Source organism: Neisseria sp. P0007.S010 (genome assembly GCF_051962875.1).
Taxonomy (GTDB): domain Bacteria; phylum Pseudomonadota; class Gammaproteobacteria; order Burkholderiales; family Neisseriaceae; genus Neisseria; species Neisseria subflava_A.
On sequence record NZ_JBQCUX010000001.1, the window covers coordinates 57,672 to 286,719 of the forward strand.

The window sequence follows — 229,048 nt, forward strand, 5'->3', positions numbered from 1 at the left end:
CACTCAAAGCATTGGCCAAAGAATTGCAAGTTCCCGTCATTGCCCTGTCGCAGTTGAGCCGTACAGTTGAGCAGCGTACCGACAAACGCCCGATGATGTCCGATTTGCGTGAATCCGGCGCAATCGAGCAGGATGCCGACTTAATTATGTTCATGTATCGTGATGAATACTACAACTCAGAATCACCCTCAAAAGGCTTGGCGGAATGTATTATCGGCAAACACCGTAACGGTCCAGTCGGGAAAGTATTCCTCACTTGGATGGGTCAATTTACCAAATTTGATAATGCAGCCTATATTCCAGAATCCATGTTGATGGAAGATTGAGACAGATTGTCTGAAAAACTAACCGAATTTCATATTTCATTAGTCACGCATTACAAAATCGTTTAAAATAAATCTAATAAAAGCAAAAGCATTGCCACAGGCAAGTGCAAAAGAGAAAACGTCAGTTACCCAACGCATTACTACCAAAAAATCACTCATGTATCAGACACAAAAAGGCTTCACCCTAATTGAGTTGCTGATCGTCATTACTATTGCAGCAGTAATGGCGGTCATCGCACTTCCCAATATGAATCAATGGATTGCCTCCAGACGTGCGGCATCGCAAGCAGAGCAAATTGCCAATCTGCTGCGCTTCGCGCGTAATGAGGCCGTCCGTCTCAATCTTCCCGTTTACATCTGTCCGGTCAAAATTAAATCCGATGGCTCACCCAATAATGGTTGCGATTCCAAATATGCCGGTAATGGTATGTTGGCCTACGCCGATAAAAACGAAGATTCCAACTATAAAAACGATACAGTCGATTTATCCGTCCGCTCCATTATTCTCAATGGAGGCACCGACAAAGTAGAATACAGCTTCGACTACATCCCTATCGGCAATGACCGTTCTGCCCTCTCTACTTCGGCTTCAAACGAAGTCTGGTGGAGGTTTCTTCCCAATGGTACATTTGGCCATTCGACCGATGGCAAGAATTATCAATTTTCAGACGGCCACATCAAAATCAGCCTGACGGATAAATCCGCCGCCGATACTGAAACCAAGAAAGTCCGTGCTACCGTACTCTTAATCAATGGCAATGGGCATGTCGAAATCTGTGCTAAAAACGATGAGCGCAAAATGTGCGAATACACTTCCAAAAAATAACAACGGTATCTTATGAACATTACTAATCCTACTCATCTCAGATCATTTAAAGGCCGTCTGAAAATGAGCTCATCAAGCTTTACCCCAAAACTTCAATCAGGCATGACCCTGATTGAAGTTTTGATCGCCATGTTTGTCCTTGCTATCGGTGTGCTGGCCCTTCTGGCTGTCCAACTGCGTACCGTATCCAATGTGCGTGAGTCTGAAAATCAAACCACCGTCGCCCAAATTACGCAAAATCTGATTGAAGGCATGCTCATTAATCCGACGTTCCCTAAAGAAAAAGAAGTCGATAAGATGACAGGCGAAAAAACTCCCCGTTATAAAAAATCCTACAAAGCTTATGAACAGCTTAAAGATTCAAATCAAACTACTGAATTTGAAGACAAAATGACGAAAGAACAACTTGCGCAGGCGCAAATTGCCCAGTTTAAGGCTGACTTAACCAAAGCCCTTCCCGAAGCCCAAGTCTTCTCGACCATCTGCAAAGATTCTTCCGGTGCAGAGCCGACTTACGAAAATGGCTTCCAAGCAAACTGCGATGGCAAAGGCGACACAACCATCGTTAAAGTTTTATGGTTGCAAGATGTCGAAGAAGAAAATACCGCAAAAAATCTCAACACATCGGGACATCACGTTGTCTATACCTACCAATCACGCGTAAGAGACTAACAATGAACAATAAACGCTTACTCAACCATATTCCCAATAAAACCGCCATTCGCGGTTTTAGCATCCTTGAATTTTTGGTTGCCAGCCTGCTTAGCATGATTGTCTTAATGGCTGTCAGCTCCACCTACTTTACTGCACGCGGATTAAACAAATCTGCCAACGCCCGCATCGGTATCCAACAAGATTTGCGCAACGCCGCCAACATGATCGTCCGCGATGCGCGTATGGCAGGCAATTTCGGCTGCTTCAATATGGCAAATTTTCCTGCATCTGCAGTGATAGAAGACAAAAGCTCAGATGAATATACCTTGAAAACAGCCGGTGTGAATAAGCTGTTACCTGTTAAAGAAATCAATAAATTAAGCTATACCGGCTTTGCTCAAACTGGCAAAGCCCTGCTGTTTCAATACGGTATCGACAAGAAAAATCCTGCTGCAAAAACTGCCATTGCCAGCAGCTGCTACGGTATTGCCAAACCTCACACAGAAATTAAAGATTTGGCTGCGGCAAAATCGGCTTTAAAAATTACCAACTCTGATCAAGACGGCAGTATCGCCATTATGAAACATGAAATGATTGCTTACGCCGTCGGTACGCTTGGCGAAGAGAGCGGCTTATTCCGTTTCCAATTATCAAATGATGGCTCATGGAGTAATCCGCAGCTGCTAATTAAAGGCATTACAACCATGGATATCCACTATATCTATGCAGAATGTCCTGATTCTGAAAATGCATCAGCAAGTGGAGCAAATGCGGAAACCTTTAAGTATGCAGATCAATTGGATACCTCAATTGAGGCTAAGTCTCCGGCTTCTATCCAAATCGTACTGAATAACGGCAGTATTGACCCATCAAAAGAACAAGACAATAAAGTCGATATCTATAATATTAATGCCACCATCCGCGGAGGAAACGTATGCGCCGACCGATCACTCTAAACAAACCTAACCGGCAGCAGGGCTATGCTTTGTTTATCGTCTTAATGATGATGGTCGTCATCGCACTGCTCGTGGTCACAGCCACCCAGTCCTACAATACCGAACAGCGTATCAGTACAAATGATGCCGACCATAAATTTGCTACCACGCTTGCCGAAGCTGCATTGCGTCAAGGTGAGAACCACATTTATGAAATCGAAGACGGTAAAAAACCGTTTACTGATAATTGCGCCGAAGGATTGTGTAAAGCTGCTAATGTTACAGCAGGAATCTACACTATTGCTTCAGGAACAATTACCGTCAGTGGTACTTCAAAAGATGAAGCATGGATTCGAGAAGACAAAAAAAAGAAAACAAAATACATTGATATTAACGGCATCCCCTATCCTAGCAAAAATAGCGGAGCTAAAAAAGATGCGCGTTATATCATCGAATACCTAAGCACCAATTCTACCGACAACCGTACCATTTACCGCGTTACCGCCAAAGCATGGGGAAAAAACGAATATACGGTAGTCATGCTGCAATCCTATGTAGCCAACGAATAAATAGATAAAATCATGAATACGTCTATCACTAAATCTCAAGGCTTTACGCTGGTTGAGATGCTGATTGTCGTTGCTATCATCGGCATCCTCAGTACCATCGCTTACCCTTCCTATATCCATTACATCGAACGCGGCTATCAATCTCAAGCGCATACAGAACTGCTTGCTATTAATAATGCCTTGAAAACCAAATTAGTCAAAAATCCTACCCTCAAAATAGAAGATGAAGTTGAGGGAGATACAGGATTGGTTAAGACCTACAAAGCTGCGCCCGAGGTCGCTGCCAAATATGACTTTAGCGGTAGAATGAAAAATAAGGACGCTAAAAACAGCAGGGCTTATTATCTTTTCGCCACTCCGAAAAAGGGTACTGATTACAAACTTTCCGTTCGGATGGATAGTTTGGGCAATGCTTACAAATGTACTGATATTAATTCTGCCAAAGATCCCAACAAAACTACAATGACCAATGGAAAAGGTTGCGAATCGGTTTCCAAAAAGAAATCTTCTTAGGCTGGCAAACATAAAAAAGCAGTGTCATCTTACTGACACTGCTTTTTTTATTTTACTGCTTCCAATCATCGTCTCGGCGTTGGCGCTTCAACAAAATCCTGACTGCGCCATCATTGCCTTGTCGAGGCTCGACATAAGCCAACACATCAGGATGCTGCATCAACCAGCGACGCGTCATATTTTTCAAAACCGGTTTATAGCCTGCAGAACCCAAGCCGCTGCCGTGGACAATCTCGCCGCAAACACCGCGTTTTTTCGTAAACTCAATAAATTCGTTCAATACCTGCTGCGCTTCTTCCTGCGTATAGCCGTGCAAATCTACATCCGCCACCACGGGATAATGGCCGTTTCGCAAACGCATCAAATCATTTTTACCCTGCCCGTTTTTACTGAACGAAGCCGGCGGTTCTTCCCAGCCGCCGCTGCCTACATAAAAATAATCTTCCTGCTCCAAAGTCGCCATTTCTTTAGGTCGCGGCTTGATAGGTGATTTATCACGAGGCTGTTCATAATAGTTACCGGCATTTTTCAACGGCGTAACCTTGCCAACCGCCTTGCTGAAATCTACATCCTCTACCAGCTTTTTAGCCTTCGCTTCGGCTTCCCGCTCCGCGGCTTCCTTTTTCGCCTGTTTGCCCAAAGCCTTCAGCGTTTCTTGAAAGTTTGCCGTCATGGTTTGTCCTTTCCAAAAAATTGATTGCGCACATTATAGCAAACCCGATTACAAGACCGTCTGAAAGACTCTTATCATCGCTTCTTGTTTAGGGTATAGTATTAACGTATTGCCAGTCTTACAAAAGAGAGAAAATATGTTTAAACGCCCGGAAGAAATCATCGTCTTGATACTTGCCCTATTATGGGTCGGACTCAGCTACTACTTTGCCGCCATCCTGATTTCAGATGCCTACACCATTCTCCTGATTACCGTACTGACTTTTGTTTGGGCGGTCATCTGTTTCCTTTTATGGCAACGCAACTTAAGCCGTCATATTTGGCCGCTGTTCCTCGGCAGCCTGGTTGCCTGCTGGTGGCCATACTTCACTTGGCTTGCCAGCGATGTTCCCGAAGGTACATGGTATTCAGGCTGGACATTCAAATCCATTATCGCCCTGATTCCCGTTGTTGCCGCTTATATTTTCAAGTGGAAACGAAGCCGGAAAAACAAAATCTCCAACACCATTGCCTGATACCTCGCGCCGTCTTTTTCAGACGGCGTTTTCCATATCTGACATAACGCTCAGACTGTCAACAATTCCAATAAAATGCTATACTCTTCACACGATTTAACACCCTAAAACAGGCCGTCTGAAAGACTTATCAAGATGATCAGCAAACAAGAATACCAAGCCCAAGCCGCACAAGGTTACAACCGCATTCCACTCGTTCAAGAGCTGCTTGCCGACTTGGACACACCGCTCTCAATCTACCTCAAACTTGCCAACAAGCCTTTCACCTACCTGCTCGAATCCGTTGTCGGTGGCGAACGCTTCGGACGCTATTCCTTTATCGGCCTGCCTTGCAGCCATTATCTCAAAACCAGCGGCAAACATGTCGATGTGTATCAAAACGGCGAAATCGTCGAACAACACGACGGCAATCCCCTGCCCTTTATCGAAGCCTTCCACAACCGCTTCAAAACGCCCGAAATCCCAAGCCTGCCGCGCTTTACCGGCGGCCTGGTCGGCTACTTCGGTTATGAAACCATCTACAATTTTGAACATTTTTCCCACCGCCTGAAACATACGACCAAAGCCGATCCGCTCGGTACGCCCGACATCCTCCTGATGCTCTCGCAAGAGCTTGCCGTAGTGGATAACCTAAGCGGCAAAATCTACCTGATTGTTTATGCCGATCCGTCTCAAGCCAACGGCTATGAACGCGCGCGCGAACGACTTGAAGACATCCGTACCCAGTTACGCCAAAGTTGCGCCATCCCGCTTTCCCTCGGCAGCAAGCAGACGCAAGCAGTCAGCGAATTTGGAGAAGAACCTTTCAAAGCCTGCGTCAACAAAATCAAAGACTACATCTTTGCAGGCGACTGCATGCAGGTTGTCCCCAGCCAACGCATGAGCATGGAATTTACCGACAATCCACTTGCCCTCTACCGCGCCCTGCGTACGCTGAACCCATCGCCGTATATGTTCTACTACGATTTCGGCGATTTTCATATTGTCGGCTCTTCGCCCGAAATCCTTGTCCGCCGCGAACGCGACGATGTCATCGTCCGCCCTATTGCCGGTACTCGCCTGCGCGGCAAAACACCAGCCGAAGACCTCGCCAATGAGCAAGATCTGCTGAGCGATGCCAAAGAGATTGCCGAACACGTCATGTTGATTGACTTAGGACGCAACGACGTCGGCCGTATCAGTAAAACCGGCGAAGTCAAAGTCACCGACAAAATGGTGATTGAAAAATACTCCCATGTGATGCATATCGTCTCCAATGTCGAAGGCCGTCTGAAAGACGGTATGACCAACATGGACATCCTCGCCGCCACCTTCCCCGCAGGCACACTTTCCGGCGCCCCCAAAGTCCGCGCCATGGAGATCATCGAAGAAGTCGAACCAAGTAAACGCGGCATCTACGGCGGCGCAGTCGGCGTATGGAGTTTCAACAACGACATGGATTTGGCCATTGCTATCCGCACCGCCGTGATTAAAAACAATACCCTCTTCGTCCAAAGCGGCGCAGGCGTAGTTGCCGATTCCGACCCAACATCCGAATGGCAGGAAACCCAAAACAAAGCCCGGGCAGTAATTCGCGCAGCGCAAATGGTGCAAGAAGGATTGGATAAATAATTTTCAGACGGCCTGCGCTCTGAAATGACTAAACAATAAGATTATGATACTAAAAGAAAAACAACTAAAATCTATCAGCAAATTCCTCAGCTTTATCTTGCGCCATCATCCCGAGCAAATCGGTATTACTTTGGATAAAGACGGCTGGGTGGATATTGATACCCTGCTGACACAGGTAAACCATCCCGAGCGCGGCTTTACGGGCAATCCGCTGACCTACGAAGTATTGCTGGAAGTGGTCGAAAACAACGATAAAAAACGGTTTACGATTTCCGAAGACGGCAAACGCATCCGCGCGGCACAAGGTCATTCGACGGCACAAGTTCAGGTTGAACACAAAGTGGCAACGCCTCCTCAAATTTTGTATCACGGTACGGCTGAACGCTCTGTTCCGTCTATTTTGGAGCAAGGCCTGCATTCTGCCTCGCGCCATTTTGTCCATCTGTCTGCCGATGCCGCAACAGCCGTCAATGTCGGCTCCCGACACGGCAAGCCGCTTGTATTAACCATCGACACTGTCGCCATGCTTGCGGCAGGACATCAATTTTATCTGGCGGACAACGGCGTATGGTTAACTGAAAACGTTCCGCCGCAATTTATCGGCAAACTTTAAAACATCAGGCCGTCTGAAACCCATAAACCCTTTTCAGACGGCCCGCAAACACCCTACCCAATTTCCTCATAAAGCGATTATCCATGAACACATCCCCCATCCTCCCTCCTGCAATGCTCGGCATCCTCGGCGGCGGACAATTAGGCAGAATGTTTACTGTTGCTGCCAAAACCATGGGCTACAAAGTAACCGTACTCGATCCCGACCCGAATGCGCCGGCGGCGGAATTTGCCGACCGCCATTTGTGCGCGCCGTTTGACGATGAAGTAGCTTTGGAAGAATTGGCAAAATGCACGGCGGTTACGACCGAGTTTGAAAACGTCAATGCCGACGCGATGCGTTTTCTCGCCAAACACACCAACGTTTCCCCCAGCGGCGACTGCGTTGCCATCGCTCAAAACCGCATTCAGGAAAAGGCATGGATACGCAAAGCAGGCCTGCAAACCGCGCCGTATCAAGCAGTTTGCAAAGCCGAAGACATCACTGAAGAAAGCGTACAATTTCTGCCCGGCATCCTGAAAACCGCTACTTTGGGCTATGACGGCAAAGGCCAAATCCGTGTAAAAACATTGGATGAACTCAAAGCCGCGTTTGCCGAACACGGCGGCGTGGATTGCGTTTTGGAAAAAATGGTGGACTTGCGCGGCGAGATTTCCGTTATCGTATGCCGTCTGAACAATGACAACGTGCAAACTTTCGACCCTGCCGAAAACATTCACGAAAACGGCATCCTCGCCTACTCCATCGTCCCAGCCCGACTGAGTGCCGACGTGCAGCAACAGGCGCGACAAATGGCGCAGCGTTTGGCCGATGAATTAAACTACGTCGGCGTATTGGCAGTAGAAATGTTTGTTGTCGGCGATACACATGAATTAGTCGTCAACGAAATCGCCCCGCGTCCGCACAATTCCGGCCACCATACCATCGATGCCTGCGCGGTAGACCAATTCCAGCAACAGGTCCGCCTGATGTGCAACCTGCCTCCGGCTGACACCAAATTGCTGACTTCTTGCTGTATGGCAAATATTTTGGGCGACGTTTGGAAGGAAGACGGCGGCGAGCCCGAATGGCTGCCGCTGCAAAGCAACCCGAATGCACATCTGCATCTTTACGGTAAAAAAGCCGCGCGTAAAGGCCGAAAAATGGGCCATTTTACCGTCTTGGCCAACGATGCGGACAACGCGTTCCAAACCGCACAAACCTTACATCAAAGCCTGTAACCCTACCCACTTTTTTCAGACGGCCTTTGATCGCTAAAGGCCGTCTGAAATCAATTTTTCCGACCATCCGCCATGAGCCTTCTGACCATCCTCCGTCCGGCAACCGAAAAAGACTGCCAAGACATACACAACGCCCATCTGCATGCCGTTCAATACGCCTGCATCCGCAGTTACGATGAAACCATTATGCACACATGGGAAAGTCTGCTCGACATCAACAGCTATTTGGAAACCATCTCTGATAAAAACAAAGCTTTGTGGGTGGTCGAATACAAAGGGCTAATTCAAGGCTTCTTCCAAGTCGATTTCAAAGAAGCGCAACTGGACGCCTTATACGTCCATCCGCTCTTCCACAATCTCGGCTTGGGCACGGCCCTGCTCAGCCGCGCCGAAGAAATGGCACGAAATGCGGGCCTCAGCTTTCTCAAACTGTATGCCTCGCTCAATTCCGTGCCTTTTTATCGCCTCAACCGTTACGAGTCGCTCGGTACTGCCGTGTTGCAGCTGAACAAAACCGTCCGTGTCGAATGCGAATTGATGCGCAAATACCTGTAATTTCCCCTTCCTCCGTTGCTTTTTTGAAAGAAACCGATGTCCCGAATTGCCGCCCTGCCCGACCATCTTGTCAACCAAATCGCCGCCGGCGAAGTGGTCGAACGTCCTGCCAACGCCTTGAAAGAAATCGTTGAAAACAGTATCGATGCAGGCGCAACGGCGATTGATGTCGAACTGGCCGGTGGCGGTATCCGCCTAATTCGCGTCAGCGACAACGGCAGCGGTATCCATCCGGACGACATCGAGCTTGCGCTCCATCGCCACGCCACCAGCAAAATCAAAACCTTAAACGATTTGGAACACGTCGCCAGCATGGGCTTTCGCGGCGAAGGTTTGGCAAGCATCGCCTCCGTCAGCCGCCTGAGCCTGACCAGCCGTCAAGAAGACAGTTCGCACGCAACCCAAGTCAAAGCCGAAGACGGCAAACTCAGCAGCCCTACCGCCGCCGCCCACCCCGTCGGCACCACCATCGAAGCTGCCGAACTCTTCTTCAATACCCCCGCGCGGCGCAAGTTCCTCAAATCCGAAAACACCGAATACGCCCATTGCGCCACCATGCTCGAACGCCTCGCGCTGGCGCATCCGCACATTGCCTTCTCGCTCAAACGCGACGGCAAACAAGTGTTCAAACTTCCTACCCAAAGCCTGCATGAACGGATTGCCGCCATTGTCGGCGATGATTTTCAGACGGCCTCATTGGAAATTGACAGCGGCAATGGCGCATTGCGGCTCTATGGCGCAATTGCCAAGCCGACTTTTGCCAAAGGCAAAACCGACAAACAATACTGCTTCGTCAACCATCGCTTCGTGCGCGACAAAGTCATGCTCCATGCTGTCAAACAGGCATACCGCGACGTATTGCACAATGCACTGACGCCTGCTTTCGTCCTCTTCCTCGACCTGCCGCCCGAAGCCGTGGATGTCAACGTCCACCCGACCAAAACCGAAATCCGCTTCCGCGACAGCCAGCAAGTACACCAACTCGTGTTCCACACGCTCAACAAAGCCCTTGCCGACACGCGCGCCGACTTGACCGAAAGCGTCAGCAACGCAGGCGAAGTGTTGCATGACATTACCGGCGTTACTCCTGCCTCAACGCCGTCTGAAAACGACAGCGAAAATCTATTTGATAGCGCATCCAACTACCCGACGGGCAACAAACCCGATACACGCAATGCCTTTGGTGCATCAGGAAAAACCGCGCCCATGCCTTACCAAGCCGCGCGCGCGCCGCAGCAACGCAGCCTGTCCCTGCGCGAAAGCCGTGCGGCCATGAATACTTATGCCGAGCTCTACAAAAAAACCGACGACATCGACCTTGAGTTGAGTCAATTCGAGCAGGCACGTTTCGGCAATATGCCGTCTGAAACGCCTACTCCCCAAACAGATACGCCGCTTTCAGACAACCTTCCCTCCCAATCCGAACTGCCGCCACTCGGTTTTGCCATTGCCCAATTACTTGGCATCTACATACTTGCCCAAGCAGAAGACAGCCTGTTGCTCATCGATATGCACGCTGCCGCCGAACGCGTCAACTACGAGAAAATGAAACGCCAACGTCAGGCAAACGGCAATCTGCAAAGCCAACGCCTGCTTATTCCCGTAACCTTTGCCGCGTCCCACGAAGAATGCGCCGCCCTTGCCGATCATGCCGAAACGCTGGCAGGCTTTGGCTTGGAATTGTCCGACATGGGCGGCAATACCCTTGCCGTCCGCGCCGTCCCCGCCATGCTCGGTAAAGCCGACGTCGTTTCACTGGCCAAAGATGTATTGGGCGAACTTGCCCAAGTCGGCAGCAGCCAAACCATCAAGGAACACGAAAACCACATCCTTGCCACCATGTCCTGCCACGGCTCAGTCCGCGCCGGCCGCCAGCTCACCCTGCCGGAAATGAATGCGCTCCTGCGCGATATGGAAAATACGCCGCGCAGCAACCAGTGCAATCACGGCCGCCCGACTTGGGTCAAACTGACTTTAAAAGAATTGGATGCGTTGTTTTTACGCGGACAGTAACGCCAATAAAAAGGCCGTCTGAAAATGCTTTCAGACGGCCTTTTAACTTATTTGCCCTTAGCGAATATCCATAGGCGCAAACGATTTCACGGTTTCATCGATTGCTTTAACACGGGTCAGGAAATCTTCCAATTGGGCAAGCGGTAATGCGCTTGGGCCATCGCATTTGGCTTGGTCGGGATTGGCATGGGATTCAAGGAACAAACCGGCCAATCGGGTTGCCATACCGGCAAGCGCCAAGTCCAATACTTGGGCGCGACGGCCGCCTGATGCAGCAGCGCCGGATTCGCGCGTTTGCAGGGAATGGGTTACGTCAAAAATAACGGGCAGGTTGTTACACGTTTTTTTCATCACGCCAAAGCCGAGCATATCGACCACCAAGTTGTCGTAGCCGAAGTTTGCGCCGCGTTCGCACAAAATGATTTGCTCATTACCTGCTTCTTGGAATTTCTCGACGATGTTTTTCATTTGAGACGGGCTGAGGAATTGCGGCTTTTTGATGTTGATGACATTGCCGGTTTTCGCCATTGCCACCACCAAATCGGTTTGGCGTGCCAAGAAGGCAGGCAGCTGAATAACATCGCAGACTTCGGCAACCTGTTGGCATTGGTAAGGCTCATGAACGTCGGTAATCACGGGAACGTTAAACTCACGTTTTACCGCTTGAAAAATCTTCATGCCTTCGTCCAAACCCACACCGCGGAAAGAGTGGATGGAAGAGCGGTTTGCCTTGTCGAAAGAGGCTTTGAATACATACGGGATACCGAGTTTATCGGTTACTTTAACGTATTGCTCACAGGCTTTCAGCGTAGAGTCGAGGTCTTCAAGGACATTGATGCCGCCGAAAAGGGTAAAGGGCGCATCGTTGCTGACGGTGATGTTGTTGATTTGGATATTCACGGCAAAGCCTTTCAGATAAGTTGAATTTGGGAAACAGGCCGTCTGAAACGTTTCAGACGGCCTTTGTTTGAATATTACAACACGGTGTGCGGCGGCTCATAAGAAATCACGTCGCGGATTTTATTGTTCTCATCGACGAGGACGACTTTCGGCTCATGCGCTGCAATTTCAGGTTCGGACAACATAACGTAAGACATGATAATCACGATATCGCCTTTTTGAACCAAACGCGCGGCCGCGCCATTGAGGCAAACGACGCCGCTGCCGCGTTCGCCGGGGATAGTATAAGTTTCAAGACGTTCGCCGTTGTTATTATTGACGATGGCGACTTTTTCGTTAACGCAAATACCTGCCGCATCCAGCAGGTCTTGGTCAACGGTAATGCTGCCGACGTAGTTGAGGTCGGCTTCGGTAACGGTGGCACGGTGGATTTTGCCGCCGAGCATGGTACGGAACATGGGTTTCCTTTTTGATTGTGGGTTGATTTGCGGTTTTAACTTCAGAGAAGTTAAAACCGCTGTTTGTGTGATTGAGGATTAGTTATTGGGAAAGTCTGATTCGTCGAACTCGGGTTCCGGGTCGCTTTGAAGAACTTTTCCGTTTAATTTCAACTCGCTGTTTTGCAGAGTCAGATGGGTTTTGACATTATCGTCTTCTAAGGTCAAATATTTTTCTCTTGCCATACTTTTGATGGTGCTGTCTACCATCAGGCGCAAGGTCTCGTTGATATCGTCGATGCTGGCACGACCTGCGGCTTCATCTTCGGCATTGACGCTAAACAGGCTGCTTGCTTGGTTAACGGCGAGTTGTTCCAACAATTTTTGCGGTACGCTCATGTTGAAGTCGGCTTCGGTTTTTTTCAGCATATCGCCCAAGCTGTTGAGGTCTTTGGCCGTCAAACCTTTAAAGGCAAGCTTGCCGCTGACATCGACATCACCATTAGGCATGGTAAATTTGAAAGTTTTGACGTTTAAAACCGGATTGTTGGTAAACAGGCCCGAAGCCTCGTTTTTGGCCGTCTGAATCAAGGAAGCCTGAATTTCTTCTTCGCTCATTTTCTTCACAGACACTTCGGCAATTTTGTTTTTCAATGCCAGAAGTGATGCAGCATCCAAATGCTCGGCAGCGACATTGATATCCAGAGGGCCGTATTTGTCTTCGCCATAGGTCAGGCTTTCAAATTGGAAACGGCCTTCGCTGTTGATGAATTTATCGACTTCGCCGGTCTGCGTATCGAAACGCAGTTTGCTGACTTCGATTTTAGACGGAGCAATCGTGCCGGTCGGATTGATGAATGCACCGATTTGCAGGTTGGTCACAAGGTTGACCAATTCGTTCAACTTAACGTTGTAATCTATGTTTTCTTTCCATTGCAGCAGGAATTTATCCAGCGTAATGCTACTCTTGCCCAAAGAAAGCTTGGTCAGGCCGTCTTCCGTTTCGGATTGGAAGCGCAGGTTTTCCAAAGACACATCGCCTTTGTCGGCCAATTTGACTTGTAAAGACGGCGCAAGGTAATCGTGGCGATAGCTTTTGAAGCCTTGGCTGTAATCGGTATTGCCGCCAAAGCCTTTCCAGTTAAGTTTGATACCGGAAAGCTCTTCATAGTCGAAGGCGGGGATATTGAGGCTGAGTTTGCCGTCACCGGAAAGGTAAACCGTATTAGTCATGGTCAACGGCGTTTGCTGGCCGAAGAAGCGGTCCAAAACTTTTTTGGTTTCCGGATGGTATTGGAACTCGGTTTCCACGTGCGCACGCGTACCGAAGCCGCCGGCAAACGGGCCGTGTGTCACATGGTTAATGACCGTAATCGGCTCTTGCAGGACGGTTTTCAAATTGTCCGGCAGGTATTTTTGCGTATTTTGAAGCAAGGTCGGTTTGAGGCGGATGACGGTCGTCTCGGTTGAACTGAACCAGCCGCGATCGTATTGGTGGGACTCAACGGTCAGGAAGCCGGATTCCTGCAACAGCTTTTGTTGCTCGGTCAGGCTTTCTTCCGCTTTGACACCAAGATAATAAGGCGTGCCGAGCGCAGCGGCGACAACAACGGCGGCAGTCGGGATAAGATACTTTTTCATCACTTCAAACAGATTAGGTTCAAAGCGTAAAGCATAGCATTTTTTAGCTGTTTTGTCTTATCCGCCGTTTCAGACGGCCTTTAGGTAAAGATTGTGATATTATGCAAACATAAACGATTTTTACACTTTTGGCAGGCCTTACCCTGACTGCCAAAATGTCATTAAAGGTTTGCAAATGCTTTTATTCATTGATAATTACGACAGCTTCACCTACAACATCGTCCAATACTTTGCCGAATTGGGGCAGGAAGTTTTGGTTCGCTGCAACGATGAAATCACCATCGAAGAAATCGAAGCCCTGAAACCTCAATATCTGGTCATCGGCCCCGGCCCTTGTTCCCCTAAAGAAGCAGGCATTTCTGTTGCGGCCATGCAGCACTTTGCCGGCAGGCTGCCCGTCATGGGCGTGTGCCTCGGTCATCAAACCATGGGCGAAGCGTTCGGCGGCAATGTCGTGCGCGCGCAAACGATGATGCATGGCAAAGTCTCCCCCGTTTTCCATCACGGCACAGGCATGTTTAAAGACCTGCCCAATCCGGTCAACTGCACGCGCTACCACAGCCTGGCCATCGACCGCGCCACCCTGCCCAACTGCCTCGAAATTACCGCATGGACGGAAGACGGCGAAATCATGGGCGTACGCCACAAAGAATATGCCATCGAAGGCGTACAGTTCCACCCCGAAGCCCTGCTGACCGAACACGGCCACGATATGCTGAAAAACTTCTTGGAAGAATTCAAAGACTATCGACCGCAAAAATCTTAATGAAAGGCCGTCTGAAAGGCGTTTGACTGTGTTCAAACCGCATTTTCAGACGGCCTGAATCACATCGGACACGAACAAAGGAAAAATCATGATTACCCCTCAACAAGCGATTGAACGCCTCATCAGCAACAACGAACTTTTCTACGATGAAATGACCGATCTCATGCGCCAAATCATGAGCGGCCAAGTTCCTCCCGAGCAAATCGCCGCCATCCTGACCGGCCTGCGGATTAAAGTTGAAACCGTTTCCGAGATTACCGCCGCAGCCAGCGTGATGCGTGAATTTGCCACTAAAGTGCCGCTGGAAAACGCCGATGACTTGGTCGATATTGTCGGCACAGGTGGCGACGGTGCCAAAACCTTCAATATTTCCACGACTTCCATGTTTGTCGCGGCTGCGGCAGGCGCGAAAGTCGCCAAACACGGCGGCCGCTCCGTTTCTTCATCCAGCGGCGCTGCCGATGTTATGGAACAAATGGGCGCCAACCTCAATCTCAACCCCGAACAGGTTGCCCAAAGTATTCAGCAAACCGGCATCGGCTTTATGTTCGCGCCCAACCATCACAGCGCCATGCGCTATGTTGCTCCCGTCCGCCGTTCGCTCGGCTTCCGCAGCATCTTCAATATCTTGGGCCCACTGACCAATCCGGCCGGCGCGGCAAACCAACTCTTGGGCGTGTTCCACATCGACTTGTGCGGCATTCTTTCCCGCGTATTGCAACAACTTGGTTCCAAACATGTTTTGGTTGTGTGCGGCGAAGGCGGTTTGGATGAAATCACGCTGACCGGCAAAACCCGCGTTGCCGAACTGAAAGACGGAAAAATTACCGAATACGACATCAGCCCGGCCGATTTCGGCATGGAAGTCCGCCGCAATTTAGACGAAATCAAAGTCGAAAATGCGCAAGAATCCCTGCAAAAAATGAACGAAGTGCTGGACGGCAAAGCCGGTGCCGCACGCGATATCGTCGTCCTCAATGCCGCCGCCGCTCTCTATGCAGGAAATGCGGTTACTTCGCTGGCAGATGGCGTCAAAGCTGCTCAAGAAGCCATCGACTCCGGCAAAGCCAAAGCCAAAAAAGACGAATTTATCGAATTTGGCAAACAGTTTGCCTAAACTTTAAAACCATAAACAAAGGCCGTCTGAAAAATCTTTCAGACGGCCTTTTATTCTTTAAATATTAAAATTTGCTTTTAATATCATTAATCAAGCCTTCAGCTTTTTCTTTGGCTTCATCAACCAAATGCTCGGCTTCTTCTTTGCCTTTTTGCAAAACATCACCTGCTTTTTCTTCAATATCGCCGACCACTTCTTTTACTTTGCCAACGCCTTGTTGAACCAAGCCCTCAGCTTCAAGTTTAGCATTGCCGGATACATCGCCAGCCACTTCTTTTACTTTACCGCTGATTTTATCTAATTCGCCGCTCATGGTCATACTCCTGGATTAAATGTTGATAGGATGAGTGCTACATTACCTTATATCGGGGGCTTCGTTTCAACTTTAAAGGCCGTCTGAAAGCCAAAACATGACAAAACGAGTTAAATTAGGTTAATCCATCTGTTTCAATATCGCTTCGGCTACTGCCTTGCCTATTATCTTACTGCCGAACTCATTGAAATGAAGCCCGTCGCACAGCATCACATCGGTCAAATCCTGCTCAAACATCAAACCGTATAAATCGTTGACGGTAAAACCATATTGCCTTGCCAAATCCTCCGCCACACGGTTATAGGCCTTCAAATCAGCCAGATAGCGGCGCGAGGGTTTGACGATATTGTGTACGCTTTCCAAAAACGGCGTACTGCTTGCCCAAATAATTTTTGCCCCAGTCTGTTTCAGATAATCAAAAATTTGAATCAGGTTGCTGCGGTAGGTTTCTATATCGGCCACCGGCTCATTACAGCCTTGATTGTAGCGGATATCGTGTAAACCGCAGTTGATGTGGATAATGTCTACCACAGTCGCGCCCTCTGTCCATTGCCCGATATGCTCTAACACATCATGTGACGAACGGCAGTTTTCCGATGGAGTAACAATATCCGCATCAGGCAAAGCGGCACGTGTGTAAGGCTCCGAAGCAAGCCGCACGGAGTCGCCGATTAAGTAAACGGTCATTTTTGTTCTCCTCCCTTTATTTGAACAAACAGCACGGCCGTCTGAAATATCACTTATATTATTATAAGAGTGCTATTTTAGACGGCCTTAACTTCAGTCAAGTTTTATTGTTAAATCATAAATTAACGCTGACTGTTTTTATAAAAATCAATTAATTGCTTGGCTTGCAACATGGGCAGGCCAAAATGGTCACTCACGACTTTCAAATCCTTCCATTCCTGACCAGTCAGATTTTGCCCAACCCATTTGAGGTTTTCCGGATTGCTTTTGATTTTCTCAAAATACGCCTGCTTGCGTTTCCAGTTGCGCGACCACACCAGTAACATGGTAAAAATACATAAAACAATCAATACAATATTGGTAAACAACATCATGCCCATACAACATACTCCCGCTTGAGTCTCGAAATCAGAAAATATGGATTAAAGGCCGTCTGATAAAACAGTCTTCAGACGGCCTTTATATTATCATTCAATATTCACCCGTTTCAGGCGCAAGGCATTGCTCAACACGGAAACCGAGCTTGCCGCCATTGCCGCGCCTGCGATGACGGGGTTTAAAAAGCCAAGCGCAGCGAGTGGAATGCCCAAGATATTGTAGAAGAAGGCGAAAAACAGGTTTTGCTTGATGTTTTTCAAAGTCGCCTGCGATACCAACAGGGCATCGGCGAGCTGGTTGACCGAATGCTGCATCAGCGTGGCGGATGCGGTGTGTTCGGCAACGTCCGCACCACCTTTCATGGCGAAGCTGACGTTGGCGGCGGCGAGCGCGGGGGCGTCGTTGATACCATCGCCGACCATCGCCACGGTTTTGCCGGTGGCTTTGAGTTTCTGCACTTCGGCAGCTTTATCGCGCGGACTCATATTACCGAAGGCGTGTGCGATGCCCAGTTGTTTGGCGACATATTCAACCGTTCCTTGGTTGTCGCCGCTCATGATGTAAACGTTGATGCCGTGTTTTTTCAGACGGCCTATGGCTTCGGCGGTATCGGCTTTCAATGCGTCGGCAAGTGCGAATGCGCCGATAGGTTTGTTATCGACTGAGACTGCAACAATGCTTGCAATATCCCAAACGCCGTCTGAAAACTTCGGCAAGGTCAGTTCGGCAAATTCGGCTTTGCCTGCTTTCACCAAACCCACGCCTTCCACTTCGGCGGTAATGCCTGCGCCGACAACAGTTTGCGCGTTTTGTGCGGCAGGAATCTCCAAGCCGCGCGCTTGGGCGGCGGAAACGATGGCGCGGGCAAGCGGATGAGCGGCGTTTTGTTCAACGGCGGCGGCGATGCGGTACAAAGCGTCTTCGTCAAAGCCGCCGTCGGCAACGCAATAAACGGCGGCAACCTGCGGCCTGCCTTCGGTCAGCGTGCCGGTTTTGTCCAGCACGACGGCATCGACGTGGGCGGCTTCTTCCATTGCCGCCGCGTCTTTAAACCAAATGCCGTGTTTCACTGCTTTGCCCATGCCGACCATAATCGCGGCAGGGGTTGCTAAACCGAGTGCGCACGGACAAGCAATTACCAAAACGGCAACGGCGTGCATCAGCGCAACCGTCCAATCGCCTTTTACCAGCCAAGTGGCGATAAAAGTCAGAAGCGCGATGCCCACGACGACAGGCACGAATACCGCCGCCGCCTTATCCGCCACGCGCGCAATCGGTGCCTTGCTGCCCTGCGCTTCGGACAGCGCGTTCATCATGTCGCCGAGCAGGGTTTGGCTGCCGAGCTGCGTGGCGCGGTACACCACGCTGCCTTCGGTCATCAACGCACCCGCCAACACTTTGCCGCCCGCTTTTTTCTCTTCGGGGTTGGATTCGCCGGTAAGATGGCTCTCATCCGCCCAACCGCTGCCGCTCTCGATGATGCCGTCGGCGGCAATGCGTTCGCCGTGGTTGGCGCGGATAAGGTCGCCGATTTGCACTTGGTCGATGGGCAGTTGTTTCCATTCGCCATCGCGTTGCACGTTGACTTGGGTCGGCGTGAGTTTGAGCAGCAAGCCCAAGCTGTTCAGGCTGGATTTTTTGGTGCGGTGTTCCAAAAATTTGCCCAGCGACACAAAACCGATCACCATCACGCCTACTTCAAAATACACGTGTGCCATGCCGTGCGCCGCGTGCGGGCTGAAAAACAGCATATAAACGGAATACAGGTAAATCGATACCGTGCCGATGGTAACCAGCACGTCCATGTTCGCCAACCCGCCCTTAATGCTTGCCCACGCGCTTTTGTAAAACGGCACCGCCAGCCAAAGCTGCACCACGCTTGCCAGCACAAATTGCCATACAGGCGGAATCATCCAATCGTGCCGCCCGATCATCATCCCTGCCATGCCGATAAGGAACGGAATATTGATGGCCAACAAAAGCCACAGCCTCCAGCTTACATGCGCTGCTTCTTCGGGCTGCGGCAGCGCGTCTTCCGTTTTTTCCTTCGCGCCGTAGCCGGTTTTCTCGATAATTTTGGCAATGTCGGCTGCGGAGGTTTTGCTGTCGTCAAACGTAACCTGCGCTTCCTCGCTGGCAAAGTTCACCCCTGCCGATTCGACAAAATCTTTTTTGTTCAACACTTTTTCAATACGCGAAGCGCAGGCCTGACAGGTCATGCCTTCGATTTGGAAACGGACTTTTTGTTGCATGGCAAAGCCTCCTATTGATTGTTTGGCGCGTGTTTTTTTGCGTTTCTATATTATCAAACGAAAACGACATAATGGCAAAAAGTAAGTTATCAAGAGACAAAGGCCGTCTGAAGCGTTTCAGACGTCCTTTTCAAAATACGCTTATTGGTTACAAAGCCACATCATAGCCGCCATCTTCTACGGCATCAATCAGCGCGTCGGTATCTGTCTTGCTTTCATCAAAAGTAATCACTGCATTTTTGTTTTCCAAGCTGACTTCTGCTTTTTCCACGCCTTCTACGCCTTCCAAAAGACGGGTTACGCTTTTCACGCAGCCGCCGCAGGTCATGCCGTCGATGTTTAATGTGATGGTTTGCATAGGGTTTCCTTTCTGTTGGAATGAGGCTGAGGTTTTAAAGCCCGTTGCAGCCAAAGCTTTCAGGTAACCTGAAATGATGGGTCTGCTCTTGCTTTCCCGCTAAGTGCCGCCACTATAAAGCTTTACCCGAAGTAAAGGTCAAGCATCATGATGAACATCAGCCAGGCCGCGGCCGAGAGCGGCCTTTCCGCCAAACAAATCCGCGACTACGAAAAGCACGGCCTAATCGCCCCGGCCGCGCGCAGCGAAGCGGGCTACCGCCGCTACGGACAGGCCGACCTTGTCCGGCTGCGCTTTATCCGCCATGCGCGGGAAGTGGGCTTTTCGCTGCCGCAGATCGGGCAGCTTTTGAGCCTGCAACACAACCCGCAGCGCACCAGCCGCGAAGTGAAAACGCTCACCGCGCGGCACATCGCCGAGCTGGAAGCCAAAATCGAACGCTTGCAGGGCATGGTGGCCGAGCTGCAACGTTGGCACGATGCCTGCGCGGGAGACGACTGCCCGGATTGTGCGATTTTGGCCGGGCTGGAGGAGCGTTAGGCGGCTTGGGCAGAATAGAAACAGGCTACCTGAAAAGTTTCAGGTAGCCTTAGTCGGCCGCTAACGGTTTGGTACAGGCCTCGTCGTAATACGGCAGCCACTTGCCGCCGCTTTGCTTCAGATATGCGCGAAAACTTTTGTTTACCCGTGTGGCGGTGTAATCCAAATAATGGCAAAAAGTAAGTTATCAAGAGACAAAGGCCGTCTGAAGCGTTTCAGACGGCCTTTATTCAAAAATACGCTTATCGGTTACAAAGCCACATCGTAGCCGCCGTCTTCTACGGCATCAATCAGCGCGTCGGCATCCGTCTTGCTTTCATCGAAAGTAATCACTGCATTTTTGTTTTCCAAGCTGACTTCTGCTTTTTCCACGCCTTCTACGCCTTCCAAAAGACGGGTTACGCTTTTCACGCAGCCGCCGCAGGTCATGCCGTCGATGTTGAGGGTAACAGTTTGCATTTGTATTTCCTTTCATTCACACAAATATGGTTGCCAAATACTTTACTCCTTACGCAAACAGCTTGCAAATTCTTTATTAAGGCCGTCTGAAAACTGCAGATAGGCGTACAATAACGCCCTGTGCTTCATCAAACGGACATAATAATGACTTCAACATTCAAACAATGGGTTAGCGTATGCGCGCTGGCGGTGGGGGCGTTTATTTTCAATACCACCGAATATATTCCGATTGCGCTTTTGAGCGACATCGGTCAGAGCTTTGGCAAACCTGCAACGGAAGTGGGCATGATGATTACGGTGTATGCGTGGATTGTTGCGCTCCTATCGCTGCCGCTGATGCTGATGACGAAAAACATCGAACGGCGCAAATTATTGCTGATGCTGTTTGCACTGTTTGCGCTGTTTCACGCGCTGTCGTTCTTTTCTTGGAACTTCAACATCCTCTTGGTCAGCCGTATCGGGATTGCGCTGACACACGCGGTATTTTGGTCGATTACGGCTTCTTTGGCGGTACGGCTTGCGCCCACCGGCAAAACCAATCAGGCTTTGGGCCTGCTCAGTACGGGTACGGTTTTGGCCATGGTTTTGGGTATTCCGCTGGGGCGCGTGGTCGGGCAATACTTCGGCTGGCAGCTTAGCTTCCTGCTAATCGGGGTCTGTGCTGCCGGCGTAATGCTGGTGTTGGCTAAAAACCTGCCTGCTTTACCCAGCCAAAATACCGGCTCTTTAAGCAGCCTGCCGAGTTTGTTCAAACGCCGCAACCTGATGTTGCTTTATGCCATGACGGTGTTGATTATTACGGCACACTTCACGGCATACAGCTATATCGAGCCTTTTGTGTTGCAAGTTGGCGGATTTAAGGCAGAACAAGTTACCATCGTTTTGAGCCTGTACGGTTTGGCAGGCTTTGCCGCTTCTTATTTGTTTGGCAAATGGTTTGCCAAATCGCAACGCCTGTTTATGCTTGGCGCGGTGGCGGTCATCCTGCTCTCTGCCCTGCTTCTTCTGCCGTTTGCCTCTTTCCCTTATGCGGTGTACGCGCTGGTGTTTATTTGGGGCGTGGCCATCGTCATTGTCAGCTTGGGCATGGTGTCGAAAGTCTTGGCATTTGCCTCAGATGCAACAGATGTGGCCAACTCGATTTATTCAGGTTTGTACAACGTCGGTATCGGCGGCGGTGCACTTTTGGGACATTATGTGACCGTCTGGTTCGGTCTTTCCAATATCGGCATTGCCGGAGCCTTGCTGGCGGCGGCAGGTCTGGCCGTTTGCGGTTTGTTGTTTAAGGAACAAGACAATCTGACGCAAAATGTTTAAATCCATATAAATCAGGATGGTATTACTGACTCGGCCGTAATTTTGGCAGTTTTACCGATTTGTCCTGATTCTTATTAACCCACGATGGATCTTCATTCCGCCGGATAAGCAGTTTTCTTGCTGCTTATCCGGTTTTCATTTCATTTCTAAAAAACAATTTACAATTTGTTTACACTACATCAAATTACAAATATACTGTCGCCTATTAGGCCGTCTGAACGTACGGCTGAAAAGAAAAACCAATCATGTTTCAGAGGAATACATCATGGACTTAAACGCCAAGGATAAGACTCAGCATCCTGAGAACGTCGAGCTTCTCAGTGCGCAGAAGCCGATTACCGACTTTAAAGGACTGCTGACGACCATTATCTCTGCTGTTGTCTGCTTCGGCATTTATTACATCCTTCCCTACAGCCCCGATGCCAACAAAGGTATCGCGCTGTTGCTTTTTGTTGCGGCACTTTGGTTTACCGAAGCCGTACACATTACCGTTACCGCGCTGATGATCCCTATCCTTGCCGTTGTACTCGGCTTCCCGGATATGGACATCAAAAAAGCGATGGCAGGTTTCTCCGACCCGACGATTTATATCTTCTTCGGCGGCTTTGCGCTTGCAACCGCCCTGCACATGCAGCGTCTCGACCGTAAAATCGCCGTCAGCCTGTTGCGCCTGTCCCGCGGCAATATGAAAGTTGCCGTGTTGATGCTGTTTGCCGTTACCGCCTTCCTGTCTATGTGGATCAGTAATACTGCGACTGCCGCGATGATGCTGCCTTTGGCAATGGGTATGATGAGCCACCTCGATCAAGAAAAAGAACGTAAAACCTACGTTTTCGTCCTGCTCGGTATCGCCTACTGCGCCAGTATCGGCGGCTTGGGTACCGTGGTCGGTTCTCCTCCGAACATGATTGCCGCCAAAGCGCTGAACTTGGACTTCGTCGGCTGGATGAAGCTCGGCTTGCCGATGATGCTGTTGATTCTGCCGCTGATGCTGTTCTCCATGTACGTCATCCTCAAGCCTAATTTGAACGAGCGCGTGGAAGTCAAAGCCGAATCTATCCCTTGGACTTTGCACCGCGTTATCGCGCTGTTGATTTTCTTGGCCGCTGCCGTTGCTTGGGTATTCAGCTCCAAAATCAAAGCTGCATTCGGTATTTCCAACCCTGATACCGTTATCGCCCTGATTGCCGCCGTTGCCGTCGTCGTATTCGGCGTGGCGCAATGGAAAGAAGTTGCCCGTAATACCGACTGGGGTGTATTGATGCTCTTCGGTGGCGGTATCAGCTTGAGCGCGTTGCTGCAATCCTCCGGCGCATCTGAAGCATTGGGTCAGCAAGTTGCTTCCACATTCTCCCATTCTCCTGCATTACTGGTGATTTTCGTGGTTGCCACCTTCATCATCTTCCTGACCGAGTTCACCAGTAACACGGCTTCCGCCGCCCTGCTTGTGCCTATTTTCGCCAGCATTGCCGCGCAAATGGGTCTGCCGGAACAAGTCTTGGTATTCGTCATCGGTGTCGGCGCATCTTGTGCCTTCATGCTGCCGGTTGCCACACCGCCTAACGCGATTGTGTTCGGTACAGGCTTGATTAAGCAACGCGAAATGATGAACGTCGGCTTATTGCTGAACGTCCTCTGTATCGTATTGGTTGCGCTGTGGGCTTATTTCGTCCTGATGCCATAAACCCATAAAACCATATCCCAGGCCGTCTGAAAGAATATTTTTCAGACGGCCTTGAAGTTTGTCGTTCAGACACAATTTAACGAATGATTCAAAACCGGATTCTAACGAAAGGAAACCCATGATTATCCTGCACACCAACAAAGGCGATATCAAAATCGAACTCGATTTCGACAAAGCCCCCGTTACAGCTAAAAACTTCGAGCAATACGTTAAAGACGGCTTCTACGACGGCGTAATCTTCCACCGCGTCATCAAAGGCTTTATGATTCAAGGCGGCGGCATGGATGAAAACATGAACGAAAAAGAAACCCGCGATCCGATTCAAAACGAAGCGTCCAACGGTTTGCCTAACGAAAAATACACCATCGCCATGGCGCGTACTTCCGATCCTCATTCTGCCAGCGCGCAATTCTTCATCAACACTGCCGACAACGCTTTCCTGAACTTCCGTTCTAAAGAGCTGTACGGCAAAACCGTAGTCCAAGACTGGGGCTATGCCGTATTCGGTAAAGTCGTTGACGGTTTTGACGTTGTCGATGCCATCGAAGGCGTTTCTACCAAACGTCACGGCTACCACGACGACGTACCGAGCGAACCAGTCATCATCACTAAAGCCGAAGTGGTTTAATTGATTTGATTTCCCATAAAAACAGCCTGTCCGAATTAAAACCGGACAGGCTGTTTTTCAATAATGACGCATACCGTCACACATCATAAGTACCGACCACGCATGCCGAATCCAACACATGGCCCTGCATGGCAAAATGCAGCTCATTAAAGCGGAAACCGCGCGGCAAATCCAAAACAGTATCCAGCGCGTACACAATCAGTTCATAACGATGTCGGTTGTTCGGTGGCGCCATACCGCCGTAAAAAGAAGCCTCTTCGATTTCAAATTTACCCAACGCGCTCGCCCAAGTGTTCGCGCCCTGTGTGAAATCTGTTGCAGAAATACTTTCATTTTCTGCCACGGAAGTGCGTTTCAAATCCGAAATCAACCAATGCGTCCATACGAAGCCGGATGCTGAAATGGCATCTTTGTCTTCCAACACCACGGCAAACGATTTTGTTCCTTCTGGCGCATCTTCAATCTCAAAAGGAATCGAATAAGAAGGCATACCGCTCGGGCTGAACTGGCTGCCGCGCTTGCCGTATTTGTCTTCAAACTCGCCGTTGACAATAGCTTTACTGCTGACTTTCATCTTATATCTCCCAATAGTAGGTTTGTTCATTCTAACAAACACCAAGGCCGTCTGAAAGATACTGCCGTTTTCACTTTCCCGATGTCGCATTTTCAGACGGCCTCCAGCAATATTCACAATTCGATCAAACACATTTGACATTCCATAGTATAATCCGCCGCATGAAAACTACACAGGATACACATTATGGATTGGAAAGGTCGTGAACAAAGCCAAAACGTCGAAGATCGCCGCGGAAGCCGTGGCGGCGGCGGTGGCGGCAAAACGCCGGGCATACTCGGCATTATCGTGGTTTTGGTTGGTGCATATTACGGCGTGGATTTGAGCGGTTTGGTTGGCGGCTCATCTTCGATGGGCATTCCTACCCAGCAAGCTACCCGACTCGACAGCCAACAAGAAGCCGAATTGAACGAACTGTCCCGCGTCGTCCTTGCCGATACGGAAAAAGCATGGAGCAAATATTTCCAACAACACGGCCAACGCTACACGCCGACAACCATGGTGTTGTATGAAGGCGGTACGTCCACTGCCTGCGGTACAGGACAATCTGCCATGGGTCCGTTTTACTGCCCGGGCGACCAAAAAGTTTATTTGGATTTGAGCTTCTACGAAGACATGCGCACCAAGCTCGAATCGGCCAGCGATGCCGCGTTTGCCTACGTTATTGCCCATGAAGTCGGCCATCACGTTCAAAACCTGCTCGGCATTCTGCCTAAAGTCCACAAAATGCAACAGCAAGTCGGCAAGAAAGAGGCCAATGCCCTCTCGGTCAAACTCGAATTGCAGGCCGACTGCTTCGCCGGTATTTGGGGACACTACGCCGTCAATAACAATATCTTCAAAGCAGAAGACATTCAAAAAGCGATGCTGGCCGCCGAATCCGTCGGCGATGACCGCTTGCAGAAACAAGCTCAGGGCTACGTCGTTCCCGACAGCTTTACCCATGGCTCGTCCGAAGAACGCATGACTTGGCTCAAGCGCGGTTTGGAAAGCGGCGACATCAACCAGTGCAACACTTTCAACAATTGATTCGTCCAAACAACACTGTTCTTTGATGTAACGACAAAAGGCCGTCTGATTTTTTCAGACGGCCTTTTAGCCGTGTTAGAATAAACCCCATTATTTCCACTTAAATTTAAAGGAAATCCACATGGCAAATATCGCCCGCGACATTTTCAAAGCCTACGATATCCGAGGCATCGTTGGCAAAACCCTGACCGACGAAGCTGCCTACTTAATCGGTAAAGCTATTGCTACCAAAGCCTCCGAAAAAGGCATTACCCGCATCGCACTCGGTCGCGACGGCCGTTTGAGCGGTCCCGGCCTGATGGCGCAGATTCAACGCGGTTTTACAGACAGCGGCATCGACGTCCTCAATGTCGACATGGTTGCCACCCCTATGCTCTACTTCGCAGCCATCAACGAATGCGGCGGCAGCGGCGTAATGATTACCGGCAGCCACAATCCGCCCGATTACAACGGTTTCAAAATGATGCTCGGCGGCGACACGCTCGCAGGCGAAGCCATTCAAGAACTTTTAGCTATTGTTGAAAAAGACGGTTTTGTTGCTGCCGACAAACAAGGCAGCGTAACCGAAAAAGACATCTCCGGCGAATACCACAACAACATCGTCGGCCACATCAAGCTCAAACGCCCGATGAAAATCGCCATCGACGCGGGCAACGGTGTCGGCGGCGCATTTGCAGGCAAACTCTACAAAGGTTTGGGCAATGAAGTTACCGAACTTTTCTGCGAAGTGGACGGCAACTTCCCTAATCACCACCCCGATCCGTCCAAACCGAAAAACCTGCAAGATCTCATCGTCGAGCTTAAAAACAGCGATGCCGAAATCGGCTTGGCATTTGACGGCGATGCCGACCGCTTGGGCGTGGTCACCAAAGACGGCAACATCATCTATCCAGACCGCCAATTAATGCTTTTCGCGCAAGACGTGTTGAGCCGCAATCCTAAAGCCAAAGTAATTTTCGACGTCAAATCCACCCGTCTGCTCGCGCCTTGGATTAAAGAACACGACGGCGAACCTGTGATGGAAAAAACCGGCCACAGCTTCATCAAATCCACCATGAAAAAAACCGGCGCACTGGTTGCCGGCGAAATGAGCGGCCACGTTTTCTTTAAAGAACGCTGGTTCGGCTTCGACGACGGCATGTATGCCGGTGCACGTCTCTTGGAAATTCTGTCTGCCTTCGACAATCCGTCCGAAGTATTGAACAAGCTGCCGCAAAGCATTTCCACTCCGGAACTCAACATCGACCTGCCGGAAGGTAGCAACGGCCACAAAGTGATTGAAGAGCTGGCTGCCAATGCCAAGTTTGAAGGTGCGACCGAAATCATCACCATCGACGGCTTGCGCGTTGAATTCCCTGACGGCTTCGGCCTGATGCGTGCTTCCAATACCACGCCGATTTTGGTATTGCGTTTTGAAGCGGATACGCAAGAAGCGATTGAACGTATTCAAAACCAATTCAAAGCAGTCATTGAAAGCAATCCTGCATTAAAATGGCCGCTGTAAGGGTTTAGGCTAAAACAAAAGGCCGTCTGAAAATCATTTCAGACGGCCTTTAATATTAAACATTGATGATTCCAAAGTTTGGGAACCAAGAATATCCCGGCTTAGTTATCCGACTTGCGCCAACTGTTGACGCATTTCATCAATAACGGCTTTGTAATCCGGTTTGCCAAAAATCGCCGAACCGGCCACAAACGTATCCGCACCTGCCGCCGCAATTTCAGCAATATTGTCTGTTTTCACGCCGCCATCGACTTCCAATGCGATATGGCGGCCGCTTTGCCGTTCATACTCATCCAACATCTCGCGCACTTTGCGGATTTTTACCAGCGTATTCGGGATAAAGCTTTGTCCGCCAAAGCCTGGGTTGACCGACATCAGCAAAACCATATCCAGTTTGTCCAAAACGTTTTCCAGAATATTGACCGGCGTAGCAGGATTCAATACCAAACCTGCCTGACAGCCGTATTCTTTAATCAAACCCAAGCTGCGGTCGACATGGCGGCTGGCTTCCGGATGAAAAGTAATGATATTGGCACCGGCTTTGGCAAACGCATGAATCAAATCATCCACCGGCTCAACCATCAAATGCACATCGACCGGCACGGTTGCATACGGTTTCAAAGCCGCGCAAACCATAGGGCCGAAAGTCAGATTCGGCACGTAATGATTGTCCATTACGTCAAAATGAATCAAATCCGCACCGGCGCGGATAACTTCGGCAACCTCTTCGCCCAAACGGGCAAAATCGGCAGACAAAATACTGGGGGCAATACGGTAGTCGGTCATGTTTATTCTCCTAAAGTGTGTTCCTTTGTCATTATCGCATTTTTAACCCTATGTTGTATGCCGCCGACAACATCTCTGCCGTCATTTTTATGAATTTACATTTCATATACATTAATGAAACTTATAATCACATAGTAAGGCTTTGAAAATAAATTATTAGATTACATACATGTGCAAAAAAATCTAACATCATTAACAAAAGTTAACTGCATTGATACTGCCTTTCACACGCTTATCGGTTATATTTCCAAACCTGATGAAACATTAGGAAAACACCGTGTCTGTTGCACTTTCCCGCTATCCGACTTTTATTTTCTTAGCACTCGCCCTACTCTGTTCCAGTCTGCCTGCACATGCCGGTCCGTTTCTGGCTACTTTGGACGACTTCCACCCGAATTGCGACATCCGACAGCTCAATTTATCCGCCGACCAACACGCCGCCCTGCGCCGCCTGCGTACCGACTTCAAACAAATCAACGATAAAGCCTACCGTAAAACCGTACGCTCCGACCGCAACCGCCGTCAAACCATCATCAAAATCCTCTCCGGCGACTCATTTGACTCAAACGCCGCCCGCGATTATGTTGAAAACCGCTACCTCTCCAGCATGGACTATGCGGTGGATGAAATGGAAATCCAATACCGCCTCTATCATCTGCTCAATCCGCGCCAACGCCAGCAATGGTTGTCTTCATGCTTGCGCTGATGGATAAATAAAAATACAAAAAGGCCGTCTGAAACCATATTCAGACGGCCTTTGCTTTTTTCGCCTTAATCCAACACTCTTTCTTCCGGCAACCGACCTGCCCAGTCGCAGGCAAACTGCCATGCCGAGCGGCCCGAACGGCTGCCGCGCATTTGCGCCCATTGCAACGCGGCTTGGCGTGCCGTATCGTCAAAAGGCACATTGAAATCTTCCAACCAGTTGGCCACAGCGGTCAGATAATCGTTTTGGTCGAAAGGATAAAAACTCAGCCATAAGCCGAAGCGGTCGGAAAGGGAGATTTTCTCCTCGACGGCCTCTTTCTGATGAATTTCACCGCGAGTGCCCGTAGTACCGCCATTTTCATCCATGTATTCGGGAATTAAATGACGACGGTTGGATGTGGCATAAACCAAAACATTGGTGCAACGTTGCGACAGTCCGCCGTCTAAAGCAGTTTTCAAGGCTTTATAGGTCTCATCGCCGGTTTCAAACGACAAATCATCGCAGAAAACGATAAATTTCTCGGGACGCTCGGACAACAGCGTCAACAAAGCCGGCAGACTGGTCAAATCGCTTTTATCCACCTCAATCAGACGCAGACCGCGCTCGGCGTATTCGTGCAACAACGCTTTAACCAAGGAGGATTTCCCCGTACCGCGCGCGCCGGTCATCAAGACATTATTTGCCGGACGACCTGCCAAAAATTGCTCGGTATTGCGTTTCAGCCTGTCGGTTTGCGAACCGACTGCCGCCAATCTGCTCAAAGGAAACGTATGCGGCCGCGGCAGGCTTTCCAAAATACCTTTTTTGCCCACACTGTGCCAACGGTAGGCCAAAGCGCGCCAGTCGGTTTTACCGGCTTCGTCAGGCAGGATTAAATCCAGACGGTTTAAAACGGAATTCGCTTTTTTCAAAAAATTGGATAATTTCATTTCGGCTTTCTTTTTTCAGACGGCCTTTTGTGCCAATACACGCATCACGGTATCGACAACGGCTTGGGTTTGCGGATCGATTTCAATATTGATGAGATCGCCTTCTTTGCGGCTGCCAAACAGGGTACGCTCCAAAGTCTCCGGAATCAGGTGTACGCAAAATTCGCTGTCGCTGACTTCGCCTATGGTCAGGCTGCAACCGTCCAAACCGACAAAGCCTTTGGTCAGGATGTAGGGTTTGAGGTTTTCCGGCAGCTCAAACCAAACTGTACGGTTGAACTCGCTGGAGTCGATACGGGAAATTCGGGTGACCGCCATCACATGGCCGCTCATCACATGGCCGCCGATTTCATCGCCAAACCGCGCCGCGCGTTCCAAATTGACACTGTCGCCGACTTTCAAGCTGCCGAGATTGGTTTTGCGTAAGGTTTCGTCCATCAAATCAAAGCTGACTTTGTTGCCGTCGATTCGGGTAATGGTCAGGCAGCAGCCGTTGTTGGCGACAGAGGCGCCGGTGTGCAGATTGTCGGCGATTTCGGGGGGCAGCTCGACTGTGTGGGTACGAAAGTCGGGCGAAGGTTGGGCGATGTCTGTAATTTTGCCCATGCTTTGTACGATGCCTGTAAACATGATGTCTTCTTTCCGATGGTACGATAAGGCGGATATTGTAGCATTTTCCAGGCACAAAGGCCGTCTGAAAGCGGTGATGGCGATGGTTTGGGGTATAATCGGATTTTTATTTCCGCAGCCCGATCATGCTCAGCTACCGCCACGCCTTCCATGCCGGCAACCATGCCGATATGCTCAAGCACTTTACCCTCTTCCTCGTCCTCGAATATTTCAACCGCAAAGACAAGCCCTATTGGTATATCGATACGCATAGCGGTGCCGGTTTGTATGATTTGAGCGGTGATGAAGCGCAAAAAGTCGGCGAATACAAACAAGGCATTGCACTCTTGGAACAAGCTGACAAGCTGCCTGCCGAATTGGCCGAATTTGTGGGCCGTCTGAAACAAATACTGCCGCAAGACAACCTTTACTGCGGCTCGCCTTGGCTGGCACAGGCGCTCACGCGCGACAGCGACAAAATGCGCCTATTTGAGCTACACCCTGCCGATTTTGTCCATTTGCAAAACAATATGCGCGAAGTCCGTCCTGCGCGTAAAGTGCAGGTCAGCCAAGCGGACGGGTATCAAGGTTTGATTTCACTCTTGCCTCCTCCGCCGCGCCGCGCCGCCGTCTTGATTGATCCGCCCTACGAAGAAAAACAAGACTACCGCCGTGTCGTCCAAGTCTTGAAAGATGCCTTGAAACGCTTTGAAACCGGCTGCTACATGGTTTGGTATCCCTGCCTGAGCCGCGAAGAAAGCCGCAAACTGCCGGACGAACTCAAAAAAATCGCTCCCAATAATTATCTGCACGCCGAGCTTCATGTCCATACGCCGCGCAGCGACGGCTTCGGTATGCACGGCAGCGGCATGTTCGTCATCAATCCGCCCTATATGCTTGCCGAACAGCTGCAAAACAATCTGCCCGAACTTGCCAAAATTTTGGCGCAAGATGCCGGCGCGCATTATGTATTGGAAAGCAAAACGAAATAAACGCTGCCGTCTGAACGCATACCCAAGCGCTTCGATTTTGCCGCCATACCTGTTCAGACGGCCTTAACCCTTTATACTTAAGCCTTTTTCCACTACAATTCACAACATAAAAATTAACGGCCGTCCACTCATGAATATACGCACACCCCTAGCCTGCACGCTCCTGCTTTGCGCGTGCAGCGAATCAGCAAAAAACGAATTTAAAGAAGAATTTACCCAAAGTTTCCGCACCGAATTTGTCCGCTCGGCAACCGAAGCCTGCGTAGAAAAAGCCGCAGGAAAAAGCCCGTTTGATTCCGCGACCACTGAAAAAATCTGCCGCTGTATCGGCGAAAAAACAGTCGACCAAATCAATCCTGAAGAAGCGACATCGCTTTTGGGCGGCAGCGACTCCATGAGCGACGAGCTGAAAAAACGCATCAAAGACACCAGCATCGCCTGCACTAAAGAAGTTTTAGGCATGGCCGACAGCAAAACCAAATGAACACGCCGTTTTCAGACGGCCTGAAATTGAAAAATATTCGATTCAAACTTAGGAAAAGAGTGAAACCATGAAGACACTGAACCAATTCTTAGCCCAACACCTGCCCGAACACAAACTGCCGCAAGAGCTGGCGAGCGTACTGGAATCCGTAGCCGTCGCCTGTTTGGACATCAACGCAAAAGTCCGCCTCGGCGCGCTTTCCGGCGTTTTGGGCATGGCAGGTACCGGCAACATCCAAGGCGAAGACCAAAAGAAACTTGACGTCATCGCCAACAACATCATGATTGATGTTTTAAAAGCCAATGCCAACATCGCAGGTCTTGCCAGCGAAGAAGAAGACACCTATGTCGCCACACACGACAACGGCGGCTATTTGGTATTGTTTGATCCGCTGGACGGCTCTTCCAATATCGACGTCAACATCTCCGTCGGCACCATCTTCTCCATTTTGGCGAAACCAGAAGGCGCATTGACTACTGAGTCTTTCCTGCAAAAAGGCCGCGACCAAGTGGCCGCAGGTTATGTTTTATACGGTCCGCAAACCCAACTGGTACTGACTGTCGGTCACGGCGTATTCGTCTTCACTCTGGACGATGCCAACCAATTCCTGCTGACCAAAGAAAATCCGCGCGTTCCCGAATCCACTAAAGAATTTGCCATCAATATGTCTAACCAAAGACATTGGTTCGCCCCTGTTCAACAATACATTGACGAATTGCTGGCAGGCGAAACCGGCGTACGCGGCAAAAACTACAATATGCGCTGGGTAGCCAGCATGGTTGCCGAAATCCACCGCATCCTGATGCGCGGCGGCGTATTCATGTATCCGCAAGACAAACGCGATCCATCCAAACCGGGCAAACTGCGCCTGATGTACGAAGCCAACCCGATGAGCCTGATTATGGAACAAGCCGGCGGCGCATCAAACAACGCCATCGAAGCCATGCTCGACATCCAACCTACCGGCCTGCACCAACGCGTTGCCGTATTCATGGGCAGCCGCGAAGAAGTAGAATACGTTTATAATCTGCATCAAAAATAATCAGATGTATTGATTTCAAACCAAAAAAGGCCGTCTGAAATATGATTTTCAGACGGCCTTTTGTTAAAAAATAAAAGAAACGAAAGATTAAAAAGACAGACTCAAATCTGTCCTTTACTGTTTTCCATCTAACCTTTATTAGATTGCGCCGAACGAGCCAGCTCTTCCGCTGCTTTTTGCACCCTATCCGGCGTCAGCTTGTTCAAACAATCCGTATGCCCCAACGGACATTCACGTTTGAAACAAGGTGAACAATCCAAATTCAAGCTGACGATTTTTGCCTTTTGGCTGAGAGGCGGCGTATGGTCAGGGCTGGATGAGCCGTAAACCGCAACCAATTTCCGATCAAGCGCGGCCGCAAGATGCATCAGACCGCTGTCGTTGCACACGACCGTATCGGCGCAAGACAACAGATCAATCGCCTCCGGAAGATTGGTTTTGCCGCAAAGATTGGTACACAGGCCGTCTGAAAGTTGGTTGATTTCATCTGCAATATCGAAATCTTTTTGCGAACCAAACAGCCAAACCTGCCAACCCTCGGCCAAATATCGGCGGCCGAGTTCGGCAAAATGACGCGCAGGCCAACGCTTGGCCGGGCCATATTCCGCACCGGGACAAAATGCCAAAATCGGTTTATCCGTCGTCAAACCATGTTTTTCCAAAGCAGCTTGACGGCTTTCGGGATCAATCTTAAAACACGGATTATCGGAATGCCCGTTAAAATCTGCTTGGGTCGGATGCGCCAGCGCAGTATAGCGGTCGACCATCAAGGGCAACGCGGCCTTATCCAACTTGCGGATATCGTTCAACAAAAAATAGCGCGACTCGCCAACATAGCCCGTACGCTGCTTAATACCCGTAGCCAAGGCAATAATGGCGGATTTGAGCGAACCGGGCAAAACAATTACTTGATCATAGCCTTCTTTTCCCAATTCACGCCCGATACGCCAGCGTTTTTTCAATTCCAACGCACCATGTCCAAACGGATTTTCCATCACACGGTTGATTTCAGGCATACGCTCAAATACGGCCATCGACCATTTGGGTGCAAAAGCATCAATGGTGCAGCCGGGATGCAGCTCATGCAAACGACGATAAAGCGGTTGGGTCATGACACAGTCGCCAATCCAGCTTGGGGTAATAATCAGGATTTTTTTGGACATAATGGAATGTGTTTTTAATTTTAGCTTATTGTAATACGATTTTTAAAAGGCCATCTGAAACTCGGTTTAATCGCTCAGTTCAAAACGTACTAGTTGATACATGTCATTTCAGCGCGTGAAGCGTTTGTCTTCCCAATTTATCCGGCAAGTTCTGCAAATACCTAACCTGAAACACCAGACCAAACAGCGGCAAGTAATATTCTCTTCATTTTTAAAACCTTATAAAAACAGAAAGGCCGTCTGAAATATTTTCAGACGACCTTTTTATACTGGTTTAACGATGGTAGTTAGGCGCTTCTTTAGTGATTTGTACGTCGTGAACGTGAGATTCGCTCATACCGGCAGAAGTGATTTCCACAAATTCTGCTTTCTCGTGCATTTCAGCAATATTGGCGCAACCCAAATAACCCATGCTGGAGCGCAGGCCGCCAGTCAGCTGGTGGATGATGTTCACAATCGGGCCTTTGTAAGGAACGCGGCCTTCGATACCTTCAGGAACATATTTGTCTGTGCTGTCGGTTTTGTCTTGGAAGTAGCGGTCGGCAGAGCCTTGGCTCATCGCACCCAACGAACCCATGCCGCGGTAAGACTTGTAAGAGCGGCCTTGGTAGAGTTCGATTTCGCCCGGTGCTTCTTCCGTACCGGCAAACATACCGCCGAGCATGACGCTGTATGCACCTGCTGCCAGAGCTTTGGCAATATCGCCGGAGAAGCGGATACCGCCGTCGGCAATCAGGGGAACGCCTGTACCTTTCAAGGCTTCGGAAACATTGTGAATCGCAGTCAGCTGAGGCACGCCCACGCCGGCCACGATACGGGTCGTACAAATCGAGCCCGGGCCGATACCGACTTTAACAGCATCCGCGCCGGCAGCCACCAAATCCAAAGCGGCTTTAGCAGTAGCAATGTTGCCGCCGATGACTTGAATGTGCGGATAAGTTTCTTTTACCCAGCGCACGCGATCGATAACGCCTTGGCTATGACCGTGGGCAGTATCGACCACAATCACGTCCACGCCTGCTTCTACCAATGCTTTGACGCGCTCCTCGGTATCGCCGCCGGTACCCACTGCGGCACCAACGCGCAGACGGCCTTCGGCATCTTTGTTGGCATTAGGGAATTCGGTTGTTTTCAGAATATCTTTAACTGTAATCAGACCTTTGAGTTCGTCTTGGTCGTTCAACACCAAAACGCGCTCCACTTTGTGCGCGTGCATGATTTCGCGGGCTTCATCGATGCTGGTACCTTCAGGAACGGTAACCAAACGGTCGCGAGGGGTCATGATGGCAGAAACAGGCAGATCGACACGGTTTTCAAAACGCAGGTCGCGGTTGGTCACGATACCGACCACTTTGCCGTTTTCAACAACAGGCAGACCGGACATTTTGCGTTTGCGTTGTGCGCGCATTTCCAAAACTTCGCGGATCAATGCGGTCGGCGCAACGGTAACGGGATCTTTCACCACGCCGCTCTCATGGCGCTTCACTTTGGAAACGGCACGCGCTTGCAACTCCGGCGTCATGTTTTTATGGATAATGCCGATGCCGCCTTCTTGAGCCATAGAAATGGCCAGACGCGCTTCGGTAACAGTATCCATTGCAGCAGAAAGTAGAGGAAGGTTGAGCGTGATATCGCGGGTGAGTTTGGTTTGAAGTTTGACATCTCGAGGCAGCACGTTTGAGTGCGCTGGAACCAACAAAACGTCGTCGAAAGTATAGGCTTTTTCTACAATACGCATGATGCTCGGTCTTTCAGTTTGTGCAAGATGCACGGCATTATATCACACCGGCTTGATGCTAACATTGGCAATACATGTTTTAACGTTATTTTTTTACATGATTTGATCCGCAGTACAAAAATATGCCAACGCATTGCGGTTTCAAGTAAAATAGGTCGAATGAGAACATCATTTACATAAGGGAAACCCATGAAATCTTCCGTACTCAAAACCTGTCTGACAGCAGCCCTCCTCTCTTCCGCCGCCCTGACCGGCGCGGCCGAGGTTTACACTTGGAAAGGCACATCGGGCAACAGCTATTCCGATACACCAAACCGTCTGCAACCGAAGCGTTCCGGCGTGGTCAACATCCGCACGCACAACGTCAAACCTGCCGTTGCACCTGCTGTTGCGGCATCTGAGCCGGTTGCCGAGCAGCCCAACGAACAGGTCGCGGAACAAAACAAACAAATCGAAGAGCGCAATAAAAAAATCGAAGAGCAAAACCGCCAAAACAAGCTGGAAAACTGCAAAATCGCCAAAATCAACCGCCAAGTCGCCGAAAGCGCACGCTTGGCCAATCGCGACAGCCTGATTAAGCAATACCAAAACGACGTCAATAAATACTGCAATTAAGCTCTCAAATAACAATATCAAAAAGGCCGTCTGAAATTTAATTTCAGACGGCCTTTATTTTTCAGCCTATCAATAATATATCTGAACCAACAACAAGCCGATGGCTAAGCTGAATGCCATGCTCAACAGGCCTGGAATCATGAAACTGTGGTTGAAGATAAATTTGCCGATTTTGGTCGAGCCGGTTGTATCGAAGTCGATAGCGGCAATAATCGGACCGTAGTTCGGAATGAAGAAATAGCCGTTTACCGCAACAAATGTACCGATGATGATGGGCGCAGGAATCCCCAGTTTGATGGCGATTGGAAACAGCGTCGCCACTGTCGCGCCTTGGCTGTTGACCAATACCGACAAGACAAACAGGGCAAAGGCAAAGGTCCATGGTGCAGATTCAACCAAATGGCTGACGGTCGATTCCACTTCTGTTAAGTGGCCGTTCATCAAGGTATCGCCCAACCAAGCCACGCCAAATACCGCAATCACGGCACGCATACCGGCATGGAATACCGAACCTCGGGTAATCGCATCGCCATTGGGTTTACACGCCAAGATAATCAGTGCAGAAGCAGACAACATCACGATTTCAATCGTATGCGCCATGCCCATAGGCTTGATCGCGCCATCGTGTTCAAAAGCCGGACGCAGCTCAGGCAGCGCACCCATCACGACCACCAGCAATGCCGCAGTCAAGAAAATACCGACCGACAATTTGGCTTTCGGCGAAATGGCAACATCGGTTTGTTGTTCCTCCACATCGATATATTCTTTCACATAATTCGGATCTTGCAGCAAAGCCTGATAATGCGGATCATCTTTCAATTCTTTGCCCAGTTTGTTTACAAACACGCAAGCCAAACCGATACCCAAAATCGTGGACGGAACGGTAACTTTCAACACATCCGCCATCGTGATATGTTGCGGCTCAAGCATGGTGACGCAGGCAACAACCGCGGCGGCAATCGGGCTGGCGACAATCGCAAATTGGGAAGCGATAACCGCCATCGTCAAAGGACGGGAAGGACGGATGCCATTGCGGCGGCTGACTTCGGCAATCACGGGCAAGACCGAGTAAGCCACATGGCCCGTACCTGCCAACACGGTAAAGGTGTAAGTTACCGCCGGCGCAATAAAGGTGATGTATTTCGGATTGCGGTGCAACACGCGCGTGGCAATCTTAATCATATAGTCCAAACCGCCGCTGGCCTGCATTGCCGCCGCGGCAGACACTACCGCCATAATCATCAGCATCACATCAATCGGCGGGCTGGTCGGCTGCAGATGGAAACCAAAAGACAATACGGCCAAGCCGATACCGCCGAGCACGCCCAAACCAATACCGCCAACCTGCGCGCCAATCAGGATACACAGCAGTACAACGGCAAACTGGATAAAAAACATAGTTGACATAACAACTCCCAAAATCCGGCCTTCGCCGAAATAAAATTACAAACGGTTGGATTATAGAGTAAACCCTCTTCCCTAACCATACTTTACCTAATTATACATACTGATCTATATCAAATAAATAATATTCTCATTTAACCGCTAGGTTTTTAAAAACACAAAAAAGGCCGTCTGAAGATTTTCAGACGGCCTCTATGATTTAAAAAGATGATAAGGCTATTTTCCGGCTGCTTCTTCATCATTTATAAAATCCGATACGCCATGAACACAGCGGATTTTGCGTTCTGACAAAGTTGCCTCCAACAAGGCATCGTTTTGCGGCAAGGAATCGCGTTCTGCCTCATTGTGCCAGAGGTGGTACGCAATGCCGGCAAATTTCAAATTATGGCGTTTCATACCATTATGATAGCAACGGGCGACAAATTCGCTGTCTTCCCTGCCCCAACCGACAAAGCTATTGTCAAATCCATTGACGGCAAGCGCATCGCTGCGGAAAAAGCCCATATTGCAGGTTTTGATGCCTTTGTGTTTGCGGTTGCCTTCTCGTCCAGCCAATTTGGCCAAACAACGGCAGCGCAGGGCTGATAGCCGTTTTTCTATTCCCGAGCTGAACATAGACAAAGCAGGTAAATCGCCTTCGTCCAAAATATCCTGCGTTTTATCCTCAGTCAAAATCACGCGGGAACCCTGTATCAGACGGCCTTTGCGTGCAATCTTCAAATGATCGGCGATAAAAGACGGATCCAAGACCATATCGCCGTCAATCAACACAATATAATCGCTTTTCGCCTGCGCCAGTGCACGGTTGCGCGATTCGGCGGCACGAAAGCCTCTATCCGGCTGCCATGAATGTTTGACCGGAATACTTGCCCTTCGGCGGATAAAATCAACCACTTCGGCGGTTTCCTGCCTTGAGCCGTCATCCGCGACAATAATCTCATCCGGCAGACGGGTTTGCGATAAAGCCGATTTCAACACCAGCTCCAAAGCATCGGGGCGGTTGTAGGTGGTGATGATGAGGGAGACGGTTATCGTGCGGTTGCGCTCGTAGAGTTTGACATATTTGTAATACGAACCTTGTGCGTTGGAAACCGAAATCGTCAGGCCGTCTGCGCCATAGGCAAAGCCGCGCTTGAGCAGATAGTTCTTCACAAACGATACGCCGCCATGCAGCAAAGCCTTAAACGGCGAACTGTCTTTCTTGAAGCGATTTTCTTCCGCATACAGCGAGCTGTACTGCTGCATTTTCTGAATCAGCCCTTCGGCGTTTTCAAAAGAATAATGTTTCAGACGGCCATCAAGTTGTTTAATTTTGGCTTCCTGCGGCAACACCAAAGACTCATGCACCTGACGGTCGGAAAAACGGGTAAATTTGCGATGATAAAGGCGCGGAATAATATCCGGATACCAGCCGCAGCCTTTAATCAGTCTGCCGTGGTAATGGTTCAGACGGGAAAGCGAAAAAATATGTTCCTTCTCATTTTCCAAAACGGCCGCACGAATGGATTCGATTAATGCCTCATCCGCCACTTCATCGCTGTCTATGCTGAAAATCCAATCGTTTTGCGCCAGTCTGGCCGCCAGATTTTTCATCGGGCCAAACCCGATAAAGTCATGCTTGTAATAGCTGACATTGGAAAAGCCCTTGGCAATTTCAAAAGTACGGTCGGTCGAGCCGTTGTCCAACAGCAGGACTTCGTCAAAGTCTTTCAGTGCACTCAAAACTTCTGAAAGATAACGTTCTGAATTTTTTACCAACATGGCGGCGGTTGCCGGAATTGTGTGCATCATAAAAAGGCCGTCTGAAAAAGGAAGCTGTATTTTAACCGATATACCGCTACAATATGTCCTCCTTTTTTCAGACGGCCTGACTCATGCAGCTTATTCTTGCCCCCATGCAGGGGCTGGTGGACGATGTGATGCGCGACCTGTTGACGCGCATCGGCGGATTTGACGAATGCGTCAGCGAATTTGTCCGCATTACGCACACGGTCCACTCACGCGCCACTTGGCTTAAATATGTTCCCGAAATCGCCCATGCCAACCGCACGCCGGCCGGCACGCCCTGTACTGTCCAGCTTTTGGGCAGCGATGCGGAAAACATGGCCGTCAATGCTTTGGAAGCCGTGCGTTTCGGTGCGGACAAAATCGACCTCAACTTCGGCTGCCCCGCGCCGACGGTCAATAAACACAAAGGCGGTGCAGTCTTACTCAAAGAGCCCGACTTGATTTACCACATCGTCCGCACCCTGCGCCAACGCCTTCCGCAACACATTCCGCTGACTGCCAAGATGCGGCTCGGTTATGAAGATAAAAGTCTGGCATTGGAATGTGCTTCCGCGATTGAAAACGGCGGCGCATGTGCATTAACCGTCCATGCGCGCACCAAAGTCGAAGGCTACGAACCGCCGGCACATTGGGAATGGGTGCGCAAAATCCGCGATGCAGTCAGTATTCCCGTTACCGCCAACGGCGATGTGTTCAGCCTTCAAGACTATCTCGACATTAAAAGCGTCAGCGGCTGCGACAGCGTGATGCTCGGGCGCGGCGCGGTTATCCGCCCCGACTTGGCGCGGCAAATCAAGCAATATGAAAACGGTGAAACAGTGAAAGACACCGACTTTGCCGAAGTCTCCTCATGGATAGTCCAATTCTTCGACTTATGCCTTGCTAAAGAAGCCAACAACAAATATCCGGTTGCCCGTTTGAAACAATGGCTGGGCATGATGAAAAAAGAGTTTGAACAGGCGCAGGTATTGTTTGACCGTATCCGTGCCGTCAAAGAAGCGGATGAAGTAAAACAGATTCTGCTGTCATTTGAACAAGAGATGCATTCATGATTCAAAAAGGCCGTCTGAATTTCAGACGGCCTTTAATATGATTACTGACAGATATAATCAGCCAACAGTCTGCCTTTTTCTGCACTGGCTGCATTAGCCATATTCACCTGTCTGGTCTCAGGGCCATTCTTGGATTTCAGGGCTTCGCCATATTTTCTGGCAAACTCTTTATTGGCACTGGTCACTCTTGACTCAGTGGAATCCAATATAAACCCGTCTTGCTCATATTTACCTTGCGCAGTAATAATCAAGATATTTTCAGGCGAAGGATAATCCGGAAAATTAACATAGTTGGTAACCAGCTTGTAGGAAACGCCTTTGCCGTGTTTCATATCCTGACAGATGCCGTTAGGCGCGGTAAAGACTGCATGGCCGATACGGCCGTGGCCGAAATCGTAAAAATCGATTCTCTTCGCAGAAGCCAACAGTTTTCTATCGTTGCCGTCATTGATATTTAATGACTTGCCGTTTACCAAAAACAGGGTTGGCAACAAGGGGTTGCCATGAGAGGCTTCCAAATTATATGCTTCGCCCAACAGCTTGCCCTGACGATACACCGTCAAGACAGGCTTTTTCAGACCATTTTCCGGATTACCGGTTTTCTTAAAAGAAATCTTCTGAACCACATTGCCAAATTCATAATAAGGCCGCGACTGCACGCCTGTTTTCGTATCCTGCAGGGCGCTCCAGCTGCCGTCCGTCGTTTGGGCGCACGCAGTCAGAGCAACAAACAGAATACCCGATAGTAAAACTTTAGAATGTTTCATTCATAAACTCCTTCTCAAGTAAACAAAAGAACGGATGTGTGCCTTTACTGCCTAATTTTATTTCTTTATTAAAATTTTAGAACCATTGCACTAACTTAGCAAGGGATTAAAGAACAGGCCGTCTGAACATTCAGACGGCCTTGATTAAGCTCAAATTTTAAGAAGCCAAAACTCGGTGGAACAAAATCTCATTTTCCAAATGGATATGGTCTTTCAAATCATCCACCATCTCTTTGGCCAAAGTGTACAAACGGGTCCAGCTGCCACAAGCACCTTCGGGAAGCTCAAAATTATTGGTCAATTCTTCCAAACGCGCGATGGCTTGGTCGTGTTCTTCATGCTCGTGCATCATCACGCTGATGGGCATTGCCGCGCCGCGACCCACGCCCTGATTAATCATTGGGAACAACATGCGCTCCTCTTTCATCATGTGCATCAACAGCTCGTTTTGCATATAGGCCAACAAATCAGGAACTTCGGCAGGAAAAGTATCAGCATGAACCTGCGCCACTTTTTGCGCCAGCGGAACCAACTCTTCAAACTGGGCGCGGTGGACATTGTGGTAACGCTGCAAAATATGGTCAATGGTGGAATTGAAAGGCGCGGTTTCCCAAAGGGTAAAGTCGGTCATGGCTGTGTTCCTTTAAAGATTTATATTGGATGAATGTTAGATATAAGGATACACGCTACAAACGGCTTTGTATAGTTTTTTTAACTGCTTAATTAATTGATAATAAAAGTTATTTTCAAAATTAAAATACCAAACAGACCGTCTGAAACATAAGGCTGAAGTTTCAGACGGCCTGCCCTTTTCTTAAATAATCCAACGATATAAGGCAATCATCACCGGCATGGTTACTACACAAAGCAAGGTTGTCAGCCCATAAATCGCGCTGGCTTTTTGGGCATTTTTGCCGTAAACAACCGCCATTTGGGTAACCGTCGCAGCTGCAGGCGAAGTCGTTGCCAAAAAGCTGATTAAAACAACCGTATCCGCATGCGCATCATAATGGGCAAAACCGCAGACTTTGACGGCAAAAAGCAATAATACCGGAATCAAAATCAGCCTTAAAAAAGCAACAAGATAAAGCCTTGACGTCCACATAATCGAGCGCAACGGCAGAGAAGCCAAAAGCATGCCCGCCACCAACATAGCAACCGGGCCAATCATACTGCCCACCGTCGCCAAAGTATTATCGACAATATGCGGCAGCTTGATTTGAAAGACAAACATCAGCAGCCCGACCAACATGGATAAAATGTTGATATTGGTAAAAATGGTTTTCCAAGCCACATTGCCTCGGCCGCAAATCAACAGGCGCAGATGCGTCCAAAACAAAAACGTCTGCACCATGATAAAACCGCTGGTGTAAATCACCCATTCCGCACCAAAGACCGACATTACCAAAGGGATAATCAGGTTGCCCGAATTGCTGTACACCGTTGCCGCGTGTTCGAGCGCATCGAGTTTGAACAAGTGTTTAAACAACCTGCCCAAAACAATCAACACCACATGGAAAAACACCGCCAGCATGACGGAAAGCTTCAGCCCTTCGATAATCTGCGGCGTATTGTCCATCTGAAAGGCATGAATCATGACGGACGGGCTGATCAAGTAAAGCGCGATGACCGAGAGCGTATAGCTGTTTTCCGATTTCAACAGCCCTGCCTTCACCAAGGCCACGCCCATCAAAACAATCAGCGTCAGCTCGGTAATTTTTCCGGCAAGCAGGAAAGAGGTTTCCATAATAAAAAAAACGGCAAAAACGTTGATTTTACGCTTCTACCGCTTCGCATGCCAAATTCAGACGGCCTCAACATTCAAGGCCATCTGAAATTCTCTACCACAGATAGGTTACGCTGGCTCCACCGCCTGCACCACCCTTAGATGCGCTAACAGCCGAACCTTTCACCAGCCATTTGCCGCTGGCGGATACTTTCGATACTCCGACAGCAAAACCGGCCTTTCCGCGCCAAACGCCGCTGCCAATGGATACCGCACCCTGTCCCGGCTGATAAGCTTGTCCCAGATTACCCACCGCAATCGCAGCGGCAGAGCCGGCATCCGCACGGTCTTCCAGTTTTTTCATTTCTACGCGTGTTTCAGCTCGTATCTGATTGATTTGAGCAGCCACCATCGACTCTTTTTGCTGACTGTCAGCCTGCCATCTTTCCGCAAGCCTTTTGACCTGAGCCACATTTACCGCATCCGTATCCTGAGTACCGGCAGCCACATGGGTAATTTGACGGCTGTCTTTTTCATTGCCAACCGAAACCGCGCCCAATGTCGATTTCCATGTCGTGTCTTCAGATTGACTTACCGACTGTGTCGCAAAATCATAGCCTGCCTGCCCTGCAGCTAAATCCGCAATGCTTTGCGCACCCAGAGCCACCGCTTTCTCGGCTTTACCTTTGGCTTGGAAACCGAGTGCCAAAGATTTCTCTTCCAAAGCCGATGCGCCACCGCCAACTGCCGTACCACCTTCTTTACGCACACTGGAGCTGGTGCCGACAGCCAGACCGTTCAAGGCTGTAGCGGAAGACTCGACACCCAAAGCTACACTGTTTACGGCATTCGATACCGCACGCGTACCGACCGCCACTGCTTGATAACCTTCTGCTTCAGCAGCCGATGCCAGCGCAAGTGATTGAGTTCCACGTGCTTTAGCTCGATCACCTAAGGCCGTCGCGCTGAGCGCATCCGCCTCACTATCTCTGCCGATAGCTACTGCATCAATATTACTTGCCTGAGCGCCATTACCTACTGCAACGGCACGCAAAGCCGAAGCCTTGGACAGCAGACCGACTGCAACGGATTGACCGCCAGAAGCAGCCGCTGCGCCACCGACTGCTACATCATTTGTTCCCTTGGCATGGGCCCGAAAGCCAACCGCCACCGACCGCAATGCCTCAGCTTTGGATTCGCCACCCAAAGCAGTTGCGCTCAAACCGGAAGCGGCAGAATCATAACCCAAAGCAGCCGCCTTATAGCCACCTGCTTTAGCCTTGTCGCCAACTGCAGCGGCATTTTCGCCCGATACGGATTCTTTACCGACAGCCAAAGAACCCGTCTTGTGCATGGTTCCGGCAACAATAACTCCATCCGCATACGCAGTACCGGAAAAAAGCGCTAAAGCCAAACACAAAGGACTGAGCGATACATTCAGTTTCATCTTTATATTCTCCATTTTTGAATATTAAAAATATCTCGTTCAATCGTATTAATACTTTTGAACTAGTTATATTGTATATATTTTTATTCTCATATTAAATAGTTTGGATAGATATTTTGATTTGTGTCATAAATTTCAAACATCCTGGCAAATGTTCCTGGCCATCTTTCTAAACAACCATCAGTTTCAGACGGCCTGAAGCCTTTTTCCAACAACCCGACATAATTTGCCCTACCGCAAAGCAAATCAATATAAATCTGTCCGTATATCCGCTATAATCAGCCATTTTCTTCAAACAGGAAACATCATGTCCCCCAGCCGTTTCAATCAAACGGGCCCCAAAATCGGCCTGAGCGTACGCCTTGCAGAAACCCAAGCTGAAATCGAAGCCGCCCAAAGATTGCGCTATCAGGTTTTTGCCCAAGAATTGGGTGCGGAAATCGAAAGCGATGACGGCCGCGATGTCGATCCTTATGATGAGCATTGCCACCACTTGCTCGCGTTTGACGATGCAACCGGCGAGGTAATCGGCTGTTACCGCCTGATTACCGAAGAAACCGCAAAAAAAGTCGGCGGCTGGTACAGCGAGCATGAATTCGACCTTGAACCTTTGAAAGATATCCTGCCGCAAACCGTCGAACTCGGCCGTGCCTGCACCCACCCGGACTACCGCAACGGCGGCTTGGTCATGCTGTTATGGACCGGTTTGGTCAAATTCATGAAAGACGAAAACCTGCGCTTTATGATTGGTTGCGGCAGTATCGAAATGCGCGACGGCGGCAACGATGCGGCCGGCCTGTATCATACTTTGAAAGACAAATACCTTGCTCCGGCACAATGGCGCGTCAAACCGCTCAACCCGCTCAAATGGGACAGCATCACGCCGTCTGAAAATCCGCCTGTGCCCGCCCTGATCAAAGGCTATCTCAAAGCAGGCGCGTGGTTCTGTGGCGAGCCTTGCGTCGATGAAGCATTCAACTGCGCAGATGTGCTGATCATGATGGACATCAGCCACCTTTCCGACCGCTACTTGCAGCGTTTTGCCCCTAAAACCGATTCATAATAAAAGGCCGTCTGAAACTTCAGACGGCCTGCCTAATCTTTATAAAAAAAACACACACAATGACTGCCAAAATCCGTTTTATCTTCCGTCTTCTCTGCATTGCCGGCTGCCTTTTGTACGGCATGGCCGAAATGTTTTTTCTGTTTCCCTTTTACAGCAGCAAACGCAAACTGCGCGCGATCCAATTATGGTCGCTGCGCGTGCTCGCTTCCTGCGGCATGAAACTGCAAACTTTCGGCACGCCGCCGCAAGAAGGCCGCGGCCAGATGCTTATCAGCAACCATATTTCATGGTTGGACATTATGGCGGTCAACGGTGCTTTCCCCGGCCGTTTTGTGGCTAAAGACGATGTGGCCAAATGGCCGGTGGTCGGTTATCTCGCCACGCAAGCGCAAACGGTTTACGTCTCGCGCAACCGAGGCATCAAAGGCAATTCCGCCAAAATTGCAGGTGTGACCGAAGCACTGAAAAACGGCGATACCGTCACCATTTTCCCCGAAGGCACCAGTACCGAAGGCCGTGAAATCCTGCCGTTCAAACCCAGCTTTTTTCAGACGGCCTATGATGCAGGCGTACCGATTATTCCGGCACTCTGCCGCTATCCGAATCCGGACGGCAGCAGCCCCAATCCGCACACTGCCTACTACGGCGACATCAGCCTCTGGCAATCCATCTGCATGGTCATCAGCCAGCCTTCCAGCACGGTCGAGCTGCATTTCCTCGATCCGATTGAAGCGGGAGAAGACCGCTACGCTACCGCGCTTCAAGTACACGCCCTGTTGAGCGAAAAGCAAAAACAGTTGGGCTGATCAAAAAAGGCCGTCTGAATGTTCAGACGGCCTTTTCCATTATCTTATGTCTTAAGATGAATATTGAACCGAATCGCTACCGCTTTTCTTTTGAATAAATTCAATTTTGTAGCCGTCCGGATCTTCGACAAACGCAATCACAGTCGTGCCGTGTTTCATCGGGCCGGCTTCGCGTACCACTTTACCGCCCATTTCTTTGACACGTTCGCACGCGGCGTAAGCATCATCAACTTCAATCGCGATGTGGCCGTAAGCATCGCCCAAGTCGTAAGACTCGGTATCCCAGTTGTGGGTCAGTTCCAAAACAGTATGGTCCGCCTCATCGCCATAACCGACAAAAGCCAAAGTAAAACGGCCTTCAGGATAATCGCGGCGGCGCAGCAGTTGCATGTTCAATACGTTTTGATAGAAATCCAAAGAGCGTTCGAGATTGCCGACACGCAGCATAGTATGAAGCAAGCGCATGATTTTGTTCCTTTCTGAATTATGTTTGGTCATGGATTATAACACATCGGGCATTTGCCCCCTCATCTTAGAAAATGCCGATACATACACCGTGTAGAAATGAAGCGTATCCTCTATCGCCAGTTGAATTTCATGTATTAACAAGCACACCGACTGACTAAATTGCTATAATCGCCACACTTACAACACAACACTTCAAACCGTCATGAAAACCTTTGTTCTTCCAGATACCCGCCCTTATCCGCAGAGCCCTATCAAAAACTACCTTCTGCTCAATGCCTATCAGCTGGCGCACAACTCCTCCTCCGCATCACGCAAGCTCTCGGCCGGCCAACTGCAAACCGAAATCCGCACCATGCTCAGCCAAAACCATTACATCAACCTTTCATTGGCAATGACCATGGCCCCCGATGTCGGCACTTACACCAGCCTGATTCAAAGCGTGGGCGAAGTCCTGAAGGCAGAAAACGATAACGAAGCCCAATGGTTTGCCCTGCCTGTCGTTTTGGTCGCCGGTTGCAAAAAAGAACAAACCCTGCCGCTCACTCTGCCTACCGAAACCCTCTTCGCCTGCCTGCAAAACTACCCCAACCTGCGCACCCTCACGCAAAACACGCAATGGCTGCCTTACCTCGTCCAATCTACCGACTTGAGCAGCGTTACCCCGGGCGAGTGGTTCCAAGCCAAGCAAAACGATGAAGCAGCAGGCGCATTCCTGCAAAAGTTTGAATACAAACCATTGACGCTGCCCGAAGGTCAATCCGTCCATGTTGTTTACGCGCTGGGCTACGGCAATAAAGACATTCAGACGGCCTTAGGTCTCAACCTGCAACAGGCGGGCCTGCCATTGATGCAGGTTTGGCAAGAACATCTCGCCCTCGACGGCGTTACCCTCTTTACCAACCCGCTCTCGCCCAATACGCCGCTTGACGCGCTTACCGACGGCAGCCACACCCGCCAACGCATGGCCATGGACGTTTTTGCCACCAACGCCATCCGCGCCATCCGTATGCAAAGCCCGCGCGTCGGCGTTGTTGCCGCAGCGAAAGCGGACGGCAAGCTCCAGTTCAGCTTCAACGCGACCGACAGCGCGTTTGAAATCGTTCCACAGACCTTCACTTGGGAGCTGGCCTCAACCGACAATATCGCCATCGTTCAGCAAAACTTCCTCGACCTGATGGCCGAATGCCGAATCGAGCACCTCTACCTGCTGCACAACCCACTGGGCGAAAACGAGAACATCCCTACTTATGCCCAAGCGTTGAAACTGGAAGGCCATAATCCTTTCTTCAGCAATGTAAACTAAATTGAAAATGCAACACGCCAAGGCCGTCTGAAAACGGTTTAGCGTGTTGCATTGATTTTCAAACCTTACCGCTCATTTTCACGCATATGAAAACCCACAAAATCCTTTTCGTCTGCCTCGGCAACATCTGCCGCTCCCCCATGGCCGAATACGTCCTGCGCCACCGCGCCCGCGAAGCAGGCATGGGCAATGCCGTCATTACTGCCAGCGCAGGCACATCAGGTTGGCACGACGGAGAAGACATGCACGAAGGCACGCGCCGCGCGCTCAAGCAACACGGCATCGACCCGTCAGGCTTTACCAGCAGCAAAATCAAACCCAGCGATGCCGAGCATTTCGACTACATCATCGTGATGGACGACAACAACCTCAGAGAAACTGAAAAGCAGCTCGGTTTCCACCCCGGCAAAATCTTCAAACTGACCGACCTTATCCCCGATTCAGGTTACAACCACGTTCCCGATCCGTGGTACACAGGCGACTTTGACGAAACCTACCGTCTGGTCGATGCCGGCAGTTTGGCCTTGTTGGAAAAATTGAAACAGGCTTAAACCGGCTTGAACAATAAAAGGCCGTCTGAACAGGTATCTCAAAAGCCATGCTTTCGTGATTACCTGTTCAGACGGCCTTTATCTATGACCGCAATCAACCTACGCGATAAAACGCCAGACTGCCCAATAAATTCGGCAGATGTTTGACCTGTCGGTTGCCCGTCATGACCGCACGCTCAAGCACACGGATTTTATTTTTGGCACACAATAAATCGAAGTCTTTGAGGGTACACCAATGGATATTGGGCGTATCGTACCAATGATACGGCATCCGCTCGGAAACCGGCATATGGCCGCCAACGGCGATTTGAAAACGGTTGCGCCAGTAGCCGAAATTAGGGAAGCTGACAATAGCCTGCTTGGCCACGCGCATCAGGCAGCGCAGGATTTTTTCCGTGTTCTGCATCGCCTGAATGGTTTGGCTCAAGACAATCACATCAAAACTTTGATCACCAAAAGCCACCAAACCTTCTTCCAAATCGGCTTGAATGACGTTCACACCGCGGGATATAGCAGCAATCACGCTGTCGGTATCGATTTCAACGCCGTAGCCGGTGCAATTTTTATGTTCCACCAACGCGGCCAACAACTCGCCGTCGCCGCAGCCTAAATCGAGTACGCGGCTGCCTTCGGGTATCCAATCGTAAATGAGTTGCAAATCGTCGCGCAGATTCATTTTTGGCAGTCCTTGTAAACGTTGTTCATATAAGCGGCAACAGCGCGGATATAGGCTTCGTCCTCCATCAAGAAGGCATCGTGTCCATGATTGGATTTGACTTCAATGTACTGCACAGATTTTTGTGCGGCGATTAATGCCTTGACCAATTCATGCGAACGTTGCGGCGAGAAGCGCCAGTCAGTGCTAAAGCTGGCAACAAAAAATTTGGCCTGCACATTCTCCACGGCGCGCGTGAGGTTGTGGCCGTAATCGGCGGCCGGGTCAAAATAGTCGAGTGCCTTGGTCATCAGCAGATAAGTGTTGGCATCAAAACGGCCGACAAACTTGTCGCCTTGATAGCGAAGATAAGATTCCACTTCAAATTCAACGCCGTAGCCATACTGATAGCCGTCTGATTTTAAATCGCGGCCGAATTTTTTACCCAAGCCGTCTTCGGCAAGATAGGTAATGTGCCCCATCATGCGCGCGATACGCAAACCGCGTGAAGGAACGGTATGATGGCTGCGGTAATTGCCTTCATGGAAATCGGGGTCGGTCAAAATAGCCTGACGGGCAACATCGTTAAACGCGATGTTTTGAGTGGAAAGTTTAGGCGCAGAAGCGATGACGAGCGCGTGGGCAACGCGTTCAGGCAAAGAAATCGTCCATTGCAATGCCTGCATACCGCCCAAGCTGCCGCCGACAATGGCCGCCCATTTTTGAATGCCGAGATAATCGGCAAGCATAGATTGGGACTTCACCCAGTCTTTGACGGTTACAACCGGAAAATCTGCGCCATATTCGTGGCCGGTTTCAGGATTTTCAGACAGAGGGCCGGTACTGCCGTCGCAGCCGCCCAAGTTGTTCAAACCGACAACAAAAAAGCGTTCGGTATCGATGGGTTTGCCGGGGCCGACCATATTGTCCCACCAGCCGGCGTATTTATCCTCCGCACTGTGCTTGCCGGCAACGTGATGATTGCCTGAGAGGGCGTGGCAGATAAGGACGGCATTACTTTTGTCGGCATTGAGTGTGCCGTAGGTTTCAATCATCAGGTCGAAACGGGGTAAGGTTTTGCCGTTTTCCAGAGCAAGCGGTGTGTCAAACGGGATTTTCTGGGGCGTTACAATGCCCACTGAGGCATTTGTTGTCATTTGTAATTTCCAAGTGAAGCGGCAAAAGGGGTATTATAACGTTTCGTTTTTATTTTGTGCATGAGGCTTCAGACGGCCTGCCCTAATTAAAGGCAATATTTTTGGGAGAATGTGGAATGATAGGCAGGCTTTTGCGATTTTTTTTCTTTTGCGCCATAGCGGCATTGATTGTGAACCGTTTGTTCAGCCGCAAACAAAAGCGCACCATTCGGGAAATCGCCAAAATCAGCGCGTGGGTATTACTGGGCGCGGCGGCTGCTACGCTGTTTTGGTATCTGATGATGCTGTTTTTCAAGCATATTCCTAATTCTTATTGAAATAAAATATAAAAGGCCGTCTGAAAACCTTAATCCAGCGTTTTCAGACGGCCTTTTGATGTTCAAACTTAAAACAGCTCTTCCGGAATCTTGCAAACCGGAATCGGATTGACTTTATGCTGCATGGCTGTGTGCAATCGGGTATAGATTGCCAAAACTTCGCGCTGTCTGCCTTCAAAATCTTCAGGCTTGTGGCTGTCGTACACGCTCATCGCCCATTCGAGTTCGGGATAAGATGCGCCCATTTGTTCTTCATCGGTACGCTCGGTATCCCAAAGTCCGTCCGTCGGTACGGCTTTTTGAATGTCTTCCGATACGTCCAGTTCGGCTGCCAGCGCGTACACTTGAGTTTTGGTCAAATCGGCAATCGGGCTGATGTCCACGCCGCCGTCGCCGTATTTGGTGAAGAAACCGACACCGAAATCTTCAATTTTGTTGCCCGTCCCCGCCACCAGCAAACCATGCAGCTGGCCGTAATAATAAAGCGTCGTCATGCGCAGGCGGCTGCGTGCATTGGCAAGTGCCAGCTGTTTGTTGGGAAATTCGGTTTCGCTGACATCAACGGTATCGGCAAACGTATCGAACGTTTGGGTCAAATCGATGCTTTGCGCTTTTACATTGGGATAACGCTGTTTCAGACGGCCCATGTGTTCTTGCGCGCGGTTGACTTGGTCGGATTTCTGACGAATCGGCATTTCCAACAACAAAACCGACAAACCGGTTTGTGCGACAAGTGTGGAAACCACGGCAGAATCGATGCCGCCGGATACGCCGACGACAAAACCTTTGGCACGCGCCTGCTCGGCGTAATCTTTGAGCCATTGAACAATATGGCGGATGATGGCTTGGGTTTGCATAGGGATAAATGTTCGCTTCAAATAAAACGAATGATAGCCTGATTTGCACTTGTCTGAAAGACGACAGGGTATAATGCCCTTTTTATTTCTTGCATACACACCATGTCCAAACCCATCCTTCTGCGCTGGCTCGTTGTCTGCCTGATTCCGCTCGCCACCCTTTTGTGGTTTACCCTCAACCCACCCGAAGACAAAACGCAACACCTCATCAACGGCATCATCCTTGCCTGCGAGGCCACGTTCCTATTCAAATTCGTCCTCTTTGACGTCATCAAACACCACCTCAAACAAGAGCCTGAATTGAAACGGCAAAGCATTTGGATGTTTATCCCGATTGTTTTGCTGATTGTTTATTTGTTCCACTATTTCGGCGCATTCTGATGTTTTCAGACGGCCTTGGGCATATTTTTCCATGAACACCACCCCACCTTATACCTGCTGGATTTTCTGCAACGTCATCGACAACTTCGGCGACATCGGCGTTTCATGGCGACTGGCGCGTGTTTTGCAACGCGAACTCGGCTGGCAAGTGCATTTATGGACAGACGACTTCCCGTCCCTTCAGGCACTTTGCCCTGATTTGGCGTCGATTCCCAATATCCATCAAGGCATCGGCATTCACGCCTGGCAAGCCGACCATGCCGAAGATACCGATACAGCCCCTACCCCCGACATTGTCATCGAAACCTTCGCCTGCGAACTGCCCGACAACGTTCAATCCATCATCCGCCGACACCGACCGCTTTGGCTCAACTGGGAATACCTCAGCGCGGAAGACAGCAACGAGAGGCTGCACTTAATGCCCTCGCCCCAAGCCGGCGGCATACAGAAATACTTTTGGTTTATGGGTTTCAGCGAAAAAAGCGGCGGCCTGCTGCGCGAACGCAATTACGCCGAATTTGCCCGCTTTGATACGGAAACCTTACGCCGACAACTCAAACTTCCCGCAAAAAACACGCTCGAATGGCTGCTTTTCGGCTATCAAAGCGATATTTGGGCAAAATGGCTGACCATGTGGCAACAGGCCGGCCAACCCATTACCTTGCTGCTTGCAGGTACACAAATCATCGCCAGCCTGAAAAACAGCGGCCTAGTGCCGCAAAACACCATGCTTGAAGACGGCGATGTATATCAGAGCGAACACATTACCCTGATCAAAATCCCTTTTGTCCCCCAACAGGATTTCGACAAACTGCTCAACCTTGCCGACGGCGCCGTCATACGCGGCGAAGACAGCTTTGTTCGCGCCCAGCTTACCGGAAAGCCTTTCTTTTGGCACATCTATCCGCAAGAAGAAAATATCCATCTCGACAAGCTGCACGCTTTTTGGGATAAAGCGCATCAGGTTTATCCGGATGTTGTCGCCACGGCACACCGCCTCCTTTCCGACGAACTCAACAACGGCGAAGCACTCAGCGACAGCCAGCGCCTGCAAGCATGGCAAACCCTGACGGCACACCAAAATGAATGGCGCCAAAGCGCGGCAAAATGGCGGGACGGACTTTTTGCCCAAAAAAGTGCCGTTGAAAAACTTGCCGCCTTTATTTCAAAGCACAAAAAAATACGCTAAAATAGCGCGTTTTATTACAACCGATTTGATTGGAAAACTACAATGAAAACAGCACAAGAACTGCGCGCCGGCAACGTATTCATGGTTGGCAACGACCCTATGGTTGTTCAAAAAACCGAATATATCAAAGGCGGTCGCTCTTCCGCCAAAGTCAGCATGAAACTGAAAAACCTGCTGACCGGTGCCGCTTCTGAAACCATTTACAAAGCCGACGACAAATTCGACGTCGTTATCCTGTCCCGCAAAAACTGTACTTACAGCTACTTTGCCGACCCAATGTACGTCTTCATGGACGAAGAATTCAACCAATACGAAATCGAAGCTGACAACATCGGCGACGCGTTGAAATTCATCGTTGACGGCATGGAAGATGTATGCGAAGTTACTTTCTACGAAGGCAACCCAATCTCCGTAGAATTGCCTACCATCATCGTTCGCGAAGTTGAATACACCGAGCCTGCCGTTAAAGGCGATACCTCCGGTAAAGTGATGAAAACCGCGCGTCTGGTCGGTGGCACCGAAATCCAAGTGATGTCTTACATCGAAAACGGCGACAAAGTCGAAATCGATACCCGTACCGGCGAATTCCGCAAACGTGCTTAATCAGCCCGTAACACAAAAAGGCCGTCTGAATATTCAGACGGCCTTTTTCTCAATCTACCTTATTGTTTCTTCAAGCCCTTGGCTTCGACAGTCGCAATCGTACCGTCAATGCCTTTGCTCTTAATCAGCTCGCCAAATTGGTTGCGGTATACCGTTACCAAGCTGGTACCGTCCACGCGGATGTTGTAAATCTTATACGCACCGCCGCTTTGATAAAGCTGATAGGCTACTTCATACTTGGTGCCTTTTTTGGTTTGAATTTCCGAGAAAACGTCAAACTTATTGCCGTTTGCCGTCATCTTCGGCAACAAGCGCACATTCGCATCCGCCGCACCAATCAGTGCAGAGTGCGAGTACATCGCAATCACCATATCTTTGAATGCACGGATAAAATCGGTTTTCTGTTTGGCAGAAAATTCACGCCATGGCGCGCCGACAGCCAAAGCCGAAATACGTTCATAATCCAGATAACGGTTGGCATACTGCTCAACCTGTTTCACACGTTGAGCTTCTGTCAAAGAAGTATTGCGTGCAATTTTCAACACAGCATCAATATTCTGCTGCATCTGCTTTTGCGCCGGATGCGTTTCCGCCGCCACATAAGGCGCGGCAATCACCATCGGTGCGGCCACAATCAAAGTCTGAAGAAAACGGTTCATGACGATATCCATCCAAAATAAAACCGCATTGTAAAAACAATCTATTCCAAAAAACTTAATTCTTTGTAAAAGCTGACATGAGCAATGAAAAATCCTGCAATCAAATTTCAGACGGCCCGATAAAAATAAGATAACATGTGAACGCTATTTTAAAAGGAAAAAGCCATGCCTTACGTCAACATCAAAGTAACCGGCGGCAGCGAAGCCCCGAGTGCGGAGCAAAAAGCCGAATTAATCCGCGGCGTCACCGAATTACTCTCACGCGTTCTCAACAAAAATCCCGAGACAACCGTCGTCGTCATCGACGAAATCGATATGGACAACTGGGGCATAGGCGGCAAAAGCGTGACGGTTCGCCGTTCCGAAGCGCGCAATAAGTAAGCTTTGGCCGTCTGAAGCTCTTTTAATTTACCCACAAAAAGAGTACATTTATCCCATTGTTAACAATTTTACGGAACACACATCATGGAGAAATTCCCTAAATCATCCAAACTGGATCACGTTTGCTACGATATTCGCGGCCCAGTTCACAAAAAAGCCCTGCAACTGGAAGAAGAAGGCAACAAAATCCTCAAGCTCAATATCGGCAATCCGGCTCCGTTCGGCTTTGAAGCGCCTGATGAAATCTTGGTTGACGTCATCCGCAACCTGCCGACTTCTCAAGGCTATTGCGACTCCAAAGGCCTTTATTCAGCACGTAAAGCCATCGTCCACTACTACCAAACCAAAGGTCTGCTCGACGTTACCGTCAACGACGTTTACATCGGCAACGGCGTCTCCGAATTGATTACCATGTCCATGCAGGCGCTGCTCAACGACGGCGACGAAATTCTGATTCCCGCACCGGACTATCCTTTGTGGACCGCCGCCGCAACACTGGCAGGCGGTACCGTCCGCCATTATCTATGCGATGAAGAAAATAACTGGTTCCCCAACCTGGCCGACATGGAAGCAAAAATTACGCCTAAAACTAAAGCCATCGTCGTCATCAACCCCAACAACCCGACAGGCGCGGTGTACAGCAAAGAAATCCTGCTCGAAATCGCCGAATTAGCGCGCAAACACGGCCTGATTATTTTTGCCGACGAAATTTACGACAAAATCCTCTACGACGACGCCGTACACCATCACATTGCCGCCCTCGCCCCCGACTTGCTGACCATTACGTTTAACGGCCTCTCCAAAGCCTACCGCGTGGCCGGTTTCCGCCAAGGCTGGATGGTGCTCAACGGTCCGAAACATCATGCCAAGGGCTATATCGAAGGTCTCGACATGCTCTCCTCCATGCGTCTGTGTGCCAATACGCCGATGCAACATGCCATTCAGACGGCATTGGGCGGCTATCAAAGCATCAACGAATTTATCCTGCCCGGCGGCCGCCTGTTGGAACAACGCAATAAGGCATGGGAGCTGATCAACCAAATCCCCGGTGTTTCCTGCGTCAAACCGATGGGCGCGATGTATATGTTCCCCAAAATCGATACCGAAATGTACGGCATTCATGACGACATGAAATTCGTCTACGATTTGCTCGTGCGTGAAAAAGTCTTGTTCGTCCAAGGCACAGGCTTTAACTGGATACGCCCCGACCACTTCCGTATCGTTACCCTGCCGCCCGTTCATCAAATCGAAGAAGCCATGGACAAACTCAAACGCTTCTTGCAAAACTACCATCAATAAACCTAAACAAAGAGGCCGTCTGAAAAAGCAAACCGCTGTTCAAACGGCCTTTTTAATCAAACAGCAACTTGGCAAAGCCTGCTGACATGCGTATAATCGACTATTCCTATCTGGGGGCGATCTTGGTTTCGACGGGGGTTGCAAAGCAGATGCGGGCATACCGGGGTCTCAGATTTCCCGTAAAACACTGAACTTAAATAGTCGCAAACGACGAAACTTACGCACTGGCCGCTTAAGGCCTGCCGTTGCAGCAGTTGGTCAATGGGCTGTGTAGCGCAAGCTACCGCAACGTCATTCTACATTGACTGGTTTTCTGTCGGGTTACTTGGCAGGAAACGAGATTTAAGGTAACTGGTTCTCTGAAGGCCTGTTGGTCGGCATGATGGGGACGAGATTCTAAATAGACACAACTAAGTATGTAGAACGCTCTGTAGAGGACTTTCGGACGGGGGTTCGATTCCCCCCGCCTCCACCAGATTTAAAGCGCAAACTTTTGATATAAAAAGGTTTGCGCTTTTTTATAAACTTAAACAGGCCGTCTGAAACTTTTCAGACGGCCTGTTTTTATATCAAATATCTGATTGAAAAAACTTTTTCTTTCGATACATTACCAATAGTGCTTTAAAAAATTTCAGCCTTACATTTTTCTATCTGATTTCATATTCATTTTACGATTCGGCCTAACCGTTACACTCAATGGCAGATGATCTGACAAATGCTGCCAGTCTTTACTGTTGTGGATTTCAGAATCGATGACATCAAGATTGCGCGTGTAAATGCGGTCGAGGCTGAGGATGGGCAGGCGCGAAGGGAAAGTTTTGGGGCGTTTGCCTGTATTATCGACGAATACTTCGTTCAAATCTAATGCCCTGCCCAGCTCACGCGCTGATTTCTGCCGCCAGTCATTGAAATCGCCGGCGATAATCAACGGGCTTTCCGGACGAATATATCGGCCAACGTAATCGCTGATGGTGCGGTATTGTTTAAGGCGGTCCGGCTCGCGCAGATTGAGGTGGACGCACAAACACACCAGCGGATCTTCCCAACCTTCAGGCACGACTTCGCAATGCAACAGGCCGCGTTGTTCGAGTTTGTTGACGCTGATGTTGAGGTTGTTTTCCGTTTTCAGCGGTAGGCGGCTGAGAATGGCGTTGCCGTGGTGTCGTTTGGGATAGACGGCATTTTTACCGTAGCTGCGATGATAATCGAGACTGTCGCCGATGATGTCGTAATGCGGCGCATCGGGAAAGTCGGTACGGCGGCTTCTGTTGAGATGTTGTCCTTGGACTTCTTGTAAAAACAAAACGTCCGAACCCAATGCACCCAGCGCGTCAGCCATACGGTTGACCTGCACTTTGCGGTTGAGTGCGGACATGCCTTTGTGCATATTGTAGGAAGTAATGGTAACTGGACGGGGAGACATGATGTGTGATGAAGCGGTTTATTTGTTTTAGTATAGCACCGGAGCGTGTGGTTTTACGGCAATTTTGGTTATACTTGTTTAACGAATAAAACGGCGTTTTGACAGGGAATTTCCCAATCAAAACGCCTTCTGTTTTTCAGACGGCCTTGCGTCCGAATCAGTTGTTAATTACTTCAACATTGGTTTCAAAAGTAACGGTGTGTTGATATTTAGATGCAGTTTTGCGTTTCGGATAAGGATATTTGGAAACGCTTTTCACTGCGCGTTCGTCCATTTCAGGATTGCCGCTGGATTGAATGATATTCACGCGGTCAACATTACCGGCAGGAGTTGTGAAGACATCCATCAAAACGGTTTTAACGCTGCCGTTTTGCGCTTTCATGGCTTCCAGAGTTTCGGTATCGGCTGCTTGTGCAGTACCGAATACAGCGGCAAACAACAGGGCTGAGGCGAGGAGTTTAGTCGTTTTCATGTTTTAGTCCTTATTAGGGTTGTGGTTAGGTTAAATATTTCAGACAGCCTGATTCGTCGTTATTTGAAATTCAAAATCGGCCAACCTTTTGCTTTGGCTTCTTTTTCCAGCTCGGCATCCGGATTGACGGCGACAGGTTCGTCCACGATACGCAGCAACGGCAAGTCGTTTTTGGAGTCGCTGTAAAAATAAACCTTGCCGTAGCTTTCAAAGGTCTCGCCGCGCTCGGCAAGCCATTGTTTTAACCAAGTAATTTTGCCTTCTTTCAGGCTGGGCGTACCAACATAGTTGCCGGTATATCGGCCGTCTTCGCCGGTTTCAAGCTGTGTGCCGATAATGTTGTGAATACCGAAAAGATGGCAGATTGGAGTAATGATAAATTCGTTGGTCGAAGAAATAACCAACATTTCATCGCCCGCTATTTGATGGCTTTGCACCAACATACGCTGCATCGGGGAAATATACGGAACAATATATTCAGCCATAAACTCACGATGAAACTCAGCCAATTCTTCCTTGCTGAAACGGGCCAAAGGCGCGAGATGGAATTTGAGGAAGGCGTCAATATCAAGACAACCGTTTTGATAGTCTTGGTAAAACTTTTCATTTTGCGCCTCGGTTTCGGCAGCATCGACTATGCCTTTTTTAATCAGGTATTGCGGCCAGGAGTGATCCGAATCGGTATTGATCAAGGTATTGTCGAGATCGAAAATGGCAAGGTTTTTCATTGGGTTTCCTGTTGTTTTAAAAGCTGGCGCAAAAGCGGCAAAGTAATACGCTTGCCCATCATAACGGCATAGTTGTCGAGGGTATCGAGCATTTGCATCAGACTGTCCATATCGCGCCGCCAATGGTTCAGCAGGTATTCGAAGATTTCCGGATCGATAGTTACCTGACGGGCGGCGGCCATGCTGACAAGCGCATCGATTTTTTCCCGGTCGGTCAACGGTTTGACTTCGTAAACCAGGCAATACGCCATGCGTGTGCGCAGGTCTTCGCGGATAACGAGTTGCTGCGGCGTATATTCGGAACTCAAAAGCAAAAAGCCTTTGCCGCTGTTGCGGAAGCGGTTGAAGATGGCAAACAGTAAAGCCTGTTCTTCATTATTAAGCTTTTCGATTTGGTCAATGGCAAGATATTCCGCATCCAGCGCGGCTTCTGTCAGCGGCGTGGCGGCGGCGTCAATATAGAGGGCATTTCGTCCGGCATCGAGCGCCTGGGCGACCCATGCCTGCAAGAGATGGCTTTTGCCTGCGCCCTCTTCGCCCCAAACATAGATAAACTGCCCATGTTTGTGCTGCAACACATACACCAGCTCGGCATTTTCTGTTCCCAGAAATTTGTCGAAGCCGGGATAATCATGGCTGGCAAAATCGAAGATGAGCTGGTTCACAAAGGCGCACCGGTTAGGTTGAAATCGGCTTTATTTTACGTTGTTTTGCCGTCCACCATCAAGGATAAAGGCCGTCTGAAACCTATACCTGCAACATATCTGCACTTCTAAACATATCTTGACGCGCTTACGGCATTGGTTTTATTCCGCTTTGGTTTTACAATGTCGAACTTCTCGCCGAAACATTTGTCTGTTCTTTTTCAGACGGCCTTTTTATTTGGGGAACCCTAGTGATTTCTACCCTTATTGATTTCATCCTCCATATCGACCAACACCTTGTCCACCTTTCCGCCCAATACGGCCCGTGGATTTACGCGATTTTGTTTGTTGTGATTTTCTGCGAAACTGGTTTGGTCGTAACGCCATTTTTACCCGGCGACTCGCTGCTTTTTGCCGCCGGCGGTATTGCGGCCATCGGCGGCATGAACATCCACGTCATGGTATTGCTGCTCTTGGCGGCCGCTATTTTAGGCGATGCGGCCAACTTTATGATTGGCAAGTATTTTGGACAAAAACTGTTTGCCAATCCTGATTCCAAAATTTTCCGCCGTTCGTATTTGGAAAAAACCCATGCGTTCTATGAAAAACACGGCGGTAAAACCATCATCATTGCGCGCTTTGTGCCGATTGTGCGGACGTTTGCTCCATTTGTCGCCGGTATGGGCGATATGCACTACGCGACGTTTATCCGTTACAACATTATCGGCGCAGTGTTGTGGGTATTGTCGTTTTCCTATGCAGGCTACTTCTTCGCCAATATCCCCGTCGTCAAAAACAATCTGGGCTTAGTCATGGCGGCAATCATCGTGATTTCGATTTTACCTGCGGTAGTCGAAGTCGTCCGCGCCAAACTTAACGCCAAAAAATAACAATCAATCGAAAAGTTTGAAAGTTTAAACACATCAAGGAATTGTCATGCCGTTGTTGTCTATTGAGTTTGCGGTATTCTTTATCGTATTTTTGCCGCTGTACTGGGCATTTGCACGTTTGCCGCAAGTTCAAAACGTTTTACTTTTGGTTGCCGGACTGGGCTGGCTTTACCGTATCGACCCCATCTTTGCCGCGCTGATTTTGGTTTACTCGTCTGTGGTTTACCTGGTCAGCGTGCTGATGTTTTCTGAAAACGAGCATATCCGCAAATTTTGGCTGGGTTGCGGTATTTTGGCGGCATTGACTGTTTTGTGTTTCTTCAAATACTTCGACTTTTTCCGCCCGATTATTCAGCAATATACAGGACAAAGCGCCGTCATCGACATCCTTTTGCCTCTGGGCTTGTCTTATTACACTTTCCAATCGCTGGCTTACTTGGTGTATTGCTACCGTGAGCCTAAGGGAGACCGTTTTGAATGGCACGAGCTCCTACTGCATCTGAGCTTCTTCCCCACCATCACATCCGGCCCGATTATCCGTGCGACCGCTTTTAAAAGCATAGACGGCGAACAAGCAGGTGCATTGGCGCAAATCCGCACCAAACAAGCACGCCAGCTGATTTATCCGGCTTTGGCGGTTGGCCTGATTATGTTGGGCATTGCCAAAAAGTGGTGGCTTGCCGGCGTATTAGCGGAAGGTTGGGTATCGCCTGTTTTTGAAAATCCGGCTCAGTTCGACGGCTGGGGCGTTCTGTCTGCGATTTATGGCTACACCTTCCAACTCTTTTTCGACTTTTCCGGCTACTCGGATTTGGTCATCGGCTTGGCCATGCTGCTCGGCTTCCAACTGCCGAAAAACTTTGCCGCGCCGCTTCGCGCCATCAACATCCGCGACTTCTGGGACAGATGGCATATCAGCCTGTCCACTTGGATTCGCGACTATATCTATATCCCTTTGGGCGGCAGCAAAAAAGGCTTCGGCCGCACCCAGCTCAATCTGATGATTGCTATGTTGCTTTCCGGCATTTGGCATGGCTATGGCTGGAGCTTTTTAATTTGGGGCGCGCTGCACGGTGCGGCGTTGGTGTTCCTTAACTGCGGCGATAAAATCGTCGGCCGCAATGCCTTAGGCCGTCTGAAAATCGGCAAACCGCTTGCCTGGCTGTTTACTTTCCATTTCGTTTGTTTCGCTTTTGTCGTGTTCAACAGCGCAACGCTTGCCGATACGGAAATGCTGTTCAGCGCATTATTTGCCAATGATAAAGGTTGGAACGCGCCTCTGCCGACCGACCTCATGTTGCTGGGTGCATTTGCGATGATGCTTTTGCTGTACCCGTATTTGCTTCGCTCATTTGAAGCATCGGTAAAAGGCTTGGACAAACTGCCTGCATGGCTGTGGTTTATTCCCATCACACTTATCCTCGCCCTGATTATCGTCTTCGCCCCGTCCGGCATTCCCGGCTTTATTTACGCCAACTTCTAAGGAGCAGAACATGAAACGCTTTATCTCCCTGTTTGTTTCGATTCTGCTCAGTGCGGTTGCGCTGACGTGGTTTGCCCAAAACTCTATCAATGCCTATTGGCAGCAGACCTATCATGAGAACAGTCCGCTTGAGCCTTTATCCGAATACACTTGGTGGCGTATCGGTGCGGATTGGCAACAAAAAGCCTACGAATTTTCAGACGGCCTGAAAGCTTCACTGGAAACGGAAGACGCTTTGGTTTCGGAAGACTCTGATATTGAAACAACAAGGCCGTCTGAAAATACGGAAAACATTGAAGTATCCGACAATCAAAAAGACTCTGCTGCTTCCGATGCGGCTAACAATACAGATACCGCAGCCAGCGAGCCAAGCAATCAGGCTGATCAGTCGGCAACACAGGTCGTGTTGAAAAAAGGCAACAAAGTTTTCTTTGCCGGCGACTCACTGATGCAGGGCGTTGCACCTTTCGTACAAAAACACCTCAAGCAAGAATATGGCGTACAATCGGTCAACCTCAGCAAACAAAGTACCGGTTTGTCCTACCCCAATTTCTTCGACTGGCCGAAAACCATCGAACAAACTTTGCAAAAAGAACCCGATATCCGCGTTTTGGTTGTATTCTTAGGCCCCAACGACCCTTGGGATTTCCCGATGGGTAAAAAATACCTGAAATTCGCCTCCCCCGAATGGGAGGCAGAATACCTCAACCGCGTCCGCCGTATTCTTGATGCAGCCTCCACACATGATGTCCAAGTCATTTGGCTGGGCATTCCTTACATGAAAAAAGCCAAGCTCAACGAACAGATGCGCTACCTCGACAAAATCCTGTCAGGTACGGTGTCGCCTCAAGCCATTTGGCTGCCGACCGACAAACTGTTGAGCAATGGCGCAGAAGAATATGCCGACTCTGTCAAAGTAGATGGAAAAATCATCCGTTACCGCAGTAAGGACGGCATTCACTTTTCCGCAGAAGGCCAAAAGCTATTGGCCGGAAAAATTATGGAAAAAATTAATTTTACACACGATACACAACCATGAAATTTAATAAAACCTTACTCCTCACGCTTCTCGCACTCCCTATTACCGCCTGCGCCTCCAATGACGGCCTGTTAAGCAACTACGACTCCAACCGCCCTGCCTGGCTGAACAAACTGCAACAGCTCAACAATACTTCAGACGGCAAATTCCGCATTATCCAAGTCGGCGACTCACACACCGCCGGCGACTATTTCACCGACCGCCTGCGCCGCCGTTTGCAACAAAAATGGGGCAACGGCGGCATCGGTTGGGTTTACCCCAACACCGTCAAAGGCCAGCGCATGGCAACCGTCCGTTACAACGGCAGCGGTTGGAATACCATCAGCAGCCGCAAATCACACAGCGATTTTTCTTTCGGCGGGATTGAAGCACGCGCCGATGGCGGCAGCGTTACCTTAAGCGCAGCCGACGGCAGCATGGATATGCAACAAATCTCCATTTTCGGCAAACCGGTTTGGTCAGAGCAAACCCTGACCGTCAACGGACGCGAAATCCCTGCCACACAAAATGGTTGGCAACTGCTGCATACCAATACCTCCCTGCCAATGACCCTCAGCAGCGGCATGCCTTGGCAAATCGGTTTCATTAATATCGAACGCCCCGGACGCGGCGTAACCGTTTCCGCCATGGGCATCAACGGCGCGCAGTTATCCCAATGGTCAAAATGGCGGCCGGGCATGTGGGAAGATTTGGCACAAACCAAAGCCGATTTAATCATCCTTGCCTACGGTACCAATGAAGCCTTTTCCGGCAACCTCGATATTTCCTCTACCGAGCGGACATGGCGCAATTACATCCGTCAAATCAAAAACACCCTGCCTAACGCAGGTATCCTGATCCTCGGCGCTCCGGAATCTTTGAAAACTGCCTACGGCAGCTGCGGCAACCGTCCAGTCTTACTCAGCGAAGTACAACAAATGCAGCAACGCGTTGCCCATGACGAAAAAATCATGTTCTGGTCTTGGCAGGATGCGATGGGCGGGGCATGCAGCATGAAAAACTGGATGGCTCAAGGCTTGGCAGCCAAAGACGGCGTCCACTTCTCTGCACAAGGTTATGAAACTGCAGCCGATAAGCTTGCCGACAGCCTGATCCGCTTTGCTCAATAAATTGGCCAAGGCCTAAGTGTTTTTCATTAACAGCACATAAAAGGCCGTCTGAAATTAATATTTCAGACGGCCTTTTGTTTATCGCTTATTCAGCAAACTGCTTATTTTTTTAAGCCAACATATTGCTGCTCATGCGTTGCGTTTGGTTTTCCGTAAAATGAACCAATCTTGCCTGCCTGTCAAAACCTAATGGCTTGGCGACAAGGCGGTTGGGCAGCTTGTTTAAATGATGGTTGTAGCTTCCGGCTCTGCGGTTGTAAGTGCGGCGTGCCGATGCAACTTCCGCCTCTGCTGCATCCAGCATTTCCATCAAACCGGCCAATTTCTCATCAGGATACTGTTTCAAAAGGCCTTTGACGGCAGTTTGCAATTTTTTCAGCGCATGATTCAATGCTGTTTCGGCTTCGCACAGATGTTTGATCTTGGATTCGGAAAATGTTTTGGCAGTTTGCGCCAATGCGGTTTCGACTTCGGCACACATCTGCTGAACGTTTCGATCCGATGCAATGCCCTGCTCTTGCAGGTGTTTGCTGTATGCATCCAATACATGACGGACGGCCTGATGTCGGCAGTCAAGCGCAATGCGCAAAGAGACAAAGGATTCGCGACAGTCTTTTTTGCGGTCTTTCAACTGTTGTTTGAAATACAATAAGACGGCGGCGATTGATACGAAAATAAGTGCAAGACTGATAATGCCCATAGTGAGTTCCCTAGTTATGATGCCACTCATACCGGTGGCTGATTTTTTACATTGATTATAATCCAATTTTAATATTTTTTCCCAATTTTCATAAAAAAGGCCGTCTAAAATTCAGACGGCCTGAAGTTTATATTTCTATTTCAATGCTTTGACTTGATGTCGATAACCCACACTTCTGATTGCGAACCCAAACGAAGGGGAATGCCCCAGAAGCCGTAGCCCGAAGTGGTGAAAAAATGGCCGTTGCCGATCGCCTCATAACCGTAAGCAAGACGATAAAGCGTACGGACGATAAGGTTGGCAGGTGCAACTTGGCCGTTGTGGACATGGCCGGAGACCTGCACATCAATCGGCAGCCGGGCATGGGTTTCGATTGAAGTAGGATGGTGATCCATCAATAAAACCGGTAATTGGGTATTTTGACCTTCCAAAAGCTGCTCCGCACTGGGACGCTTGCGATCCAAATCATCGCTCCGCCCTACCAGCAACACACCATTCACTTCCAGAACCTGATTGGCCAAAACCGTCAAACCTGCCGCTTCCAATTCATGTTTGATACGCTTCTGATCGCGGAACCAGTCATGATTGCCCAAAGTGGCATAAACGCCCATCGGCGCAGTCAGCTTCTGCAAATGCGGTTTCATGTTTTCTTTAAGGTAGGCATCAACGGTATCGTCCATCAAATCCCCCGGCAGCAACACCATGTCGACTTTTTCCCGCTTCATGATGTCCGTTAGCTTGTCCAATTGACGCGCGCCAAACAAAATCCCCAAGTGCAAATCGCTGGCCACGCCGATACGCAGCGGCTTATCCATTTTCTTATTGATGAATACAGTCTGATGGCGAACAACAGGCGTATAGGCGTTATACATCCCAAAACCGAGCAAACCGGCCACAAACAAAGGCGCAAACAGCCGCAGGCTTCGTGACAGCAGTTGGCGTGCCATAAAACGGCGCAGCAAAAGATACAGGATAAATGTCGCCAGCGCGGCATACATCACAAACAGCAAGATCACCATCCAAAACGCCATCGCGCGGAATATTATATGTCCCAACTCCAGCAGCAAACCGACCAACAAGCCGTTTGTAATGAAATAGGAAATACCCATCAGCCAACGTCTGCCGACTTTGCCAATCCAAGGCGCAAACAACCATTGCAGCGAACGCCCGAGCCCGAATGTAAACACTTGCAACAGAATGACGCTCACAAAAAACATCTTGCCAAACATGCCTTTCCGCCCTAAAAAATCAAAAGGCAGATTTTAGGCCGTCTGAAACTTTCAGTGTATAATCCCCCGCGTAAAAACCCATAATATTTTGAAAGGAATCATCATGAGCCATCCCCAATCAGCCATTATTCCTGATCACGCACAAGCCGGTATTTTTATCGAAGCAGACATTTCAGACGGCCGCAATGAAGACATCAAATCTGCCTGCCGTCTTTCTTTGGAGGCTCTGGCTAAACTGAAAACCCGTTTTCCGAATGATATTTTGGGTTTGACCATTGCCTTTGGCAGCCGCGCATGGCAATCGTTCGGCCATACTGACGAAGGCAGCGAAATCAAACCTTTCCCAGAATTGGGCAACGGCCTCGCACCCTCCACCCAACACGACCTCTATATCCACATTCAAGCCACCGAGCAAAAAGCCGCCTACGCCTTGGCCCAATCTGTTTTCAGCGCATTCGGCGACAGCATCCGCGTAGCCACTGAAGAACACGGCCTGCGCCTGTATGAAGACCGCGGCTTGGACGGTTTTGTCGACGGTACGGAAAATCCGCAGGGCGATGACAATGTGCGCAATGTCGCCATTATTCCCGAAGGCAAGCCTGATGCCGGCGGCAGCTATGTTTTGCTGCAAAAATACCTGCACGATTTGAAAAAATGGGATGCCGTTCCCACTGCCGAACAAGAAGCCAGCGTTGGCCGCAGCAAAGAAACCAATGACGAATTCAGCAAAGACGTGCGCCTGCCAGATTCCCATCTCGGCCGCGTCAATGTTAAAGAAAACGGCGTTGGCCTGAAAATTGTCCGCCGCAGCCTACCCTTCGGCAAACTCAGCGGCGAACATGGTTTGATGTTCACTTCCTATTGCAACACGCTGCACAATATTGAAGTTCAACTGCTCAATATGTTCGGCGAATCTGACGGCAAAACCGACTTACTGCTGAAACATTTGTCTAAAGCCGTATCAGGTGCTTACTACTACGCACCTTCTGTCGAACGTTTGCAAAATCTTTAACGGCTCAAAGGCCGTCTGAAAAAAACCTGCCTTTTCAAAGGCAGGTTTTTGTTATTTAAATTCCCTTAATATTTTATGGTATTATCATAGAAATTTATCCCATCGTTGCTTAATAAACCCTGATTACAGACAACGATAAAAACTGATACGCCCCAAGCAGCTATTTTCGATAAAATAAACCCAATTATTATCCCTATAAAATTACGACACCATGTATAAATCCCGCCTTCTTCCCCTGCCCGTATTGATTCTCTCCGCGCTGAACGCCTATGCGGCCAATACGCCGAATCCGCTTGATCAAATCGATAAAAACGTACCCAACCAATTCGACAAAGACTTCCGCGACAACCTCGATCAGATTCATTCGGTCGAAATCCAAAAACGCGAGCAGTCGGCATGGGATTTACAGAAAAAACAAGATAACGACACGGTTGCACAAGAGGTGCCGTCTGAAAACAATACCGAATGCTTGGATTACACCGGTATCGAGCTTTCCGACATTACCCTTATCGATTCCCAAAAGATTGAAGCCAAGTTACCCAAATGCATCAATCAAAACAACATCAACCAACTGAACCGGGACATCGTTGCCGAGTATATCGCTCAAGGCTATCCGCATACGCAAATCAAATTTGAAACCACGTCTGAACGCGTCCTGAAATTGGCAGTCATCGAAGGCAAAATCCGTGAGATTACCGGCGGCTCCCGTACAGTCAACGTCGATACCCTCTTCCCCGATCATCAAGGCAAACCTCTAAACATCCAATACCTCGACCAAGGTATTGAACAGGCAAACCATGTTGCCGGCAACAACGTCAGCATCGATGTTTATCCGCATGATGACGGCACCGCCTCCATCCAACTCAACAACGATGCCCAAAAACATTGGGGCGGCAGCGTCACCATCGACAATAAAGGCAGCAAACCCAATACCACGACACTTCGCGGCAGCCTGAATATCGGCAGCCCGTTGGGATTGAGCGACTCCCTTTATCTAAACGGCTATACCAATCTAAACAATCACGACAGCCATTACAGTCGCGGCGGCAGTATGTTCTACCAAGTACCTTATGGCGCATGGACATTCAGCACTTACGCCGCCGCGTCGCAATCGCAAAGCATCTTAACGCCCAGCGTAACGCGCTATGCCTACCGCTCCAAATCCAAAGCGGCAGGAATCAAAGCGGACCGCGTATTTTCACGCAGTCAAAAACACATTACCTCCGCCTATGCCGGCATCGATTATGTGAAACAGACTGCAAAATTTGCCGACAGCAAACTGGAACTGCAAAGCCCGGAAATCTATTCGGCACAAGTCGGCCTGTCGCATACAACCATCCTGCCAAACGGTATTTGGCTCAACAATATCGGCGTGGAACAAGGGTTTGCGAAAAATACCGAACATACGCCGTTCGACAAGCGCTATACCTCTGTATCCTTGCAAAGCAATTTGATTCAAAACCGCCCATTGGGTAAATGGATCGTGCGCAACCATCACCAAATCGATGCCCAATATAGCCCTCATGATTTGTTTGCCACCAAAGAAATGGACGTCGTCGGTCATCAAAATGTACGCGGTTTCCGTTCAACTTCTTTGAGCGCAAACAGCGCAGTCCTGTTAAGCAATACCGTTTATTTCCGCCGCAATACGCCTCACGGCATCTATATCGAGCCTTATCTGGGTGCAGACATCGGCGTTGCCAAAAACAATAACGAAGGTTCGCAACGCGCCATGGGTGTGGTTGCAGGTTTGAATTTGGGCAAGGCGGATAAATGGCAACTTTCTGCCGACTATGGCAAAGGTTTTGCGCGCATGCCCAACCAATCAAACAGTGAAATACAGGATCATGTGACCGTTTCTTTGCGCATTCCATTTTAAAGTTATGTAAATATATATCCTTTTATCCAATATATAAACCGCCCATCTTAACATTATTAATTTTTCATTAATATCAATAAGATGGGCGGTTTATATTTGCATTTGAAATAGTGCACACAAGGCCGTACTGGTGGTATTATTGTAAAAAATTTTATAACAATGTTAATACATTCAAAATTTCCTCAACAGAAATCTCATACCCGATATGGGATTTCTGATTCAATCTCCATCACGATAAATAAGGATTAAAATCCATGAAAATCGACACTTTATATCAGCCTAAGCTCTCAGCTTCCGGCAAAGTAACTGTCGCCGTGTGCTTTGCATTCCTGGGAAATGCAGCGGTAGCGGCCAATATCGAAGCCATCGGCCAAACTTCGGTACAGCAGCAACGCAATGTTGACATCGTCCACATTGCCGCACCGACGGCTCAAGGTCTTTCTCACAACCAATATAACAAGTACAACGTTTCCCAACACGGTGCCGTTTTGAATAACGCCCTGTCTGCTGGTAAATCCCAACTGGCCGGAAACCTGTCTGCCAACAAAAACTTCCAAGGTCAGGCTGCATCTGTGATCTTGAACGAAGTGGTCAGCAAAAACCCTTCTCTGATCTTAGGTCAGCAAGAGATCTTCGGTATTGCCGCAGACTATGTTTTGGCAAACCCTAACGGCATTACCCACAACGGCGGCAGCATCCTGAATGCCAACCGCACATCCTTGGTTGTCGGTACGCCAACCGTTTCAGACGGCACGTTGAAATCTTTTAATATCAGCGACAATGGCAAACAACTGCAAGTAAACGGCAATTTGAGCGGCAACCGCGTAGTTGACCTGCTCGCGCCGCAAGTTGTTGTCGGCAAATCAGCCAACGTCAATGCCGCCGATGCCATCAACGTTTCTTCAGGCAAAAGCAACTTCGACTACAAAACCGCACAAATCGAAGCATTGGACGTTGCTTCAAATGCGCCGGTGCTTGACGGCCATATCTTCGGCAGTATGCGCGCCGGTACCATCCGTATCCACGCGACCGACAAACGCGCCAAACAAAACATTCAAAATGCCGCCATTACCGGCACCCGCTACCTGAATATCGACAGCAAAGGCAACCTGAGCATCCAGTCAGCCAATCTGACCAGCGCACAAATGGAATTATTTGCTCGTGATACCGACATCAAAGGCACGGTTAACAGCCATTCTGCTAACAAATCTTCCAGCGGCAAAGAGGCAAAAAATGTTCAGCACTTCCGTTCGGACCGCAACAAAACGGAAACCTTTACCGCCAGCAATATCAATGCATCTGAGTCATTGACTTTGAACAATAGCGGTAGCCTTAACCTGAGCGCAGCCAACATCAATGCCGGCGCGCTGACTGCTTCTGCCACAGGCAATATCAATTCTAACGCGGTAAAAACCACCAACCGTATAGAATCCGACCATACTCAAAGCAAAGGCCTTTGGTACAACAACAACCTGAGCTCCTCTACTGACGAAAGCCTGCATCAAACCAAAATTAATGCCGGCCCTGTCAATATTGCCACCACAGGCAAAGTCCAATTAGACGCGACCGAACTGAACTCGGCTGCTGATGCACGCATTGCCGCCCAACAAGGCATCATATTGAGCAGCAACAGCGAAACCGACAGCAGCTCGACTTATGTCAGCTTCAAAAATGAAACTGCTGCCCTGAAAACTGGCATCGCTACAAAATCTTCAAAAAACTCTTCCGCCCATCAAACTAAAATCTCCGCAGCCGGTGATATCGGTTTGGTTTCCGAAGGTGATTTGAGCACTTACGGCGCAAGCATTGCGGCAAACGGCAATATCGTTACCGATGTCAACAAGATTAACTTGGGCACTCAAACCACCACTAATACCAACAGCCTCGACGACCAGAAAAAATACTGGGGCGGCCTGTTCGGCGGTGAAAGCCAAGTTCAAAACAACCGTACCGAAAACCTGCACGGCAGCAGCATTACTGCCAACTCAAACGTAGTCTTGGGTGCAAAAAACGGCGTCAACGTTTACGGCAGTACCGTTGAAGGCCAAGCCGGTACATTCGTCAGCTCCAAAGCAGGCAATGTTGATATTAAAAACGCCACCAGCACCGATACTTCCACACAAAGCGCGCGTAAAGGTACGATTTTCAATATCACTACCTCTAAAACCAGCAGCAACAGCAGCATTGAAAAAGTAACCGGTTCCACCCTGGTTTCCAATGCCGACCTGACCGTTGTTTCCAACAAAGACATCAATGTGATCGGTTCTGCATTGTTTGCGGCACAAAAACTGCAACTCTCTTCCGCAGGCGATTTGACCATTGATGCTGCCAAAGCGGTAGAAAACAAACAGGTCAACGAGTATTCCATCAAAGGCTACTCTGGTATCGAAACCAATAAAGAAAACGGCAGCGTGACTGCCAAAGCGGGTATCAAATTTACCGATACCCACACCGACACCCACTCTGTCGGCCTAAACGGCAGCATTTTGACCGGTAAAAACACCCAGTTGTCTTCCAACTCAAACGTTACCGTCAGCGGCAGCCAAATCAACGGCGAAGAATCCGTCAACATTTCCGCAGCCAATGACGTAAATATTGTTGCATCCAAAGGCAGCAACACTGTGACCGAATCCGGCCGCGTAACCGATTTGGGCGTATCTGCTACTGCATACGAAAAAAATAACGTTGCAGGCATCGGCGTATCTGTCGGCATTACCAGCACCAAAACAGATGCAACCACCGTAACGAATACATCCCATGTATCCAACATCAACACCGGCGGTAATACCACCATCACTGCCAACGGCAATATTAATCAAGAAGGTACCGTGATTAATGCGACAGGCAATGTGGTTGAGTCTGCCAAAAACGTTACCCATGCAGCGGCACACAGCGGTGCAAAATCCGATGTGAAACAAAACGGCGGCGGTTTGGTCGTTTCTGCCGGCATCAGCACCAACAAAGGCATCGGCGGTGAAATCACTGCACAAGGTCAAGGCAACTCTTCGACCCACAATGAATCCACTGCAACCGTAACCACCATCAACGCAGGCAATGCCATCGTTTTGGCGAATAACAAAGTGTCTGATGAAGGTACAAAATACGATGTTACCGGTGCGATCAACATTGATGCAGGTTCATACCACAACACTGCCGCCCACAACACCAGCAACAGCAGCAGCAAACAAGGCGGCGCTTCTTTGACTATCGGCGCATACACCAAAGACGGTTCAACCGTTGATGTGAATGCCAACCTGAACGTCAACTACGCTGATGAAAACAAAAAAGAATCCACCGCCGTCAAAGGCGATATGAATGCGACCAATGTTGTCATCAACGCCAAAGACTCTGCTGAAATCGCATCCAACATTACTGCCAACAACAACGTCAACATTACCGCAGGCAACGGCGTAACCTTCACCGAGTCAGCCAATACTGCCTCCAACCAAGGTACAGCCGTTAATGTCGGTATCGGCGCTGGGGCGACAATCAATGTTGAAACCGGTGTTGCCGTTCCTCACGTCAACGGCTCTGTCGGCGTCAACAAAACCGATAACGCTTCTTCTACCGCCGCAGGCGCGAATGTAGCGGCCGGCAACGATATTAAAATCAATGCCAACAACGGCGACGTCAACCTGCACGGTACCAACCTGGTATCCAATAACTCCGTTGAAGTAGAAGGCAACAAAGTCAATACTTCCGGCGCGATCAGCAGCGTTAACGAAAAAAATCTGACCGTCAATGTCAACGGCAGCTACGCTTCAGGCAAACCAAACGGCGGCATCAACGCCAAAGGTAAAAACGACGCCACCGTAACCAATACGGCAAACACCATCCAAAGCGACAATGTTGTTATCACTACCGGCTCTCCAACCGGTTTGAGCGTCAACAATACGACCATTAACGGTAATAATGTTGCGTACTACTATGACGACAGTAAAGCTCCTGCGGCGAACCGTTATACCTACCGTCCTCGCCAACCAAGCTACGCCAGACGCCGTTTGCGCTACTAAGATGCACTATTGAAGTCATTTAATAGCCATTAAGACATGCCGTCTGAAAACAGAAAGTTTTCAGACGGCATTTTTATCATCAATGCAAAACAACACACTATCTCTGTTATGATAATGCCTCGCTAATATTATTCCGTTCCCACCATGTCTTCCGCCCTTCCTTTTGACGCGCTCACACTTTCCATCGACGGTACCAACCTCATCGAAGCTTCTGCCGGTACGGGTAAAACCTACGGCATTGCCGCGCTTTTTACCCGACTGATTGTTTTAGAAAAAAAAGACATCGAGAAAATTCTGGTCGTTACCTTTACCAAAGCGGCGACGGCAGAACTGAAAACCCGTTTGCGCGCGCGTTTGGACGAAGTGTTGCAGGTTTTGAACGAAATTCAAACCTTGGGCGGCGAGCCGGAACATATTTCAGACGGCCTGAACAAATATTACGAAAAAGAGAAAAAATCCCCCGATGACTTTCTCAATCGATTGATTCCTTTGGCTTTAGGCGAGCAAGACGGACAGGAAAGCTGCCATCGCCTGATTCTCCGCCTCAAAGCCGCCCTGAGCCAGTTTGACAACGCATCGATTTACACCATCCACGGCTTCTGTCAGCGCGTCTTGCGCGATTACGCGTTTTTGTGCGGCGCGCCTTTGGATGTCGAACTGTCGGACGACTCGCGCGAGAGGCTGCTGATTCCTGCGCAAGACTTTTGGCGGCAGAGAGTGGCAACCGATGCCACATTGGCACAATTGGTTTTTGACCGGAAATGCACGCCCGAAGAAATGCTTGCCGAAATCAAAAGCTATACCGGCCGCCCCTATCTGAAATTCAGACGGCCTGAAGGCGATTTGAAAGAAGCCCAAGCCAACCTTCAAGAAACATGGGAAAAAATTTGCAACCAGTTGGAAGACTTGGAAAAAGCGTTTTGGACAATCTTGCCCAAACTTAACGGCCAAACCTACAAAAGAAAAACCTTTGAAAATGTTTTTACCGATTTAAAAACAAACACTGAATCCAACCGTCTGCCCCGCCTGAGCAAAGAAACACTAAAAAAATTAAGCCTCTTCAATATCGACACGCTCAACAGTAAACTGAAAAAAGAATATAAAGCCGATGCCGATGCGCCGGAAATTATTCAGCTGCAAGCCTTGGCTAATCTCGGTCGTGATTTGCAGGCAATGGAAAGTGCAGAAGAAGCAGTCTTCATCTGCCTGCAACTCGACCTCCTTTCCTACATCAACCAATCCATTGCCGAACAAAAAAAATCACGCCGCGAGCGCGTGTTTGACGATTTGCTGCTGGATGTCCATCAGGCATTGACCACCAATGAACACGGCAACGCGTTGGCAAAAGCGGCGGCGGCAAACTGGGAAATCGCGCTGATTGACGAATTCCAAGATACCGACCCGCTGCAATACGAAATTTTCCGCCAAATTTTTATCGAACAAGGCTGCCCGCTGTTTCTCGTTGGAGACCCCAAGCAGGCGATTTACAGCTTTCGCGGTGCGGACATTTACGCCTATCTGCAAGCCGCACAAGATGCGGACAGGCATTACACCCTCGCCGTCAACTACCGCAGCCATGCCAAGCTGATTAACGGCATCAGCGCCTTGTTCAAACAAAAAAAACATCCATTCGTATTGGAAAACATCGATTACAGCGATGTCTCCGCCAGCCGCGCCGAAAGCCGGCTGTCGCCACACCGCCCTGCCATCCAAGTGCGCTGGCTCAATACGGACGACCAAACCGGCAAAGAGATTTTGCGCGTCCGTGCCGCCGAATATTGCGCCGATGAAATTGCCTTTGCGCTCAATGAAGCAGCCGAAGGCCGTCTGAACTTCAAAGGCCGCGCGTTGGAATCCGGCGATATTGCCGTCTTGGTGCGCACCAACAACGAAGCGGCGATGATTGCAGGGAAACTGAAACAGCGCCGTATCCAAAGCGTGTTGCTGTCGCGCCAGTCCGTTTTCGATTCTGCCGAGGCAGACTCTCTGTCCGCGCTGATCGGCTTTTGGCTCAACCCAAGGCAAACCGACTGGCTGCGCTTTGTCTTGACCGGCGTTTTGTTCGGCTATACCGCCAAAGAGATTTACGAACTCAACCACAACGAACACCAGCTGCTGAAATGGCTGGAGTCATCTGCCGAGGCCATGGAAAAATGGCGGAAAGGTGGCATTTTTGCCGCCGTGCAGCAGTTTGCCGCCCTACATGATATCGAAACACGCCTACTCAAGGGCGGCAACGAGCGCAGCCTGACCAACTACTACCAAATTCTGGAGCTTTTGGCCGAAGAAGACAGTCAAAGCCGCAACCCTGCCGCCCTGCATAAATGGTTAAACGAACAAATCAGCCGTGCACGCAGCGGCCATTTCCCGTCAGATGCGCAAACCATCCGTCTTGAAAGCGACGAAAAATTGGTCAAAATCGTTACAATGCACGCATCGAAAGGTTTGCAATATCCTTTAGTGTACTGCCCCTTCGCGTGGGATACCAAAGACAATTCCAAAGAAAACTGGAAAATCCTGCATACTGAAAACCACGAAACCGAGCTGCTGGCAAAATCGCAAACCTCGGAAGCAGAACTAAGCCATCTTGCCGACGAAAAGACGGCTGAAGATTTGCGTCTGCTCTATGTCGCCCTTACCCGCGCCGAAGAACAGCTCAACATCTACGTTGCCGCCAACAAAAACTGTACGCCAAATAATCCTTTTGCCTATCTGCTCGAAGGTTTGCCGGATGCCGGCCGTGAAAGCGTCAGCCAAAGCTATAAAAGCGCGACAGACGTTGTGGAAATGCTCAAAACCAACTGGCAACGCTTTATCACAAACGCGCCCGAAAATACGGAGTTTGCCTTCACGGAAGAAGCCCCGCCAGAAACCGTCTACCAATACAGTCGCCAGCAAGACCAAGCCTTGAGCGCACATAGCATTAAACGCCGCAATTTTGACTTTATCCGCCACACCAGCTTTACCGGTTTGAGCCGGCACACCAAGTCAACCGACGAACAACACGAGCCTTTGCAACCTGCCATCGATCCGGCAGAAAGCGCAGACCGTGCCATGCCGTCTGAAAACCTGCCGCCCCCACTTTCAGACGGCCTCGATATCCACCATTTCCCCCGCGGCACCAATGCCGGCGTATGTTTGCATGAAATGTTGGAAAAACTCGACTTCGCCGCCTCTGCCGAGAGCCAATCCGAAATGATTGCCGAAGTTCTGCAACGCCACAGCTTTGAAGACAAATGGCTGCCAACGGTAAGTGCCATGCTTGACACCTGCCGCCTGACACCTTTAATCAACGAGAGCCTGTCGCAGATTCCGCCGGCCCAACGCCTGCCCGAAATGGGGTTCACCCTGTACATGGACGATTTCAAACTGGACGACTTGCGCCGTTGGTTTGCCTCAAGCGAAGCAAACCTGCCGCCTGAATGCGTCCAAGCCGCGCAACTACTTGATTTCCATGATTTGCAAGGCTATTTAAACGGCTTTATCGATATGGTTTGCCAAGATTCAGACGGCAATGTCGTTTTAATCGACTATAAATCCAACCATTTGGGCAACGATGCAAGCGCCTACACGCAACAGGAGATGAACGAAGCCGTGGCGCATCATCACTACTACCTGCAAGCCCTAATCTACGCCGTTGCCATTGCGCGCTACTATGCCCTGCGCGGCAAGCCGTTGCCTAAAATCGCCATCCGCTACCTCTTCCTGCGCGGCATGGACGGCTCGGAACAAGGCATTTGGAAATGGGACATCGATACTGCCCTGCTCTCTACTTTCGTTGAGCGGAAAACAAATTCCTGATAAATCATTTTGTTAAATCGTCAAAAAGGCCGTCTGAAACGTTTTCAGACGGCCTTTGATTATTTGTGCAAACCGCACTCCTTACTGTCTTTGCTTTCCCACCACCATCGCCCGGCGCGGATATTCTCGCCCAACTTGACCGGACGCGTGCAGGGTTCGCACCCAATACTGGGATAGCCCTGATGATAAAGCGCATTGAGCGGAACTTGGTGCTCGTGCGCATATGCCCAAACATCCTGCTCTTCCCAATCGAAAATAGGATTGAATTTGGCGATGTTGCGACCCGTATCCAGCTCTTCAAAATTCAATTCGCTGCGCGTTTCCGACTGGCTGCGGCGTTGTCCGGTCAGCCATGCGGGGGCGTTGTGCAAAGCGCGGTTAAGCGGTTCGATTTTGCGGATATGGCAGCAACGGCGGCGCAACTCGACGCTGTCGTACATGGCGGTCGTGCCGAATTCCTCTTCAAATTCATCGGCGGTTTGCTGGTTGGGATAAAACACTTCCAATTCGGTTTGATAGCGCGCATTGGTTTCGGCAATCAGCGCGGCGGTTTCGGGATTGAGTTTGCCCGTATTGAGCGTGATGATGCGTATGGGCAGTTTCAGACGGCACACGGCATCGGTAATGACCATATCTTCAACCGCAAGACTGGATGCGAAGACGGCTTGCGGATAGCGTGCGGCAATGTCTTGCAAACGGTGCTCCAAAGCAGCCGCCAACTCAGGCAGGCGGCGGCGTTCGTCATCGCTGATTTCGGGGATTTTCCAGAATTGAGGGCGGAATAAAGACATGGCTGGTTGTTCCTAATAATTTTCAGACGGCCTGTTAAAACGGCTGTCGATATGGTTATGGAACGATATTGTCCAGCGCCCTATCTTCAAACGGAAAGAATGCTTTTCTATTTCTTTATAACCAAAGCGTCTGCTGCTGGTTTTTCGGCAACAAATGACTCACGCCGATACCGATCAGGCGGAAGGCATCTTCGCGTTGCGGCGGTATGCGCTGCAGCAAAGTATGCGCCGCCTGAAGCAGCGAAGCACTGTCGGGAAGGACGGAAGAATACGTCAGCGAACGCGTAATAATGCGGAAATCGTGGGTTTTGAGTTTGAGGGTAACGCCTTTGGCTTCGACGTTTTTGCGTTCGATTTGCCGCCAAAGGTCTTCGGCAAGGTGCGGCAAATGGCTTGAAGCCTGTTCCAAAGACAAATCTTCGGGCAAGGTGATTTCGGTTGAGATTTGCAGGCGTTCGCGTTCGGCTTTGACCGGCCGCTCGTCGATACCGCGTGCCAAATCGTAAAGGCGGTAGCCGTAGCGGCCGAAATGGTTTAAAAGTTCGCCGCGCTCAAAACGGCGCAAATCGCCGGCGGTTTGCATACCGAGGGCATTCATCTTTTTCAGCGTGACTTTGCCGACACCGGGAATCTTACCCAACGGCAGGCTCTCCAAAAACGCCATGATTTTTTGCGGCGGCAACACAAACTGCCCGTTCGGCTTGCGCCAGTCGGAAGCGATTTTGGCCAAAAACTTATTGGGCGCGATGCCTGCGGAGGCGGTCAAACCGGTTTCTTCAAAAATTTCGGCACGAATACGTTTGGCTACCTCGCTAGCGTACGGGATATTTTCAAAATTTCGGGTAACATCCAAATAGGCCTCATCCAAAGACAAAGGCTCGATCAAATCGGTATAACGCCGAAACATGGCATGAATCTGCGCCGACACTTGACGGTACAAATCGAAATGCGGCGGCACAAACACCGCCTGCGGACACAGCCTTTTCGCCGTCGCCACCGACATGGCCGAGTGCAAACCGAATTTGCGCGCCTCATAAGAAGCGGCACAAATAACCGACCGCGTACCGTCCCACGCCACAACGAGGGGTAGCCCTTTCAGGTGCGGCTGCTCGCGCAGTTCTACCGAAGCGTAGAATGCGTCCATATCGATATGGATGATTTTGCGTTGAGACATGGGAAAAGATGGATAAGGAAAAGGCTTATTGTAACAAAAGGCCGTCTGAAGTTTCAGACGGCCTCTATATTCAAGCCTTATTTTTTACTGGAAAGCTGGTCAAACAATCCACCATCGGCAAAGAATTTTTTCATGATTTCTTCCCACGAGCCAAATTTCTCATTCGGATTAAACGTCTCAATCTCAGGGAAATCGGCTTTGTGTTTCGCCAATACTTCGGCATTGCGCGGACGCAGGTAAAGATTGGCGGCCAACTCTTGGGCCGGTTCGCTCCAGAGGTTTTGCAGATAGGCTTCGGCAGCGGCGCGTGTGCCTTTTTTATCGACTACGCTGTCCACGACAGCAACCGGCGCTTCGGAAAGAATGGTGTAGCTTGGGTAGACAATTTCAAATTGGTCTTGGGTCAGCTTTTTGCTGACGTAGTTGGCCTCATTTTCAAAGGTAACCAAAACATCGCCGATATTGCGTTGGCTGAAGGTCGTCGTTGCCGCACGGCCACCGTTTTCAAACACAGGCGTGTTTTTCAGCAATGCGGCCACAAAATCTTTGGTTTTGCCTTCATCGCCGTTATTCACTTTCAAACCATAACCGTACGCACCCAAAAAGGCGTAGCGGCCGTTGCCGGTGGTTTTCGGGTTGGCCAAAACGATTTGCACGCCGTCTTTGGCCAAATCGCCCCAGTCTTGGATGTGTTTTGGATTACCTTTGCGTACCAAGAAAACAACGTTGCTGGTATAAGGCACGGCATTATCCGGCAGGCGTGTGTTCCAATCGGCTTTGACCAAACCTTTTTTCACCAAAAGCTCGATATCGGAAGTCTGGTTCATGGTCACCACATCGGCAGCCAAACCATTGGCGACAGCCAAAGCCTGCTTGCTGGAGCCGCCGTGCGACTGTTGGACTTCAACCGACTGCCCGCCGTTTTTTGCGGCAAACTCTTTGACAAATAAAGGATTGTATTCTTTATAAAAATCGCGGGCGACATCGTAGGAGACATTCAGCAATTTAACTTCGCCCCCCTTACCTCCGGCAGCTTGAGAGGCATTGTCGGCGGATTGTTCGGTTTTTGGCGAGCACGCGCTCAAAGCCAGCGCGGCGGTCAAAGCGGCAAAAGAAAGCGTACGGATATTCATGGTCGGCTCCTGTTAAAAATATGGGAGCACTTTATCGGGATTGGATGCAAACTGGAAATAATGTTTGCTTTCGCGTTTATCAGTTTTGGTTATATACAATCCGGGCGGAAGTTGGGAAAAAATGCCCACACAGATAAGCATTACGATAAATTATATATACATCAATCAGATAAAGATTAAAGCAGCTATTTATACAAGATAAACATACGTTGCAAACAGCATTGCCCAATACGTCAGGCCGTCTGAAAATCCAATATAAATAATTATTTATAATTAAAAAATCTAATCCTTTGTATTTACAAAAAATGCAAATAAGAGTAATGTTTCTACTCGCCAAAATACAAGGCCTTTCATTCAACAACAAAATGGAGTGTAGAAACTATGAAACAATGGATGCTTTTAGGATTGCTGGGATTGGGCGCAGTGGCGCAGGCGCACGATGTTTGGGTGGCCGCTCCGGCACATCAGCCTGCCGGTAAAATCCTGTATGCAGATTTGGGTTACAGCCATGACTTCCCCAATGTCGAAAAAATCGCCGACGACCGCGTGCATATTTTCAAACCGCTGCAATTGACCGACAGCTCAAAGAAAACCGTTGATTTGGTAAATAAAGGCGAAAACTATCAATACGTTTCCAGAGCTGCTTTGCCTGAAGGTTCCTACTGGGTCAGCGCAACCTACAAGCCTACTTTCTGGTCGAAAAACAAAGATGGCTGGAAACAGCAAACCTTAAAACAACTGGCCGGTGCCACCTATTGCGAACAGGCACAAATGTTCGGCAAAAGCTTTGTCCAAGTGGGCAACGGCGCAGTCGATGAAGCGGTATTGACCCGCCCTATCGGCCAAGAGCTGGAACTGGTTCCGCTGCAAAATCCGAACGAAGTCAAAGCCGGCGGCATTTTGCCGGTCAAAGTCCTGTACAAAGGCGAGCCTTTGGTTAAAGCCACCGTTACCGCCAGCTCGGACACTTTGGCCGAAATGGACTTGGAATCAACCCATGACCACCGCGAGCCTCAAGGCTTCTCCGGCAAAACCGATAAAAACGGCGTGGTCAATGTGATTACGTTGATTGACGGCTTGTGGAAAATCAAAGTCGTGAACGAGACCGATTACGGCGATAAAAGCGTATGTCAGAAAGACAATACTTACGCAACGCTGATTGTGCCTGTCGGTACCAAACGCGCGGCTGCACGCCATGCCCACCATCATCAACATTAACAGCCATTAAAAAAGGCCGTCTGAACTTTCAGACGGCCTTCATTTATTCTAATTCATAACCCAAATTTCTAAAAAAACGGGAGAATGTTTCCAATTTATCCTCATTCAATTGGGCAAACCGGACACGGTTGCAGCCGGTCAAGACCACATTGCCCATCCAATGCGCCCCAAAGACACGCTCTAAAGGGACATTCCTCATTTGATTGATAAACGGTACTTCTGAAGAAAATTGTGTAGCAATATTCGGAGGCGCGAATTTCAAACCCAAGTCCTGCAATCTATAACGATGTTGCGCCGTCAAAAACATATCTTCGTGGTGCAACCGTACCAGCCATTCCATATCGGCAATTTTCTCGTCTTTCGGCGGCAAAGGCGGTCGGATTTCTACATTTAAACCCAGTTGTCGCGGCATGGTTAAAAGCCGCTTGCTGCGCAGGCTGAAACCGCCGTTCTGCGGCTCGTCCAAATTCGGAGAAGTCTGAATCAGATGTTGTTTGGCCAAATATTGGTCGGTTCCCTTCAGGAAAAACTGCCCGTCAGCTTCAGTTTCCAACAAAATCGGCAAAGGTGCGCCGATATAGTCATATTCCCGATAGGCATCCTGCCAGTTTTGACCGTTCAACACCCAGCCATCATTTTGAACAATCAAACAATAATCCGTATCAATGTAATACATCAGTTGGTACAAAACAAACAGATTGTATTCCAGATAACCGAATTTCCGGCAAGGCTGATGTCGGATATTTTCCGGCAAACCTTGCGGACAGCTCGGGCTGATCAGCAATCCACGGCTTCCTGGCAATTCGGCACAGCTGCGGGCAACGGCATACATCGTGCCCTCGGTATAAGAATCTGCGCCGGTAATACCAACCACGGTAATGTCAGCAAAACTCATTATATGTTTCTCCTGTTTCAGACGGCCTTTACGTTATTTACGACACCTTATTGCAGATATCTTTCAAGCGATACAAGGCATCCAAGGCTTCGCGCGGCGTGAGGTTGTCGGGCTGAATTTGCGCCAAAGCTTCAGCCAATTCATTGGTCTGAAAATTATCAACAGGTTCAATTTCTTGTGTTTTCCCTTCCTCATCTGCCCCATTTTCAGACGGCATGGCGCTGAAAATATCCAACTGCGGACGGTTGGCGGCGGCTTGGTTTTCCAAATCGTTTAAATGCTTTTGAGCCGCCTTCAAAGCGCGGTTGGGCAGGCCGGCGAGTTTGGCAACGGCGATACCGTAGCTTTTGCTGGCGGGGCCGGGTTCGATGTGGTGGAGGAAGACGATGTCCTGTCCTTGCTCAAGCGCGGAGAGGTGCATATTAACTGCCGTTGCGTGGGCTTCAGGCAATTTGGTCAGCTCAAAATAGTGGGTGGCAAAGAGGCTGAAGGATTTGTTTTTTTGCAGCAAATGTTCGGCAATGGCTTGGGCAAGGGCGAGGCCGTCAAAAGTCGAAGTGCCGCGACCGACTTCGTCCATGAGGACGAGGGATTGCTCGGTGGCGTGGTGGAGGATGTAGGCGGTTTCGCTCATTTCAACCATGAAGGTGGAGCGGTTGGAGGCTAAATCGTCCGATGCGCCGATGCGGGTGAAGATTTGGTCGATGGGGCCGATTTGGGCTGAATTGGCAGGCACGAAGCTGCCGGTGTGCGCCATGAGGACGATGTGGGCGACTTGGCGCATGTAAGTGGATTTACCGCCCATGTTGGGGCCGGTCAGGAGCATGAGGCGGTGTTTGTGGTCGAGGCGGGTGTGGTTGGCGGTAAAGTGGCGCACTTGTTGCTCGACGACGGGATGGCGGCCGTTTTCGATATGGATGACGGGGTAGTCGGCGAACTCAGGACAAACGAAGCCGCGTTCGGCGGCAATGGCGGCAAACGTAGAAAGTACGTCGAGGGCAGCCGCGGCTTTGGCTGCTTTCTGAAGCTGCGGCAAGGCCGTCTGAACTTCTTTCAACAGGGCTTCAAACAGGTGTTTTTCCAATGCCAATGCTTGCTCTTGCGCGGTCAGAACTTTGTCTTCGAAGGTTTTTAGTTCGGGGGTGATGAAGCGTTCGGCGTTTTTGAGGGTCTGGCGGCGTTGGTAGTCGGCGGGGGCTTGTTCGGCTTGAACTTTGGATAACTCGATGTAGAAGCCGTGGACGCGGTTGAACTCGACTTTGAGGGTGGAAAGACCGGTGCGTTCACGTTCGCGCGCTTCAAGCTCGAGCAGGAATTCGTCGCCGTGGTTTTGTATGTGGCGCAACTCGTCGAGTTCTGTGGAATAGCCTTGGTTGATGACGCCGCCGTCTTTGAGCCAGACGGCGGGTTCGGGCATTACGGCGGCTTTGAGGGTTTCGGCAACGGGCAGTGTTTCGGGGAAAACGGCTTTGAGGGTTTCTAAGAGACTGCTGCCCTCGGCGGACAATTCGATTTCGGACATGGCAAACAAGCTGTCGCGCAGGACAGCTAGGTCGCGCGGGCGGGCGTTGCCGACGGCGATGCGGGCGGCGATGCGTTCGATGTCTGCGATGTTTTTCAGACGACCTTGCAGGGTTTCGTATTGTGAATCCAGCGCGGCAACAGCTTCTTGGCGGGCGCGGATGTGGGCGCGACTGCGTAAGGGGTGGTGCAGCCAGAGTGCCAAGAGGCGGCTGCCCATGTGGGTGGCGCAGCCGTCGAGTATGGAAAACAGGGTCGGCGATTTTTTGCCGGAGAGAGTTTGCGTGATTTCAAGATTACGGCGCGTGGCGGCGTCCATGCCGATATATTGGCTGTCGGTTTCGAGCGAAATGCCGTCGAGGTGTTGCGGCATCAGGTTTTGCGTCAGGCGGATGTAGTTCAACAGCGCACCCGCCGCACCGACGGCGGCTTCGTGTTCTTTGCCGTCCAAACCGAAGCCGTGCAGGTCTTGGCAGCCGAAGTATTCGGTCAACAATTTCGCGCCCGCGTCGGCGGCAAACTGCCATGAGTTCAGGCGTGTGATGTTGGCGGAGGTTGCCTGAAAACCGTCAGGAAGGTTTTTGCCTTCGGGCAACAGGATTTCCGCCGCCTGCAAACGCGCCAGCTCGTCAGCGAGTTTGTCCGCCGTCGTCAGCTTGGTTTTGAATTCGCCGCTTTGCAAAGATGCCCACGCGATGGCGATGTGTTTTTTATCCGCGTTCACCGCCGCGATGCGGTTGGTTTCCTTGTCTTCCAAAAATGCCGCGTCGGTCAGCGTGCCGGGCGTAACGATGCGCACGACTTTGCGCTCCACCGGCCCTTTACCCGCGCCGACTTCGCCCACCTGCTCGCACACCGCCACGCTTTTGCCCATTTTAACCAGTCGCGCCAGATACTGCTCCGCCGCATGAAACGGCACACCCGCCATCTTAATCGGCACGCCGTCCATCTGCCCGCGCGTGGTCAGGGTAATGTCCAACAGCTTTGCCGCCTCCACTGCGTCATCCAAAAACAACTCGTAAAAATCGCCCATGCGGTAAAACACCAGCTTGTCGGCGTGTTGCGATTTGATGGCGAGATACTGCTGCATCATCGGGGAGACGGTGGGTTTAGACATGGAAAAGCCTTAGAAACGCAAAAGCGTTATTGTAACAAAAGGCCGTCTGAAAAACAGGTTTCAGACGGCCTTTAACAGCAGCTTGGTTTTAAGCCAAAGCCACTTCCAAATTATCAATCAGGCGCGTGGTACCCAAACGGGCGGCGGCAAGCACCACCAATTCTTTATCACCGACATGAGCCACTGCCAGGCTGTGTGCATGGCGGATTTCAACGTAATCAACCACCCAGCCGGCATCGGTCAAACGGCGGATACATTCGGCCTCAAGCTGGGCGTAATCCAGATTGCCGTTTTTCAGGGCTGCGGCAATGTTTTGCAACTCTTGATAGAGGCGTGGCGCTTCTGCGCGCTCTGCTTCGCTCAAATATTGGTTGCGGCTGGAAAGTGCCAGGCCGTCTGAAGCGCGGCCGGTATCGACCGGGACGATTTCGATATTGAAATTCAAGTCTTCAACAAAGCCTTTGATAATCGCCAGCTGCTGATAGTCTTTTTTGCCGAAACAGGCGGTATCGGGTTGAACAATATTGAACAACTTAGTCACAACGGTCGCAACGCCGCGGAAATGGCCCGGACGGAATTTACCGCACAATTCGTTTTGCAGGTGCGGAGGCTCGACATTGAAACGCTGTTCCACATTCGGATACAGCTCTTTTTCATCAGGCGCAAACACGACGGCAACGCCCTCGCCTGCCAATTTGTCGGCATCTTGTTGCAACGTGCGCGGATATTTGTCGAAATCTTCACCTTGTCCGAATTGCAGGCGGTTGACAAAAATACTGACCACAACGTTATCGGCACGTTTTTTTGCTTCGCGCACCAGCGCAAGATGGCCTTCGTGCAGATTGCCCATGGTCGGCACAAATGCCACTTTTCCGGCAGTTTTGCGCCACTCGCGCAATTCTTTAATCGTATGAATAATTTGCATGGTTTGAAAAATCCTTTATCTTTTCCGCCGTTTCATCAACGGAAATCACGCGCCGATTATACGCTTTTATTCATCAAAAAGGCCGTCTGAAATAAGTTTCAGACGGCCTGGTTTTTATTTTATCCGGCAAACGTATGTTCGACAGACGGGAACGTTTTTGCTTTAACTTCGTTCACATAGGCTTTGACCGCAGCTTGAACGCTGTCTTTGCCCTGCATAAAGTTTTTCACGAATTTTGCGGTTTTACCGGGGAAAATGCCGAGCATATCGTGCATCACCAAAACCTGACCGTCGCAATCCACGCCTGCGCCAATACCGATGGTCGGGCAAGAAACGGTTTCGGTTACTTTTTTCGCCAACTCTGCAGGAACGCATTCCATCAATACGATTGCCGCACCTGCCTCATCATGCGCTTTGGCGTCGTTAAGCAACGCTTCCGCCTTATCGCCGCGGCCTTGAACTTTATAGCCGCCGAATGCAAACACGGATTGCGGGGTCAGGCCGATGTGCGCGCAAACAGGAATGCCGCGCATTTGCAGAAATTCAGTGGTCTCCGCCATCCAGACGCCGCCTTCGAGTTTGACCATATGCGCGCCGGCCGCCATCAATTCGGCCGCCGCCGCAAATGCCTGCTCTTTGCTCTGCTGATACGCGCCAAACGGCAAGTCGCTGACAATCATTGCATTTTGAGTGCCGCGAGCCACGCATTCAGTGTGGTAGCACATATCCTGCAAGCTCACCGGCAAAGTGGACTGACGACCTTGCACCGCCATGCCCAAAGAATCGCCGACCAGCAGTACATCTACGCCGGCATTGTCCATTAGCGCGGCAAAGCTGGATTCATAAGCGGTCAGCATGGCGATTTTCTCGCCCTCTGCTTTCATTTTTTGCAAAGTGTTTACGGTAATCATGGTGTTGTGTGTTCTGCCCGACGGGCAGCCCTTTGTTATAAATGGAAACGCGGTATTATAAGGTCTGCTTTTAAAATATCAAAGCATAAGCAAAAAGCCCGACTGCTTTCACAATCGGGCTTTTAATTGGTGCCGGCACCAAGAGTCGAACTCGGGACCCCCTGATTACAAGTCAGGTGCTCTACCAACTGAGCTATACCGGCTTACTGAAATGCCTTGCGGCACCATCAGTCTTTAACTGGTGCCGGCACCAAGAGTCGAACTCGGGACCCCCTGATTACAAGTCAGGTGCTCTACCAACTGAGCTATACCGGCAAGGAAGTCGGCATTATGCCGATAAGTTCCCATCTTGGCAAGCATTTTAAAACAAAGTTACTCATGAAATTATAAAAACCAATGATTTTAAAGAAAATTAAATAATACCTTACCTCTTAATTCAACACGCTCAAAGGCCGTCTGAAAACCGCTCCAGCGCAAAACATCATGGTTTCTGTTAAAATAACACCTTCTACATCTTTCCGTCTTTGCCCATGCCGCCCCGCCATCCTTACCGCCGCCTACGCCCAGCCAAATCCCATCTGCCCGAAGTCGGCATTTCCGAAGAAGGCAATATCCGTTCTCTGCACTTGGGCAGCGACACCATTCAAAGCTCCATGAATGTCGATCATCCGTCCGAGCTGGTGTTGTCGTACAGCCGCGCCATGATGGGTTGGCTGCTGTTTGCAGAAACCCCGCCCAAACACATCACCCAAATCGGCTTGGGCGGCGGCTCGTTTGCCCGTTGGATAGACAGCTACCTGCCCGATACCAAGCAAACCGCCATTGACATCAATCCGCAAGTCATCGCCGTGGCGCGCAGCCTATTTGAATTGCCGCACGAAGGCGAAAATTTTGAAATTATCGAGGCAGATGGCGCGGAATATATTAAAGTGTTCCGCCACAATACTGATGTGATTTTGGTAGATGGTTTTGACGGCGAACAGATTATCGATGCTTTAGTGGAAGAGCCCTTCTTCCAAGACTGCCGCAACGCCCTCTCTCCAGACGGTGTATTTGTCACCAACTGGTGGAGCGGCGACCAGCGTTATCAACGCTTTGTCGAACGCCTGCTCAACGTCTTTGACGGCCGCGTGCTCGAGCTGCCTGCCGAAAGCCACGGTAACGTAGCGGTCATGGCGTTCCAAAGCAGCCCTAAAGAACAAAATCTCGACAACCTGAAAAAACGTGCAGAAAAATTAAGCGAAAAATACGGCTTGGACTTCAAACGGATGCTTGCTGATTTGAAAGCCAACAATCAAAACAACGGCAAGAATTTTTATCTGTAAACCGCTTCATGCCGTCTGAAAAAACAAACAAGGACACACTCATGCTCAAACCCGACATCATTCAAATCCCCGGCCCGGCCGGTTTGCTGGAAACCATCTACCTGCCAAGCACACAAGAATCCGCCCGCGGCGTTGCCGTCATCAACCACCCCAATCCCCTGCAAGGCGGCACCAACACCAACAAAGTCATCCAAACCGCCGCCAAAGCCCTCAGCCAACTCGGCTTCCATTGCTACCTGCCCAATTTGCGCGGCGTAGGCAATAGCGAAGGCGAACACGACTACGGCCGCGGCGAAACGCAAGACTGCATTGCCGTTATCGACTACGCCCGTGCGCAACATCCTGATGCACCGCAATTCGTCCTGGCAGGTTTCTCATTCGGCGGCTACGTTTCCACCTTTGCCGCCCAAGAACGCACGCCTGATTTACTGTTGCTGATGGGCGCAGCCGTCCATCACTACACCGACCGCCCGGAACCATCCGACGTTCCCGATGTTGCCAAAACATTAATGATTCATGGCGCGGAAGACGAAGTCGTCGAAATCAACAAAGCCCTGACATGGGCAGAACCCCAAGGCCTGCCTGTTGTGACCATTGCCGGTTCGTCCCACTTCTTCCACGGCAAACTCATCGTTTTACGCGACACGATCACACGGTTCGCACCGGCTTTATTAGGCTAAAATCCGGCTACAAAATAAAACAAGGCCGTCTGAAAGCTTTTTCAGACGGTCATGTTTGTATGAAACCTTATTATCTAAATATCAGGCTCAAGTATTCAGAAATCCATCAAGGATTTTCTACTTAACATATCAATTCTGAGTCAACCAATACTGCAAACCAATCAAAGTCTTACCATCTTTGATTTCATCGTTTGCCAATGCATTGCGCACCTCTTCCTTGCTCATCAGGACAGTTTCTGTAATTTCATCCTCATCATTGCTTAACTCGCTACCCAAACGCACGCCTTGCGCTTGGTAGAGATACATTTTTTCATCGCAAAAACCGACTGCGGTATAAAAGGAGTACAACAGTTTGACACTGTCGGCGACATATGGCGTTTCTTCCGCCAACTCACGCAAAGCGCATTCGGCAGGATCTTCATCCGCCACATCCAATTTACCCGCCGGCAATTCCAACGTCGCCTGATCGGCGGCATAACGCCATTGGCGTACCAAAACAACTTTACCGTCTTCCGTTTCAGCCAATACACACGCAGCACCCGGATGACGGATCACAACCCGTTGACTTTCGTTGCCGTTGGGCAGGCGAACCCGATCGCGGCTGATGGTAACAAAAGAACCTTCGTAGATTGGCTCACTGCTTAATTTAGTTTCTTTCAAATCCATTTTTTACCTCATTTCCAAATTATTAAAATATTAAAGGCCGTCTGAAATTTTACAGAAAATAAACTCAGAGGATGCCTTTTCTAATATTTACCGCTGATGTCGTTGTTGCAAACGCTCCGTATGTGTTCGCAGCTTTTCACTATTTGCTTGGTAGTCACTTGAAGACAATACAGCAACTATTGCCTCTACCTCATGAGGAAGCAATAATGCCGTCTGAAAATTCTTAATATAAGCCGCCGCCTGCCTAATACGGCAAACATTTGGTGGCATTTTCGATTTCAACTCACAATCACCTAAGAAAACTACCATTGAATGAAACTTCTCCTCAGGAAATTGCAATAGTTCTGACAATGCTTTGATATGAGCATAATTCTGACGCAACGGGTTTTGAAAATAATGTTTCTGTTTATAGATTATTTGCGTCCATTTAGATTGCTTTTCACTACCAAAAATCCAACCTGTGTAATTTTTAGTTTCTATCACAAATATCCCAAAGATTGAGACATAAATATGATCAATTTGTGTCGTACCATCTCGAGATGGAATAATTAAATCGTGAAACTCAAAATAAGTTTTCTCATCTAAATTTTTTCCAATTACAGAACGAACTGCTATTTCCCCCATGCTTCCCTTTATTTTAGGATTTCTCAACAGTGCTTTTAATAAAAGCAAAGGAATAATGATCAGAAAAATCCAAAATATACCTGACATACTTCCCAATATTTGTTCAATCATGACGTTTTCTTTTTTATTTAAAACTAAAAATTTATATATTTATGGTTTATTCCCGAGTGCGTTCAATCTCAATACCGACCTGCGCCACATCGGGCAAGATACCCGGTTTCACAATACGTACGCGTACTTTGACCGCACCAAAATCATTTAAAATCAATTGGGCGATATGTTCCGCTAAAGTTTCCAACAGTAAAAAATCCTGTTCGGCAAGGCTGCGGCGTACGACTTCGCATACTTCGCCATAATGGATGGTGTCGCCGATATCGTCGCTCGTGCCGGTACGCTCGGGAACACTGATTTCCAAATCCAAAATCAAAGTCTGTTTACGCTCGCGTTCCCAATCATATACGCCGATTAAAGTATCGGCCTTCATGCCGTACAAAAAGATTTTATCCATTTTCCTGTCCGTTTTTTTGATAGAATAACCGTTCCCATTTTAAGTAAAGCACCCAAAATGTTCAATGTACTCGCCATTATTGCCGCCTATCTTATCGGCTCCCTGTCTTTTGCCGTCATCGTATCAAAATATTACGGCATAGACGATCCGCGCACTTACGGCTCCGGCAACCCCGGTGCCACCAACGTCTTGCGCAGCGGTAAGAAAAAAGCAGCCGCACTGACCCTGCTCGGTGATGCAGTAAAAGGCTTGGTTGCCGTCATCTTGGCGCGCTGTCTGCAAGATGCTTTAAATTTGTCTGATGCAACGATAGCACTGGTTGCCATCGTCGCATTGGTCGGCCATATGTGGCCAATATTTTTCAATTTTAAAGGCGGCAAAGGCGTAGCCACCGCATTGGGCGTTTTGCTCGCCCTCTCCCCCGCAACCGCCCTGCTCTGCGCCTTGATTTGGCTGGTCATGGCGTTCGGTTTCAAAGTATCTTCCCTCGCCGCACTGGTCGCCACCGTCTGCGCACCCATCTTCGCTTTCTTCATGATGCCACACGCCTCTTGGGCATGGGCAACCGTATTCATTGCCGCATTGGTGTTATACCGCCATAAAAGCAATATTCAAAACCTGATTCAAGGCAAAGAAAGCAAAATCGGAGATAAAGCCGGAAAATCTTAAAAACGTAGATACAACCAATAAAAGGCCGTCTGAAAGTATATTTTTCAGACGGCCTTAATAGCTTTTATTCACGCATAATCAGTCAATCTTAATATATTCCACCGACAAAATCTCTATAATCTCACGTCCTTCCGGTGTATCTAAGACAACTTCATCTCCTTCGCGCGCTTTAATCAGGCTGCGAGCCAAAGGGGAAATCCATGAGATTTTGTTTTTAGCGGTATCGATTTCATCTACGCCGACGATTTTGACGGTTTGTTCACGACCGTCTCCGCGCAATAAACCAACGGTGGCGCTGAAAAAAATCTGGTCCGTGGCTTCACGCGCTTCAGGGTCGACGACGACGGCAGCTTCCAAGCGTTTGGTTAGGAAGCGGATACGGCGGTCGATTTCGCGCATACGGCGTTTGCCGTAAAGATAGTCGCCATTTTCGCTGCGGTCGCCATTGCTTGCCGCCCAGTTAACGATTTGGACGATTTCCGGGCGTTCTTTGTTGACCAGATGATAAAGTTCGTCTTTCAATGCCTGCCAACCGGTAGGTGTGATGTAATTTTTGGTTTCGGTACTCATAATGTGTCTATAGCATAATTAAAGGCCGTCTGAACATTAATTTTCAGACGGCCTTTATTGTAAGTCAATTTACTTTATTCTTCATCATCATCGCTATCGCTGATACTGATGCTGTGTTCCATTTTGCTTGGATGAACTTTCAAGCCGCCACAACCTGATTTTTCGGTAGAGAGACGGTTTAGATACACTTCATCGATATCGCCGGTTTGATAAACACCGTTGAAACATGAAGAATCAAAGGATTCGATTTTTGGATTGAGTGCTTTGACTACTGCTTCCAAGTCTTCTAAGTTTTGGAAGACGATACCGTCTGCGCCAATCTCGGCTGCGATTTCTGCCGCGCTGCGGCCGTTTGCAATCAGTTCTTCACGGGTCGGCATATCGATACCGTACACATTCGGATAGCGCACTTCGGGAGCAGCGGAAGCAATGTAGACTTTGCGTGCGCCTGCCGCGCGTACCATTTCAACGATTTCACGGCTGGTCGTACCGCGCACGATGGAATCATCGACCAACAAAACGCTTTTGCCGTTAAACTCGGTTTCCATAGGGCTGAGTTTTTGGCGCACTGATTTTTTGCGTGTTGCTTGGCCGGGCATAATAAAGGTGCGGCCGATATAGCGGTTTTTAATCAGACCTTCGCGGTAAGGTTTTTCGAGATGAACGGCAAGCTCCATCGCGCTGGGTCGGCTGGTATCGGGAATCGGCATCACGACATCGATATCATCGACAGGCAGCTCGCGTTTGATTTTTTCTGCCAAAGATACACCCATATCCATACGGGACTGATAAACGGAAACGCCATCGATGACGGAGTCCGGTCGGGCAAAATAAACATATTCAAAAAGACAAGGGCTTAATTTGGCTTTATCGCTGCATTGACGGGAAATAATCGTGCCGTCAAAACCAATAAATACGGCTTCGCCCGGCTGGATATCGCGTTCCAAATCATAGGCAAGCGCATTGAAAGCAACGGATTCGGAGGCAACAGCATAAGATTTTTTGCCGGATTCGTCAATTTGCGAACCCAAAACCAACGGACGGATACCGAAAGGATCTCGGAAAGCCAGCATGCCGTATCCTGCAATCATGGCTACTACGCCGTATGCGCCGCGCACCAAACGGTGCACTTCGGAAACGGCGTTGAAAATATTGTCGATGGTAAGTTGATAAGGGGCTGTATTTTTAGAGACTTCGCGGCGTAATTCGTGCGCGAATACATTGAGTAGGACTTCAGAATCGGAGCTGGTATTAACGTGGCGCAGGTGTTTGTTGCATACGTTTTCATACAGCTCTTCAGTATTGGTCAGATTACCGTTGTGTGCCAAAACAATGCCGAATGGGGAGCTGACATAAAACGGCTGAGCCTCTGCGCTGCTGCCCGCATTGCCTGCAGTCGGATAGCGGACATGTGCAATGCCTGCATTACCGACCAAGTCTCGCATATTGCGGGTGCGGAACACTTCGCGCACCATGCCTTTGCCCTTGTGCATATGAAATATATTGCCTTCGGCAGTAACAATACCTGCTGCGTCCTGACCACGGTGTTGCAACATCTGCAAACCATCATACAACATCTGATTGACCGGCTCATGACTAACCAAACCTAATACACCACACATATCGTGCTTCTCCGAGTTTGAAGATTAAATGGGTAAGCTGTCATTATAAAATAATTTAGATGAGTTTGCTCAAATTGTTGACAATATGATGCTAAATTTACGCAAATAAAAACGGATTCAGACGGCCCATAGGCCGTCTGAATCCGTCAAACTCAATCATCCAATTCTTCAACTTCAGCTATTTTACCAGAAAGATGGGGCATTGCGGTATCTTTTCCAGGCAGATAAGGCATCGCAGCATCGGCCAGTGATTCAAAATATGGAATTGTGTGTGAACTTTGCCACTCTTCCGTTTTCGGCAAATCAGTGTGTGAAAAAACCATCACTGCCAGTGTCACCAAAATCACACCTTTCACTGCACCGAATACGCCGCCAAGCAAACGGTTGATGCTTCCTAAACCAACAGCAGACATCAAACTGCTCAACAGCGATCGTGCCAGCTTCTGCAACAGCCATGCCAGAAAAAACACGGCGGCAAAGCCCATCGCAACCGCCAAAGAATGCGGCTCAACCGATTTAAAGACCACATCGGCAAATGGCACGGCAAGCGTTCTGGCTGCAATAAACGATACCACCCACGCCACCATCGCCCCTGCTTCGGCAATAATACCCCGTGTCAACGAGATAATGATGCAGATGACGATGACGGCGGCAGCCAACAAATCGGCAACAGGCAGATTACTCACTGGTCACCTGACCGGCAATGCCATGTACACGCAATTTGTTCAAATCGCGCTCTGCATCGCGTGCATTTTTATAACTGGCTGATTTCACGCGATACACCTTACCTTTATCGGTCATCACTTCAGTAATGGTCGAATCGATACCTGCGGCTTTCATTTTACGTTGCAGGCTTTGTGCGCGTTCTTTTTCAGCATAACCTGCCTGAATGGCGGCTTTTTTCGCAGGCTTGGCTTCTGCTGTTTCTTTTTCAGCTTTAGGCTTGGCTTTTTCAGACGGCTTCTCTGCAGTTTTTACCTTATCGGCTTTTTCTGCTTTGGCCGTTTCCGGTTTAGCTTTTTCATTTTTTGGTTTTTCAACTTTGGCTTCTGCTTTCTTGGCAGGTTCGGCCTTGTCTTTTACGCTGTCTTTGCTGTTTTTGGCAGATTTACGCTCGGCAATGGCTTTCTCTGCTTTTTCCAATTGTGCCAATTTATTGCGTTCGGCAGCGGCTTCACGCTCTGCTTTTTCAGCACGCGCTTGAAGTGCGCGTTTTTTAGCTGCCAATGCGTTTTCTTTCTCAGCAGCTTCCTGTTGGGCTTGTGTTTTACGGGCCGCAGCAGCACGTTGCTCAGCCTGACGTTGGCGGCGCTCTTCAGCTCGGCGCTCCGCAGCTTCACGTTTGGCAGCCTCGGCGCGTTGAATACGTTCGGACTCTTCCAAGCCTTTAATATTGCCGTCATCCAAAGTATCGTTGATCAAAACCAACGGCTCGCCGACATCTTCGGGAGCAGATTCACGGTTTGGCTTCAATACTTCAACCGGCGCATTGTCTTCTTCGTCGCCTGCATTTTGAGGTTTGCTTTGCGCTTCGGCATCCGCATGGCGGGCTGCTTCTTCAGCCATCGCAACATCCTCTTTATTCGGCTCTAGGACAACAGCCTTGCTGGGCTCATCAGCCGTTTTGACTTGGCTCTGACCGACAGGCGCTTCTTTAAACGGTGAATTTTTATCGTCGCCGGAAGTCAGTGCCAGACCGAACAGCATACCCGATGCCACCACCAAGCCGGAGGCCAAGACCAAGCGACGGCGGTTGCGACGTTTGAGTTGTTCGTAACCGTCTAAATCGTATCCGTTTGGAGTTTCTTTTTGTTTATTGTCGGACATGATAATTTCCTCGTTAGTGTTCTTTCAAAACAGCCATTACATCGGCAACAGTATGGAATGAGCCAAAAACAACGATTCTATCATTTTCGGTTGCTTTAGCCAAAGCAGCACGATAGGCTGCAGCGACAGTTTCAAAAACATTTACATTGTCGATGCCGTGTTCAGTCAGTTTAGCCTGCAAAGCCTCTACCGTCATGCCGCGCGGCACATCTAAAGGCGCGATATTCCACTCGTCAAACTGATCTTTAACGATTTCCAGCACGCCATCAATATCTTTGTCGGACAACATACTGAATACGGCAGTACGTTTTTGGGCAAAGGCAAGGTTAATCAGGCTGCGGCGCAAAGCACGTGCTGCGTGCGGATTGTGGCCGACATCCAAAACCACCAGCGGACGGCCGGGCAAAACTTGGAAACGTCCAGGATTCTCAACCAACAGCAAACCGCGTTTAATCGCGCCGATGTCAACGGGCAGCTGATTATTCAAACACTCCAACACCGTCAATGCACACGCGGCATTGGACAACTGATAGGCACCGCGCAAAGCAGGAAACGGCAAGGAATTGCGGTTACGGCTTTGACCGTCTGAAGATTGCGGATGGAAGCGGTAGTTCCACTGCACGCTTTCCATTGACGCAAAATCAAAATCCCGCTGAACCATCAACAGTTTTGCGCCAATTTCTTCTGCGTGTTTGACCAATGATTCAGGCGCAGGATTCTGACCGCACACAGCTGGTTTGCCACTACGGAACACTCCGGCTTTTTCAAAACCGACCTGCTCAACGGTATCGCCCAAAAATGCCTGATGATCCAAATCCACGCTGGTGACAACCGAGCAGTCGCCGTCAAATACATTCACAGCATCCAACCGTCCGCCCAAACCAACTTCCAAAATCATTACGTCCACATTTTCACGCATGAAAATATCGACGGCAGCCAAAGCATTAAACTCAAAATACGTCAGAGAAATTTCGCCGCGCGCCGCTTCGATGCGCTCAAATGAGGAAACAATCAGGTCGTCTGAAACCGGCTGAGTGTTGATGGCGATTCGTTCGTTGTAACGCAGAAGGTGCGGACTGGTCAGCGTACCGACTTTAAAACCGGCTTCTTTATAAATATGCGACAAATAGGCGCATACGGAACCCTTGCCATTTGTACCCGCCACCACGACGACAGGACATTGCGGCACCAAATTCATGCGTTTTTTCACTTCTCCCACACGTTCCAAACCCATATCGATAAGGCCAGAACTATGGGCAGTCTCCAAATGAGAAAGCCAGTCTTGTAATGTTTTCATTGTATTTATCGCTTCAAAAGGCCGTCTGAAACAGCCGTTTAATCCATATCTGCCGCAAGTTCTGCTTTGTCTTCTTTTTCCCGACACCAGCGTGCCCATACTTTCAGACGGCGGTAGGCATCACGGTCGGCCATATCGGGCAAGATGCAGTGTTTGACTATTTTTCCGTCAACATTCCATTGCAAAAACAAAGCATGAACCGTCAACATACTGCTGTCTTGCAAAACCGCGCTTCTTCCCTCTTCCTCGCCATTCAAGTAAACCGTCGCACGGTATTGGCGGTCGATGATGATTTTCCTGACCGCATTTTGAGCATGAAAATTAACGCTGCGCCAAGCATAGGCAAAACTACCGGCCAACGCCGCCAACCCCAGCCACATCATCCAGCCGTAAAACTCGGCAAGGCATAAGGCCAACGCCGAAAGGTGTAAGAAGACAATCAGAATTTTCAAAGAACGCGAAGGCTTTAAGGCCGTCTGAAAACTTCTCACGGCTTTACATCATATTGTCGAAAACAGGCGTAATGTTCAATTCCGCCTCTTCCATATCCAAAACCATATCGTGGATTTCGGTATCGAAAAATTCCCAAAAAGCCTTCAAACTCATGTCTTGCGGCCATTTGCTTTTATCAATGTCCCAGCCTGCCAATTCGGCTTCAAAAATCTGCTGGTAACGTTCGTCAAAATAGGAAATGACGGATTCGGGTTCATCAAATTGCGGCACAAGGAATACGGAACAGTTGGTACGCAGTTGCTCGACGGTCAGGTCAGGCATATTTTCATCGGCGGATTTCAGCCATTCCAAAAAACGGGCGGTCGGTTTCAGCACGACAGCAGTACGGTCAACAAAATACATTATTTTCAACTTTCAAAATCATTCAAACCGATCATGCCGTCTGAAATTTCAGACGGCCCGAGTTTAATGTGTCATTACCTGTTGCAGGAATTGTTTGGCACGCTCGTGTTTCGGATTGGTAAAAAATTCTTCCGGCGTTTCGTCTTCCAAAATCTGGCCTTTATCGACAAAAATCACACGGTCGGCGACTTCGCGCGCAAAACCCATTTCATGGGTTACACACATCATGGTCATGCCGCTTTCCGCCAAGTCTTTCATCACTTTCAATACTTCGCCGACCATTTCAGGATCAAGTGCGGAAGTCGGCTCGTCAAACAACATCACACGCGGCTCCATCGCCAAACCGCGTGCAATCGCCACACGCTGTTGCTGACCGCCGGAAAGCTGGCCGGGCAGCGCGTCTTTTTTATGCGCCAAGCCGACACGTTCCAAAAGCTCCATCGCTTTCTTTTCCGCCTCTTCACGGCTTTGGTTTTTCACTTTCATCGGAGAAAGAATAATATTTTCCAAGACAGTCAAATGCGGATACAGATTGAACCCTTGGAACACAAAGCCCACTTCTTCACGCACTTTGTTCAAATCGGTTTTCGGATCGGCAACATTGATGCCGTCTACCCAAATCTCGCCGCTTTCAATGCGCTCGAGTTGGTTTACCGTACGAATCAACGTCGATTTGCCACTGCCTGAAGGGCCGCATACAACGACCACTTCGCCTTGTTTGACTTCCAGATTCACACCGTTGATAACGTGCAAATCTTTAAAATGTTTGTGTACATTTTTGAATTTAATCATTATTTCTTTCCAAACTACCAAAATTTTCGGGGCTTGAGTTGCGTTTACCGCTGCCAAAGCAAAGGAATGGCCGTTTCCAGCCAAAAGCGGCAACTGACTATGCTGCCGGAGATTCCGCCTTTATTGTACCGATTGACTTTAAATTGCTCTTCCCTATCGAGACGATGCCCGGTCAATACTCAAACTGCGCCGATAATTGCTGCTTCAAAACGGTGCCGCTCAGGCGGCATATCCTTACCGGAAAAATACTGCGCCAACTCGCGCCACAAATATGAATCACCCAGAAACCCCCATTGAATAGGAGGTTGCTTAAAAATTGCCATCACTGTTTCAGACGGCCTTTTGAACCAGATAATTGCTCAATTCCACATATTTCTCAGCGGCAATGTGTTCTGCCCTATCTTGCGGATTGATACCGACTGCCTGCAAATCATCATCGCCGGCAAGTTCCTTCAAATTATTGCGTATGGTTTTGCGGCGTTGATGGAAAGCCAGTTTCACCAGTTTGGCAAAATGTTCAAAATCTTCCGCTTTACCGATGCGGTGTTTCACCGGAATCATGCGCACGACGGCCGAATCTACTTTCGGCGCAGGATCAAAGGATTCAGGCGGTACTTCAATCAACATTTCCATATCGAAGAAATATTGCAGCATCACGCCCAGACGGCCATAGTCGTTGGTTTTCGGCTGCGCCACCATGCGTTCGACCACTTCTTTTTGCAGCATAAAGTGCATATCGATCACATCGTCTGCCACTTCGCTTAATCGGAACAAAAGTGGCGTGGAAATATTGTACGGCAGGTTGCCGACAATTTTTTTCTTGCCTTCAATGCTGTTGAAATCAAACTGCAATACATCGCCTTCGTGTATCACCAATTTATCTGCAAACGGCAAGGTTTTCAGACGGCGTACGATGTCGCGGTCGATTTCGCAAACATGCAGGCAGTTAAGTTTTTTCGCCAAAGGCTCGGTAATGGCGGCCAAGCCCGGGCCGATTTCAATCACGATATCATCAGGCTGCGGTCTGACCGCATTGACAATATCGCTAATAATCCGCGTATCCTGCAAAAAATTCTGCCCGAAGCGTTTCCGGGCCTTATGTTCTTTCATATCTTTCTTCAAGCAAGCTGTTTAAGGCAGTATTGTAACTGAAACAGGCGTTTTTGTCGGCACGCTTTCAGACGGCATTTGCCTAATTTTAAGCAAACGGAGGCGATTCCAAACCCAAAGATTTCAGTAGTTGCGCGGTCTCATAAACCGGCAAACCCATCACGCCGGTAAAACTACCCTGCAAATGCTCGACAAATACGCCGCCCAAGCCCTGAATCCCATACGCACCGGCTTTATCCATCGGCTCGCCGCTGGCAACATAGGCTGCAATCTCCTCAGCCGTCAACGTTTTAAAGCGCACTTCGCTCGTCTGCACCACATCATGGCGCACGCCTCGCCAGTAAACGCATACAGCCGTCAGCACTTGATGCGTCCGTCCGGATAAGCGTTCCAGCATATCGACCGCATCCTCCTCGGATTCAGGTTTACCCAAAATAGCCGCACCATCCGCCACCGTCGTATCCGCCGTCAATACAGCAAACTCAGGCTCTTGATCATGAGTAGCAAACCATTGCGCCACTGCCGCCTGATTTTTCTCGCAGGCCATACGGCGCACATACTCTACTGCTGCTTCGCCTTCTTTAGGGGTTTCATCAATATCCACAGGAAGGCGGCGTACCGTGAAACCCAAATTCTCCAAAATCTCACGACGGCGCGGACTGCCCGAAGCCAGATAAATTGCGTTCATTGTATTGGTTTTCCTTATTTTGAAATTTTATGCTGGCCGGACAGGCGGACATAATGCGCGGACGAATACGTCAAAAATTCCTTTTCCTCATCCGTCAGCGGACGCACTTGTTTCACAGGCGAGCCAACGTATAAAAAACCGCTTTCCAAACGTTTGCGCGGAGGCACCAAACTGCCCGCGCCTATCATCACATCATCTTCGACAACCGTATCATCCAAAATAATCGAGCCCATGCCCACCAACACACGATTCCCAATTCGGCAGCCATGCAGCATGACCTTATGCCCAATCGTCACATCATCGCCGATAATCAAAGGTGAACCGTCAGGCTTCGCCGCATTCTTATGCGACACATGCAAAACGCTGCCGTCCTGCACATTGCTGCGCTTGCCGATAGAAATGCTGTTCACATCGCCACGCAATACGGCATAAGGCCAAACGGATACATCTTCCGCCAGCGACACTTCGCCAATCACAACCGAAGTCTCATCTATAAAACAAGACTCATCAACCGACGGCACATAATCCAGAAACGCACGAATAGGGTTTGCCATTTCCAATATCCTTTTCTCAAAACCAAAACTGATCAGGCCGTCTGAAAACACGGCGTAAAACGATTTTATACTACAACCATACTAAATCAAGCCAAAAAATCATCAAAAGGCCGTCTGAAACAGCTTTCAGACGGCCTTTCATCATAAACCTTTATCTTGGCTTACCACTATTTATCATTAGCGCCTCATCCATCTTTTATGGAATAATCGTCTTCATTTGATTGATGGAGAAGCCGATGGAGACACGTTCGGGAAATTATGCAGCATCCCTATTGGTCGTCGGCTGCGTCGTCTTCGGCTTGGGCAGTTTGATCGTCAAATTTGTCGATGTCGGCTCTTACGCCATCGCATTCTGGCGTTTGCTGATTGCCGCCCCCATATTCTTCCTGCTCGGGCGTTTTTTCAGACAAAAAATGCCCACGAAAAGAAAAACGGTTGGCTACGCAATCTTATCCGGCGTTTTCCTCGCATTCGACCTCGCCCTTTGGCACGAAAGCATTCACGCCGTAGGCCCCGGCATTTCCACCTTGCTCAACAGCCTGCAGATTTTCTTTTTAGCCGCCATCGGCTTCTTCTTTTATTCGGAACGCCTAAGTACCTTACAAATTTTAAGTTTGATATTGGCCACCATAGGCGTAGCCTTGATCGGCAGCCCGGAGTTCGGTCATAACGACAATGCCGCATGGGGATTTGTCAGCGGCGTAGTATCCGGTGCCATGCTGACCCTGTCTATGGTTTTCGTACGCAAAACCCATGAGCAGGAAAAAGTCGGTTTGTTTCCGCTCATGATGATTTTAAGCTTCGGCGGTGCAATGGCGCTGGTCATCCCATCTCTACTATTCGATGCCGCCCATCTCTACCCCAAAACTTTAAACGATGTGATTCTTGTCTCCATCTACGGCATCGTCATGCAATGCTTCGCTTGGGCATTAATTGCTTACACCATCCCGCTTTTATCCTTGTCACTGACCGGCCTACTACTGCTCTCCGAACCAGTCGCCGCCATGTTGATTGATTATTTCTGGTTGGATAAACCGATTAATATCGTCCAATGGAGTGGCGCCACTTTGACTTTATTGGCAATTTATTTGGGTTCGTTAAAAGACAAAAAATAGATACAAAAAAGGCCGTCTGAAAAATTTCAGACGGCCTTTTAATCTGTTTATTGCTTATTGGATGCTGGTACCGATACGGCTGAGTTCGCCAAAGTTCATCCAAACAAAGAAGGCTTTACCAACGATCAGTTTGTCATCAACAAATCCCCAATAACGGGAGTCGGCGCTGTTGTCGCGGTTGTCGCCCATCGCGAAATAACGGCCTTCGGGAACTTTACAGATAAAGCCATTGCCGTCTTCTGCGTATTCGCAATTTTCCAAACCGCTTGTTTCAAGCGAGTAATTGCTTTCAGGCATTACTTCGGAGGTGTATTTGTTCAATACGGCAATAGATACGGAAGGCTGACCGGCCTCTTTGATAACGTCAAAATTTTTGCCGTTTAAGGCCGTCTGAAAACGCTCAAGTGTATGAATCATAGACGGATCGGTATCATCTGCGTATTGATAATTGCCGTTTGGTTTTTCGGGAATAATTTCACCGTTAACAGTCAAAACCTTATCACGGTACTCCACAACGTCGCCCGGGATACCGACGATACGTTTGATGTAATTCATCTCAGGCTGGAGCGGATAATTGAACACCACGACATCGCCTCGGGCAATATTGCCGACAGGGATAATGACCTTATTCAAAATCGGCAGGCGGATACCGTAAGAGAATTTGTTCACCAAAATAAAATCGCCTTTGACCAAGCCCGGACGCATGGAGCTGGACGGAATTTGGAACGGCTCGGCAATAAAGCTGCGTAAGACAAAGATAACCAAGATGATGGGAAAAAAACCGCCCATGTAGTCGGTAAAATGCGCATTGTCTTCGCCGGCCTCACTTTTTTTCAGACGGCCTTTATGAATTGCCCAAACAATACCGGTGAACACGACAAACACCAGCAATACGGCGGTAAAGCTCATAAATTCGGACAAAATACCGAATACGCCGACCATGCACAGGAGATAACTCCATTGCAGGCCGGAGCTCCATTCGCCGTTTTCCTGACGCTCTTTACTGCTTTTGAAGTTAAGGACCAAGCCGGCCAGCAGTACAACGATTGCGCCTAAAGTCAGATTTATACTCATTATTTATCACTCACTTGCAGAATCGCCAAGAATGCGCTTTGCGGGATTTCCACATTGCCCACTTGTTTCATGCGGCGCTTACCTGCTTTTTGTTTTTCAAGAAGTTTTTTCTTACGCGTAATATCGCCGCCGTAACATTTCGCCAAAACGTTTTTACGCAGGGCTTTGACGTTTTCACGGGCGATAATCTGACTGCCGATGGCGGCCTGTACGGCAATATCAAACATCTGGCGCGGAATCAGTTCACGCATTTTTGCTGCCAGCTCACGACCGCGGTGAACGGCGCTTTGACGGTGGACAATCAGGCTCAAGGCATCGACTTTTTCGCCGTTGACCATGATGTCGAGCTTAATCAAATCAGACGGTTGGAACTCTTTGAAATGGTAATCCAACGAAGCATAGCCGCGCGAAGTCGATTTAAGCTTATCGAAGAAATCCATTACAACTTCGTTCATCGGCAAATCATAAGTCAGCATGACTTGACGGCCCATGTATTGCATATTGACCTGAACACCGCGCTTTTGGTTACACAAAGTCATGACGTTGCCGACATATTCCTGCGGCACAAGAATGGTCGCGGTAATAATCGGCTCGAGAATGGTTTCGATGCTGCCGATGTCGGGCAGTTTGGACGGGTTTTCGACTTCGATTTTCTCGCCGCTTTTCAACACGACTTCGTAAACCACCGTTGGCGCGGTGGTAATCAAATCCATGTCGAACTCGCGCTCCAAACGTTCCTGCACGATTTCCAAATGCAACAGGCCCAAGAAGCCGCAACGGAAACCGAAGCCTAATGCCTGGGAAACTTCAGGTTCAAATTTCAACGAAGCATCGTTCAGTTGCAATTTTTCCAAAGCATCGCGCAAGGCTTCATAGTCGTGGCTTTCCACGGGATAGAGGCCCGCAAATACTTGGCTTTGTACTTCTTGGAAACCGGGCAGCGGCTCAGAGGCAGGGTTGGCAACCAAAGTAACCGTATCGCCGACTTTTGCCTGTCCCAATTCTTTCACGCCGGTAATCAAAAAGCCCACTTCGCCGGCTTTGAGTTCTTGTTTTTGAACCGATTTCGGCGTGAATACACCCAGTTGCTCAACCTGCGTTTCCGCCTTGGTGCTCATAAAGCGCACTTTGTCTTTCAGCTTGATGGTGCCGTTTTTCACACGAATCAACATGACCACGCCGACGTAGTTGTCAAACCATGAATCAACAATCACCGCTTGCAACGGTGCATTTTCATCGCCGGTCGGCGCAGGGATTTTGGCAACGATTTCTTCCAAAACGTCTTCCACGCCAATACCGCTTTTTGCAGAACATTGCACCGCACCAACGGCATCAATGCCGATAATGTCTTCAATTTCCTGCTCCACGCGATCGGGTTCTGCGGCAGGCAAGTCGATTTTGTTCAAAACGGGCACAACTTCCACGCCCAAATCAATCGCGGTATAGCAGTTCGCCACGGTTTGCGCTTCTACACCTTGGGACGCATCGACCACCAAAAGCGCGCCTTCGCAAGCTGACAGCGAACGGGAAACTTCATAAGAGAAGTCAACGTGTCCCGGAGTATCAATCAGGTTGAGCTGATACACCTGCCCGTCGCGTGCTTTATAGTTGAGCGCGGCGGTTTGCGCTTTAATGGTAATACCGCGCTCTTTTTCGATGTCCATGGAGTCGAGCACCTGCGTACTCATTTCGCGCAAATCCAAACCGCCGCAGTATTGGATAAAACGGTCGGCAAGCGTCGATTTACCGTGGTCGATGTGGGCAATAATGGAGAAATTCCGTATGTTTTTCATATTGTTATTAAGATAAATGCAATTAAAGTCGGAAAGGCCGTCTGAAAAAACAGGGATTCGGTTTTCAGACGGCCTTAGAATAAGGTTGAATCGTTCCGTATTCTAACGGAAATTCAACGTTTCTGCATGATTTTATAGCGATTTGACAATCTCGGTTACCATCTTCGCCGAGCTGACGGCAGCCGTTTTCAAAAACTCTTCAAAGCTGATGTCCGCTTTCTCATCGGCCGAATCGGATACCGCGCGAATAATCACAAACGGCACTTCCAACTGGTAACAAGTCTGCGCAATCGCCGCAGCTTCCATTTCCACTGCTTTTACTTCTGGGAAATGGCTGCGGATTTCCGCGACACCTTCGCTGCTGTGCACAAAACGGTCGCCACTGACAATCAGGCCTTGCGTGACAGCCGCTCCGTCAAACACTTGCGCCGCCTTTTCTGCTTGGCGAATCAAGTTTGAATCCGATGCAAACACGGCAGGAAGTTGCGGTACTTGTCCCCAAACATAACCAAAAGCCGTTACGTCAACATCGTGATGCGCCACAGTTTCGCCGATGACCACATCACCGACCTTCAGGCCCTTGCCCAAACCGCCTGCACTGCCGGTATTGATGACGCAATCCGGTGCAAACTGATGAATGACCCAAGAAGTCGAAACCGCCGCATTGACTTTACCGATACCGCTCAAAACCAATACCATACGTTTTCCGGCCAATTCACCTTCATACGCCGAGAATTTACCGAAGGACACATGCTTGACATTGGTCATGCTTTCACGCAAAAGCTCGATTTCCTGTTCCATTGCGCCGACCACGGCAATTGTTTGTACTGACATCTCGTTACCTTTCCATTCACTAATCGGGCAACATTATAACAGCAGAATTTAAAATCACAGGGATACTGAAAAATCTGCTATATTCCCAGAACGACACCCAATTTAAAACAGATTGATGCTCTAGCTAGCAATCAGCAAATAATGATTGCCTCTGTTATAATTACTATAGATAAAATAACTCTATTTTAAATACCTAAATTCTTATGTTTAACGAAAATACTCCGGGCGCAAAAGAAGAATTGTTCGCTTGGCTACGCCATATGAACAAATACAAAGGCTCCGACCTTTTCATTACCACCAATTTCCCGCCGGCCATGAAAGTGGACGGTAAAATTACGCGACTGAGCGATGAGCCGCTGAGTGCTGAAAAATGTATGGAAATCGCTTTTTCGATTATGTCTTCCAAACAGATCGAAGAATTTTCTTCCACCAACGAATGCAACTTCGCCATCAGCCTGCCCGATACCAGCCGCTTCCGTGTCAATGCCATGGTTCAACGCGGTGCAACTGCTTTGGTGTTCCGCTCCATTACCAGCAATATACCGAAATTTGAAACGCTCAATCTGCCCCCTATTCTGAAAGACATTGCCCTCAGAAAACGCGGCCTGATTATTTTTGTCGGCGGTACAGGTTCGGGCAAGTCCACTTCCCTCGCCTCCCTTATCGACTATCGAAACGAAAACAGCTTCGACCACATCATTACCATTGAAGACCCGATTGAGTTTATCCACCAACACAAAAACTGCATCATCACCCAACGTGAAATCGGCGTAGATACCGAAAATTGGCCGATTGCGCTGAAAAACACCCTGCGCCAAGCGCCGGATGTTATCTTGATTGGCGAAATCCGCGACCGCGAAACCATGGACTACGCGATTGCCTTCGCGGAAACCGGCCATTTGTGTATGGCGACACTGCACGCCAACAGCACCAACCAAGCACTCGACCGCATCATCAACTTCTTCCCCGAAGAGCGCCGTACCCAGTTGCTGACCGACTTATCACTCAACCTGCAAGCCTTTATTTCACAACGACTGATTCCCCGTGAAAGCGGACGGGGTCGTGTGGCGGCGGTTGAAGTTTTGCTCAATTCGCCAATTATTGCCGACTTGATTCAAAAAGGCGAAGTCCACAACATCAAAGAAATGATGAAAAAATCAACCGGCATGGGCATGATCACTTTTGACCAAGCTTTGTATGATTTATATGAAAACGGCGATATCAGCTATCAAGACGCTATTAAAAATGCCGACTCCGCCCATGATTTACGCTTAGATATTCAATTACGAAGCCGTCGTGCACAAAATGCCGGTCCGGATTTAGAATTGATTTAACAGCTTCCAAGCATAAAAAAAGGCCGTCTGAAACCTCACTACGAGTTTCAGACGGCCTTTATTCCATCAAATAATCAAGCCTGTTTCAATTTTGCATCGGCATCACGCAATGCAGTACGCAGACCTTCCTCGATAACCGGATGGTAGAACGGCATATCCAGCATTTGCGGAATCGTCATCTTCATTTGATGCGCCCAAGCCATCAAGTGTGCCAAATGTTCGGCAGCAGGGCCGACAACTTCCGCACCAATGAAACGGCCGGTCGCTTTCTCAGCATACAAACGCATATGGCCTTTGTTTACCAACATAACGCGGCTGCGGCCTTGGTTTCGGAAGGAAACTTCTCCGATGACAAACTCATCAGGTTGATATTTTGCCGCAACTTGCGCATATTTCAAACCGATAGTGGCAATTTGCGGACTGGTGAATACCACGCCGATTACGCTACGGCGCAAACCGCCCTCAACATTCGGGAAAATAGCGGCATTGTGACCGGCAATTTTGCCTTGGTCGGAAGCTTCATGCAACAGAGGCAATTGATTGGACGCATCGCCTGCGATGAAGATGTGCGGAATGCTGGTTTGCATGGTCAACGGATCGGCAACAGGCACACCACGCGCATCTTTTTCGATATTCAGGTTTTCCAAACCGATATTGTCTACGTTCGGACGGCGACCGGCGGCAGCCAAAGCATATTCGGCATGGAACACACCTTTTTCGCCATCTTGTTCCCAATGAACTTCAACATTACCTTCAGCATCCAGTTTGACTTCGGTTTTGGCATCCAAATGCAAAGTCAACTCTTCACCAAAAACGGTTTTGGCTTCTTCAGCGACAACAGGATCGGAAATACCGCCAATGGCACCAGCCACGCCAAAAATTTCAACTTTTACGCCCAAACGGTGCAAAGCCTGACCCAACTCTAAGCCGATTACGCCAGGACCGAATACGGCCACACTCTTAGGCAGGGTATCCCAAGAGAAAACATCATCGTTCACAATCAAGCGATCGCCCAAAACTTCCCACTGAGGGAAAATCACAGGGCGCGAACCTGTGGCAATCACAAAACTTTTTGCAGTAATTTGAGTGTGGTCATCGATTTGGACGGTGTGTTCGTCAACAAATTTTGCCGTACCCATAATACGCTTGTCGGCAGGCCACTCTTCTACATCGCTGACTACAAAACCGACAAAACGGTCGCGTTCGGACTTCACTCGATGCATGACTTCTTCGCCGTTTACCGTTACGCTGTCTTTATCCAAATGCACGCCAAACGGATCAGTATGCAGAGCATGATGGCGCGCTTCCGCAGCCGCAATCAGCAATTTGGACGGCATACAGCCGACACGCGCACAAGTTGTTCCGAATACATTGTTTTCAATCAGGTAAACATTGTCTGTTTGAAGTCGGGCATTGCGAAATGCGCCCATACCGGCTGTACCGCCACCCAGCACTACCACATCTGCTTGAATCTTTTTCATATTTTATCCTTACTGTCTATATCCAAACCGATATTGCCATCAGGTTATCCGTTTTCAGACGGCCTAAACTTCATAAACTATCAAAATTTAAAAATTAATAGTCAATACCTAAATATCGATTTAAAACAATAATCTCAAATTCTATTTGTAAATATAGAGTTATTCAGAACGCCGATTTGCAAACGTCGTCTGAATAACTCTATATTTGGGTCTTTCAGACGGCTTTTTCAAGCCGTCTTAAGCATACAGGCAATTAGTTTTTAGCCAAGTAAGCTTCCAAGTCTTCGCTGCCGCCGATGTATTTACCGCCGATGAATACTTGAGGAGCAGTCATCTTGCCGGTAATAGCGCGTACGGAAGTAACAGTTGCATCTTTGCCCAATACGATTTCTTCGTAAGACAAGCCTTTGTCTTGCAGCGCTTTTTTAGCTTTAGCGCAGAATTGGCAGCCAGGTTTGGTGAAGATGGCAACAGACTCTTGAGCTTTCCAGTCAGGAGCAATGTATTTCAACATAGTGTCAGCGTCAGACACTTTGAAAGGATCGCCTGGTTCTTCAGGTTCGATAAACATTTTTTCAACCACGCCGTCGTTAACCAGCATGGAGTAACGCCAAGAGCGTTTGCCGAAGCCCAAGTCTTCTTTGCCAACCAACATGCCCATGCCTTCAGTGAATTCACCGTTGCCATCAGGGATCATGTAAATGTTGTCGGCTTCTTCTTCAGCAGCCCAAGCGTTCATTACGAAAGTGTCGTTTACAGATACGCAGTAGATTGCGTCAACACCGTTTTCTTTGAACGCACCAAACAATTCGTTGTAGCGTGGCAGGTGAGAAGAAGAGCAAGTTGGAGTAAATGCGCCAGGCAGAGAAAACACGACTACTTTTTTGCCTTTGAACAAATCATCAGTAGAAACATCTTTCCAAGTGTCGCCAACGCGAGTGCGGAATACTACGGAAGGTACTTTTTGACCGGTACGATCTTGCAAAGCCATTTTTAAGCTCCTTAAAAATTCGGGTTTGAGAAATGAATCAATGCTTGCATTCTAATGCAGGCCCATCGATTTGTATAATTTATAGTTCAAATAATATTAATTACATCAAACTATCAATTCAATTAAACCGAAAACAGCTATTCCTCTAAATGAAGGCTATCTGAAATAAAACAAGTGCCTGACTGAAATTATTTTTTAGGTAAGGGCTGAACGGGAGAATCCGAAGCCACAATTTCACCGATGGCTGTTTCCGCAATATCCTTCAAAGCATAGCGGTCTTTATCAGGCATATCTGTCGATTTGTACTGAGGCGAGAAATCCAAGCGGATACAGATTTTCTTCATAGAAACAATGCGCCATAAAGATTGAAGCAGGTTTACCTCCGCATAGGATGGCAGAACCGTCCGTTGTCCTTCGTCATCATAATATCGCAAAGTTACCGCCTGAATCGGCGCTTTCGCATCAATAGCCGATTGGAACAGGGCAGCTTTAAACGGCAAAATACCCAAGCCGGAAGAAGTACGCGCCTCAGGGAAGAAGCTGACATTCTGCCCTGCTTTCAATGCTGCACAAATCGCCTGATTAATCGGCTCGATATCTCGGCGGGAATTGCGGTTGATAAACACCGTGCCGGCATTTTTACCCATTTTTCCCAAAACCGGCCAACCGCTGATTTCCTGCTTGGCAATAAAACTGCTCGGATAAACGGCGCTCATGGCAAAAATATCCAACCAAGACACATGATTGGCTACCACCAAAGTACCACTCACATTTCCTTGAGGCGGTACGCCGATTTCCAATTCGATATCCAAAGCATCCAATGCGCCTTTTCCCAAAACAACCACCGCATGATTGCGTTCCTCTGCATTATTGCCATCGATGGCACGCAAATTCCGACCGGTTCGGAACAACCAAGCCGCCAAACGGCAAAGTCGGCTCAGACGTTTAAAAAAAGGAGCTTTTTGTTTAGACATAAAATTTCTTCTGTATTGTGTTCATTATGTTCAGACAGCCTCTGACATTTAAGGCCGTCTGAAACTATTTCTGGCAATTTGGACAATAAAATGTTCCACGCTGCCCCAAAGTTTCTTTAAAAATCAACCCGCCACATTGGACACAAGGCTCATTGTGGCGGCCATAGACCGTATATTCCTGCTGAAAGTAGCCGCTTTTGCCATCGCTATTGACAAAGTCCCGCAGCGTACTGCCGCCCGTTGCAATCGCCCTTTGCAGAACCGCTTTAACGGTTTCCACCAATAATACGCATTCTTTCTTGGTCAGCTTATTCGCCGGACGCAATGGCGAAATACCTGCCTTAAACAGACTTTCATTCGCATAAATATTACCGACACCAACCACCACTGCATTATCCATCAGCGCTAATTTGACTGCACGCTTTTGGTTTTTCAATTTCTGATACAGGTAATTTGCATTAAAATCATCCGAGAGCGGCTCCGGCCCCAGTTTTTCCAACAGCGGATGATGCTCGGCAATACCCTCATACCACAACACCGCACCAAATTTACGCGGATCGTGATAACGCAATACGGTACCGTCATCAAATGCAAAATCTAAATGATCATGTTTATCCGGCGTGGCGATGCGCTCATCATCGGCGGTAAAAATCCGCAAACTGCCGGACATACCCAAATGCATAAGTAAAATACCCGTTTCAAAAGTAACAATCAAATACTTCGCACGCCGGTTGCATGCCAAAACTTTGCGCCCGGCCAAAATTTGCGCCAAGTTCGGATGGATAGGCCATCTCAATTTAAACTGGCGAATAATGACTTTTTCTATCTTTTTGCCATCAATATGCGGCGCGATTCCGCGTAAAGTCGTTTCCACCTCAGGTAATTCAGGCATCATTATTCTCCAAATTCATCATTATCCATCATTATATATAGGTCGTCTGAAAACTATTCGGCCAAACGTGCCGTACTTAAAGCAACCGTATTGCCATCAAATGCAGATTCCAATTCAGGCAAAGGATGGACACCAATCAAATGTTTTGTTAAAACCACACCATACACCGCCGCACACTGCGGCCACCACCTATCCCCTGCCTTTTCCATAAACTGCCAAAATTTCAAAGCAGATGATGAATTCACAGCAGGCAGATAATCCATAAACTGCCCATATTCCATTTCAAAACCAATAGCGGCAGTTTTTCGTTTCAACTCAGCCAGAGCCAAGCATTGAGATTTCATAGGCAGTCTTTTGCCATCAAACCACGAGCTCAACCCCCACAAAGATTTAGGGTTAAACCCCGTCAAAATCAACCTACCCTCGGGTTTTAATATCCTAAATGCTTCTTGCAACACCAAATCGGCAGTTGAAATTTCCAAAAGATGGGGCATCAATAACACATCCACGGAATGCGTTTCAAATGCCAACATTTCAGCATCCATCCGCACATCGTGCGGCACCACAATCATATTTTCAGACGGCCTCTGCCATATGCCGCCCAATTGAACCACCACTTGGCCATTCAAATATTGCAAATGCCGTCTGAAAAAATCCTCCTCTTTTTGAGCAAGATATTGCCCCATTGGCGTTTGCATAAAAAAAGTTTCCATTAAATGCTCCCCTATGCATCCCGACTTGTGTGACAGAATTTTAACACCACGACCACATCATACACGCAAATTCCCTGCCCGACTTGACGTTTGAATGCTGAAACGATACCATCGAAGGGACAAAATTTTATTATATATTTGATAACTCTATTTACTATGGCAAAACTAAAAACCATCGTTCTGACCGTTTCAAGCCTGTCGGCAGTTTCCGCCACAGCCTACGCGCAAAACGCTACGCCCAACCAAGTCGGCATGGCAATGATGCGCCTCAACTCTTCCCTGCTCGACCAAGCCAAAGCACAAACCTTCGGCTCTGGTAGCTTGTGGGCATCCTTACGTAAAGACTTCCGTATTAACGAAGTCAACACAGAACTGGTTCGCCGCCATGAAAACAAATTTGCTGCAAACAGTGCATATTTCGACCGCACCATCTCCCGCAGCAAACCTTATATGTACCATATTGCCAATGAAGTTAAAAAACGCAATATGCCCGCCGAAATCGCTTTGCTGCCTTTCATTGAAAGCGCATTTGTAACCAAAGCCAAATCACACGTCGGCGCATCCGGCCTGTGGCAATTTATGCCGGCTACCGGCCGCCACTTCGGCTTGGAAAAAACGCCTTTGTATGACGGCCGCCACGACGTTTACGCTGCTACCGATGCCGCATTAAACTACCTGCAATACTTGCACAATATGTTCGGCGACTGGTCTTTGGCCCTTGCCGCTTACAACTGGGGTGAAGGTAACGTCGGTCGCGCCGTAAACCGTGCCCGCGCGCAAGGTTTGGAGCCGACATACGAAAACCTGCGTATGCCGAACGAAACACGCAACTACGTTCCCAAACTTTTGGCCGTCCGCAATATCGTCGCCAATCCGCAAACTTTCGGCATGAATATCAGCGAAATCAGCAATCAGCCGTATTTCAAATCTGTCAGCATCGACAAACCTATTGATAACAGCACAATCGCTCGTTTTGCAAACATCAGCGAAAGCGAACTGTTGGCACTCAACCCAGGTTTCAATGCCCCGGTATTTATCCCTAAAAATAATCGTCGTCTGTTATTACCGGTTTCTGCGGTTTCCGCATTTGAGAAGAACTACCGCAATGCCAATCCAGATACCCTGATGTCTTGGGATATTTATACTTCTTTGGGCAACAAAAAACTTAATGCCATCGCCAACGATACCGGCATGAGCGTAGCCGAACTCAAGCGCCTCAATGGCCTGAGCGGTAGCGCCATTTCTGAAGGCCGCAGCATTTTAGTGGCTAAAAACTCAGCTATCCAAAGCCAAGACATTATTAACTTTATTGACAAAGACAATACGCCGGATACTTACCAATCCAATATGCCGGCCATGTCTCCGATTATTGCTTCCAACGTAGCAGAACCGGTTAAAGTCGCTCAAACTACCGTGACCAATATTGTTGCACCTGTTGTTCCTCAGTCCACTAAACCGGTTGACTTTATTGCACACAGCAAAACTGAAAACGTTACTTCCGTAGCGGTAACAGAAACCAAAGAGCAGCCTCAAGTTGCAAGTATAGAAATGACCGCCCCAGTTGTAGCCATGGTCCATACTGCTATTGAGCCTGCTACCACAAATGTTGCAGAAGCACCCAAAGCGGCTATCCCTGCCGACTTGACTGCACCGACTGTTGCCGCAAACAATGTAGCCCCTTCTCCAGCAGTTGAATCTGTTGCTGCTGCGCCGGTTCAAGAAGAGCATGATGACCTGATGGCTTTGGTACAAAGCCGACCTGCAGAGGAACCTGCAGCGACTGTTGCTGAAGCGACTCCTGAAACCAAACAAGTTCAAACTGTTGTCACTGCTGAAAACGCTCGTACAGAACGTATCGCAGCCAATACCGTTAAACAACAAAGCCGAATCAATGCACGTCTTGCCCGTGTAAGTGGTCAACAAAACACACAAACTGCAGCACTTGCAGCAGGCACACACCGTGTGGAAGATGGCGATACGCTGTTTAACATCTCCAAACGTTACAACTTAAGCGTAGCCGATTTGATTATTGCCAACAACATCAAAGGCAACAATATCAAAAAAGGCCAAATCCTCCGTGTTACAGCTGCTCCGGCAAAAGTCCGCGGCAACCCGATTCAAAACGTTTCCTACACTGTACGCAAAGGCGATACTTTGAACACCATTGCCAGCCGTTTCAATGTTGATGTTAATGATATTCGTCGTTGGAACCGCAATACCCGTACTGTGACCCCTGGTCAACGTTTGAAACTGATTGGTAGCTAATACTTGCTTCAAAACAAAGGCCGTCTGAAATATTCAGACGGCCTTTTTCTTTATGATAAATAATCAATTCAATTTTTAAAAACAAAATAGCTATATAAGCATCTGTTCAATAACTACCACATAGAAAAAAGAGTGTGCAAAAACACACTCTTTTTCAAACAGATTGCCATCAAATTCTACTCTTAACACCTGCATTCAAACATATAAATCCTGTATACACATCACTATGCCGGTGAAAAAGCATCACAGAAGAAGGCATCTTCCGGTAAAGCGCATTTTTGAGTCAGCAAACTTTGCGCATTCTCCGTCATGGCTGGTGACCCGCAAGCATAAACTTCATATTGGCTCAAATCAGGATAATTTTGTGCGGCAACATTTTGCACGTATCTACTCCCCCCTTTCCAATCGGAATCAGGCTTAGAAAGAACAGACGAGAATTTCGCATTTTTCAGACGGCCTATTAATGCTTCTGCTTCTTCCAATGCGTACAAATCCTCCTGCTGACGTGCCCCCCAGTAAAAATGAACCTGACGTTCGCTATTCTGATGAATCAAATCAAGCAAAATACTGCGGATAGGTGCGTAACCTGTACCCGTTGCCAACAAAATCATCGGTTTATTGCTGTCTTGTTGCAAAGTAAACGTACCCAATGGGCCTTTAACACGGACAATGCCTTTTTCTTTGATTTTAGGCTCGGCACCAAAAATCATTTCCGAACATACGCCATTTTCACGTTTACGGATATGCAGCTCCAAAACACCTTCTTGGTCAGGAGAATTGGCGATTGAATAGCTACGACTGATATTGCCGGGAAGCAGCAAATCAATATATTGTCCGGCATAAAATGCAAATGACGGCGCTTTAGGTAAAGCCAATCTCAACAAAGCAACATCATGTTTGATTTCAATCGTTTCGATGCGTACAGGCAAAGTGCGCACCGACAAAGCATTCGGATTAAACCCCGGCACATTGATTTTCAGGTCACTCTTCGCAGTAGTACAGCACAATAGCACTTTGCCCTGCGCTTTTTCTTCTTCGCTGATGGCTTTATCAATATGATCGCCCATTTCAAATTCACCACTCATCAACTCGGCCTTACATTGTCCGCAGGCGCCACTTTTACAAGAATGGGGCAGATTTAAATTCTGACGGGTCGCAGCGGCAAGAACGGTTTCATCATCGTTTGCCGTAAATGTGATTTCATCTGATAAGGTAATAGTATGTGTCATGGTATTTTAGAATAGTTTTAGAATCAAAAATAAAGGCCGTCTGAAAAATAAGACCTATTTTTCAGACGGCCTGTCCTATCTATCAAGCTAATTTAGCTTTAATCAGCTCTTGAACTTGAGCCGGGTTGGCCTTGCCTTTACTTGCTTTCATCACTTGACCGACAATCGCATTCAAGGCTTTCTCATTACCGGAACGGAATTGTTCAATAGCTTTCGCATTATTTGCCAACACTTCGTCCACCATCGCTTCAATTGCACCAGTGTCAGTAATTTGTTGCAAACCATGTTTCTCGATAATTTCGGCAATACCTGCTTCAGGCTCGACCCACATTACTTCAAAAGCTTTTTTCGCCAGTTTGCTGCTCAATGTTCCGTCCGCAACTTTGGCAACCAACTCGGCAAGGCGTGGAGCCGTAATCGGGCTTTCAGCCAATTCCAAACCTTCTTTGTTCAAGGTGGCGGCAAGCTCGCCGTTCATCCAGTTCGCCGTCAATTTACCTTGGCTGCAGGCTTTGGCCGCTTCTTCAAAATAGGCAGCTTGAGCACGGCTGGCAGTTAACAGGCGCGCATCATAGTCAGACACACCGTAATCGGCAACAAAACGCGCCGCCATTTCATGCGGCAATTCAGGCATTTGCTCTTTGGCTTTTTGCAACTGGCCGTCTGAAATAATGACCGGTAGCAAATCCGGATCTGGGAAATAGCGGTAATCGTGCGCATCTTCTTTCAAACGCATCACACGGGTTTCGCCTTTTTCAGGGTCAAACAACATGGTTGCCTGCTGTACTTTACCGCCATCTTCCAAGATTTCGATTTGCGCTTCCACTTCATAATTGATGGCTTGTTCCAAGAAGCGGAAAGAGTTGAGGTTTTTGATTTCACGGCGTGTACCGAACTCGGCCTGGCCTTTTGGACGTACAGAAACGTTGGCATCAACACGGAACGAGCCTTCCGCCATATTACCGTCACAAATATCCAGCCAAGTCACCAAACCGTGCAACGCTTTAGCATATGCCACAGCTTCGGCTGCAGAGCGCATTTCAGGCTCGGAGACAACTTCCAACAAAGGCGTACCGGCACGGTTCAAGTCGATACCGGTGGCACCGTTCAAACCTTCATGTACGGATTTACCCGCATCTTCTTCCATGTGCGCACGGGTAACATTGATGGTTTTAACCTCATCGCCTACTACGATTTCCAGTTTGCCGTGTTCCACAATCGGCAAATCCAACTGGCTGATTTGATAGCCTTTTGGCAAATCAGGATAAAAATAGTTTTTACGGTCGAACACGTTTTTCTGATTGATTTTCGCATCCAAAGCCAAACCGAGTTTGATGGCTTTTTCGACGACTTCGCGGTTCATTACCGGCAATACGCCCGGCAACGCGCACTCAACCACACTGGCGTGGGCATTAGGCTCGGCACCGAATGCAGTGGATGCGCCGCTGAAGATTTTGGATTGGGTGTTGAGTTGGACGTGGATTTCCAGTCCGATTACGGTTTCCCAAGTCATAAGGGTCTTTCTGTCGAAAAAAAGTTAATCGGTTAAATGAGTGATTCGTTTTTCAGACGGCCTGAATAAGAAATCCATAATTAGGCCGTCTGTAAGATAAGTTTATTTCCTGCGGCGTTGGAAACCGGGCAGTTGCCAATGGAAACGGTATGCAGTCAGGCGAAACAACAATCCGCCGGCAAAGAGCAGGTTTAACGTAAAAATATTAATCCAGCCCAAATGTCCGAACAGATAAATCAGCCCGCCAATCAAAATGGCTACGCTGCCGTAAAGGTCGGTGCGCAAAATCATCGGCACATCATTGACCAAAATATCGCGCGCAATACCGCCGCCAACAGCAGTCACAAAAGCCAAAGAAATAACTCCGAATAGATTGAGCTGCAAGGCCATACCGATTTGTGCACCGGTAATACTGAACGCTGCCAAACCGATGGCATCGGCAATAATAAAAGCAGCGGCCAAATAGGTGCTGCGATAACGTTGCACCCTTATCAACCATGCGATGGCAAGCGTGGCAAACACAACAATCAACGCATCGGTTTGCAAAAATACTTGCGGAATCCGGCCGACCAAGCCATCGCGTATCATGCCGCCGCCGACAGCCGTCAGTAACGCAGTAATGACGACACCGAGTACATCCAACCGCTTGTTGTAGCCGACCAAATAGCCGGAAATGGCAAACGCGGCTGTCCCAATGATTTGAATGAAGTCGGTGGCTGTCATAATTTTTAAATATCTACAATATGCAGCACCTCAATACATTCAGGCGCTTTTATATGGTTTATTTTCAGACGGCCTTAAATCATCAAGGCCCTAAAACATTATTCCGGCGCTTTGATATGCCAATCGCTGTTCAGTTGAACCTGATGTGCGGCGCCCAAAATTTTGGCTTCGGAGAAATAGTTGCCGATAAATTGCACACCAATCGGCAGGCCGTTTGCGCTGAAACCAGCAGGCAGAGTCAGTGCAGGCAAACCAGCAAGGTTCACGGCGATGGTGTAAATATCGGACAAGTACATTTGGACAGGGTCATGAATGTCGCTGCCAAGTTTTGGCGCGGCAGTCGGCGCAGTCGGCGCCAAAATGAAATCACATTGACCAAAGGCCGTCTGAAAATCATTGGCAACCAGACGGCGCAGTTTTTGCGCTTTCAGGTAATAAGCATCGTAGTAACCATGGCTCAATACATAAGTACCGATCATGATACGGCGTTTGACCTCGCTGCCGAAACCTTCGGCACGGGTGTTGCTGTACATTTCTTCCAAATCACCGAACTGCGCTGCACGATGGCCATAACGTACGCCGTCGAAACGGGACAAGTTGGTACTTGCTTCCGCAGAGGCGAGAACGTAATAAGCGGGAATCGACAATGATGTTTGCGGCAACGAAACTTCAACAGTCTCCGCGCCTTGAACTTTGAGCAAATCGATAACGCTTTGCAAGGCCGTCTGAACATCGGCATCCGCACCTTCGCCGAAATATTCTTTAGGCAAACCGATTTTCAAACCTTTAAGCGGCTTGTCCAAATCACGGGTGTAGTCTTCTTTGTCACGTTCCAAACTGGTGGAATCGCGCTCGTCAAAACTGGCCATTGCGTTCAACAAAATCGCGCAGTCTTCGGCAGTTTGCGCCATAGGGCCGGCTTGATCAAAGCTGGAAGCATAAGCAACCATACCGAAACGTGAAACCGTACCGTAAGTCGGCTTGATGCCGGTAATGCCGCAATGCGACGCAGGCTGACGGATAGAACCGCCGGTATCCGAACCCAACGCAGCCGGTGCCAAACGCGCCGCAATCACGGCAGCCGAACCGCCTGACGAACCGCCGGGAACATGTTCAAGATTCCATGGGTTTTTGGTTGCGCCGTAGAATGATGTCTCATTGGTCGAACCCATGGCAAATTCGTCCATATTGGTACGGCCAAGAGTAACCATGCCGGCATCCAACAGGTTTTGCACCACTGTGGCAGTGTAAGGAGAGACAAAGTTATCCAACATTTTGGAACTGCATGCACTGCGCCAACCTGTTTGGCAGAAAATATCTTTGTAAGCAACAGGCACACCGGTCAAAGCCGTTGCATTACCGGCCGCGATACGCGCATCGGCTGCTTTGGCTTCAGCAAGGGTCTTATCTTGATCGATGGTTACATAGCCATTGATGGCAGGGTTTTTCGCAGCAATAGCGGCCAAATATTCGGTCGCCAATTCGACTGCGGAAATTTGTTTGGATTGCAGCAGGCTGCTGGCTTGTTTGAGCGTGTAAGCGGTCATTGTGCCGTACTTTCTATAAAACAGTTTTTGCTTTCAAAACAGATATTGAAAACATCCGTTTAAATCAATAAATCGGGCCGTCTGAACAGAATATCCTTTCAGACGGCCTTGCAATAGGAGTTTGCAGATGAGCAAAGGCCGTCTGAAACCTTATTCTTCAATCACTTGAGGAACGATATACAGGCGGTTGCGCACTTCAGGAGCAACAGCCTGATATTCTGCGGCGTGATCGGTTTCAGTCACTTTATCTTCGCGCAGGCGCAAAGCGGCTTCGTGCGGATGCGCCATGGGTTCGATGCCGTCGGTATCGACGCTTTGCATGTTTTCAACCATGGCGAAAATGTCGTTCAACTCGGCAAGCGTTTTGTTTTTTTCTTCATCCGTTAAAGTGAGGCGCGAGAGTTTTGCGATTTTTTCCACATCATTTAAGCTTAAAGCCATAAAAAATCCTTGTCTGATAGCAATGCCTCTTGGGTTTGGGGTATCATTGCATTTCGTCTTCTATGAAGCGAAGAATTATAACCGAAAACCAAACAGGTTGGCATGGTGTTTTGATTCAGACGGCCTTTTAAGGGCGCATTTATCCGTCTAAAACCGTGTACCTGTTTTTCTTATTTTAAATACTGCTTAACACATCCGTGCTGGGCCGGAATTTCAGGTATCCTATGTTTCGTCTTTTATCTCGTTTCCTCTCCAATGATATTGCCATCGACTTGGGCACGGCCAACACGCTGATTTTTGTACGCGGCAAAGGGATTGTTTTGGATGAGCCGTCCATGGTTGCGATTCAATCCGGCGCAGGCAATAAAAGTAAAATTATGGCAGTGGGCACGGAAGCCAAAAAAATGCAGGGCCGTGCGCCGCGCAATATCGAAATCGTCCGCCCGATGAGGGACGGCGTGATTGCCGATTTTGTGATTACCGAGCGTATGCTGGGTATGTTGATTAAAAAAGCCACCGAAGGACGGTCTTTGGTTCCGCCTCGTGTGGTTATCTGTGTTCCGGGCGGCTCTACCCAAGTGGAACGTAAAGCAATTTTGGATTCGGCGTTTGCCGCCGGCGCGGCAAGCGTGCATTTGATTGAAGAACCGATGGCCGCCGCTTTGGGCGCGGGCTTGCCGATTGAAGATGCGGCAGGTTCGATGATTGTCGATATTGGCGGCGGTACGACTGAAATCGGTATTCTTTCACTGGGCGGCATGGCCTATTCTGCTTCTGTCCGCGCAGCCGGCGATGAATTCGATAAAAGTATCATCCATTACCTGCGCCGCCATCGTGGTGTCTTGATTGGCGAAGCTACAGCCGAAGAATTGAAGAAACAAATCGGCTCTGCCTCGGGCTTTGAAACCGAAACAGCCATGCGCATTAAAGGCCGCGATCTGGCCGAAGGTACGCCTAAATCCTTGGCAGTTACTTCAGATGAAATCCGTGAAGCATTGAGTGAAACGGTAAATCAAATCATCCGTGCCGTTCGTCTAGCTTTGGAACAGGCTCCGCCTGAATTGGCCGGCGACATCGCCGACCGCGGTATTATGCTGACCGGCGGCGGTGCGCTTCTGCACGGTATCGATACTGTCTTGGCCGACGCAACCGGCCTGCCCGTCGGTATTGCCGACCAACCTCTGAACTGCGTTGCCTATGGTGCCGGTAAGGCTTTGGACTATATCGGCAAATGGGATACCGTATTCACGGAAAACCCATAAGGTAGATGATTGTGGAACACTCTTCTTTGCGCTTTGACGAGGCAAAAGGCTCTAAGCTGTTGCCTCGTTTTGTCGTTTATATCGCTCTGGCTGCCGGTCTGATGGTGGCCGATTACCGCTTTTCATTAATGCAGCCTGTACGTGCGGCAGTCATGCCTATGCTCTATCCTGTTCAATGGCTAGCGAATCAACCTGTTCAACTTTATCAATATTTTGCCGACCTCTCCCAGTCTAAATCCGAGCTCTTGGAACAAAACCGCCAACTTCTGGAAGAAAATGGCCGTCTGAAAATCGATTTGCAGCGAGATAAAGTCAATACCGACGAATTGCGCGAATTGAAGAAACTATACGGTTTGCAACAAAAAGGCATTCACAACGTTATCGGTGCGGAAGTCATTTCCAATGGTAAAGATCCTCTTTTCGAAAGACTGATTATCGGCAAGGGCAGTCAAGATGGCTTGAAAGTTGGCGATGCGGTCATCGATCAAAGCGGTTTGATCGGCCTGTTGACACAAGTCCACACACAAAGCGCGGAAATTGAACTGATCTCAAGCGGACAAAGCATTGTCCCCGTAGCCGTCAGCCGCACCGGCGAACGCAATTTGGCATACGGCAATGGCAACGGTTTGGATTTGCGCTATTTCCCAACCGGTTCAGACTTGAAACCCGGCGATATTCTGCTGACTTCCGGCTTGGATGGTACTTATCCGGCAGGGATTCCCGTTGCAAACGTCAGCAAGGTTGTCCGCGCATCGGGAACACCTTATTACGATACGCAACTGACGCCTTTGGCCGCTTTACGCAGCAGCCGTTTTGTCTTGGTACTTTCTTCCGCCCCTTCTTCCCCACGCTGATTTCATGAACGATTTTGACGATTCTTACCGTGCAGTACCGCTACACATCATGGCGGCCAGTCTCATTGTGATGATGATACTGGACTTTATGCCGTTTTCCTTTGACGGATTCTTTTGGCTGCCTGAAATGACGGCACTGATGTTGCTGTATTGGACATTGCACCAACCGCAACGCGCAGGCATGGGACTGGCTTTTGCCATCGGTCTGATTGTCGATGCCGCAACCGCCGCAACTTTAGGATTGCACGCCCTGTCTTACGTCGTGATGACTTATTTCATTTTAAACCGCCGCCAAATCATGCTTTACGGCCACATTATGCAATTGGCCGCTGTATTGGCTGCGCTGCTTCTCAATCAGGCCGTCTTAACTGTTGCCCGTTTGTTCCTTAATCATCAGGTCATCACTTTGCAAGGCTTTGTTGCCCCATTTGTCGGCGCATTGCTTTGGCCGATACTCAGCCAGCTGATGCTGATTGTGACCCGTATTTACCGCTCCCGCTGAAAAGATGAAACCGACTCTTCCACGCCGTCTTTCCGGTGATCAACATACCAAAAAACCTTCCGCTCAGGCAGCACAAGCCGATGCTTTGTTGCGCCTGCTCGTTGCCTTTATCCTGATTGTCATCTTCTTTTCCATCTTGCTGGCGCGGTTCTTTTACCTGCAAGTGACTCAACACAACGAGTTTTCCGGCCAAGCATCGAGCAACCGCATCACCCTGATTCCAACGCCGCCCGTACGTGGCGAAATCGTCGATATCAACGGCGTTCTTTTGGCCAAAAACTATCCTGTCTTTTCACTCGAAGTTATTCCCAGCCGCATTGAAGGCAAGATGGAAGATATCATTAAAGCATTGAAAAAATACGTCGATATCACGCCGACAGATTTAAAACGCTTCAAAAAATACCGCGAAAGCTATAGAAAATTTGAAAATATCCCACTCAAACTCAGACTGACCGATGAAGAGGCCGCCCGTTTATCCGTGCATTTGCGCGAATTCAAAGGCGTAGAGGTCAACTCACGCACATTCCGCGAATATCCTTACGGCAAGCTGACCTCCCATTTCTTAGGCTATATCGGCCGTATTAGCGACAAAGACAAAGAAATGCTGGAAGAAGAAGGCCTGACCGCCCTCTACCGCGGCAGTACGCATATCGGCAAATCCGGCTTGGAAAAATATTACGAACACCAGCTTCATGGTGTTCCAGGCTATCAGGAAGTCGAAAAAGACGCTTACGGCAACATCGTCCGCGTATTGAAAAATGTTCCGTCCCAAATGGGGCAAACCTTGCGCCTGGGCATGGATATCCGTATGCAGCAGGAAGCCGACCGCATTTTAGGCGACCGCCGTGGCGCATTGGTGGCCATCAATCCGCAAGACGGTACTGTTTTGGCATTTGTTTCTAAACCTTCCTTCGATCCCAACCTCTTTATTGATGGCATCGACAGCGACACTTGGAAAATGCTGAATGACGATTGGAAAAAACCTTTGATCAACCGCGTTACCCAAGGCCTTTATCCGCCGGGTTCTACATTCAAACCCTTTATGGGCATGGCCTTGTTGGAAAGCGGCAAAATCACTCAAAACACCATCGTCCCCGCTCCCGGCGCATGGAGCATACCCGGCAGCCGCCATATCTTCCGCGACTCCGTCCGCAGCGGTCACGGCTCGGCCAACTTGAGCAAAGCCATTCAAGTATCCTCAGATACCTTCTTCTACCGTTTGGGTTACGAAATGGGTATCGATAAAGCCGCTCCGTATCTGGCGCAATTCGGTTTCGGCCAAAAAACCGGCATTGACCTGCCCAGCGAATACGCAGGCGTTTTGCCTAGCCGCGAATGGAAAGCCACACGCTTTGCCAAATCTTCCGACCCTACCGCGAAAGAATGGCGTGCCGGCGAAATGGTTTCCGTCAGTATCGGCCAAGGCTACAATGCCTACACGCCTTTGCAAATGGCACATGCCACAGCTTCTCTTGCCAATGACGGTGTCGTTCATCAGCCGCATTTGGTCAAAGAAGTATTGGACTTCGGCGCACGCAAAATTACCCGCATCAACCCTAATCCCGAGCGTCAAATTCCGTTCAAAGCCGACAACTTCGAATACGTCAAACGCGCAATGGAAAAGGTATTGAAACCGGGCGGCACGGCACACCGTATCGGTGGCGGACTCGCTTATACGATGGGCGGTAAAACCGGTACGGCCCAGGTCGTACAAATCAAACAAGGCGGACGCTACAACGCCGCAGCCCTGCGCGAACAACACCGCGACCACGCATGGTTTATCTCGTTTGCGCCATTGGAAAAACCTGAAATCGCCATTGCCGTTATTTTGGAAAACGGCGGCTGGGGTGCGTATGCCGCGCCATTGGCCCGTGAAATAACTGATTTTTATATGTTTCACGTCAAGCCGCAACAGTTTTCAGACGGCCTTGAGTCAGATTTAGCCAAAACTGAAACAACGAACAAGCATCAGCCTATTACCAGCATTTTCCAATCTGCCTACGGACTGACGCCGACAAGCCCTGCCTCACAGCCGGAGGTTCATCATGAATAACACATCAGCGTGGAAAAATTTCAAATCCACCATTGCAGCCCCGATTGACCCTTGGCTGTTTTTTGCCATGCTCGCCATCTACATCATGAGCCTGTTCCTGCTCTATTCTGCAGACGGGCAAGAGTTCGGCCAATTGGAAAACAAAACCATCCATACCGTTTTGGGCTTTGCCCTGTTATGGATTATCGCCGTATTCAAGCCGCAAACGGCTGCCAAAGTCGCCCTGCCTGTTTACATTGTCGGCGTATTACTGTTGATTGGCGTCGAAGTCGCCGGCGTTACCGTCAACGGCTCGACCCGTTGGCTGAGTCTCGGCTTTACCCGTATCCAACCTTCCGAAATTATGAAAATCGGTATTCCCATGACTGTCGCGTGGTATTTCCAACGCTATGAAGGCCGTCTGAAATGGATACATTATATTGTCGCCCTCGTTCTGATTCTTGTTCCTGTCGCCCTGATTTTGAAACAGCCAGATCTGGGTACAGCCGCACTGATTATGGCTTCGGGCATTTTTGTCATCTTTTTTGCCGGATTGCCCTGGAAAGCCATTTTTGCCGCTATTATTGCCTTTGTGGCCGCTTTGCCGCTCTTGTGGAATTACGGCATGCACGACTACCAGAAAACCCGCGTCCTCACCCTGCTCGACCCAACCAAAGACCCGTTGGGCGCAGGCTACCACATCATCCAATCCATGATTGCCATCGGCTCGGGAGGCGTATGGGGTAAAGGCTGGCTCAACGGTACGCAAACCCATTTGGACTATATTCCCGAATCAACGACTGACTTTATTTTCGCAGTATTCGGCGAAGAATTCGGCCTGATTGGCAATATGCTTTTACTGCTGGTTTACCTCATCATTCTGGCACGAGGATTGTGGATTGCCGCGCAAGCTCAATCCCTTTACAGCCGTACTCTGGCAGGCGCGTTGACCATGACCTTTTTCTGCTACGCCTTTGTAAACATGGGCATGGTCAGCGGTATTTTGCCCGTCGTAGGCGTCCCCCTTCCCTTGGTCAGCTACGGCGGTACGGCTACGCTTTCCATCATGGTGGTGCTCGCCCTGCTGATGGGTATTGCCAACGAACACAAAAACCGCCGCCGTAATGCGGATAACGATGACCTAACTGAAAGCGAGGAATAATATGGAACTGGGTGTAGAAATCGGCAAGCTGCTTGTGGCATTTCTCGTGCTGATTAATCCTTTCAGCGCGCTCTCAATTTATCTTGATCTGACACAAAACCACAGCACCAAAGAAAAGCGCAGAATCGCGCGTACTGCCGCATTGGCTGTTTTCATCGTAATCATCGTCTTTGCACTGAGCGGCGGTATCTTATTGAAAGTACTCGGCATCAGCGTCGGCTCTTTCCAAGTCGGCGGCGGTATTCTGGTTTTGCTAATTGCCATCTCCTTAATGAACGGCAACGATAATCCTGCCAAACCCAAAATTGATCCCCATTCAGAAGAACATCAAAGTGCGCAACAAGTCCGCCGCAATGAAAAAGCCATTGCCGTCGTACCCATTGCCATTCCGATTACCATCGGCCCCGGCGGTATCTCTACCGTCATTATTTACTCCTCTGCTGCCAAAAATTACAGCGATATTGCCCTAATTATCATCTCCGGCTTTCTGGTCAGCCTGATTTGCTATCTCATCCTGATCGTTGCCGGACGCATCAGCAAACGCTTGGGCACGACCGGCCTGACCATCCTCAACCGCATCATGGGCATGATGCTTGCCGCCATTTCCGTAGAGATTATTGTTGCCGGCTTAAAATCCATTTTCCCCCAACTGGTCGCTTGAAGTACAATTATCACAATAAAAGGCCGTCTGAAACATTTTCAGACGGCCTCATAAAAACATAAAAACAAAGGAGCCTAGCCATGTTTCACAGCACCCATGTCTTTACCGGTGAAACCATTTACCGCCGACCGGCGCAAAGTTATACCGAGTTTACCGACGAATTAAACCGCCTCCAAACCCTTCAACAAACCTTCGCCCAATCAAGCATTACCGAGCGCACCGCCCTCTTACAGCAATTTGCCAACAGCCTTACCAAAAACCAAGAACGCCTCGCTGAAATGGTTTGCGAAGAAGTCGGACGCTGCCTGCACGAATGCCGTGCCGAAATCAGCAAATCCATCGAGCTTATCCGCTACTACGTCCGTCTTGCCCCCGAACTGCTTGCCCATAAAACCATCGCTACCCAAGCCAGCCTCAGCCAAGTCCGCTTCGAGCCTTTGGGCGTTGTTTTGGCAGTCATGCCGTGGAATTATCCTATTTGGCAGATTTTACGATTTGCCATCCCTGCCCTTTGTGCAGGCAATGCCTGCGCGGTCAAACCTGCGCCCAGTGTCGCCCGCGTCAGCGAAACCCTATTCAGCCTTGTCCCCGAAGGTTTGCCGCTTATCGGCGCATGGTTAAGCCATGAAGACACGCTTCAAGCCATTGAAGATACCGATGCCATGGCATTTACCGGTTCGACCCATACCGGTCGCTTGCTGGCCGCCCATGCGGGCAGACATCTGAAAAAAACCGTCCTTGAACTGGGCGGCAGCAATCCGTTCATTATCCTGCCTGATGCCGATCTGCAACGTGCAGCCATCGATGCCTGCTATTCGCGTTTCCGCGATGCCGGACAATCCTGCAATGCCGCCAAACGCATCATTGTTACCCAAGATATTGCCGAACAGTTTATCCCGCTTTTCCTTGCCGAGTGCGCCAAACTGCAAACCGGCAACCCCAAAGATCCGAATACCACCCTTGCCCCGCTTCACCGCCAAGACCTGCGTCAAAACGTGCACGAGCAGGTTCAAGATGCGGTTGCACACGGTGCGCAATGCTTGAGCGGCGGCTATATTCCTGAGGGAGAAAGCTGGTTTTACCCTGCCACGGTATTGGATCAAGTCAATCCAAACTGCCGCGTTTGGCACGAAGAAGTCTTCGGCCCAGTTGCCATGATTTTACGCGCCGACAATCCGGATCACGCCGTCGCACTTGCCAATGACACACCTTTCGGCCTCGGCGCCTGTATCTACACAGCGGACACAGCAAATGCATGGCAATACGCCGAAAAAATCCAAGCAGGCTCTGTCTTTATCAACCGTCATACCAGCAGCGACCTGCGCCTCCCCTTTGGCGGCGTCAAAGCTTCCGGCTATGGACGCGAGCTATCAGAATTCGGGCTGTACGAGTTCGTCAACGTCAAAACCTATTGGCAAAAATAAACCGTTTCATTAACTCAGGCCGTCTGAAACCGTTTTCAGACGGCCTGATAAGGTGGAAAATTTGACAATCCACCTTATATTAAAGTTCAGTAAGGAAAATTTATGATTTCTGATTTTTGTAAATTATTTATTAGTAGTCAAGATAAAAATCTAATCTCTGCAGCGATTGAAAATTTCTTTAAATCACCATTAATAAATGGTAAATATATAGAAACTGAAATGTTAGATATTTATTTTTTTAATAATGATGAATTTGATGAAAAACGTAATTTTAACTTTAAAGATAATTTTTTATATTTTCCATTTATCATAGAGATAATTATGTTAAATCAATATGATATTGATGAATGTATCAATAAAATTAATAATTTTTTAGAATATTTAAACCATGCAAATATTATCACAATTATTTCTTGTGATTTCGAAGAAATGGTACCAGCTTTAAATAGGTATAAACCATAGCGAGCGTAGCGTGGGTCGCCGATAAGTTGTTTAAAAAAGCTGGCAAAAATATTGTATTTAATCCCGTACAAACCCTGCAAAGTCAAAGCCGCTCAAAAATAAGAAACCTATCTTAGAAAACAATCCATATTCCCACGTCGATTTTGAACCAGCAGATTATCGTATTCTTTATTACAATTACTGCATTAAGCCATTTCTAAAATACCCAATAAACAAAAGGGCCGTCTGAAATACAACTTTCAGACGGCCTTTTCAATCAAGCACTATTTACTGAATTACAGTTCCCATGCAGCCAATTTAGCAGCGTACGCATCCAAGTCAGCGATTGGACGGGTAGCCACGCCGCTTTCCATAGCTGCTTTAGCGGTAGCAGAAGCAACGCGAGGTAACAGGCGGGAGTCGAATGGAGTAGGAATTAGGTATTCCGCGCCGAATTCAAATTTCTTACCATAAGCGGCAACCACTTCTTCAGTTACTTCTTCCATTGCCAAGTCAGCCAAAGCGTATACGCAAGCGCGTTTCATTTCTTCGTTGATGGTGGTCGCGCCGACATCCAATGCGCCACGGAAGATGAATGGGAAGCACAATACGTTGTTTACTTGGTTCGGGAAGTCTGAGCGGCCGGTACCGATGACCACATCCGGACGGGTTTCTTTTGCCAATGGAGGCAGAATTTCCGGATTTGGGTTTGCCATAGCGAACACGATTGGTTTTTCGTTCATGGTATTCAGCATTTCAGGAGTCAGCAGGTTTGCACCGGACAGACCCAAGAAGATGTCTTTACCTTTAACGGCATCAGCCAATACGCGTTGGCCGTTGTCTTCGATGGCGTAGAACTGTTTGGACTCGTCCATACGGTCTTTGTCTTCGCGTGTTTTGTAAATCACGCCTTTGGAGTCGCAGACAGTTACGTTTTCACGTTTCAGACCCAAATCCAGCAATTGGTTCAAGCAGGCAATCGCTGCAGCACCTGCGCCGGAGCACACCAAAGTCGCTTCTTCAATTTTGCGGCCGGTATAACGCAAAGCGTTCAGTACAGCGGCAGCGGTAATGATGGCGGTACCGTGTTGGTCGTCGTGGAATACAGGGATTTTGCAACGTTTGCGCAATTCGCGTTCGATGTAGAAGCACTCAGGCGCTTTGATGTCTTCGAGGTTGATACCGCCGAAAGTCGGTTCCAAAGAAGCGATGATGTCTACCAGTTTTTGCGGGTCTTTTTCATCGATTTCGATATCGAATACGTCAACACCGGCGAATTTTTTGAACAATACGCCTTTGCCTTCCATTACAGGTTTACCGGCCAATGCGCCGATATTGCCCAAACCCAACACTGCTGTACCGTTGGAAATCACGGCAACCAAGTTGCCTTTGGCAGTGTATTTGTAGGCAGTTTGCGGATCGGCATGGATTTCCATACAAGGAGCGGCTACGCCCGGAGAGTACGCCAACGCCAAGTCTTTAGAAGTAGCCAAAGATTTGGTTGGGGTAACGGAGATTTTGCCCGGCACGGGGAATTCGTGGAACTGCAGGGCGGCTTCTTTTAATGAATTTTCCATTTATCGATCCTGTTTGCGAGAGAGATTTTACAGCGAACAAGTCTGAAACAGGCTGCTTCAGACGTTTAAAATTTCTAAAGTCGGGTTGTTAACAGACCGGCTTTGTAAGAGGCCGTAATTTTATCATGTTCTTTTGGTGGCGCATACCGATATTTATTACATTTGTTTTGATGTTTCGTTTTATTTGGTTTTATACCTAAAAACTTCTGTAATAATATTTCTTCGCCACACTACCCTTCTTTCAGACGGCATTTTATTTAAACTTAAACATTCAATCTAAAATGACTGTCTAGCGCGGTTTCAATCTGATTTTTTACTGAGTCCAGACTTTGGCTGCTGTCGATGACGGCATAGCGTTCCGGCTGTTCGTTAGCACGTTGCAGATATACTTCGCGCACCCGATTGAAAAACTCGGCTTCTTCTTGTTCAAAGCGGTCTTTCTCACGCGTTTGGTTGATGCGCGCCATTGACACTTCCAAAGGCACATCCAACAGCAAAGTTAAATCTGGGCGGAAATCACCCTGCACCCAATGCTCAAGCGTGGCAATATCTTGCAAGGGAACGCCGCGTCCGCCGCCTTGATAGGCAAACGTTGCATCGGTAAAGCGGTCGGAAACGACATGCGTGCCGTTTTTCAGGGCATGCAGAATGACGGTTTCCAAGTGTTGCTGTCTGGCGGCAAACATCAACAGGGTTTCGGTACGCAGGCTGACTTGGGTGGCAGGGTTGAGCAGGATTTCGCGCAATGCTTCTCCGGCCGGAGTACCTCCCGGTTCGCGCGTAAACAATACGGGCAGTTGGTGTTTCTCAAACCATGCTTTCATTACGGCGAGGTTGGTGGACTTGCCTGCGCCGTCTATACCATCAAGGGTAATAAATCTGGGTTTCATATGGATATCGTCAATTTAAAGGCCGTCTGAAACTGGGATTATAAATGTTTCAGACGGCCTATTCGGTTTATTTCTTCAAAATATATTTGCGTACGGCAGCGTTGTGTTCAGAAAGATTGTGGCTGAACTCGCTCAGGCCCGTACCATCCATTTTTGAGACGAAATACAGATATTTTTCATCAGACGGATGACCCGCCGCTTCAAGCGCGGCCTTGCCGGGAAGCGCAATCGGCGTCGGTGTCAGACCGCTGCGCGTATAGGTATTGTAAGGCGTATCGCGTTGCAGGTCGGCTTTGCGGATTCTGCCTTTATACGCATCGCCCATGCCATAAATCACGGTCGGGTCGGTTTGCAGGCGCATGCCGATATTCAGGCGGTTGACGAATACGGCGGCCACATGGGCGCGGTCGTCTTCATGCGCGGTTTCTTTTTCAATCAGACTCGCCATAATCAGCATTTCGTACGGATTTTTATAAGGTAGGCCGCTTTGACGGTCGTCCCATGCTTCTTGCAGGTTTTCCCGCATTTTACGGTAGGCGATTTTGTAAATTTGAAGATCGCTGCCGCCGGCATCAATTTCGTAACTATCCGGGAAAAACTGTCCTTCAGGATTGCTGCTCAAGGCATCGGGTGCTACTTCAGCCATCAGTTTTTCATCGCTCCAACCGCGCGTATCATGGGCAATATCGGCAGTATTGTCGATAATACGGCGCATTTGGGCAAACCGCGCACCCTCTAGAATTTGCACGCTGACCGAATCAGGGCGGCCTTTTTTAATGCGTTTTAAAATGTCCCAAGCCGATACTTTGGCAGACAAACGGTAAGAACCGGCATTGAGTTGGTTGTGTACGCCCATCACATATGCGGCGGCTACCAGCACATAACGGTTATAAACGATGCCGTCTTGAGCCAGTTTGCGGCTGACGGAAGAGATACCTTGGTTTTTGGTAATGGTAATACGGTATGGTTTGCCGTTGTCTTTCGGAACAAACAACAATGCAGCAACCACAGCGGCAAATGCCGTCAAAAATACGGCCAGCCATTTCAACAATTTTTTCAGCATGGTAGGATTCTTGGTTTGTGAACGTGTCGGGCGACAGTATAACCGAAAACAAGTCCACCAAGCCTGCCACCTTCCCCAACGTATGTTTTCCTATCCCGAAAGGCCGTCTGAAACCATGAATTCCTCTTCAAAAAACACTTGGCAAAACGGCCGTTGGCTGAATGCACGCCAAACTCACTCACCCAATTTCAGCCCGCGCGAACCGGATGAAGACATCTCATTGGTTGTTCTCCACAATATTTCCCTCCCTCCTTTTGAGTACAACACAGGGGCAGTGGAAAAATTGTTTACCAACCAAATCAACCCTGACGAACATCCTTTCTTCAGCATCATCCACACCCTGCGCGTCTCCAGCCATTTTTTCATCAGCCGTGAGGGCGAAACCGTCCAATTTGTTTCCTGCGACGACATGGCCTATCATGCAGGTATATCGTCGTTTCAAGGCAGAGAAAAATGCAACGCCTTTTCCATCGGTATCGAACTGGAAGGCTGCGATTTCGAGCCTTTTACCGAAGCACAATACACCAGCCTGCAAGCCTTGTTGACCGCCATTTCCGAGCATTATCCGATTCAGGCCGTTACCGGTCATCAGGACATCGCGCCGGACAGGAAAACCGATCCCGGACATTTCTTCGATTGGCCACGCCTTCAACAAGCAGGTTTTCCCGTCCGGCGCGGATAACTTTCAGACGGCCTGAACACTGATTGGCAGACATAATGCTGTCACAACCGTTTATTTTCGTTATAATTCAGCTATTCATTCGGACGCATAAAGTCCGGCTCCAACGAACTGCCCACGCAGCAAGATTCCGCACCCTGAAAAAGACGGAATGCTGCCTTTTTAAAAAGTGATTACTCCATGATTTTCATCGTCTTAGCCCTCGCCGCCCTTTTGGCGGTCATCGGTTACAACATGTACCAGGAAAACCAATACCGCAAACAAGTGCGCGAACAATTCGGCCATTCCGATAAGGATGCACTTTTGACCAGCAAAACCAAACACGTCCGCGACAGCAAAGAAACCGGCGGCCAAGGTTTGTTTATCAAGAAAAACAAAAAAAACGAAGAGGCATTGCGCAACCTGCAAGAGCAAGATGAAATCTACGCGGCCAAAGCTAAACTGGCCCACCCTGCCCAACTTAAAACCGACGTCGAACTGACCGTGGAAGACGACTTTTCTGCAGAAGAAAAAGTCCAACACACCGTTATCGGCTTAAACAACGAAATGACCGTAAGCCCAGCCGAAGCCGCTTCCACTCCGGTAGAAACCGCAGCCGAACCTGTGGCACAAGTACCATTGATCAGCTTGGACGAATTGTCTCAAGTCGAGCTGCCTTGGTTTGACCCGCGCTTCGACTACATGGCCTACATCTCCCTGAAGCAAGCCCAAGAATTGCATGCCCTGCCGCGCCTTTCCGCTACCCACCGCTTCCAAATCATCGGTTGCACCATGGACGACCATTTCCGCGTTGCCGAGCCGATTCCGGGCGTTTACTACCAAGGCTTCGTCATGGGCCTGCAAGCTGTCAGCCGCAATGGTTTGGCCGCACGTGAAGAGTTGCAACACTTCGACCAACAGGTTGATGCTTTTGCCCAACTGATGGACGGCAAAGTTTTGCATACCGACTTGGACGCGTTCACCGAAGTCGCGCAAGCACTAGACCAATTCTGTGCGCGTGTTGACCAAACCATCGCCATTCACTTGGTTTCCCATTCCAACATCAGCGGCGTAGAGTTGCGTGCCGCTGTGGAAGATACAGGCTTCAAATTCGGTGAAGACGGCGCGTTCCACTTCGGCGACAACAACAATCCTCAATTGTTCTCCATCCATACTTTGGACAACAGACCGTTTACCAATCCTCTGTTGGACAACCAAGCCTACCGCGGCTTCAGCATGCTTTTGGATATTCCGCATGTTCCTGCCGGCGAAAAAACTTTCGACAAATTTATGGACTTGGCAGTCAAACTCTCCGGCCAACTCAGCTTGGATTTGGTTAACGACCAAATGGAAGAAGTTTCCACCCAATGGCTCAAAGACGTACGCAACTACGTTTTGGCACGTCAGGAAGAAATGCTCAAAGTCGGCATCAAACCCGGCAGCAAACAAGCCCTGCGCCTGTTCTCCTAAACTTTTCCAAACAAAAAGCGGATATGCAATAACGGCATATCCGCTTTTTTCAGGTAAAATCCCTTCATCTTCAATATTCATCGATTTTCAGACGGCCTCTCTATCATCAGGCCGTCTGAAAACTCTATTTCGATTGCTCATGAATCCGACCGCACAACGTATCAAATACCTGACCGACCTCCTCAACCGCTACGCCTACGAATACTACACCCTAGACGCGCCCAGCGTACCCGATGCCGAATACGACAAATTGTTCCGCGAGCTTGAAGCATTGGAGCTGAATCACCCTGAGTTGAAACTGCCCGACAGCCCGACCCAACGTGTCGGTGGCGAGCCTTTAGCAGGCTTTGCCGAAGTACGCCACGAAGTACCGATGCTGTCGCTGACCAACGCCTTCTCGCCACAAGATAAAAATGGCGTTTTTGACCATGCCGAAATGTATGCTTTCGATGAGCGCGTTCGTGGCGGATTAAACGGAGAAAAACCGGAATACGTTATCGAACCTAAATTTGACGGTCTGGCCATCAGCCTGCTGTACCGCGACGGCGTATTGACTCAAGCGGCAACCCGTGGCGACGGCACCACAGGTGAAGACGTTACCCAAAACGTCAAAACCGTATCCAACATCCCCCTTCGCCTGCATGGAGAAAATATCCCCGAGCTTATCGAAATACGCGGCGAAGTCCTGATGCTCAAAGCCGATTTTGCCGCTTTAAACGCACGACAGGCTGAAAACGGACAAAAACCTTTCGCCAATCCGCGCAATGCCGCCGCCGGCAGTCTGCGCCAACTCGATTCGCGCATTACGGCACAGCGCAAACTGCATTTCTTCCCCTATTCCATCGCCCGACAACAAGGCGGTTTTATCGCAGAAGAACACCTGCAAGAGCTGAGCTACTGTAAAGAGCTTGGCTTCAGCCTGCCTGACGGTAATTTCGGCTGTTTCAAAAATATCAACGAAGTATTAGCGTTTTACGAGCAAATGCAGCAAAAACGCCCTACATTACCCTACGAAATCGACGGTATGGTGGTCAAAGTCAACAGCTTGGCACAACAACGCGAACTCGGCTTCATCTCCCGTGCGCCGCGCTGGGCCATTGCCCACAAATTCCCTGCCGAAGAAGCATTGACCATTGTCGAAGCCATTGATGTACAAATCGGGCGCACCGGTGCAGTAACCCCCGTCGCCCGCCTGCAACCTGTATTCGTCGGCGGCGTTACCGTTACCAACGCCACCCTGCACAATCAGGACGAAGTATCTCGAAAAGACGTGCGCGTTGGCGATACAGTTGTCGTGCGCCGTGCCGGAGACGTGATTCCCGAGGTGGTGCGCGTAATTTTTGAACGCCGCCCAATGCAGGAGATCAACATTGCTGTTTCAGACGGCCTGCAAGACGATTTATTTGCCGAAACACCTTCTAAAACACAAGCCGAACCGCTTCACAAACCCTACCGCCTGCCTACCCATTGCCCTATCTGCCGCAGCGAAATCGAACGCGAAGAAGGCGAAGCGGTTGCCCGATGCAGCGGTGGTATGCTTTGCCAAGCACAACGCGCGCAAGGTTTAATCCACTTTGCCTCACGCAAAGCCATGGACATCGACGGACTTGGACAAAAACAAATCGAGCAGCTGGTCGCACAAAATTTGGTTCGTCATTTCGCCGATCTCTACCGCCTCGATATTCCAACCCTGCAAAAAATGAAGGAAACAGCGGATAAAGCATCGACTAATGAGGAAGAACCATCAAACAGTGATATTGAAGACTTTGAAAGCGAGACCGGCAATGCCCTGCTTAGCAAAACCAGTAAAAAACAGCCGACCAAATGGGCGGAAAACATCCTTGCAGGCATAGAAGCCAGCAAAATGCCCGAACTTGCGCGCTTCCTTTTTGCCCTCGGCATCCGTCACGTCGGTGAACGCACCGCCAAAACGCTGGCGCAGGCATTCGGTACGCTCGACCACGTCCGCCATGCCCCCGAACCCATCCTCGCCTGCCTGCCCGATATCGGCACGGTGGTTGCCCGCTCCATCGCCCACTTTTTTGCCCAAGAAGCGCAACAGGCAATGATAGACGAGCTGCTGGCTGTAGGTGTTGCCCCACAAAGCCAGGCTGTCACTATCCCGCCGTTGCGCCATGCCGAGCCGCAACGCTGGATTGCCCGCCTGCCTGATTTTAAAATCAGCGAAACCAAAGCGCTGGCCTTGTGGGAGCTTGCCGGACAAAACATAGAAGGTTTGCAAACCGACAAAGCATTGCCTGTCGATTGGCAAACATGGCGCAGTAAACCGCAAAACGCAGCCCTGCTTGAAAATATGAAAACTTTCTTTGCTCAAACGCTATCTAATCTTCAAGATGAAACGATTTCAGACGGCATCAATGAGACCATAGCAGGAAAAACCTTTGTATTAACAGGGACTTTACCCACGCTCAAACGCGACCAAGCCCAAGCCATGATTGAGGCTGCAGGTGGTAAAGTTTCCGGCAGCGTATCCAAAAAAACCGACTACGTTGTCGCCGGAGAAGCCGCAGGCAGTAAATTGGAAAAAGCCCAAACTTTGGGCGTGGCCGTATTGAGCGAAGAAGAATTACTGACGTTGCTGGGATAAGACAGTATCTATGACTAATCCTCCTTTTCAGACCGTCTGATACTTTATCATGTGGTATTATCATTACATACGACTACATCTTTACACTTTTTGGGGTATAAACCCACAGTTAAAATAGGATAATAATATGAAACCCATTAAAAAATGCGTCTTCCCCGTTGCCGGTATGGGCACCCGTTTCTTGCCTGCAACCAAAGCCAGCCCCAAAGAAATGCTGCCTATCGTAGACAAACCTCTGATTCAATATGCAGTTGAAGAAGCGGTTGAGGCCGGCTGTACTGAAATGGTGTTCATCACCGGCCGTAACAAACGCAGTATCGAAGACCACTTCGATAAAGCATACGAGTTGGAAACCGAATTGGAATTGCGTCAAAAAGACAAGCTGTTGGAGCACGTTCGCGATATCCTGCCTCCCAACATTACCTGCATGTACATCCGTCAAACTGAAGCATTGGGTTTGGGTCATGCCGTATTGTGCGCGCAGGCTGCCGTTGGTAACGAGCCTTTTGCCGTTATTTTGGCAGACGATTTGATTGACACGCCTAAAGGCGCGTTGAAACAGATGGTTGATGTGTACAACCAAAGCGGTAACAGCATTTTAGGCGTTGAAACCGTTGATCCTTCTCAAACAGGCTCTTACGGTATCGTTGAAGTTGAAAAGCTGAAAAGCTATCAGCGTATCACCAACATAGTTGAAAAACCCAAACCGGAAGAAGCGCCTTCCAACCTTGCTGTTGTCGGCCGCTATATCCTGACTCCGCGTATTTTTGACTTCTTGTCCAACCTGCCTCGCGGTGCCGGCGGCGAAATTCAACTGACAGACGGTATCGCCCGCCTGCTTGACCATGAGTTTGTCTTAGCTCATGCGTTTGAAGGTAAACGCTACGACTGTGGCAGCAAATTGGGTTACCTTGAAGCAACCGTGGCTTATGGTTTGAAACACCCTGAAACTGGCGAACAATTCAAAGAATTGCTCAAACAATACGCTTAAGCCCAGCCATTATAAAAAGGCCGTCTGAAATTTCAGACGGCCTTTTTCTCACACTTATTTCTTCCAATACGCCGGAGTAAACAAAATTAAAACAGTAAAAATCTCCAAACGTCCCAACAACATCACAGCCGTACATAGCCATTTCTGCACATCGCTCAGCGCAGCATAATTATGCGACGGACCGACTGCACCCAAGCCCGGCCCTGCATTGGTAATACAAGCAATGACTGCCGTAAAGGCGGATAAAAAGTCCAAGCCTGCCGCCATCAGTAAAAAGCTGAATACGATAACCGTCATAAAATAAATAAAGATAAACGACATGACGGTCAGCGCCATACGATCCGGAATGGAACGGTTGTTGACCTTTACCGTACGAACCGCACGCGGGTGCAGCAAAATCAACATTTCGCGCAAGCTGAATTTGAACAATACCAACGCACGCACGTTTTTAATACCGCCCCCCATAGAGCCTGAGCTTGCCAAGACGTTCGACAGGAAAAACATCCACAACGACACAATCAGCGGCCATTGAGCAAAGTCAGTATTGGAAAAACCGCTGGCCAATCCTATGGACACAAAGTTGAAGCTGACAAAACGCAAAGCTTCGCCAAGGCTTTGGTACACGTCCTGCTGCCACAGATACAATGCCGAAATCAAAATACTGCCCGACAAAACCAGCAGCATGGTGCGGCATTCTTCATCCTTCCAATACACCCGCCAAGAGCGGTTGCCCAGCGCAGTAAAATGGCTGGCAAAATTGATACCGCCCCAGACAGTAAAAAACATCAACGTCCATTCGACTGCCACAGAATCAAAATAGGCAACGCTGTCATCATGTGTCGAAAAACCGCCCAAGGCCACTGCCGACATCGCATGGCACAAGGCATCAAACCAACCCATACCGGCAATATGCAAGGATACAAAAGCCGCAGCAGTTGTCAGCGCATAGGCAAACCACAGCCGTTTGGCCACTTGCGAAATACGGGGAGCCATCTTGCTTTCCTTATCCATACCCGGAATTTCCGCTTTGAAGAGCTGCGTCCCCCCCACGCCCAACATCGGCAAAATCGCCACAGCCAGCACGATAATACCCATACCGCCAAGCCAGTTGAGCATGTGCCGCCAAAAATTGACCGATGGATCCAGCGTATCCAAGCCGGAAATCACTGTTGCCCCCGTTGTCGTCAGCCCCGACATCGCTTCAAAAAACGCATCGGTGAAACTCATGGACGGCATATAGAAATAAATCGGCATCGCCGCCACGACGGCAAAAGCCAGCCATAGCATCAATACCAGGGTAAATCCGTCACGCGGCCGCAATTCACGGTTGAAACGCAAAGTCAGCATCCAAGTAACGCACGACACCAGCAATACCGTTAAAGCCGTGTAGGCAAACACGAAAAACGCGCTGTCGTGATAAAAATACGACATCAGTGTCGGCACAGCCAACAGCAGTGAAAACAACAGCCCCAGCTTGGACAATACATGGATAATCGGCACAACCTTACTTACCGCACCACCCAATCTGAAACCCTTATGCAAATACATCATATCCCTATCATCAGAAAACAAAATATTCAGACGGCCTCATGAAAAAAAAGCCGTCTGAAACCGCATATTTTATCAAAATGCCGCAACCCCGTGATAAAGAAAAACCAAAAAACACTTGCCTGCTCTTTTTCTAAGAGTATAATGTTATACTATAACTCTCACTGGAGAAAGAAATGAAACCCGATATCCACCCAGACAACTATCGTACCGTCCTGTTTTACGACAGCGGTGCAGACCAAGGATGGCTCATCCGTTCATGTGCCAATACCCACGGAAAAACCATGGTTTGGAAAGACGGAGTAGAGTATCCCCTCTTCTCTCTTGATACCTCTTCCGCATCCCACCCCGTATACACAGGCAAACAACGCAACGTTAATGTCGAAGGCCGCGCCAGCAAGTTCAACCAACGTTACCAATCCATGATGTCTTCTTTCAGAAAGGATAAATGATGCAAGTCCTCTCATCCCTGAAAACTGCAAAAAAACGACACCGTGACTGCCAAATTGTCCGCCGAAAAGGCAAAGTGTACGTCATTTGCAAGAGCAATCCCCGTTTTAAAGCACGCCAGCGTTAAGCTGTTCTATCCTTCTTTCAATGTAACTCTCTGAATTTTCCGCACTTTCGTTTACCTCTAGCGCAAGTGTGGCTTTTTTTCAAACGGCATTAATCATTCATATCAAAACTACAAAGAATCCTGCCATACTCCCGAAAACAGGAAGAAAAAGTAAATAATGGTTATCCCTATTGTGAAGCCATAAAGATATTTATAACATGCCGCTACATTCTTCCTTAAACACTGACCATAGGAGTCAAAAATGAAAGTAAAAGCCCTGCTTGCAATTGCCGCCGCCATGAGCCTCGCTGCCTGCGCCGCACCTGAAGCCCATCGCCATGACCATGGTCAACGTCATGAGCACAATCATGCACACGAATATGGCCACCAACATCATGACATGCACAACCATGGCCGTGTTCAATCATTCAGCTGCGAAAACGGCCTGTCTGTACAAGTCCGCAACCTGAGCACCAACCAAGTTGAACTGCGTCTGGATGACAAAGTTGCCACCCTGTCTTCTGCCGTTGCAGGTTCAGGCGAACGCTATGTTGCCAACCAAGGCCTGTTCGGCAAAGGCGCTGAATGGCATCAAAAAGGCAGCGAAGCATTCTTCGGCTTCACTGACCCATACGGCAACAAAGTAGAAACTTCTTGCTCTGCCCGCTAATTTCTACTAAGCAATAGAATAACTAAAGGCCGTCTGAAAACTTGTTTCAGACGGCCTTTTATATTGGATAAAACGAAAGAGAAATATAGTTTCCGTTCAATGAGAAAATGTAAATATGAGGCTATTTGAAGGTTCAAAATACATCCATACCCCACGGATAAGTAAGGCCCTTTGAAAAGTGCTTTCTACGAGAATATATTTCTCAATATACGTCAAATCCACTATACCTATACTGACTATATCTATTTATCAAAACTACAAATCCCAATTACCCTTCAAAATCTATTCGCTATACGAAAACAAAGGCCGTCTGAAAACCTATTTCCAAAGTTTTCAGACGGCCTTTATTTAGACCAAACCATTAAGCGTAATGTCTGTCTTCGCCTTTGCCGTCAACGTTGTCGGCACAACGTTTACAGATGGTTTCATGGCCTGCAACTGCGCCTACATCGTGGGTGTAGTGCCAGCAGCGTTCGCATTTTTCACCATCGCTGGCTTTAGCGGTTACAGCAAGTTCATTACCTACTTTCACTTCAGCTTTAGACACCAGCAAAGCAAAACGCAATTCTTCGCCCAAAGTGTTCAGATAGTCGGCAATTTCTTCCGGAGCCGTAATTTCGGTTTCGGCTTGCAATGAAGAACCGACAGTTTTATCCGTACGCAAAGGCTCGATGGCGGCAGTTACCGCTTCGCGTGCTTCGCGGATCGCCGTCCATTTTTTCACCAATTCGGCTTCGGCTTTTTCATTGATAGATGGAAACTCATGCCATGTATGGAAGAGGACGCTGTCTTCTTCGCCGCCACCGATGATGTCCCATGCTTCCTCACCGGTAAAGCACAAAATCGGCGCAATCAGCAGAACCAAACTGCGTGTGATGTGATACAGGGCAGTTTGCGCACTGCGGCGTGCATGGCTGTCTGCTTTGGTGGTGTAGAGGCGGTCTTTCAGGATATCGAGGTAGAACGCGCCCAAGTCTTCCGAGCAGAAAGAAACAATGTCTTTCACGGCGAAGTGGAAGGCATAACGCGGATAGTAATCGCCTGCCAGACGCTCTTGCAGCTGGCGTGCCAATACCACGGCGTAGCGGTCGATTTCCACCATATCTGCCTGTTGCACAGCATCTTCAATAGGATTGAAGTCGCTGAGGTTGGCAAACAGGAAGCTCAAGGTATTGCGGATACGGCGGTAGCTTTCAGTTACGCGTTTGAGGATTTCTTTGGAAATCGCCAATTCGCCGCTGTAATCGGTGGATGCCGCCCACAGACGCAGGATGTCTGCGCCGAATTCGTTGTAAACTTCTTGCGGCGCGACGACGTTGCCGATGGATTTCGACATTTTGCGGCCGTTTTGGTCAACTACGAAACCGTGGGTCAACAGCTGTTTGTATGGCGCACGGCCCATTGATGAGGCACAACCGGTCAACATAGACGATTGGAACCAGCCGCGGTGTTGGTCGCTGCCTTCAAGGTACAAGTCAGCCGGCCATTCCAATTCTTCGCGTTGTTTCAAGACGGAATAATGGGTCGAGCCGGAGTCGAACCATACGTCCATCGTGTCGGAAAGTTTGTCGTAATTTTCACAATCTTCCGCGCTCAAGAGTTCGCTCTTATCAAGAGAGAACCACGCTTCGATACCTTTTCCTTCGATTTTTTGGGCAACTTTTTCCAACAACTCGGCAGAGTTTGGATGCAATTCACCGGTCTCTTTGTGAACAAAGAAAGTCATCGGCGTGCCCCAATAGCGTTGGCGTGAAACCACCCAGTCAGGACGGCCTTCAATCATGGCTTCTAAACGCGCACGACCCCATGACGGGAAGAATTCGGTGTCATCAACGGCTTTGATAGCTTTGTCGCGCAAGGTTTTACCGTCTGCACCGGCTTTGTCCATACCGACAAACCATTGGCCGGTCGCACGGTAAATCAACGGCGTTTTGTGACGCCAGCAGTGTGCGTAGCTGTGTTCGATTTTACTGCTTGCCAAAAGGTTGCCGGTTTCTTCCAACCATTGCAGGATGACGGGGTTGGCTTCCCAAACGCGCATGCCAGCAACACGAGGGGTTTCGCTGATGTATTTGCCTTCGGCATTTACAGGGTTGTAAAGCTCAATGCCGTATTTATTGCAGACAGCGTAGTCTTCCAGACCATGCGCAGGCGCAGTATGCACCAAGCCGGTACCAGCATCGGTGGTAACGTGGTCGCCGTTGAGCATGGGAATATCGCGTTCGAGGAACGGATGATTCATGTGCAGGTTTTCCAGCTTGTCGCCTGTGGTTTCTGCCAATACTTTCAGGTCGTCTGAAGCAAAGCCGTAACGTTTGAGCGCATCTTCTGCCAAATCTTTGGCCAATACCAATTTGCCTTTAGGCGTATCAATCAGTTGATACACCACGTCTGCACCAGCTGAAACAGCTTGACTCGCAGGCAAAGTCCAAGGCGTAGTTGTCCAAATAACGGCAAACGCGTTGCCTTCGATGCCGGACAAACCGAATGCGGCGGCAAGCGCGGCAGTGTCTTTAAACGGATAGCCGACGTCAATCGCAGGCGATACTTTGTCTTTGTATTCCACTTCCGCTTCAGCCAGAGAAGAGCCGCAGTCCAAGCAGAATTGAACCGGTTTCGCGCCGCGGTAGAGATAACCGGATTTGTAGATTTCGCCGAGCATACGTACAGTATCGGCTTCGGTTTTGAAATCCATGGTCAGATAAGGATTGTCCCAGTCACCCAACACGCCTAGGCGGATAAAGTCTTTTTTCTGACGGGCAATCTGTTCGGCGGCATATTCGCGGCACAATTCGCGGAAACGGGCTTTCGGCATGTCTTTACCGTGCAGTTTTTCTACCATTACTTCGATAGGCAAACCGTGGCAGTCCCAACCCGGTACATAAGGCGCATCAAAACCGGCTTGGGTTTTGCTGCGGATAATGATGTCTTTGAGAATTTTATTGACGGCATGACCGATGTGGATGTCGCCGTTGGCATACGGAGGACCGTCGTGCAGAATGAATTTCGGACGGCCTTTGGCGATTTCGCGCAGTTTTTGGTAGCGTTTTTGCTCGTACCAGCTTTTCAGCCATGCAGGCTCGCGCTTGGCAAGATTGCCGCGCATTGGAAACGGGCTCTCGAGCAGGTTTACGGTTTTACTGTAATCGGTCATTTTTTGATCTCTATTGTTGCGGTATTTCGGTTTCAGACGGCCTGATTGCTCATTTTAAAAAGAACAGGCCGTCTGAAAAAATTCAAAGGACTTATTGTAGCCCAATTGTCTTGATTTTATAAGCTTCTAGAAGCGTTTCTATGCTTCCCAAACCCTCGCATCTTCCATATCTTGCAAAATTTGGGTTTTCAATGCTTCGATACTCTCAAATTTTTTCTCGTCACGCAGTTTGTGCAGGAAGCGGACGAAGATGCGTTGGCCGTACAAATCGCCGTTGAAATCGAACAGATGGACTTCCAGTTTTTGCGAGCGGTTGTTGCTGACAGTAGGGTTAAAACCAAAGCTGGCAACGCCTCGGCGCGTGCCGAATGTGCCGTCTGCCTCAACGACAAATACGCCGCTTAGCGCATAATGATACGGAGGAAGCTGGACATTGGCGGTAGGCGCATTGATGGTGCGGCCGAGTTTTTGTCCATGTTTGACCTTTCCGCTTAAAACGTAATCATGGCCCAACAGTCTTTTGGCGTATTCCAACTTGCCGTCTGAAAGGGCTTGGCGGACGGCGGTACTGCTGGTGCGGATGTCTTCAACGATAACAGACGGCGTGCGCTCGGTTTGCATATCGGGCTGTTGAGCCAAGAGTTCAAAACAGCCTTCACGGCCGGCACCGAAACGGAAATCGTCGCCAATCAACAAATAACGCGTGTTGAGCGTTTGGCGCAAAAGCTGGTCGATAAACGCTTGTGCGCTCATATCGGAGAAAGCTTGGTTGAAACGCAAGACCCAAACGGCATCCACACAGCCGGTTTCACGCAAAAGGCGCAATTTGGTACGTAGCGGGCTGATGCGGTAAGGCAGCTTTTTCCCGGCTTTGCGCGCAAAAAATTCTTTGGGCTGAGGCTCAAAAACAACAACGACAACAGGCAGACCGCGCTGGTCTGCCTCTCGTTTGAGTTTTTGTAGAATGTGTTTGTGCCCGAGGTGTACGCCGTCGAAGTTGCCGATGGTTACGGCGGCTCCTTGAGGAAATTTGGGCGCGTGTCGCTGTCCAAGCCAGATGTTCATGGGTGGTGGGTATTGTGTTTGAATAGGCGGCTATTGTAAACGTTATTGCCGTTTCAATAAACCTTAGGCCGTCTGAAACCAATAAATATATGCTTTCAGACGGCCCTAAAGTTTGTTAATACCTTACCACCACCAAGGATAACGGCCAAACGGATAGCCCCAATCGTCGTAATAACGATAGTAACGGGCTTCGCGCAGCTGTTCTTGAGAAATATAGTTTTGCCATGCCATTTTGTAGCAGGCTTGGAACATCGGATCGGAAACTTTGTCGATATATTTGAGGCGGAAGGCTTTTTGTTCCGCAGTTGCGGCACCGGGTTTGCCTTCTTCGTCAAATTTGCGGCGGATCAGCGCGGCAGTCTCCTGATCGCATTGGGCAGCAAGATGTACTTGAAGATCCTGCTCATAGCGTTTCTGCGCTTGGGCGCGTGCGGCTTTTTGCTCAGGCGTGGTGGCGCAGGCGGCAAGTAATGCGGCAGCACCAATCAATAAAGTCAGGCGGATAGGATTCATCGGATGTTTCCTTATAGTCATGTATAGCTATTAATGTACGCCCTCATCTTGTAATGGGCAAGTGTGGCAACTTGGGGACACTTTCATATTATTTGTTCTTGGCAGCAGGCAGTTGCATATAAAATACACCCAATATAAATGCTCGCTCCTACCCTCAATCCAATGAACGACGACAAACGGCCCCACTCTTACCGACCGCGCCACCATAGGCAACACACGCCGCCGTTTTGGCAGGCAGACCGCCCGTATCTGCACGAACACAATATTTCCGATGCCCGTTTCAGACGGCTGGGCTACATCATGGCCTTTCTTGCCGGTGCGATTAATGCCGGCGGTTACTTCGCATTCTCACGTTATACCTCCCACGTTACCGGCTCAATGTCGCTGTTGGCAGATGTTTTGTATCTTCAAGAGTGGAGTGTGGCCATTATTGCCACAATCAGCGTGTTGTGTTTTGTTGCCGGAGCCGCGCATTCGGGCTGGGTGATTTTGTGGACGCAGCAAATGCGTTTCCGTGGCAGCTTTGGTTTTTCCATGTGGCTGGAAGCAGTTTATCTGTTGATATTCGGTTGGTTCGGTATTGCCGCGATGGAATGGGATTTTGGTGGCTCTGATTTTATTATGCCGTCTTTGGCATTGTTTTTATTGTGTTTTATTATGGGTATGCACAATACGGTTATCACGCTTCTTTCCGGCGGCGCCATCCGCTCCACCCACATGACCGGTACGGCGACCGACTTGGGCATTGAAATTTCACGCGCGCTTTATTACTCCAAACAGCATCATCCGCGCCTGCCGCACATCCACGTCAACAAACCGAAAATGTGGCTTTTAAGCGGCTTGATGCTGTCGTTTTTGCTGGGCGGCGTGGTTGGCGCATGGGGTTATCATCTGGTCGGCCATCATTTCGCCCTGCCCGTTTCCGCCGTTTTGCTCATACTGGGTGCAGGCTCGGTGGGATACGATGTCAAAGTCAGATTGAAATGGGCATTTGTCAGCTGGTATCGCCGTAAAAAGAAAAACCGGAAAAAATCGTAAAGAAACTTACTTTTCATCTGACTGCAAAACAACCAAATAGTCAGAAAAATGCAGAAATGTTTCAGTATTATGTTAACTGGCAAATATTTGCGTAATATCGGGTTAAACCCGTTCTTTTGCGTTTCAGATATTCGGTATCATTAATTCGTAATGACCCACGCAGTTTTTATTCATTTTTTCAGACGGCTTAAGCCGTCATCTAAAAAGAGGATACGACATGAAATTCTTGAAACCCCTGACCGTTATTGCTACTGCAATTCCTTTGGCACTTACCGGCTGTGTGACCGATCCTGTTACCGGCCAACAATCCGCCAGCAAAACCGCTATGTACGGATTGGGCGGTGCCGCTGTTTGCGGCATCGTCGGCGCACTGACCCACGGTGGCAAAGGCGTGCGTAACTCCGCATTGGCTTGTGGTGCAGTAGGTGCCGGTATCGGCGGTTACATGGACTACCAAGAGAAAAAACTGCGTCAAAGCCTGGCCAACACCAACATCGAAGTTGAACGTCAAGGCAACCAAATCAAACTGGTTATGCCTGAAAACGTAACCTTCGCTACCGGCAGCGCTGCCCTGAGCGGCCATGCTCAAAGCGCCTTGTCTGCTGCCGCGCAAACTTTGGTTCAATATCCTGATACGACTTTGACCATCAACGGCCACACCGACAACACCGGTAACGACGCCATCAACGAGCCATTGTCTCGCAACCGCGCCGAATCTGTCGCTACCTTCCTGCAATCCCGTGGCGTAAGCAGCACCCGTTTGAGCACTTTCGGTTACGGCTCCCGTCAACCAATCGCCTCCAACGCTACTGTTGAAGGCCGCGCACAAAACCGCCGCGTTGAAATCTTGATCAACCCTGATCAACGCGCCATTGATGCTGCTAAAAAACAAATGTAATCTGACATCCGTCTGATTCCCATACTTAAGGCCGTCTGAAATTTTAGACAGCCTTTTTCTTTGTAGATTTTGTTTGCAATTTCTCCCCCTCAATCCAACGCATCATAAAATTTATTCCTTTATTAACAAGACTTTTCAATTTTTCCTTCAAAAAAACTGTATTAATACTCTAATTTTTACATTAACTTAGAGTATAATTCCTAAAATTTTAAAAACACGCCTCATGCCGTCTGAAAAACGGCGGCGAAAAACACACTTATTTATATACACATCAGTCCGTTATCCAATCCATTTCATAGGATTTCAGACGGCACCATCCAGAATCTATGAAGGAGCATCCATGCAAAACAACTTTGACCCATTGATTATCCGTGGCAAATCACTGATTCCCGTTGTACAAGGCGGTATGGGTGTAGGCGTTTCCGCATCAAAACTCTCCAGCGCGGTTGCGCGCGAAAACGGCGTGGGTACCATCGCCAGCGTCGATTTGCGCCACTTGCACGAAGATTTGCTGGCCGAATCAAAAATCGATTCCAGCGAAGAAAAATACACCCGCCTCAACTGCATCGCGCTTGACCGTGAAATCAAAAAAGCCAAAGCCGATTCAGAAGGCAAAGGCATGATTGCCGTCAACGTCATGAAAGCCGTAAAAGACCATGCCGCCTACGTCCGTCAGGCCTGCGAATCCGGCGCAGACGCGATTGTGATGGGTGCAGGTTTGCCTTTGGATCTGCCTGAAATGGCCGAGGGCTACCACAAAGATGTCGCCCTTTTCCCTATTTTGTCCGAGTCACGCGGTATCAATATCGTTTTGAAACGTTGGATGAAAAAAGGCATCTTGCCCGATGCCATCGTTATCGAACACCCTGCCCACGCAGCCGGCCACTTGGGTGCGGCAACCGTTGACGGCGTGAACGATGCCAAATTCGAGTTCAAACGCGTTATTGAAGAAACATTTGAAGTATTCAAAAACTTGGGCTTGGAAAGCGAAAAAATCCCGTTGGTACTCGCCGGCGGCATGGCAAACTTTGAAAAAGTCAAAACAGCCTTGAAAAACTGGGGCGCGTCCGCCGTTCAAATCGGTACCGCATTTGCCGTAACCGAAGAAGGCGATGCCCACATCAACTTCAAGAAAACGCTGGCCGGTGCGGAAACCGAAAAAGTGGTTGAATTCATGTCTGTTGCCGGTTTGCCTGCACGCGGCGTGCGCACCAAATTCCTCGACAACTACATCAAACGCGAGGCCAAATTGCAAGCCAATGCCAAAAACGATCCGCGCCGTTGCACACAAGGCCTGAACTGCCTGACCAGCTGCGGTTTGCGCGACGGTTTGGCCAAAGCCGGTCAATTCTGTATCGACATCCAACTTTCCGCGGCATTCCGCGGCGAAGTCGATAAAGGCCTGTTTTTCCGTGGTAAAGACCCGCTGCCTTTTGGCAACGCCATCCGTACGGTTCAAGAAACCATTCATTATCTCTTGAACGGTTCCCTGCCCGTCATCCCTGCCAAATAAACACATCAATATTCAAAAGGCCGTCTGAAAACATTTAAACCCTGTTTTCAGACGGCCTTTTTGTCCCAATCCATCTAAAAAATGCTAAGATTATTGCCTTAATTTATCGGCAGAAACATCATGAACCCATTATTAAACCATCTCAAACCCTATCCTTTCGCCCGCCTGCGTGAAGCCATGCAAGGCATTGATGCACCCGAAGGCATTACGCCCATTCATCTGCAAATCGGCGAGCCGAAACATCCGACGCCCAAAGTCATCACCGACGCGCTGACCGCCTCCCTGCACGAACTGGAAAAATATCCGCTGACCGCAGGCCTGCCCGAACTGCGCCAAGCCTGCACCGAATGGGTTGCCCGCCGTTATGATGGTTTGAGCCTCAATCCCGATAATGAAATCCTGCCCGTATTGGGCAGCCGGGAAGCTTTGTTCTCTTTTATCCAAACCGTTTTAAATCCGGCTTCAGACGGCCCCAAACCGGTCGTTATCAGCCCCAATCCTTTCTATCAAATTTACGAAGGCGCAACTATTTTGGGCGGCGGTGAAATCCATTTTGCCAACTGTCCTGCGCCCAGCTTCAATCCCGATTGGAGCAGCCTGCCCGAAGACGTGTGGCAGCGCACCAAAGTCCTGATCGTCTGCTCGCCAAATAATCCGAGCGGCAGCGTCCTGCAATTAGAAGACTGGAAAGAAATTTTTGATTTGCAAGACAAATACGGCTTCGTTATTGCCTCTGACGAATGCTATTCCGAAATCTATTTTGACGGCAACAAGCCGATCGGCGGCTTGCAGGCTGCGGCGCAATTAGGACGCGGCACGCGCAACATTATTATGTTCACCAGTCTGTCCAAACGCTCCAATGTCCCCGGTTTGCGTTCCGGCTTTGTCGCAGGCGATGCCGAGTTACTCAAAAACTTCCTACTCTACCGCACCTACCATGGCAGCGCGATGAGCATTCCCGTACAACGCGCCAGCATTGCTGCTTGGAACGATGAAGAACACGTCATTGACAACCGCCGCCTCTACCAAGAAAAATTCGACCGCGTCATCCCTATTTTGCAACAGGCATTCGATGTCAAACTGCCTGACGCGTCGTTCTACATTTGGCTGAAAGTTCCCGATGGCGACGACTTGGCATTTACGCGCAACCTGTGGCAGAAAGCCGCTATCCAAGTGTTGCCCGGCCGATTCCTCGCCCGCGATACCGAACAAGGCAATCCGGGCGAAGGCTACGTCCGCATCGCTCTGGTTGCCGATGTGGAAAGCTGCGTCAAAGCGGCTGAAACCATGGTTGCTTTATACCGCCGATAAAACAAAGGCCGTCTGAAATTTCAGACGGCCTTTTTAAATCTACCAAGTTATATCACGAAATCCAACAGATAAAAATCTTCTTTGCCTACGCCGCATTCAGGGCATTTCCAGTCGTCGGGGATGTCTTCAAACTTGGTACCTGCCGGCAGGCCGTGTTCGGGGTCGCCGACATCTTCGTCGTAAATCCAGCCGCAAGGGCCGCACATATATTGAGCCATTTTGTGTTCCTTCTATTTTAAAAGGCCGTCTGAAACCGTATTTTCAGACGGCCTTTCGTGTGTTTTATTGTTGATATTTTGAATTTATTGAGCTGCTTCCAAAGCGTCGATTTCTTTACGCAGATGTTTGATGGCCGGTGTTACGATGGCGACGAACATGGCCTCGCGGACGCGGCGTTGCGCCGGACTGCGCATCAGATAACCTTTCGCGCCTGCATGCAATGCAGCAGATTGAGTGGCGTTCAATGCCAATACGGCAGCCGCTTCACGCAGTTTCAAGGTTGCCAGCGTGTCAGGTTTATTGTTCCACGCATCATCGGCAAGGCGTTCGGTTTCCGCCCATGCGCCGTCCAACGCAGCTTTCAAATCATCGTAGCTGTGGTCGAGGTATGAGTTCACTTCTGCGTTCACCACATTGGCCATGCGGATAATGCCGAGCGCACCGTCAATCACACCGGCGCCGATACCTATTTGCAGCAAGATGAAACCGGCTTTAATGGTCGGGATATAAGACTGGAACTGCTCAGGCGCAGCAATCACATCTTCATCCGGAATAAACACGTCTTTAAAATTCAGGCTGTAAGTGCGCGTGCCTTCCAAACCGCAGAATTCAGGGCAATCTTGCAGGGTAACGCCTTCCCATTGACCGCCGGTAATAAACATCACATAGCTGTCGCCAACTTGGGCGGTATTCGCCCAAATATGGTCTTCACCGATATTAGATACCCAAGGCAAAGCGCCGTTGACTTTGTAGCCGCCCTCTACGCGCTCGGCTTGCAGGTTGTGTTTTTCAATGCCGGCAAGGTGTTTGACGGTATTGGACATGCCCGTACCGGCCAAAACTTTACCCTGCAGAATATCGGCAAAATATTTGTCTTTAACCGCTTGATTAGGCGATTGGTGCAGATACCACGCGCAAGCTGCCTGACACCATGCGCTGAACGACGTCGCGCCGCATTCTTTACCGATTTCGCGCAATACGGCGATTTGCGTTGCCAAACCCAAACCATTGCCGCCTTCTTCAACCGTACCGGTTGCGGCAAAACCGCCGATTTTGCCCAATTCCAGCATAAATTCTTTCGGGTACAGGCCTTTGCGGTCGATGTCGTCTACCGATGGTTTCAGCTTGCTTTTAACGAGTTCGGCAACATTGTTCAGTAAAGCTTCGCGTGTCATGATTTTTTCCTCTGAATAAGGTTTGAAGCGTAGATGGTTCTACTCATGAATTATTCTTGGTAACAAGGATATCCCTTGCTTTTTACTAAAAGGCCGTCTGAATTTTCAGACGGCCTTTGATGGGATTAGGCAAATGCCTGCAATTCAGGGTTGATCTCAGTTTTGGCAAGGTTGTTGACGTAGTTGCACAAGGTTGCCAAAGCAACGCCCATGACGACTTCAACGGCTTGCTGTTGGTTGTAGCCTGCATCGAAGAAAGCTTTCAGCTCGTCGTCGGATACTGCGCCTTTTTTCGCCATAACGGCTTGGGTGAATGTCGCCAAAGCACCCAGTTTGGCATCGTCAAACTCGCCTGCAGCCAATGCGCGTGCGGCTTTGATGGATTGTTCGGACAGCAGTTTTTTCAAGGTAGCCAGTTTGGTGTGGCCGGCAACGCAGAAACCGCATTCATTAGTACGGGCGGCGATGATTTGAACAACTTCAACTTCGCCGTCAGTCAGGCTGTTGGCCGCATTCAGCTTGCCAACTTCTTGATAAAACGCCAAAGCTTCAGGCGCATTGGCCAAAACGCCGATCAGGTTAGGAATAAAGCCATTGTTTTTCAATACGGCTTCAATGCGTGGTTTAGCAGCTTCAGGAGCGGTTTCAACTGTGTGTATGGTCAAGCGGGACATGTGTATAACCTTCTTATCTGGTGAAATGAAGCGACCATCATAAGCCATCCGCCTCCATCAGAAAAAGACTTATTGGTTATTTACCGCGAACCAAAAGTTATAAGGCCGTCTGAACGGATTCAGACGGCCTTATCAAATGATTCAACTCATTATTTCATAAAGTTTTTCAGCAGCATAGAAGCAATGTCGTCCAAGCCGAAGCCATCCGCATCTTGAGCCGTGCCGTTAGGTGTGGCTTTATCGACCAAGTCTGGCAACACTTTTGCCAACAAATCGCCTGCTTGACCGGCATCCACACCGAATTTTTGCGCGATTTGGTTTACCGTATCGCTGCCCAAAGCATTTTGCAGGTCGCTGCCGGACACTGGCAGGTTGCTGGATTGGTTGGAAACCCAGCTGCTCAGGGCATCGCCCAAACCGCCTTGTTGCAGTTGGTTGATCAGGTTGCCCACGCCGCCTTGCTGTTTCACCAAATCCATCGCCATATCGGTCAGAGAACCTTGTGCGCCGTTTTCGCTGTTGCCACCCAACATTTGAGTAGCCGCATTCAAAAGATTGTCCATGAGTGCCATGACTTTTTCCTTGTATTTGTGTCTAAAAAAGAGAACGGAGTGTAGCAAAATTTGCACTGAAAAAAATCAGGCTTAACCAAACTAAACTTCTTTTATCCCAAAGCCGTAACAAAACAAAGGCCGTCTGAAACCTGGTTTCAGACGGCCTTTATAATGAATAATGCTATTCTTCGCGGCCATTGAAATACTCGGCCGCTCCGCCTTCAAAAAAGCCTTGCAAAATCGCCTGCGCCGCTACTTGGTCAAGCACGGATTTTTGTTTTCGGCCAAATACTTGGGCTTCCGCAAGTAGGCTTTCCGCGTATAAGGAAGACATCCTTTCGTCCACCCAATAAACCGGCAAATTAAAACGTCCGTGCAAACGGCGGCCAAATTTGCGGCTCAAACGGGTCAGCTCATGTTCCGTGCCATCGGTATGCGTCGGCAGTCCGACCACAAAATACTTGGGTTGCCATTCTTTGACCAGCTTAGCAATGGCCTCGAATTTTTCATCATTGCTGTTGCCGGTTACCGTCGCCAGCGGATGACTCATACCCAGCTCTGCCTCGCCCTGCGCCACGCCGATACGCGCCTCGCCGAAATCAAAAGCCAAAACCGTGCCTTTTGGTGTATCAGGCATGGCCGACTCCTGAAACCAAGGCGTTCGGATTGACACCCAATTTTTCAAAAGCAGCGGCATAACGGAGTTCGTAAGGCACATCAAACAGGATATGCTCGTCCGCAGGAACGGTCAGCCAAACATTTTCTGCCAGCTCGCGCTCCAACTGCCCTTTGCTCCATTTCGAATAACCAATACTGATCAAAGCCTTATCCACCGCACCTTCTTTAGACAAGTTTTCAATCACATCGCGCGAAGAAGTCAGCGCGACGTTATCGGTTACCACCATGCTGTTTTGCCAGCGGCCGATCGGCGTATGCACGACATAGCCGCGCTCAATCTGAACCGGCCCGCCCATCATCACGTTTTCATGTTGCAGGCGCAACGGGATATTGCGGTCGGCGGCGGCGAAAATCATGTCCATAGTAATCGGCGAAGGCTTGTTGATGATGATGCCCAGCGCACCTTCTTCATCGTGTTCGCACACATAAATGACCGTATCCGTAAAAAACGGATCGTCCATATGAGGCATGGCAATCAGGAAATGGTTGGCTAAATTCATATTCTTTTAATCTATAAGCTGATTTTATTATTTTTGTCCGTCGGCAACCGGCGCATCCACCACGCATGCACCGTAAACCGCGCCGCCTGCCGGTACCGGCGCATCAGTTTTCGCATGGGCAAAACACGATACCGCGCTCAAAGAGTTTTTCGGCGAGCCTTGAACGATTTTATCGCTGTACACCAAATAAGCAAAAGACTTACGTTTCGGGTCGTAGTAGCGGATAATCTGCTGGCTCTTAAATGCTATGCTGGCACTGCGTTTGAACACTTGTCGCGGTTTCAAAACCGCAGCCTCGTTATAACGGATGACTTCCGCACTTTGCACGCAGGAAACCGATGCGTCGCTGGCATCTTCTTCCAGATTGACCGTTTCTTTCAAACCGCCTTTTTTCGCGTACGAAATATAACAGGCCACCCCCTGCACATCAGGATCGTCAAAACCTTCCACTTCAATACGGTCGTTTTTACCCAGCATATGAAACACCGTACTGGCGCGCCCGATTTTATCGGTATTGTCACCGCAAGCCGCCAAAACCATGGCGCCCAACACTACTAATAAATATTTTTTCATAATATCCTGTCGATGCAGACTGTCAGTTTCCAGGCAGACTTAAATCACGTCCGCCTACTCTATCGTTACTATATAAGACCGTTCGTCCATATTGCAACCCGATATTATTTTCAGACGGCCTGACAGACAGTATAATCCGTCCTATTGTTCCTACTTTGATAGCAAGATCGAACCATGCGTTACAAACCCCTCATTCTCGCCCTGTTGCTCAGTTTCTCCCTGCCAACCTATGCTGCCAAAGACGCGCCGAAAGAAAAAGCGGCTGCCGTCAAAAAAGCTGCGCCCGTAAAAAAAGAGAAAGAAGCTGCTAAGGCAGATGTAAAAAAAGAAACCTCAAAAAAACAAGCGGTAAAAGAAAAAGAGGAAGACAAAAAAGCGGTTAAAGCCAAAGCTGCCAAAGAGAAGGAAACCGCCGACAAAAACGAACGCGCTTCAGCCAAAAACAAAACGGCTAAAGCCGCCGAATCCGCTGCCGACAATAAAAAGGCCAACCGTAAAGCCGAAGAGCCTAAAGAAACAGCAAAAGACAAAAAAGCCGCAGCTGCAAAATCCGGCAAAGCCAAAGAACAAGACAAAAAAACTGCTGAAGATAAAAAAGACAGCAAAGCCAAAGAACCCGTAAAAAAAGAAGAACCTAAGGAAACCAAAGCCAAAGAACCTGCTAAAAAAGCTGTTGACGACAAAAAAGACACAAAAGCCAAAGAGCAAAACAAAAAAGCCGAGCCTAAAGTTGAGCCCAAAGCCACTTCTTCAGCCGACAACGATTTCAAAGCAGCCGTAACTGCCGCTGCCAACGACATGGAAACCAAGAAATCCTTTGCCAAACGCAACGAGGGTTTCATTATCCATGTCAATGCCACGCTCAAACAGCTGCAACAAACACGCAACAACCTCTCCGGCATCAACCGCAAACAACGCGACGCATGGGAAAAATTCCAAAAACTCAATGCCGATGCCAACCAGTTGAAAGCCGAAGTGTCCAACACGCGCGCCCAAATTTCGCGCTTTGTGTCCGGCAACTATAAAAACAGCCAGCCCAACGCGGTCGCCCTCTTCCTGAAAAACGCCGATGCCGGTCAAAAAACCCGCTTTCTGCGTTACACGCGTTATATCAACAACGCCAACGACCAAGTCATGAGAGACTTGGAAAAACAACAGAAAGAGCTGGCAGCGCAAGAGCAAAAAATCAACAATGAATTGGCCTACCTGAAAAAACTGCAAGCCAATATTCAGGCTTCATTGCGTCAACAAGGCGTAACCAATACCGCCGAACAAGCCGAAAGCCGCCGTCAAAACGCGCAAATGGCCAAGGAAGCGCAAAAGAAAATCAACCACAGAGAAAACGAGCAGCGCCTCAACAATCTCTTGAAAGATTTGGAAAAACGCAAAGCCGAGCAACGCAAAGCCGAAGCCGAAGCACGTAAAAAAGCCGCAGAAGCCCGTTTGGCCGCCGCCGAAAAAGCCCGCAAAGAGCAGGCTGCCGCCCAACAAAAAGCCGAAGCCGAACGCGCCGCCATGTCCACGCTGACTGACGAAGACATGAAACTGCAAGCCCCGAACACCCAAGGCTTTACCGTCAGCAACGCCAACAGCTTCAGCCGTATGCAAGGCCGTCTGAAAAAACCGGTCAACGGCACACTGGCAGGCCTGTTCGGTCAAGACCGCGGCGATGGCGAAGTTTGGAAAGGCGTGTTCTACAATACCGTTCCTGCTCCGGTCAGCAGCATTGCCTCAGGCACGGTTACTTTTGCCGGCGAGCTTGAAGGCTACGGCAAAGTAGTTGTCCTCGACCACGGCGACGGCTATGTCAGCATTTACTCCGGCCTGAACGAAATCGACATCGCCCAAAACTACGCCGTCAATGCCGGCAGCAAGATTGGCACCAGCGGCACTTTGCCGTCGGGCGAAACCGGCCTTTACCTTGAAGTCCGCTACAACGGACAAGTCATGAATCCGCTTTCATGGATTAACTGATGTTTCAGACGGCCTGAGTGGGCTTTCCCCTTCAGGCCGCCTGAATTTTCATCATAAACTACAATAAAACACGATTTTCACGCCTGTTCAGCACATTAAACAACAAACTTTTACCTTAAACTTATTGTTCCAAGCGTTTAAATCACATAAAGTCAACGGGTTCAGAGAAAACAAAAACCACTTTGCTTACCGTATACAAAAAGAAAGTCAAACGAATGTCAACAAAATCCACTTTGAAAAAAGTTGCAATCTACACTCTCGGCGCATTTAGCGGCATCGCCCTCAGCCTGAGTGTACAAAGTTTTGCCGCCGAAAAAGACAAAAAAGATAACGAGGCCCTGCCCGTGCAGACCATCCGCACCATGGCAGAAGTGTACGGCCAAATCAAAGCCAACTATTACCAAGACAAACCCGATGCCGAGCTCTTTGAAGGCGCAATGAAAGGCATGGTGTCCGATCTCGATCCGCATTCCGAGTATATGGACAAAAAAGGCTATGCCGAAATGAAAGAATCTACCAGCGGCGAATTCGGCGGTCTGGGCATGGAAATCGGACAAGAAGACGGCTTCGTCAAAGTCGTTGCCCCGATTGAAGACACACCTGCAGAACGCGCAGGCGTGAAAAGCGGCGACTTTATCGTCAAAATCGACAATACCTCTACGCGCGGCCTGACCGTCAGCGAAGCCGTCAAAAAAATGCGCGGCAAACCGGGTACCAAAATCACCCTGACCCTTTCACGCAAAAATGCCGACAAACCCATCGTCGTCAACCTGACCCGCGCCATCATCAAAGTCAAAAGCGTGCGCCATCATCTGCTTGAAAAAGACTACGGCTACATCCGCGTCTCCCAATTCCAAGAGCGCACCGTTGCCGCGCTTAACGAAGCCGCACAAGCCCTTGTCAAAGAAAACAAAGGCCCGCTCAAAGGCATCATCCTCGACTTGCGCGACGACCCGGGCGGCCTGCTCAACGGTGCAGTCGGCGTATCCGCAGCCTTCCTGCAGCCTGACGTAACTGTTGTCAGCACCAAAGGCCGCAACAAAAAAGAAGGCATGGTGCTCAAAGCAACTGCCGAAGACTACATCACCACCAGCGGCAAAGACCCGTTGGCCGGATTGCCTGCCGAGCTGAAAACCATTCCTATGACCGTCCTGATTAACGCAGGCTCGGCCTCCGCTTCCGAAATCGTTGCCGGCGCATTACAAGACCACAAACGCGCCGTTGTCGTCGGCACACAAAGTTTCGGCAAGGGCTCAGTGCAAACCCTGATTCCGCTTTCCGGCGGCAGCGCAGTCAAACTGACCACCGCCCTTTACTACACGCCAAACGACCGCTCGATTCAAGCACAAGGCATTGTTCCTGACGTTGAAGTCAAAGACAAAGACCGCGCCTTTGAAAGCCGCGAAGCCGATTTGGTCGGCCATATCGGCAATCCGTTGGGCGGCCAAGACGTCAACAGCAGCACTGAAACGCCTGCCAACTCAGAAACCAAAGCCGATAAAGACAAGTCCAAAAAAGACAAAGACGAAGACATCTCCAGCCGCCGCATTCCAAATCCGGCCAAAGACGATCAGCTGCGTAAAGCCTTGGACTTGGTGAAAAATCCAGCCGAATGGCAAAAATCTTTGGGTTTGGCAGCGAAAAAACCTGCGCCGAAAAAAGATGCAGATAAAGACAGTAAAAAATAAACCTGTTATTTCTCAATAAAAAAGGTCGTCTGAAAACGATATGATTGTTTTCAGACGACCTTTTCTATGTTATTTCACTCCCCAATACACCAGTCCCTTATATGGCAACTTAATATTAGGCAACCAAAAATCTTCTCCCTGCCAACCTTTGTCTTTATTTCCTACTACTTGATAAAGTGTAAGGAATAAATCATTAGGATATTTTTCTCCTAATTTACGGTCGTCTTCCGAAAGCATTGTGCCAGTTGCTCGAGAAAGTTTACGTCCGGTTTTGATCAAAATATAGGTTTTAAAACTTGGACGTTGTGCCTTTAATGCTTCTACACCAGCAATAAATTTTTCCTTATCCCAGTCATCAGGTACATAATTACCAAGCTCATCTAAAATCAAGAATAGATCTTCTATGTCTATTTGATACAAATCAGATTGTACCTTATCTATCAAAACAGATGGAAGAATACCGTTTATAGCCAACAAGTTATTCTCATTCGGACGAAGTGGAAAGTAATTTACACCACCAACCATTTGATTGATACTATCAGCTTTTAATACATTCTTTCTGGTCGGATTGATGTTTTTCGGGTAAATAACCTGAATATTGCCATCTGATTTTTTTGCCTGCTCAATAATCAGATTATTTGCTTGATTGAGTTGTACAAAGAAGTAATAGACATCAAACGGAATATAAAGCCGTAATAATGATTTATCACGGTCATATCCAAAAATACGCGAATGTTGCCAGAAAGTATCTGCATTCGGTTTTTTGGCAGTGCGACTATAATAAACCGTTTGTAATTTCGGAATAGTTAAGCCTCGTCCAATCACATTCCCACCAATAATAATATTAAAGCCTCTTTCTAAATCAAAATCTGATTCTGTCTGCGAGTTAACGACGAGAATATAAATTTGCTTATTTTCTAAAAGTTCTGTTAGTTTTTCATAAATTTCCTCAAAATGATGAATATCAGGCTTGGTCTTTTGTAAATTCAAATAGTCTTCTTTAAAGCTGTCTGCAAGATTCTCCCCGCTATTAATCGCTTGTACCAAATCATTTAAAAAAGCTTGGATTTTTTGAGAGAAGGCTTGATGGTCTTGGATTTTATAACTTGGATGTAAAGCAAAATTACAATTGGTTTTACCGCATAAAGCAAACTCTGCACAAGTAAGCAGAAAACTGTGCAATGCCTGTTTTACCCCTTCGGCAATTTCACCACTCGCATCTTTCATATCGTCCAATTCACTGTCAATGAAGCGAACGATATAGCTTGGAGGATCAGAGAAGACAAAGTTGCCACCGATGTATTTTTCACCAGCTTCAAAGAAATGGATAAATTCAGGTTGCCAATCAGATTCTTCATGTTGCAATAAAAGCGATTGAGGCGTGGCGGTCAACTGAATAAATAGGCTTTGACAACAGGAATTCTTAATGTCATTTAGCAGTTTATTGATAGTACTGACATCTTTATCCGGCTTATCAGCATTAGTATTTAGGCTGGCCGCATCGGCTTCATCGTCCACAATAACCAAAGGATAGCCTTTCAGGCTACTTTGACTAGCAAACAAATTACGCCAACGTTTCAATACACGGGCATTCTTTTTAATCACAACCAAGATGGGATTATTTGCCTTCATTACCTGCATAAAACTTCGGTCATCGTTTTCAGACAACACAATAAAATTTTTCAGATTAGCTTCGGCGCGCTTGACTGTCTGTTCCTGTAAATCTACGCTGTCAGTAGTAAGATACAAAAAAACTTTGTGGTCACCATCATCAGCCAGCGCACTTAATACACCCAAAACCTGTGCCGTTTTGCCACTTTGAACATTGCCCAGCAATAAAACGTTTTGAGCAATTTTCGGTTCGGTTTGTGATAATTTCCCCATAAAACCATCAACGGTATTTTTAACAGAATCAGCTAATTCAGGCGGAGTCAATTGATTCAAGTAGGTTTGCAACATTTAGTTTTTCCCCTTAAATGAGAGTAGCCAAACATCAGGATTGTCGGTTGAACGGAACTCAAAATGATCGTTACCGTATTTATGTAGAGTCTCTTCTGTGACAGCTTCCCCTGTTCTTAAACAATCAGCCGCCTCTAAACGTCCTTTAACCCATTTACCAAATATGGTTTGATCACCTTTTGAACTGAAATTTTTACCATTTTGTCCTGTGGTATTACATTCAAATTGCCAACCATCATCCGTGATGACAGTAAATTCTTTTTGTTTTGGGTATCCTTCTGCACCTAAAAATTTTGTTGATACAATCAACTCTGCTTCATACCATGGCCTAGGTAAATAAAATCCGCGTTTATTTTTACGGCCTTTGGCAAAAAATCGGTTTAAACTGCTTTCTGGGAAAGTTTTAACTGGCAAATCAAAGTGATAAGTCGATATTTGTGAAAAAAGTTGCTCAAGTATAGAATCATTTACTTTTTCAACTCCCAGACAATTCTCCAAATGAAGATTATGTTCTTTAAAATCAGTTGGTTTTGCTACTTGATTAATAGCCACACCCAATTGCTGGATAACCTGATCTATATTTTTATGTAATTTAGATGCCGTCTGAACATCATTCAAATGAACCATTGTTTCATAGGTTCGCTCAGTATTATCCCAAAAGCAAGTAAGATTAGCAGAACCAATCAATCCATGAGTTTCATTCTGATTCTTAAACGAATACATTTTTCCATGAAATTTCACACGTGGAGAAACGTATACTGCCCCACGTTGCTTATCTTGCAAAAAATAATTTAATTCACAAAGACTGTTGTATTGAGGACGACTAAACCCTTCTAAATAATGCATACCAACCAATAATTTGATTTTCTGGTTATGTTCGCTATCTTCTAAAATTTTATGTAACTCTTTGACTGCATCATTAGAAACATAGCCTGTTGCCATTAAAATTTCATTGGCGGACATAAATAAATCCATCCAAACTTTATTTAATGGCTTATCTGTAATTCGTGCATTAGCAATATTAGAAAAAACAGTATTCATCGTTTTCCCCCTCGAATTTTGCTTAGTCGGTCATGAAATAAAACGTCCTTCTCTGCTTTCAATTTCTTATGTAAATCTACTTTTTTATAGTTACCTGAAAAAATTGGTAAGAGGGTTCTTGCTAATTCAACCACACCTTGAGGCGGTACCGCATTGCCAATCTGACGACGTACTTCCGTCGTTGAACCAACAAACTCAAAATCATCAGGAAAACTTTGAAGCCTTGCTCGTTCTCTATTAGTAAAAGCACGCGGTTCAGGAAAATGATAGCCCCAAGTACCACCGCCGCCCGCAGCAATAATCGTTGTAGAAGGTCTATTACGGTGCATTCGACGATAAACAAGGCTTAACATACTTTTTACATACAAAGGATGCTCTTTAGGAATATCGCTATAGTTTCCTCCTTCTGGGATTAGTTCTAAACGTTTACGAGTTTGCTCACTAATTTTCAACAATTCATTATTACTAACATTTTGTGGAATATTAGATATCGCTTGACCAGCAGTTACATATGGTTTTAAGCCATTTTCGCCAGTTTCATTGTGCGTCGGTTCTGGATGATGAAAATCAAATCCTGTATCCAAACGTACTCCGACAATTAGCACACGTTCACGAAATTGAGGTACGCCAAATTCAGCAAAGTTATACAGCTTCGCCTGAACGTAATAACCGCAATTTTCAAAGTCGGTAATAATTTGCTGGATGGCTTTTTTCTTGTTAGCAGTCAACAAACCTTTCACATTCTCAGCAACAAAAACTTTCGGTTTTTTTGCATTTACAAAACGTAAAAAGCTTTTATAAAGATTGCCGCGCTCACCCTCTAAGCCCGGCTGTTTCCAAATCATGGAAAAATCTTGACAAGGGAACCCGCCTAAAATGATGTCGCAATCGGGAATAGTTGGATCATTCGGATCAATTTGTTCAATATTACCTTCTACGATGACATCGCCGATATTTTTACGGAAACTTTCGCAAGCCCAATGGAAAAAATCGTTCGCCCAAACAGTTTCATAACCAGCTTGGTGAAAACCCAAATCTAAACCTCCACATCCTGAAAATAGAGATAGAATTCTGGGTTTATTGTCAGATGAATTAAAATTTGCGATTTGTTTAGATAACATAGGATTTCACTCCTATGCATAGATTTGATAAAAAACCTTGAAGGGATTTTAATAGAGAACTAGGCAAGGCAAGGCAAGGCAAGGCAAGGCAAGGCAAGCTTACCATCACTTTTTTGAAATAAAATCATTTTTCTAAAACTTCCATGTAAATTTTTCCTATTATGCCGCAAAAAAACAGCAAATGCCGCTGCATTAAACAAGTGATGAATACTTGAAATTATAAATAAAGTATTCATAATCCCAAGGCCGTCTGAAAACCTTCCTCACTTTTCAGACGACCTTTTCACACATCAAATATCCATAGGGAAAACACCATGGCAAAAGCCCCCAAAACCATTTACCAATGTTCCGAATGCGGTGGCACTTCCCCGAAATGGCAAGGCAAATGCCCGCATTGCGGCGAGTGGAACACGCTTCAGGAAAGCCTAGCCGCGCCCGAGCCAAAAAACGCCCGCTTCCAATCTTGGGCGGCGGACACTTCGACCGTCCAATCCCTCTCTGCCGTTACCGCGACCGAAGTGCCGCGCAATCCGACGGGCATGAGCGAACTCGACCGCGTATTAGGCGGCGGTTTGGTCGATGGTGCAGTCATCCTGCTCGGCGGCGACCCCGGTATCGGCAAATCCACACTACTGTTGCAAACCATCGCCAAAATGGCGCAAAGCCGCAAAGTGCTGTACGTTTCTGGCGAAGAATCCGCCCAACAAGTCGCCCTGCGCGCGCAACGTTTGGAACTGCCCACCGAAGGCGTAAACCTGCTTGCCGAAATCCGCATGGAAGCGATTCAGACGGCCTTGAAACAGCATCAGCCCGAAGTCGTGGTCATCGACTCCATCCAAACCATGTATTCCGACCAAATCACTTCCGCCCCTGGTTCCGTGTCGCAGGTGCGCGAGTGTGCCGCCCAGCTGACGCGCATGGCGAAACAGATGGGCATCGCCATGATACTGGTCGGACACGTTACCAAAGACGGTGCGATTGCCGGCCCGCGCGTGCTGGAACACATGGTCGATACCGTGCTGTATTTCGAGGGCGACCAACATTCCAACTACCGCATGATACGCGCCATCAAAAACCGCTTCGGCGCGGCAAACGAATTGGGCGTATTCGCCATGACCGAAAACGGTTTGAAAGGCGTGTCCAACCCGTCCGCCATCTTCCTCGCCAGCTACCGCGACGACACGCCCGGCTCGTGCGTTTTGGTTACACAAGAAGGCAGCCGCCCACTTTTGGTCGAAATTCAGGCATTGGTCGATGATGCACACGGTTTCACCCCCAAACGACTCACCGTCGGTCTCGAACAAAACCGCCTCGCCATGCTGCTCGCTGTCCTCAACCGCCACGGCGGCATCGCCTGTTTCGACCAAGACGTGTTCCTCAACGCCGTCGGCGGCGTCAAAATCGGCGAACCCGCTGCCGACCTTGCCGTCATCCTCGCCATGCTCTCCAGCTTCCGTAACCGCCCGCTGCCCGAAAAAATGGTCGCATTCGGCGAAATCGGTTTGAGCGGCGAAGTCCGTCCCGTCGCACGCGGACAAGAGCGGCTCAAAGAAGCGGAAAAACTCGGCTTCAAACGCGCCATCGTCCCCAAAGCCAATATGCCGCGCCATGACAAAGAGTTTCCGAACCTGAAAATCTACGGCGTCAGCAGTTTGCAGGAAGCGATTGACGTTTGTCGTGACGGGGACTAAACCGTTTCGATAATCCTCCTAAAAAACAATCATCTAAAAGGCCGTCTGAAAACTTTCAGACGGCCTCTCTTTAAATTTAAATATTTTTGTTATATTATAACGAACGATTTATTCTATCTTTTCTACACATCGAAAATCGGAGAGAAATCTTGAAAAAAACCGCTTTGCTTATCGCATCCACCTTCCTGTTCAGCACTGCCGCCCACGCCCATCGCGTTTGGGTTGAAACCGCCCACACACATGGCGGTGAATACCTTGAAGCCGAATTGGGCTATGGCGAATTCCCTGAGCTTGAGCCGATCGCCAAAGACCGCCTGCACATTTTCAGCAAACCCATGCAACTGGTGACTGAAAAAGGCAAAGAAAACATGATTCAAAAAGGCACATACAATTACCAATACCGCAGCAAACTGCCGGTCAAAGACGGCAGCTACTTGGTAACTGCCGAATACCAACCGACTTTCTGGTCAAAAAACAGCGCAGGCTGGAAGCAGGCAAGCATCAAAGAAATGCCTGATGCAAGCTATTGCGAACAAACCCGTATGTTCGGCAAAAACATCGTCAATGTCGGCCACGAAAGCGCAGATACCGCTATCATTACTAAGCAAGTTGGACAACATTTGGAAATCGTACCTTTGGACAACCCTGCTAACGTCCACGTCGGCGAACGCTTCAAAGTCCGCGTCCTCTTCAATGGCGAGCCGCTGCCTAACGCCACCGTTACCGCCACATTTGACGGCTTCGACACCAGCGACCGCAGCAAAACCCATAAAACCGAAGCCCAAGCCTTCTCCGACACCACCGATGACAAAGGCGAAGTCAGCATCATTCCATTGCGCCAAGGCTTCTGGAAAGCCAGCGTAGAACACAAAGCCGATTTCCCCGATCAAAGCGTGTGCCAAAAACAGGCGAACTACACTACTTTGACTTTCCAAATCGGTCATTCACATCATTGATTTCTCCATAACAAAAGGCCGTCTGAATATTTCAGACGGCCTTTATTCATCCTATTTAAGGACGATGCGGCGCAAACTGCCATTGTCCCAATTCCAAATTCAAATCAAACAGATTCAGACGGCCTATTGCCACACGGACCAAGCGCAAACACGGAAAGCCTGCTTTCGCCGTCATCCTTCGCACTTGGCGGTTTTTCCCTTCCGAAATTTTGATTTCCACCCAAAAATCAGGCACGGACTTGCGCACGCGAATCGGCGGCACGCGCGGCCATAAAACATCCGCTTCACCCTCTTCCAATACCCTGACCTCGGCTGGACGGGTGACAAAATCGCCCAAATCTACACCACGGCGCAATAAATCCAATTTGGCTTCATCAGGAGAACCCTCCACCTGTGCCCAATAAGTTTTAACCTGCTTAAATTTCGGGTCGGCAATCTGCGCCTGCAAACGGCCATTATTGGTCAGCAGCAGCAAACCCTCGCTGTCCGTATCCAAACGGCCGGCCGGATAGAATCCCGGTTTCTCGACAAAATCCTTAAGGCACTGATGTTTTTCATGTGCAGAAAACTGGCAAATCACGCCATAAGGCTTGTTTAGGATAATCAAATCGTTCATTTCACACTTTCAGACGGCCTGAGATTTCAAGCAATCCCGGATAATAAAAAAGACACCGTATAAACGGTGTCTTTCATATTTGGCGGAGTAAGAGGGATTCGAACCCTCGATGCAGGTTGACCCCACATGCTTCCTTAGCAGGGAAGTGCCTTCAGCCTCTCAGCCATTACTCCTAAGGAAGACCGCAATATACGCTTTCTGCCCTCCTTCGTCAAGCATTACCGCCCCAAACTTTCTTAACGCCATGAAATCATTTAAATAAAAATATAATATTTTTTGCACCATTCTGTTTTTATACTTCTTTCATATATGTTAAAATGATTCTGCTTTCTGTAAACTTTTTCTACGCCCATTATTACAAAGGAGTTCGTATGTTACGTTTTTCTGCTTTGGTTGCCGTATCCGCCCTGATGCTTGCCGCCTGCTCACAATCCGGCAATTCCCAACCATCCACTTCCTCCTCTCAAACTTCTACTCCAAAAACAACTGCCGCCGGTTCTGCCTGCCGTAGCATGGGTGAGGGCCATAAAGTCCATGGCAAAGGTCAAAACGATATTTATATGTGTAAAGTCGATGTAGCTTTAAACTCTACCGAAGCTAAATCTGTTTTGGATCCTAGCATCCGCGTTCACTACGGCAGTACATCCGGCGCAACTTTGACTTCTCGTCAAATTGCCAACACAGTCGGCAAAACCCCTGATGAAACCTGCCAACGCGCATTCTTAAGCGCGGTTAAACGCTTCCAAAGCACTGCTCATCGCAAAAAAGCCAAATCCGTTCATCTGGTTAGCTACTTTGACAAAGTAACCAAAGGCGGTAACGAATACGAATGCCACATCGCTACATTCAACAGCCGTGTGGTTTTGAAAGGCAGCTTCCACTAAGCAATGTCAAAAATGCCGGACTTCAATATGAAGTTTGGCATTTTTCTATTTTATGGATACGACACCCCTTCACTGTCTGCTGGCCGATCCGTCTTTTGCCGCCTGCTACGACCATGCATCTCTAAACGCAGCCGATTCACAACGTTTGGCTGCCACGCCGCAACTGGCACAGCGTCAAGACTGGCAAGTCAGCCGAGCATTAAAACAGCAAACCGATTTACCGACTGTATCGCTGAGCCACAGCAAAGGCTTTGCCGCTTTATTGTGTGCGCCTCATCCCTTAACAGCCGGTGTCGATATCGAATTTATCCGCCCACGTGATTTCAAAGCGCTATCGGCTTTGGTCTGCACACAAGAAGAACAAAACTACTTAGAAACAGTAAACTGGCCGCCTGAAACGTTTTACCAATTGTGGTGTTTCAAAGAAGCATTGATTAAAGCGGCGAATTTGGATTTTCCGTCAGATATGAAATCGGTCGGCTATGTTTTCGATTCAGGGCAACCCGTCGGTTTACGCGCTGGAAAGCAAACCGATTGGCACGGCACGAGCGCAACTTTGGCGGATACGATGGCACTTGCCTGCGTTTGGAAGGGAAAAAACGTCGCCCTGCAATGGCAGTTTTTCGGCTCACTCAAGCCCAATGATTTAACCAACCGGCAAACTATCTAATAACTGACAAAATAATAATAATCTGATTTAATTTACTGCACTTTTACTTATTCCACACACCAACAGCAGCATTTGCAAAAGGCCGTCTGAACGATGAATCTACGCCTCCTAAACCGCCTCTATACTGCCTTTATCCTGTTTCTTACCCTGTTTTTGGTTTATGCCTTTGCTTCACAAGCGCGCATCCAAACCGATTTGACCGCGTTGTTGCCAAGCGAGCAGCAACCCGATGCCTTATTAACGGCCGCGGATAAAGCCGCAGAAGCGCAGCTCAATTCGCAAGTCATTTTGCTTGCCGGCAGTACCGATGCCGAAACTGCTTTTCAGACGGCCTCACAAATTGCCGACGCATGGCGCAAAAGCGGCGTATTTGAACAAGTCGACAGCAGCATGACGCCGAATTTGGACAAAGTGCGGGCGGATATGCAGAAACTGAGCTTGGCGGTTTTGCCGCAAGACGAAATACGCCTGCTGTTTGAACAGCCGCAAGCCTATTTTCAAGCGCGTGCAGAAGCCGCAGCCAATCCGTTTGCCGCCCCCTCCCCTTTGTCTTTAGAACAAGACTGGCTGGGCTTCGGACGCTTTGTTGCCGACAAAGCCAATCCGCAAAGCCGTTTGCAGTGGGACATGGACAACGGCATGCTGTTTGCCGAAGACAAAGGCAAAACTTGGGTATTTTTGCGCGGACGGCTCGCAGGTGGCGATCAATTTTCCGGCAACGACGCCCTCTTACCGCTGATGACGCAAAGCCGTCAAATCGCTTCGGAAAACGGCGCGGAAACCTTAAACGCAGGTGGCGCATTGTTCACCGCCGTATCCAAAGCAGCCGCAGAAAAAGAAAGCCGGTTGATGAGTATGGTCGGGCTTGGGCTGACCTTTGCGCTGCTGTTGTGGGTCTTCCGCAGCGGCCGAGTATTTTTGCTGTCCTTGCCGCTGGCCGCTGGTATGTTGACCGGATTGGCGGTCGCTTTATTAGTATTCGGCGAAGTGCATATCCTGACCATCGTTATCGGCACCAGCTTGGTGGGGATGTTGGTGGATTTCCCGTTGCACTGGCTTGCTCCGTCGGTATTTGGGCCGTCTGAAAAGACCGTTTGGCAGGCTGAATCGGCAATGAAACATGTCTTGCCAAGTTTTGCCGTCAGCCTGACAATTACCGTCTTGGGCTACGCGCTGCTGTGGTTCACCCCTTTGCCTGTACTTCGCCAAACCGCCGTATTTTCAGGCTTTGCCTTATTTGGCGCGTTTGGTGCCACCGTTTTATGGCTGCCGCCGCTGTTTCGCCGCTACCGTGCCAAAACCGTGCCTTTTGCCGCATTAACCGAAAAGCTCTACTCCTTGTCAGGCCGTCTGAAAAACCGCCTGCACAAACGCGGCTGGTTAATCGTGGGCGGAATTTTGCTGGCAGTCGGGCTGTGGCGCAGCGACTGGCGTGACGACATCCGTCAATGGGTCAATATGCCGACCGCGATGTTGGCCGAAGTACAACAGATCGGCCAGTTGAGCGGCACGGATTTTGGCGGCAAATATTTGGTGGCCGAAGCACAAAGCGAAGATGCCCTATTGAAGAAAACCGCCGAACTCGGCCGCGCCCTGCAGCCCTTAATCGCGCAAGGCAAACTTTCCGGGATCCAATCGCCCGACCAATTCATCCTGCCAACAACGGAGCAGCAAAAACTGCAAAACCGCCTGCGCGAATTGACCAAGTTGCCTGATAGCTGGAAACCGCTTACCGAAATAGGTATTCCGCGCAAAACCGTACGCGATGCCCTGCTGCAAGCTGCTGATACGCAACCATTGTCGCTTTCAGACGGCCTGAATACCGATTTGGCAGAAGCTTGGCGTTCCTTGTATTTGGGCGAAGTGGAACCAGGCCGTTTTGCTGCCGTCGTGCGTTTGAACGGCATGACCGATGAAGCCGCCGTACGCGCCGTGGCGCAACACGTCTCCGGCGTACATTGGGCAGACAAGCGCGCCCACTTAAACGAGCTTTTCCACCACACGCGCAATCAGGCCGCATGGTTGAAACTGGCTTCCTATGCGTTGGCATGGTTACTTTTGTGGAAAATGTTTGGTTTCAAACGCGGCAGCAAAATCCTTGCCGTGCCGCTGGCCGCCGCCATCTGCACCGTTGCCGTACTCGGTTTGGCCGGCATTCCCGTCAGCCTGTTTGCCATGTTCGGACTGCTTTTAGTATCCGCCATCGGCGTGGACTATGCCGTCTATGCTGCCACAGCACACCATAGCGCCCCGGCAAAATTAGGCGGTATGCTGCTTGCCGCCGCGACGACAGCCATTTCCTTTGCCCTGCTCGCCATCAGCAACACGCCCGCTGTTGCCGCGTTCGGCATGACGGTTACCATCGGTGTGGCATTCAATATTTGGCTGGCAGGCACATTGTTGAAAAATTAGACAAAAGATGAAGACGATTAAAATTGAAGCTATATTTTGTTTCGACTTCTATCGCCAAATTGCAAAAGGCCGTCTGAAAAATTTCATATAGCGGTTTAAGCATTATTAAAATCAAAGGTATTTTCAAATACCCGTCGAATTTGACGTTGCCGTTATCGGCTAAGGCTCTTCAGGTTCGGTTGCTTCCGCTTTGCTGAACAAACAAGGCTTTAAAGTTTGCGTATTGGAAAAACAACATTTCCTGCGCTTTGTCATCAGCGAGAGCCTGCTGCCGCATTGGTGGGCGATTTGAAGGTAGAATAAAGGACGAATGCCTTTCAGACGGCCTAGACTGAAAACGGAACAGGCCGTCTGAAACTTCATCCACACCATTAAATATTTTGACCGATAGATAAAACCTTATGCGATTTATCCCTTTGCTTGCCGCACTGCTGCTTTCAGCATGCGCGACCTCGCTCCCCCATCCGCAAACGCTGCCGCCGCTTTCCAAAGAAGGCCAATGGTTCAAACTTGAGCAGACTAATGCGGCGGGGCAAACCGTTCAAACCAATCTCTTGGCAGTCGAACCTCATTCAGACGGCATTCGCTTTGTCCAAACCGATGCACTGGGGGCGCCGGTATCGCGTCAATCGGTCAGTACCAAAGGCTGGAAAAACGACGGCTTTGTGATGCCAAATGCCAGTTCGCGCCGACTGTTTGCCGCCTTGTTGCCGCTTTTGGCCGCCGAACACGCCGCCACGCTTTACCCTGAAGCCCGCCAACAAAACGCCACCCATCAAAGCTTCTGCCCTGACGGCAAAGGCGCGGTGTTCAGCTACCGCGAGCGTGATTTGTGGTGTGTCGCCCACCATTCCGAACAATTCCTTATCGGCTTCCCCGACCAAACTTTCTGGACGGTCAGCCCGATTGCAGAAGACTAATTCATGAATACTCCTGTTTATCTCAGCCGTCCGGCACTGACCAGCGCATTGGGTAGCGGCTTGCAAGTTCATGCCGATGCCTTACTCACGCCGTCTGAAAACACGCCTCTGACTTTTTCAGACCAATGGGTAAAAGGCAAAACACATGCTTTCGGTGCAGTCAAAGAAACCCTGATGCCTCTGCCCGATAACATTCCCGAAGCGCATCGCAGCCGCAACAACCAACTTATCCTGCACGCGCTTTCGCAAATAGACGGACTGATTCAGACGGCCATTGCCCGTTACGGCAAAGAAAGGATTGCTGTCGTTACCGGTACGTCCACCAGTGGCGCAGACGAAAATATCCCCTTGTTCCAACACGTTGTCCAAGGTGGTGAGTGGAAGGATGTTCCATTCAAACAGCTGCAACACACCATGGCTTCTCCCTCCGAATTTATCGCCCAAGTTTACGGTTTGGACGGCTTACGCTATACCGTCTCCACCGCCTGCACTTCCGGCGCACGTGCCCTCATCAGCGCAGCCCGATTGCTTCGTGCCGGATTGTGTGATGCCGTGATTTGTGGTGGCGCGGATACGCTCTCTCCGCTGACGATTAATGGTTTTGCCTCTTTGGAAGTGCTTTCAGACGGCATCGCCAAGCCTTTTTCTACCAATCGCAACGGCATCAATATCGGCGAAGCGGCCGCATTTTTCGTAATGACGCGCGATGCTGATTTTGACGGCGAAATGCAGTTGCTGGGCTACGGCGCAAGCAGCGATGCCTACCATATGTCTTCGCCCCGCCCCGATGGTTTGGGTGCAGCCCAATCTTTTCAGGCCGCTTTGGATAAAGCCGGTTTGAAAGCGGAAGACATCGGCTGGATCAATCTGCACGGCACCGGCACGCAGCACAACGACAGCATGGAAAGCCGAGCCGTTGCCGAAGTATTTGGCAGCCACACCCTTTGCACGTCAACCAAGCCATCCACCGGCCATACCTTGGGCGCAGCCGGTGCGATTGAAGCCGCGTTTGCTTGGTTGATGGCCAACCGCCAATACAATCCGGAAGGCAAACTGCCGCCGCAACAATGGGACAACGTACCCGATTCCGAGCTGCCCAACATCGCTTTGACCGACGAAAACAGCCGCTGGCCGTCTGAAAAACGCATTGCCGCCAGCTCGTCATTTGCCTTCGGCGGCAGCAATGCTGTTTTGATTATCGGATAAGTCCTTATATTTAGGCTGTCTTTTCAGACGGCCTTTTTCTTTTCCGCAACTTGAAAAACAATAACATCAAAACAACAACCAAATCCGCCGAAATATGCCATAATAGGCTTAGCACGTTTCTTCTCGCGATGTGCCCGAAAAGAAAAACTTAACCTACATAGAGAATAATCCCATGACTAAATCCACCATTATCTATACCTACACCGACGAAGCTCCTGCATTGGCCACTCAATCCCTGTTGCCAATCGTACAGGCGTTTACCCGCCACGCCGATATTGATGTCAAAACCAGTGACATCTCTCTCTCCGGCCGTATTTTGGCGGCGTTTCCCGAATACCTGACCGAAGCGCAACGCGTACCTGATGCGCTTGCCGAATTGGGCGAACTGGTGAAACAACCCGATGCAAACGTAATCAAACTGCCGAACATCAGCGCATCCGTACCTCAACTGACGGCCGCTATTAAAGAATTGCAGTCTAAAGGCTTTGCCGTTCCCGACTATCCTGCCGACCCTCAAACCGATGAAGAAAAAGCCGTGCGCGAACGTTACGACCGCATCAAAGGCAGCGCGGTCAATCCCGTTTTGCGCGAAGGCAACTCCGACCGCCGCGCCCCTAAAGCAGTGAAAAACTTTGCGAAAAAACATCCGCACAGCATGGGCGCATGGACAAAAGACTCCAAAACCCACGTTGCCACCATGCAAAGCGGCGACTTTTTCCATAACGAACAATCCGTTACCGTACCTGAAGCGACTTCCGTATCCATCGTGTTCACCGACAAACAAGGCAACAAAAAAGAGCTGCGCGAGCCTGTTGCCCTGAAAGCCGGCGAAATCATTGACGCGACCGTAATGAGCAAAAAAGCCCTGCTTGCCTTCCTTGCCGAGCAAGTGAAAGACGCAAAAGCAAAAGGCGTTTTGTTCTCGCTGCACATGAAAGCCACCATGATGAAAGTGTCCGACCCGATTATCTTCGGACACGCCGTCAAAGTGTTCTTTGCGCCTGTCTTTGAAAAATTCGGCGACAAACTGGCTGCCGCCGGCGTCAACGTCAACAACGGCTTCGGCAACCTGCTTGCCAATCTGGACAAGCTGGATGCGGACACCCGCGCTGCCGTTGAAGCCGAAATCGCCGCTGTTTACGCCGCCAACCCTGATTTGGCCATGGTTGATTCCGACAAAGGCATCACCAACCTGCACGTTCCTAGCGATGTCATCGTCGATGCTTCTATGCCTGCGATGATTCGTAACTCCGGCCGTATGTGGGACAAAGACGGCAAAGCGCAAGACACCAAAGCCGTGATTCCTGACAGCAGCTACGCCGGCGTTTACCAAGCAACCATCGACTTCTGCCGCGAACACGGCGCATTCGATCCGACAACCATGGGTACCGTTCCTAACGTCGGCCTGATGGCGCAAGCAGCCGAAGAATACGGTTCGCACAACAAAACTTTTGAAATCGAAGCCGACGGCCAAGTTCAAGTCATTGATGCAGCAGGTAATGTCCTGATGCAACACGACGTTGAAGCCGGCGACATCTGGCGTATGTGCCAAACCAAAGACGCTCCGGTTAAAGACTGGGTACAACTTGCCGTCAACCGCGCCCGTCTGAGCAACACGCCAGCCGTATTCTGGCTCGACGAAAACCGTCCGCACGACAAGAGCCTGCTCGCCAAGGTCAAAGCCTACCTTGCCGAACTGGATACCGACGGCCTCGACATCCGCGTCCTCGCTCCTGAAGAAGCCGCTAAATTCAGCTTAGGCCGTCTGAAAAACGGCGAAGACACCATCTCCGTAACCGGTAACGTCCTGCGCGACTACCTGACCGACTTGTTCCCAATTTTGGAACTGGGTACCAGCGCGAAAATGCTGTCTATCGTTCCATTGATGAATGGTGGCGGTATGTTTGAAACCGGCGCTGGCGGCTCCGCACCGAAACATGTTCAACAATTCCTCGAAGAAAACCACTTGCGTTGGGACTCTTTGGGCGAATTCCTCGCGCTCGCCGTATCGTTTGAACATCTGGCGCAAAAAACCGGCAACACCAAAGCCCAAGTCCTCGCCGACACTTTGGATGCAGCCACCGAAAAACTGCTTCTGAACGACAAATCGCCTAAACGCAAAGCTGGCGAACTCGACAACCGCGGCAGCCATTTCTACCTCACCCTCTACTGGGCGCAAGAATTGGCGGCGCAAGACAAAGATGCCGAACTGAAAGCCGCATTTGCGCCGTTGGCAGCCGCTTTGACTACCGACGAAGCCAAAATCGTTGAAGAACTCTCTGCCGTACAAGGCAAAGCGGTCGACATCGGCGGCTACTACGCAGCCAATCCTGAAAAAGCTGCACAAGCGATGCGTCCAAGCGCAACCTTTAATCAGGCCTTGTCAGCCTTATAATTAAAGCAATAAAAGGCCGTCTGAACTTTCAGACGGCCTCAAACCTTATGGAAACACAATGAAAAAAACCATTCTTTCTCTTACTCTCCTCATCAGCGCTCCGGCTTTATGGGCATTTTCCCCTGCCGAATTGGCACAAACCCTGCAAAAACCGCAAAACGTGCAAGGCAATTTTGTCCAACAACGCCAGCTCAAATCCCTCAGCAAACCCATGACCACCAGCGGCAGCTTTACCCTTGTCCCACAAAAAGGCCTGCTCTGGAAAATGCAAAAACCATTTGAAACCACCCTGCGCGTGCGTTCAGACGGCATCATGCAATGGAACGGCAGTCAATGGGTCAACCCAAATGCCAGCAAACTCAACGGCCAAAGCCGCCAAATCAAACTCTTCCTCGACCTTTTGGGCGGCAATACCCAGGGCTTGGAAAAACAATTTGATTTGAAATTAAACGGCAACGAGAAAAAATGGACGTTGACCCTGACTCCGAAAACCGCCATTACCCGCCAAATCTTCAACCGTATCGAAATCAACGGCGATACGCTGGTACGAAAAATCGAATTGGACGAAAAACAAGGCGACAAAACCATCATGCAGTTCAACCAAATCCAAACCGATAAAGCTCTGGACAGCTTCAGCCGTACCGCCCTCTAAATTGTCTATTCCAACAAAAGGCCGTCTGAAAATACATTTCAGACGGCCTTTTATATTAATCGGCTGAAGGCTTCTGCCCTTTTCGTTCCGCCTTTCTTGCTTCGCGAATGGCTTTAAGTTCGGCCTCTTTCTGTCTGGCTTTTTTCAGCCAAGTTTCCCATTGGTTTGGTGTTTCCAGCGTGATTCTGCCGATTTTTCCTTCGCGGAAATCGGTCAGGATATTTTCAGCAGCCTTTTGGTAGTTGACCCGTCCGCCGCTCAAAACCGCACCGCGTTTTTTGGCAATCCACTCCAGCCAAGAAGTATCGTCCCAATGACTGCTTGGATCTTTGTCGGCTTGATAACGCTCTTGCAACAGGGCCAGATAATGGCGGCGGAGGTAATCCAAAAGCTCAAGTGCCACTTCTTCTTCATCCAGCGCGTTGCGTCCAACTGCACCGCCGGCTGCAAGGTTGTAGCCGCCTTCTTCAACAATAATTTTTGGCCACAACATACCGGGGGTATCGTAAAGCCAGAAATCGTCAGCAAGGAAAAGGCGCTGTTCGGCTTTGGTAATACCGGGTTCATTGCCGGTTTTGGCAGATTTTTTGCCAATCATGCCGTTAATCAAGGTGGATTTGCCGACGTTGGGGATACCGCAAATCAGAACACGCAGCGGCTTCTCAATACCTTGGCGATGAGGAATCATCGCGCGGCAGGCTTGGGTAATTTTGCCGTGCGCGCCGGTTTCGGAAGAATCAAGCGCAATGGCACGGGTATCTTGGCGGCTGTTGTAGTGTTCGAGCCAAACTTTGGTGCGCTCGGGATCGGCAAGGTCTTGCTTGTTTAAGATTTTGAGTTTTGGCTTGCCTTTGGACAACTGGGCAAGCAATGGATTTTCGCTGGAAGCAGGCATACGCGCGTCCAACATCTCAATCACCATATCAACGCTTTTAATGCGTTCGGCAATGGCTTTTTTTGCCTTGTTCATGTGGCCGGGAAACCATTGGATAGCCATGTCTTTTTATTCTTTCTATTCGTATCTGAGGCCGTCTGAAAAATCATTGTTTTTCAGACGGCCTCGGCATTTGGATAATCGGTCAATCAGGATTTAGAGGTTGCCATGCTCGTAGCTGTAATAACCTGCCTCATCCATACACTGCTCAAAAGTTTTGGATGTATTGCCACGTTTGGTTCCATTTTGAACTTGTGATTTGCAGGTATTGATTTGGCGAGAAACTTCAGCTTCGCTCGCTCCGGTACGGTGCCAACGGTAAGCAGTGACAGGCTCTGTCGCGCAGGCGGTCAAGATAAGCAAGGATAATGCGGTCAGACTGATTTTTTTCATGGTTTCTTCCTTTGAGGCCGTCTGAAACGGCAAGTTAGCGTCCTGCCAAGCTTTGAGCCTGACGGTGGCGGACAAGGAGTTCGTAACGGCCTTTGAGGCGCTCGGCCAGTTTTTCCACAACATAAACGGAGCGGTGCTGCCCACCAGTACAACCGATCGCAATCGTCACATAACTGCGGCTCTCTTGTTGCAGGCGCGGCAACCAGCGGCTAATAAAATGGTCGATGTCATCAACCATTTCTTGGACCAACGGCTGCTGGCCCAAATAATCTTGAATGGGCTTGTCCATGCCGGTAAAGGGGCGTAATTCCGGATCGTAATACGGATTGGGCAGGCTGCGCATATCAAACATAAAGTCGGCATTATTGGGAGCGCCATATTTGAAACCAAAGGATTCAAGAATGACCAGCAAACCGACACGTTCAATATTGAGCCATTGTTGCACAGCATAACGCAGCTGCTGAGCGTTCATTTTGGACGTATCGATGCAATATGCAATGTCTCTAAGCGGAAAGAGCCACTCGCGTTCTTTTTGCAGGCTTTCCAACAAAGTCAGGTTTTGACCAGACAAAGGGTGTCCACGTCGGGTTTCTGAGAAGCGGCGAACCAAAACACCCTCTTCTGCTTCAACAAACAGGACTTCAACCTGATGTCCTTCGTCACGCAAATATTGGATTTGCTCTTGCGCTTCTTGGATATTGATACCGGAACGGATATCAACGCTGACACCGAGCTGGGTTTCTTCGCCGCGTTCAATATGGTACAACACCAGCGAAGGCAACATTTCCAAAGGCAGATTATCGACGCAATAATAGCCTAAATCTTCGAGTTGTTTGAGGGCTACGGATTTTCCTGAGCCGGATAAGCCGCTAATCAGGACGATTTTCATGATTTTGTTCGTTTTCTTTGAGTTGTGTTTGGTGACGTTCGAGAAATTCTTTGGTGCTGTCTTTACCACGTAATTGAAGGATGTAATTGCGTACTGCAGCTTCAACCAATACTGCTAAGTTTCGACCGATTGCAACAGGCAGGGTAACGGAACGGACGCTGACGTTGAGGATAGATTCTGTTTCGCTACGGATGCTCAATCGATCAAGTTGTTTCATATATCCGTCGTCGGCCGGAACCAAATTGATAATCAGCTGGAGGATTTTTTTCGGACGGATGGAGGTTTCGCCAAAAATATGGCGGATATTGAGTATGCCCAAGCCGCGTACTTCGAGGAAATCACGCAGCATCGGCGGGCAACGGCCTTCCAACATTTCCGGGCCGGTACGGAAAAGTTCGACTGCATCATCGGCAATCAGGCTGTGGCCGCGCGAAATCAGCTCCAATGCCAATTCACTCTTACCCAAGCCGGATTGTCCGGTAATGAGTACGCCCACTTCAAATACATCCAAAAATACGCCGTGCTTGATGGTGGAAGTAGCCAATGTTCGTTGCAGATAAATCCGCAAAACGTCCATCAGGTGCGGACTTTCCTGTTTGGAAGTCAGCAAGGGGATACTGTTGGTATGGCAATAATCGCGCAATTTGGGTGAAACTGGCAAACCGTTGGCGACGATAACCAAAGACATGGGGATGTCGAAAAGCTCGCCGAAATCGTAGTTGAGCTCGCCTGTTTCCAAGCGGCGCAAATATTCGGCTTCAGCTACGCCGACAACTTGAATTTGGTTGGGATGGATAAAGTTTAAGTGGCCGACCAAGGCCAAGACGGGTTTATCGGCTTCGACACCGATACGGTTGTCCGCGCCGGAATTGCCGGCAGCCCAAGCAAGTTCGAGTTTGTGCTGATTATCGGAAAACAGGCGACGGACGGATATGCTGGGCATGAATTACTCTTCGGTCAGGAGTGTGCGTACTTCTTCGGCAGAAGTCGCTGCCATCAATGCTTCACGGATGGCTTTTTGAGAGAATCTGCCGGCCAGTTTGGACAAGACTTCCAAATGTTCGCCGGTAGCGTTTTCAGGCACAAGCAGGATGAAAATCAGGGAGACGGGTTTGCCGTCGGGCGCATCAAAGGCAACCGGCTCTTTGGTGCGAATAAACGCACCGGTAGCTTTTTTCACGCATGCGTGACGGCCGTGAGGGATCGCCACCCCCTGCCCCAAACCGGTCGAACCAAGCTTTTCACGGGCAAACAGGCAGTCGAACACGTTGGCATTCGGTAATTCTGCTTCATTCTCCAGCAGCTGGGCGGCCTCTTCAAACAGACGCTTTTTGCTGCTGACTTCCAAATCCAAAACGATATGGGACAAAGGTAAAATTTCGCCAATCAGGCTCATGTGTATCTCTTTTAAATGTCGCAAAACAATGGGATTGTACCGATTGTCGGTGCAAATCTCAATCCTGAAGGCGTAATTTACACTCGCCCTGCTAACATTTTCCATGTTATTTTTGATATTTTTTAACGAGCTAAAAATAATCCAACTGCTTGCTTATATTGAATTTAAAGTAAAAATGCTATCAATAGCCAAACTATGATTCAAATGAAAAGGGGTATGCCCGGCATACCCCTCTTCCCTTTCTTTTCAGACGGCCTCAACCTAGTTTTTTTAAAACAGTTTGGAAACCAAAAACGACCAAAAATAATGGCAGACCAATCCGCAAAACCACGCCAAACCGATGCGGTTGTTGGCCAAAAACGTTTGGAAGCACAACTGGCGATTGCGCGTACGGATGACAACATATTGCTGATACTGCCAATAAACAGTTATCGGCAATATCAACCAATACGGCCAAGTTGCACCGATTTTGATACCCAATACCGCCATCAATACGGAAAACCAAAAATGACAAAGCATAGAGGCGGTAATGTCGTGATGGCCAAATGTGATTGCCGAAGTTTTAATGCCGATTTTCAAATCGTCTTCTTTGTCCGCCATGGCATAAATCGTGTCGTAAGCCAGCGTCCATAAGGCATTGGCGGTAAACATCAGCCATGCTTCGGGAGGCACTCGGCCTTGCACGGCGGCAAAGGCCATAGGAATGCCGAACGAAAATGCCAGTCCTAAATAAAACTGCGGCAACGGGAAAAAGCGTTTGGTAAAGGGATATGTGATGGCAAGGAACAAGGCCGGAAGGCTCATCAGCCAAGTAAAGCGGTTGAGCTGCACCAAGCATAAAGCCGCCATCAGACACAGCATGACGGTCAAAAGCAGCGCTTCGATTTTGGAAACCAAACCTTTGGCAAACGGGCGGTTTTTGGTGCGCTCTACTGCACCGTCAAAATTGCGGTCGGCAAAGTCATTCACCACGCAACCTGCGCTGCGCATCAAAAATGTGCCTGCGCTAAAGGCAATAAAAATATCCGCGTCGGGAACACCTTTAGACGCAATCCACAATGCCCAATAAGTCGGCCACAGCAAAAGCAGTGTGCCAATAGGTTTGTCGATACGCATCAGTTTGGCGTATATCACCATCCGTCCGACAGCGTAACGCGGTAAAAATTGTAGGAAAAATCGCCTTATGTTCATTGATGTAATGTGTCGTTGTTTATGTGTCGATTCGGAAGGAACGGTTTTTTAGAGCCTTAGCTCTTATTATAATGTATTGCCGTCTGAAATTAAACAGATCTTAACAATTTAATTTATTGTATTATAACAGAATTATGACAAACATCGGTAATCGGTTTTATTTTCAGACGGCCTTAGCGGTATAAATCTATTAATTTCAATAAGAAATATTCTGTTAATTCCAATATTTCGCCGTTCCAATCGAAATACGAACGGCGCGCGGTAATAGGCCGTCTGAAAGATGGATGGTCTAAATCTTCAAAACGAAGAAACTCAAAATCCGAACGTTTCAACGGCAATGTACCGTCAAACAGGCGCTCGCCCAAAGGCTGCGTTCCGCAATCCAATAATTCTGTCCATAGACTGCTGTCCGGCCGGCACGCGCTTCTGGCTTGTATCACTGTTTCGCCGTCCAGTTTGAGCAAAACATCGCGCACAAAGATTTCGTCTCCGTTTTCCGCACCCTTCGTCAAACCCAAATACACCAGCTCGACTGAAAAATCCTTACCGGAAGCGCGCAACGCAGCGGTTAGCGAAGAAACGGTCAGCAAATGTTCGGCCTTAGACGGCAAAAGACTTGAAGCTTCGGCATGTGAACAAAGCGTGCCACGCGGTATATCAAGCTCCATCTGACACCTCTGTCTTGGCCAATTCCTGCCATTTGGCTTCGGGAAATTCATCTTTCAGACGGCCTTTAAGATATTCCAAAGTATCGCCGGCAACGGTTTCATCTTTGCTGTCGTGAATATGGTTGAAAATCAGGCTGTGCAACCGGATGCCGTATTGTTTAAGCGCGGCAAAGCTTAGTAAAGTGTGGTTGATACTGCCGAGCCGTCCGCTGGTAACGAGGATGACGGGATAAGCCTGTTGTTGAATATAATCAATGGTTAACAGGTTTTCCGTCAGCGGAACCATCAATCCGCCCGCGCCTTCGACCAAGACGATTTCGTATTGCGCCGCCAATTCTTGCGTGGCGGTGCGGATTTTGTGCAAGTCCAAAGCTCTGCTGTCCAGACGGGCGGCGAGGTGGGGCGAGGCGGGATAGCTGAAGATTTCGGGCATGGTCAGCTTTTGCTTGTCGGCTTCCTGCATGGGTATGCCCATGATTTTGCGGTGGACGGCGATGTCGTCGGCGATGTTTTGGCAACCGGTTTGCACAGGCTTTTGCGTGATCACGCTTTTGCCCTGCTGCAACAATTGTTTTGCCAACACGCCGGTGGCGACGGTTTTGCCGATGTCCGTGTCTATGCCACTGACGAAGTAAACGCCTTTCATTTGCTGTGTTCCTTCAAGATTTGTACGGTTTTATCGGCAAGTTCGGTTAAGAGGTCGTCTGAAATAATGTAAGGCGGCATGAGGTACACCAGCCTGCCGAATGGGCGCACCCAAATTCCCTGCGCCACGCAATCCGCTTGAAAACGCGCCATATCCACGCCTTTTTCCAACTCGATCACCCCGATGGCACCCAAAACGCGCACGTCTTTCACGCCGCGAATGTCCCATGCGGTTTTCAGATGACCTTTCAGGATGCTTTCGATGCGGCGGATATTTGCCTGCCAGTCTTGAGATAAAAGCAACTTGACCGAAGCGCAGGCAACGGCACACGCCAGCGGGTTCGCCATAAACGTCGGGCCGTGCATGAACACACCCGCTTCGCCGCGCGAAATCGTTTCGGTGACTTTTTGCGAAGTAATCGCCGCCGCCAACGTCATATAGCCGCCGCTCAAGCCCTTGCCGATACACATAATATCCGGCACGACATTCGCGTGTTCGCAGGCAAACATCTTGCCCGTGCGCCCGAATCCGGTGGCGATTTCGTCAAAAATCAACACGATATCAAACTCGTCGCACAAATCGCGCAATCCGCGAAGATACTGCGGATGATAAAAATACATGCCGCCCGCGCCCTGCACGACCGGCTCTAAAATAAAGGCGGCGATATCCGCATGATGCGCTTCAAACAAGACGCGGACAGGCTGCAAATCCGCCCCGTCCCATTCATCATCGAAACGGCTTTTCGGATTATCGACAAAATAACGCTGCGGCAACGCGCTGCCGAAAATATGGTGCATCCCCGTTTCCGGATCGCAGACGGACATCGCGTTCCAAGTATCGCCGTGATAACCGCGCCGCACCGTCGCAATATTCTGTTTCGCCGTCAGCCCCCGCGCCTGCTGGTATTGCACCGCCATCTTCAACGCAACTTCTACCGAAACCGAACCTGAATCCGCATAAAAAATACGGTCCAGCCCCTGCGGCAAAATCCCGACCAACAATTTGCCCAGCTCCACCGCAGGCTCATGCGTCAAACCGCCGAACATCACATGCGACATCTGTTTAATCTGCGCTTCAACCGCCTGATTCAAAACGGGATGATTGTAGCCGTGTATCGCACACCACCAAGACGACATCCCGTCAATCAGCCGCGTGCCGTCCGCCAATTCGATGTGCACGCCCTCCGCTCGGCGCACCGGATAAACAGGCAACGGATCGGTCATGGACGTATAGGGATGGAGCAGATGGGCGCGGTCGAAATCGAGCAGGGAGGAATGTTCGGACATGTTGAAAACAATGGTTTGATCAGTTTCATTATTATATAACATATTTACCTTTTCAGACGGCACGTCTTCCGTACTGCATCAACGCCAATCCGCCCACCGCCGCCAAACAGCCGACAACCAAGGAGACATGCAATGCCTCGCCCAAAAACCAAGCGGAACACAAAATACCGAATACCGGCACCAAAGTGATGTACGCCGCCGCGCTGCCTGCGCCCAAAGTCTTCACGCCTTCAAAATACCACGCATAGCTCAAGACCGTTGCCCCGACAGACAACCCAATCAAAGCAAACCAGCCCCTGCCGTCCATTTCGGCAAGCATACCAAACGGCAGGCCGTCTGAAATCAGCGCAGGCGGCAGCAACATCATTGCACCCAGCCAAGCGGTAGCCACGGTGACCGTCAGCGCATCAATCCCCTGCAACACCGCCCTGCCTATCATCGTATAAGTAACCAAGCAGCAAAGGCTGCAAAACACCAGCACTTCGCCCCACCCTATACCGCCGCCCGACAAAAATGCCGCAATCTCGCCATGCGTAACCGCCCATATCGAGCCTGCCACTGCCAACAACATACCCGACACAATCTTGCCGTTGAGCTTCTCGCCAAACAGCAAAGCCGCAAAAAACATCGTCAACACAGGATTGAACGTGACCAACACCGTCGCCCTTGAAGCAGGAATCCGCTGCAAACCCAACATAGACAATACGGTAAAACCAAATACGCCGAATGCCGCCGCCAGTGCCAATCCAAGCCATTGTTTGCGCGACAAAACCGCCAAAGTACGCAATCGATACCGTGCAAACAGCCAGCCTAAAAGCAAGATTGCCGCCGTCAAAAAGCGCAGCATACCGCCCGTTAAAGGCGGCAGCGCTTGTCCCAGCATCCGCCCCATCGGCCAAGATGCGCCCCAAAACGCCGCCATGCCCAATAGTTTTAGATGGATTGCTAAATGTTTCATGGTGATGGATAAATTGAATAATTGGTTTAGAAAGCGTACAAACGCAGTTTGGAAGGATAAATTTCCTTAGCCGCCGATACTTGATAGGGTTTGCGCGGATAAAATACTACGCTGAATCATTACGGAAACAAAGGCCGTCTGAAAGACTGAAATCCAGCTTTTTCAGACGGCCTTTACTGCTCAATCAATAAGGCTTACAACTCAATGCCTTTGAGTTTCGCCACGGTATTAATGTCTTTATCGCCGCGACCGGAGAGGTTGACCAAAATCACTTGATCTTTGCTCATTTTCGGCGCGTTGGCGACTGCCCAAGCGACTGCGTGACTGGATTCCAGCGCAGGAATAATACCCTCGAAACGGCAGAGCAAGTCAAAGGCTTCGAGTGCTTCGTCGTCTTTGGCAACGGTGTATTCCACGCGGTTGATGTCGTTCAAATGGCTGTGTTCCGGGCCGATGCCTGGGTAGTCCAAGCCTGCGGAAACAGAGTGCGTACCCAAGACTTGGCCGTTTTCGTCCTGCATCAAATAGCTGCGGAAACCGTGCAATACACCAATAGGGGCTTTGCTGGTAATCGGTGCGGCGTGGTCAGGCGTATCCACACCCAAACCGCCGGCTTCTACGCCGACCAAACGTACGTTTTCTTCTTCGATATAGGGATGGAACAAACCGATGGCGTTCGAGCCGCCGCCCACGCAGGCAACGGCAACATCAGGTTGGCGGCCGATGGCTTCCAACATTTGTTCTTTGGCTTCATTGCCGATCACGCATTGGAAATCGCGTACCATTTCGGGATACGGCGCAGGGCCTGCAGCAGTGCCGATGATGTAGAACGTGTCATCCACGCGGGCAACCCATTCGCGCATGGCTTCGTTCATCGCGTCTTTCAAAGTGCGGCTGCCGCTGTCGACGCTGACCACGTTCGCACCCAATAATTTCATGCGGAACACGTTGGGCATTTGGCGCTGGATATCGTCCGCGCCCATGTACACGTCGCAAGTCATGCCGAAGCGGGCGGCGACGGTGGCGGAGGCAACGCCGTGCTGACCCGCGCCGGTTTCGGCGATGACGCGTTTTTTGCCCATGCGGTGGGCAAGCAATGCCTGACCGATGGTGTTGTTGACTTTGTGCGCGCCGGTGTGGTTCAAATCTTCACGCTTCAGCCAGATTTGTGCGCCGCCCAAATGCTCGGACAATCGCGCGGCATGGTAAACAGGGCTGGGACGGCCGACATAGTGTTTCAAATCATGGCGGAACTCTTCCCAAAATGAAGGATCTTTTTTCGCTGCTTTATAGGCTTCTGCCAATTCTTGCAAAGCAGGAATCAGGGTTTCGGAAACGTACAGGCCGCCGTGTTCGCCGAAAAAGCCGTTCTCGTCGGGAGCGTAATAATTTTTCATGGGATTTTTCCTTGTTCGTTTTATGGTTTCAGACGGCCTGATTCAGTACAAGGCCGTCTGAAAGTAAAATTGTCAGCAATTATAGCCGTTTTCCATTCATCTTGTCGGCAACTAATTGAATAATAATATCAGCAGACAAAATAGGAACAACAGCGTACAGCTCGATGTTGCAATCAATGCCGTACCCAACGGCGGCGCGATATATTTTTCTTCGTTTTTGTTTCTCAGGCATAGTTTTAATGCCAACATTCCCAGCCACAGTGCCAGCAACCAACAACCCAGAAAGTTAAGCGCAAGCAAAGCAATAATCAACTCATTGGTATTTATAGTACTTACGTTCAAAAATATCCAATTAAGGCCGTTAACAGACATAATGACTGCAGATATTTGTATCACATACAAAAGCGTTCCGCCCAACAATACCCTGATGTGCCATTTTTTGGCCTTCAGCCACACTGAGACGACATTAAAAAGCCACCACAAAGCCATAAACACCATTAAAGAGATTTCATAACGATCCATCGCCCTACTCCTGAAAAACAGTCAATCCAGCCATTTCAAAAAAAGCCCGATACGCCGCTGCTTTTTTTGCCAAACTCAAAGGATAGGCACGCGAAGTCGAAGGCAGACGCGTCAGGGTCAACTCACGCCCTGCATAGGGGAACGGCACTGTTTCGCCGGTTTTCGGCATTTTCATGCCGCTGCCTTGAATCTCCAACAAAACTTCGGTTGCCTTGCCGCCAGTGGTGCAAAGATGGCGGCACTCGGGCATTTGCGCCAATACTGCCGCCAAATCGACAGTTTCTATCACTTTTAAAAACTTATCCGAAGCATTGCCATGTTCGCGTATTGCCTTCAATACGGTCGGACAGGATGCAATCCCCTTTTCACTCAAAAACGCTTTGATTTTATCGGCATCAAACGCTTTTTCGCCCTGCTTTTGAAAATGCGCCGCATCGCCGAAAAACACCAGCCCATACACACGCCACATATCGTTTTGAAAATTCGGATAATGAAACTGCATCGCGTGTTTTTCTTCTTTAGGCGGAAACGTCCCCATCATCATGACCGTTGCCTGCGGTGGCAACAAGGCTGCAAAGGGGTGGGACTCAACGATTGGCTCTTGCATATCTGTATTCCGGTTGTTTTTCATTCAAACAAAATTTCAGACGGCCTTTACTGCCTGAATAAACGCCGCCATTTTCTCCCTGCTCTTAATCCCGCCGGAGATTTCCACGCCGCCGGATACATCCACCGCCGCCGCGCCACTGATTTTTACCGCTTCGGCAACGTTTTCCGCAGTCAATCCGCCGGCAAGTATCCACGGTTTGCCGATATTGCCATGCAACATGGTCCAGTCGAAACTTTGTCCCGTACCGCCGTATTCGGTCGGATGATAGGCATCAAACAGCAAGGCGCGTGCATTCGGAAATTTGGCACAGGCCGTCTGAATATCGGCAGCGGACTGTACGCGCACGGCCTTCAAATACGGGCAGTCAAACCGACGGCAAAAATTATCGTCTTCATCGCCGTGAAACTGAATCACATCTATCGGCACCTGACGCAAAATCTCGCGGATGGTTTGCTCGTTTTCATTCACAAACAAGGCCACCACCGATACAAACGGCGGCAGGTTTTTCACAACCGCCTGCGCCTGCTCAATACTCACTGCCCGTTTACTCTTGGAGTAAAAAACCAGCCCGATGGCATCCGCGCCCAATTCGGCCGCGGCCAGCGCGTCTTCAGGTCGGGTAATGCCACAAATTTTGGTGCGTATGGTATTCATGGGAATTGCCTTTTTAAACAGATGGGTCGGATATTATATAAGTTTAAGGCCGTCTGAACATGAAATATCAGGTTCAGACGGCCTTAAACTTTAAAACAACCATCAGCCGATAATTACTAATAACTTTGTAATTATTACCCTATCTTTAAACTGCCTATTTTTTCATCACGATTAATTTATTCTTTATTATCAAATATCAAACCAAACTATCCACAATTGGATTCACACAAAATTTGGATAATGCCCATCAATGAAAAATATTCAGGCCGTCTGAAAAGTCTTTCAGACGGCCTTTTATCCTTTTTACTCAAACGGTTTCTTCTGCCAATAAAACTTATCCTTTTTCAGACGGCCTTGAAATATATCGTCTTGTCCCAAAGCAAACACCAACGCGCCTGACAAATCCGTTCTCAACAAAGTAATGCCGTGCGCGCGGACACGATTTTGTACGGCAACGGTCGGATGTTTGTAGGCATTGGCATAGCCGCTAGATGCCACGGCATATTGTGGCGAAACCGTATGCAAAAAGCTGCCTGACGAAGCCGTGCTGCTGCCGTGATGTCCCAACACCAACACTTGGCTATACAGCGCATTGCCGTATTTCTCAATCAAACCGGCCTCACCTTTCACGCCCAAATCGCCGGTTATCAACAAGGCTTTGCCGTTTGCTACGACACGCAATACGCAGCTTTGGTCGTTATCTTCCTTGCCTGCATTTTCAGACGGCCTGAGTAACTCGAAATCTACGCCGTCCCATTGCCATTTGTCTTCTTGGCAAAACTCTGCATTCGGATAAAACTCAGGTTGTCCGGCAAGCAATTTATCGGTACCGACAGCCGCTACACTTTGAAAACCGCCGTCATGGTCAATATCATGGTGCGACAAAATCAGGCTGTCCAAACGGCGCACGCCCATAGCGTTCAAACTCGGCACAATACCTGTTTGCGCCACTTGCTCCGTTCCCGTATCAAACAAAAGATTGCGGTTACGCGTTTGTATCAACACCGACAAACCTTGCCCTGCATCCATCACGGTAACTCTTGCCACCCCCTCCTCCAACTTGGCAGGACGGTAAAACACAAAACCCAATAAAACCAGACATGCCCAAGGTTTCAAGCCCATTCCTTTAGGCAGCAATAACAGCAAAGCCGCCATCATCGCCAATACCAGCAAAGGCACGGGCGTCGCTGCAACGGCAAATTCAGGCGATACCGTAGCCAGCCATACCAAACCGCGTAAAGTATATTCCGCCAAAAATGCCGCTACCAACTGGACAGGTTCAAACGGAAAAACTGAACCCAGCAAAGCCAACGGCGTCAACACCCAAGAAAACCAAGGAATAGCCAGCGCATTAACCAAGGGACTGAGCAAAGGTAACGAAGCAAACAAATAGCCCAGCAATACCACCGACAATACCGTCGCCGCCCATTGTCCCCGTACAGCCAAACGCCAGCCCGACTCTTTCAGACGGCCTGATGAAACCCAAATCAAAGCAGCAACCAAGCCGAAAGACAACCACGTTCCCACACCCAATACGGCCAACGGGTCCAACAACAAAACAACGGCCAAAACCTGCCACCATGCCGCCCAACCCGAGCCGCTACTGCCGCGCCACCATGCCCACGCAAACGAAGCCAACATCAACACACTGCGTTGCGTCGGTACGGAAAAACCGGCCAAAAGCGCATAAAACAAAGCCCCGGCAACACCGCCGGCCAATATCCACACACGCGGTTTCGCCGGAATCCACGGCAAGTAACGGAAAACCCGCTTGATCAGCCAGGCAAACAATACCGCCACCATCGTTACATGCAAGCCCGAAATACTGACCAAGTGCGTCAGCCCCAAAGGACGGAATGCCTGCCACAAAGGCGGCCGTAACGCCGATTGCTCACCAATACTCAAAGCACGCATCAACCCTATGCCGTCTGAAAACTCAGGATATTTGTCCGCCGTTCCCTGCCAACTTCGGCTTACCGCATCACGTATATTAGCCAAACCGAAAGCACCGCCTTGCCGCACAAGTTTCCTATCGCGCCCCAAAGTACCCATGCCGTCGATACCATTGGCCAAAGCCCATGTTTCACGGTTCAAACCGCGCACATTCACTTCACCGATTACCGGCCTTACCCGCGCCGACACAGACCACCGACTGCCCACCGTCCAATCGCGCCGCTGATAATCTGACAACATCAAATCAAAAGCCTGACCACGCTCATCCCAAGCCCTTGCCGCAAACTGCACGCGCCGACCATCATCACGCGGCATATCCGCCACTTCAACCGTTAAAACTTTAGCCGCCACCTCCCCTACAGGCCATTGATCGGCCAAAACCAGCCCGGTCCGCCACACACCAAACGCCATGCCCATGCAGACGGCCAGCGCCAACCAAGCCACAGCAAATCTTCGACACAACGCAAGCGCACCCATCATTACAGACAACCAAGCCCACCATGGCGGCACAAACGGCAACGCAAACGAAAGCACTACCCCAACCACCCAAGCAGGCAACACAAACCGCCACGCCATGAACGTTTCCCTTAAATTATGATTATTAGATATGTAATAATAAATGCTTTTAGTAGATTATGACAAATGTCGATTAACCGTTATCAGATAAAAGATATGCTTAAATTATTTCAAAGCCGATAGACGCAAAAAAGCGCAATCTGAAACAGATTGCGCTTTTTTATAAACTGGCACGCCCACGGGGAATCGAACCCCGGTTACCGCCGTGAAAGGGCGATGTCCTAACCGCTAGACGATGGGCGCGGAGATTTTCTGTGGCGCACCCGGAGCGATTCGAACGCCCGACCCTCTGGTTCGTAGCCAGATACTCTATCCAACTGAGCTACGGGTGCATCAAGAAAGATTCGAATTATAGAGAGTGGACTGTTTCCTGTCAAGCGTTTTATTTGGAAAACTTGCAGACAGCGTGTAAAATGCGCATTTGCTATTGAATTTACAGAGAATAAAATGTCAGATTTCGCACGCTGGCCGCTCTTATCCGAAGCATTTTCCCGTTTGGGACGGCCTGTGGTCGTGGTGGATTTGGAGACGACCGGTGGAAATTTCTATCAAGACAGGATAACGGAAGTCGCCCTTGTTCGTTTTGAGCAAGGACGCGCCACACATTACGAGCAATTGGTCAATCCTTGCCGCAGCATTCCCGAATTTGTTGCCAGGCTGACCGGAATTCATGATGAAACGGTGAAAAACGCGCCTGTCTTTGCCGATATTGCAGCCGATTTGTTGCCACTGTTGCAAGGTGCAGTGGTTGTTGCCCACAACAGCCGCTTTGACTACACCTTCCTGCGCCACGAATTTGCCCGTATCCATACTGACTTTGCCGCACCCTCGCTCTGTACGGTTCAACTGTCGCGCCGCCTGTATCCTGAGTTTTACAAACACAGCCTCGACAGCATTATCGAACGCACCGGCATTCAGACGGCCAACCGCCACCGCGCCATGACCGATGTTGTCGCATTGTGTGATTATCTCGAATTAAGTTTGACAGAAAAAAATCACCAACAATGGGATGAACATGTCCGTGTGTTGATGAATCCGAAAATGTTGCCCACTTGGCTGCCTGATTCGCTCGCCCAACAGCTCTATACCCTGCCCGACAGTTACGGCGTATTGGTTTGGTTTGACCATTTCGGCAAAGCTCAGGCCATTGAAGCACACGAACGCGCATACAGTGAAACCGCCACCCTGCTGCACAGCAAAAAACTGCCGCCGCACATCAAAGCCGCAGCCTCCATCCGTTTTATTCCGGCAGTCGGTCAGCTCCATACATTATGGCTCAAAGCCCAGACCATGCAGGAATACCAACTGATGCCGTCTGAAAAATCCACATCGTTTTCAACCGTCCGCTTTATCGCTGATGAACACGGTAGCCTTCAAGCACGCATTGTCTTGTTAAATAGCGGCACCAGAAACTGGCGTCCATACGGTTTGTTTGCCCACAAAAAAGCAGCCAAACGCGCTTTGGCGCAATGGTCGCAAGAACACAGACTCTGCCCGGATTCGCTCAATATTTTGCCGACCAGCTACGCAAAGGGCGAACCCTGCCCTGTCGAGGCTGTCGGAAAATGCAACGGCAACTGCCGCCAGCCAAACGGTATCAAACATCAAAACCAACGCATTACCGAGCTTGCCGCCCTACTCCCTGTAACCGATTGGGGCAAAGCGCACGAAATTGAAATTACCGAAACCGACCCCCTGACCGGAAACAGCATTACCCTGCTCTGCGCCGGCGGTGCGTTGGCTTTGCCTGACGGCAGCTGGTATTTCGACAGCAGCCTGCCTATCGTGATTAAAAACAAATTCAGGCAAGACAAAGAAAATATCCGTCTGATTGCTTAAAACAAGGCCGTCTGAAAACCAAATTTTCAGACGGCCTGATGTGGATAACTTTCCGCTTTATTCTCAACACAAAAACTGCCTAAATTTTAATCAGAACTTATTTTTATAATAGCAATCAAATACTAAACCAATTTATACACAAGCTGTTCACACAATTTTCAATGAAAGCTGTGTATACCCAGCCCAACGAGTAAACCATGAACAACCCTGCAATCATCTTCTTTGACATCGACGACACCCTCTACCGCAAATACACGGATACCTTGCGCCCTTCGGTTGCCCAAGCCATGCGCGCATTAAAAGCCAAAGGCATTTTGACTGCCATTGCCACCGGCCGTCCGGAAGCCGCCTTTCCCACCAAAGTCAAAGCCTTGATTCAAGAATGCGGCATCGACATGCTCGTTACCATCAACGGCCAATATATTTCCTTTCGCGGCGAACCCCTGCAAAGTTACCCGTTGAATATTGCCGACATCGAAACCGCCATCAACCTGCTTGAACAACACAAAATAGACTACGCATTCGTCAACAACCAAGAAATTGCCGTTTCCTCCCATTCGCCGCGCGTTGTCGAAGGCTTATCACATATCTTGCCCAACTTCCTGACTGACAAAGAATATTTCCGCAAACAGCCTGTTTATCAAATGTTGGTCTTTGTGGATGAGGAAGAAGAAAAAATCCTGCAACCGCTGATTCAACAACACGGCTTCAAATCCGTCCGCTGGCATGAATATGCTGTGGACCTGCTGCGCAAAGAAGGTTCAAAAGCACGGGGCATCGCCCACGCAGTGGAAAAACTGGGAATTGATATGAGCAAAGTAATGGCGTTCGGCGACAGCTTCAACGACTTTGAAATGCTGTCAACCGTCGGCTTTGGCGTTGCCATGGGCAATGGCGAAGAAGCTGCTAAAGCTGCTGCACAATTCGTCTGCCCAAGTGTCGATGAAGACGGCGTATTGCGCGGCTTGCAAGAATTGGGCGTAATTTAAAACATTAAATCAAAAGGCCGTCTGAACATTTTTTCAGACGGCCTTGTTCTATCAATAAACTTCCTGCCTACTTCGGCAATACCAAAAAGCTAATCAGCAATTCTTTAAATACGAATCCAAACACACCCAAGCCCAAAACCAAGAAGAGCATGGCAATGCCGAATTTGCCGGCTTTGGATTCTTTACCCAAGTTCCAAACAATAAAGCCCAAAAAGATAATCAGGCCGCTCAGTAGGATTTTCATTGCCCATGAGGCGAATTCTGCTTCAGACATTATTTTTTTCCTTTTATTCTTAAGATGTGTGTTTAATTGCTTTCAGACGGCCTATTAAAATTTAAGGCCGTCTGAAATTTGTTTTTAGATTATTTGTTCAATACTTGTTGCAAATCATCAATCAAATCGTCGATGTATTCCAAACCGACAGAGAGGCGGATCAAGCCCGGGCGGATATTGGCGGCGAGTTTTTCTTCAGGCTGCATCCGACCGTGCGTGGTTGTCCACGGATGGGTGATGGTCGAGCGCACATCGCCGAGGTTGGCAGTACGGGAGAAAAGCTCCACACCGTCCACGACTTTCCATGCGGCTTCTTGGTCGGCAACTTCAAAGCCGATGACGATGCCGCCACCGTTTTGTTGCTTGCGGATAAGCTCTGCCTGCGGATGGTCGGGCAAACCAGTGTAGTACACGGCTTGGACTTGCGGTTGCTCTTTCAACCATTGCGCGATTTTCAGCGCATTGTCGTATTGTTTTTCCATACGCAGCGACAAGGTTTCTACACCGCTCAACAACTGCCATGCGTTAAACGGAGACATTGCCAAACCGCAAGAGTTGCAATATATGGCAACTTGCGTCATCAATTCTTCCGAACCGGCCAATACGCCGCCCATCACGCGGCCGTGGCCGTCGATGGCTTTGGTTGCGGAAGAAACGGAAATATCCGCACCGTGTTTCAAAGGCTGCGAACCGACGGGCGATAAGAGGCTATTGTCCACCACCAAAAGCGCGCCGATGCTGTGTGCCAGTTCGGCTAAAGCTTCCAAATCGGCAACTTCGCCCAATGGGTTGGACGGAGTTTCCAAGAAAAACAGTTTGGTATTGGGCTTGATGGCAGCTTTCCATTCATCTACATCAACCGGCGATACATGGCTGACTTCGATGCCGAACTTGGTAACGATGTTGTTGATGAAACCGACGGTCGTGCCGAACAGGCTGCGGCTGGAAACAACGTGGTCGCCTGCTTGCAAGAAGGTAAAAAACGCCGCCTGAATTGCAGACATACCGGTCGAAGTGGCTACCGCACGCTCTGCGTCTTCCAATGCGGCAATGCGTTTTTCAAAAGCGGCAGTAGTCGGATTGGCTGTACGGGTATAGGTAAAGCCTTTAATTTTTTTGGAAAACAAATCTGCCGCATGTTGCGCGCTTTCCCACATAAAGCTGCTGGTCAAAAACAGCGCCTGATTGTGTTCGCGATATTCGGTCTGCTCTTTGCCGCCCCGGATGGCCAGCGTTTGCGGATGAAGTTTTTTGTTCATTTATTCTCCAATCTACTGTGTATTCCAATGGACGGAACAATATTTTCCGTCTGTTTAACTTGTTAACATTTTGCGCCGATTTCTACCATCTTTCAAGCCGAAGGCCGTGTTTCGGGCTGTCTAAAAAAACAGGAAAACCGTTTTTACTGATAAAGGCGGCCATCGTGTTTCAACCAGCCGTCAGTATGCCGGCCTGACGGGTCATGGTGCGTCCAATGGATAACGCCGCCCTGCTCCGACCATTCGTATTCGCCGTAAAACGCTACTTTATCGCCTTTTTTCAAACCCTTAATCTTATCGGCAAGGTCGATATTGTGTGCCACCAAAAGCGTCTGGCCGCTGGAGAGCTTCAAGATAAAGCGTTGGTGGCGCGTGCCTTTGTTGTCATCCGGCAGGGTTTTCCATACCGTGCCCTCGCCCTCAACCTGAATATCGCTTTGTTCGTTTTCAAACGCCTGTTTCAAAACCGCTTCGGCTGATTCCTTGTCCGAACCGATTTGCTGCTGAGCCGTATCGGCATTCTTTTTGCCCGCATTATTTTGTTTCTGAACGGCTTCTATTTTCTGGTGATTCTGCGATTGTACCGGCTGCTTGTTTTGCATTTTGTTATAGGCAAATACGGCAACCAAAGCAATCAGCAATACAATGATTTTATTTTTATTCATAACAATCTCAAAAAAAATGCCCGATTCTGCATCGGGCATATCAACTATTTAGAAAGGATATTTATCACGAAAACGTGAGCCGCTATTATACACGCTTCGTAAAATTTTAAGGGAAATTTACGCCGAAGGCCGTCTGAAACTTTTCAGACAGCCCAGATACTCAACGGCGGTATTTCATTTCGGTCTTCATATCGTCCAAAATACGTTTGACGTTGTGTTCCAACACATCTTCCACCAAGCCCGGAGCCTGCTCGTTCAGCATTTGCTGCAACTGGTAAGTGAACAAGGCCATTTGTTTTTGCACGGCAATCCGAATCATGCCATTGACCGCATCGGCCACATGGGGGCGTAAACGCTTAATCAGACGCTCGGTCAAATCTTTTTCAGAAACGCAGAATACCTCCCGACGGCCAATCGCTTGCGGGTTCAATACATTGATATGGACATTAATGGCCGGTTCTTTTTCAAGGCCGTCTGAAACCGCCTCTTCAGCCACTTCCGCATCATCATTTTCCGGTTTTTCAGTTTCTTCCACTTCAGGCGCATCAAAATCTACGGCACCTGATTTCGGATTCAGTCTGACGGTGCGCGTTGATTCGATATGACGCTCTGAAGCCGCAGCCTGCAATGCCGATTGCGCGCTCAACCAGTTATCCTGCAAAACCACCATTGCATCGGTTTCCACTGCCTCGCCCTCGTCGGCAAGGGCAGTATTGTGTTCCAACTGCCAGCGGTACAAATACTCTTCCAATACTTTTTCACGATTGTCAGCATCCAGTTTATATTCTTTTTTAGGCGCGGTTTTGGGCGCAACATCGACAGCGTCGTCCGATTTTTTGACCAATGGCGCATGAGTCGGCTCAGTATTGAATTGTCGTGCCTGACGCAATCTTTCCAGGCGTTTTTCCCAATTCAGGTCTTCTTCCTCGAGGGCTGTGGGGTCAAGACGGTTGTTTTCCATAATCTCGTTTTTTCATTTTTATTGTGAACCGTATTTCAAACCTAAAATTACTTGAAATACGGCCAATGGTTGGACATATCCGGCAAGCCGGCGCAAGCGTCACATTTTAATATTAATTCGCTATATAATCACTATTTTATTTAACTCAAGGATACATCATGAGCAGCATCGAACAACGCCTCGAATACTTGGAAGAAGCCAACGACGTTTTGCGTATGCAAAACCACGTCCTCGCCACCGCCCTCAAAGGCCTTATCCGTTCTCTGCCCTCCGACATGGCCAACGATGCCGTAGAATCCATCCAGCTTGCCTTTGAAGACGCATTGGCGGAATTGAGCTACGAAGACAGCCCGCACACCGACCTCTTCCATGACGTAACCTACGCATTTTTCCGAGAAAAAGACCACTGATTTCGGCTAGTTTGTTCACAAAATTATGCTAAACTAAGATTTTATCCGTTAACATTTTATTAAGAAAGCACATCCCATGAACATGAAAAAATGGCTGGCCACCGCCCTCGCTTGTTCCGCCCTTGCCCTGACTGCCTGCGGCGGTCAAAGCAACAATGCCTCAGCCCCTGCCGATAAAGTGTACCGCGTCGGCTCCAATGCCGAGTTTGCCCCATTTGAATCTTTGGATTCTGCCGGCAAAGTGGAAGGTTTTGACGTTGACTTAATGAATGCCATGGCCAAAGCCGGCAACTTCAAAGTCGAATTCAAACACCAGCCATGGGAAAGCCTCTTCCCATCCCTGAACAACGGCGATGTGGACATCGTTATGTCCGGCGTAACCATCACTGACGACCGCAAACAAAGCATGCTCTTCAGCGACCCATACTTTGAAATCACCCAAGTCGTCCTCGTTCCGAAAGGCAAAAAAGTAACTTCTTCCGAAGACCTGAAAAACATGGCCAAAGTCGGCGTGGTAACCGGCTACACCGGCGACTTCTCCGTTTCCAAACTCTTGGGCAACGACAATCCGAAAATCGCCCGCTTTGAAAGCGTTCCCCTGATTATCAAAGAATTGGAAAACGGCGGTTTGGATTCCGTCGTCAGCGACAGCGCGGTTATTGCCAACTATGTGAAAAACAACCCGACCAAAGGCCTGGATTTCATCTCCCTGCCTGACTTTACCATCGAAAACTACGGCATCGCTGCACGCAAAGGCGACGAAGCCACCATCAAAATGTTGAACGATGCGCTGAAAAAAGTACGCGAAAGTGGCGAATACGACAAAATTTACGCCAAATACTTTGCTAAAGAAGGCGAAAAAACCGAAGCAGCCAAATAATCTAGTTTGACTTCCTAAACTAAAGGCCGTCTGAAAACTTTTCAGACGGCCTTTAATCTGGTTAACGCCATTAAACGCAAGCGTCCCCTATAATCCGCTTGTTTTTATCTTTCAAATGAAAGAGGCGCCATGATCAAACCCATCATCCTTAGCCTCACTGCCGCAACCGCTTTGGCCGCCTGCTCCGCTTCTGAAAAACAAGAATCTCCTAAGGTCGGCGTGGCCAATCCGGCTTCTGAATTCTGCGTCAAACAAGGCGGCAAATCCGAAATCAAAAAAGACAAAGACGGTGGCGAATACGGCGTGTGCCACTTGCCTGACGGTACCGTTGTCGAAGAATGGGAATATTTCCGTCAGCACAACAAATAATTACTCAATCATAGAAAAGGCCGTCTGAACCCAAGTTTCAGACGGCCTTATCTTTTAAACCACGATTATTTTACTTCCAGTTTGGTCACGTCGCCCATATACGGTTGCAACGCAGCAGGAACATTAATGCTGCCGTCGGCATTTTGATGGTTTTCCAAAACCGCCACCAAAGTACGGCCGACTGCCAAGCCTGAGCCGTTCAAAGTATGTACCAAACGGTTTTTACCGTTTTCATCTTTGAAACGCGCTTTCATGCGGCGAGCTTGGAAATCTTCGCAGTTGGAGCAGCTGGAAATTTCGCGGTAGGTATTTTGCGCGGGAACCCAGACTTCCAAGTCGTAGGTTTTGGTTGCACCGAAACCCATGTCACCGGTACACAAAGTAATCACGCGGTAGGGCAGTTCTAAGGCCTTCAGGATGTTTTCGGCATGGCCGACCATTTCTTCCAGCGCTTCGTATGATTTTTCCGGATGAACGATTTGCACCATTTCCACTTTGTCGAATTGGTGTTGGCGAATCAAACCGCGCACGTCTTTGCCGTATGCGCCCGCTTCGGAACGGAAACATGGAGAATGCGCGGTCAATTTCAACGGCAAATCGCTGCCTGCCACGATGCTGTCAGCAACGGTATTGGTCAGCGTTACTTCGGCAGTCGGAATCAGATATTGCGTTTTCTTGCTCTCGTCGCCGCCGCGGGTAACGTGGAACAAATCTTCTGCAAATTTAGGCAGTTGGCCTGTGCCTTGCAGGGTAGTGTCATCCACGATGTAAGGCGTGTAATGCTCGGTATAGCCGTGTTTCAGCGTGTGCGTATCGAGCATGAATTGCGCCAGTGCACGGTGCAGGCGGGCGATTTGACCTTTCATCACGGTAAAGCGTGCGCCGGACAGTTTCGCACCGCCTTCAAAATCCAAACCCAAAGGCTCGCCCAAATCAACATGGTCTTTGATTTCAAAGTCAAATTCGCGCGGTGTGCCAACTTTGCGAACTTCAACGTTTTCAGTTTCATCTTTACCGGCAGGAACACTTTCGTGCGGCAGGTTCGGAATGGTCAACAACCATGCGTCCAATTCTTTCTGAACAGCATCCAAATCAGCGGCAGCCTGCTCCAAATCCACTTTGATTTGGGCAACCTGATCCATCGCAGCTTGAGCCTCTTCGTGTTTGCCTTGACCTTTCAACGCACCGATTTGTTTGGAAATACTGTTGCGCGAAGCCTGCAACTCTTCTGTTTTCACTTGAACGGCTTTGCGTTGCTCTTCCAAAGCGTTGAAACGCGCGGTATCAAACTCATAACCGCGTGCGGCCAAACGTTCTGCCACTGCGGCGGTATTGCTGCGGAGCAATTGGATGTCTAACATTGTTTTCTCTCGTTAAGATTCAGAATGGCATTATTGTAAACCAATTTAAAGATATTTTCACAGCGACAGGCCGTCTGAAAACAAAAAACGCCCCTGCAAAAGCAGGTGCGTTTTTAAGAATCTTGGCACGCCCACGGGGATTCGAACCCCGGTTGCCGCCGTGAAAGGGCAGTGTCCTAGGCCTCTAGACGATGGGCGCGTAACCGAAGCGCGAACTATACAGAAAGCCTTTTCTTCTGTCAACGCTTTTACTGCATTTTTAAAGGTGCTGCCGATTTCCGTATGTTATTTTCCCTGTATAATGCCGGTTTTAATAAAAAGGAAAACTCGCCATGTGGTTTAAGCAAATCAGTTTTTATCCGCTCAACAAAGACAAGTTGCCCGAATTAGAAGTCCTTGCCGACAAATTGGCACAATCCGAATTTGCCCATTGTCAGGGTTTGGACTGGTTTAGCGAAGGCTTCGCCACGCCGGTTTCCTTTTCGCCCGAGCTGGTTTTCCCTGCCGATTACACTTGGCGCGTTGCTCTGAAAAAAGAAGAAAAAGTCCTGCCTGCCGGCGTGATCCGCGATACTTTGGATGAAAAGGTTTTGGAAATCCAAAACAACGAAGCGCGCAATGTCGGCCGCAAAGAAAAACAAGAGCTGAAAGAACAGATTACTGACGACCTGCTGCCCCGTGCCTTTACGCGCAGCAGCCGCACACAGGCGATTTTCGACACGCGCCACGGGTATCTTTTAGTCAACAATGCCGCATCTGCCAAAGCGGAAAATATCCTGACCAAACTGCGCGAGGCGTTGGGCGGTCTTGAAGCAGCCCTGCCCAACACCAAACAATCGCCCTCTTCCCTGATGACCAGCTGGCTGCTGCAAGGCCACTGTGAGGGCGGTTTTGAATTGGACAGCGATTGCGAACTCAAAGGCGTCGGCGATGTTGTTCCGGTCGTCAAAGTTTCCAAACAAGACCTGACCGCCGACGAAGTGGTACAACACGTTAAAAACGGCAAAACCGTTACCCAGCTGGGCTTGGTATGGCGCGAACAAATTGCGTTCATCCTCACTCAAGACTTTACACTCAAACGCATCCAGTATCTGGACGTTTTGCAAGAAGAAGCGGAAAGCAACGGCGACGATGCCGCCAGCCTCGCCTTTGCCTCGCAAATCCTAATGACCGAAGCCATCAGCACCATGTTGGAAGAACTGGTTTCTTATTTAGGCGGCTGGCAAGAGTAATTTTTCAGACGGCCTTTTGATTGGGAAATATCAAAGGCCGTCTGAAATATAATACGCATGGTTTCTGCCTGTTGGGCGCGCTCTTCAGGCGTGGCGAGGCTGTCCACACGGGCAAAGTGTGTAAGCTTCTGCACTTCGTCCACACCTTTGACCAGCTCGGCGACAGTACTGTTGCAGCGTTCCGTGAGCAGCTCGCGCCAGTCGGGCACAAAACGCACGATGTCGGCCAAAAGCGTGGCGGCCACCGCATCGGGCAGCAAATCCAATTCGTTCACCATACGCGCCGCACCCAAAAGGTGCGCCAAAAGCGGCTCGCCCGCAGGCGTGGCCGCATCGGCAGGATAATGCGTCTCGGCCAGCGACAAGGCCGTCTGAAGCAGCTTTTGCGCAGGTTCGGGCAAACCGGCGGTGTGCGCGTCAAACCACGCGCGGGATTCTTGCAGCGGTGCGGCGGGGATTTCCGGTGTTTGTCGTGTGTTGCTCATGGCGTGCCGTTTCTCCGTTTGTTTTGTTTCGACATAGCGGCTGTATTGTAGCAGCTTGCCCGTATTTTGCGACAAAGCATGTTTCAGACGGCCTGGGCTACCCAACTTGCAATAACATATAAACATCAAAATAAAACAAACAATTAGCGTGATTAGCGTGTAGTGTAAATGTGCTTGCAGTGAAAAATATTGGGAATAATATCAATGCAAGTAATAATTTTTATCAAGAAGGAGATGAGTGTGAAATTTTTAGCTGCTTTGCTGTGGCCGGCCATGTTGCTGCCCATTTTGTCTCATGCCGATAGCGGCATTCAGACGGTCTCTGTTTCTCAAGCATATGCGGATAACGCAACGGGCTGCGAGCAGCTTTATCCTGTAAATAGCTTCGAGAGTTTGTTCAGGCAGATGGCCGGTACGGTGCATAGTGCCTGTTTGCTTGATATGCCGCCTGAAGATTTAGCGAAAAAGTGGCAGATTCCCGTGTACCGGCGCTATCTGCGGCTTTCCGGCCGTTTGCGGCCTGACGGAGAAAAACAGGCGGTACTCAGATGGAAAGACAAGGCAGAGCGGCAGAAATGGCTCAAACACAGGCGGCGTAAGCTAAAACGGCCGACCGACGGCTTTACGGTAGTGCATCAGACCAACTACAACGGCAGTACTTTTTTAGAAATCGAAGCAACGCCTGATTATTTAAAGCATTACCGTTCGCTGTTTCCTGACAACCGTTATCCCGAGGATTTGCCCCTGCCAAGCATTGGTTGGCATCCAATGTTTAGACCGATATTTTGTTCTGATTCTGCTGTAAGTTTTGGAAAATCATTAAAGGATATTGACAACTTAGAAAAATCATTAGAGGCTATTGACAACAACGGTCATATTAAGAATTTTCATGCAAGATTGTCTATTCATGATAGTGTATCTCTATACTTTATGCATGATAACCAAGAAAATATGAGATGTAGCAAGGAAATATCTTATATTCAATATAAAAAAAATTATTTATATAAAAAAGATTATTTTATCACCAATTAAAATTAAAAATTTACTCAAACAATTAATAGGAGAATTATTATGGCAACAGTTCAAAATGCACAAATTCGGCAGCATTTTATTCGCATGGGCATGCCTAAAAAGGAGATTGATAGCATCATGCGGGATAATGTTATTATGCAAAAGACTCATATTTTTATCAATAAATGGGGGCTATCAAGTATTCGTGTCGATCATCATGTTCCAGCCACTTATACAACGAGAAAATTAAGAGGAGACATTGAATACCGTGAGATGGTATTTGGAAAAGATTATCTTACGGCTTCTGATTATGCCCATGAAATCGAGCATGGTATTTCTGATACTCTTTATAGACTAGATCTTGCTGATAAGAGAAATCCAACAAAAAACCTTAGCAAGTAATAATTTTTATCAAGAAGGAGATGAGTGTGAAATTTTTAGCTGCTTTGTTGTGGCCGGCCATGTTGCTGCCCATTTTGTCTCATGCCGATAGCGGCATTCAGACGGTCTCTGTTTCTCAAGCATATGCGGATAACGCAACGGGCTGCGAGCAGCTTTATCCTGTAAATAGCTTCGAGAGTTTGTTCAGGCAGATGGCCGGTACGGTGCATAGTGCCTGTTTGCTTGATATGCCGCCTGAAGATTTAGCGAAAAAGTGGCAGATTCCCGTGTACCGGCGCTATCTGCGGCTTTCCGGCCGTTTGCGGCCTGACGGAGAAAAACAGGCGGTACTCAGATGGAAAGACAAGGCAGAGCGGCAGAAATGGCTCAAACACAGGCGGCGTAAGCTAAAACGGCCGACCGACGGCTTTACGGTAGTGCATCAGACCAACTACAACGGCAGTACTTTTTTAGAAATCGAAGCAACGCCTGATTATATAAAACGATACCGTTCATTGTTTCCTGACGACCGTTATCCTGATGATTTGCCGAAACCCTATGTTTCATCTCATATCCTAAGCCCGGTCAGCGTATGCTTTAACAATGGAACAGAACAAGTTTTTCCTAGGTATACGGTAGTAAAACAAGTAGCAGTAGATGAAAACAACCATTTGATCGGGAGTGATAGACATTTGGTTATAAGGGAGGAAAAAGGTGCAGGAATATTATTTCAGCATCCAACAGACAAATGCATTAATGATATTTCCAGCATCTTTCTTATCAGATAGTCGATAGTATTTAATTTTAAAGGTATATGGTATGGCTACAACAGCACAAATCCGGCAGCATTTTTTAAAATTAGGGATGCCTGTTTCGGAAGTTAATCAGATTATTCGGGATTCAATTTTACTGGGGCAAACCCATAACTTTATCAATCAATGGGGGTTAGGGAGTATTCAAGCAATACACTAAATATTCCGGCATATTTTTCCAAAGCAAACTAATTGGCAGTAAAGAAAATAGAAGTATTGTATTCGGTACGGCAGACAAAAGATATCTGACTGCTTCTGATTGGGCTCATGAGTTAGGACATGGTTTGTCGAAAACAATTTCCAAGCTTGATCTTGATATTGATGGAAATCGCAATATAACAGCGAATGAATATGCACGAAGATTTGTTTATGAAGAAGGAAAAGCCGAATACAACCGTTTTCAGTTTGATTTGCGGAACAATCCCAAAGAAACCAAATACGGCTCAAATACAGAAGCAATCAAGGCAATGAACCAGCAACAGGCTGTTGATTATTTTGCCCATAAGATGAAAACCCAAAACCCCAGCGGACAGCCCGGCCATACTTATTGGACATTGGCGAAATCTGTATTCCTTGAGCAAACCAATCCAAACCTGCTAAACGGTAAAACTCCGGCCGAAAAGCAAAAAATTCTGTAATCAGGAATGGATGAAGCAGCGCCTGACCATCCCAACAGACTGTTTGGCGTAGGTGACGAGCGGGTTCGCTTTCAGAAAACCGATCCAAATATGCCGCTTAGTCTGATGCCAATGATGGCGCGTGGAAATCCTACGCTGATGGTGGTATTTGTACCTGCCAACAGCCGTTTGGCAGACGGTACGGTAACGACGATAGAAGTATCAGAAAGGATGTCATGATGTTGGGCGCAGTCATCGGCGATATTGCCGGATCACGATTCGAGTTTGACAACTACCGTCACACCGATTTTGACATTTGCAGCCCCGACAGCAACTTTACCGATGACACGATTTGCACTGTTGCCATTGCCGACTGGGTTTTACAAGGCTGTAACGATAATTTAGCCTCTATTTTACAAGGCTGGTGTAGGGCATATCCCTGCCCTAAAGGCGCATATGGCGGCCGCTTTTTACAATGGATAGAATGGAAAGATCCAGAACCTTATAATAGCTGGGGCAACGGCTCGGCCATGCGTGTTTCTGCCGTTGGTTGGGCATTTGCCACATTGGAAGAAACCCTGCATTTTGCTGAGCAATCCGCCATCGTAACGCACAACCACCCGGAAGGCATTAAAGGTGCACAAGCCGTAGCCGCCGCCATCTTTTGGGCGCGTACCGGTATGGGCAAAGCGCAAATCAAAGAAAACATTACACGACAATTCGGCTACGACTTGAGCCAAAGTTGCGACCAAATCCGCCCGCATTATCATTTCAACGAAAGCTGTCAGGAAACCGTACCTCAAGCAGTTACCGCCTTTCTTGAAAGCGATGATTTTGAACACGCCATCCGACTGGCGGTTTCCCTGGGCGGAGACAGCGATACCTTGGCGGCCATTACTGGCAGCATCGCCGAAGCCTACTACGGTATCCCTACATCCATGCGCGAACACGCTTTAGCCATATTGCCACGCCGCATTGCTGAAACCCTGCTGACTTTTGAATCCCAATATCAGGCCGTCTGAAACCGCCTGCAAAAAGGAACAATCATGATGAAATACCTCGCCCTACTTCCCGTCGCCTTCATGCTGGGTACGCCTGCCATTGCTGAAACCATCAATCCTTATCAGGAAAAAGGTTGCGTTTACGATGGCGATGTCGGCAAAGACGGCAAACCATCCGGTAAAGGCACATGGAAATGCCAGGACGGCCGCAGCTATGTCGGCGCCTTTAAAAACGGCAAATTTGACGGCAAAGGCGTATATACCGTCTCCGGCAACAGCGAAACCTTTATCGAACCTTTCTCCTCCAACAGCGCCAAATTACGCAATATGACGCTGGAGGGCGTGTTCAAAAAAGGCAGGGCGCACGGAAACTTTACCGCTTCCCAAAACGGCACACCCGTCTTCATCATGAAATGCGAAGACGGTATGATTAAAGAAGTCAAACTGGCTAAGAAATCTGCTTCCAAAACCAAATAAACAGCCTTTCAGACGGCCTTATCCAGCTTTTAGGCCGTCTGAAACATCAATTGACAAGCCTGTCTAAAGGCTGTCGTGTTGATTTCAAAGAATTCCCAAACAACCCTTACCCCAGGACAACCACCATGAGCATTAAATCCGACAAATGGATACGCCGCATGGCCGAAGAACACGGCATGATTGAGCCGTTCGAGCCCAACCAAATCAAAGAGGCCAACGGCCAACGCATCATTTCCTACGGCACATCCAGCTACGGCTACGACATCCGTTGTGCTAATGAATTTAAAATCTTCACCAATATCAACAGCACCATCGTCGACCCGAAAAACTTCGACCCGAAAAACTTCGTTACCGTCGAAGACGACTGCTGCATCATTCCGCCCAACTCCTTTGCTTTGGCGCGCACAGTCGAATATTTCCGCATCCCGCGCAACGTCCTGACCGTCTGCTTAGGTAAATCCACTTACGCACGCTGCGGCATCATCGTCAACGTTACTCCGTTCGAACCTGAGTGGGAAGGCTACGTTACGCTTGAGTTTTCCAACACCACCCCCCTGCCTGCCAAAATTTATGCCGGCGAAGGCGTGGCTCAAGTCTTGTTCTTTGAAAGCGATGAAGTCTGCGAAACTTCATACAAAGACCGCAACGGCAAATACATGGGACAAACCGGTGTTACCTTACCCAAGACCTAATATACAAAATAAAAAAAGGCCGTCTGAAGTTTCAGACGGCCTTTTATCATTTCATTTAGAAACGGCGTTTCAGCTTGCAAGCCTGCAAGATATGGACGGCAAGTTCTTCCACAGATTTGTCCGTAGTATTGGTAAACGGAATACCGTGGCGTTTAAACATATTTTGCGCATCGGCAATCTCGCTGCGGCAAGTATCGATTTTGGCATAGGTCGAATTAGGACGGCGTTCCTGACGGATAGCCTGCAAACGCTCAGGCTGAATGGTCAAACCAAACAGCTTGTCTTTATAAGGTTTGACCATACGCGGCAAATCGGTCGATTCCAAATCATCGGGAATCAATGGATAGTTTGCGGCGCGGATACCGTATTGCAGGGCCAGATAGAGACAGGTCGGCGTTTTGCCCGAACGGGACACGCCCATCAAAATCACATCCGCTTCCTGCAGGTTTTTATCGCTGACGCCGTCATCATGATTCAGTGAAAAATTGACCGCCTCCATACGCGCATCATAGCGTTGGGTATTGCCGATACTGTGGTGCCCCTGCCGGGCGGCAACCGCCTCCGTATTGAGTTCCTTTTCCAAAAGACCGAGAAAGGTTTCAAAGAAATTAATATGGAACGCATTGGCTTTCTTGATGATTTCACGGATTTCGTCATTGACCACACTGACAAAAGCAATCGGGCGCACGCCGAATTTTTCAGCTGACTGGTTGACTTTGTCTACAACAGCACGCGCTTTTTCAGGCGTATCGATAAACGGATAGGTATGGCGTTTGAACTCAACATTGCCAAATTGGTTCAGCAAGGCTTCACCGATATTTTCAGCGGTCAGGCCGGTTCGGTCGGAAATATAGAAGACTTGGCGTGGATCAGTCATAATGAATCCTCTTGAGGGTAACGTTTCAGACGGCAATCATAGCAGTTACAGCCTTTGCAATAAAGCGATTCCCGACAGATTACACAGGATTACAACAAATTTGAACAATTTTTATATTGGCACAAAATTTTATTTTTTGCTATTTTATAGAATTTTATTCTAAAATTGCGAAATAAATCTTGTTTATCAAATTTATTAACTTATTTTGTTTTCCATATTTAACAAGAAGATAACACGTAAAAACATGAATCTGATATTCACATTTCAGAAGGCTACATGCCTGAAAAGCACAATATCACAGACGAATTTGTGATTTTTAAAAAGATAAAACACATGACAGCCATCAAACGAATGGCTACAATAAGCAGGCGGATTTGTTTCTTTTTTAACATTTTTGGATTGGATTGGACACACAAATGGCCGAAAACTACGTTATTTGGTTTGAAAACCTGCGTATGACTGACGTTGAGCGAGTGGGCGGTAAAAATGCCTCTTTGGGCGAAATGATCAGCCAACTGACTGAAAAAGGCGTACGCGTTCCCGGTGGTTTTGCGACCACTGCCGAAGCCTATCGCGCTTTCCTGGCTCACAATGGTCTGAGCGAGCGTATTTCCGAAGCCCTGAAACAACTGGATGTTGAAGACGTTGCCGAATTGGCACGCGTGGGTAAAGAAATCCGTCAATGGATTTTGGATACCCCGTTCCCTGAACAGCTGGATGCTGAAATCGAAACAGCTTGGAACAAAATGGTTGCCGATGCCGGCGGTGCGGACATTTCCGTTGCCGTACGTTCTTCTGCAACAGCAGAAGACCTGCCGGACGCTTCTTTTGCCGGCCAACAAGAAACCTTCCTGAACATCAATGGCTTGGAAAACGTTAAAGAAGCCATGCGCCATGTATTCGCTTCCCTGTACAACGACCGTGCCATTTCTTACCGTGTCCACAAAGGCTTCGAACACGACATCGTCGCCCTTTCCGCAGGCGTACAACGCATGGTGCGCTCCGACAGCGGCGCGTCCGGTGTGATGTTCACCATCGATACCGAGTCCGGTTACGACCAAGTCGTTTTCGTTACCTCTTCTTACGGCCTGGGCGAAAACGTCGTACAAGGCGCGGTCAACCCTGACGAATTCTATGTATTCAAACCTACTTTGAAAGCAGGCAAACCGGCTATCCTGCGTAAAACCATGGGTTCGAAACAAATCAAAATGATCTTTACCGACAAAGCCGAAGCCGGTAAATCTGTCACCAACATCGATGTACCTGAAGAAGACCGTCAACGCTTCTCCATTACCGACGCCGAAGTTACCGAGTTGGCCCATTACGCGCTGACCATCGAAAAACACTACGGCCGCCCAATGGACATCGAATGGGGCCGCGACGGTTTGGACGGCAAACTCTACATCCTGCAAGCCCGTCCTGAGACTGTAAAATCCCAAGAAGACAGCAGCCGCAACCTGCGCCGCTTCTCCATCAACGGCGAAAAAGTTATCTTGTGCGAAGGCCGTGCCATCGGTCAAAGAGTCGGCCAAGGCAAAGTACGCCTGGTGAAAGATGCCTCCGAGATGGATTCCGTTGAAGCAGGCGACGTACTCGTTACCGACATGACCGACCCGGATTGGGAACCGGTGATGAAACGTGCTTCCGCCATCGTGACCAACCGCGGCGGCCGTACCTGCCACGCAGCGATTATCGCGCGTGAATTGGGTATTCCGGCCGTGGTCGGCTGCGGCGACGCAACCGATCTGCTTTCAGACGGCCAAGAAGTTACCGTATCTTGCGCCGAAGGCGATACCGGCTTCATCTACTCCGGCCTACTGGACGTACAAGTTACCGATGTTGCTTTGGACAACATGCCTAAAGCGCCTGTAAAAGTAATGATGAACGTTGGTAACCCTGAATTGGCATTCAGCTTCGCCAACCTACCTAGCGAAGGCATCGGCTTGGCACGTATGGAATTCATCATCAACCGTCAAATCGGTATCCACCCTAAAGCTTTGTTGGAATTTGACAAACAAGACGACGAATTGAAAGCGGAAATTACCCGCCGCATCGCCGGCTACGCTTCTCCTGTCGACTTCTATGTCGATAAAATCGCAGAAGGCGTGGCAACTTTGGCTGCTTCGGTTTACCCACGCAAAACCATCGTCCGTATGTCTGACTTCAAATCCAACGAATACGCCAACTTGGTGGGCGGCAGCATCTACGAACCGCACGAAGAAAACCCAATGTTGGGCTTCCGTGGTGCAGCGCGTTATGTAGCCGATAACTTCAAAGACTGCTTCGCACTTGAGTGCAAAGCCTTAAAACGCGTTCGCGATGAAATGGGTTTGACCAACGTCGAAATCATGATTCCATTCGTTCGTACTTTGGGTGAAGCGGAAGCTGTTGTTAAAGCCCTGAAAGAAAACGGTTTGGAACGCGGCAAAAACGGCCTGCGCCTGATCATGATGTGCGAGTTGCCAAGCAACGCTGTATTGGCAGAACAATTCCTGCAATACTTCGACGGCTTCTCCATCGGCTCTAACGACATGACCCAGCTGACCCTCGGCCTCGACCGTGACAGCGGTTTGGTATCCGACTCCTTCGACGAGCGCAACCCTGCCGTTAAAGTGATGTTGCACTTGGCAATCTCTGCTTGCCGCAAACAAAACAAATACGTCGGTATTTGCGGTCAAGGTCCATCAGACCATCCGGACTTTGCCAAATGGCTGGTTGAAGAAGGTATCGAGAGCGTATCGCTCAACCCTGATACCGTCATTGAAACCTGGCTGTATCTGGCTAACGAATTGAACAAATAAGTTCAATAAGACAAAAATCCCCTGCCCGTTTATCCCGGCAGGGGATTTTTATTGCCTTATTCAATACCGTCTGAAAAAACTTTCACTTTCTTTTACCTTACTAAAAAAATCCTTTATCATCAAAATGATAAAAAAATATGCCGATATATCTACAAATTTTCAATGTTAATATACTGCCTTTCTGTATTTTACCCCATGCCTTTTGAGTGAACCTTTTTTCACTCTTCCCATCTATCATACATAGCATAACGATACATTTTGAAATAATCCATGAATACAAACTTTATTTCCACCTTTCAGACGGCCTTGAAACGTCTGGCACTTATTAGCACCATTGCCGTCTTAGCAGCCTGCGCCGGCAACAATACCTCTTCCAACCGTGCCGTACCTGACGGCTACTACAAAGTCCGTCCCGGCGATACCCTGACCCAAATCGCCAAACGCTACGGACAAAACGTCAATACACTGGTTGCATGGAATAACCTTCCCAACGCCTCACAAATCGAAGTCGGTCAAGTATTGCGCGTCCGCCGTCATGTCGCCCCACGCAGCACCGCAACACAGCAACGCCAAACTACTGCCGTTACTCCGATCAACCGATTGAACCTGCAATGGCCGACCGATAACACCTCATCCTCCATTATCCAACGCTACAACGGCACAACCAGCAAAGGCATAGATATTGCAGGCACGCAAGGCCAACAAATCCGTTCTGCCGCAGCCGGTACCGTCATCTACGTTGGCGAAGAAGTCCGCGGCTACGGCAAGCTGATTTTAATCAGCCACAACGACTACACCATTACCGCCTATGCCCACAACGATACGCTTTTGGTACAAAAAGATCAAAAAGTCCAAGCAGGTCAAGTTATCGCCACCATGGGCAGCAGCGATACAGACAGCGTCAAGCTTCATTTTGAAGTTCGTCTAAACGGCAAAGCAGTCGATCCCCTGCCTTATTTGACCAGAACAAATTAATGCCCCAATCAAAAGGCCGTCTGAATAGCAGTATTTCAGACGGCCTTTTGATTATCTTGCTATAACAGCTATTTCAACAAAATCTTTTCCTATTTAACTTATGTTGATTGAGTGTAAATGCCGTTATACAATAACAACTCTTTTTAACATTCCATTTCAGTTACCCTACTATGTCTCCTAACCGTATCCTTGCAACCGCATTCTTGTTTGCATCTGCATTTGCCAGCGCAGATGTCCATATTGATGAAAACATTCCTTACCGCGATGAAGAAGAAATCGATACCCGTATTGTTTCCGAGTGTTTAGAAGTGGGCGGCATCATGTCCAAATCTTTGCAAGAAACTGCAGCCAAAAGCGATGTAACGGTTGTCCGTGACGGTAAAAAACAAGGCACATACGCAGATATCGCCATTACTTCGGCCATGAGTGCAGGCAATGCCTTTATCGGTCACGCCAAAGGTATGGCTGTTTCAGCCACTTTGTATGTTGACGGTAAACAAGTTGGCAAAAAAACCTTTACCCGCAATTCTTCCGGCGGTATGTTTGGCGCTTATAAAAGCTCTTGTGCCGTCTTGAACCGTACTTCCAAAGTATTGGGTTCTGACATTGCCCAATGGGTTGTCCGCGAACAAAAAAACGCTCAAGATAAATAATTTATCGAACTAAAAAGGCCGTCTGAAAGTATTTTCAGACGGCCTTTTTTCATGCCTTCATTAACAACAGCGTCCGCCGTTGCTACCGCAACGGCGTTTGCGGCAGTAGTCTTGGAATTGCAGCTCGGTCATGACCGGCGCATTGGGATTATGTTTGCGCTGGCGGGCAACGTAGTTTTCATAATCTGGGACACCGGCCATCAAGTTTGCTGTCAACTTGATGGTTTTCCACCAAGATGCGAGCTTATGCTTCATGCTGAGCCTCCGGCTGTTTACCGTCGCGGTACACTGCTGGAATTTCTTTAGCAGTTGGCCAGCCGACTTTGCGGGCTTTCATGGCGGTACGGAAACCGTACACGGCGACAATCACGACAACTGCCAGGAACAAAGCGGTCAGACCGGCATTGATTTGGTCGTTGAAGATGATTTGTGACATTTCGCCAATGTCTTTAGCAGGAGCAAGGACTTCGCCTGAAGCCAAGGCATCGCGGTATTTGCCTGCGTGAGCCAAGAAGCTGACGCGCGGGTCGCTGTGGAACAGTTTTTGCAGACCGGCATAGCAGGTTACAAACAATACGCCGAAAGCAGGAACCAAAGTTACCCAAACATAGCGGTCGCGTTTCATTTTCACCAATACAACGGTACACATAATCAACGCTACACCTGCAAGCATTTGGTTGGCGATACCGAACAACGGCCAGAGCGAGTTGATACCACCCAGAGGGTCGGTTACGCCGGTATAGAGGAAGTAACCCCACAATGCCACGGCAAAGAATGTTGCAACCAAGTTGGCAGGGATAGAGTCGGTATTACCGAATGGTTTGTAGAAGATACTGCCCAAGTCTTGAATCATGAAACGGGCAACGCGTGTACCTGCGTCAACCGCGGTCAAGATGAACAAGGCTTCAAACAACAGGGCAAAGTGATACCAGAACGCCATCATGGCTTCGCCCGGAATCAGACGGCTCATGATGTGTGCCATACCGACTGCGAGGGTTGGCGCACCGCCCGCACGGGAAAGGATGGTGTTTTCGCCGACTTCCTTAGCGGTGTGCAACAGGGTTGCAGCATCGACAGGGAATTGCAGCTTGGTGGTAATTACTTCAGCGGCAGTATTGGCGTCTGTGCCGATCAGGGCAGCAGGGCTGTTCATGGCGAAGTACACGCCGGGATCAAGCGATGCAGCAGCGGCAAGCGCCATAATGGCCACGAAACTTTCCATCAACATACCGCCGTAACCGATCATGCGGACGTGGGTTTCGTTTTCCAGCATTTTCGGCGTAGTACCGGAAGAAATCAGCGCGTGGAAGCCTGAAACCGCACCACAAGCGATGGTAATGAAGAGGAATGGGAACAATGCACCTGAGAATACCGGACCGGAACCGTCGATGAAGTGGGTCACGGCAGGCATTTGCAGCGCAGGGCTGACGATGAGGATGCCGATGGCGAGTGCGACAATCGTACCGATTTTCAGGAAGGTAGAGAGATAGTCGCGCGGAGTCAGCAGCAGCCATACCGGCAATACTGATGCCACGAAACCGTAAATCATAATCGCCCAAGTGAGCTGGATGCCGTCAAGGTCAAACCAATGACCGATGGAGCTGTGTGCCACATTGTCGCCGTAAATCACCGCCAGCATCAGCAGGATAAAGCCGACGATGGAAATCTCGCCGATTTTGCCCGGACGGATATAACGGGTGTAAATACCCATAAACAGCGCAATCGGCATAGTTGCTGCGATGGTGAACGTACCCCAAGGGCTGTGAACAAGTGCTTTCACCACAATCAGCGCCAACACCGCCATGATGATGACCATAATCATCAAAATGCCGATGGACGCGATCACGCCGGGTACAGTGCCGAGTTCTTGTTTTACGATATCGCCCAAAGACTTACCGTCGCGGCGCATGGATACGAACAAGACCATCATGTCTTGTACCGCGCCGGCAAACACTACGCCGAAGATAATCCACAGCGTGCCCGGCAGATAACCCATTTGCGCAGCCAGTACGGGACCGACCAACGGACCTGCACCCGCAATTGCGGCAAAGTGGTGTCCGAACAGTACGCCTTTATGTGTGGGAACATAGTCCAAGCCGTCATTGTGGCGTTCTGCCGGAGTCAGACGGTTAGGATCAAGCTGCATCACACGGTTGGCAATGTAAAGACTGTAGAAACGGTAGGCAATGCAGTATACCGAAATGGCGGCCGTAACCATCCAAATCGCACTGACTTGCTCGCCACGGCTGAGAGCTAAAGTAGTAAAGGAGGCCAAGCCTACCAAAACCACAATGCCCCAGATCAAAAATGATTTGAGCGATTTCATTGATTTATCCTTAAAACGTGATGCACCAAGGCTTGCTTTAGCGACAAACTGCCTTAATGCGCTTCAGAAAGACCAGTCATTATAGTCTTCATGATTTCATGAGTGAAATGTCATTTCAACCCAAATTCGACTGAAAACAAAATGATTAGTTCGTCCGTAAGGTTAACACAAACAGACAATATACCCTTCATTTTTTACTTCAAAACCAAATATTCCTTAACATATAGCAAACGAAAGGCCGTCTGAAAACCCAAATATTCAGTTTTCAGACGGCCTGACAAACGGTCAATGCTATAATCCGACATTCCCATTTCTCTATATTGCCATACCATGCAAAACAACGATTCCGAAACCATGCGCCTCTCCAAACGCATGGCGCAATTAGGCTTATGCTCTCGCCGCGAGGCAGACAGCTACATTGAGCAAGGCTGGGTCAAAGTCAACGGCCAAACCGCCGTACTCGGTCAAAAAGTCACCGAACGCGACCGCATCGACCTCAACAAACAAGCCCATGAAAAACAAGCAGCGCGTGTAACCATCCTTCTGAACAAACCCGTCGGCTACGTCAGCGCGCAGGCAGAAAAAGGCTATAAATCCGCCGCAGAACTCATTACCGCCGAAAACCATTGGGAAGGCGACGACAGCCGTATCCCTTTCAGCGAAAAGCACAAATTCGGCTTAGCTCCTGCCGGCCGCTTAGATATCGACTCCGTCGGATTGTTAGTACTCACTCAGGACGGCCGCATTGCCAAACAGCTGATTGGAGAAAACAGCAGTAGCGAAAAAGAATACCTTGTCCGCGTCCGTGGCAAACTGGACGACAAAGGCCTTGCCCTGCTCAACCACGGCTTGAGTTTGGACGGAGAAAAATTGCGCCCCGCCAAAGTCGAATGGCAAAACGAAGACCAGTTGCGCTTTATTTTGCGACAAGGCAAAAAACGCCAAATCCGCCGCATGTGCGAACTGGTCGGCCTGCGCGTCGTCGGTTTGAAACGCATCCGCATGGGCAAAGTCAAACTCGGCAGACTGCCACCGGGCAAATGGCGTTATTTACGCGCTGACGAATCGTTTTAATTGCAGATAACAAAAAGCCCGTCTGAAAACACATTTCAGACGGCCTCATCTTTTACTGATTACTCGATATAAGTAAACTTCGCACGTTTGATATTGCAGAGAATTTCGTACGGAATCATACCGGCAACTTCGGAAACTTCATTGATATTAATCACATCACCCCAAAGCTCAACTTCCGCGCCCAAGCCCTCTTTCGAGGCTTCCAGCTCAACCGTAATCATATCCATAGATACCCTGCCGATAATACGGCTGCGTTTGCCATCCACCGCCACAGGGGAATTAGTGGAAGCGCGACGCGGATAGCCGTCGGCATAGCCGCAGGCAATCAAACCGACACGGGTAGATTTGCTGGTGTAGAACGTTGCGCCGTAACCAATCGGAGAATGCGGCTGCAACACGCGTTCGCCGAAAACGCGGGAAGTCAGACGCATAACAGGTTTCAAACGCTCATCCACGCCGCCGAAAGGCGAAATGCCATACAAGGCCAGACCGGCACGGCCCCAATCGCGGCGCGCTTCAGGCACGTTCAAAATCACGGCGGAATTGGCCAAGCTCTCTTCGCCTTCCAAACCCTCACACGCCAAATCAAACGCTTCAAGCTGCATTTCGGTCATGCCGTTTTCCGGCTCGTCCGCGCAGGCAAAATGGCTGAATTTCACAATGTTTTCAACCGATTCGGATTGTTTTAATGCAGTATAGGCCGCGGCATAGTTATGCGGAAAGAAACCGGCACGGTGCATACCTGAGTCCATTTTCAGCCATACGGTTGTCGGACGTTGCCACTCATGATGCACAAATGCCTCCAGCTGCCATTGGCTGCCGATTGCCGGCCACAAATCATAACGGTCAACATCCGCATACTCCGCAGCCTCAAATACGCCTTCCAACAAAACAATCGGATTTTTAATGCCGTTTTGACGCAATTCCACGCCTTCATCTACCGTTGCCACCGCAAAGCCGTCGGCAATATCCGCCAACGCGTGTGCGCATCTGACCGCACCATGCCCATAAGCATCGGCCTTAATCACAGCCAACAATTTATTGCCGTGCAACTCTTTGAGAAAACGATAATTTTGACGTAAATTATCCAAACGGATTTGCGCATTGAGCGGACGCATAATGTATTCCTCTTATCGGCATTCCGTTTCAGACGGCCTGCCCCATTACTTTGAAGCAAATATTATAGGTCAAAAACTACACAGGATTCCATGAAATACACAAGAATAATCTATTCATAATTTAGACCTCATGCGCACCTTTAGGCATTTATGCTTCTTCTCAGCCTGTTTTAAGGTTATGATTCAATCCAAATGAAAACGACAGACATCAAGGCCATGAAAGAACTCGACAAAACCGACTTAAAAATTCTCAAGCTCCTACAACAAAACGCACGTATCCCCATGACCGAATTGGCTGAAAAAGTCGGCCTATCCACCACGCCGGTAACCGAACGCGTCCGCCGCTTGGAACGCGACAACCTTATCACCGGCTATCACGCCCATCTGAATCCTCATGCTTTAGGCCAAAGCCTCTTGGTCTTTGTCGAGCTGAAACTACGCTCCAAATCCGGCAATATTTTTGAAGACTTCAAACGCGAAGTGCTGAAGATTCCGCAAATCTTGGAATGCCACTTAGTCTCCGGCGAATACGACTACCTTATCAAAGTCCGCCTGCCCAATATGTCCGCCTATCGCGATATGCTCGGCAATATCCTGCTGCAACTGCCGGCTGCGTCCGAAAGCCGCAGCTATGTTGTCATGGAAGAAGTCAAAGAAGAAGTAGTATTAGACATCTAATTCTATTCAACACACAAAGGCCGTCTGAAAGATTACAACATTCAGACGACCTTTATTTTAAATAGGCAAAAAAAAATGCACACATCCGACAGAATGTGTGCCAAGTCTACAAAGGAGAAATAGAGGAGAAACTATTAACTGACTACTCGAACCAGCTAACGAAACGAATTATGCAACAAGATATTCAACCGCGCAAGTATTTTTCTTGTAAAATTTCTTAATTATTCAATTAACAGATTTTAAATGTAATCATGTTTCAATGCAGATAAAAAAATGCGCATACCGTTTCGATATGCGCCAAGTCTACAAAGGAGAAATAGAGGAGAAAAATCAAGCTGCATCAAGCAACTCAACGGCGCGAATTATCCTTGTCTTCTACCCTCCTGTCAACTGTTTCCCCATCTATTTTCAAGTATTTTGCTAAAAAACAACAAAGTCGCTATCCCCCTATTTTTCTTGCTATTTTCGCCCATATATAAAAAGAATTTAGGGCCGTCTGAAACATATATTGCCACTAAAGATAAACGGCCCCATACTCACACATTCATAGTCCATATCAACCCAACCCAAAGACCATGACCACCCCGCTTTCCCTTGCCGTTGTCGGCCATACCAACACAGGCAAAACTTCGCTCTTACGTACGCTTTTGCGCGACAGTACCTTCGGCGAAGTGAAAAACGCGCCATCCACCACGCGCCATGTCGAAGAAGCCCTCATCAATGATGGTGAAGACAGCTTGGTTTACCTCTACGACACACCCGGCCTTGAAGATGCTGGCGGCGTGTTGGACTGGCTGGAAACCCATACATCCGCACGCGATGACGGCATTGAGCGCATCCAGCAATTCCTCAACAGCCATGAAGCGCATCACGAGTTTAACCAAGAGGCCAAAGTGCTGCGCCAAGTCATGCAAAGCGATATGGCCATGTATGTCATCGATGCGCGGGAACCCGTCCTCGACAAATACAAAGATGAGCTGACTATTTTGTCTTGGTGCGCCAAGCCCATCATGCCCGTGTTCAACTTCACCCAAAATCAAGACCTGACCGCTTGGACCAATATGCTCGCCCGCAGAAACCTGCATGTTTACGCCGGTTTCGATACCGTTGCCTTCGACTTTGAAGGCGAAATCCCATTGTGGGACAACCTTGCCACCATGTTACCTAAGCGCGACATCCTCGACCGCCTCATCAATATGCGCCGTCGCGAGTGGCAACGGCTGGATACGGAAGCACGCCGTGAAATTGCCGATTTTCTGCTGGATGCCGCCGCATTTACCCAAGAAATTGCTAAAAACGACGACCCTGCCCCGACTTTGGAAGTCATGCAATCGGAAATCCGCCAACTTGAGCGGCAAATGCAACAACACCTGTTCACACTTTACCGCTTCTATCACGACGAAGTCGGCAGCGACAGCACATGGATGCCCAAAGCCTTCAAACAAGATCCGTTTGACAGCGAATTGCTCAAACATTACGGCATCCGTACCGGTACCGGCGCAACCGCAGGCGCGCTCATCGGCTTAGGTTTGGATATTGCCACACTTGGCGGCTCACTTGGCTTGGGTACGGCCATCGGCGGACTATTGGGTGGTATTTTGCCCAATGCCCAAGACATCACTGACAAAATCAACGGTCGACAAACCCTGCATACCGATCCGGAAACCCTTACCCTACTCGCCGCACGCGCACTGGATTTGTTGCACGTTTTGCAAACGCGCGGCCACGCGGCTCAATCACATATCGAGCTAAAAGAACGCAAAGCGCCATGGAATACGGCCAAATTGCCAAGCGAACTCAACAAAGCACGCAGCAACCGCAAATGGTCTTCGCTCAATACACACCAGCCCGAAGCCAGCCGTAACGAACGCGCAGCCTATGTCGCCACTTTAAGCGAGAAATTAAAAGCTTAGAATTGCCGCATAACAAAAAGGCCGTCTGAAACCCAAATGTTTCAGACGGCCTTTTAAGCTTAGCAGGCAAATATTTATTCAGAAGCTTTGGTTTCGCGTTTCAAACCGCCGCCAAGTGCTTTATACAAGTCGGCAAGGTTTTCCAAACGGGTCAGCTGATTAGCCAAAAGAGCAGTTTCTGCGCCGTAACTGCTGCGCTCGGCATCCAGCAAATCCAATGCACTGGATACGCCATGTTTGTAGCGCAGGCTGATGAGGCGCAGGCTGTCGTTGTAGGCACGGCTTTGTTTGCTCAAAGCGGCATAGCTTTTATCCAGCTGTTCGCGTGCAACCAACGCATTGGAAACGTCTTTGAATGCGGATTGAACAGCGGCTTCATAAGCAACGATTTGTGCCTGTTGGCGCAGTTTGGCTACGTCAAGATTGGCTTTGTTTGTGCCCCAATCAAAGATAGGCAGAGTGATGGATGGTGCAAAAGCCCAAATACCCGTGCCGCTCTTAAACAGGCCGCTCAACTCGCCGGAAGCGGTACCGACAGAACCGGTCAGGCTGATGCGCGGGAAAAACGCCGCACGTGCCGCACCGATATTGGCATTGGCTTGTTTGAGCGCGTGTTCGGCCGCACGGATATCCGGACGGTTGAGCAACAGGTCCGAACTCAAACCGGCAGGCAGTTTGGTCATTTTGAACTGTTTGTTCAAAGGCAAACCGGCAGGCAAGTCTTCAGGCAAAGGTTGATTAATCAACATAGCCAAGGAATTTCGCGCTTGCTCGCGGTTTTTTACCGCAGATGCGTAATCGGCTTTGGCCGATTCAATCAGCGCTTCCTGTTGGTGCAAATCAACGGCGGAAATCACGCCGGCCTTATGGCGTAATTGCGAGAGCTTGTAAGTCGCTTCACGGGTTTGTAATACGCGTTGTGCCAATGCCATGGTTTCTTCCGCGTAGCGTTCGTTAAAGTAGGCTTTGGCAACGGTAGAAATCAGGGTCAGATGGGCGGCATCGCGGTTTGCGGCCACATTAAAATAACCTTGCAACGCGGCTTCGCTGGTGCTGCGGACACGGCCGAAGAGGTCAAGCTCATAAGAGGCTGCGCCCAAACCCACGCTGTATTGGCTGCTAACGCTGCCGCCACTCAAACTGCCTTGACGCGAACCTGTACCGCTGGCATTGACGGTTGGCAACAAATTATTACGCGCAATCATGTATTGCTTGCGGTAGATTTCCGCATTCAGCGCGGCTGTACGCAAATCGGTATTGCGTTCCAATGCGATGTCGATCAGGCGGTGAAGGCGAGGATCGGCAAAGTAATCTTGCCAACCCAATTCGGCTGCACGGATACCGTCGTCAACAGTGTCGTATTTAAACGTATCGGCCACGGCAACTTGAGGCTGCTCATATTTCGGCATCATGGTACAGGCCGACAAAGCCACGGCGGCGGCAACGGCGGTCAGTACAGGTTTGAATGTAATCTTCTTCATTTTAGAATCCTTTAGCATTTTGAGGCCGTCTGAAAATTTTTCAGACGGCCTTTGCTTTAGTGCTTGTCTGAATCGTGTTTACCGTCTTCAATCATGCCGGCTTCAGCGGCGTGTTTGGCGGCCATCTCATGCTCGTGTGCGGTTTCTTTAAAGAATTTGCGCACAACCACATAGAACAAAGGCACAAGGAACACAGACAGAATCGTACCGATCAACATACCCCAGACCACGGTCGTACCAATCGCACGTTGGCTGGCGGAGCTGGCACCGCTGGCAACATAAAGCGGTACCACGCCCAAGATGAAGGCAAACGAAGTCATGATAATCGGACGGAAACGCAAGTGTGCGGCGGCAAGCGCAGCTTCAAGCGCGCTCTTGCCTTGCGCTTGCAGGTCTTTGGCAAACTCGATAATCAAAATCGCGTTTTTCGCACTCAAACCCATCACCGTAACAAAACCGACTTGGAAGTAGATATCGTTGGCGTATGCCGGAATACTGCCCAGCAGTGCCTCAAACATGTTACGGCCGGTCACGCCCAATGCCGCGCCAATCAAGCCCAACGGAATCACAAGGATAACCGCCAACGGGATAGACCAGCTTTCGTACAAAGCAGCCAATACTAAGAATACAGCGGCAGCGGCCAATGCGTACAACACGACAGTTTGTGAGCTGCCTTTAGCCTCTTCACGAGACTGACCGCCCCATTCCAGACTGTAACCGCCGCCCATTTCATCAACCATTTGCTGCACCGCAGCCATGGCTTGACCGGAAGATACGCCATTAACAGGAGAGCCGGAAAGCTCCATTGCCGGATAACCATTGAAGCGGACGCTTTGTTCCATACCGTTTTCCCAAGAAACAGTAGCAATGGTAGAAAGCGGTACGGCAACGCCGGATTTGTTCGGTACAGTCAGGTTCAGAATATCGGCAGGCTGCATACGGGCACTCGCATCAGCTTGTACCATTACGCGTTGCAGACGGCCTTGATTCGGGAAGTCGTTTACATAAGACGAACCCAAAGAAGAAGCCAAAGCAGTACGGATGTCAGAGAACGAAATACCTTGTGCGGCTGCTGCGGCACGGTTGATGTCGATTTTCAACTGCGGCGCATCTTCCAAACCGCTCGCACGAACGGTACTTGGGTTAAACAAACCGCTTTTGCGCATTTTGTCAATCAACTCATTGCGCTTGGCCAATAATGCGGCATGGCCGCTGTTGTTACGGTCTTGCAGGTAAATCGTCAAGCCGGAGCCTGTACCCAATTCCATAATGGCAGGAGGCACAATCGCCAAACCGAAACCGTCTTTCAGCGTAGCCATCATCATGCCGGTCAACTTACCGGAAATAGAAGTCGCATCGCTGCCCGGAGCAGTACGTTCGCTCCAGTCTTTCAGAATGACAAAGCCCAAAGCCATGTTTTGGCCGGAACCGCTAAAACTAAAGCCGGAAACGGTAACAATGTTCTCGATCTCAGGTACAGATTTCGCCAGTTGAGTGATTTGAGCCAAAGTTGCATCGGTACGCTCTTTGGTCGCGCCGGCAGGCAGCTGTACGCTCAACATCAAGTTACCTTGGTCTTCAGTCGGCAAGAAGGAAGTCGGCAGACGCATAAACAGGAATACGCCCACAACAGTCAAACCGATATAGACAACCATCATGCGCAAAGTCTTGCGCAAGACTTTGGCTACCCAGCCTTCGTAGCCGTGTGTCCAGTTGTCGAATTTCTTGTTAAACCAACCGAAGAAACCTTTTTTCTCTTCGTGATGACCATTCTGAATCGGCTTGAGCATGGTGGCACACAATGCCGGAGTCAGCGTCAAAGCAAGGAATGCGGAGAAGCCGATCGATGCCACCATGGTCAGGGCAAACTGTTTGTAAATGTTACCGGTTGCACCGCTAAACATTGCCAGCGGCACAAATACGGACATCAACACGGCAGTAATACCGATCACCGCGCCGGAAATCTGACTCATCGCTTTTTTGGTTGCAGCCTTAGGCGGCAGACCTTCGCTCGCCATAATACGCTCAACGTTTTCAACGACCACAATCGCATCATCGACCACAATACCAATTACCAATACCATCGCAAACATGGTCAATACGTTAATCGACATACCCATATATGAGATAAAGGCAAAACCGCCCAACAGGGAAATCGGCACGATAATAGTCGGAATCAGCGTATAGCGGATATTTTGCAGGAAGAGATACATCACCAAGAATACCAATACGATGGCTTCCAAAAGCGTATGGATCACTTTCTCAATCGAAATTTCCACAAATTTGGAAGTATCGTAAGGAACTTTCCAGCTCATGCCGTCTGGAAAATACTTCTGCAAAACTGCCATTTTTTCTTTCACGGCAGTCGCCGTTGCCAAAGCGTTACCGCTGTTGGACAGCATCACTGCCATACCGGTGGTATTCACGCCGTTCAAACGTGTGGAAGTAGAATAGTCCTGCATACCCAAGCTGACTTTGGCAACGTCTTTCAGATAGACATTAGAACCATCGGTATTGGATACCAAAATGATGTTGCCAAACTCTTCAGCCGTTCTTAATTGCCCTTCCGCAGTAACGGTCGCCGAAATGGTCTGACCTGCAGCCGCCGGCAAAGAACCGATAGAGCCTGCAGAAATTTGGATATTTTGAGTAGCCAGTGCGTTGGTTACCGTTGCAAAAGACAGGTTGTAGTTTTGCAGTTTTTTCGGGTCAACCCAAATACGCATGGCGCGTTGCGCACCAAACAATTGTACCTGCCCTACCCCGTCGATACGCTGCAGTTCAGGAATGATATTGCGCTGGGCGTAATCGTTCATTTCCTCAATGGATTGCTTTTCAGAAGAAAGCATGACCACTTGCAAGAAGTTGGAACGCGCTTTAGATACGGTTACACCATATTGCTGTACGGTAGACGGCAATGTGGACAACACTTCCGACAATTTGTTCTGCACGTCCACCTGCGCCAAATCTTCATTGGTTTCCGGTGTAAACGTCAGACTGACGCTGCCGCTGCCGCTGGAATTGGCAGAAGTCGTCATATAGTCCAAACCTTCCACACCGTACATATTACGTTCGATAACGGCCAGTACACTGTCTTCCATTACCTGAGCAGAAGCGCCCGGATAAGTAGCGCGCAAAGTAATGGTCGGTGCTGCAACGGACGGATATTGGGAAATTGGCAGTTTTTGAATGCCGAAAATACCCGCTGCGATGATAAAAATCGCAATAACCCATGCAAAGATGGGGCGGTCAATAAAAAACTTAGACATTCACGCGTTCCTTATTTGGCTTCAGATGCAGCTTTAGCTTCAGGCTTGGCCTCGGATGCAGCCTGGCCGTCTGAAACTGCCGGGGTTGCCGCTGCGGCGTTTGCAGGCGGCGTCCATTCTTTCGGCGTTACCTTTTTAGCACCTGACATAGCGGCAATGCTGGTACCTTCGACAACCACTTTGTCGCCGTCTTTCAGGCCGTCTGTAATCACCCAATTAGTACCTTGCTGTTGGGCTACGGTCACGACACGCGCTTCCATTTCGCTCTTGTCATTCACCACCATCACAGTATCTTTTGTACCGCGGGTAACTGCTTGTTGCGGCACTACAAATGCATTATCAACAGCCACTTGCTCCATCAATACGCGTACATACAAGCCCGGCATCAAGATATTTCTGTCATTAGGAATGGCAGCGCGCAAGGTAATTTGACCGGTCGTTTCGTTAACAGTCGGATCTGCAAACAGCAGACGGCCTTTTTCAGGGTAAACCGTACCGTCGTCAAATTTGATGTCCACTGCAATCGCGCCGTTTGCCGCCAACAATTTGCCTTCAGCAACCTGTTGACGCAGTTTCATAACCTCACTGGCAGATTGGGTAACGTTGACATACATCGGATTGGTTTGTTGGATGGTGGCCAAAACGGTGGTATCGCCGGCATTCAACAGCGTACCTTCAGAAACTTTAGATTGACCGATAAAGCCGGAAATCGGCGCAGTAATGCGGGAGCGGTTCAGGCTGATACCGGCAGATTTGATAGCTGCTTGTGCAGATTTGACGCCTGCCTCGGCTGAGCGCTTGGCGGTTACGGCTGCATCATATTCCTGTTGGCTGATGGCATCGGCGGCAACCAGCGGTTTGTAGCGGGCCAAGTCGGCATTCGCTTTGGCCAAAGTCGCTTGCGCACTCGCCAACTGGGCGCGTGCGCTTTCTAAGTTTGCTTCATAAGTCGAGCTGTCGATTTGGTATAAAGGCTGACCGGCTTGCACATAGCTGCCCTCTTGGAATAGGCGTTTTTGCAAAATACCGCCGACTTGGGCGCGAACTTCAGCAGTACGCAATGATTCCAGACGGCCCGGCAACTCGGTTGTCAATGCAACGGTTTCCGGATGCACGGTAACCACGCGGACTTCAGGGGCAGGTTGATTTTGCTGTTGCTGACTGCCTTGCGCCTGTTGGCCGGCTGCCTTCTCATCGCCTTTGCCGCAAGCAGAAAGCGCCAATGCAGTAGCCGCCGCAATCGATACGACACGCATCATTTTAGAAGCATAAAGAGCCATAATTTTCCTATCTCTATGATAAATAAGGGTTTGACTAATTAAAAATTGATTACTTTAATTTCATATTTCATAAGCAGAAATTGCCTGCTTTTGTGAAAAACAGGCTGATTATATAGTGTTGAGAAACACTATATAATATTAAATTGAATTATACATACATTCTTGCATGTTCAGAAGTAATTTTTTATAATCCGAACCATAAATTTACATTTCCTACAAAACAACTATGAGAAGAACCAAAACCGAAGCCTTAAAAACCAAAGAATATCTCATGCTTGCCACATTGGATACGTTTTATCAGAAAGGCATTGCCCGCACCTCGCTTAACGAAATTGCCCAAGCCGCAGGCGTAACGCGCGGCGCGCTGTATTGGCATTTCAAAAACAAAGAAGATTTGTTTGACGCCTTGTTCCAACGGATTTGCGACGACATCGAAAGCTGCATAAAAGAAGACTCGAACAACAATAACGAACAGGCTTGGTCAAGCTTCCGACTGACCCTGACCCGTTTTTTCGAGCGCCTGCAACACAACGAGCTTCACTATAAATTCCACAGCATTTTGTTTTTAAAATGCGAACACACCGAGCAAAACGAGGCGGTCATTGCCATCGCTAAAAAACACCAATCACTATGGCGTGAAAAAATCGTTGCTGTCCTGACTGATGCGGTACAACAAAAAGCGTTGGCGGATAATTTGGATATCGATATGGCAGTCATCTTCATCAAGTCTTCATTAGACGGCTTTATTTGGCGCTGGCTTTCTTCAGGTCAAGGCTTCGATTTAGCTCAAACTGCCCCACGCATGATTGAAATCATCATTGATACATTGGAAAACCATCCGCAATTAAGAAAACAATCATAAACATCAAAAATAAAAGGCCGTCTGAAACATTAAAAGTTTCAGACGGCCTTTTGGTTCAAACCTGCTTAACGTGTTACCGGTTTGTAACGGATACGTTTCGGTTTCGCGCCCTCTTCGCCCAAACGGCGTTTCTTGTCGGCTTCGTATTCCTGATAGTTACCGTCGAAGAACACCCATTTAGAGTCGCCTTCACAAGCCAAGATATGCGTAGCGATACGGTCGAGGAACCAGCGGTCGTGCGAAATCACCATCACGCTGCCGGCAAATTCCAACAATGCGTCTTCCAGCGCGCGCAGGGTTTCTACGTCGAGGTCGTTGGACGGTTCGTCCAGCAGTAAGACATTACCGCCGCTCAACAAAGTTTTTGCCAAGTGCAGACGGCCGCGTTCGCCGCCGGAAAGTTGCCCCGCAATTTTGCTTTGGTCGCTGCCTTTGAAGTTAAAGCGTCCCAAATATTGGCGGGCTGGAATTTCAAACTGACCAACCTGCAAAATATCGCGGCCTTCGGCGATGTTGTCGAACACGGTTTTGTCGTTTTGCAAACCTTCGCGGCTTTGGTCGATCAAGCTCATTTTCACGGTTTGACCGATTTTCACTTCGCCGGAATCAGGCTGCTCTTTGCCTGAAATCATTTTAAACAGCGTAGATTTACCCGCGCCGTTCGGACCGATGATGCCGACAATCGCGCCCGCAGGTACTTTAAAGCTCAAATCGTCAATCAGCACTTTATCGCCGAACGATTTGGAAACGTTCACAAATTCAATGACTTCGTTACCCAAACGTTCGGCAACAGGGATAAAGATTTCCTGAGTTTCGTTGCGTTTTTGGTATTCGTAGTTGCTCATTTCTTCAAAACGCGCCAGACGCGCTTTGGACTTGGCTTGGCGGCCTTTGGCATTTTGGCGTACCCATTCCAATTCCTGCTTCATCGCTTTCACGCGCGCAGCTTCGGATTTCGCCTCGTTTTCCAAACGTTTTTCTTTCTGCTCCAGCCAAGACGAGTAATTGCCTTTCCACGGAATACCGTGTCCGCGGTCGAGTTCCAAAATCCATTCGGCGGCGTTATCGAGGAAGTAGCGGTCGTGCGTTACCGCAACCACTGTACCTGGGAAGCGGACCAAAAATTGCTCCAGCCATTCGACAGATTCCGCGTCCAAGTGGTTGGTCGGCTCATCCAGCAAAAGCATATCGGGCTTGCTCAACAAAAGTTTGCACAAAGCAACGCGACGTTTTTCACCGCCGGACAAATTGCCGATTTGGGCATCCCAATCAGGCAGGCGCAGCGCGTCAGCAGCAATTTCCAATTCATGCTCTGCACCGCCGCCGGTAGATGAACCCGCCGCAATAATCGCTTCCAAACGGCCTTGTTCTTCCGCCAACGCGTCAAAATCCGCATCAGGATTGGCATACTCGGCATATACTTCTTCCAAACGTTTTTGTGCGGCAGCCACTTCGCCCAAACCGCTTTCCACTTCCTCGCGTACGGTTTTTTCAGGATCAAGCTCAGGCTCTTGCGGCAAATAGCCGATTTTAATGCCGCCCATCGGCACGGCTTCGCCCTCAAATTCTTTATCCACGCCCGCCATAATCCGCAGTACAGTAGATTTACCCGCACCGTTCAAACCGAGCAAACCGATTTTTGCACCGGGGAAAAATGAAAGGGAAATGTCTTTAATAATGGTTTTTTGCGGCGGCACAACCTTGCTCACGCGCAGCATAGAATAGACGTATTGTTGGGACATAGTTTTCTCGTTTCCGTCAAACAAATTTCAGACGGCCCATTTTAACCTATTGCCCCAATACTTGCTTGTTCAAATGCCGTCTGAAAATAGAAATAAGCATCAAAATATACACCGAGCCGAACCGATACCCTCATTGCCCGACGGTATCAATGCCAAACCGCAAAAAATTTGATTTAAGCCAGTTTATCCTTGAACTGGCATTGCCAATATCCGGCGCGCTTCATAAAATGCACCTATATCCTTGAAAGTACGCACACAAACAATAACGACAGAGAACACCACACCAAGGAACCTTTCAGATTTCTCAATAAAAATACTTTTTAAAAAAAGGATTTACCTCATGTCGGAAAATACGCAAAAAACAGCAAAACAAGGTTTGCCGTCACTGGCAAAAAGTACGATTTGGATGCTGAGCTTCGGCTATCTCGGCGTTCAGACGGCCTTTACCCTGCAAAGCTCACAAATGAGCCGAATTTTTCAAACTTTAGGCGCTGACCCGCACAATTTGGGCTGGTTTTTCATTCTGCCCCCATTGGCCGGTATGTTGGTTCAGCCGATTGTGGGCTACTACTCAGACCGCACCTGGATGCCGCGCTTGGGCGGCCGCCGTCTGCCCTATCTGCTTTACGGTACGCTGATTGCGGTTATCGTGATGATTCTGATGCCCAATTCGGGCAGCTTCGGTTTCGGCTACGCTTCTTTGGCGGCTTTGTCGTTTGGCGCGCTGATGATTGCGCTGTTGGACGTGTCGTCGAATATGGCGATGCAGCCGTTTAAGATGATGGTCGGCGACATGGTCAACGAGGAGCAGAAAAGCTACGCCTACGGGATTCAAAGTTTCTTAGCGAATACGGGCGCGGTTGTGGCGGCGATTCTGCCGTTTGTGTTCGCGTATATCGGTTTGGCGAACACGGCCGAAAAAGGCGTTGTGCCGCAAACCGTGGTCGTAGCATTCTATGTGGGTGCAGCCTTACTGATTATTACCAGTGCGTTCACCATCTTCAAAGTCAAAGAATACGATCCGGAAACCTACGCCCGCTATCACGGCATCGACGTCGCTGCGAATCAAGAAAAAGCCAACTGGTTCGAACTTTTAAAAACCGCGCCTAAAGCGTTTTGGACGGTGACTTTGGTGCAATTCTTCTGCTGGTTCGCCTTCCAATATATGTGGACTTACTCAGCAGGCGCGATTGCAGAAAACGTTTGGCAGACAACCGATGCTTCTTCCGTAGGCTATCAGGAAGCGGGCAACTGGTACGGCGTTTTAGCTGCGGTGCAATCCATTGCTGCCGTTATCTGCTCGTTTATTCTGGCAAAAGTACCGAATAAATACCATAAAGCCGGTTATTTCGGTTGCTTGGCTTTGGGTGCACTCGGTTTCTTCTCCGTTTTCTTCATCAGCAATCAATACGCACTGGTGTTGTCTTATACCTTAATCGGTATTGCGTGGGCCGGTATCATTACCTATCCTTTGACGATTGTGACCAATGCCCTCTCAGGCAAACACATGGGTACTTATTTGGGTCTGTTTAACGGCTCTATCTGTATGCCTCAAATCGTCGCCTCCCTGCTGAGCTTTATCCTCTTCCCTATGCTGGGCAGCCATCAAGCAACCATGTTCTTGGTTGCAGGCGCAGTCTTGCTGCTTGGAGCCTTCTCAGTATGTCTGATTAAAGAGACCCACGGCGAATAATCCATCAATACCATCGGCAAAGGCCGTCTGAAACCTTTGCCGAACTTACAATTTTAATAACAGGAGCTTCATAAATGTATACAAGAATCATGGAAATCAGCCCTTGGACGCTGCGTTCGGCAAAACTGGAAAAAGAACACAAACGGCTGCAAGAGAGCCTGACCAGCTTGGGCAACGGCTATATGGGTATGCGCGGCAGCTTTGAAGAAACCTACTCCGCCGACAGCCACTTGGGCACCTACATCGCCGGCGTGTGGTTCCCCGACAAAACCCGCGTCGGCTGGTGGAAAAACGGCTATCCCAAATATTTCGGCAAAGCCATCAACGCGCTCAATTTCAGTAAAGTAAAAATCTTTGTCGACGATCAGGAAGTGGACTTGGCGAAAAACGACGTTACCGACTTCTCCGTCGAACTCGATATGCAGCACGGCGTGTTGCGCCGTTCGTTCACCGTATTCGGCGTGCGTTTCGATGTGTGCAAATTCCTGTCCGTCGCGCAAAAAGAGCTGGCGGTCATCCGCTGGGAAGCCGTATCCGTTGACGGCAAAACCCACCAAGTCCGCATCGATTCCATCATCGATGCCGACGTGAAAAACGAAGACTCTAACTACGAAGAAAAATTCTGGCAGGTATTAGACAAAGGCGTTTCAGACGACCGCTCCTACATTGCCACCCAAACCGTCGTTAATCCTTTCGGCGTGGAACAATTCATCGTCAACGCCGAGCAAACCTTCGTCGGCAGCTTCAAAGCCCTCGGCGGCAGCCAAACCGACTGGCAGGTCTCCAATTCTTTCGAAGCCGAAGTCGACGGCACGCCCGAAACTTTTGAAAAACGCGTGATTGTTACCACCAGCCGCGATTATCAAGGCTTGGAAGCAGTGAAAGCCGCAGGCCGCGCCTTGTCGGAAAAAATCGCAGGCGTTGCGTTTGAAACCTTGCTGGACGCGCACAAAGCGGGCTGGCTGCACCGTTGGGAAATTGCCGACGTGGTCATCGAAGGCAGCGACGAAGCGCAGCAGGGCATCCGCTTCAACCTGTTCCAACTGTTCTCCACCTACTACGGCGAAGACGCGCGCCTGAACATCGGCCCCAAAGGCTTTACCGGCGAAAAATACGGCGGCGCAACCTATTGGGACACCGAAGCCTACGCCGTGCCGCTTTACCTCGCACTGGCGGAACCCGAAGTTACCCGCAACCTGCTGCAATACCGCCGCAACCAACTGCCGCAGGCGCAGCACAACGCGCGCGAACAGGGCTTGGCGGGCGCACTCTATCCGATGGTGACGTTTACGGGCATCGAGTGCCACAACGAATGGGAAATCACCTTCGAGGAAATCCACCGCAACGGCGCGATTCCTTACGCCATCTACAACTACACCAACTACACCGGCGACGAAAGCTATCTTGCCAAAGAAGGCTTGGAAGTCTTGGTCGAAGTGTCCCGCTTCTGGGCGGACCGCGTCCACTTCTCCAAACGCAACGGCAAATACATGATTCACGGCGTAACCGGCCCGAACGAATACGAAAACAACATCAACAACAACTGGTACACCAACACCCTCGCCGCATGGGTATTGGACTACACCCGCGAAGCCCTGGCGAAATACCCGCGTCCGGATTTGAACGTGAGTGCCGCCGAGCTGGAAAAATGGGCAGACATCAGCGCGAATATGTACCGTCCGCATGACGAAGAACTCGGCATATTCGTGCAGCACGACGGCTTCCTCGACAAAGACATCCGCCCCGTGTCCGCGCTTTCGCCCGACGATTTGCCGCTCAACCAGAAATGGTCGTGGGACAAAATCCTGCGTTCGCCCTTCATCAAACAGGCGGACGTATTGCAAGGCATCTACTTCTTCGGCGACCGTTTCAATATCGACGAAAAACGCCGCAACTTCGACTTCTACGAACCGATGACCGTGCACGAAAGCTCGCTGTCGCCTTGTATCCACGCCATCCTTGCCGCCGAACTAGGCAAAGAAGAAAAAGCTGTGGAAATGTACCAGCGCACCGCCCGCCTGGACTTGGACAACTACAACAACGACACCGAAGACGGCCTGCACATCACCTCCATGACCGGCTCGTGGCTCGCCATCGTCCAAGGTTTCGCCCAAATGAAAACTTGGGGCGGCAAACTCAGCTTCGCACCGCTCCTACCGAGCGCATGGACAGGCTACGCCTTCCACATCAACTACCGTGGCCGTCTGATTAAAGTCGCCGTCGGCAAAGAAAACGTCGTCTTCACCCTGCTCAAAGGCGAACCGCTCGATTTGCAGGTGTACGGCAAAGACATCACGCTCAACGGCAGCCACACTGTCACGTTGGAAAAATAAGGAGGGCGCAAAATGACTTTTACCGCAGTGCTCTTTGACCTCGACGGCGTCATTACCGACACCGCCGAATACCACTACCGCGCATGGAAAAAGCTCGCCGAAGAACTGGACATCAGCATCGATCGCAAATTTAACGAGCAGCTCAAAGGCGTGTCGCGCGACGATTCGCTCAAACGCATCCTCGCGCACGGCGGCAAAACCGTCAGCGAAGCCGAGTTCGCCGAACTGACCCGCCGTAAAAACGACAACTACGTCGAGATGATTCAGGCAGTCAAACCCGAAGATGTGTACCCCGGCATTTTGCCGCTGCTGGAAGCATTGAAGGCAAACGGCAAAAAAATCGCCCTTGCGTCCGCCAGCAAAAACGGCCCGTTCCTGCTCGAACGCATGGGGCTGACCCACTT

Annotated in this window: 221 protein-coding genes, 6 tRNA genes, 1 other RNA gene and 2 pseudogenes (2 of these 230 only partly in view); 108 read left to right on the forward strand and 122 right to left on the reverse strand. The window is 49.1% G+C overall.

Annotation, left to right across the window (positions count from 1 at the left end; translation table 11 throughout):
• The 6 genes from dnaB to ACTHR7_RS00305 all read left to right on the forward strand — a co-directional run.
• Positions 1–326: the 3' end of a replicative DNA helicase gene (gene dnaB / locus ACTHR7_RS00280; RefSeq protein WP_440370118.1), read on the forward strand. It extends 1,081 nt beyond the left edge of the window; only the last 326 of its 1,407 coding nucleotides appear in the window; its start codon lies beyond the left edge, outside the window; its stop codon occupies positions 324–326.
• A gap of 157 nt (positions 327–483) precedes the next feature.
• Complete coding sequence (locus ACTHR7_RS00285) at positions 484–1,152, forward strand: GspH/FimT family pseudopilin (protein ID WP_440370119.1); 669 nt, start codon at positions 484–486, stop codon at positions 1,150–1,152.
• Positions 1,153–1,164: 12 nt separating this feature from the next.
• Positions 1,165–1,824 carry a type IV pilus modification protein PilV gene (gene pilV, locus ACTHR7_RS00290; protein WP_440370120.1) on the forward strand — a complete coding sequence of 220 codons (660 nt, stop codon included), beginning with the start codon at positions 1,165–1,167 and terminating at the stop codon, positions 1,822–1,824.
• Between the two features lie 2 nt (positions 1,825–1,826).
• Positions 1,827–2,762 carry a PilW family protein gene (locus ACTHR7_RS00295; protein ID WP_107697074.1) on the forward strand — a complete coding sequence of 312 codons (936 nt, stop codon included), beginning with the start codon at positions 1,827–1,829 and terminating at the stop codon, positions 2,760–2,762.
• Positions 2,741–3,310, forward strand: a complete 570-nt coding sequence (locus ACTHR7_RS00300) for a pilus assembly PilX family protein (RefSeq protein ID WP_254346259.1) — start codon at positions 2,741–2,743, stop codon at positions 3,308–3,310. Before ACTHR7_RS00295 ends, ACTHR7_RS00300 begins: the two co-directional genes overlap by 22 nt.
• Before the next feature lie 12 nt (positions 3,311–3,322).
• Entirely contained in the window at positions 3,323–3,823 is a 501-nt protein-coding gene (locus ACTHR7_RS00305; RefSeq protein WP_440370121.1) for a PilX family type IV pilin, read from the forward strand.
• Between the two features lie 52 nt (positions 3,824–3,875).
• Here ACTHR7_RS00305 and ACTHR7_RS00310 read toward each other — a convergent pair whose 3' ends face one another.
• Positions 3,876–4,496, reverse strand: coding sequence for a Smr/MutS family protein (locus tag ACTHR7_RS00310; protein WP_440370122.1), 621 nt, complete (start codon positions 4,494–4,496; stop codon positions 3,876–3,878).
• A 136-nt stretch (positions 4,497–4,632) separates the two neighbouring features.
• Here ACTHR7_RS00310 and ACTHR7_RS00315 point away from each other — a divergent pair, with 136 nt between their 5' ends.
• The 6 genes from ACTHR7_RS00315 to mutL all read left to right on the forward strand — a co-directional run bounded on the left by ACTHR7_RS00315 (position 4,633) and on the right by mutL (position 11,022).
• Positions 4,633–5,010, forward strand: coding sequence for a hypothetical protein (locus ACTHR7_RS00315; protein WP_107848749.1), 378 nt, complete (start codon positions 4,633–4,635; stop codon positions 5,008–5,010).
• 135 nt (positions 5,011–5,145) lie between these two features.
• Entirely contained in the window at positions 5,146–6,621 is a 1,476-nt protein-coding gene (trpE, locus tag ACTHR7_RS00320; RefSeq protein WP_440370123.1) for an anthranilate synthase component I, read from the forward strand.
• A gap of 43 nt (positions 6,622–6,664) precedes the next feature.
• Positions 6,665–7,234 (forward strand): RNA 2'-phosphotransferase, encoded by a 570-nt coding sequence (locus tag ACTHR7_RS00325; protein ID WP_070646871.1) that lies wholly within the window; start codon positions 6,665–6,667, stop codon positions 7,232–7,234.
• A gap of 83 nt (positions 7,235–7,317) precedes the next feature.
• Complete coding sequence (locus tag ACTHR7_RS00330) at positions 7,318–8,454, forward strand: 5-(carboxyamino)imidazole ribonucleotide synthase (RefSeq protein ID WP_440370124.1); 1,137 nt, start codon at positions 7,318–7,320, stop codon at positions 8,452–8,454.
• A gap of 72 nt (positions 8,455–8,526) precedes the next feature.
• Positions 8,527–9,009, forward strand: a complete 483-nt coding sequence (locus ACTHR7_RS00335) for a GNAT family N-acetyltransferase (RefSeq protein WP_070583404.1) — start codon at positions 8,527–8,529, stop codon at positions 9,007–9,009.
• 36 nt (positions 9,010–9,045) lie between these two features.
• On the forward strand, positions 9,046–11,022 hold the full coding sequence (gene mutL, locus ACTHR7_RS00340; RefSeq protein ID WP_070646869.1) for a DNA mismatch repair endonuclease MutL: 1,977 nt from the start codon (positions 9,046–9,048) through the stop codon (positions 11,020–11,022).
• A 57-nt stretch (positions 11,023–11,079) separates the two neighbouring features.
• Here the strand turns inward: mutL and kdsA are convergent, their stop codons facing one another.
• From kdsA to ACTHR7_RS00355, 3 genes are all read right to left on the reverse strand, one after another.
• Entirely contained in the window at positions 11,080–11,922 is an 843-nt protein-coding gene (gene kdsA / locus ACTHR7_RS00345) for a 3-deoxy-8-phosphooctulonate synthase (RefSeq protein ID WP_440370125.1), read from the reverse strand.
• A gap of 74 nt (positions 11,923–11,996) precedes the next feature.
• Positions 11,997–12,380: an aspartate 1-decarboxylase gene (gene panD / locus ACTHR7_RS00350; protein ID WP_003678944.1), complete on the reverse strand. Its 384-nt coding sequence runs from the start codon at positions 12,378–12,380 to the stop codon at positions 11,997–11,999.
• A 78-nt stretch (positions 12,381–12,458) separates the two neighbouring features.
• The gene (locus tag ACTHR7_RS00355) at positions 12,459–14,000 is read right to left on the reverse strand and encodes a YdgA family protein (protein WP_440370126.1); all 1,542 of its coding nucleotides are present in this window, start codon (positions 13,998–14,000) and stop codon (positions 12,459–12,461) included.
• Positions 14,001–14,175: 175 nt separating this feature from the next.
• Between ACTHR7_RS00355 and ACTHR7_RS00360 the strand changes: the two genes are divergently transcribed.
• Positions 14,176–14,766 carry an aminodeoxychorismate/anthranilate synthase component II gene (locus ACTHR7_RS00360; protein WP_377072972.1) on the forward strand — a complete coding sequence of 197 codons (591 nt, stop codon included), beginning with the start codon at positions 14,176–14,178 and terminating at the stop codon, positions 14,764–14,766.
• Between the two features lie 88 nt (positions 14,767–14,854).
• Positions 14,855–15,883: an anthranilate phosphoribosyltransferase gene (trpD, locus tag ACTHR7_RS00365; RefSeq protein ID WP_070646867.1), complete on the forward strand. Its 1,029-nt coding sequence runs from the start codon at positions 14,855–14,857 to the stop codon at positions 15,881–15,883.
• 64 nt (positions 15,884–15,947) lie between these two features.
• Here the strand turns inward: trpD and ACTHR7_RS00370 are convergent, their stop codons facing one another.
• The 5 genes from ACTHR7_RS00370 to ACTHR7_RS00390 all read right to left on the reverse strand — a co-directional run bounded on the left by ACTHR7_RS00370 (position 15,948) and on the right by ACTHR7_RS00390 (position 19,871).
• Positions 15,948–16,196 carry a CsbD family protein gene (locus tag ACTHR7_RS00370; RefSeq protein WP_070646866.1) on the reverse strand — a complete coding sequence of 83 codons (249 nt, stop codon included), beginning with the start codon at positions 16,194–16,196 and terminating at the stop codon, positions 15,948–15,950.
• A 120-nt stretch (positions 16,197–16,316) separates the two neighbouring features.
• Positions 16,317–16,883, reverse strand: a complete 567-nt coding sequence (locus tag ACTHR7_RS00375; protein ID WP_070646865.1) for an SGNH/GDSL hydrolase family protein — start codon at positions 16,881–16,883, stop codon at positions 16,317–16,319.
• Positions 16,884–17,005: 122 nt separating this feature from the next.
• On the reverse strand, positions 17,006–17,263 hold the full coding sequence (locus ACTHR7_RS00380) for a hypothetical protein (RefSeq protein ID WP_070646864.1): 258 nt from the start codon (positions 17,261–17,263) through the stop codon (positions 17,006–17,008).
• Positions 17,264–17,350: 87 nt separating this feature from the next.
• Entirely contained in the window at positions 17,351–19,513 is a 2,163-nt protein-coding gene (locus ACTHR7_RS00385) for a heavy metal translocating P-type ATPase (protein ID WP_440370127.1), read from the reverse strand.
• A gap of 148 nt (positions 19,514–19,661) precedes the next feature.
• The gene (locus ACTHR7_RS00390; RefSeq protein WP_070646862.1) at positions 19,662–19,871 is read right to left on the reverse strand and encodes a heavy-metal-associated domain-containing protein; all 210 of its coding nucleotides are present in this window, start codon (positions 19,869–19,871) and stop codon (positions 19,662–19,664) included.
• A gap of 147 nt (positions 19,872–20,018) precedes the next feature.
• On the opposite strand from ACTHR7_RS00390, the gene cueR reads away from it, so the two are divergent.
• On the forward strand, positions 20,019–20,411 hold the full coding sequence (gene cueR / locus ACTHR7_RS00395; protein WP_049336562.1) for a Cu(I)-responsive transcriptional regulator: 393 nt from the start codon (positions 20,019–20,021) through the stop codon (positions 20,409–20,411).
• Positions 20,412–20,660: 249 nt separating this feature from the next.
• Here the strand turns inward: cueR and ACTHR7_RS00400 are convergent, their stop codons facing one another.
• Positions 20,661–20,870: a heavy-metal-associated domain-containing protein gene (locus ACTHR7_RS00400; protein ID WP_049344680.1), complete on the reverse strand. Its 210-nt coding sequence runs from the start codon at positions 20,868–20,870 to the stop codon at positions 20,661–20,663.
• A 144-nt stretch (positions 20,871–21,014) separates the two neighbouring features.
• Between ACTHR7_RS00400 and ACTHR7_RS00405 the strand changes: the two genes are divergently transcribed.
• The 3 genes from ACTHR7_RS00405 (at position 21,015) to ACTHR7_RS00415 (ending at position 24,499) form a co-directional block, all read left to right on the forward strand.
• Positions 21,015–22,187: a sugar transporter gene (locus ACTHR7_RS00405; RefSeq protein ID WP_070460890.1), complete on the forward strand. Its 1,173-nt coding sequence runs from the start codon at positions 21,015–21,017 to the stop codon at positions 22,185–22,187.
• A 265-nt stretch (positions 22,188–22,452) separates the two neighbouring features.
• Positions 22,453–23,871: an SLC13 family permease gene (locus ACTHR7_RS00410; protein WP_440370128.1), complete on the forward strand. Its 1,419-nt coding sequence runs from the start codon at positions 22,453–22,455 to the stop codon at positions 23,869–23,871.
• 118 nt (positions 23,872–23,989) lie between these two features.
• The gene (locus tag ACTHR7_RS00415) at positions 23,990–24,499 is read left to right on the forward strand and encodes a peptidylprolyl isomerase (protein ID WP_004519830.1); all 510 of its coding nucleotides are present in this window, start codon (positions 23,990–23,992) and stop codon (positions 24,497–24,499) included.
• Between the two features lie 76 nt (positions 24,500–24,575).
• Here the strand turns inward: ACTHR7_RS00415 and ACTHR7_RS00420 are convergent, their stop codons facing one another.
• Positions 24,576–25,073, reverse strand: coding sequence for a YbhB/YbcL family Raf kinase inhibitor-like protein (locus ACTHR7_RS00420; protein WP_002232090.1), 498 nt, complete (start codon positions 25,071–25,073; stop codon positions 24,576–24,578).
• A gap of 186 nt (positions 25,074–25,259) precedes the next feature.
• Here ACTHR7_RS00420 and ypfJ point away from each other — a divergent pair, with 186 nt between their 5' ends.
• Positions 25,260–26,102 (forward strand): KPN_02809 family neutral zinc metallopeptidase, encoded by an 843-nt coding sequence (gene ypfJ, locus ACTHR7_RS00425; protein WP_250589825.1) that lies wholly within the window; start codon positions 25,260–25,262, stop codon positions 26,100–26,102.
• 121 nt (positions 26,103–26,223) lie between these two features.
• Positions 26,224–27,606: a phosphomannomutase/phosphoglucomutase gene (locus tag ACTHR7_RS00430; RefSeq protein WP_440370129.1), complete on the forward strand. Its 1,383-nt coding sequence runs from the start codon at positions 26,224–26,226 to the stop codon at positions 27,604–27,606.
• 105 nt (positions 27,607–27,711) lie between these two features.
• Here the strand turns inward: ACTHR7_RS00430 and rpe are convergent, their stop codons facing one another.
• On the reverse strand, positions 27,712–28,392 hold the full coding sequence (rpe, locus tag ACTHR7_RS00435) for a ribulose-phosphate 3-epimerase (protein ID WP_003678905.1): 681 nt from the start codon (positions 28,390–28,392) through the stop codon (positions 27,712–27,714).
• 277 nt (positions 28,393–28,669) lie between these two features.
• On the opposite strand from rpe, the gene ACTHR7_RS00440 reads away from it, so the two are divergent.
• Positions 28,670–29,098, forward strand: a complete 429-nt coding sequence (locus tag ACTHR7_RS00440) for a Spy/CpxP family protein refolding chaperone (protein WP_049336552.1) — start codon at positions 28,670–28,672, stop codon at positions 29,096–29,098.
• Positions 29,099–29,163: 65 nt separating this feature from the next.
• On the opposite strand, the gene ACTHR7_RS00445 is transcribed toward ACTHR7_RS00440, so the two are convergent.
• Both ACTHR7_RS00445 and ACTHR7_RS00450 read right to left on the reverse strand, forming a co-directional pair.
• Positions 29,164–30,030 carry an ATP-binding protein gene (locus tag ACTHR7_RS00445; RefSeq protein ID WP_440370130.1) on the reverse strand — a complete coding sequence of 289 codons (867 nt, stop codon included), beginning with the start codon at positions 30,028–30,030 and terminating at the stop codon, positions 29,164–29,166.
• Positions 30,031–30,045: 15 nt separating this feature from the next.
• Positions 30,046–30,660 carry a riboflavin synthase subunit alpha gene (locus tag ACTHR7_RS00450; RefSeq protein WP_293207006.1) on the reverse strand — a complete coding sequence of 205 codons (615 nt, stop codon included), beginning with the start codon at positions 30,658–30,660 and terminating at the stop codon, positions 30,046–30,048.
• A gap of 125 nt (positions 30,661–30,785) precedes the next feature.
• On the opposite strand from ACTHR7_RS00450, the gene ACTHR7_RS00455 reads away from it, so the two are divergent.
• The 3 genes from ACTHR7_RS00455 (at position 30,786) to ACTHR7_RS00465 (ending at position 33,157) form a co-directional block, all read left to right on the forward strand.
• Positions 30,786–31,631, forward strand: a complete 846-nt coding sequence (locus ACTHR7_RS00455; protein ID WP_107867569.1) for a 23S rRNA (adenine(2030)-N(6))-methyltransferase RlmJ — start codon at positions 30,786–30,788, stop codon at positions 31,629–31,631.
• 130 nt (positions 31,632–31,761) lie between these two features.
• Positions 31,762–32,115 (forward strand): hypothetical protein, encoded by a 354-nt coding sequence (locus tag ACTHR7_RS00460; RefSeq protein ID WP_049322307.1) that lies wholly within the window; start codon positions 31,762–31,764, stop codon positions 32,113–32,115.
• Between the two features lie 67 nt (positions 32,116–32,182).
• Positions 32,183–33,157: a class 1 fructose-bisphosphatase gene (locus tag ACTHR7_RS00465; RefSeq protein WP_107867568.1), complete on the forward strand. Its 975-nt coding sequence runs from the start codon at positions 32,183–32,185 to the stop codon at positions 33,155–33,157.
• 128 nt (positions 33,158–33,285) lie between these two features.
• Here the strand turns inward: ACTHR7_RS00465 and waaF are convergent, their stop codons facing one another.
• Positions 33,286–34,320 carry a lipopolysaccharide heptosyltransferase II gene (gene waaF / locus ACTHR7_RS00470; RefSeq protein WP_440370131.1) on the reverse strand — a complete coding sequence of 345 codons (1,035 nt, stop codon included), beginning with the start codon at positions 34,318–34,320 and terminating at the stop codon, positions 33,286–33,288.
• 274 nt (positions 34,321–34,594) lie between these two features.
• The gene (guaB, locus tag ACTHR7_RS00475) at positions 34,595–36,058 is read right to left on the reverse strand and encodes an IMP dehydrogenase (RefSeq protein ID WP_003678893.1); all 1,464 of its coding nucleotides are present in this window, start codon (positions 36,056–36,058) and stop codon (positions 34,595–34,597) included.
• A gap of 189 nt (positions 36,059–36,247) precedes the next feature.
• On the opposite strand from guaB, the gene ACTHR7_RS00480 reads away from it, so the two are divergent.
• A complete protein-coding gene (locus ACTHR7_RS00480; RefSeq protein ID WP_049333378.1) occupies positions 36,248–36,673 on the forward strand; it encodes a DUF4124 domain-containing protein in 426 nt (141 codons plus the stop codon).
• A gap of 69 nt (positions 36,674–36,742) precedes the next feature.
• On the opposite strand, the gene ACTHR7_RS00485 is transcribed toward ACTHR7_RS00480, so the two are convergent.
• A complete protein-coding gene (locus ACTHR7_RS00485; RefSeq protein ID WP_440370194.1) occupies positions 36,743–38,071 on the reverse strand; it encodes an anaerobic C4-dicarboxylate transporter family protein in 1,329 nt (442 codons plus the stop codon).
• A gap of 222 nt (positions 38,072–38,293) precedes the next feature.
• Positions 38,294–39,868, reverse strand: a complete 1,575-nt coding sequence (locus tag ACTHR7_RS00490; protein ID WP_440370132.1) for a glycosyltransferase family 2 protein — start codon at positions 39,866–39,868, stop codon at positions 38,294–38,296.
• Positions 39,869–39,951: 83 nt separating this feature from the next.
• Here ACTHR7_RS00490 and ACTHR7_RS00495 point away from each other — a divergent pair, with 83 nt between their 5' ends.
• A complete protein-coding gene (locus ACTHR7_RS00495) occupies positions 39,952–40,917 on the forward strand; it encodes a tRNA dihydrouridine synthase (protein ID WP_293208153.1) in 966 nt (321 codons plus the stop codon).
• Positions 40,918–40,958: 41 nt separating this feature from the next.
• On the opposite strand, the gene ACTHR7_RS00500 is transcribed toward ACTHR7_RS00495, so the two are convergent.
• From ACTHR7_RS00500 to ACTHR7_RS00515, 4 genes are all read right to left on the reverse strand, one after another.
• Complete coding sequence (locus ACTHR7_RS00500; protein WP_293208156.1) at positions 40,959–41,684, reverse strand: hypothetical protein; 726 nt, start codon at positions 41,682–41,684, stop codon at positions 40,959–40,961.
• A 157-nt stretch (positions 41,685–41,841) separates the two neighbouring features.
• Positions 41,842–42,315 carry an iron-sulfur cluster repair protein DnrN gene (dnrN, locus tag ACTHR7_RS00505; protein WP_070460041.1) on the reverse strand — a complete coding sequence of 158 codons (474 nt, stop codon included), beginning with the start codon at positions 42,313–42,315 and terminating at the stop codon, positions 41,842–41,844.
• Positions 42,316–42,498: 183 nt separating this feature from the next.
• Complete coding sequence (locus ACTHR7_RS00510) at positions 42,499–43,431, reverse strand: AEC family transporter (RefSeq protein WP_107867564.1); 933 nt, start codon at positions 43,429–43,431, stop codon at positions 42,499–42,501.
• Between the two features lie 94 nt (positions 43,432–43,525).
• Positions 43,526–44,857, reverse strand: coding sequence for a YadA-like family protein (locus ACTHR7_RS00515; protein WP_440370133.1), 1,332 nt, complete (start codon positions 44,855–44,857; stop codon positions 43,526–43,528).
• 307 nt (positions 44,858–45,164) lie between these two features.
• Between ACTHR7_RS00515 and ACTHR7_RS00520 the strand changes: the two genes are divergently transcribed.
• A complete protein-coding gene (locus ACTHR7_RS00520; protein WP_070584207.1) occupies positions 45,165–45,920 on the forward strand; it encodes a GNAT family N-acetyltransferase in 756 nt (251 codons plus the stop codon).
• Between the two features lie 59 nt (positions 45,921–45,979).
• Positions 45,980–46,729: a lysophospholipid acyltransferase family protein gene (locus ACTHR7_RS00525; protein ID WP_003747133.1), complete on the forward strand. Its 750-nt coding sequence runs from the start codon at positions 45,980–45,982 to the stop codon at positions 46,727–46,729.
• 51 nt (positions 46,730–46,780) lie between these two features.
• Here ACTHR7_RS00525 and gloA read toward each other — a convergent pair whose 3' ends face one another.
• Positions 46,781–47,194, reverse strand: coding sequence for a lactoylglutathione lyase (gene gloA / locus ACTHR7_RS00530; protein WP_003685011.1), 414 nt, complete (start codon positions 47,192–47,194; stop codon positions 46,781–46,783).
• A gap of 205 nt (positions 47,195–47,399) precedes the next feature.
• Here gloA and ACTHR7_RS00535 point away from each other — a divergent pair, with 205 nt between their 5' ends.
• On the forward strand, positions 47,400–48,500 hold the full coding sequence (locus ACTHR7_RS00535) for a conjugal transfer protein (protein ID WP_440370134.1): 1,101 nt from the start codon (positions 47,400–47,402) through the stop codon (positions 48,498–48,500).
• Between the two features lie 86 nt (positions 48,501–48,586).
• The gene (locus ACTHR7_RS00540; protein ID WP_003685247.1) at positions 48,587–49,051 is read left to right on the forward strand and encodes a low molecular weight protein-tyrosine-phosphatase; all 465 of its coding nucleotides are present in this window, start codon (positions 48,587–48,589) and stop codon (positions 49,049–49,051) included.
• Between the two features lie 94 nt (positions 49,052–49,145).
• Here ACTHR7_RS00540 and metW read toward each other — a convergent pair whose 3' ends face one another.
• Positions 49,146–49,727 carry a methionine biosynthesis protein MetW gene (metW, locus tag ACTHR7_RS00545; RefSeq protein WP_004519858.1) on the reverse strand — a complete coding sequence of 194 codons (582 nt, stop codon included), beginning with the start codon at positions 49,725–49,727 and terminating at the stop codon, positions 49,146–49,148.
• Positions 49,724–50,863, reverse strand: a complete 1,140-nt coding sequence (metX, locus tag ACTHR7_RS00550; RefSeq protein WP_004519859.1) for a homoserine O-succinyltransferase MetX — start codon at positions 50,861–50,863, stop codon at positions 49,724–49,726. Before metX ends, metW begins: the two co-directional genes overlap by 4 nt.
• A gap of 116 nt (positions 50,864–50,979) precedes the next feature.
• Here metX and ACTHR7_RS00555 point away from each other — a divergent pair, with 116 nt between their 5' ends.
• Positions 50,980–51,180, forward strand: a complete 201-nt coding sequence (locus ACTHR7_RS00555) for a protein MIGRI (RefSeq protein ID WP_003682450.1) — start codon at positions 50,980–50,982, stop codon at positions 51,178–51,180.
• Between the two features lie 68 nt (positions 51,181–51,248).
• On the opposite strand, the gene nadE is transcribed toward ACTHR7_RS00555, so the two are convergent.
• Complete coding sequence (nadE, locus tag ACTHR7_RS00560; RefSeq protein ID WP_285069888.1) at positions 51,249–52,037, reverse strand: NAD(+) synthase; 789 nt, start codon at positions 52,035–52,037, stop codon at positions 51,249–51,251.
• A gap of 102 nt (positions 52,038–52,139) precedes the next feature.
• Between nadE and ACTHR7_RS00565 the strand changes: the two genes are divergently transcribed.
• From ACTHR7_RS00565 to efp, 3 genes are read left to right on the forward strand one after another with little or no spacing between them, the layout of a single operon-like run.
• Positions 52,140–52,418 (forward strand): hypothetical protein, encoded by a 279-nt coding sequence (locus ACTHR7_RS00565; RefSeq protein ID WP_285069887.1) that lies wholly within the window; start codon positions 52,140–52,142, stop codon positions 52,416–52,418.
• Positions 52,419–52,449: 31 nt separating this feature from the next.
• Positions 52,450–53,607 carry an elongation factor P maturation arginine rhamnosyltransferase EarP gene (gene earP, locus ACTHR7_RS00570; RefSeq protein WP_440370135.1) on the forward strand — a complete coding sequence of 386 codons (1,158 nt, stop codon included), beginning with the start codon at positions 52,450–52,452 and terminating at the stop codon, positions 53,605–53,607.
• Positions 53,608–53,649: 42 nt separating this feature from the next.
• Positions 53,650–54,210 carry an elongation factor P gene (gene efp / locus ACTHR7_RS00575; protein ID WP_063068768.1) on the forward strand — a complete coding sequence of 187 codons (561 nt, stop codon included), beginning with the start codon at positions 53,650–53,652 and terminating at the stop codon, positions 54,208–54,210.
• Between the two features lie 59 nt (positions 54,211–54,269).
• Here efp and ACTHR7_RS00580 read toward each other — a convergent pair whose 3' ends face one another.
• Positions 54,270–54,869: an MlaC/ttg2D family ABC transporter substrate-binding protein gene (locus tag ACTHR7_RS00580; protein WP_070813915.1), complete on the reverse strand. Its 600-nt coding sequence runs from the start codon at positions 54,867–54,869 to the stop codon at positions 54,270–54,272.
• A gap of 165 nt (positions 54,870–55,034) precedes the next feature.
• Between ACTHR7_RS00580 and ACTHR7_RS00585 the strand changes: the two genes are divergently transcribed.
• The 3 genes from ACTHR7_RS00585 to ssrA all read left to right on the forward strand — a co-directional run bounded on the left by ACTHR7_RS00585 (position 55,035) and on the right by ssrA (position 57,024).
• Entirely contained in the window at positions 55,035–55,250 is a 216-nt protein-coding gene (locus ACTHR7_RS00585) for a tautomerase family protein (RefSeq protein ID WP_440370136.1), read from the forward strand.
• A gap of 84 nt (positions 55,251–55,334) precedes the next feature.
• A complete protein-coding gene (locus ACTHR7_RS00590; protein ID WP_440370137.1) occupies positions 55,335–56,549 on the forward strand; it encodes a pyridoxal phosphate-dependent aminotransferase in 1,215 nt (404 codons plus the stop codon).
• A 112-nt stretch (positions 56,550–56,661) separates the two neighbouring features.
• Positions 56,662–57,024, forward strand: a transfer-messenger RNA (tmRNA) gene (gene ssrA, locus ACTHR7_RS00595).
• Between the two features lie 162 nt (positions 57,025–57,186).
• On the opposite strand, the gene ACTHR7_RS00600 is transcribed toward ssrA, so the two are convergent.
• From ACTHR7_RS00600 to hda, 4 genes are all read right to left on the reverse strand, one after another.
• A complete protein-coding gene (locus ACTHR7_RS00600) occupies positions 57,187–57,972 on the reverse strand; it encodes an endonuclease/exonuclease/phosphatase family protein (RefSeq protein ID WP_063068775.1) in 786 nt (261 codons plus the stop codon).
• Positions 57,973–58,129: 157 nt separating this feature from the next.
• Positions 58,130–58,444: a TonB family protein gene (locus ACTHR7_RS00605; RefSeq protein WP_003747161.1), complete on the reverse strand. Its 315-nt coding sequence runs from the start codon at positions 58,442–58,444 to the stop codon at positions 58,130–58,132.
• Positions 58,445–58,503: 59 nt separating this feature from the next.
• Positions 58,504–59,172, reverse strand: coding sequence for an HAD family hydrolase (locus ACTHR7_RS00610; protein ID WP_440370138.1), 669 nt, complete (start codon positions 59,170–59,172; stop codon positions 58,504–58,506).
• A complete protein-coding gene (gene hda / locus ACTHR7_RS00615) occupies positions 59,169–59,837 on the reverse strand; it encodes a DnaA regulatory inactivator Hda (RefSeq protein WP_003682428.1) in 669 nt (222 codons plus the stop codon). The genes ACTHR7_RS00610 and hda overlap by 4 nt, the downstream gene beginning before the upstream one ends.
• Before the next feature lie 230 nt (positions 59,838–60,067).
• Between hda and ACTHR7_RS00620 the strand changes: the two genes are divergently transcribed.
• Genes ACTHR7_RS00620 through ACTHR7_RS00635 form a run of 4 tightly spaced genes read left to right on the forward strand, consistent with a single transcriptional unit; the run spans position 60,068 to position 64,337 of the window.
• Positions 60,068–60,706, forward strand: coding sequence for a DedA family protein (locus ACTHR7_RS00620; RefSeq protein ID WP_070459965.1), 639 nt, complete (start codon positions 60,068–60,070; stop codon positions 60,704–60,706).
• Positions 60,707–60,752: 46 nt separating this feature from the next.
• On the forward strand, positions 60,753–62,189 hold the full coding sequence (locus ACTHR7_RS00625; protein WP_440370139.1) for an MBOAT family O-acyltransferase: 1,437 nt from the start codon (positions 60,753–60,755) through the stop codon (positions 62,187–62,189).
• A 10-nt stretch (positions 62,190–62,199) separates the two neighbouring features.
• Positions 62,200–63,228 (forward strand): peptidoglycan O-acetyltransferase PatB, encoded by a 1,029-nt coding sequence (gene patB / locus ACTHR7_RS00630; RefSeq protein ID WP_440370140.1) that lies wholly within the window; start codon positions 62,200–62,202, stop codon positions 63,226–63,228.
• A complete protein-coding gene (locus ACTHR7_RS00635; RefSeq protein WP_440370141.1) occupies positions 63,225–64,337 on the forward strand; it encodes an SGNH/GDSL hydrolase family protein in 1,113 nt (370 codons plus the stop codon). The genes patB and ACTHR7_RS00635 overlap by 4 nt, the downstream gene beginning before the upstream one ends.
• A 109-nt stretch (positions 64,338–64,446) precedes the next feature.
• Here the strand turns inward: ACTHR7_RS00635 and ACTHR7_RS00640 are convergent, their stop codons facing one another.
• A complete protein-coding gene (locus tag ACTHR7_RS00640) occupies positions 64,447–65,037 on the reverse strand; it encodes a LemA family protein (protein WP_070459952.1) in 591 nt (196 codons plus the stop codon).
• Positions 65,038–65,177: 140 nt separating this feature from the next.
• Positions 65,178–66,266 (reverse strand): metallophosphoesterase, encoded by a 1,089-nt coding sequence (locus tag ACTHR7_RS00645; protein ID WP_440370142.1) that lies wholly within the window; start codon positions 66,264–66,266, stop codon positions 65,178–65,180.
• 103 nt (positions 66,267–66,369) lie between these two features.
• On the opposite strand from ACTHR7_RS00645, the gene ACTHR7_RS00650 reads away from it, so the two are divergent.
• The 4 genes from ACTHR7_RS00650 (at position 66,370) to recB (ending at position 76,971) form a co-directional block, all read left to right on the forward strand.
• Positions 66,370–67,278, forward strand: a complete 909-nt coding sequence (locus ACTHR7_RS00650) for a Dyp-type peroxidase (RefSeq protein WP_070459946.1) — start codon at positions 66,370–66,372, stop codon at positions 67,276–67,278.
• A 211-nt stretch (positions 67,279–67,489) separates the two neighbouring features.
• Positions 67,490–69,157: a ShlB/FhaC/HecB family hemolysin secretion/activation protein gene (locus ACTHR7_RS00655; protein ID WP_440370143.1), complete on the forward strand. Its 1,668-nt coding sequence runs from the start codon at positions 67,490–67,492 to the stop codon at positions 69,155–69,157.
• Between the two features lie 254 nt (positions 69,158–69,411).
• The gene (locus ACTHR7_RS00660; protein WP_440370144.1) at positions 69,412–73,170 is read left to right on the forward strand and encodes a hemagglutinin repeat-containing protein; all 3,759 of its coding nucleotides are present in this window, start codon (positions 69,412–69,414) and stop codon (positions 73,168–73,170) included.
• Between the two features lie 144 nt (positions 73,171–73,314).
• The gene (gene recB, locus ACTHR7_RS00665; RefSeq protein ID WP_440370145.1) at positions 73,315–76,971 is read left to right on the forward strand and encodes an exodeoxyribonuclease V subunit beta; all 3,657 of its coding nucleotides are present in this window, start codon (positions 73,315–73,317) and stop codon (positions 76,969–76,971) included.
• A gap of 59 nt (positions 76,972–77,030) precedes the next feature.
• Here recB and ACTHR7_RS00670 read toward each other — a convergent pair whose 3' ends face one another.
• The 3 genes from ACTHR7_RS00670 to ACTHR7_RS00680 all read right to left on the reverse strand — a co-directional run bounded on the left by ACTHR7_RS00670 (position 77,031) and on the right by ACTHR7_RS00680 (position 80,063).
• Positions 77,031–77,762 carry a phosphoadenylyl-sulfate reductase gene (locus ACTHR7_RS00670; protein WP_070646814.1) on the reverse strand — a complete coding sequence of 244 codons (732 nt, stop codon included), beginning with the start codon at positions 77,760–77,762 and terminating at the stop codon, positions 77,031–77,033.
• A 115-nt stretch (positions 77,763–77,877) separates the two neighbouring features.
• Positions 77,878–78,936, reverse strand: a complete 1,059-nt coding sequence (dinB, locus tag ACTHR7_RS00675) for a DNA polymerase IV (protein ID WP_440370146.1) — start codon at positions 78,934–78,936, stop codon at positions 77,878–77,880.
• A gap of 77 nt (positions 78,937–79,013) precedes the next feature.
• On the reverse strand, positions 79,014–80,063 hold the full coding sequence (locus tag ACTHR7_RS00680; protein ID WP_188209554.1) for a sulfate ABC transporter substrate-binding protein: 1,050 nt from the start codon (positions 80,061–80,063) through the stop codon (positions 79,014–79,016).
• A 387-nt stretch (positions 80,064–80,450) separates the two neighbouring features.
• Between ACTHR7_RS00680 and ACTHR7_RS00685 the strand changes: the two genes are divergently transcribed.
• The gene (locus ACTHR7_RS00685) at positions 80,451–81,287 is read left to right on the forward strand and encodes a DUF4198 domain-containing protein (protein WP_440370147.1); all 837 of its coding nucleotides are present in this window, start codon (positions 80,451–80,453) and stop codon (positions 81,285–81,287) included.
• A gap of 43 nt (positions 81,288–81,330) precedes the next feature.
• On the opposite strand, the gene ACTHR7_RS00690 is transcribed toward ACTHR7_RS00685, so the two are convergent.
• The 6 genes from ACTHR7_RS00690 to ACTHR7_RS00715 form a co-directional block, all read right to left on the reverse strand.
• Entirely contained in the window at positions 81,331–82,182 is an 852-nt protein-coding gene (locus ACTHR7_RS00690) for a DUF5672 family protein (RefSeq protein ID WP_440370148.1), read from the reverse strand.
• Between the two features lie 37 nt (positions 82,183–82,219).
• Positions 82,220–84,820 carry a DNA mismatch repair protein MutS gene (gene mutS / locus ACTHR7_RS00695; RefSeq protein ID WP_440370149.1) on the reverse strand — a complete coding sequence of 867 codons (2,601 nt, stop codon included), beginning with the start codon at positions 84,818–84,820 and terminating at the stop codon, positions 82,220–82,222.
• Between the two features lie 88 nt (positions 84,821–84,908).
• Positions 84,909–85,745: a pantoate--beta-alanine ligase gene (panC, locus tag ACTHR7_RS00700; protein WP_070824223.1), complete on the reverse strand. Its 837-nt coding sequence runs from the start codon at positions 85,743–85,745 to the stop codon at positions 84,909–84,911.
• A gap of 119 nt (positions 85,746–85,864) precedes the next feature.
• Positions 85,865–86,656 carry a 3-methyl-2-oxobutanoate hydroxymethyltransferase gene (panB, locus tag ACTHR7_RS00705; RefSeq protein ID WP_107810601.1) on the reverse strand — a complete coding sequence of 264 codons (792 nt, stop codon included), beginning with the start codon at positions 86,654–86,656 and terminating at the stop codon, positions 85,865–85,867.
• A 127-nt stretch (positions 86,657–86,783) separates the two neighbouring features.
• Positions 86,784–86,859: transfer RNA gene (locus ACTHR7_RS00710), tRNA-Thr, on the reverse strand.
• Between the two features lie 36 nt (positions 86,860–86,895).
• A tRNA-Thr gene (locus tag ACTHR7_RS00715) sits at positions 86,896–86,971 on the reverse strand.
• 215 nt (positions 86,972–87,186) lie between these two features.
• Between ACTHR7_RS00715 and ACTHR7_RS00720 the strand changes: the two genes are divergently transcribed.
• Both ACTHR7_RS00720 and ACTHR7_RS00725 read left to right on the forward strand, forming a co-directional pair.
• A complete protein-coding gene (locus ACTHR7_RS00720; RefSeq protein WP_107810602.1) occupies positions 87,187–87,981 on the forward strand; it encodes a polyamine aminopropyltransferase in 795 nt (264 codons plus the stop codon).
• A 41-nt stretch (positions 87,982–88,022) separates the two neighbouring features.
• Positions 88,023–88,661 carry an alpha/beta hydrolase gene (locus ACTHR7_RS00725; protein WP_150537500.1) on the forward strand — a complete coding sequence of 213 codons (639 nt, stop codon included), beginning with the start codon at positions 88,023–88,025 and terminating at the stop codon, positions 88,659–88,661.
• A 129-nt stretch (positions 88,662–88,790) separates the two neighbouring features.
• On the opposite strand, the gene ACTHR7_RS00730 is transcribed toward ACTHR7_RS00725, so the two are convergent.
• From ACTHR7_RS00730 to folB, 3 genes are all read right to left on the reverse strand, one after another.
• On the reverse strand, positions 88,791–89,327 hold the full coding sequence (locus ACTHR7_RS00730) for an NUDIX hydrolase (protein ID WP_070646807.1): 537 nt from the start codon (positions 89,325–89,327) through the stop codon (positions 88,791–88,793).
• 87 nt (positions 89,328–89,414) lie between these two features.
• A complete protein-coding gene (locus ACTHR7_RS00735) occupies positions 89,415–90,062 on the reverse strand; it encodes a nuclease-related domain-containing protein (RefSeq protein ID WP_107857182.1) in 648 nt (215 codons plus the stop codon).
• Positions 90,063–90,108: 46 nt separating this feature from the next.
• Entirely contained in the window at positions 90,109–90,459 is a 351-nt protein-coding gene (gene folB, locus ACTHR7_RS00740; RefSeq protein ID WP_101755600.1) for a dihydroneopterin aldolase, read from the reverse strand.
• 57 nt (positions 90,460–90,516) lie between these two features.
• Here folB and plsY point away from each other — a divergent pair, with 57 nt between their 5' ends.
• Entirely contained in the window at positions 90,517–91,128 is a 612-nt protein-coding gene (gene plsY, locus ACTHR7_RS00745) for a glycerol-3-phosphate 1-O-acyltransferase PlsY (protein ID WP_440370150.1), read from the forward strand.
• A 78-nt stretch (positions 91,129–91,206) separates the two neighbouring features.
• Here plsY and greB read toward each other — a convergent pair whose 3' ends face one another.
• From greB to ACTHR7_RS00805, 12 genes are all read right to left on the reverse strand, one after another.
• Complete coding sequence (greB, locus tag ACTHR7_RS00750; protein WP_070608176.1) at positions 91,207–91,698, reverse strand: transcription elongation factor GreB; 492 nt, start codon at positions 91,696–91,698, stop codon at positions 91,207–91,209.
• Positions 91,699–91,772: 74 nt separating this feature from the next.
• Positions 91,773–93,320, reverse strand: a complete 1,548-nt coding sequence (gene purF, locus ACTHR7_RS00755) for an amidophosphoribosyltransferase (protein WP_107867536.1) — start codon at positions 93,318–93,320, stop codon at positions 91,773–91,775.
• 152 nt (positions 93,321–93,472) lie between these two features.
• Entirely contained in the window at positions 93,473–94,006 is a 534-nt protein-coding gene (locus ACTHR7_RS00760; protein ID WP_293207177.1) for a CvpA family protein, read from the reverse strand.
• Complete coding sequence (ftsN, locus tag ACTHR7_RS00765) at positions 93,999–95,147, reverse strand: cell division protein FtsN (RefSeq protein ID WP_440370151.1); 1,149 nt, start codon at positions 95,145–95,147, stop codon at positions 93,999–94,001. The genes ACTHR7_RS00760 and ftsN overlap by 8 nt, the downstream gene beginning before the upstream one ends.
• Positions 95,148–95,160: 13 nt before the next feature.
• Positions 95,161–96,444 (reverse strand): bifunctional tetrahydrofolate synthase/dihydrofolate synthase, encoded by a 1,284-nt coding sequence (gene folC / locus ACTHR7_RS00770; protein WP_293206951.1) that lies wholly within the window; start codon positions 96,442–96,444, stop codon positions 95,161–95,163.
• Positions 96,445–96,482: 38 nt separating this feature from the next.
• Positions 96,483–96,935, reverse strand: a complete 453-nt coding sequence (locus ACTHR7_RS00775; protein WP_107867532.1) for a protein YgfX — start codon at positions 96,933–96,935, stop codon at positions 96,483–96,485.
• A gap of 4 nt (positions 96,936–96,939) precedes the next feature.
• Complete coding sequence (locus ACTHR7_RS00780) at positions 96,940–97,299, reverse strand: hypothetical protein (RefSeq protein WP_003747228.1); 360 nt, start codon at positions 97,297–97,299, stop codon at positions 96,940–96,942.
• A 63-nt stretch (positions 97,300–97,362) separates the two neighbouring features.
• A complete protein-coding gene (locus tag ACTHR7_RS00785; protein ID WP_003747231.1) occupies positions 97,363–98,091 on the reverse strand; it encodes an amino acid ABC transporter ATP-binding protein in 729 nt (242 codons plus the stop codon).
• 179 nt (positions 98,092–98,270) lie between these two features.
• A complete protein-coding gene (locus tag ACTHR7_RS00790; protein ID WP_234394518.1) occupies positions 98,271–98,414 on the reverse strand; it encodes a hypothetical protein in 144 nt (47 codons plus the stop codon).
• Between the two features lie 7 nt (positions 98,415–98,421).
• Positions 98,422–99,201 (reverse strand): 16S rRNA (adenine(1518)-N(6)/adenine(1519)-N(6))-dimethyltransferase RsmA, encoded by a 780-nt coding sequence (gene rsmA, locus ACTHR7_RS00795; RefSeq protein WP_049329405.1) that lies wholly within the window; start codon positions 99,199–99,201, stop codon positions 98,422–98,424.
• Positions 99,202–99,289: 88 nt separating this feature from the next.
• Positions 99,290–99,889 (reverse strand): Maf family protein, encoded by a 600-nt coding sequence (locus tag ACTHR7_RS00800; protein WP_440370152.1) that lies wholly within the window; start codon positions 99,887–99,889, stop codon positions 99,290–99,292.
• A gap of 14 nt (positions 99,890–99,903) precedes the next feature.
• Positions 99,904–100,443 carry a gamma carbonic anhydrase family protein gene (locus ACTHR7_RS00805; RefSeq protein ID WP_070813868.1) on the reverse strand — a complete coding sequence of 180 codons (540 nt, stop codon included), beginning with the start codon at positions 100,441–100,443 and terminating at the stop codon, positions 99,904–99,906.
• 236 nt (positions 100,444–100,679) lie between these two features.
• Here ACTHR7_RS00805 and ACTHR7_RS00810 point away from each other — a divergent pair, with 236 nt between their 5' ends.
• The gene (locus ACTHR7_RS00810; protein ID WP_141759937.1) at positions 100,680–101,558 is read left to right on the forward strand and encodes a DMT family transporter; all 879 of its coding nucleotides are present in this window, start codon (positions 100,680–100,682) and stop codon (positions 101,556–101,558) included.
• A 54-nt stretch (positions 101,559–101,612) separates the two neighbouring features.
• Here ACTHR7_RS00810 and lepB read toward each other — a convergent pair whose 3' ends face one another.
• From lepB to ACTHR7_RS00825, 3 genes are all read right to left on the reverse strand, one after another.
• Positions 101,613–102,632, reverse strand: a complete 1,020-nt coding sequence (lepB, locus tag ACTHR7_RS00815) for a signal peptidase I (RefSeq protein ID WP_070813866.1) — start codon at positions 102,630–102,632, stop codon at positions 101,613–101,615.
• Complete coding sequence (gene lepA, locus ACTHR7_RS00820; RefSeq protein WP_070813865.1) at positions 102,632–104,425, reverse strand: translation elongation factor 4; 1,794 nt, start codon at positions 104,423–104,425, stop codon at positions 102,632–102,634. The genes lepB and lepA overlap by 1 nt, the downstream gene beginning before the upstream one ends.
• Before the next feature lie 132 nt (positions 104,426–104,557).
• Entirely contained in the window at positions 104,558–105,259 is a 702-nt protein-coding gene (locus ACTHR7_RS00825) for a 5'-methylthioadenosine/adenosylhomocysteine nucleosidase (RefSeq protein ID WP_049328596.1), read from the reverse strand.
• 203 nt (positions 105,260–105,462) lie between these two features.
• On the opposite strand from ACTHR7_RS00825, the gene ACTHR7_RS00830 reads away from it, so the two are divergent.
• Positions 105,463–106,593 carry a PilT/PilU family type 4a pilus ATPase gene (locus ACTHR7_RS00830; protein WP_293206974.1) on the forward strand — a complete coding sequence of 377 codons (1,131 nt, stop codon included), beginning with the start codon at positions 105,463–105,465 and terminating at the stop codon, positions 106,591–106,593.
• 74 nt (positions 106,594–106,667) lie between these two features.
• On the opposite strand, the gene ACTHR7_RS00835 is transcribed toward ACTHR7_RS00830, so the two are convergent.
• The 5 genes from ACTHR7_RS00835 to ACTHR7_RS00855 form a co-directional block, all read right to left on the reverse strand.
• Complete coding sequence (locus ACTHR7_RS00835) at positions 106,668–108,074, reverse strand: dihydrolipoyl dehydrogenase (RefSeq protein WP_070584122.1); 1,407 nt, start codon at positions 108,072–108,074, stop codon at positions 106,668–106,670.
• 253 nt (positions 108,075–108,327) lie between these two features.
• Entirely contained in the window at positions 108,328–109,065 is a 738-nt protein-coding gene (locus ACTHR7_RS00840; RefSeq protein ID WP_003747251.1) for a redoxin family protein, read from the reverse strand.
• Positions 109,066–109,253: 188 nt separating this feature from the next.
• On the reverse strand, positions 109,254–110,039 hold the full coding sequence (locus tag ACTHR7_RS00845; protein WP_070712523.1) for a 1-acylglycerol-3-phosphate O-acyltransferase: 786 nt from the start codon (positions 110,037–110,039) through the stop codon (positions 109,254–109,256).
• A gap of 64 nt (positions 110,040–110,103) precedes the next feature.
• Positions 110,104–110,931: a bifunctional DNA-formamidopyrimidine glycosylase/DNA-(apurinic or apyrimidinic site) lyase gene (gene mutM / locus ACTHR7_RS00850; RefSeq protein WP_070712751.1), complete on the reverse strand. Its 828-nt coding sequence runs from the start codon at positions 110,929–110,931 to the stop codon at positions 110,104–110,106.
• Between the two features lie 53 nt (positions 110,932–110,984).
• Positions 110,985–111,644 carry a class I SAM-dependent methyltransferase gene (locus ACTHR7_RS00855; RefSeq protein WP_440370153.1) on the reverse strand — a complete coding sequence of 220 codons (660 nt, stop codon included), beginning with the start codon at positions 111,642–111,644 and terminating at the stop codon, positions 110,985–110,987.
• Between the two features lie 156 nt (positions 111,645–111,800).
• Here ACTHR7_RS00855 and ACTHR7_RS00860 point away from each other — a divergent pair, with 156 nt between their 5' ends.
• Positions 111,801–113,909: a LysM peptidoglycan-binding domain-containing protein gene (locus ACTHR7_RS00860; RefSeq protein WP_440370154.1), complete on the forward strand. Its 2,109-nt coding sequence runs from the start codon at positions 111,801–111,803 to the stop codon at positions 113,907–113,909.
• 224 nt (positions 113,910–114,133) lie between these two features.
• Here the strand turns inward: ACTHR7_RS00860 and ACTHR7_RS00865 are convergent, their stop codons facing one another.
• From ACTHR7_RS00865 to gatC, 5 genes are all read right to left on the reverse strand, one after another.
• On the reverse strand, positions 114,134–115,138 hold the full coding sequence (locus tag ACTHR7_RS00865) for an FAD-binding oxidoreductase (protein ID WP_293204352.1): 1,005 nt from the start codon (positions 115,136–115,138) through the stop codon (positions 114,134–114,136).
• 82 nt (positions 115,139–115,220) lie between these two features.
• The gene (gene gatB, locus ACTHR7_RS00870) at positions 115,221–116,651 is read right to left on the reverse strand and encodes an Asp-tRNA(Asn)/Glu-tRNA(Gln) amidotransferase subunit GatB (RefSeq protein WP_440370155.1); all 1,431 of its coding nucleotides are present in this window, start codon (positions 116,649–116,651) and stop codon (positions 115,221–115,223) included.
• A gap of 102 nt (positions 116,652–116,753) precedes the next feature.
• Positions 116,754–117,374 carry a trimeric intracellular cation channel family protein gene (locus ACTHR7_RS00875; protein WP_049331484.1) on the reverse strand — a complete coding sequence of 207 codons (621 nt, stop codon included), beginning with the start codon at positions 117,372–117,374 and terminating at the stop codon, positions 116,754–116,756.
• 98 nt (positions 117,375–117,472) lie between these two features.
• Positions 117,473–118,921, reverse strand: coding sequence for an Asp-tRNA(Asn)/Glu-tRNA(Gln) amidotransferase subunit GatA (gene gatA, locus ACTHR7_RS00880; RefSeq protein WP_440370156.1), 1,449 nt, complete (start codon positions 118,919–118,921; stop codon positions 117,473–117,475).
• A 150-nt stretch (positions 118,922–119,071) separates the two neighbouring features.
• On the reverse strand, positions 119,072–119,362 hold the full coding sequence (gatC, locus tag ACTHR7_RS00885; RefSeq protein WP_063075405.1) for an Asp-tRNA(Asn)/Glu-tRNA(Gln) amidotransferase subunit GatC: 291 nt from the start codon (positions 119,360–119,362) through the stop codon (positions 119,072–119,074).
• A gap of 224 nt (positions 119,363–119,586) precedes the next feature.
• On the opposite strand from gatC, the gene ACTHR7_RS00890 reads away from it, so the two are divergent.
• The 8 genes from ACTHR7_RS00890 to ACTHR7_RS00925 all read left to right on the forward strand — a co-directional run bounded on the left by ACTHR7_RS00890 (position 119,587) and on the right by ACTHR7_RS00925 (position 127,721).
• Positions 119,587–120,624 (forward strand): rod shape-determining protein, encoded by a 1,038-nt coding sequence (locus ACTHR7_RS00890; protein ID WP_070459838.1) that lies wholly within the window; start codon positions 119,587–119,589, stop codon positions 120,622–120,624.
• A gap of 11 nt (positions 120,625–120,635) precedes the next feature.
• Entirely contained in the window at positions 120,636–121,478 is an 843-nt protein-coding gene (gene mreC / locus ACTHR7_RS00895) for a rod shape-determining protein MreC (protein WP_199900785.1), read from the forward strand.
• A 4-nt stretch (positions 121,479–121,482) separates the two neighbouring features.
• The gene (gene mreD / locus ACTHR7_RS00900; RefSeq protein WP_440370157.1) at positions 121,483–121,980 is read left to right on the forward strand and encodes a rod shape-determining protein MreD; all 498 of its coding nucleotides are present in this window, start codon (positions 121,483–121,485) and stop codon (positions 121,978–121,980) included.
• Between the two features lie 4 nt (positions 121,981–121,984).
• Positions 121,985–124,033, forward strand: coding sequence for a penicillin-binding protein 2 (gene mrdA / locus ACTHR7_RS00905; protein ID WP_440370158.1), 2,049 nt, complete (start codon positions 121,985–121,987; stop codon positions 124,031–124,033).
• A complete protein-coding gene (rodA, locus tag ACTHR7_RS00910; RefSeq protein ID WP_440370159.1) occupies positions 124,026–125,174 on the forward strand; it encodes a rod shape-determining protein RodA in 1,149 nt (382 codons plus the stop codon). Before mrdA ends, rodA begins: the two co-directional genes overlap by 8 nt.
• 1 nt (position 125,175) lies before the next feature.
• A complete protein-coding gene (locus ACTHR7_RS00915) occupies positions 125,176–125,835 on the forward strand; it encodes a MarC family protein (RefSeq protein WP_440370160.1) in 660 nt (219 codons plus the stop codon).
• Positions 125,836–125,915: 80 nt separating this feature from the next.
• Entirely contained in the window at positions 125,916–127,259 is a 1,344-nt protein-coding gene (locus tag ACTHR7_RS00920; RefSeq protein WP_440370161.1) for an aldehyde dehydrogenase family protein, read from the forward strand.
• Positions 127,260–127,361: 102 nt separating this feature from the next.
• Positions 127,362–127,721 (forward strand): hypothetical protein, encoded by a 360-nt coding sequence (locus ACTHR7_RS00925; RefSeq protein ID WP_107810609.1) that lies wholly within the window; start codon positions 127,362–127,364, stop codon positions 127,719–127,721.
• 275 nt (positions 127,722–127,996) lie between these two features.
• Here ACTHR7_RS00925 and ACTHR7_RS00930 read toward each other — a convergent pair whose 3' ends face one another.
• From ACTHR7_RS00930 to mltG, 3 genes are all read right to left on the reverse strand, one after another.
• Entirely contained in the window at positions 127,997–129,277 is a 1,281-nt protein-coding gene (locus ACTHR7_RS00930) for a malic enzyme-like NAD(P)-binding protein (protein ID WP_080974648.1), read from the reverse strand.
• A gap of 263 nt (positions 129,278–129,540) precedes the next feature.
• Positions 129,541–130,167 (reverse strand): dTMP kinase, encoded by a 627-nt coding sequence (tmk, locus tag ACTHR7_RS00935; RefSeq protein WP_440370162.1) that lies wholly within the window; start codon positions 130,165–130,167, stop codon positions 129,541–129,543.
• 67 nt (positions 130,168–130,234) lie between these two features.
• Positions 130,235–131,230 carry an endolytic transglycosylase MltG gene (gene mltG, locus ACTHR7_RS00940; RefSeq protein WP_049331460.1) on the reverse strand — a complete coding sequence of 332 codons (996 nt, stop codon included), beginning with the start codon at positions 131,228–131,230 and terminating at the stop codon, positions 130,235–130,237.
• A 115-nt stretch (positions 131,231–131,345) separates the two neighbouring features.
• Between mltG and ampD the strand changes: the two genes are divergently transcribed.
• From ampD to galU, 4 genes are all read left to right on the forward strand, one after another.
• On the forward strand, positions 131,346–131,912 hold the full coding sequence (gene ampD, locus ACTHR7_RS00945; RefSeq protein WP_440370163.1) for a 1,6-anhydro-N-acetylmuramyl-L-alanine amidase AmpD: 567 nt from the start codon (positions 131,346–131,348) through the stop codon (positions 131,910–131,912).
• Between the two features lie 177 nt (positions 131,913–132,089).
• Entirely contained in the window at positions 132,090–133,358 is a 1,269-nt protein-coding gene (locus tag ACTHR7_RS00950; protein ID WP_440370164.1) for a cell division protein ZipA C-terminal FtsZ-binding domain-containing protein, read from the forward strand.
• 139 nt (positions 133,359–133,497) lie between these two features.
• A complete protein-coding gene (ligA, locus tag ACTHR7_RS00955) occupies positions 133,498–135,966 on the forward strand; it encodes an NAD-dependent DNA ligase LigA (protein ID WP_293204392.1) in 2,469 nt (822 codons plus the stop codon).
• Positions 135,967–136,093: 127 nt separating this feature from the next.
• Entirely contained in the window at positions 136,094–136,957 is an 864-nt protein-coding gene (gene galU, locus ACTHR7_RS00960) for a UTP--glucose-1-phosphate uridylyltransferase GalU (protein WP_070712029.1), read from the forward strand.
• Positions 136,958–137,011: 54 nt separating this feature from the next.
• Here galU and ACTHR7_RS00965 read toward each other — a convergent pair whose 3' ends face one another.
• A complete protein-coding gene (locus ACTHR7_RS00965) occupies positions 137,012–138,508 on the reverse strand; it encodes a TrkH family potassium uptake protein (RefSeq protein ID WP_107867513.1) in 1,497 nt (498 codons plus the stop codon).
• Positions 138,509–138,681: 173 nt separating this feature from the next.
• On the opposite strand from ACTHR7_RS00965, the gene ACTHR7_RS00970 reads away from it, so the two are divergent.
• The 3 genes from ACTHR7_RS00970 (at position 138,682) to ACTHR7_RS00980 (ending at position 139,731) form a co-directional block, all read left to right on the forward strand.
• Entirely contained in the window at positions 138,682–138,957 is a 276-nt protein-coding gene (locus tag ACTHR7_RS00970) for a type B 50S ribosomal protein L31 (protein ID WP_004464264.1), read from the forward strand.
• Positions 138,957–139,082: a type B 50S ribosomal protein L36 gene (gene ykgO / locus ACTHR7_RS00975; RefSeq protein ID WP_003685279.1), complete on the forward strand. Its 126-nt coding sequence runs from the start codon at positions 138,957–138,959 to the stop codon at positions 139,080–139,082. Before ACTHR7_RS00970 ends, ykgO begins: the two co-directional genes overlap by 1 nt.
• A 241-nt stretch (positions 139,083–139,323) precedes the next feature.
• Positions 139,324–139,731 (forward strand): MliC family protein, encoded by a 408-nt coding sequence (locus tag ACTHR7_RS00980; RefSeq protein WP_070461602.1) that lies wholly within the window; start codon positions 139,324–139,326, stop codon positions 139,729–139,731.
• A 361-nt stretch (positions 139,732–140,092) separates the two neighbouring features.
• Here ACTHR7_RS00980 and ileS read toward each other — a convergent pair whose 3' ends face one another.
• From ileS to ACTHR7_RS00995, 3 genes are all read right to left on the reverse strand, one after another.
• Entirely contained in the window at positions 140,093–142,885 is a 2,793-nt protein-coding gene (gene ileS, locus ACTHR7_RS00985; protein ID WP_440370165.1) for an isoleucine--tRNA ligase, read from the reverse strand.
• Between the two features lie 138 nt (positions 142,886–143,023).
• Positions 143,024–143,950, reverse strand: a complete 927-nt coding sequence (gene ribF / locus ACTHR7_RS00990) for a bifunctional riboflavin kinase/FAD synthetase (protein ID WP_070461603.1) — start codon at positions 143,948–143,950, stop codon at positions 143,024–143,026.
• Positions 143,951–144,073: 123 nt separating this feature from the next.
• Positions 144,074–144,463: a hypothetical protein gene (locus ACTHR7_RS00995; RefSeq protein ID WP_049331430.1), complete on the reverse strand. Its 390-nt coding sequence runs from the start codon at positions 144,461–144,463 to the stop codon at positions 144,074–144,076.
• 162 nt (positions 144,464–144,625) lie between these two features.
• On the opposite strand from ACTHR7_RS00995, the gene ACTHR7_RS01000 reads away from it, so the two are divergent.
• From ACTHR7_RS01000 to dapC, 4 genes are all read left to right on the forward strand, one after another.
• On the forward strand, positions 144,626–145,501 hold the full coding sequence (locus ACTHR7_RS01000; protein WP_440370195.1) for a YoaK family protein: 876 nt from the start codon (positions 144,626–144,628) through the stop codon (positions 145,499–145,501).
• 217 nt (positions 145,502–145,718) lie between these two features.
• Positions 145,719–146,399 carry an OmpA family protein gene (locus tag ACTHR7_RS01005; protein ID WP_440370166.1) on the forward strand — a complete coding sequence of 227 codons (681 nt, stop codon included), beginning with the start codon at positions 145,719–145,721 and terminating at the stop codon, positions 146,397–146,399.
• Positions 146,400–146,739: 340 nt separating this feature from the next.
• Positions 146,740–147,912 (forward strand): NAD(P)H-dependent flavin oxidoreductase, encoded by a 1,173-nt coding sequence (locus ACTHR7_RS01010; RefSeq protein WP_107867510.1) that lies wholly within the window; start codon positions 146,740–146,742, stop codon positions 147,910–147,912.
• 120 nt (positions 147,913–148,032) lie between these two features.
• Positions 148,033–149,223: a succinyldiaminopimelate transaminase gene (gene dapC, locus ACTHR7_RS01015; protein ID WP_293204416.1), complete on the forward strand. Its 1,191-nt coding sequence runs from the start codon at positions 148,033–148,035 to the stop codon at positions 149,221–149,223.
• A 47-nt stretch (positions 149,224–149,270) separates the two neighbouring features.
• On the opposite strand, the gene ACTHR7_RS01020 is transcribed toward dapC, so the two are convergent.
• The 7 genes from ACTHR7_RS01020 to ACTHR7_RS01050 all read right to left on the reverse strand — a co-directional run bounded on the left by ACTHR7_RS01020 (position 149,271) and on the right by ACTHR7_RS01050 (position 153,596).
• The gene (locus tag ACTHR7_RS01020; RefSeq protein ID WP_070748201.1) at positions 149,271–149,441 is read right to left on the reverse strand and encodes a rubredoxin; all 171 of its coding nucleotides are present in this window, start codon (positions 149,439–149,441) and stop codon (positions 149,271–149,273) included.
• Between the two features lie 84 nt (positions 149,442–149,525).
• Positions 149,526–150,617, reverse strand: a complete 1,092-nt coding sequence (locus ACTHR7_RS01025; protein ID WP_107867508.1) for an acyl-CoA dehydrogenase family protein — start codon at positions 150,615–150,617, stop codon at positions 149,526–149,528.
• A 125-nt stretch (positions 150,618–150,742) separates the two neighbouring features.
• Positions 150,743–151,291, reverse strand: coding sequence for a carboxymuconolactone decarboxylase family protein (locus ACTHR7_RS01030; RefSeq protein WP_003685141.1), 549 nt, complete (start codon positions 151,289–151,291; stop codon positions 150,743–150,745).
• Positions 151,292–151,440: 149 nt separating this feature from the next.
• Entirely contained in the window at positions 151,441–151,863 is a 423-nt protein-coding gene (locus tag ACTHR7_RS01035; protein ID WP_003684921.1) for a YidB family protein, read from the reverse strand.
• Between the two features lie 163 nt (positions 151,864–152,026).
• Positions 152,027–152,482 carry a Holliday junction resolvase RuvX gene (gene ruvX, locus ACTHR7_RS01040; protein WP_440370167.1) on the reverse strand — a complete coding sequence of 152 codons (456 nt, stop codon included), beginning with the start codon at positions 152,480–152,482 and terminating at the stop codon, positions 152,027–152,029.
• Positions 152,475–153,023, reverse strand: a complete 549-nt coding sequence (locus tag ACTHR7_RS01045; RefSeq protein ID WP_070630885.1) for a YqgE/AlgH family protein — start codon at positions 153,021–153,023, stop codon at positions 152,475–152,477. Before ACTHR7_RS01045 ends, ruvX begins: the two co-directional genes overlap by 8 nt.
• A 27-nt stretch (positions 153,024–153,050) precedes the next feature.
• On the reverse strand, positions 153,051–153,596 hold the full coding sequence (locus ACTHR7_RS01050) for a CreA family protein (RefSeq protein ID WP_315038458.1): 546 nt from the start codon (positions 153,594–153,596) through the stop codon (positions 153,051–153,053).
• Between the two features lie 174 nt (positions 153,597–153,770).
• Here ACTHR7_RS01050 and ACTHR7_RS01055 point away from each other — a divergent pair, with 174 nt between their 5' ends.
• Together ACTHR7_RS01055 and ACTHR7_RS01060 are read left to right on the forward strand one after the other, a co-directional pair.
• Positions 153,771–155,570, forward strand: coding sequence for a peptidoglycan DD-metalloendopeptidase family protein (locus ACTHR7_RS01055; RefSeq protein ID WP_070646769.1), 1,800 nt, complete (start codon positions 153,771–153,773; stop codon positions 155,568–155,570).
• 215 nt (positions 155,571–155,785) lie between these two features.
• Positions 155,786–157,258 carry a S41 family peptidase gene (locus tag ACTHR7_RS01060; protein ID WP_049331415.1) on the forward strand — a complete coding sequence of 491 codons (1,473 nt, stop codon included), beginning with the start codon at positions 155,786–155,788 and terminating at the stop codon, positions 157,256–157,258.
• 69 nt (positions 157,259–157,327) lie between these two features.
• Here the strand turns inward: ACTHR7_RS01060 and ACTHR7_RS01065 are convergent, their stop codons facing one another.
• The 4 genes from ACTHR7_RS01065 to ACTHR7_RS01080 are packed head-to-tail and all read right to left on the reverse strand — an operon-like array spanning position 157,328 to position 161,615.
• Entirely contained in the window at positions 157,328–159,217 is a 1,890-nt protein-coding gene (locus ACTHR7_RS01065) for a Z1 domain-containing protein (RefSeq protein WP_070813837.1), read from the reverse strand.
• Positions 159,218–160,258: a restriction endonuclease PLD domain-containing protein gene (locus tag ACTHR7_RS01070; protein WP_107867505.1), complete on the reverse strand. Its 1,041-nt coding sequence runs from the start codon at positions 160,256–160,258 to the stop codon at positions 159,218–159,220. It abuts the gene before it with no gap.
• Positions 160,255–161,379 carry a DNA cytosine methyltransferase gene (locus ACTHR7_RS01075; RefSeq protein WP_440370168.1) on the reverse strand — a complete coding sequence of 375 codons (1,125 nt, stop codon included), beginning with the start codon at positions 161,377–161,379 and terminating at the stop codon, positions 160,255–160,257. The genes ACTHR7_RS01070 and ACTHR7_RS01075 overlap by 4 nt, the downstream gene beginning before the upstream one ends.
• A 59-nt stretch (positions 161,380–161,438) precedes the next feature.
• Entirely contained in the window at positions 161,439–161,615 is a 177-nt protein-coding gene (locus tag ACTHR7_RS01080; protein WP_168162055.1) for a hypothetical protein, read from the reverse strand.
• A 78-nt stretch (positions 161,616–161,693) separates the two neighbouring features.
• Here ACTHR7_RS01080 and radA point away from each other — a divergent pair, with 78 nt between their 5' ends.
• Both radA and ACTHR7_RS01090 read left to right on the forward strand, forming a co-directional pair.
• Entirely contained in the window at positions 161,694–163,070 is a 1,377-nt protein-coding gene (gene radA / locus ACTHR7_RS01085) for a DNA repair protein RadA (RefSeq protein WP_440370169.1), read from the forward strand.
• A 149-nt stretch (positions 163,071–163,219) separates the two neighbouring features.
• Complete coding sequence (locus ACTHR7_RS01090) at positions 163,220–164,026, forward strand: DUF4198 domain-containing protein (RefSeq protein ID WP_049332412.1); 807 nt, start codon at positions 163,220–163,222, stop codon at positions 164,024–164,026.
• Positions 164,027–164,081: 55 nt separating this feature from the next.
• On the opposite strand, the gene ACTHR7_RS01095 is transcribed toward ACTHR7_RS01090, so the two are convergent.
• Together ACTHR7_RS01095 and ACTHR7_RS01100 are read right to left on the reverse strand one after the other, a co-directional pair.
• Positions 164,082–164,642: a pseudouridine synthase gene (locus ACTHR7_RS01095; protein WP_049332414.1), complete on the reverse strand. Its 561-nt coding sequence runs from the start codon at positions 164,640–164,642 to the stop codon at positions 164,082–164,084.
• Positions 164,643–164,722: 80 nt separating this feature from the next.
• Positions 164,723–164,815, reverse strand: a tRNA-Ser gene (locus tag ACTHR7_RS01100).
• Between the two features lie 198 nt (positions 164,816–165,013).
• Between ACTHR7_RS01100 and ACTHR7_RS01105 the strand changes: the two genes are divergently transcribed.
• The 8 genes and pseudogenes from ACTHR7_RS01105 to ACTHR7_RS01140 all read left to right on the forward strand — a co-directional run bounded on the left by ACTHR7_RS01105 (position 165,014) and on the right by ACTHR7_RS01140 (position 173,781).
• A complete protein-coding gene (locus tag ACTHR7_RS01105) occupies positions 165,014–165,526 on the forward strand; it encodes a hypothetical protein (RefSeq protein WP_234395463.1) in 513 nt (170 codons plus the stop codon).
• A 52-nt stretch (positions 165,527–165,578) separates the two neighbouring features.
• Complete coding sequence (locus tag ACTHR7_RS01110; RefSeq protein ID WP_293206656.1) at positions 165,579–166,196, forward strand: 4'-phosphopantetheinyl transferase family protein; 618 nt, start codon at positions 165,579–165,581, stop codon at positions 166,194–166,196.
• A 93-nt stretch (positions 166,197–166,289) separates the two neighbouring features.
• On the forward strand, positions 166,290–168,608 hold the full coding sequence (locus ACTHR7_RS01115) for an MMPL family transporter (RefSeq protein WP_440370170.1): 2,319 nt from the start codon (positions 166,290–166,292) through the stop codon (positions 168,606–168,608).
• A gap of 127 nt (positions 168,609–168,735) precedes the next feature.
• Positions 168,736–168,885, forward strand: a pseudogene (locus ACTHR7_RS01120) (NAD(P)-binding protein); the annotation flags it as partial.
• A gap of 124 nt (positions 168,886–169,009) precedes the next feature.
• Positions 169,010–169,528, forward strand: a complete 519-nt coding sequence (locus tag ACTHR7_RS01125; RefSeq protein ID WP_070646762.1) for a hypothetical protein — start codon at positions 169,010–169,012, stop codon at positions 169,526–169,528.
• 3 nt (positions 169,529–169,531) lie between these two features.
• The gene (locus ACTHR7_RS01130; protein ID WP_070646761.1) at positions 169,532–170,734 is read left to right on the forward strand and encodes a beta-ketoacyl-ACP synthase; all 1,203 of its coding nucleotides are present in this window, start codon (positions 169,532–169,534) and stop codon (positions 170,732–170,734) included.
• A 172-nt stretch (positions 170,735–170,906) separates the two neighbouring features.
• The gene (locus tag ACTHR7_RS01135) at positions 170,907–173,129 is read left to right on the forward strand and encodes an NADP-dependent isocitrate dehydrogenase (protein ID WP_440370171.1); all 2,223 of its coding nucleotides are present in this window, start codon (positions 170,907–170,909) and stop codon (positions 173,127–173,129) included.
• Positions 173,130–173,187: 58 nt separating this feature from the next.
• On the forward strand, positions 173,188–173,781 hold the full coding sequence (locus ACTHR7_RS01140; RefSeq protein ID WP_004520070.1) for a LolA family protein: 594 nt from the start codon (positions 173,188–173,190) through the stop codon (positions 173,779–173,781).
• Positions 173,782–173,836: 55 nt separating this feature from the next.
• Here the strand turns inward: ACTHR7_RS01140 and ylqF are convergent, their stop codons facing one another.
• The 17 genes from ylqF to ACTHR7_RS01225 form a co-directional block, all read right to left on the reverse strand.
• The gene (ylqF, locus tag ACTHR7_RS01145) at positions 173,837–174,778 is read right to left on the reverse strand and encodes a ribosome biogenesis GTPase YlqF (RefSeq protein WP_440370172.1); all 942 of its coding nucleotides are present in this window, start codon (positions 174,776–174,778) and stop codon (positions 173,837–173,839) included.
• Positions 174,779–174,871: 93 nt separating this feature from the next.
• Positions 174,872–175,108, reverse strand: coding sequence for a lipoprotein (locus ACTHR7_RS01150; protein WP_003684875.1), 237 nt, complete (start codon positions 175,106–175,108; stop codon positions 174,872–174,874).
• A 34-nt stretch (positions 175,109–175,142) separates the two neighbouring features.
• On the reverse strand, positions 175,143–175,997 hold the full coding sequence (gene rapZ / locus ACTHR7_RS01155) for an RNase adapter RapZ (RefSeq protein WP_070646757.1): 855 nt from the start codon (positions 175,995–175,997) through the stop codon (positions 175,143–175,145).
• Positions 175,978–176,940, reverse strand: coding sequence for an HPr(Ser) kinase/phosphatase (gene hprK, locus ACTHR7_RS01160; RefSeq protein ID WP_440370173.1), 963 nt, complete (start codon positions 176,938–176,940; stop codon positions 175,978–175,980). The genes rapZ and hprK overlap by 20 nt, the downstream gene beginning before the upstream one ends.
• A 3-nt stretch (positions 176,941–176,943) precedes the next feature.
• The gene (ptsN, locus tag ACTHR7_RS01165) at positions 176,944–177,393 is read right to left on the reverse strand and encodes a PTS IIA-like nitrogen regulatory protein PtsN (RefSeq protein ID WP_070813825.1); all 450 of its coding nucleotides are present in this window, start codon (positions 177,391–177,393) and stop codon (positions 176,944–176,946) included.
• Positions 177,394–177,663: 270 nt separating this feature from the next.
• Positions 177,664–178,530 (reverse strand): 4-hydroxybenzoate octaprenyltransferase, encoded by an 867-nt coding sequence (gene ubiA / locus ACTHR7_RS01170; protein WP_440370174.1) that lies wholly within the window; start codon positions 178,528–178,530, stop codon positions 177,664–177,666.
• A 227-nt stretch (positions 178,531–178,757) separates the two neighbouring features.
• Positions 178,758–179,252 carry a chorismate--pyruvate lyase family protein gene (locus ACTHR7_RS01175; protein WP_440365251.1) on the reverse strand — a complete coding sequence of 165 codons (495 nt, stop codon included), beginning with the start codon at positions 179,250–179,252 and terminating at the stop codon, positions 178,758–178,760.
• Positions 179,242–179,898 (reverse strand): dethiobiotin synthase, encoded by a 657-nt coding sequence (bioD, locus tag ACTHR7_RS01180; RefSeq protein WP_440370175.1) that lies wholly within the window; start codon positions 179,896–179,898, stop codon positions 179,242–179,244. Before bioD ends, ACTHR7_RS01175 begins: the two co-directional genes overlap by 11 nt.
• Entirely contained in the window at positions 179,895–181,184 is a 1,290-nt protein-coding gene (gene bioA / locus ACTHR7_RS01185) for an adenosylmethionine--8-amino-7-oxononanoate transaminase (RefSeq protein WP_440370176.1), read from the reverse strand. Before bioA ends, bioD begins: the two co-directional genes overlap by 4 nt.
• A gap of 52 nt (positions 181,185–181,236) precedes the next feature.
• Positions 181,237–182,142, reverse strand: a complete 906-nt coding sequence (locus tag ACTHR7_RS01190) for a DMT family transporter (RefSeq protein ID WP_128581729.1) — start codon at positions 182,140–182,142, stop codon at positions 181,237–181,239.
• A 194-nt stretch (positions 182,143–182,336) separates the two neighbouring features.
• Positions 182,337–183,539, reverse strand: coding sequence for a tryptophan synthase subunit beta (gene trpB / locus ACTHR7_RS01195; protein WP_440370177.1), 1,203 nt, complete (start codon positions 183,537–183,539; stop codon positions 182,337–182,339).
• 111 nt (positions 183,540–183,650) lie between these two features.
• The gene (locus tag ACTHR7_RS01200) at positions 183,651–184,061 is read right to left on the reverse strand and encodes a hypothetical protein (RefSeq protein ID WP_440370178.1); all 411 of its coding nucleotides are present in this window, start codon (positions 184,059–184,061) and stop codon (positions 183,651–183,653) included.
• A gap of 4 nt (positions 184,062–184,065) precedes the next feature.
• Complete coding sequence (locus tag ACTHR7_RS01205; protein WP_049348296.1) at positions 184,066–184,668, reverse strand: DNA glycosylase; 603 nt, start codon at positions 184,666–184,668, stop codon at positions 184,066–184,068.
• Between the two features lie 36 nt (positions 184,669–184,704).
• Positions 184,705–185,325 carry a phosphoribosylanthranilate isomerase gene (locus tag ACTHR7_RS01210; RefSeq protein WP_107867490.1) on the reverse strand — a complete coding sequence of 207 codons (621 nt, stop codon included), beginning with the start codon at positions 185,323–185,325 and terminating at the stop codon, positions 184,705–184,707.
• Between the two features lie 303 nt (positions 185,326–185,628).
• Complete coding sequence (locus tag ACTHR7_RS01215) at positions 185,629–187,854, reverse strand: DNA internalization-related competence protein ComEC/Rec2 (protein WP_440370179.1); 2,226 nt, start codon at positions 187,852–187,854, stop codon at positions 185,629–185,631.
• Positions 187,855–188,022: 168 nt separating this feature from the next.
• Positions 188,023–188,097 (reverse strand) — tRNA-Glu (locus ACTHR7_RS01220).
• 12 nt (positions 188,098–188,109) lie between these two features.
• Positions 188,110–188,186 (reverse strand) — tRNA-Arg (locus ACTHR7_RS01225).
• A 115-nt stretch (positions 188,187–188,301) separates the two neighbouring features.
• Between ACTHR7_RS01225 and ACTHR7_RS01230 the strand changes: the two genes are divergently transcribed.
• Complete coding sequence (locus ACTHR7_RS01230) at positions 188,302–189,693, forward strand: 3'-5' exonuclease family protein (protein ID WP_003747397.1); 1,392 nt, start codon at positions 188,302–188,304, stop codon at positions 189,691–189,693.
• Between the two features lie 197 nt (positions 189,694–189,890).
• Positions 189,891–190,682, forward strand: coding sequence for a Cof-type HAD-IIB family hydrolase (locus ACTHR7_RS01235; protein WP_003747399.1), 792 nt, complete (start codon positions 189,891–189,893; stop codon positions 190,680–190,682).
• A 67-nt stretch (positions 190,683–190,749) separates the two neighbouring features.
• Here the strand turns inward: ACTHR7_RS01235 and ACTHR7_RS01240 are convergent, their stop codons facing one another.
• From ACTHR7_RS01240 to ACTHR7_RS01255, 4 genes are all read right to left on the reverse strand, one after another.
• Positions 190,750–190,956, reverse strand: coding sequence for a DUF2788 domain-containing protein (locus ACTHR7_RS01240; RefSeq protein ID WP_004521104.1), 207 nt, complete (start codon positions 190,954–190,956; stop codon positions 190,750–190,752).
• A gap of 89 nt (positions 190,957–191,045) precedes the next feature.
• Positions 191,046–192,215 (reverse strand): O-succinylhomoserine sulfhydrylase, encoded by a 1,170-nt coding sequence (metZ, locus tag ACTHR7_RS01245; protein ID WP_440370180.1) that lies wholly within the window; start codon positions 192,213–192,215, stop codon positions 191,046–191,048.
• 143 nt (positions 192,216–192,358) lie between these two features.
• Positions 192,359–192,919, reverse strand: a complete 561-nt coding sequence (locus ACTHR7_RS01250; protein ID WP_285071024.1) for a DUF3465 domain-containing protein — start codon at positions 192,917–192,919, stop codon at positions 192,359–192,361.
• Positions 192,920–193,040: 121 nt separating this feature from the next.
• On the reverse strand, positions 193,041–193,841 hold the full coding sequence (locus ACTHR7_RS01255) for a hypothetical protein (RefSeq protein ID WP_070461636.1): 801 nt from the start codon (positions 193,839–193,841) through the stop codon (positions 193,041–193,043).
• 158 nt (positions 193,842–193,999) lie between these two features.
• On the opposite strand from ACTHR7_RS01255, the gene ACTHR7_RS01260 reads away from it, so the two are divergent.
• From ACTHR7_RS01260 to ACTHR7_RS01270, 3 genes are all read left to right on the forward strand, one after another.
• A complete protein-coding gene (locus ACTHR7_RS01260; protein WP_070588139.1) occupies positions 194,000–194,251 on the forward strand; it encodes an NGO1151 family protein in 252 nt (83 codons plus the stop codon).
• A 76-nt stretch (positions 194,252–194,327) separates the two neighbouring features.
• Entirely contained in the window at positions 194,328–195,131 is an 804-nt protein-coding gene (locus ACTHR7_RS01265; RefSeq protein WP_070822408.1) for a basic amino acid ABC transporter substrate-binding protein, read from the forward strand.
• Positions 195,132–195,260: 129 nt separating this feature from the next.
• Entirely contained in the window at positions 195,261–195,500 is a 240-nt protein-coding gene (locus ACTHR7_RS01270; RefSeq protein WP_293208850.1) for a putative hemolysin, read from the forward strand.
• Positions 195,501–195,565: 65 nt separating this feature from the next.
• Here ACTHR7_RS01270 and serS read toward each other — a convergent pair whose 3' ends face one another.
• Complete coding sequence (gene serS / locus ACTHR7_RS01275) at positions 195,566–196,861, reverse strand: serine--tRNA ligase (protein ID WP_293208851.1); 1,296 nt, start codon at positions 196,859–196,861, stop codon at positions 195,566–195,568.
• A 123-nt stretch (positions 196,862–196,984) separates the two neighbouring features.
• Positions 196,985–197,060: transfer RNA gene (locus ACTHR7_RS01280), tRNA-Glu, on the reverse strand.
• A gap of 133 nt (positions 197,061–197,193) precedes the next feature.
• On the opposite strand from ACTHR7_RS01280, the gene ACTHR7_RS01285 reads away from it, so the two are divergent.
• Positions 197,194–198,093, forward strand: a complete 900-nt coding sequence (locus ACTHR7_RS01285; protein WP_293208853.1) for a recombination-associated protein RdgC — start codon at positions 197,194–197,196, stop codon at positions 198,091–198,093.
• Between the two features lie 53 nt (positions 198,094–198,146).
• Here the strand turns inward: ACTHR7_RS01285 and ACTHR7_RS01290 are convergent.
• Positions 198,147–198,578 (reverse strand): annotated as a pseudogene (locus ACTHR7_RS01290) (HD domain-containing protein); the annotation flags it as partial.
• Between the two features lie 234 nt (positions 198,579–198,812).
• On the opposite strand from ACTHR7_RS01290, the gene ACTHR7_RS01295 reads away from it, so the two are divergent.
• The 9 genes from ACTHR7_RS01295 to dcd all read left to right on the forward strand — a co-directional run bounded on the left by ACTHR7_RS01295 (position 198,813) and on the right by dcd (position 203,569).
• Positions 198,813–199,610 (forward strand): hypothetical protein, encoded by a 798-nt coding sequence (locus tag ACTHR7_RS01295; protein ID WP_440370196.1) that lies wholly within the window; start codon positions 198,813–198,815, stop codon positions 199,608–199,610.
• Between the two features lie 39 nt (positions 199,611–199,649).
• Positions 199,650–199,991, forward strand: coding sequence for a hypothetical protein (locus ACTHR7_RS01300; RefSeq protein ID WP_199900784.1), 342 nt, complete (start codon positions 199,650–199,652; stop codon positions 199,989–199,991).
• 20 nt (positions 199,992–200,011) lie between these two features.
• Positions 200,012–200,758: a hypothetical protein gene (locus ACTHR7_RS01305; RefSeq protein WP_440370181.1), complete on the forward strand. Its 747-nt coding sequence runs from the start codon at positions 200,012–200,014 to the stop codon at positions 200,756–200,758.
• Positions 200,759–200,789: 31 nt separating this feature from the next.
• Positions 200,790–200,942, forward strand: coding sequence for a hypothetical protein (locus ACTHR7_RS01310; protein ID WP_225905468.1), 153 nt, complete (start codon positions 200,790–200,792; stop codon positions 200,940–200,942).
• Positions 200,943–201,066: 124 nt separating this feature from the next.
• Positions 201,067–201,420 (forward strand): hypothetical protein, encoded by a 354-nt coding sequence (locus ACTHR7_RS01315; RefSeq protein ID WP_234395462.1) that lies wholly within the window; start codon positions 201,067–201,069, stop codon positions 201,418–201,420.
• 6 nt (positions 201,421–201,426) lie between these two features.
• Positions 201,427–201,639 carry a hypothetical protein gene (locus tag ACTHR7_RS01320; protein WP_070584021.1) on the forward strand — a complete coding sequence of 71 codons (213 nt, stop codon included), beginning with the start codon at positions 201,427–201,429 and terminating at the stop codon, positions 201,637–201,639.
• The gene (locus ACTHR7_RS01325; RefSeq protein ID WP_440370197.1) at positions 201,639–202,421 is read left to right on the forward strand and encodes an ADP-ribosylglycohydrolase family protein; all 783 of its coding nucleotides are present in this window, start codon (positions 201,639–201,641) and stop codon (positions 202,419–202,421) included. Before ACTHR7_RS01320 ends, ACTHR7_RS01325 begins: the two co-directional genes overlap by 1 nt.
• 24 nt (positions 202,422–202,445) lie before the next feature.
• On the forward strand, positions 202,446–202,877 hold the full coding sequence (locus tag ACTHR7_RS01330; RefSeq protein WP_036491305.1) for an MORN repeat family protein: 432 nt from the start codon (positions 202,446–202,448) through the stop codon (positions 202,875–202,877).
• Positions 202,878–203,002: 125 nt separating this feature from the next.
• Positions 203,003–203,569: a dCTP deaminase gene (dcd, locus tag ACTHR7_RS01335; protein WP_003680541.1), complete on the forward strand. Its 567-nt coding sequence runs from the start codon at positions 203,003–203,005 to the stop codon at positions 203,567–203,569.
• A gap of 55 nt (positions 203,570–203,624) precedes the next feature.
• Here dcd and ppsR read toward each other — a convergent pair whose 3' ends face one another.
• On the reverse strand, positions 203,625–204,446 hold the full coding sequence (ppsR, locus tag ACTHR7_RS01340; RefSeq protein WP_440370182.1) for a posphoenolpyruvate synthetase regulatory kinase/phosphorylase PpsR: 822 nt from the start codon (positions 204,444–204,446) through the stop codon (positions 203,625–203,627).
• Positions 204,447–204,862: 416 nt separating this feature from the next.
• On the opposite strand from ppsR, the gene ppsA reads away from it, so the two are divergent.
• The 3 genes from ppsA (at position 204,863) to ACTHR7_RS01355 (ending at position 208,875) form a co-directional block, all read left to right on the forward strand.
• On the forward strand, positions 204,863–207,247 hold the full coding sequence (gene ppsA, locus ACTHR7_RS01345; RefSeq protein ID WP_440370183.1) for a phosphoenolpyruvate synthase: 2,385 nt from the start codon (positions 204,863–204,865) through the stop codon (positions 207,245–207,247).
• 270 nt (positions 207,248–207,517) lie between these two features.
• The gene (locus tag ACTHR7_RS01350; protein ID WP_440370184.1) at positions 207,518–208,222 is read left to right on the forward strand and encodes a peptidoglycan DD-metalloendopeptidase family protein; all 705 of its coding nucleotides are present in this window, start codon (positions 207,518–207,520) and stop codon (positions 208,220–208,222) included.
• 170 nt (positions 208,223–208,392) lie between these two features.
• Positions 208,393–208,875 carry a hypothetical protein gene (locus ACTHR7_RS01355; RefSeq protein ID WP_070584011.1) on the forward strand — a complete coding sequence of 161 codons (483 nt, stop codon included), beginning with the start codon at positions 208,393–208,395 and terminating at the stop codon, positions 208,873–208,875.
• A gap of 60 nt (positions 208,876–208,935) precedes the next feature.
• Here the strand turns inward: ACTHR7_RS01355 and ACTHR7_RS01360 are convergent, their stop codons facing one another.
• The gene (locus ACTHR7_RS01360) at positions 208,936–209,130 is read right to left on the reverse strand and encodes a YbdD/YjiX family protein (RefSeq protein ID WP_049343946.1); all 195 of its coding nucleotides are present in this window, start codon (positions 209,128–209,130) and stop codon (positions 208,936–208,938) included.
• Positions 209,120–211,201, reverse strand: a complete 2,082-nt coding sequence (locus ACTHR7_RS01365; protein WP_440370185.1) for a carbon starvation CstA family protein — start codon at positions 211,199–211,201, stop codon at positions 209,120–209,122. Before ACTHR7_RS01365 ends, ACTHR7_RS01360 begins: the two co-directional genes overlap by 11 nt.
• Before the next feature lie 330 nt (positions 211,202–211,531).
• Here ACTHR7_RS01365 and ACTHR7_RS01370 point away from each other — a divergent pair, with 330 nt between their 5' ends.
• Entirely contained in the window at positions 211,532–212,275 is a 744-nt protein-coding gene (locus ACTHR7_RS01370; protein WP_004520512.1) for a pseudouridine synthase, read from the forward strand.
• A 59-nt stretch (positions 212,276–212,334) separates the two neighbouring features.
• Here ACTHR7_RS01370 and alr read toward each other — a convergent pair whose 3' ends face one another.
• A complete protein-coding gene (gene alr / locus ACTHR7_RS01375; RefSeq protein ID WP_440370186.1) occupies positions 212,335–213,393 on the reverse strand; it encodes an alanine racemase in 1,059 nt (352 codons plus the stop codon).
• A 216-nt stretch (positions 213,394–213,609) separates the two neighbouring features.
• On the opposite strand from alr, the gene ACTHR7_RS01380 reads away from it, so the two are divergent.
• Together ACTHR7_RS01380 and ACTHR7_RS01385 are read left to right on the forward strand one after the other, a co-directional pair.
• Entirely contained in the window at positions 213,610–214,071 is a 462-nt protein-coding gene (locus ACTHR7_RS01380) for a winged helix-turn-helix transcriptional regulator (RefSeq protein WP_079453694.1), read from the forward strand.
• 575 nt (positions 214,072–214,646) lie between these two features.
• Positions 214,647–215,984, forward strand: a complete 1,338-nt coding sequence (locus ACTHR7_RS01385) for a GTPase/DUF3482 domain-containing protein (RefSeq protein WP_315094571.1) — start codon at positions 214,647–214,649, stop codon at positions 215,982–215,984.
• 74 nt (positions 215,985–216,058) lie between these two features.
• Here the strand turns inward: ACTHR7_RS01385 and ACTHR7_RS01390 are convergent, their stop codons facing one another.
• The 3 genes from ACTHR7_RS01390 to ACTHR7_RS01400 are packed head-to-tail and all read right to left on the reverse strand — an operon-like array spanning position 216,059 to position 222,014.
• Positions 216,059–217,465 (reverse strand): efflux transporter outer membrane subunit, encoded by a 1,407-nt coding sequence (locus ACTHR7_RS01390; protein ID WP_107831885.1) that lies wholly within the window; start codon positions 217,463–217,465, stop codon positions 216,059–216,061.
• A gap of 56 nt (positions 217,466–217,521) precedes the next feature.
• Positions 217,522–220,734 (reverse strand): efflux RND transporter permease subunit, encoded by a 3,213-nt coding sequence (locus ACTHR7_RS01395; protein ID WP_315094568.1) that lies wholly within the window; start codon positions 220,732–220,734, stop codon positions 217,522–217,524.
• An 11-nt stretch (positions 220,735–220,745) separates the two neighbouring features.
• Positions 220,746–222,014, reverse strand: coding sequence for an efflux RND transporter periplasmic adaptor subunit (locus tag ACTHR7_RS01400; RefSeq protein WP_070629650.1), 1,269 nt, complete (start codon positions 222,012–222,014; stop codon positions 220,746–220,748).
• Between the two features lie 226 nt (positions 222,015–222,240).
• Here ACTHR7_RS01400 and mtrR point away from each other — a divergent pair, with 226 nt between their 5' ends.
• Positions 222,241–222,876, forward strand: a complete 636-nt coding sequence (gene mtrR / locus ACTHR7_RS01405; protein ID WP_070462000.1) for a multidrug efflux system transcriptional repressor MtrR — start codon at positions 222,241–222,243, stop codon at positions 222,874–222,876.
• Between the two features lie 65 nt (positions 222,877–222,941).
• Here the strand turns inward: mtrR and ettA are convergent, their stop codons facing one another.
• Positions 222,942–224,618 (reverse strand): energy-dependent translational throttle protein EttA, encoded by a 1,677-nt coding sequence (gene ettA / locus ACTHR7_RS01410; protein ID WP_070711984.1) that lies wholly within the window; start codon positions 224,616–224,618, stop codon positions 222,942–222,944.
• A gap of 340 nt (positions 224,619–224,958) precedes the next feature.
• Here ettA and ACTHR7_RS01415 point away from each other — a divergent pair, with 340 nt between their 5' ends.
• From ACTHR7_RS01415 to pgmB, 3 genes are all read left to right on the forward strand, one after another.
• Positions 224,959–226,311, forward strand: coding sequence for an SLC45 family MFS transporter (locus tag ACTHR7_RS01415; protein WP_070588154.1), 1,353 nt, complete (start codon positions 224,959–224,961; stop codon positions 226,309–226,311).
• A 74-nt stretch (positions 226,312–226,385) separates the two neighbouring features.
• Positions 226,386–228,644: a glycoside hydrolase family 65 protein gene (locus tag ACTHR7_RS01420; RefSeq protein ID WP_440370187.1), complete on the forward strand. Its 2,259-nt coding sequence runs from the start codon at positions 226,386–226,388 to the stop codon at positions 228,642–228,644.
• Positions 228,645–228,656: 12 nt separating this feature from the next.
• Positions 228,657–229,048: the 5' portion of a beta-phosphoglucomutase gene (gene pgmB / locus ACTHR7_RS01425; RefSeq protein ID WP_440370188.1), read on the forward strand. 274 nt of this gene lie beyond the right edge of the window; 392 of the gene's 666 nt are visible here — the first part of the coding sequence; the start codon lies at positions 228,657–228,659; the stop codon falls past the right edge of the window.

Bases quoted from the DNA above. Each gene is read 5' to 3' on its own strand.
- ACTHR7_RS00360 (WP_377072972.1), top strand. From the start codon at position 14,176: ATGCTTTTATTCATTGATAATTACGACAGCTTCACCTACAACATCGTC.
- ligA (WP_293204392.1), top strand. From the start codon at position 133,498: ATGAATCCGACCGCACAACGTATCAAATACCTGACCGACCTCCTCAAC.
- ruvX (WP_440370167.1), bottom strand. From the start codon at position 152,482: ATGCCTGATACACCAAAAGGCACGGTTTTGGCTTTTGATTTCGGCGAG.
- nadE (WP_285069888.1), bottom strand. From the start codon at position 52,037: ATGCAAACCCAAGCCATCATCCGCCATATTGTTCAATGGCTCAAAGAT.
- ACTHR7_RS01190 (WP_128581729.1), bottom strand. From the start codon at position 182,142: ATGAAACATTTAGCAATCCATCTAAAACTATTGGGCATGGCGGCGTTT.
- ACTHR7_RS00515 (WP_440370133.1), bottom strand. From the start codon at position 44,857: ATGAAACTGAATGTATCGCTCAGTCCTTTGTGTTTGGCTTTAGCGCTT.
- ampD (WP_440370163.1), top strand. From the start codon at position 131,346: ATGAATTCCTCTTCAAAAAACACTTGGCAAAACGGCCGTTGGCTGAAT.
- mltG (WP_049331460.1), bottom strand. From the start codon at position 131,230: ATGCTGAAAAAATTGTTGAAATGGCTGGCCGTATTTTTGACGGCATTT.
- rapZ (WP_070646757.1), bottom strand. From the start codon at position 175,997: ATGAAAATCGTCCTGATTAGCGGCTTATCCGGCTCAGGAAAATCCGTA.
- guaB (WP_003678893.1), bottom strand. From the start codon at position 36,058: ATGCGTATTGTAGAAAAAGCCTATACTTTCGACGACGTTTTGTTGGTT.
- ACTHR7_RS01400 (WP_070629650.1), bottom strand. From the start codon at position 222,014: ATGGCTCTTTATGCTTCTAAAATGATGCGTGTCGTATCGATTGCGGCG.
- ACTHR7_RS00650 (WP_070459946.1), top strand. From the start codon at position 66,370: ATGAGCCATCCCCAATCAGCCATTATTCCTGATCACGCACAAGCCGGT.
- metZ (WP_440370180.1), bottom strand. From the start codon at position 192,215: ATGAACAAAAAACTTCATCCGCAAACGCTGGCCATCCGGGGCGGCAAA.
- ACTHR7_RS00860 (WP_440370154.1), top strand. From the start codon at position 111,801: ATGGCAAAACTAAAAACCATCGTTCTGACCGTTTCAAGCCTGTCGGCA.
- panC (WP_070824223.1), bottom strand. From the start codon at position 85,745: ATGCAAATTATTCATACGATTAAAGAATTGCGCGAGTGGCGCAAAACT.
- ACTHR7_RS01285 (WP_293208853.1), top strand. From the start codon at position 197,194: ATGTGGTTTAAGCAAATCAGTTTTTATCCGCTCAACAAAGACAAGTTG.
- ACTHR7_RS00980 (WP_070461602.1), top strand. From the start codon at position 139,324: ATGAAAGTAAAAGCCCTGCTTGCAATTGCCGCCGCCATGAGCCTCGCT.
- ACTHR7_RS01045 (WP_070630885.1), bottom strand. From the start codon at position 153,023: ATGAATTTAGCCAACCATTTCCTGATTGCCATGCCTCATATGGACGAT.
- ACTHR7_RS01095 (WP_049332414.1), bottom strand. From the start codon at position 164,642: ATGAACGATTTGATTATCCTAAACAAGCCTTATGGCGTGATTTGCCAG.
- ACTHR7_RS00370 (WP_070646866.1), bottom strand. From the start codon at position 16,196: ATGAGCGGCGAATTAGATAAAATCAGCGGTAAAGTAAAAGAAGTGGCT.
- ACTHR7_RS00965 (WP_107867513.1), bottom strand. From the start codon at position 138,508: ATGATGTATTTGCATAAGGGTTTCAGATTGGGTGGTGCGGTAAGTAAG.
- ACTHR7_RS01115 (WP_440370170.1), top strand. From the start codon at position 166,290: ATGAATCTACGCCTCCTAAACCGCCTCTATACTGCCTTTATCCTGTTT.
- ACTHR7_RS01255 (WP_070461636.1), bottom strand. From the start codon at position 193,841: ATGGAAAACAACCGTCTTGACCCCACAGCCCTCGAGGAAGAAGACCTG.
- ACTHR7_RS00920 (WP_440370161.1), top strand. From the start codon at position 125,916: ATGTTTCACAGCACCCATGTCTTTACCGGTGAAACCATTTACCGCCGA.
- ACTHR7_RS00355 (WP_440370126.1), bottom strand. From the start codon at position 14,000: ATGAAAAAGTATCTTATCCCGACTGCCGCCGTTGTTGTCGCCGCTGCG.
- ACTHR7_RS00520 (WP_070584207.1), top strand. From the start codon at position 45,165: ATGTCCCCCAGCCGTTTCAATCAAACGGGCCCCAAAATCGGCCTGAGC.
- ACTHR7_RS01305 (WP_440370181.1), top strand. From the start codon at position 200,012: ATGAGTGTGAAATTTTTAGCTGCTTTGTTGTGGCCGGCCATGTTGCTG.
- hprK (WP_440370173.1), bottom strand. From the start codon at position 176,940: ATGCCCAGCATATCCGTCCGTCGCCTGTTTTCCGATAATCAGCACAAA.
- dnrN (WP_070460041.1), bottom strand. From the start codon at position 42,315: ATGACCGACTTTACCCTTTGGGAAACCGCGCCTTTCAATTCCACCATT.
- bioD (WP_440370175.1), bottom strand. From the start codon at position 179,898: ATGAAAGGCGTTTACTTCGTCAGTGGCATAGACACGGACATCGGCAAA.
- greB (WP_070608176.1), bottom strand. From the start codon at position 91,698: ATGAGTACCGAAACCAAAAATTACATCACACCTACCGGTTGGCAGGCA.
- ACTHR7_RS00925 (WP_107810609.1), top strand. From the start codon at position 127,362: ATGATTTCTGATTTTTGTAAATTATTTATTAGTAGTCAAGATAAAAAT.
- metX (WP_004519859.1), bottom strand. From the start codon at position 50,863: ATGACAACAAATGCCTCAGTGGGCATTGTAACGCCCCAGAAAATCCCG.
- efp (WP_063068768.1), top strand. From the start codon at position 53,650: ATGAAAACAGCACAAGAACTGCGCGCCGGCAACGTATTCATGGTTGGC.
- mreD (WP_440370157.1), top strand. From the start codon at position 121,483: ATGAACGATTTTGACGATTCTTACCGTGCAGTACCGCTACACATCATG.
- ACTHR7_RS01105 (WP_234395463.1), top strand. From the start codon at position 165,014: ATGTTACGTTTTTCTGCTTTGGTTGCCGTATCCGCCCTGATGCTTGCC.
- ACTHR7_RS00385 (WP_440370127.1), bottom strand. From the start codon at position 19,513: ATGCAACAAAAAGTCCGTTTCCAAATCGAAGGCATGACCTGTCAGGCC.
- mutL (WP_070646869.1), top strand. From the start codon at position 9,046: ATGTCCCGAATTGCCGCCCTGCCCGACCATCTTGTCAACCAAATCGCC.
- ACTHR7_RS00800 (WP_440370152.1), bottom strand. From the start codon at position 99,889: ATGAACGCAATTTATCTGGCTTCGGGCAGTCCGCGCCGTCGTGAGATT.
- ACTHR7_RS01030 (WP_003685141.1), bottom strand. From the start codon at position 151,291: ATGTCCCGCTTGACCATACACACAGTTGAAACCGCTCCTGAAGCTGCT.
- ACTHR7_RS00915 (WP_440370160.1), top strand. From the start codon at position 125,176: ATGGAACTGGGTGTAGAAATCGGCAAGCTGCTTGTGGCATTTCTCGTG.
- ACTHR7_RS00840 (WP_003747251.1), bottom strand. From the start codon at position 109,065: ATGGCTTTGCAAGATCGTACCGGTCAAAAAGTACCTTCCGTAGTATTC.
- trpD (WP_070646867.1), top strand. From the start codon at position 14,855: ATGATTACCCCTCAACAAGCGATTGAACGCCTCATCAGCAACAACGAA.
- ACTHR7_RS00810 (WP_141759937.1), top strand. From the start codon at position 100,680: ATGGAGACACGTTCGGGAAATTATGCAGCATCCCTATTGGTCGTCGGC.
- ACTHR7_RS01360 (WP_049343946.1), bottom strand. From the start codon at position 209,130: ATGAAGCATAAGCTCGCATCTTGGTGGAAAACCATCAAGTTGACAGCA.
- recB (WP_440370145.1), top strand. From the start codon at position 73,315: ATGTCTTCCGCCCTTCCTTTTGACGCGCTCACACTTTCCATCGACGGT.
- ACTHR7_RS00295 (WP_107697074.1), top strand. From the start codon at position 1,827: ATGAACAATAAACGCTTACTCAACCATATTCCCAATAAAACCGCCATT.
- ACTHR7_RS01075 (WP_440370168.1), bottom strand. From the start codon at position 161,379: ATGTTATCTAAACAAATCGCAAATTTTAATTCATCTGACAATAAACCC.
- ACTHR7_RS01310 (WP_225905468.1), top strand. From the start codon at position 200,790: ATGGCTACAACAGCACAAATCCGGCAGCATTTTTTAAAATTAGGGATG.
- ACTHR7_RS00625 (WP_440370139.1), top strand. From the start codon at position 60,753: ATGCCGTTGTTGTCTATTGAGTTTGCGGTATTCTTTATCGTATTTTTG.
- radA (WP_440370169.1), top strand. From the start codon at position 161,694: ATGGCAAAAGCCCCCAAAACCATTTACCAATGTTCCGAATGCGGTGGC.
- ACTHR7_RS00720 (WP_107810602.1), top strand. From the start codon at position 87,187: ATGCCGCCCCGCCATCCTTACCGCCGCCTACGCCCAGCCAAATCCCAT.
- ppsR (WP_440370182.1), bottom strand. From the start codon at position 204,446: ATGACTGATCCACGCCAAGTCTTCTATATTTCCGACCGAACCGGCCTG.
- dapC (WP_293204416.1), top strand. From the start codon at position 148,033: ATGAACCCATTATTAAACCATCTCAAACCCTATCCTTTCGCCCGCCTG.
- ACTHR7_RS00950 (WP_440370164.1), top strand. From the start codon at position 132,090: ATGATTTTCATCGTCTTAGCCCTCGCCGCCCTTTTGGCGGTCATCGGT.
- ykgO (WP_003685279.1), top strand. From the start codon at position 138,957: ATGCAAGTCCTCTCATCCCTGAAAACTGCAAAAAAACGACACCGTGAC.
- ACTHR7_RS01175 (WP_440365251.1), bottom strand. From the start codon at position 179,252: ATGGAGCTTGATATACCGCGTGGCACGCTTTGTTCACATGCCGAAGCT.
- gatB (WP_440370155.1), bottom strand. From the start codon at position 116,651: ATGACTTGGGAAACCGTAATCGGACTGGAAATCCACGTCCAACTCAAC.
- ACTHR7_RS01060 (WP_049331415.1), top strand. From the start codon at position 155,786: ATGTCAACAAAATCCACTTTGAAAAAAGTTGCAATCTACACTCTCGGC.
- ACTHR7_RS00285 (WP_440370119.1), top strand. From the start codon at position 484: ATGTATCAGACACAAAAAGGCTTCACCCTAATTGAGTTGCTGATCGTC.
- ACTHR7_RS00735 (WP_107857182.1), bottom strand. From the start codon at position 90,062: ATGATTGAACAAATATTGGGAAGTATGTCAGGTATATTTTGGATTTTT.
- ylqF (WP_440370172.1), bottom strand. From the start codon at position 174,778: ATGGCTATCCAATGGTTTCCCGGCCACATGAACAAGGCAAAAAAAGCC.
- ACTHR7_RS00585 (WP_440370136.1), top strand. From the start codon at position 55,035: ATGCCTTACGTCAACATCAAAGTAACCGGCGGCAGCGAAGCCCCGAGT.
- ACTHR7_RS01200 (WP_440370178.1), bottom strand. From the start codon at position 184,061: ATGGATCGTTATGAAATCTCTTTAATGGTGTTTATGGCTTTGTGGTGG.
- ppsA (WP_440370183.1), top strand. From the start codon at position 204,863: ATGGCCGAAAACTACGTTATTTGGTTTGAAAACCTGCGTATGACTGAC.
- patB (WP_440370140.1), top strand. From the start codon at position 62,200: ATGAAACGCTTTATCTCCCTGTTTGTTTCGATTCTGCTCAGTGCGGTT.
- ACTHR7_RS01205 (WP_049348296.1), bottom strand. From the start codon at position 184,668: ATGCAAGAGCCAATCGTTGAGTCCCACCCCTTTGCAGCCTTGTTGCCA.
- ACTHR7_RS00565 (WP_285069887.1), top strand. From the start codon at position 52,140: ATGTCCAAACCCATCCTTCTGCGCTGGCTCGTTGTCTGCCTGATTCCG.
- ACTHR7_RS01130 (WP_070646761.1), top strand. From the start codon at position 169,532: ATGAATACTCCTGTTTATCTCAGCCGTCCGGCACTGACCAGCGCATTG.
- ACTHR7_RS00805 (WP_070813868.1), bottom strand. From the start codon at position 100,443: ATGGCAAACCCTATTCGTGCGTTTCTGGATTATGTGCCGTCGGTTGAT.
- ACTHR7_RS01260 (WP_070588139.1), top strand. From the start codon at position 194,000: ATGAGCAGCATCGAACAACGCCTCGAATACTTGGAAGAAGCCAACGAC.
- ACTHR7_RS00855 (WP_440370153.1), bottom strand. From the start codon at position 111,644: ATGGAAACTTTTTTTATGCAAACGCCAATGGGGCAATATCTTGCTCAA.
- ACTHR7_RS00335 (WP_070583404.1), top strand. From the start codon at position 8,527: ATGAGCCTTCTGACCATCCTCCGTCCGGCAACCGAAAAAGACTGCCAA.
- mrdA (WP_440370158.1), top strand. From the start codon at position 121,985: ATGAAACCGACTCTTCCACGCCGTCTTTCCGGTGATCAACATACCAAA.
- ACTHR7_RS01385 (WP_315094571.1), top strand. From the start codon at position 214,647: ATGACCACCCCGCTTTCCCTTGCCGTTGTCGGCCATACCAACACAGGC.
- ACTHR7_RS00445 (WP_440370130.1), bottom strand. From the start codon at position 30,030: ATGAAATTATCCAATTTTTTGAAAAAAGCGAATTCCGTTTTAAACCGT.
- ACTHR7_RS00400 (WP_049344680.1), bottom strand. From the start codon at position 20,870: ATGCAAACTGTTACCCTCAACATCGACGGCATGACCTGCGGCGGCTGC.
- ACTHR7_RS00305 (WP_440370121.1), top strand. From the start codon at position 3,323: ATGAATACGTCTATCACTAAATCTCAAGGCTTTACGCTGGTTGAGATG.
- tmk (WP_440370162.1), bottom strand. From the start codon at position 130,167: ATGAAACCCAGATTTATTACCCTTGATGGTATAGACGGCGCAGGCAAG.
- folC (WP_293206951.1), bottom strand. From the start codon at position 96,444: ATGAAAACATTACAAGACTGGCTTTCTCATTTGGAGACTGCCCATAGT.
- waaF (WP_440370131.1), bottom strand. From the start codon at position 34,320: ATGTCCAAAAAAATCCTGATTATTACCCCAAGCTGGATTGGCGACTGT.
- mtrR (WP_070462000.1), top strand. From the start codon at position 222,241: ATGAGAAGAACCAAAACCGAAGCCTTAAAAACCAAAGAATATCTCATG.
- ACTHR7_RS00430 (WP_440370129.1), top strand. From the start codon at position 26,224: ATGGCAAATATCGCCCGCGACATTTTCAAAGCCTACGATATCCGAGGC.
- ACTHR7_RS01380 (WP_079453694.1), top strand. From the start codon at position 213,610: ATGAAAGAACTCGACAAAACCGACTTAAAAATTCTCAAGCTCCTACAA.
- ACTHR7_RS01370 (WP_004520512.1), top strand. From the start codon at position 211,532: ATGCAAAACAACGATTCCGAAACCATGCGCCTCTCCAAACGCATGGCG.
- ACTHR7_RS01320 (WP_070584021.1), top strand. From the start codon at position 201,427: ATGGATGAAGCAGCGCCTGACCATCCCAACAGACTGTTTGGCGTAGGT.
- rodA (WP_440370159.1), top strand. From the start codon at position 124,026: ATGAATAACACATCAGCGTGGAAAAATTTCAAATCCACCATTGCAGCC.
- ACTHR7_RS00830 (WP_293206974.1), top strand. From the start codon at position 105,463: ATGTTTAACGAAAATACTCCGGGCGCAAAAGAAGAATTGTTCGCTTGG.
- ACTHR7_RS01010 (WP_107867510.1), top strand. From the start codon at position 146,740: ATGCAAAACAACTTTGACCCATTGATTATCCGTGGCAAATCACTGATT.
- ACTHR7_RS01250 (WP_285071024.1), bottom strand. From the start codon at position 192,919: ATGCCCGATGCAGAATCGGGCATTTTTTTTGAGATTGTTATGAATAAA.
- ACTHR7_RS00580 (WP_070813915.1), bottom strand. From the start codon at position 54,869: ATGAACCGTTTTCTTCAGACTTTGATTGTGGCCGCACCGATGGTGATT.
- ACTHR7_RS00540 (WP_003685247.1), top strand. From the start codon at position 48,587: ATGAAAACCCACAAAATCCTTTTCGTCTGCCTCGGCAACATCTGCCGC.
- ACTHR7_RS00420 (WP_002232090.1), bottom strand. From the start codon at position 25,073: ATGAAAGTCAGCAGTAAAGCTATTGTCAACGGCGAGTTTGAAGACAAA.
- ACTHR7_RS00875 (WP_049331484.1), bottom strand. From the start codon at position 117,374: ATGACAGCCACCGACTTCATTCAAATCATTGGGACAGCCGCGTTTGCC.
- ACTHR7_RS01070 (WP_107867505.1), bottom strand. From the start codon at position 160,258: ATGAATACTGTTTTTTCTAATATTGCTAATGCACGAATTACAGATAAG.
- ACTHR7_RS01000 (WP_440370195.1), top strand. From the start codon at position 144,626: ATGAACGACGACAAACGGCCCCACTCTTACCGACCGCGCCACCATAGG.
- plsY (WP_440370150.1), top strand. From the start codon at position 90,517: ATGTTCAATGTACTCGCCATTATTGCCGCCTATCTTATCGGCTCCCTG.
- ACTHR7_RS00690 (WP_440370148.1), bottom strand. From the start codon at position 82,182: ATGAGTTTTGCTGACATTACCGTGGTTGGTATTACCGGCGCAGATTCT.
- ACTHR7_RS01270 (WP_293208850.1), top strand. From the start codon at position 195,261: ATGATCAAACCCATCATCCTTAGCCTCACTGCCGCAACCGCTTTGGCC.
- ACTHR7_RS00645 (WP_440370142.1), bottom strand. From the start codon at position 66,266: ATGTTTGGCAAGATGTTTTTTGTGAGCGTCATTCTGTTGCAAGTGTTT.
- ACTHR7_RS00835 (WP_070584122.1), bottom strand. From the start codon at position 108,074: ATGAAAAAGATTCAAGCAGATGTGGTAGTGCTGGGTGGCGGTACAGCC.
- ACTHR7_RS00410 (WP_440370128.1), top strand. From the start codon at position 22,453: ATGGACTTAAACGCCAAGGATAAGACTCAGCATCCTGAGAACGTCGAG.
- ACTHR7_RS00300 (WP_254346259.1), top strand. From the start codon at position 2,741: ATGCGCCGACCGATCACTCTAAACAAACCTAACCGGCAGCAGGGCTAT.
- ACTHR7_RS01300 (WP_199900784.1), top strand. From the start codon at position 199,650: ATGGCAACAGTTCAAAATGCACAAATTCGGCAGCATTTTATTCGCATG.
- bioA (WP_440370176.1), bottom strand. From the start codon at position 181,184: ATGTCCGAACATTCCTCCCTGCTCGATTTCGACCGCGCCCATCTGCTC.
- ACTHR7_RS01210 (WP_107867490.1), bottom strand. From the start codon at position 185,325: ATGAATACCATACGCACCAAAATTTGTGGCATTACCCGACCTGAAGAC.
- lepA (WP_070813865.1), bottom strand. From the start codon at position 104,425: ATGAAAAACATACGGAATTTCTCCATTATTGCCCACATCGACCACGGT.
- ACTHR7_RS00455 (WP_107867569.1), top strand. From the start codon at position 30,786: ATGCTCAGCTACCGCCACGCCTTCCATGCCGGCAACCATGCCGATATG.
- pilV (WP_440370120.1), top strand. From the start codon at position 1,165: ATGAACATTACTAATCCTACTCATCTCAGATCATTTAAAGGCCGTCTG.
- ACTHR7_RS01350 (WP_440370184.1), top strand. From the start codon at position 207,518: ATGAATACAAACTTTATTTCCACCTTTCAGACGGCCTTGAAACGTCTG.
- ACTHR7_RS01330 (WP_036491305.1), top strand. From the start codon at position 202,446: ATGATGAAATACCTCGCCCTACTTCCCGTCGCCTTCATGCTGGGTACG.
- ACTHR7_RS00460 (WP_049322307.1), top strand. From the start codon at position 31,762: ATGAATATACGCACACCCCTAGCCTGCACGCTCCTGCTTTGCGCGTGC.
- panB (WP_107810601.1), bottom strand. From the start codon at position 86,656: ATGATTACCGTAAACACTTTGCAAAAAATGAAAGCAGAGGGCGAGAAA.
- ACTHR7_RS00600 (WP_063068775.1), bottom strand. From the start codon at position 57,972: ATGTCTCCCCGTCCAGTTACCATTACTTCCTACAATATGCACAAAGGC.
- gatA (WP_440370156.1), bottom strand. From the start codon at position 118,921: ATGACCGCTTACACGCTCAAACAAGCCAGCAGCCTGCTGCAATCCAAA.
- gloA (WP_003685011.1), bottom strand. From the start codon at position 47,194: ATGCGCTTGCTTCATACTATGCTGCGTGTCGGCAATCTCGAACGCTCT.
- ftsN (WP_440370151.1), bottom strand. From the start codon at position 95,147: ATGTCCGACAATAAACAAAAAGAAACTCCAAACGGATACGATTTAGAC.
- ACTHR7_RS01025 (WP_107867508.1), bottom strand. From the start codon at position 150,617: ATGACACGCGAAGCTTTACTGAACAATGTTGCCGAACTCGTTAAAAGC.
- ACTHR7_RS01215 (WP_440370179.1), bottom strand. From the start codon at position 187,854: ATGGCGTGGCGGTTTGTGTTGCCTGCTTGGGTGGTTGGGGTAGTGCTT.
- ACTHR7_RS00660 (WP_440370144.1), top strand. From the start codon at position 69,412: ATGAAAATCGACACTTTATATCAGCCTAAGCTCTCAGCTTCCGGCAAA.
- ACTHR7_RS00380 (WP_070646864.1), bottom strand. From the start codon at position 17,263: ATGGGCATGATGTTGTTTACCAATATTGTATTGATTGTTTTATGTATT.
- ACTHR7_RS00685 (WP_440370147.1), top strand. From the start codon at position 80,451: ATGAAACAATGGATGCTTTTAGGATTGCTGGGATTGGGCGCAGTGGCG.
- ACTHR7_RS00390 (WP_070646862.1), bottom strand. From the start codon at position 19,871: ATGCAAACCATCACATTAAACATCGACGGCATGACCTGCGGCGGCTGC.
- ACTHR7_RS00610 (WP_440370138.1), bottom strand. From the start codon at position 59,172: ATGAAAAACCTTGCCATTTTCGATCTCGACAATACCTTGATCAATACC.
- ACTHR7_RS01050 (WP_315038458.1), bottom strand. From the start codon at position 153,596: ATGAAAAAATATTTATTAGTAGTGTTGGGCGCCATGGTTTTGGCGGCT.
- ACTHR7_RS01390 (WP_107831885.1), bottom strand. From the start codon at position 217,465: ATGAAGAAGATTACATTCAAACCTGTACTGACCGCCGTTGCCGCCGCC.
- ACTHR7_RS01235 (WP_003747399.1), top strand. From the start codon at position 189,891: ATGAACAACCCTGCAATCATCTTCTTTGACATCGACGACACCCTCTAC.
- ACTHR7_RS00405 (WP_070460890.1), top strand. From the start codon at position 21,015: ATGACTTCAACATTCAAACAATGGGTTAGCGTATGCGCGCTGGCGGTG.
- ACTHR7_RS01110 (WP_293206656.1), top strand. From the start codon at position 165,579: ATGGATACGACACCCCTTCACTGTCTGCTGGCCGATCCGTCTTTTGCC.
- ettA (WP_070711984.1), bottom strand. From the start codon at position 224,618: ATGTCCCAACAATACGTCTATTCTATGCTGCGCGTGAGCAAGGTTGTG.
- ACTHR7_RS00655 (WP_440370143.1), top strand. From the start codon at position 67,490: ATGTATAAATCCCGCCTTCTTCCCCTGCCCGTATTGATTCTCTCCGCG.
- ACTHR7_RS00845 (WP_070712523.1), bottom strand. From the start codon at position 110,039: ATGTCTAAACAAAAAGCTCCTTTTTTTAAACGTCTGAGCCGACTTTGC.
- metW (WP_004519858.1), bottom strand. From the start codon at position 49,727: ATGAATCTGCGCGACGATTTGCAACTCATTTACGATTGGATACCCGAA.
- ptsN (WP_070813825.1), bottom strand. From the start codon at position 177,393: ATGAGCCTGATTGGCGAAATTTTACCTTTGTCCCATATCGTTTTGGAT.
- ACTHR7_RS00330 (WP_440370124.1), top strand. From the start codon at position 7,318: ATGAACACATCCCCCATCCTCCCTCCTGCAATGCTCGGCATCCTCGGC.
- ACTHR7_RS01265 (WP_070822408.1), top strand. From the start codon at position 194,328: ATGAACATGAAAAAATGGCTGGCCACCGCCCTCGCTTGTTCCGCCCTT.
- panD (WP_003678944.1), bottom strand. From the start codon at position 12,380: ATGTTCCGTACCATGCTCGGCGGCAAAATCCACCGTGCCACCGTTACC.
- ACTHR7_RS00310 (WP_440370122.1), bottom strand. From the start codon at position 4,496: ATGACGGCAAACTTTCAAGAAACGCTGAAGGCTTTGGGCAAACAGGCG.
- ACTHR7_RS01135 (WP_440370171.1), top strand. From the start codon at position 170,907: ATGACTAAATCCACCATTATCTATACCTACACCGACGAAGCTCCTGCA.
- cueR (WP_049336562.1), top strand. From the start codon at position 20,019: ATGATGAACATCAGCCAGGCCGCGGCCGAGAGCGGCCTTTCCGCCAAA.
- ACTHR7_RS00450 (WP_293207006.1), bottom strand. From the start codon at position 30,660: ATGTTTACAGGCATCGTACAAAGCATGGGCAAAATTACAGACATCGCC.
- ACTHR7_RS01125 (WP_070646762.1), top strand. From the start codon at position 169,010: ATGCGATTTATCCCTTTGCTTGCCGCACTGCTGCTTTCAGCATGCGCG.
- ypfJ (WP_250589825.1), top strand. From the start codon at position 25,260: ATGGATTGGAAAGGTCGTGAACAAAGCCAAAACGTCGAAGATCGCCGC.
- ACTHR7_RS00490 (WP_440370132.1), bottom strand. From the start codon at position 39,868: ATGATGCACACAATTCCGGCAACCGCCGCCATGTTGGTAAAAAATTCA.
- serS (WP_293208851.1), bottom strand. From the start codon at position 196,861: ATGTTAGACATCCAATTGCTCCGCAGCAATACCGCCGCAGTGGCAGAA.
- ACTHR7_RS01065 (WP_070813837.1), bottom strand. From the start codon at position 159,217: ATGTTGCAAACCTACTTGAATCAATTGACTCCGCCTGAATTAGCTGAT.
- ACTHR7_RS01035 (WP_003684921.1), bottom strand. From the start codon at position 151,863: ATGGCACTCATGGACAATCTTTTGAATGCGGCTACTCAAATGTTGGGT.
- ACTHR7_RS00970 (WP_004464264.1), top strand. From the start codon at position 138,682: ATGAAACCCGATATCCACCCAGACAACTATCGTACCGTCCTGTTTTAC.
- ribF (WP_070461603.1), bottom strand. From the start codon at position 143,950: ATGAACATCTGGCTTGGACAGCGACACGCGCCCAAATTTCCTCAAGGA.
- ACTHR7_RS01005 (WP_440370166.1), top strand. From the start codon at position 145,719: ATGAAATTCTTGAAACCCCTGACCGTTATTGCTACTGCAATTCCTTTG.
- ACTHR7_RS01395 (WP_315094568.1), bottom strand. From the start codon at position 220,734: ATGTCTAAGTTTTTTATTGACCGCCCCATCTTTGCATGGGTTATTGCG.
- ACTHR7_RS00605 (WP_003747161.1), bottom strand. From the start codon at position 58,444: ATGAAAACGACTAAACTCCTCGCCTCAGCCCTGTTGTTTGCCGCTGTA.
- trpE (WP_440370123.1), top strand. From the start codon at position 5,146: ATGATCAGCAAACAAGAATACCAAGCCCAAGCCGCACAAGGTTACAAC.
- ACTHR7_RS00930 (WP_080974648.1), bottom strand. From the start codon at position 129,277: ATGGAAAATTCATTAAAAGAAGCCGCCCTGCAGTTCCACGAATTCCCC.
- ACTHR7_RS00465 (WP_107867568.1), top strand. From the start codon at position 32,183: ATGAAGACACTGAACCAATTCTTAGCCCAACACCTGCCCGAACACAAA.
- ACTHR7_RS00500 (WP_293208156.1), bottom strand. From the start codon at position 41,684: ATGAAACATTCTAAAGTTTTACTATCGGGTATTCTGTTTGTTGCTCTG.
- ACTHR7_RS00995 (WP_049331430.1), bottom strand. From the start codon at position 144,463: ATGAATCCTATCCGCCTGACTTTATTGATTGGTGCTGCCGCATTACTT.
- ACTHR7_RS00825 (WP_049328596.1), bottom strand. From the start codon at position 105,259: ATGTCAGTACAAACAATTGCCGTGGTCGGCGCAATGGAACAGGAAATC.
- ACTHR7_RS01140 (WP_004520070.1), top strand. From the start codon at position 173,188: ATGAAAAAAACCATTCTTTCTCTTACTCTCCTCATCAGCGCTCCGGCT.
- ACTHR7_RS00635 (WP_440370141.1), top strand. From the start codon at position 63,225: ATGAAATTTAATAAAACCTTACTCCTCACGCTTCTCGCACTCCCTATT.
- ACTHR7_RS01355 (WP_070584011.1), top strand. From the start codon at position 208,393: ATGTCTCCTAACCGTATCCTTGCAACCGCATTCTTGTTTGCATCTGCA.
- ACTHR7_RS00315 (WP_107848749.1), top strand. From the start codon at position 4,633: ATGTTTAAACGCCCGGAAGAAATCATCGTCTTGATACTTGCCCTATTA.
- ACTHR7_RS00510 (WP_107867564.1), bottom strand. From the start codon at position 43,431: ATGGAAACCTCTTTCCTGCTTGCCGGAAAAATTACCGAGCTGACGCTG.
- dcd (WP_003680541.1), top strand. From the start codon at position 203,003: ATGAGCATTAAATCCGACAAATGGATACGCCGCATGGCCGAAGAACAC.
- ACTHR7_RS01325 (WP_440370197.1), top strand. From the start codon at position 201,639: ATGTTGGGCGCAGTCATCGGCGATATTGCCGGATCACGATTCGAGTTT.
- ACTHR7_RS00865 (WP_293204352.1), bottom strand. From the start codon at position 115,138: ATGACACATACTATTACCTTATCAGATGAAATCACATTTACGGCAAAC.
- ileS (WP_440370165.1), bottom strand. From the start codon at position 142,885: ATGACCGATTACAGTAAAACCGTAAACCTGCTCGAGAGCCCGTTTCCA.
- ACTHR7_RS00495 (WP_293208153.1), top strand. From the start codon at position 39,952: ATGCAGCTTATTCTTGCCCCCATGCAGGGGCTGGTGGACGATGTGATG.
- ACTHR7_RS01080 (WP_168162055.1), bottom strand. From the start codon at position 161,615: ATGAATACTTTATTTATAATTTCAAGTATTCATCACTTGTTTAATGCA.
- rpe (WP_003678905.1), bottom strand. From the start codon at position 28,392: ATGACCGACTACCGTATTGCCCCCAGTATTTTGTCTGCCGATTTTGCC.
- purF (WP_107867536.1), bottom strand. From the start codon at position 93,320: ATGTGTGGTGTATTAGGTTTGGTTAGTCATGAGCCGGTCAATCAGATG.
- ACTHR7_RS01020 (WP_070748201.1), bottom strand. From the start codon at position 149,441: ATGGCTCAATATATGTGCGGCCCTTGCGGCTGGATTTACGACGAAGAT.
- ACTHR7_RS00790 (WP_234394518.1), bottom strand. From the start codon at position 98,414: ATGGCAATTTTTAAGCAACCTCCTATTCAATGGGGGTTTCTGGGTGAT.
- ACTHR7_RS01055 (WP_070646769.1), top strand. From the start codon at position 153,771: ATGCGTTACAAACCCCTCATTCTCGCCCTGTTGCTCAGTTTCTCCCTG.
- mutS (WP_440370149.1), bottom strand. From the start codon at position 84,820: ATGTCTAAACCCACCGTCTCCCCGATGATGCAGCAGTATCTCGCCATC.
- ACTHR7_RS00590 (WP_440370137.1), top strand. From the start codon at position 55,335: ATGGAGAAATTCCCTAAATCATCCAAACTGGATCACGTTTGCTACGAT.
- ACTHR7_RS01415 (WP_070588154.1), top strand. From the start codon at position 224,959: ATGTCGGAAAATACGCAAAAAACAGCAAAACAAGGTTTGCCGTCACTG.
- ACTHR7_RS00535 (WP_440370134.1), top strand. From the start codon at position 47,400: ATGAAAACCTTTGTTCTTCCAGATACCCGCCCTTATCCGCAGAGCCCT.
- ACTHR7_RS00725 (WP_150537500.1), top strand. From the start codon at position 88,023: ATGCTCAAACCCGACATCATTCAAATCCCCGGCCCGGCCGGTTTGCTG.
- ACTHR7_RS00485 (WP_440370194.1), bottom strand. From the start codon at position 38,071: ATGTTTTTTATCCAGTTTGCCGTTGTACTGCTGTGTATCCTGATTGGC.
- ACTHR7_RS00525 (WP_003747133.1), top strand. From the start codon at position 45,980: ATGACTGCCAAAATCCGTTTTATCTTCCGTCTTCTCTGCATTGCCGGC.
- rsmA (WP_049329405.1), bottom strand. From the start codon at position 99,201: ATGAAAGAACATAAGGCCCGGAAACGCTTCGGGCAGAATTTTTTGCAG.
- ACTHR7_RS00555 (WP_003682450.1), top strand. From the start codon at position 50,980: ATGATAGGCAGGCTTTTGCGATTTTTTTTCTTTTGCGCCATAGCGGCA.
- ACTHR7_RS00780 (WP_003747228.1), bottom strand. From the start codon at position 97,299: ATGTATTTTGTTGACCGTACTGCTGTCGTGCTGAAACCGACCGCCCGT.
- alr (WP_440370186.1), bottom strand. From the start codon at position 213,393: ATGCGTCCGCTCAATGCGCAAATCCGTTTGGATAATTTACGTCAAAAT.
- galU (WP_070712029.1), top strand. From the start codon at position 136,094: ATGAAACCCATTAAAAAATGCGTCTTCCCCGTTGCCGGTATGGGCACC.
- ubiA (WP_440370174.1), bottom strand. From the start codon at position 178,530: ATGGTGATATACGCCAAACTGATGCGTATCGACAAACCTATTGGCACA.
- ACTHR7_RS00325 (WP_070646871.1), top strand. From the start codon at position 6,665: ATGATACTAAAAGAAAAACAACTAAAATCTATCAGCAAATTCCTCAGC.
- ACTHR7_RS00670 (WP_070646814.1), bottom strand. From the start codon at position 77,762: ATGTCTTTATTCCGCCCTCAATTCTGGAAAATCCCCGAAATCAGCGAT.
- ACTHR7_RS01365 (WP_440370185.1), bottom strand. From the start codon at position 211,201: ATGAAATCGCTCAAATCATTTTTGATCTGGGGCATTGTGGTTTTGGTA.
- dinB (WP_440370146.1), bottom strand. From the start codon at position 78,936: ATGTCTCAACGCAAAATCATCCATATCGATATGGACGCATTCTACGCT.
- ACTHR7_RS00375 (WP_070646865.1), bottom strand. From the start codon at position 16,883: ATGACCGTTTACTTAATCGGCGACTCCGTGCGGCTTGCTTCGGAGCCT.
- ACTHR7_RS01230 (WP_003747397.1), top strand. From the start codon at position 188,302: ATGTCAGATTTCGCACGCTGGCCGCTCTTATCCGAAGCATTTTCCCGT.
- ACTHR7_RS00785 (WP_003747231.1), bottom strand. From the start codon at position 98,091: ATGATTAAATTCAAAAATGTACACAAACATTTTAAAGATTTGCACGTT.
- ACTHR7_RS01240 (WP_004521104.1), bottom strand. From the start codon at position 190,956: ATGTCTGAAGCAGAATTCGCCTCATGGGCAATGAAAATCCTACTGAGC.
- gatC (WP_063075405.1), bottom strand. From the start codon at position 119,362: ATGGCTTTAAGCTTAAATGATGTGGAAAAAATCGCAAAACTCTCGCGC.
- ACTHR7_RS00480 (WP_049333378.1), top strand. From the start codon at position 36,248: ATGAAATCTTCCGTACTCAAAACCTGTCTGACAGCAGCCCTCCTCTCT.
- folB (WP_101755600.1), bottom strand. From the start codon at position 90,459: ATGGATAAAATCTTTTTGTACGGCATGAAGGCCGATACTTTAATCGGC.
- lepB (WP_070813866.1), bottom strand. From the start codon at position 102,632: ATGAGTATAAATCTGACTTTAGGCGCAATCGTTGTACTGCTGGCCGGC.
- ACTHR7_RS00640 (WP_070459952.1), bottom strand. From the start codon at position 65,037: ATGGGCATTATCAGTCTTGCACTTATTTTCGTATCAATCGCCGCCGTC.
- ACTHR7_RS00415 (WP_004519830.1), top strand. From the start codon at position 23,990: ATGATTATCCTGCACACCAACAAAGGCGATATCAAAATCGAACTCGAT.
- trpB (WP_440370177.1), bottom strand. From the start codon at position 183,539: ATGAAAAATTATTACGCTCCCGACGAGAACGGCTTTTTCGGCGAACAC.
- ACTHR7_RS00730 (WP_070646807.1), bottom strand. From the start codon at position 89,327: ATGGATTTGAAAGAAACTAAATTAAGCAGTGAGCCAATCTACGAAGGT.
- ACTHR7_RS01420 (WP_440370187.1), top strand. From the start codon at position 226,386: ATGTATACAAGAATCATGGAAATCAGCCCTTGGACGCTGCGTTCGGCA.
- ACTHR7_RS01295 (WP_440370196.1), top strand. From the start codon at position 198,813: ATGAGTGTGAAATTTTTAGCTGCTTTGCTGTGGCCGGCCATGTTGCTG.
- ACTHR7_RS00890 (WP_070459838.1), top strand. From the start codon at position 119,587: ATGTTTCGTCTTTTATCTCGTTTCCTCTCCAATGATATTGCCATCGAC.
- earP (WP_440370135.1), top strand. From the start codon at position 52,450: ATGAACACCACCCCACCTTATACCTGCTGGATTTTCTGCAACGTCATC.
- ACTHR7_RS01150 (WP_003684875.1), bottom strand. From the start codon at position 175,108: ATGAAAAAAATCAGTCTGACCGCATTATCCTTGCTTATCTTGACCGCC.
- mutM (WP_070712751.1), bottom strand. From the start codon at position 110,931: ATGCCTGAATTACCTGAGGTGGAAACGACTTTACGCGGAATCGCGCCG.